The 230,686-nt window shown below is 48.0% G+C and carries 229 protein-coding genes, 2 tRNA genes, 1 riboswitch and 3 other annotated features (2 of these 235 running past the window's edge); of the genes, 185 read left to right on the forward strand and 46 right to left on the reverse strand.

Features of this window, described 5'->3' with window-relative positions; genetic code table 11:
• The 8 genes from glyS to KNQ09_RS00930 form a co-directional block, all read left to right on the forward strand.
• Nucleotides 1-1,664 carry the 3' portion of a glycine--tRNA ligase subunit beta gene (glyS, locus tag KNQ09_RS00895; RefSeq protein ID WP_214857073.1) on the forward strand. Its footprint begins 397 nt before the window's first position, so the window shows 1,664 of its 2,061 coding nt (coding positions 398-2,061); its start codon lies beyond the left edge, outside the window; it ends in the stop codon at nucleotides 1,662-1,664.
• Between the two features lie 21 nt (nucleotides 1,665-1,685).
• Complete coding sequence (gene ccpN / locus KNQ09_RS00900; RefSeq protein WP_035398363.1) at nucleotides 1,686-2,315, forward strand: transcriptional regulator CcpN; 630 nt, start codon at nucleotides 1,686-1,688, stop codon at nucleotides 2,313-2,315.
• Nucleotides 2,316-2,327: 12 nt separating this feature from the next.
• Entirely contained in the window at nucleotides 2,328-3,137 is an 810-nt protein-coding gene (locus KNQ09_RS00905; protein ID WP_047396410.1) for a pyruvate, water dikinase regulatory protein, read from the forward strand.
• 146 nt (nucleotides 3,138-3,283) lie between these two features.
• Complete coding sequence (dnaG, locus tag KNQ09_RS00910) at nucleotides 3,284-5,080, forward strand: DNA primase (RefSeq protein WP_064300317.1); 1,797 nt, start codon at nucleotides 3,284-3,286, stop codon at nucleotides 5,078-5,080.
• A 34-nt stretch (nucleotides 5,081-5,114) separates the two neighbouring features.
• A complete protein-coding gene (gene rpoD, locus KNQ09_RS00915) occupies nucleotides 5,115-6,200 on the forward strand; it encodes an RNA polymerase sigma factor RpoD (RefSeq protein ID WP_023467512.1) in 1,086 nt (361 codons plus the stop codon).
• A gap of 153 nt (nucleotides 6,201-6,353) precedes the next feature.
• Nucleotides 6,354-6,695 (forward strand): cytochrome c550, encoded by a 342-nt coding sequence (cccA, locus tag KNQ09_RS00920; protein WP_035398358.1) that lies wholly within the window; start codon nucleotides 6,354-6,356, stop codon nucleotides 6,693-6,695.
• Between the two features lie 117 nt (nucleotides 6,696-6,812).
• Nucleotides 6,813-7,532: a tRNA (adenine(22)-N(1))-methyltransferase gene (locus KNQ09_RS00925; RefSeq protein ID WP_326188407.1), complete on the forward strand. Its 720-nt coding sequence runs from the start codon at nucleotides 6,813-6,815 to the stop codon at nucleotides 7,530-7,532.
• Complete coding sequence (locus KNQ09_RS00930) at nucleotides 7,532-8,644, forward strand: Nif3-like dinuclear metal center hexameric protein (protein ID WP_214857075.1); 1,113 nt, start codon at nucleotides 7,532-7,534, stop codon at nucleotides 8,642-8,644. Before KNQ09_RS00925 ends, KNQ09_RS00930 begins: the two co-directional genes overlap by 1 nt.
• A 103-nt stretch (nucleotides 8,645-8,747) precedes the next feature.
• Here the strand turns inward: KNQ09_RS00930 and KNQ09_RS00935 are convergent, their stop codons facing one another.
• On the reverse strand, nucleotides 8,748-9,695 hold the full coding sequence (locus tag KNQ09_RS00935; RefSeq protein WP_029341043.1) for a 4-hydroxy-3-methylbut-2-enyl diphosphate reductase: 948 nt from the start codon (nucleotides 9,693-9,695) through the stop codon (nucleotides 8,748-8,750).
• A 145-nt stretch (nucleotides 9,696-9,840) separates the two neighbouring features.
• On the opposite strand from KNQ09_RS00935, the gene KNQ09_RS00940 reads away from it, so the two are divergent.
• The 5 genes from KNQ09_RS00940 to KNQ09_RS00960 all read left to right on the forward strand — a co-directional run bounded on the left by KNQ09_RS00940 (nucleotide 9,841) and on the right by KNQ09_RS00960 (nucleotide 15,593).
• Complete coding sequence (locus KNQ09_RS00940) at nucleotides 9,841-11,604, forward strand: two-component system sensor histidine kinase NtrB (RefSeq protein WP_064300315.1); 1,764 nt, start codon at nucleotides 9,841-9,843, stop codon at nucleotides 11,602-11,604.
• Entirely contained in the window at nucleotides 11,601-12,554 is a 954-nt protein-coding gene (locus KNQ09_RS00945; RefSeq protein WP_064300314.1) for a sugar ABC transporter substrate-binding protein, read from the forward strand. The genes KNQ09_RS00940 and KNQ09_RS00945 overlap by 4 nt, the downstream gene beginning before the upstream one ends.
• Before the next feature lie 47 nt (nucleotides 12,555-12,601).
• Entirely contained in the window at nucleotides 12,602-13,954 is a 1,353-nt protein-coding gene (locus tag KNQ09_RS00950; RefSeq protein ID WP_064300313.1) for a DEAD/DEAH box helicase, read from the forward strand.
• A gap of 98 nt (nucleotides 13,955-14,052) precedes the next feature.
• Nucleotides 14,053-14,955, forward strand: coding sequence for a deoxyribonuclease IV (locus KNQ09_RS00955; RefSeq protein ID WP_058712880.1), 903 nt, complete (start codon nucleotides 14,053-14,055; stop codon nucleotides 14,953-14,955).
• A 20-nt stretch (nucleotides 14,956-14,975) separates the two neighbouring features.
• The gene (locus KNQ09_RS00960; protein ID WP_214857077.1) at nucleotides 14,976-15,593 is read left to right on the forward strand and encodes a hypothetical protein; all 618 of its coding nucleotides are present in this window, start codon (nucleotides 14,976-14,978) and stop codon (nucleotides 15,591-15,593) included.
• A gap of 119 nt (nucleotides 15,594-15,712) precedes the next feature.
• Here KNQ09_RS00960 and KNQ09_RS00965 read toward each other — a convergent pair whose 3' ends face one another.
• The 3 genes from KNQ09_RS00965 to KNQ09_RS00975 form a co-directional block, all read right to left on the reverse strand.
• The gene (locus tag KNQ09_RS00965) at nucleotides 15,713-15,883 is read right to left on the reverse strand and encodes a XapX domain-containing protein (protein ID WP_023467523.1); all 171 of its coding nucleotides are present in this window, start codon (nucleotides 15,881-15,883) and stop codon (nucleotides 15,713-15,715) included.
• A 65-nt stretch (nucleotides 15,884-15,948) separates the two neighbouring features.
• Entirely contained in the window at nucleotides 15,949-18,102 is a 2,154-nt protein-coding gene (locus KNQ09_RS00970; RefSeq protein WP_064300311.1) for an RNA degradosome polyphosphate kinase, read from the reverse strand.
• Nucleotides 18,099-19,637, reverse strand: coding sequence for a Ppx/GppA family phosphatase (locus tag KNQ09_RS00975; protein WP_214857079.1), 1,539 nt, complete (start codon nucleotides 19,635-19,637; stop codon nucleotides 18,099-18,101). The genes KNQ09_RS00970 and KNQ09_RS00975 overlap by 4 nt, the downstream gene beginning before the upstream one ends.
• A 215-nt stretch (nucleotides 19,638-19,852) precedes the next feature.
• Here KNQ09_RS00975 and KNQ09_RS00980 point away from each other — a divergent pair, with 215 nt between their 5' ends.
• The 5 genes from KNQ09_RS00980 to KNQ09_RS01000 all read left to right on the forward strand — a co-directional run bounded on the left by KNQ09_RS00980 (nucleotide 19,853) and on the right by KNQ09_RS01000 (nucleotide 25,396).
• The gene (locus KNQ09_RS00980) at nucleotides 19,853-20,620 is read left to right on the forward strand and encodes a metal ABC transporter ATP-binding protein (protein ID WP_023467526.1); all 768 of its coding nucleotides are present in this window, start codon (nucleotides 19,853-19,855) and stop codon (nucleotides 20,618-20,620) included.
• Nucleotides 20,617-21,486: a metal ABC transporter permease gene (locus KNQ09_RS00985; RefSeq protein ID WP_064300309.1), complete on the forward strand. Its 870-nt coding sequence runs from the start codon at nucleotides 20,617-20,619 to the stop codon at nucleotides 21,484-21,486. The genes KNQ09_RS00980 and KNQ09_RS00985 overlap by 4 nt, the downstream gene beginning before the upstream one ends.
• Nucleotides 21,458-21,889, forward strand: a complete 432-nt coding sequence (locus tag KNQ09_RS00990) for a Fur family transcriptional regulator (protein WP_023467528.1) — start codon at nucleotides 21,458-21,460, stop codon at nucleotides 21,887-21,889. The genes KNQ09_RS00985 and KNQ09_RS00990 overlap by 29 nt, the downstream gene beginning before the upstream one ends.
• A 94-nt stretch (nucleotides 21,890-21,983) precedes the next feature.
• Nucleotides 21,984-23,414 (forward strand): NAD(P)H-hydrate dehydratase, encoded by a 1,431-nt coding sequence (locus KNQ09_RS00995; RefSeq protein WP_214857081.1) that lies wholly within the window; start codon nucleotides 21,984-21,986, stop codon nucleotides 23,412-23,414.
• A gap of 152 nt (nucleotides 23,415-23,566) precedes the next feature.
• Nucleotides 23,567-25,396 carry a GGDEF domain-containing phosphodiesterase gene (locus KNQ09_RS01000; RefSeq protein ID WP_064300307.1) on the forward strand — a complete coding sequence of 610 codons (1,830 nt, stop codon included), beginning with the start codon at nucleotides 23,567-23,569 and terminating at the stop codon, nucleotides 25,394-25,396.
• 55 nt (nucleotides 25,397-25,451) lie between these two features.
• On the opposite strand, the gene KNQ09_RS01005 is transcribed toward KNQ09_RS01000, so the two are convergent.
• The 4 genes from KNQ09_RS01005 to KNQ09_RS01020 form a co-directional block, all read right to left on the reverse strand.
• Entirely contained in the window at nucleotides 25,452-26,531 is a 1,080-nt protein-coding gene (locus tag KNQ09_RS01005; RefSeq protein WP_285801425.1) for a GGDEF domain-containing protein, read from the reverse strand.
• A gap of 100 nt (nucleotides 26,532-26,631) precedes the next feature.
• Entirely contained in the window at nucleotides 26,632-27,201 is a 570-nt protein-coding gene (locus KNQ09_RS01010) for a 5' nucleotidase, NT5C type (protein ID WP_231884699.1), read from the reverse strand.
• Nucleotides 27,202-27,300: 99 nt separating this feature from the next.
• Nucleotides 27,301-28,410, reverse strand: coding sequence for a flavodoxin-dependent (E)-4-hydroxy-3-methylbut-2-enyl-diphosphate synthase (gene ispG / locus KNQ09_RS01015; RefSeq protein WP_023467533.1), 1,110 nt, complete (start codon nucleotides 28,408-28,410; stop codon nucleotides 27,301-27,303).
• 167 nt (nucleotides 28,411-28,577) lie between these two features.
• Nucleotides 28,578-29,063, reverse strand: a complete 486-nt coding sequence (locus KNQ09_RS01020) for a hypothetical protein (RefSeq protein ID WP_353049738.1) — start codon at nucleotides 29,061-29,063, stop codon at nucleotides 28,578-28,580.
• A gap of 207 nt (nucleotides 29,064-29,270) precedes the next feature.
• Between KNQ09_RS01020 and KNQ09_RS01025 the strand changes: the two genes are divergently transcribed.
• The 22 genes from KNQ09_RS01025 to KNQ09_RS01130 all read left to right on the forward strand — a co-directional run bounded on the left by KNQ09_RS01025 (nucleotide 29,271) and on the right by KNQ09_RS01130 (nucleotide 51,487).
• Nucleotides 29,271-30,914, forward strand: a complete 1,644-nt coding sequence (locus KNQ09_RS01025) for a Na/Pi cotransporter family protein (RefSeq protein ID WP_064300303.1) — start codon at nucleotides 29,271-29,273, stop codon at nucleotides 30,912-30,914.
• A 128-nt stretch (nucleotides 30,915-31,042) separates the two neighbouring features.
• Nucleotides 31,043-31,116 (forward strand) — tRNA-Met (locus tag KNQ09_RS01030).
• Between the two features lie 11 nt (nucleotides 31,117-31,127).
• Nucleotides 31,128-31,201, forward strand: a tRNA-Ile gene (locus KNQ09_RS01035).
• A 116-nt stretch (nucleotides 31,202-31,317) separates the two neighbouring features.
• Complete coding sequence (locus KNQ09_RS01040) at nucleotides 31,318-32,778, forward strand: alpha-amylase (RefSeq protein WP_064300302.1); 1,461 nt, start codon at nucleotides 31,318-31,320, stop codon at nucleotides 32,776-32,778.
• A gap of 93 nt (nucleotides 32,779-32,871) precedes the next feature.
• Nucleotides 32,872-33,480 carry a superoxide dismutase gene (locus KNQ09_RS01045; RefSeq protein ID WP_064300301.1) on the forward strand — a complete coding sequence of 203 codons (609 nt, stop codon included), beginning with the start codon at nucleotides 32,872-32,874 and terminating at the stop codon, nucleotides 33,478-33,480.
• Nucleotides 33,481-33,615: 135 nt separating this feature from the next.
• The gene (locus KNQ09_RS01050) at nucleotides 33,616-35,688 is read left to right on the forward strand and encodes a peptidoglycan D,D-transpeptidase FtsI family protein (protein ID WP_064300300.1); all 2,073 of its coding nucleotides are present in this window, start codon (nucleotides 33,616-33,618) and stop codon (nucleotides 35,686-35,688) included.
• 225 nt (nucleotides 35,689-35,913) lie between these two features.
• Nucleotides 35,914-36,858 (forward strand): PstS family phosphate ABC transporter substrate-binding protein, encoded by a 945-nt coding sequence (locus KNQ09_RS01055; protein WP_064300299.1) that lies wholly within the window; start codon nucleotides 35,914-35,916, stop codon nucleotides 36,856-36,858.
• Between the two features lie 90 nt (nucleotides 36,859-36,948).
• On the forward strand, nucleotides 36,949-37,890 hold the full coding sequence (pstC, locus tag KNQ09_RS01060) for a phosphate ABC transporter permease subunit PstC (RefSeq protein ID WP_047396437.1): 942 nt from the start codon (nucleotides 36,949-36,951) through the stop codon (nucleotides 37,888-37,890).
• A gap of 1 nt (nucleotide 37,891) precedes the next feature.
• A complete protein-coding gene (gene pstA, locus KNQ09_RS01065) occupies nucleotides 37,892-38,800 on the forward strand; it encodes a phosphate ABC transporter permease PstA (protein WP_214857084.1) in 909 nt (302 codons plus the stop codon).
• 99 nt (nucleotides 38,801-38,899) lie between these two features.
• Nucleotides 38,900-39,676, forward strand: coding sequence for a phosphate ABC transporter ATP-binding protein PstB (gene pstB, locus KNQ09_RS01070; protein ID WP_053454494.1), 777 nt, complete (start codon nucleotides 38,900-38,902; stop codon nucleotides 39,674-39,676).
• Between the two features lie 18 nt (nucleotides 39,677-39,694).
• Nucleotides 39,695-40,357, forward strand: coding sequence for a phosphate signaling complex protein PhoU (gene phoU, locus KNQ09_RS01075; RefSeq protein ID WP_214857085.1), 663 nt, complete (start codon nucleotides 39,695-39,697; stop codon nucleotides 40,355-40,357).
• 107 nt (nucleotides 40,358-40,464) lie between these two features.
• On the forward strand, nucleotides 40,465-41,190 hold the full coding sequence (locus KNQ09_RS01080) for a DUF4912 domain-containing protein (RefSeq protein ID WP_064300297.1): 726 nt from the start codon (nucleotides 40,465-40,467) through the stop codon (nucleotides 41,188-41,190).
• Between the two features lie 32 nt (nucleotides 41,191-41,222).
• The gene (locus tag KNQ09_RS01085) at nucleotides 41,223-43,406 is read left to right on the forward strand and encodes a 1,4-alpha-glucan branching protein domain-containing protein (RefSeq protein WP_214857086.1); all 2,184 of its coding nucleotides are present in this window, start codon (nucleotides 41,223-41,225) and stop codon (nucleotides 43,404-43,406) included.
• Nucleotides 43,407-43,510: 104 nt separating this feature from the next.
• The gene (gene rpmG / locus KNQ09_RS01090; protein ID WP_012369771.1) at nucleotides 43,511-43,660 is read left to right on the forward strand and encodes a 50S ribosomal protein L33; all 150 of its coding nucleotides are present in this window, start codon (nucleotides 43,511-43,513) and stop codon (nucleotides 43,658-43,660) included.
• Nucleotides 43,661-43,717: 57 nt separating this feature from the next.
• Complete coding sequence (locus tag KNQ09_RS01095) at nucleotides 43,718-44,263, forward strand: 5-formyltetrahydrofolate cyclo-ligase (protein WP_214857087.1); 546 nt, start codon at nucleotides 43,718-43,720, stop codon at nucleotides 44,261-44,263.
• Entirely contained in the window at nucleotides 44,257-45,036 is a 780-nt protein-coding gene (locus tag KNQ09_RS01100; RefSeq protein ID WP_214857088.1) for a DUF92 domain-containing protein, read from the forward strand. Before KNQ09_RS01095 ends, KNQ09_RS01100 begins: the two co-directional genes overlap by 7 nt.
• A 166-nt stretch (nucleotides 45,037-45,202) precedes the next feature.
• On the forward strand, nucleotides 45,203-46,159 hold the full coding sequence (locus KNQ09_RS01105) for an L-lactate dehydrogenase (protein WP_023467547.1): 957 nt from the start codon (nucleotides 45,203-45,205) through the stop codon (nucleotides 46,157-46,159).
• A gap of 256 nt (nucleotides 46,160-46,415) precedes the next feature.
• Nucleotides 46,416-46,925 (forward strand): GNAT family N-acetyltransferase, encoded by a 510-nt coding sequence (locus tag KNQ09_RS01110; protein ID WP_023467548.1) that lies wholly within the window; start codon nucleotides 46,416-46,418, stop codon nucleotides 46,923-46,925.
• Nucleotides 46,926-47,086: 161 nt separating this feature from the next.
• Nucleotides 47,087-48,124, forward strand: coding sequence for a M42 family metallopeptidase (locus KNQ09_RS01115; RefSeq protein WP_082874221.1), 1,038 nt, complete (start codon nucleotides 47,087-47,089; stop codon nucleotides 48,122-48,124).
• On the forward strand, nucleotides 48,108-48,311 hold the full coding sequence (locus tag KNQ09_RS01120) for a YqgQ family protein (protein ID WP_023467550.1): 204 nt from the start codon (nucleotides 48,108-48,110) through the stop codon (nucleotides 48,309-48,311). The genes KNQ09_RS01115 and KNQ09_RS01120 overlap by 17 nt, the downstream gene beginning before the upstream one ends.
• Before the next feature lie 83 nt (nucleotides 48,312-48,394).
• A complete protein-coding gene (locus KNQ09_RS01125) occupies nucleotides 48,395-49,345 on the forward strand; it encodes an ROK family glucokinase (RefSeq protein WP_064300294.1) in 951 nt (316 codons plus the stop codon).
• Nucleotides 49,346-49,561: 216 nt separating this feature from the next.
• Nucleotides 49,562-51,487 carry an LTA synthase family protein gene (locus KNQ09_RS01130; RefSeq protein WP_023467552.1) on the forward strand — a complete coding sequence of 642 codons (1,926 nt, stop codon included), beginning with the start codon at nucleotides 49,562-49,564 and terminating at the stop codon, nucleotides 51,485-51,487.
• Nucleotides 51,488-51,844: 357 nt separating this feature from the next.
• On the opposite strand, the gene KNQ09_RS01135 is transcribed toward KNQ09_RS01130, so the two are convergent.
• Entirely contained in the window at nucleotides 51,845-52,024 is a 180-nt protein-coding gene (locus KNQ09_RS01135) for a DUF2759 domain-containing protein (RefSeq protein ID WP_023467553.1), read from the reverse strand.
• Between the two features lie 168 nt (nucleotides 52,025-52,192).
• Here KNQ09_RS01135 and KNQ09_RS01140 point away from each other — a divergent pair, with 168 nt between their 5' ends.
• Nucleotides 52,193-52,810: an MBL fold metallo-hydrolase gene (locus KNQ09_RS01140; RefSeq protein WP_214857089.1), complete on the forward strand. Its 618-nt coding sequence runs from the start codon at nucleotides 52,193-52,195 to the stop codon at nucleotides 52,808-52,810.
• 42 nt (nucleotides 52,811-52,852) lie between these two features.
• On the opposite strand, the gene KNQ09_RS01145 is transcribed toward KNQ09_RS01140, so the two are convergent.
• Nucleotides 52,853-53,116, reverse strand: a complete 264-nt coding sequence (locus KNQ09_RS01145; protein WP_023467555.1) for a DUF2626 family protein — start codon at nucleotides 53,114-53,116, stop codon at nucleotides 52,853-52,855.
• Nucleotides 53,117-53,340: 224 nt separating this feature from the next.
• Between KNQ09_RS01145 and KNQ09_RS01150 the strand changes: the two genes are divergently transcribed.
• The 13 genes from KNQ09_RS01150 (at nucleotide 53,341) to gcvPB (ending at nucleotide 62,145) form a co-directional block, all read left to right on the forward strand.
• Nucleotides 53,341-53,727: a Spx/MgsR family RNA polymerase-binding regulatory protein gene (locus KNQ09_RS01150; protein ID WP_023467556.1), complete on the forward strand. Its 387-nt coding sequence runs from the start codon at nucleotides 53,341-53,343 to the stop codon at nucleotides 53,725-53,727.
• 62 nt (nucleotides 53,728-53,789) lie between these two features.
• Nucleotides 53,790-54,632, forward strand: coding sequence for an ATPase, T2SS/T4P/T4SS family (locus KNQ09_RS01155; protein WP_023467557.1), 843 nt, complete (start codon nucleotides 53,790-53,792; stop codon nucleotides 54,630-54,632).
• A gap of 14 nt (nucleotides 54,633-54,646) precedes the next feature.
• Complete coding sequence (locus KNQ09_RS01160; protein WP_058265105.1) at nucleotides 54,647-55,588, forward strand: type II secretion system F family protein; 942 nt, start codon at nucleotides 54,647-54,649, stop codon at nucleotides 55,586-55,588.
• A gap of 17 nt (nucleotides 55,589-55,605) precedes the next feature.
• Complete coding sequence (locus KNQ09_RS01165; RefSeq protein ID WP_023467559.1) at nucleotides 55,606-55,917, forward strand: competence type IV pilus major pilin ComGC; 312 nt, start codon at nucleotides 55,606-55,608, stop codon at nucleotides 55,915-55,917.
• Nucleotides 55,886-56,347: a prepilin-type N-terminal cleavage/methylation domain-containing protein gene (locus KNQ09_RS01170; protein ID WP_214857090.1), complete on the forward strand. Its 462-nt coding sequence runs from the start codon at nucleotides 55,886-55,888 to the stop codon at nucleotides 56,345-56,347. The genes KNQ09_RS01165 and KNQ09_RS01170 overlap by 32 nt, the downstream gene beginning before the upstream one ends.
• A gap of 5 nt (nucleotides 56,348-56,352) precedes the next feature.
• Nucleotides 56,353-56,712: a type II secretion system protein gene (locus KNQ09_RS01175; protein ID WP_214857092.1), complete on the forward strand. Its 360-nt coding sequence runs from the start codon at nucleotides 56,353-56,355 to the stop codon at nucleotides 56,710-56,712.
• Entirely contained in the window at nucleotides 56,705-56,998 is a 294-nt protein-coding gene (locus KNQ09_RS01180) for a hypothetical protein (protein WP_058704323.1), read from the forward strand. The genes KNQ09_RS01175 and KNQ09_RS01180 overlap by 8 nt, the downstream gene beginning before the upstream one ends.
• A complete protein-coding gene (locus KNQ09_RS01185; RefSeq protein ID WP_064300291.1) occupies nucleotides 56,974-57,267 on the forward strand; it encodes a hypothetical protein in 294 nt (97 codons plus the stop codon). The genes KNQ09_RS01180 and KNQ09_RS01185 overlap by 25 nt, the downstream gene beginning before the upstream one ends.
• Nucleotides 57,260-57,745, forward strand: coding sequence for a shikimate kinase (locus KNQ09_RS01190; RefSeq protein ID WP_214857095.1), 486 nt, complete (start codon nucleotides 57,260-57,262; stop codon nucleotides 57,743-57,745). Before KNQ09_RS01185 ends, KNQ09_RS01190 begins: the two co-directional genes overlap by 8 nt.
• Entirely contained in the window at nucleotides 57,742-58,056 is a 315-nt protein-coding gene (locus KNQ09_RS01195; RefSeq protein ID WP_023467565.1) for a hypothetical protein, read from the forward strand. Before KNQ09_RS01190 ends, KNQ09_RS01195 begins: the two co-directional genes overlap by 4 nt.
• 184 nt (nucleotides 58,057-58,240) lie before the next feature.
• Nucleotides 58,241-59,323: a glycine cleavage system aminomethyltransferase GcvT gene (gcvT, locus tag KNQ09_RS01200; protein WP_214724467.1), complete on the forward strand. Its 1,083-nt coding sequence runs from the start codon at nucleotides 58,241-58,243 to the stop codon at nucleotides 59,321-59,323.
• 13 nt (nucleotides 59,324-59,336) lie between these two features.
• Nucleotides 59,337-60,683: an aminomethyl-transferring glycine dehydrogenase subunit GcvPA gene (gene gcvPA, locus KNQ09_RS01205; protein WP_056060214.1), complete on the forward strand. Its 1,347-nt coding sequence runs from the start codon at nucleotides 59,337-59,339 to the stop codon at nucleotides 60,681-60,683.
• The gene (gcvPB, locus tag KNQ09_RS01210) at nucleotides 60,676-62,145 is read left to right on the forward strand and encodes an aminomethyl-transferring glycine dehydrogenase subunit GcvPB (RefSeq protein ID WP_029341085.1); all 1,470 of its coding nucleotides are present in this window, start codon (nucleotides 60,676-60,678) and stop codon (nucleotides 62,143-62,145) included. Before gcvPA ends, gcvPB begins: the two co-directional genes overlap by 8 nt.
• Nucleotides 62,146-62,211: 66 nt before the next feature.
• On the opposite strand, the gene KNQ09_RS01215 is transcribed toward gcvPB, so the two are convergent.
• Entirely contained in the window at nucleotides 62,212-62,592 is a 381-nt protein-coding gene (locus tag KNQ09_RS01215; protein WP_023467569.1) for a rhodanese-like domain-containing protein, read from the reverse strand.
• A gap of 138 nt (nucleotides 62,593-62,730) precedes the next feature.
• On the opposite strand from KNQ09_RS01215, the gene KNQ09_RS01220 reads away from it, so the two are divergent.
• From KNQ09_RS01220 to hpt, 3 genes are all read left to right on the forward strand, one after another.
• Entirely contained in the window at nucleotides 62,731-63,561 is an 831-nt protein-coding gene (locus tag KNQ09_RS01220) for a lipoate--protein ligase family protein (protein ID WP_023467570.1), read from the forward strand.
• A gap of 24 nt (nucleotides 63,562-63,585) precedes the next feature.
• The gene (mntR, locus tag KNQ09_RS01225; protein ID WP_035398709.1) at nucleotides 63,586-64,008 is read left to right on the forward strand and encodes a transcriptional regulator MntR; all 423 of its coding nucleotides are present in this window, start codon (nucleotides 63,586-63,588) and stop codon (nucleotides 64,006-64,008) included.
• Nucleotides 64,009-64,157: 149 nt separating this feature from the next.
• Entirely contained in the window at nucleotides 64,158-64,685 is a 528-nt protein-coding gene (hpt, locus tag KNQ09_RS01230; protein WP_064300287.1) for a hypoxanthine phosphoribosyltransferase, read from the forward strand.
• A gap of 57 nt (nucleotides 64,686-64,742) precedes the next feature.
• Here the strand turns inward: hpt and KNQ09_RS01235 are convergent, their stop codons facing one another.
• Nucleotides 64,743-65,144 (reverse strand): SA1362 family protein, encoded by a 402-nt coding sequence (locus KNQ09_RS01235; protein ID WP_023467573.1) that lies wholly within the window; start codon nucleotides 65,142-65,144, stop codon nucleotides 64,743-64,745.
• 20 nt (nucleotides 65,145-65,164) lie between these two features.
• Complete coding sequence (locus KNQ09_RS01240; RefSeq protein ID WP_064300286.1) at nucleotides 65,165-66,097, reverse strand: DUF1385 domain-containing protein; 933 nt, start codon at nucleotides 66,095-66,097, stop codon at nucleotides 65,165-65,167.
• A gap of 156 nt (nucleotides 66,098-66,253) precedes the next feature.
• On the opposite strand from KNQ09_RS01240, the gene aroQ reads away from it, so the two are divergent.
• The 15 genes from aroQ (at nucleotide 66,254) to spo0A (ending at nucleotide 80,052) form a co-directional block, all read left to right on the forward strand.
• Entirely contained in the window at nucleotides 66,254-66,700 is a 447-nt protein-coding gene (gene aroQ / locus KNQ09_RS01245) for a type II 3-dehydroquinate dehydratase (RefSeq protein WP_214857097.1), read from the forward strand.
• On the forward strand, nucleotides 66,697-67,761 hold the full coding sequence (locus KNQ09_RS01250; protein ID WP_023467576.1) for a M24 family metallopeptidase: 1,065 nt from the start codon (nucleotides 66,697-66,699) through the stop codon (nucleotides 67,759-67,761). Before aroQ ends, KNQ09_RS01250 begins: the two co-directional genes overlap by 4 nt.
• A 35-nt stretch (nucleotides 67,762-67,796) precedes the next feature.
• Nucleotides 67,797-68,363 (forward strand): elongation factor P, encoded by a 567-nt coding sequence (gene efp / locus KNQ09_RS01255; protein ID WP_023467577.1) that lies wholly within the window; start codon nucleotides 67,797-67,799, stop codon nucleotides 68,361-68,363.
• Between the two features lie 168 nt (nucleotides 68,364-68,531).
• Nucleotides 68,532-68,981 carry an acetyl-CoA carboxylase biotin carboxyl carrier protein gene (gene accB / locus KNQ09_RS01260; protein WP_029341092.1) on the forward strand — a complete coding sequence of 150 codons (450 nt, stop codon included), beginning with the start codon at nucleotides 68,532-68,534 and terminating at the stop codon, nucleotides 68,979-68,981.
• A gap of 15 nt (nucleotides 68,982-68,996) precedes the next feature.
• Nucleotides 68,997-70,349, forward strand: coding sequence for an acetyl-CoA carboxylase biotin carboxylase subunit (accC, locus tag KNQ09_RS01265; protein ID WP_035409099.1), 1,353 nt, complete (start codon nucleotides 68,997-68,999; stop codon nucleotides 70,347-70,349).
• A gap of 120 nt (nucleotides 70,350-70,469) precedes the next feature.
• Entirely contained in the window at nucleotides 70,470-70,874 is a 405-nt protein-coding gene (nusB, locus tag KNQ09_RS01270) for a transcription antitermination factor NusB (protein WP_023467580.1), read from the forward strand.
• Between the two features lie 69 nt (nucleotides 70,875-70,943).
• Complete coding sequence (gene folD / locus KNQ09_RS01275; protein ID WP_082627410.1) at nucleotides 70,944-71,777, forward strand: bifunctional methylenetetrahydrofolate dehydrogenase/methenyltetrahydrofolate cyclohydrolase FolD; 834 nt, start codon at nucleotides 70,944-70,946, stop codon at nucleotides 71,775-71,777.
• Entirely contained in the window at nucleotides 71,774-73,096 is a 1,323-nt protein-coding gene (gene xseA / locus KNQ09_RS01280; RefSeq protein ID WP_214857099.1) for an exodeoxyribonuclease VII large subunit, read from the forward strand. Before folD ends, xseA begins: the two co-directional genes overlap by 4 nt.
• A 2-nt stretch (nucleotides 73,097-73,098) precedes the next feature.
• On the forward strand, nucleotides 73,099-73,320 hold the full coding sequence (gene xseB / locus KNQ09_RS01285; protein WP_023467583.1) for an exodeoxyribonuclease VII small subunit: 222 nt from the start codon (nucleotides 73,099-73,101) through the stop codon (nucleotides 73,318-73,320).
• Complete coding sequence (locus tag KNQ09_RS01290) at nucleotides 73,317-74,186, forward strand: polyprenyl synthetase family protein (protein WP_064300285.1); 870 nt, start codon at nucleotides 73,317-73,319, stop codon at nucleotides 74,184-74,186. The genes xseB and KNQ09_RS01290 overlap by 4 nt, the downstream gene beginning before the upstream one ends.
• A 117-nt stretch (nucleotides 74,187-74,303) precedes the next feature.
• The gene (gene dxs, locus KNQ09_RS01295) at nucleotides 74,304-76,190 is read left to right on the forward strand and encodes a 1-deoxy-D-xylulose-5-phosphate synthase (protein WP_023467585.1); all 1,887 of its coding nucleotides are present in this window, start codon (nucleotides 74,304-74,306) and stop codon (nucleotides 76,188-76,190) included.
• A 6-nt stretch (nucleotides 76,191-76,196) separates the two neighbouring features.
• On the forward strand, nucleotides 76,197-77,003 hold the full coding sequence (locus tag KNQ09_RS01300) for a TlyA family RNA methyltransferase (RefSeq protein WP_214857101.1): 807 nt from the start codon (nucleotides 76,197-76,199) through the stop codon (nucleotides 77,001-77,003).
• Between the two features lie 154 nt (nucleotides 77,004-77,157).
• Complete coding sequence (gene ahrC, locus KNQ09_RS01305; protein WP_023467586.1) at nucleotides 77,158-77,607, forward strand: transcriptional regulator AhrC/ArgR; 450 nt, start codon at nucleotides 77,158-77,160, stop codon at nucleotides 77,605-77,607.
• A gap of 12 nt (nucleotides 77,608-77,619) precedes the next feature.
• Nucleotides 77,620-79,326: a DNA repair protein RecN gene (recN, locus tag KNQ09_RS01310; protein ID WP_064300282.1), complete on the forward strand. Its 1,707-nt coding sequence runs from the start codon at nucleotides 77,620-77,622 to the stop codon at nucleotides 79,324-79,326.
• Nucleotides 79,327-79,329: 3 nt separating this feature from the next.
• The gene (gene spo0A / locus KNQ09_RS01315; protein WP_035398295.1) at nucleotides 79,330-80,052 is read left to right on the forward strand and encodes a sporulation transcription factor Spo0A; all 723 of its coding nucleotides are present in this window, start codon (nucleotides 79,330-79,332) and stop codon (nucleotides 80,050-80,052) included.
• 36 nt (nucleotides 80,053-80,088) lie between these two features.
• On the opposite strand, the gene KNQ09_RS01320 is transcribed toward spo0A, so the two are convergent.
• Both KNQ09_RS01320 and KNQ09_RS01325 read right to left on the reverse strand, forming a co-directional pair.
• Complete coding sequence (locus KNQ09_RS01320; RefSeq protein ID WP_064300281.1) at nucleotides 80,089-80,667, reverse strand: dihydrofolate reductase family protein; 579 nt, start codon at nucleotides 80,665-80,667, stop codon at nucleotides 80,089-80,091.
• Between the two features lie 675 nt (nucleotides 80,668-81,342).
• Entirely contained in the window at nucleotides 81,343-81,597 is a 255-nt protein-coding gene (locus KNQ09_RS01325; RefSeq protein WP_058265115.1) for a DUF2627 family protein, read from the reverse strand.
• 122 nt (nucleotides 81,598-81,719) lie between these two features.
• Here KNQ09_RS01325 and KNQ09_RS01330 point away from each other — a divergent pair, with 122 nt between their 5' ends.
• The 15 genes from KNQ09_RS01330 (at nucleotide 81,720) to trpA (ending at nucleotide 98,323) form a co-directional block, all read left to right on the forward strand.
• A complete protein-coding gene (locus KNQ09_RS01330; RefSeq protein ID WP_058704307.1) occupies nucleotides 81,720-83,375 on the forward strand; it encodes a sigma 54-interacting transcriptional regulator in 1,656 nt (551 codons plus the stop codon).
• A gap of 144 nt (nucleotides 83,376-83,519) precedes the next feature.
• Nucleotides 83,520-84,440 (forward strand): phosphate butyryltransferase, encoded by a 921-nt coding sequence (gene yqiS / locus KNQ09_RS01335; protein WP_041255026.1) that lies wholly within the window; start codon nucleotides 83,520-83,522, stop codon nucleotides 84,438-84,440.
• 13 nt (nucleotides 84,441-84,453) lie between these two features.
• Nucleotides 84,454-85,578 carry a Leu/Phe/Val dehydrogenase gene (locus KNQ09_RS01340; protein WP_214857103.1) on the forward strand — a complete coding sequence of 375 codons (1,125 nt, stop codon included), beginning with the start codon at nucleotides 84,454-84,456 and terminating at the stop codon, nucleotides 85,576-85,578.
• A 16-nt stretch (nucleotides 85,579-85,594) separates the two neighbouring features.
• Entirely contained in the window at nucleotides 85,595-86,698 is a 1,104-nt protein-coding gene (gene buk / locus KNQ09_RS01345; protein ID WP_214857105.1) for a butyrate kinase, read from the forward strand.
• On the forward strand, nucleotides 86,668-88,089 hold the full coding sequence (gene lpdA / locus KNQ09_RS01350) for a dihydrolipoyl dehydrogenase (protein WP_058713637.1): 1,422 nt from the start codon (nucleotides 86,668-86,670) through the stop codon (nucleotides 88,087-88,089). Before buk ends, lpdA begins: the two co-directional genes overlap by 31 nt.
• A 13-nt stretch (nucleotides 88,090-88,102) precedes the next feature.
• Nucleotides 88,103-89,116, forward strand: coding sequence for a thiamine pyrophosphate-dependent dehydrogenase E1 component subunit alpha (locus tag KNQ09_RS01355; protein WP_023467595.1), 1,014 nt, complete (start codon nucleotides 88,103-88,105; stop codon nucleotides 89,114-89,116).
• Nucleotides 89,113-90,096 (forward strand): alpha-ketoacid dehydrogenase subunit beta, encoded by a 984-nt coding sequence (locus KNQ09_RS01360; RefSeq protein ID WP_023467596.1) that lies wholly within the window; start codon nucleotides 89,113-89,115, stop codon nucleotides 90,094-90,096. Before KNQ09_RS01355 ends, KNQ09_RS01360 begins: the two co-directional genes overlap by 4 nt.
• Nucleotides 90,097-90,110: 14 nt before the next feature.
• Nucleotides 90,111-91,379: a dihydrolipoamide acetyltransferase family protein gene (locus tag KNQ09_RS01365; protein ID WP_214857107.1), complete on the forward strand. Its 1,269-nt coding sequence runs from the start codon at nucleotides 90,111-90,113 to the stop codon at nucleotides 91,377-91,379.
• A 56-nt stretch (nucleotides 91,380-91,435) separates the two neighbouring features.
• Nucleotides 91,436-91,687 (forward strand) — a binding site (T-box leader).
• A gap of 48 nt (nucleotides 91,688-91,735) precedes the next feature.
• Nucleotides 91,736-91,985 (forward strand) — a binding site (T-box leader).
• A 52-nt stretch (nucleotides 91,986-92,037) separates the two neighbouring features.
• On the forward strand, nucleotides 92,038-93,432 hold the full coding sequence (gene trpE, locus KNQ09_RS01370) for an anthranilate synthase component I (protein ID WP_214857109.1): 1,395 nt from the start codon (nucleotides 92,038-92,040) through the stop codon (nucleotides 93,430-93,432).
• Nucleotides 93,429-93,995 (forward strand): anthranilate synthase component II, encoded by a 567-nt coding sequence (locus tag KNQ09_RS01375; protein ID WP_214857112.1) that lies wholly within the window; start codon nucleotides 93,429-93,431, stop codon nucleotides 93,993-93,995. The genes trpE and KNQ09_RS01375 overlap by 4 nt, the downstream gene beginning before the upstream one ends.
• Nucleotides 93,996-94,001: 6 nt before the next feature.
• Entirely contained in the window at nucleotides 94,002-95,018 is a 1,017-nt protein-coding gene (gene trpD, locus KNQ09_RS01380; protein ID WP_035398277.1) for an anthranilate phosphoribosyltransferase, read from the forward strand.
• A complete protein-coding gene (gene trpC, locus KNQ09_RS01385) occupies nucleotides 95,015-95,782 on the forward strand; it encodes an indole-3-glycerol phosphate synthase TrpC (protein WP_214857113.1) in 768 nt (255 codons plus the stop codon). The genes trpD and trpC overlap by 4 nt, the downstream gene beginning before the upstream one ends.
• Complete coding sequence (locus tag KNQ09_RS01390) at nucleotides 95,779-96,348, forward strand: phosphoribosylanthranilate isomerase (RefSeq protein ID WP_149426979.1); 570 nt, start codon at nucleotides 95,779-95,781, stop codon at nucleotides 96,346-96,348. The genes trpC and KNQ09_RS01390 overlap by 4 nt, the downstream gene beginning before the upstream one ends.
• Nucleotides 96,345-97,541 (forward strand): tryptophan synthase subunit beta, encoded by a 1,197-nt coding sequence (trpB, locus tag KNQ09_RS01395; protein WP_023467602.1) that lies wholly within the window; start codon nucleotides 96,345-96,347, stop codon nucleotides 97,539-97,541. The genes KNQ09_RS01390 and trpB overlap by 4 nt, the downstream gene beginning before the upstream one ends.
• Nucleotides 97,541-98,323, forward strand: coding sequence for a tryptophan synthase subunit alpha (trpA, locus tag KNQ09_RS01400; protein WP_214857115.1), 783 nt, complete (start codon nucleotides 97,541-97,543; stop codon nucleotides 98,321-98,323). The genes trpB and trpA overlap by 1 nt, the downstream gene beginning before the upstream one ends.
• A gap of 264 nt (nucleotides 98,324-98,587) precedes the next feature.
• Here trpA and KNQ09_RS01405 read toward each other — a convergent pair whose 3' ends face one another.
• From KNQ09_RS01405 to KNQ09_RS01435, 7 genes are all read right to left on the reverse strand, one after another.
• On the reverse strand, nucleotides 98,588-99,118 hold the full coding sequence (locus KNQ09_RS01405; RefSeq protein ID WP_214857117.1) for a GNAT family N-acetyltransferase: 531 nt from the start codon (nucleotides 99,116-99,118) through the stop codon (nucleotides 98,588-98,590).
• Entirely contained in the window at nucleotides 99,075-101,048 is a 1,974-nt protein-coding gene (locus KNQ09_RS01410) for a penicillin-binding transpeptidase domain-containing protein (RefSeq protein WP_214857119.1), read from the reverse strand. Before KNQ09_RS01410 ends, KNQ09_RS01405 begins: the two co-directional genes overlap by 44 nt.
• Nucleotides 101,049-101,164: 116 nt before the next feature.
• Nucleotides 101,165-101,881 (reverse strand): peptidoglycan DD-metalloendopeptidase family protein, encoded by a 717-nt coding sequence (locus tag KNQ09_RS01415; protein WP_055966831.1) that lies wholly within the window; start codon nucleotides 101,879-101,881, stop codon nucleotides 101,165-101,167.
• A 246-nt stretch (nucleotides 101,882-102,127) separates the two neighbouring features.
• Nucleotides 102,128-103,021, reverse strand: a complete 894-nt coding sequence (locus KNQ09_RS01420; RefSeq protein WP_214857121.1) for a diacylglycerol/lipid kinase family protein — start codon at nucleotides 103,019-103,021, stop codon at nucleotides 102,128-102,130.
• Nucleotides 103,022-103,158: 137 nt separating this feature from the next.
• Nucleotides 103,159-104,622 (reverse strand): alanine/glycine:cation symporter family protein, encoded by a 1,464-nt coding sequence (locus KNQ09_RS01425; RefSeq protein ID WP_064300273.1) that lies wholly within the window; start codon nucleotides 104,620-104,622, stop codon nucleotides 103,159-103,161.
• Nucleotides 104,623-104,818: 196 nt separating this feature from the next.
• A complete protein-coding gene (gene abc-f / locus KNQ09_RS01430; RefSeq protein ID WP_214857123.1) occupies nucleotides 104,819-106,618 on the reverse strand; it encodes a ribosomal protection-like ABC-F family protein in 1,800 nt (599 codons plus the stop codon).
• Between the two features lie 276 nt (nucleotides 106,619-106,894).
• A complete protein-coding gene (locus KNQ09_RS01435; protein WP_023467610.1) occupies nucleotides 106,895-107,776 on the reverse strand; it encodes a DUF1002 domain-containing protein in 882 nt (293 codons plus the stop codon).
• Between the two features lie 194 nt (nucleotides 107,777-107,970).
• A riboswitch (TPP riboswitch) is annotated at nucleotides 107,971-108,077 on the forward strand.
• A gap of 73 nt (nucleotides 108,078-108,150) precedes the next feature.
• On the opposite strand from KNQ09_RS01435, the gene tenA reads away from it, so the two are divergent.
• Both tenA and KNQ09_RS01445 read left to right on the forward strand, forming a co-directional pair.
• Complete coding sequence (gene tenA, locus KNQ09_RS01440; protein WP_214857125.1) at nucleotides 108,151-108,846, forward strand: thiaminase II; 696 nt, start codon at nucleotides 108,151-108,153, stop codon at nucleotides 108,844-108,846.
• Between the two features lie 51 nt (nucleotides 108,847-108,897).
• The gene (locus tag KNQ09_RS01445; RefSeq protein ID WP_214857127.1) at nucleotides 108,898-109,206 is read left to right on the forward strand and encodes a hypothetical protein; all 309 of its coding nucleotides are present in this window, start codon (nucleotides 108,898-108,900) and stop codon (nucleotides 109,204-109,206) included.
• A 31-nt stretch (nucleotides 109,207-109,237) separates the two neighbouring features.
• On the opposite strand, the gene KNQ09_RS01450 is transcribed toward KNQ09_RS01445, so the two are convergent.
• Nucleotides 109,238-111,154, reverse strand: a complete 1,917-nt coding sequence (locus tag KNQ09_RS01450; RefSeq protein WP_214857129.1) for a glycoside hydrolase family 3 protein — start codon at nucleotides 111,152-111,154, stop codon at nucleotides 109,238-109,240.
• 178 nt (nucleotides 111,155-111,332) lie between these two features.
• Entirely contained in the window at nucleotides 111,333-112,106 is a 774-nt protein-coding gene (locus KNQ09_RS01455; RefSeq protein WP_058705388.1) for a sporulation protein, read from the reverse strand.
• 110 nt (nucleotides 112,107-112,216) lie between these two features.
• Here KNQ09_RS01455 and KNQ09_RS01460 point away from each other — a divergent pair, with 110 nt between their 5' ends.
• The 7 genes from KNQ09_RS01460 (at nucleotide 112,217) to KNQ09_RS01490 (ending at nucleotide 117,593) form a co-directional block, all read left to right on the forward strand.
• Entirely contained in the window at nucleotides 112,217-113,401 is a 1,185-nt protein-coding gene (locus KNQ09_RS01460; RefSeq protein WP_214857131.1) for a class I SAM-dependent methyltransferase, read from the forward strand.
• A 30-nt stretch (nucleotides 113,402-113,431) separates the two neighbouring features.
• On the forward strand, nucleotides 113,432-113,857 hold the full coding sequence (locus KNQ09_RS01465; protein WP_064300267.1) for a BrxA/BrxB family bacilliredoxin: 426 nt from the start codon (nucleotides 113,432-113,434) through the stop codon (nucleotides 113,855-113,857).
• A 287-nt stretch (nucleotides 113,858-114,144) separates the two neighbouring features.
• A complete protein-coding gene (locus KNQ09_RS01470; RefSeq protein WP_023467617.1) occupies nucleotides 114,145-114,918 on the forward strand; it encodes a transporter substrate-binding domain-containing protein in 774 nt (257 codons plus the stop codon).
• Nucleotides 114,919-114,975: 57 nt separating this feature from the next.
• On the forward strand, nucleotides 114,976-115,635 hold the full coding sequence (locus tag KNQ09_RS01475; protein WP_041255309.1) for an amino acid ABC transporter permease: 660 nt from the start codon (nucleotides 114,976-114,978) through the stop codon (nucleotides 115,633-115,635).
• Nucleotides 115,636-115,648: 13 nt separating this feature from the next.
• Nucleotides 115,649-116,371, forward strand: a complete 723-nt coding sequence (locus KNQ09_RS01480; protein ID WP_035398695.1) for an amino acid ABC transporter ATP-binding protein — start codon at nucleotides 115,649-115,651, stop codon at nucleotides 116,369-116,371.
• A gap of 65 nt (nucleotides 116,372-116,436) precedes the next feature.
• The gene (locus KNQ09_RS01485) at nucleotides 116,437-116,973 is read left to right on the forward strand and encodes a GNAT family N-acetyltransferase (protein ID WP_214724497.1); all 537 of its coding nucleotides are present in this window, start codon (nucleotides 116,437-116,439) and stop codon (nucleotides 116,971-116,973) included.
• On the forward strand, nucleotides 116,955-117,593 hold the full coding sequence (locus KNQ09_RS01490) for an HD domain-containing protein (protein WP_214857133.1): 639 nt from the start codon (nucleotides 116,955-116,957) through the stop codon (nucleotides 117,591-117,593). The genes KNQ09_RS01485 and KNQ09_RS01490 overlap by 19 nt, the downstream gene beginning before the upstream one ends.
• Before the next feature lie 65 nt (nucleotides 117,594-117,658).
• On the opposite strand, the gene KNQ09_RS01495 is transcribed toward KNQ09_RS01490, so the two are convergent.
• From KNQ09_RS01495 to KNQ09_RS01510, 4 genes are all read right to left on the reverse strand, one after another.
• Nucleotides 117,659-118,372 (reverse strand): ZIP family metal transporter, encoded by a 714-nt coding sequence (locus tag KNQ09_RS01495; protein ID WP_047390876.1) that lies wholly within the window; start codon nucleotides 118,370-118,372, stop codon nucleotides 117,659-117,661.
• A 228-nt stretch (nucleotides 118,373-118,600) separates the two neighbouring features.
• Nucleotides 118,601-119,365: a 2,4-dienoyl-CoA reductase gene (fadH, locus tag KNQ09_RS01500; protein WP_214857134.1), complete on the reverse strand. Its 765-nt coding sequence runs from the start codon at nucleotides 119,363-119,365 to the stop codon at nucleotides 118,601-118,603.
• 85 nt (nucleotides 119,366-119,450) lie between these two features.
• Nucleotides 119,451-120,386, reverse strand: coding sequence for a manganese-dependent inorganic pyrophosphatase (locus tag KNQ09_RS01505; protein ID WP_214857135.1), 936 nt, complete (start codon nucleotides 120,384-120,386; stop codon nucleotides 119,451-119,453).
• 57 nt (nucleotides 120,387-120,443) lie between these two features.
• Nucleotides 120,444-121,520 carry an N-acetylglucosaminidase gene (locus tag KNQ09_RS01510; RefSeq protein WP_214857136.1) on the reverse strand — a complete coding sequence of 359 codons (1,077 nt, stop codon included), beginning with the start codon at nucleotides 121,518-121,520 and terminating at the stop codon, nucleotides 120,444-120,446.
• Nucleotides 121,521-121,596: 76 nt separating this feature from the next.
• On the opposite strand from KNQ09_RS01510, the gene KNQ09_RS01515 reads away from it, so the two are divergent.
• Together KNQ09_RS01515 and KNQ09_RS01520 are read left to right on the forward strand one after the other, a co-directional pair.
• Nucleotides 121,597-122,559: an aromatic acid exporter family protein gene (locus KNQ09_RS01515; RefSeq protein WP_235147627.1), complete on the forward strand. Its 963-nt coding sequence runs from the start codon at nucleotides 121,597-121,599 to the stop codon at nucleotides 122,557-122,559.
• A gap of 229 nt (nucleotides 122,560-122,788) precedes the next feature.
• A complete protein-coding gene (locus tag KNQ09_RS01520; RefSeq protein WP_064300262.1) occupies nucleotides 122,789-123,913 on the forward strand; it encodes a M20/M25/M40 family metallo-hydrolase in 1,125 nt (374 codons plus the stop codon).
• A 62-nt stretch (nucleotides 123,914-123,975) separates the two neighbouring features.
• On the opposite strand, the gene KNQ09_RS01525 is transcribed toward KNQ09_RS01520, so the two are convergent.
• Nucleotides 123,976-124,155, reverse strand: a complete 180-nt coding sequence (locus tag KNQ09_RS01525; protein ID WP_023467629.1) for a hypothetical protein — start codon at nucleotides 124,153-124,155, stop codon at nucleotides 123,976-123,978.
• Between the two features lie 108 nt (nucleotides 124,156-124,263).
• On the opposite strand from KNQ09_RS01525, the gene rnz reads away from it, so the two are divergent.
• From rnz to KNQ09_RS01560, 7 genes are read left to right on the forward strand one after another with little or no spacing between them, the layout of a single operon-like run.
• Complete coding sequence (gene rnz / locus KNQ09_RS01530; protein ID WP_214857137.1) at nucleotides 124,264-125,169, forward strand: ribonuclease Z; 906 nt, start codon at nucleotides 124,264-124,266, stop codon at nucleotides 125,167-125,169.
• Nucleotides 125,170-125,172: 3 nt separating this feature from the next.
• Nucleotides 125,173-126,069: a hypothetical protein gene (locus KNQ09_RS01535; protein WP_055966805.1), complete on the forward strand. Its 897-nt coding sequence runs from the start codon at nucleotides 125,173-125,175 to the stop codon at nucleotides 126,067-126,069.
• Complete coding sequence (locus KNQ09_RS01540; protein WP_055966801.1) at nucleotides 126,066-126,470, forward strand: DUF4430 domain-containing protein; 405 nt, start codon at nucleotides 126,066-126,068, stop codon at nucleotides 126,468-126,470. The genes KNQ09_RS01535 and KNQ09_RS01540 overlap by 4 nt, the downstream gene beginning before the upstream one ends.
• On the forward strand, nucleotides 126,463-127,167 hold the full coding sequence (locus KNQ09_RS01545; RefSeq protein WP_251138068.1) for a hypothetical protein: 705 nt from the start codon (nucleotides 126,463-126,465) through the stop codon (nucleotides 127,165-127,167). The genes KNQ09_RS01540 and KNQ09_RS01545 overlap by 8 nt, the downstream gene beginning before the upstream one ends.
• Nucleotides 127,103-128,056, forward strand: coding sequence for an ATP-binding cassette domain-containing protein (locus KNQ09_RS01550; protein ID WP_251138069.1), 954 nt, complete (start codon nucleotides 127,103-127,105; stop codon nucleotides 128,054-128,056). The genes KNQ09_RS01545 and KNQ09_RS01550 overlap by 65 nt, the downstream gene beginning before the upstream one ends.
• On the forward strand, nucleotides 128,053-128,616 hold the full coding sequence (locus tag KNQ09_RS01555; protein WP_214857139.1) for an ECF transporter S component: 564 nt from the start codon (nucleotides 128,053-128,055) through the stop codon (nucleotides 128,614-128,616). The genes KNQ09_RS01550 and KNQ09_RS01555 overlap by 4 nt, the downstream gene beginning before the upstream one ends.
• 27 nt (nucleotides 128,617-128,643) lie before the next feature.
• The gene (locus KNQ09_RS01560; RefSeq protein ID WP_214857141.1) at nucleotides 128,644-129,015 is read left to right on the forward strand and encodes a hypothetical protein; all 372 of its coding nucleotides are present in this window, start codon (nucleotides 128,644-128,646) and stop codon (nucleotides 129,013-129,015) included.
• A 43-nt stretch (nucleotides 129,016-129,058) separates the two neighbouring features.
• On the opposite strand, the gene KNQ09_RS01565 is transcribed toward KNQ09_RS01560, so the two are convergent.
• Nucleotides 129,059-129,874 (reverse strand): SDR family NAD(P)-dependent oxidoreductase, encoded by an 816-nt coding sequence (locus KNQ09_RS01565; RefSeq protein WP_023467637.1) that lies wholly within the window; start codon nucleotides 129,872-129,874, stop codon nucleotides 129,059-129,061.
• Between the two features lie 145 nt (nucleotides 129,875-130,019).
• Between KNQ09_RS01565 and KNQ09_RS01570 the strand changes: the two genes are divergently transcribed.
• Nucleotides 130,020-131,480 (forward strand): MDR family MFS transporter, encoded by a 1,461-nt coding sequence (locus KNQ09_RS01570; RefSeq protein WP_058712922.1) that lies wholly within the window; start codon nucleotides 130,020-130,022, stop codon nucleotides 131,478-131,480.
• Nucleotides 131,481-131,526: 46 nt separating this feature from the next.
• On the opposite strand, the gene KNQ09_RS01575 is transcribed toward KNQ09_RS01570, so the two are convergent.
• Nucleotides 131,527-132,423, reverse strand: coding sequence for a DMT family transporter (locus tag KNQ09_RS01575; RefSeq protein ID WP_075642037.1), 897 nt, complete (start codon nucleotides 132,421-132,423; stop codon nucleotides 131,527-131,529).
• 35 nt (nucleotides 132,424-132,458) lie between these two features.
• Here KNQ09_RS01575 and KNQ09_RS01580 point away from each other — a divergent pair, with 35 nt between their 5' ends.
• The 5 genes from KNQ09_RS01580 (at nucleotide 132,459) to KNQ09_RS01600 (ending at nucleotide 139,547) form a co-directional block, all read left to right on the forward strand.
• Nucleotides 132,459-134,585: a DNA topoisomerase III gene (locus KNQ09_RS01580; RefSeq protein WP_353049739.1), complete on the forward strand. Its 2,127-nt coding sequence runs from the start codon at nucleotides 132,459-132,461 to the stop codon at nucleotides 134,583-134,585.
• On the forward strand, nucleotides 134,585-135,004 hold the full coding sequence (locus KNQ09_RS01585; RefSeq protein WP_047390976.1) for a hypothetical protein: 420 nt from the start codon (nucleotides 134,585-134,587) through the stop codon (nucleotides 135,002-135,004). The genes KNQ09_RS01580 and KNQ09_RS01585 overlap by 1 nt, the downstream gene beginning before the upstream one ends.
• Before the next feature lie 71 nt (nucleotides 135,005-135,075).
• Nucleotides 135,076-135,528: a hypothetical protein gene (locus tag KNQ09_RS01590; RefSeq protein ID WP_214857142.1), complete on the forward strand. Its 453-nt coding sequence runs from the start codon at nucleotides 135,076-135,078 to the stop codon at nucleotides 135,526-135,528.
• Nucleotides 135,529-135,737: 209 nt separating this feature from the next.
• Nucleotides 135,738-138,293, forward strand: a complete 2,556-nt coding sequence (locus KNQ09_RS01595) for an ATP-binding protein (RefSeq protein ID WP_214857143.1) — start codon at nucleotides 135,738-135,740, stop codon at nucleotides 138,291-138,293.
• Nucleotides 138,294-138,440: 147 nt separating this feature from the next.
• Nucleotides 138,441-139,547 carry an MFS transporter gene (locus tag KNQ09_RS01600; RefSeq protein WP_214857144.1) on the forward strand — a complete coding sequence of 369 codons (1,107 nt, stop codon included), beginning with the start codon at nucleotides 138,441-138,443 and terminating at the stop codon, nucleotides 139,545-139,547.
• Nucleotides 139,548-139,599: 52 nt separating this feature from the next.
• On the opposite strand, the gene KNQ09_RS01605 is transcribed toward KNQ09_RS01600, so the two are convergent.
• The 6 genes from KNQ09_RS01605 to KNQ09_RS01630 form a co-directional block, all read right to left on the reverse strand.
• Nucleotides 139,600-140,772: an MFS transporter gene (locus KNQ09_RS01605; protein ID WP_214857145.1), complete on the reverse strand. Its 1,173-nt coding sequence runs from the start codon at nucleotides 140,770-140,772 to the stop codon at nucleotides 139,600-139,602.
• Nucleotides 140,773-140,886: 114 nt separating this feature from the next.
• Nucleotides 140,887-141,915 carry an ABC transporter permease subunit gene (locus KNQ09_RS01610; protein WP_214857146.1) on the reverse strand — a complete coding sequence of 343 codons (1,029 nt, stop codon included), beginning with the start codon at nucleotides 141,913-141,915 and terminating at the stop codon, nucleotides 140,887-140,889.
• Complete coding sequence (locus KNQ09_RS01615) at nucleotides 141,915-142,775, reverse strand: ABC transporter permease subunit (RefSeq protein ID WP_047390994.1); 861 nt, start codon at nucleotides 142,773-142,775, stop codon at nucleotides 141,915-141,917. The genes KNQ09_RS01610 and KNQ09_RS01615 overlap by 1 nt, the downstream gene beginning before the upstream one ends.
• Before the next feature lie 28 nt (nucleotides 142,776-142,803).
• Entirely contained in the window at nucleotides 142,804-143,871 is a 1,068-nt protein-coding gene (locus KNQ09_RS01620; protein WP_058712915.1) for a DUF58 domain-containing protein, read from the reverse strand.
• A 6-nt stretch (nucleotides 143,872-143,877) separates the two neighbouring features.
• Nucleotides 143,878-144,801, reverse strand: coding sequence for an AAA family ATPase (locus KNQ09_RS01625; protein WP_029341157.1), 924 nt, complete (start codon nucleotides 144,799-144,801; stop codon nucleotides 143,878-143,880).
• Nucleotides 144,802-144,818: 17 nt separating this feature from the next.
• Nucleotides 144,819-145,508: a hypothetical protein gene (locus KNQ09_RS01630; protein ID WP_214857148.1), complete on the reverse strand. Its 690-nt coding sequence runs from the start codon at nucleotides 145,506-145,508 to the stop codon at nucleotides 144,819-144,821.
• Nucleotides 145,509-145,689: 181 nt separating this feature from the next.
• Between KNQ09_RS01630 and KNQ09_RS01635 the strand changes: the two genes are divergently transcribed.
• Nucleotides 145,690-146,304, forward strand: coding sequence for an NAD(P)-dependent oxidoreductase (locus tag KNQ09_RS01635; RefSeq protein ID WP_133208007.1), 615 nt, complete (start codon nucleotides 145,690-145,692; stop codon nucleotides 146,302-146,304).
• A gap of 46 nt (nucleotides 146,305-146,350) precedes the next feature.
• Here KNQ09_RS01635 and amyS read toward each other — a convergent pair whose 3' ends face one another.
• The gene (gene amyS, locus KNQ09_RS01640; protein WP_373954801.1) at nucleotides 146,351-147,874 is read right to left on the reverse strand and encodes an alpha-amylase; all 1,524 of its coding nucleotides are present in this window, start codon (nucleotides 147,872-147,874) and stop codon (nucleotides 146,351-146,353) included.
• 355 nt (nucleotides 147,875-148,229) lie between these two features.
• On the opposite strand from amyS, the gene KNQ09_RS01645 reads away from it, so the two are divergent.
• Both KNQ09_RS01645 and KNQ09_RS01650 read left to right on the forward strand, forming a co-directional pair.
• Nucleotides 148,230-149,054 carry an endonuclease I family protein gene (locus KNQ09_RS01645; RefSeq protein WP_149427005.1) on the forward strand — a complete coding sequence of 275 codons (825 nt, stop codon included), beginning with the start codon at nucleotides 148,230-148,232 and terminating at the stop codon, nucleotides 149,052-149,054.
• Between the two features lie 360 nt (nucleotides 149,055-149,414).
• Entirely contained in the window at nucleotides 149,415-149,999 is a 585-nt protein-coding gene (locus KNQ09_RS01650; protein ID WP_023467654.1) for a YdcF family protein, read from the forward strand.
• 52 nt (nucleotides 150,000-150,051) lie between these two features.
• Here the strand turns inward: KNQ09_RS01650 and KNQ09_RS01655 are convergent, their stop codons facing one another.
• Both KNQ09_RS01655 and ytzI read right to left on the reverse strand, forming a co-directional pair.
• Nucleotides 150,052-150,603: a hypothetical protein gene (locus tag KNQ09_RS01655; RefSeq protein ID WP_214857150.1), complete on the reverse strand. Its 552-nt coding sequence runs from the start codon at nucleotides 150,601-150,603 to the stop codon at nucleotides 150,052-150,054.
• A gap of 134 nt (nucleotides 150,604-150,737) precedes the next feature.
• The gene (ytzI, locus tag KNQ09_RS01660) at nucleotides 150,738-150,911 is read right to left on the reverse strand and encodes a YtzI protein (protein WP_023467656.1); all 174 of its coding nucleotides are present in this window, start codon (nucleotides 150,909-150,911) and stop codon (nucleotides 150,738-150,740) included.
• A gap of 126 nt (nucleotides 150,912-151,037) precedes the next feature.
• Here ytzI and KNQ09_RS01665 point away from each other — a divergent pair, with 126 nt between their 5' ends.
• Complete coding sequence (locus KNQ09_RS01665; protein WP_035408959.1) at nucleotides 151,038-152,141, forward strand: PP2C family protein-serine/threonine phosphatase; 1,104 nt, start codon at nucleotides 151,038-151,040, stop codon at nucleotides 152,139-152,141.
• Between the two features lie 80 nt (nucleotides 152,142-152,221).
• On the opposite strand, the gene KNQ09_RS01670 is transcribed toward KNQ09_RS01665, so the two are convergent.
• Complete coding sequence (locus KNQ09_RS01670; protein WP_023467658.1) at nucleotides 152,222-153,157, reverse strand: magnesium transporter CorA family protein; 936 nt, start codon at nucleotides 153,155-153,157, stop codon at nucleotides 152,222-152,224.
• A 122-nt stretch (nucleotides 153,158-153,279) separates the two neighbouring features.
• Here KNQ09_RS01670 and KNQ09_RS01675 point away from each other — a divergent pair, with 122 nt between their 5' ends.
• Entirely contained in the window at nucleotides 153,280-153,648 is a 369-nt protein-coding gene (locus KNQ09_RS01675; protein WP_064300248.1) for an Hpt domain-containing protein, read from the forward strand.
• Between the two features lie 46 nt (nucleotides 153,649-153,694).
• On the opposite strand, the gene KNQ09_RS01680 is transcribed toward KNQ09_RS01675, so the two are convergent.
• Nucleotides 153,695-154,573 (reverse strand): chemotaxis protein CheV, encoded by an 879-nt coding sequence (locus tag KNQ09_RS01680; protein WP_023467660.1) that lies wholly within the window; start codon nucleotides 154,571-154,573, stop codon nucleotides 153,695-153,697.
• A gap of 218 nt (nucleotides 154,574-154,791) precedes the next feature.
• Here KNQ09_RS01680 and KNQ09_RS01685 point away from each other — a divergent pair, with 218 nt between their 5' ends.
• The 11 genes from KNQ09_RS01685 to KNQ09_RS01735 all read left to right on the forward strand — a co-directional run bounded on the left by KNQ09_RS01685 (nucleotide 154,792) and on the right by KNQ09_RS01735 (nucleotide 164,261).
• Nucleotides 154,792-156,231, forward strand: coding sequence for an NADP-dependent glyceraldehyde-3-phosphate dehydrogenase (locus KNQ09_RS01685; protein WP_023467661.1), 1,440 nt, complete (start codon nucleotides 154,792-154,794; stop codon nucleotides 156,229-156,231).
• A 173-nt stretch (nucleotides 156,232-156,404) separates the two neighbouring features.
• Nucleotides 156,405-157,376 (forward strand): MBL fold metallo-hydrolase, encoded by a 972-nt coding sequence (locus tag KNQ09_RS01690; RefSeq protein WP_058265148.1) that lies wholly within the window; start codon nucleotides 156,405-156,407, stop codon nucleotides 157,374-157,376.
• The gene (locus KNQ09_RS01695; protein ID WP_075642049.1) at nucleotides 157,376-158,134 is read left to right on the forward strand and encodes an SDR family NAD(P)-dependent oxidoreductase; all 759 of its coding nucleotides are present in this window, start codon (nucleotides 157,376-157,378) and stop codon (nucleotides 158,132-158,134) included. Before KNQ09_RS01690 ends, KNQ09_RS01695 begins: the two co-directional genes overlap by 1 nt.
• Before the next feature lie 19 nt (nucleotides 158,135-158,153).
• Complete coding sequence (locus KNQ09_RS01700) at nucleotides 158,154-159,350, forward strand: ABC transporter substrate-binding protein (protein WP_214857151.1); 1,197 nt, start codon at nucleotides 158,154-158,156, stop codon at nucleotides 159,348-159,350.
• Nucleotides 159,337-160,095 carry an ABC transporter permease gene (locus KNQ09_RS01705; protein WP_214857152.1) on the forward strand — a complete coding sequence of 253 codons (759 nt, stop codon included), beginning with the start codon at nucleotides 159,337-159,339 and terminating at the stop codon, nucleotides 160,093-160,095. The genes KNQ09_RS01700 and KNQ09_RS01705 overlap by 14 nt, the downstream gene beginning before the upstream one ends.
• Entirely contained in the window at nucleotides 160,092-160,841 is a 750-nt protein-coding gene (locus tag KNQ09_RS01710; RefSeq protein WP_195865470.1) for an ABC transporter permease subunit, read from the forward strand. The genes KNQ09_RS01705 and KNQ09_RS01710 overlap by 4 nt, the downstream gene beginning before the upstream one ends.
• Entirely contained in the window at nucleotides 160,813-161,700 is an 888-nt protein-coding gene (locus KNQ09_RS01715) for an ABC transporter ATP-binding protein (protein ID WP_214857153.1), read from the forward strand. Before KNQ09_RS01710 ends, KNQ09_RS01715 begins: the two co-directional genes overlap by 29 nt.
• A gap of 1 nt (nucleotide 161,701) precedes the next feature.
• Nucleotides 161,702-162,283 carry a CDP-alcohol phosphatidyltransferase family protein gene (locus KNQ09_RS01720; protein ID WP_023467668.1) on the forward strand — a complete coding sequence of 194 codons (582 nt, stop codon included), beginning with the start codon at nucleotides 161,702-161,704 and terminating at the stop codon, nucleotides 162,281-162,283.
• The gene (locus tag KNQ09_RS01725; RefSeq protein ID WP_214857154.1) at nucleotides 162,280-162,864 is read left to right on the forward strand and encodes an NUDIX hydrolase; all 585 of its coding nucleotides are present in this window, start codon (nucleotides 162,280-162,282) and stop codon (nucleotides 162,862-162,864) included. Before KNQ09_RS01720 ends, KNQ09_RS01725 begins: the two co-directional genes overlap by 4 nt.
• 162 nt (nucleotides 162,865-163,026) lie before the next feature.
• Nucleotides 163,027-163,563, forward strand: coding sequence for a PadR family transcriptional regulator (locus KNQ09_RS01730; protein WP_214857155.1), 537 nt, complete (start codon nucleotides 163,027-163,029; stop codon nucleotides 163,561-163,563).
• A gap of 80 nt (nucleotides 163,564-163,643) precedes the next feature.
• Entirely contained in the window at nucleotides 163,644-164,261 is a 618-nt protein-coding gene (locus KNQ09_RS01735) for a hypothetical protein (protein ID WP_214857156.1), read from the forward strand.
• Between the two features lie 66 nt (nucleotides 164,262-164,327).
• Here the strand turns inward: KNQ09_RS01735 and KNQ09_RS01740 are convergent, their stop codons facing one another.
• The gene (locus KNQ09_RS01740) at nucleotides 164,328-164,987 is read right to left on the reverse strand and encodes a type 1 glutamine amidotransferase domain-containing protein (RefSeq protein WP_023467672.1); all 660 of its coding nucleotides are present in this window, start codon (nucleotides 164,985-164,987) and stop codon (nucleotides 164,328-164,330) included.
• A 67-nt stretch (nucleotides 164,988-165,054) separates the two neighbouring features.
• Entirely contained in the window at nucleotides 165,055-165,909 is an 855-nt protein-coding gene (locus KNQ09_RS01745) for an aldo/keto reductase (protein WP_023467673.1), read from the reverse strand.
• 168 nt (nucleotides 165,910-166,077) lie between these two features.
• Between KNQ09_RS01745 and KNQ09_RS01750 the strand changes: the two genes are divergently transcribed.
• The 11 genes from KNQ09_RS01750 to KNQ09_RS01800 all read left to right on the forward strand — a co-directional run bounded on the left by KNQ09_RS01750 (nucleotide 166,078) and on the right by KNQ09_RS01800 (nucleotide 175,163).
• Entirely contained in the window at nucleotides 166,078-166,608 is a 531-nt protein-coding gene (locus KNQ09_RS01750) for an NUDIX domain-containing protein (protein ID WP_035408909.1), read from the forward strand.
• A 101-nt stretch (nucleotides 166,609-166,709) separates the two neighbouring features.
• Nucleotides 166,710-167,192 (forward strand): ferric iron uptake transcriptional regulator, encoded by a 483-nt coding sequence (fur, locus tag KNQ09_RS01755; RefSeq protein WP_023467675.1) that lies wholly within the window; start codon nucleotides 166,710-166,712, stop codon nucleotides 167,190-167,192.
• A 125-nt stretch (nucleotides 167,193-167,317) separates the two neighbouring features.
• Nucleotides 167,318-168,202 carry a site-specific tyrosine recombinase XerD gene (gene xerD / locus KNQ09_RS01760; protein WP_029341179.1) on the forward strand — a complete coding sequence of 295 codons (885 nt, stop codon included), beginning with the start codon at nucleotides 167,318-167,320 and terminating at the stop codon, nucleotides 168,200-168,202.
• Between the two features lie 118 nt (nucleotides 168,203-168,320).
• On the forward strand, nucleotides 168,321-169,493 hold the full coding sequence (gene deoB / locus KNQ09_RS01765) for a phosphopentomutase (protein ID WP_214857157.1): 1,173 nt from the start codon (nucleotides 168,321-168,323) through the stop codon (nucleotides 169,491-169,493).
• A gap of 18 nt (nucleotides 169,494-169,511) precedes the next feature.
• Nucleotides 169,512-170,324: a purine-nucleoside phosphorylase gene (locus KNQ09_RS01770; protein WP_029341181.1), complete on the forward strand. Its 813-nt coding sequence runs from the start codon at nucleotides 169,512-169,514 to the stop codon at nucleotides 170,322-170,324.
• Between the two features lie 47 nt (nucleotides 170,325-170,371).
• Nucleotides 170,372-171,673, forward strand: coding sequence for a pyrimidine-nucleoside phosphorylase (locus KNQ09_RS01775; protein WP_055967087.1), 1,302 nt, complete (start codon nucleotides 170,372-170,374; stop codon nucleotides 171,671-171,673).
• Between the two features lie 93 nt (nucleotides 171,674-171,766).
• The gene (locus KNQ09_RS01780) at nucleotides 171,767-172,411 is read left to right on the forward strand and encodes a hypothetical protein (RefSeq protein ID WP_064300236.1); all 645 of its coding nucleotides are present in this window, start codon (nucleotides 171,767-171,769) and stop codon (nucleotides 172,409-172,411) included.
• An 82-nt stretch (nucleotides 172,412-172,493) separates the two neighbouring features.
• A complete protein-coding gene (locus KNQ09_RS01785; RefSeq protein ID WP_214857158.1) occupies nucleotides 172,494-173,498 on the forward strand; it encodes a S66 family peptidase in 1,005 nt (334 codons plus the stop codon).
• A gap of 103 nt (nucleotides 173,499-173,601) precedes the next feature.
• Entirely contained in the window at nucleotides 173,602-174,039 is a 438-nt protein-coding gene (locus KNQ09_RS01790; RefSeq protein ID WP_023467682.1) for a peptidylprolyl isomerase, read from the forward strand.
• Nucleotides 174,040-174,136: 97 nt separating this feature from the next.
• Nucleotides 174,137-174,664: a type 1 glutamine amidotransferase domain-containing protein gene (locus KNQ09_RS01795; RefSeq protein WP_035398198.1), complete on the forward strand. Its 528-nt coding sequence runs from the start codon at nucleotides 174,137-174,139 to the stop codon at nucleotides 174,662-174,664.
• A 151-nt stretch (nucleotides 174,665-174,815) separates the two neighbouring features.
• A complete protein-coding gene (locus tag KNQ09_RS01800; protein ID WP_023467684.1) occupies nucleotides 174,816-175,163 on the forward strand; it encodes a GNAT family N-acetyltransferase in 348 nt (115 codons plus the stop codon).
• A 17-nt stretch (nucleotides 175,164-175,180) separates the two neighbouring features.
• On the opposite strand, the gene KNQ09_RS01805 is transcribed toward KNQ09_RS01800, so the two are convergent.
• Nucleotides 175,181-175,645, reverse strand: coding sequence for a DUF309 domain-containing protein (locus KNQ09_RS01805; RefSeq protein ID WP_214857160.1), 465 nt, complete (start codon nucleotides 175,643-175,645; stop codon nucleotides 175,181-175,183).
• A gap of 92 nt (nucleotides 175,646-175,737) precedes the next feature.
• Here KNQ09_RS01805 and KNQ09_RS01810 point away from each other — a divergent pair, with 92 nt between their 5' ends.
• The 38 genes from KNQ09_RS01810 to KNQ09_RS01995 all read left to right on the forward strand — a co-directional run bounded on the left by KNQ09_RS01810 (nucleotide 175,738) and on the right by KNQ09_RS01995 (nucleotide 218,284).
• Nucleotides 175,738-176,493 (forward strand): segregation/condensation protein A, encoded by a 756-nt coding sequence (locus tag KNQ09_RS01810; RefSeq protein WP_023467686.1) that lies wholly within the window; start codon nucleotides 175,738-175,740, stop codon nucleotides 176,491-176,493.
• Nucleotides 176,483-177,055 (forward strand): SMC-Scp complex subunit ScpB, encoded by a 573-nt coding sequence (gene scpB / locus KNQ09_RS01815; RefSeq protein WP_023467687.1) that lies wholly within the window; start codon nucleotides 176,483-176,485, stop codon nucleotides 177,053-177,055. The genes KNQ09_RS01810 and scpB overlap by 11 nt, the downstream gene beginning before the upstream one ends.
• Nucleotides 177,055-177,816, forward strand: a complete 762-nt coding sequence (locus tag KNQ09_RS01820; RefSeq protein WP_023467688.1) for a pseudouridine synthase — start codon at nucleotides 177,055-177,057, stop codon at nucleotides 177,814-177,816. The genes scpB and KNQ09_RS01820 overlap by 1 nt, the downstream gene beginning before the upstream one ends.
• Nucleotides 177,817-177,942: 126 nt before the next feature.
• The gene (resA, locus tag KNQ09_RS01825; protein WP_023467689.1) at nucleotides 177,943-178,533 is read left to right on the forward strand and encodes a thiol-disulfide oxidoreductase ResA; all 591 of its coding nucleotides are present in this window, start codon (nucleotides 177,943-177,945) and stop codon (nucleotides 178,531-178,533) included.
• Between the two features lie 23 nt (nucleotides 178,534-178,556).
• On the forward strand, nucleotides 178,557-180,104 hold the full coding sequence (gene resB, locus KNQ09_RS01830) for a cytochrome c biogenesis protein ResB (protein ID WP_251138071.1): 1,548 nt from the start codon (nucleotides 178,557-178,559) through the stop codon (nucleotides 180,102-180,104).
• Entirely contained in the window at nucleotides 180,101-181,267 is a 1,167-nt protein-coding gene (gene ccsB / locus KNQ09_RS01835) for a c-type cytochrome biogenesis protein CcsB (protein WP_055967096.1), read from the forward strand. The genes resB and ccsB overlap by 4 nt, the downstream gene beginning before the upstream one ends.
• A gap of 170 nt (nucleotides 181,268-181,437) precedes the next feature.
• The gene (locus KNQ09_RS01840) at nucleotides 181,438-182,154 is read left to right on the forward strand and encodes a response regulator transcription factor (protein WP_023467692.1); all 717 of its coding nucleotides are present in this window, start codon (nucleotides 181,438-181,440) and stop codon (nucleotides 182,152-182,154) included.
• Between the two features lie 2 nt (nucleotides 182,155-182,156).
• Nucleotides 182,157-183,884, forward strand: coding sequence for an ATP-binding protein (locus tag KNQ09_RS01845; RefSeq protein ID WP_023467693.1), 1,728 nt, complete (start codon nucleotides 182,157-182,159; stop codon nucleotides 183,882-183,884).
• 33 nt (nucleotides 183,885-183,917) lie between these two features.
• Nucleotides 183,918-184,469, forward strand: coding sequence for a cob(I)yrinic acid a,c-diamide adenosyltransferase (locus KNQ09_RS01850; RefSeq protein ID WP_029341191.1), 552 nt, complete (start codon nucleotides 183,918-183,920; stop codon nucleotides 184,467-184,469).
• Nucleotides 184,466-185,719, forward strand: coding sequence for an EF-P 5-aminopentanol modification-associated protein YfmF (gene yfmF / locus KNQ09_RS01855; protein WP_023467695.1), 1,254 nt, complete (start codon nucleotides 184,466-184,468; stop codon nucleotides 185,717-185,719). Before KNQ09_RS01850 ends, yfmF begins: the two co-directional genes overlap by 4 nt.
• Nucleotides 185,716-186,987, forward strand: coding sequence for an EF-P 5-aminopentanol modification-associated protein YfmH (gene yfmH, locus KNQ09_RS01860; RefSeq protein ID WP_235147631.1), 1,272 nt, complete (start codon nucleotides 185,716-185,718; stop codon nucleotides 186,985-186,987). Before yfmF ends, yfmH begins: the two co-directional genes overlap by 4 nt.
• The gene (gene ymfI, locus KNQ09_RS01865) at nucleotides 186,987-187,691 is read left to right on the forward strand and encodes an elongation factor P 5-aminopentanone reductase (RefSeq protein WP_214857162.1); all 705 of its coding nucleotides are present in this window, start codon (nucleotides 186,987-186,989) and stop codon (nucleotides 187,689-187,691) included. Before yfmH ends, ymfI begins: the two co-directional genes overlap by 1 nt.
• 94 nt (nucleotides 187,692-187,785) lie before the next feature.
• Nucleotides 187,786-188,568, forward strand: coding sequence for a DUF3388 domain-containing protein (locus KNQ09_RS01870; protein WP_023467698.1), 783 nt, complete (start codon nucleotides 187,786-187,788; stop codon nucleotides 188,566-188,568).
• Between the two features lie 9 nt (nucleotides 188,569-188,577).
• Nucleotides 188,578-189,495, forward strand: a complete 918-nt coding sequence (locus KNQ09_RS01875; RefSeq protein ID WP_244290109.1) for a helix-turn-helix domain-containing protein — start codon at nucleotides 188,578-188,580, stop codon at nucleotides 189,493-189,495.
• Nucleotides 189,496-189,558: 63 nt separating this feature from the next.
• Nucleotides 189,559-190,137 (forward strand): CDP-diacylglycerol--glycerol-3-phosphate 3-phosphatidyltransferase, encoded by a 579-nt coding sequence (gene pgsA, locus KNQ09_RS01880; protein ID WP_023467700.1) that lies wholly within the window; start codon nucleotides 189,559-189,561, stop codon nucleotides 190,135-190,137.
• A gap of 71 nt (nucleotides 190,138-190,208) precedes the next feature.
• Nucleotides 190,209-191,441 carry a competence/damage-inducible protein A gene (locus KNQ09_RS01885; RefSeq protein ID WP_214857164.1) on the forward strand — a complete coding sequence of 411 codons (1,233 nt, stop codon included), beginning with the start codon at nucleotides 190,209-190,211 and terminating at the stop codon, nucleotides 191,439-191,441.
• Between the two features lie 111 nt (nucleotides 191,442-191,552).
• The gene (recA, locus tag KNQ09_RS01890; protein WP_023467702.1) at nucleotides 191,553-192,596 is read left to right on the forward strand and encodes a recombinase RecA; all 1,044 of its coding nucleotides are present in this window, start codon (nucleotides 191,553-191,555) and stop codon (nucleotides 192,594-192,596) included.
• 194 nt (nucleotides 192,597-192,790) lie between these two features.
• Nucleotides 192,791-194,353, forward strand: a complete 1,563-nt coding sequence (gene rny, locus KNQ09_RS01895) for a ribonuclease Y (RefSeq protein WP_023467703.1) — start codon at nucleotides 192,791-192,793, stop codon at nucleotides 194,351-194,353.
• Nucleotides 194,354-194,402: 49 nt separating this feature from the next.
• A complete protein-coding gene (locus KNQ09_RS01900; RefSeq protein WP_214857166.1) occupies nucleotides 194,403-195,197 on the forward strand; it encodes a TIGR00282 family metallophosphoesterase in 795 nt (264 codons plus the stop codon).
• 29 nt (nucleotides 195,198-195,226) lie between these two features.
• Entirely contained in the window at nucleotides 195,227-195,487 is a 261-nt protein-coding gene (locus KNQ09_RS01905) for a stage V sporulation protein S (RefSeq protein WP_023467705.1), read from the forward strand.
• Between the two features lie 189 nt (nucleotides 195,488-195,676).
• Nucleotides 195,677-197,425, forward strand: coding sequence for a 2-oxoacid:acceptor oxidoreductase subunit alpha (locus tag KNQ09_RS01910; protein WP_214747769.1), 1,749 nt, complete (start codon nucleotides 195,677-195,679; stop codon nucleotides 197,423-197,425).
• Nucleotides 197,412-198,278 (forward strand): 2-oxoacid:ferredoxin oxidoreductase subunit beta, encoded by an 867-nt coding sequence (locus KNQ09_RS01915; protein ID WP_214857168.1) that lies wholly within the window; start codon nucleotides 197,412-197,414, stop codon nucleotides 198,276-198,278. The genes KNQ09_RS01910 and KNQ09_RS01915 overlap by 14 nt, the downstream gene beginning before the upstream one ends.
• A gap of 100 nt (nucleotides 198,279-198,378) precedes the next feature.
• Nucleotides 198,379-199,467, forward strand: a complete 1,089-nt coding sequence (gene tdh, locus KNQ09_RS01920) for an L-threonine 3-dehydrogenase (RefSeq protein WP_214857170.1) — start codon at nucleotides 198,379-198,381, stop codon at nucleotides 199,465-199,467.
• Entirely contained in the window at nucleotides 199,467-200,642 is a 1,176-nt protein-coding gene (locus KNQ09_RS01925; RefSeq protein ID WP_058265162.1) for a glycine C-acetyltransferase, read from the forward strand. The genes tdh and KNQ09_RS01925 overlap by 1 nt, the downstream gene beginning before the upstream one ends.
• 145 nt (nucleotides 200,643-200,787) lie before the next feature.
• Complete coding sequence (locus KNQ09_RS01930) at nucleotides 200,788-202,404, forward strand: alpha/beta hydrolase (protein WP_064300424.1); 1,617 nt, start codon at nucleotides 200,788-200,790, stop codon at nucleotides 202,402-202,404.
• On the forward strand, nucleotides 202,401-203,855 hold the full coding sequence (locus tag KNQ09_RS01935) for a phytoene desaturase family protein (RefSeq protein WP_214857172.1): 1,455 nt from the start codon (nucleotides 202,401-202,403) through the stop codon (nucleotides 203,853-203,855). Before KNQ09_RS01930 ends, KNQ09_RS01935 begins: the two co-directional genes overlap by 4 nt.
• Before the next feature lie 124 nt (nucleotides 203,856-203,979).
• On the forward strand, nucleotides 203,980-204,267 hold the full coding sequence (locus KNQ09_RS01940) for a hypothetical protein (RefSeq protein WP_029341204.1): 288 nt from the start codon (nucleotides 203,980-203,982) through the stop codon (nucleotides 204,265-204,267).
• Nucleotides 204,268-204,372: 105 nt separating this feature from the next.
• Entirely contained in the window at nucleotides 204,373-205,641 is a 1,269-nt protein-coding gene (locus KNQ09_RS01945) for a DUF445 domain-containing protein (RefSeq protein ID WP_294747432.1), read from the forward strand.
• Nucleotides 205,638-206,465 carry a DNA-3-methyladenine glycosylase family protein gene (locus KNQ09_RS01950; protein WP_064300227.1) on the forward strand — a complete coding sequence of 276 codons (828 nt, stop codon included), beginning with the start codon at nucleotides 205,638-205,640 and terminating at the stop codon, nucleotides 206,463-206,465. Before KNQ09_RS01945 ends, KNQ09_RS01950 begins: the two co-directional genes overlap by 4 nt.
• A gap of 111 nt (nucleotides 206,466-206,576) precedes the next feature.
• The gene (locus KNQ09_RS01955) at nucleotides 206,577-207,014 is read left to right on the forward strand and encodes a YlbF/YmcA family competence regulator (RefSeq protein ID WP_023467714.1); all 438 of its coding nucleotides are present in this window, start codon (nucleotides 206,577-206,579) and stop codon (nucleotides 207,012-207,014) included.
• 62 nt (nucleotides 207,015-207,076) lie between these two features.
• Nucleotides 207,077-209,608, forward strand: coding sequence for a DNA mismatch repair protein MutS (gene mutS, locus KNQ09_RS01960; RefSeq protein WP_214857173.1), 2,532 nt, complete (start codon nucleotides 207,077-207,079; stop codon nucleotides 209,606-209,608).
• A gap of 10 nt (nucleotides 209,609-209,618) precedes the next feature.
• Complete coding sequence (mutL, locus tag KNQ09_RS01965) at nucleotides 209,619-211,451, forward strand: DNA mismatch repair endonuclease MutL (protein ID WP_214857174.1); 1,833 nt, start codon at nucleotides 209,619-209,621, stop codon at nucleotides 211,449-211,451.
• A 428-nt stretch (nucleotides 211,452-211,879) separates the two neighbouring features.
• Nucleotides 211,880-212,269 (forward strand): CidA/LrgA family protein, encoded by a 390-nt coding sequence (locus KNQ09_RS01970; RefSeq protein ID WP_050677344.1) that lies wholly within the window; start codon nucleotides 211,880-211,882, stop codon nucleotides 212,267-212,269.
• Complete coding sequence (locus tag KNQ09_RS01975) at nucleotides 212,262-212,945, forward strand: LrgB family protein (protein ID WP_023467718.1); 684 nt, start codon at nucleotides 212,262-212,264, stop codon at nucleotides 212,943-212,945. Before KNQ09_RS01970 ends, KNQ09_RS01975 begins: the two co-directional genes overlap by 8 nt.
• Nucleotides 212,946-213,046: 101 nt before the next feature.
• Nucleotides 213,047-213,571 carry an AAA family ATPase gene (locus KNQ09_RS01980; RefSeq protein WP_064300224.1) on the forward strand — a complete coding sequence of 175 codons (525 nt, stop codon included), beginning with the start codon at nucleotides 213,047-213,049 and terminating at the stop codon, nucleotides 213,569-213,571.
• A gap of 101 nt (nucleotides 213,572-213,672) precedes the next feature.
• The gene (locus KNQ09_RS01985) at nucleotides 213,673-215,712 is read left to right on the forward strand and encodes an ATP-binding protein (protein WP_064300223.1); all 2,040 of its coding nucleotides are present in this window, start codon (nucleotides 213,673-213,675) and stop codon (nucleotides 215,710-215,712) included.
• A gap of 240 nt (nucleotides 215,713-215,952) precedes the next feature.
• On the forward strand, nucleotides 215,953-217,782 hold the full coding sequence (locus KNQ09_RS01990; RefSeq protein ID WP_064300222.1) for an anaerobic ribonucleoside triphosphate reductase: 1,830 nt from the start codon (nucleotides 215,953-215,955) through the stop codon (nucleotides 217,780-217,782).
• The gene (locus KNQ09_RS01995; protein ID WP_064300221.1) at nucleotides 217,754-218,284 is read left to right on the forward strand and encodes a 4Fe-4S single cluster domain-containing protein; all 531 of its coding nucleotides are present in this window, start codon (nucleotides 217,754-217,756) and stop codon (nucleotides 218,282-218,284) included. Before KNQ09_RS01990 ends, KNQ09_RS01995 begins: the two co-directional genes overlap by 29 nt.
• Here KNQ09_RS01995 and KNQ09_RS02000 read toward each other — a convergent pair.
• The gene (locus KNQ09_RS02000) at nucleotides 218,263-219,735 is read right to left on the reverse strand and encodes a DHA2 family efflux MFS transporter permease subunit (protein WP_023467723.1); all 1,473 of its coding nucleotides are present in this window, start codon (nucleotides 219,733-219,735) and stop codon (nucleotides 218,263-218,265) included. The genes KNQ09_RS01995 and KNQ09_RS02000 overlap by 22 nt on opposite strands.
• 169 nt (nucleotides 219,736-219,904) lie before the next feature.
• On the opposite strand from KNQ09_RS02000, the gene KNQ09_RS02005 reads away from it, so the two are divergent.
• From KNQ09_RS02005 to KNQ09_RS02045, 9 genes are all read left to right on the forward strand, one after another.
• Nucleotides 219,905-220,813, forward strand: a complete 909-nt coding sequence (locus KNQ09_RS02005) for a TetR/AcrR family transcriptional regulator (protein WP_035398167.1) — start codon at nucleotides 219,905-219,907, stop codon at nucleotides 220,811-220,813.
• Between the two features lie 72 nt (nucleotides 220,814-220,885).
• Complete coding sequence (locus KNQ09_RS02010) at nucleotides 220,886-222,328, forward strand: SulP family inorganic anion transporter (protein ID WP_023467725.1); 1,443 nt, start codon at nucleotides 220,886-220,888, stop codon at nucleotides 222,326-222,328.
• Between the two features lie 131 nt (nucleotides 222,329-222,459).
• Entirely contained in the window at nucleotides 222,460-223,284 is an 825-nt protein-coding gene (locus KNQ09_RS02015) for a fumarylacetoacetate hydrolase family protein (protein WP_064300220.1), read from the forward strand.
• A gap of 287 nt (nucleotides 223,285-223,571) precedes the next feature.
• Nucleotides 223,572-224,318 carry a DeoR/GlpR family DNA-binding transcription regulator gene (locus KNQ09_RS02020; protein WP_029341218.1) on the forward strand — a complete coding sequence of 249 codons (747 nt, stop codon included), beginning with the start codon at nucleotides 223,572-223,574 and terminating at the stop codon, nucleotides 224,316-224,318.
• Complete coding sequence (gene pfkB / locus KNQ09_RS02025) at nucleotides 224,315-225,235, forward strand: 1-phosphofructokinase (protein ID WP_214857175.1); 921 nt, start codon at nucleotides 224,315-224,317, stop codon at nucleotides 225,233-225,235. Before KNQ09_RS02020 ends, pfkB begins: the two co-directional genes overlap by 4 nt.
• Before the next feature lie 17 nt (nucleotides 225,236-225,252).
• Nucleotides 225,253-227,187, forward strand: coding sequence for a PTS fructose transporter subunit IIABC (locus KNQ09_RS02030; RefSeq protein ID WP_214857176.1), 1,935 nt, complete (start codon nucleotides 225,253-225,255; stop codon nucleotides 227,185-227,187).
• A gap of 105 nt (nucleotides 227,188-227,292) precedes the next feature.
• Entirely contained in the window at nucleotides 227,293-228,438 is a 1,146-nt protein-coding gene (locus KNQ09_RS02035) for an FUSC family protein (RefSeq protein WP_023467731.1), read from the forward strand.
• 70 nt (nucleotides 228,439-228,508) lie between these two features.
• Nucleotides 228,509-228,713, forward strand: a binding site (T-box leader).
• 60 nt (nucleotides 228,714-228,773) lie between these two features.
• Entirely contained in the window at nucleotides 228,774-230,423 is a 1,650-nt protein-coding gene (locus KNQ09_RS02040) for an aromatic amino acid hydroxylase (protein ID WP_214857178.1), read from the forward strand.
• Between the two features lie 61 nt (nucleotides 230,424-230,484).
• Nucleotides 230,485-230,686, forward strand: partial view of a pyrophosphohydrolase domain-containing protein gene (locus KNQ09_RS02045; protein WP_214857180.1) — the beginning only. 320 nt of this gene lie beyond the right edge of the window; only the first 202 of its 522 coding nucleotides appear in the window; its start codon is at nucleotides 230,485-230,487; its stop codon lies beyond the right edge, outside the window.

The following is a 230,686-nucleotide window of genomic DNA, read 5'->3' on the forward strand; positions in this document are numbered from 1 at the left end:
AACAAGTCGTCGAAGCGATGACATTCCCGAAAAACATGCGTTGGAGCACACAATCGTTACGTTACATGCGTCCGATTCGTTGGTTGATTGCCCTGCTTGACGATCAAGTCATCCCGTTTGAAGTCGCATCCGTCGAAACAGGTCGGACATCACGTGGACATCGTTTCCTCGGGCAGGACATCACAATCCTGCGTCCGAACGCTTATGTTGAAGCGCTCGCAGGAGAAAATGTCATCGTCAGTTACGAAGCACGTCGTCAATTGATCGAAGAACAAATTGCAGCGCTTGCGGCACGCGAACAATTCGAAGTGCCGATCGATGCGTCTTTACTTGAAGAAGTCACGAACCTCGTCGAGTATCCGACAGCCTTGTTCGGTGCATTTGATGAAGCGTATCTTGAGTTACCAGAAGAAGTCTTGATCACGACGATGAAGGAACACCAACGTTACTTCCCGGTCAAACGTGACGGGGCGTTGCTCCATTATTTCGTGACGGTACGAAACGGAAACGCAACACATCTTGAAAACGTCGCACGCGGAAACGAAAAAGTCATCCGTGCCCGTTTAGCAGATGCGCAGTTCTTCTATGAAGAAGATAAAAAAGCAGATATCGATGAACAGGCGAAACGTCTTGATAAAATCGTCTTCCATGAAAAATTAGGAACGACAGGCGAAAAAGTCCGTCGCGTCCGTCAGATGGCGCTCGCACTTGCAGATCGTGTCGGTGCAGACAAAACACGTGTCGAACGTGCAGGACAGATCTATAAATTCGACCTCGTCAGTCAAATGGTCTATGAATTCACAGAATTACAAGGTCTGATGGGTGAGCGTTATGCGAACATGAAGAATGAGGATCCGGAAGTCGCGGCTGCGATTCGTGAACATTACATGCCACGCTTCGCGGGTGATGCAAGTCCGGAGACACCGACAGGAACACTCTATGCGATTCTCGATAAGATGGATAGCGTCGCTGGATTCTTTGGTGTCGGTATGATTCCGAGTGGATCAGCGGATCCGTATGCATTGCGTCGTCAAGCACAAGGGATTGTTCAGATTTTATCAGATCGCAAGTTGAATCTGACATTGACTGAATTGATTGCCTTCGTCGTTTCAGAACAGGTGGCAGCAGGTCTTTATGCGAAGGATGCCGAAGAAGTTCAAGCTGCATTACAAGACTTCTTTGCACAACGCTTGAAATACCGTCTATCGGAAATGAACTTCCGTCATGATGTCGTCGAAGCCGCTCTTGATCATACGTTGACAGTCGAAGCGAATGAGCAGCGTGCTGCGATGCTTGAAAGTGCGACGAAAAAAGAATCGTTCAAGAAAACAGTCGAACAACTCAGTCGTGTCTTAAACATCTCGAAAAAAGCAGAAGACGTCACAACTGTTAATCCAGCGCTCTTTGAAAATGATGCGGAACGCGCGTTACATGAGGCGATTGAGAAGACCTTACCAGAGGTCGATCAAGCGATCGCGTCACTTGATTATGAACGAGCGCTTGAGGCACTTGAGGCAACCGTTCCGTCGATCACAGCATACTTTGACGGTACGATGATCATGACGGACGACGAAACAGTCCGCACGAACCGTCTTAGCGAAATGAAACGATTTGCGCAAGCCATCGAATCAGTCGCCCGGTTCAATGCACTTACTTTAGCGTAAAGAAAAAGGACGGATGAGCCGATGAAGTTAAATGAACGGCAAAAAAAGATACTCCAAATCGTCAAAGAGAACGGTCCGATCACGGGAGAGCAGATTGCTTCTGCACTCTCCTTGACACGGGCGACGTTACGGCCCGATTTGTCGATTTTAACGATGACCGGCATGCTAGAAGCGCGTCCACGTGTCGGCTATATGTACGTTGGAAAGAAAAATGCGTCCATGCTTCATGAGAAACTCGACACCTTGACCGTCGGCGAATTCATGTCGTCGGCAAAGGTCATTCATGAAGGGATGACCGTATACGATGCGATCGTTCACTTATTCCTTGAAGATGTAGGTTCGCTGTTCGTCGTCAGTAAGGACCATGCGTTGGTCGGTGTGTTGTCACGTAAGGATTTTCTACGTGCGGCAATCGGTAATCAAGAGTTAGACTCGTTACCGGTCAATATCATCATGACACGGATGCCGAATTTGACGGTCTGTGAAAAATCGGAGACGTTGATTGGTGCCGGTATGAAACTGATCGAAAAGCAGATTGATTCAATGCCAGTCGTCGAAGAGGAGAACGGCGTCTTGAAAGTCGTGGGTCGAATGACGAAGACGAACATGACGAAAGTGTTGGTCGCTTTAGCACGTGATGAAGAAATTTAAGGAGGGTTCCTGATGCGTCAACGGATTTATGTCGTGAGTGACTCTGTCGGAGAGACGTGTGAACTCGTCGTCCGCGCAGCTGCAATCCAATTCCCGGAACAAGCCATCGAAACGGTCCGCATTCCGTTCGTCGATGATGATCAAGTCATTTATGACTTGGTTCTTCATGCGAAAGAAGAACAAGCGACGATCGCTTTTACGATCGTTCATGCGACCCATCGTCGTCTGCTTGCAGACACAGCGCGTGCCCACGGTGTTAAAGCGATTGATCTACTTGGTCCATTGCTTGACACGATGGAAGATCGCTTGCAGATGCAACCGAAGGAAGAGCCAGGATTAATCTATCGCTTAGATGAAGAATATTTCCGAAAAATCGAAGCGGTTGAGTTTGCTGTCAAGTATGACGATGGACGTGATCCAAAAGGAATTAAACGTGCGGATATCGTCTTGATCGGGGTGTCGCGTACATCAAAGACACCACTTTCGCAGTATCTGGCCTTGAAGCGATATAAAGTAGCGAACGTACCACTCGTACCTGAATCGATCCCGCCAGCGGAGCTATTCGATATTCCAAAAGAAAAATGTTTTGGACTACTCATCTCACCGGAAAAGTTGATCGACATCCGAATGGAACGCCTGCGTTCATTAGGACTCAAACCAGAAGCAGCATACGCGCAGATGGACCGAATCAACCGGGAACTCGAATACGCACGGAATTTATACGAACGAATCGGTTGCCAAGTCATCGACGTGACGAATAAAGCAGTCGAGGAAACGGCGAACCTGATTTTGACCGGAATTTCTGGGAAAGCGCATGACTAGTCAAGCAGTCAGGAACATAGTATACTTGTTTAGCTGATAAATGAGATAATGCCCTTTTTCTAATGAAACGGAACGAGTCATCGTTCCGTTTCATTGCGGGTATGGTCATGTAAGGATAAGTTCTCAAGGAAAGGGGAGAGGACGGAATGAAGCGAATTCCTGATGAAATCGTCGATCAGGTCCGCCAAGCAACGGACATCGTCGAATTGATTTCAGAACGTGTAGAATTAAAAAAACAAGGGAATCGATATTCAGGGCTTTGCCCGTTTCATTCTGAGAAATCACCTTCCTTTTCTGTTTCTCCTGATAAAGGGATGTACTACTGTTTTGGATGTGGTGCAGGTGGAAACGCGATCACTTTCGTCATGGAAACAGAAGGAATGAGTTTCAAGGAAGCCGTCTCTAAATTAGCTGATCGCAGCGATGTCACACTTCCAGAACTGGAGCCGGATCGATTCGAACAATCGGAATCGACACCTGAACAGGAAAAGAAGTTCCGGATGCGCGAGGCACATCGGATCGTCACCGAGTTGTATCATGAGGTGTTGATTCAAACGGAAGCAGGCGACGCGGGACGAATCTATTTAGAGAATCGTGGTATCCGTGAGGGTGCGATGCGTGAGTTCCGACTCGGGTATGCACCGGATCAAGATCGTTTTACAGTGGATTCCTTGGCACGGCGTGGGTTTGATTTAGATGAGATGGTCGAAGCGGGATTGATTTCAATCGGACGCGATGGCGATTATCGAGATCGATTCAACGGTCGAGTCGTATTTCCTATCTCCGATCGTGATGGCACGATCGTCGGATTTAGTGGACGTTCGATTGATGGTCGTGATCCGAAGTATGTCAATACAGCGGAAACACCTTTGTTCAATAAAAGTGAACTGTTATTCGGATTCGCTCAAGCACGAGGGGCGATGCGCAAAATCAAACAAGTCGTCCTCGTTGAGGGGAATCTTGATGTTGTGCGTGTCGCTCAAGCGGGTATACCTTATACGGTAGCCTCTTTAGGAACAGCCTTAACACCGGTTCATGCCCAAAACCTAGCACGTATCGTCGATGAAGTCATTATTTGTTATGACGGAGACAAGGCAGGACGCGCTGCGACGTTAAAAGCCCTACAATTGCTTGAAGCCGTTGCCGTCGACTGTTCCGTCATCCGTTTACCGGATGGCGAAGACCCGGATTCCTTCATTGGGAATCAGGGCGAAGAGACGTTTTTACACTGGATCGAACAAGAACGGGTTTCAAGTCTTGAATTCAAATCTTTTTATTTTCGACAAGGAAAAAACTTGCGATTAGAAGGAGAACGCGTTCGATATATTGAAACTATGCTTGAAGAGATTGGTCGAACATCCAATCCGTTGTTACGGGACATTTATTTAGGAAAACTTTCTGAGGAATTTAAACTCTCGAAAGACTCCTTGATCGCACAAGTGCGTCCAACCGTCCAACAACCGAAGAGAGAACAAATCGTTTCCGATCGCCCAACTGCTCCACCGACAGCACCTCCTGACCGAACGTTCGCGAACTGGAAAAAGGCAGAACGCTTCTTGCTTGCCTACATGATACGTTCAGAAGAAGTATGTCTTGAAGTGCGAGAGCAACTAGGTGTCCAATTCAATGATCCGGCACACCAATTGATTGCCGGCAAGCTATATGAATTTTACGGAGCAGGTACGCAAGGAAGTCCTGATCGTTTTTTGACGATGTTGCACGACGCTTCTTTGCAACGAATCGTAGCGGATTTAGAGTTCATGCTGATGCCTGAGTATGATCCTGATTTACTCAGTCACTACATTCGTGCCGTCCAAAATGAACAGCAACGTCGGTTGTTAGAAGAAGAAAAGTCACGATTGAATCAACAAACAGATATCCGTGCTCAAGCGGAGCTGATGCAGGCGATCATAGAACGGAAGCGTCGTTTAAAAGATCGATGACCTGCTGCATGATGTGGAAGGAGTGTATGGTTCGATGGCAGAAAAAGCAAGATCAGAAGCTGAATTACTCCGTCTCGCGAAAGAGGAACTCATCGCGCTCGGACATAAAAATGGTGAATTGTCACACCAAAAGATCGAAGACAAACTAAGTTCGTTCGAATCAATGGATGCTCAGCAATTCGAGGAATTCCTTCAATTGCTTGAAACAGAAGGTATCAAGGTCAACAATGACGGCACAGGGGACGAAAAAGAAGAGGCGGATCTAAACGATTTGTCTGTTCCTCCTGGTGTCAAGATCAATGACCCTGTCCGGATGTATCTAAAAGAAATCGGCCGCGTTGATCTGTTGAATGCAGAAGACGAAGTCGAACTCGCTAAACGAATCGAGCAAAACGATGAAGAAGCAAAAAAACGATTGGCGGAAGCAAACTTACGTCTCGTCGTTTCGATTGCGAAGCGTTATGTCGGACGCGGTATGTTGTTCCTTGATTTGATTCAAGAAGGCAACATGGGTCTGATCAAAGCGGTCGAAAAATTCGACTATACGAAGGGATATAAATTCTCGACGTATGCAACATGGTGGATTCGTCAGGCAATCACACGTGCGATTGCTGACCAAGCGCGGACAATCCGAATTCCGGTTCACATGGTTGAGACGATCAATAAATTGATTCGTGTCCAGCGTCAACTCTTGCAAGATCTCGGACGTGAACCATCACCGGAAGAAATTTCGAAAGAGATGGAAATCACGCCGGAAAAAGTCCGTGAAATCCTGAAAATTGCGCAAGAGCCGGTTTCTCTTGAAACTCCAATCGGGGAAGAGGACGATTCACATCTCGGAGATTTCATCGAGGACCAAGATGCGACAGCACCACAAGATGCTGCGGCATACGAACTCTTGAAAGAACAACTCGAAGATGTGTTAGATACACTGACGGATCGTGAAGAAAACGTCCTCCGTCTTCGTTTTGGTCTTGACGATGGTCGGACACGGACACTTGAAGAAGTCGGAAAAGTATTTGGCGTTACACGTGAGCGGATTCGTCAAATCGAAGCAAAAGCACTTCGGAAGTTACGTCATCCGAGTCGTTCAAAACGCTTGAAAGATTTCCTCGATTAATTCAAAGTGTGAAGAATATATGAAATTTTAGTGGGAAGGAAGAAAAAAGTTTCGTTTTTTTCTTCCTTCCCTGTTTTTTTTACAGTAGAATAGTAACGGGGAATACCATTCAGTCACCAACTTGGTTGGGTATAGAATATGGGGGGAATCCAAATGCGTAATCCATTAGTACCGTTCGCGGCGATCGCAGTCATCGCCATCATCGCTATGATTTCATTGTCTTACTTTGGGGTCGATCAGGTGAAGGAAGCTCGTAAAGGGCCGTCAACTGCAGAAATGAAGCCGGAAGACTTGTTTGCATCTAAAGGATGTACAGGATGTCACGGTGGAAACTTAGAAGGCGGAGCAGGTCCGAACTTAACAAAGATCGGCGCGAAGCTGAAAGAAGACGAAATTAAGAACATCGCAATGAACGGTAAAGGGCAAATGCCTGGCGGTCTTGCGAATGACGAAGAAGCAGCTGTTCTAGCCAAATGGTTAGCTGCTAAGAAATAAGAACAAGGGCATCTATCTCGTTACGAGATGGATGTTTTTTTGTGGTGTATGGTATCTTTTTTAGCGTAAATCCGCTATTTTTAAAAGAGAGTTTTTCGGAAAATAGGAAGGATGAAGATGATGCAAATGAACGTCGTATTGGATCAACGACTCCAAAAAGTCGTGTCGTATATTCCACAAGGAGCGATCCTCGCAGATATTGGATCAGATCATGCATTCGTACCTTGTTTTTGTGTACAACAAAAGAAAATCGAGCGTGCGATTGCAGGAGAGGTGAATGAAGGACCGATGGAAGCGGCAAAAGGACAAGTGGCGCTTGTCGGTCTTGAATCACAGATTGATGTCCGTTTAGGAAGTGGCTTATCGGTTTTGAAGCCGGGCGAAGCAACAGCGATTACGATTGCGGGAATGGGCGGAACGCTGATTGCCTCTATCCTTGAAGAAGGAAAAGATCGGTTGTCAGGTGAGGAACGCTTGATTCTTCAACCGAATGTCGATGCAGTCGATGTTCGGAAGTGGTTGCTGACGAATTCTTATGCGTTATTGTCTGAAGCGATCGTCGAGGAGAACGGGAAGATCTATGAAATTCTCGTTGCAGAACGTGGAGATGAAACACTTTACTCAGAGGACGAAACAACACGTCAGTGGGAATTGTTCTTTGGACCACAGTTAATGCGGGAACGTGCACCAGAATTCATCGAAAAATGGCAGATCGAAAAACAAAAGCGAGAGTATATCCTAGCTCAGATGAAACAAGGACAAGCAACGGAGGTTTTATCTGAAAAAATCGAAGCCATCGAACAATTGATTCAAAAGATGGAAGAGGTGACGAACTAATGGCGAATGGGAACCATGTCATTGAGCAGTTTGAAGCATTTGCTCCGAAAAAATTCGCACTCGAAGGTGATCCGATTGGTCTACAAATCGGAACATTGAACAAGGACGTCAAACGTGTGCTCGTGACACTTGATGTCTTGGAGTCTGTCGTGGATGAAGCGATTGAAAAGAAGGTCGATCTCATCATTGCGCATCATCCACCGATTTTTAGTAAGTTAGCAAATGTGACGGATCGTTCTGCAACAGGACGCATCGTCACAAAATGTATCAAACACGATATTGCGGTGTATGCTGCGCATACGAACCTTGACGTGACACCAGGCGGGGTCAATGACTGGATGGCAGATGCGCTTGGTCTTGAGTCTTGTGAAGTACTAGCACCGACGTTTGAAAACACACAATATAAACTAAGTGTCTTCGTACCGAACGAGGCTGTAGAGCGCGTTTCAACAGCCCTTGCACAAGCGGGAGCAGGAAAAGAAGGGGACTACAGTGATTGTCAATTCCACGTCAATGGAACGGGTCAATTCCGACCGTTGACGGAAGCTACCCCGTATATCGGTGAAGCAGGGCGACTCGAACGCGTTTCAGAAGTCCGAATCGAGACGATCGTCACGGAACTGAATCAGAAACAAGTCATTCGAGCGATGAAACAGGCTCATCCATATGAGGAAGTCGCCTATGATCTCATTCGTCAAGAACGCCCGGCAACATCACTTGGTCTTGGACGGATTGGTCGGTTACCGGAAGCAATGACGTTGCGGGAATTTGCAGAGCATGTTCGCAATGCGTTTGGTGTACAAAACTTACGCTTCGTAGGAGACGAATCACGCCACATCCAAAAAGTTGCGGTCCTTGGTGGTGACGGCAATAAGTACGTCTCGACTGCAGCATTTGCGGGAGCGGATGTCCTTGTGACAGGCGATCTCTATTTCCATGTGGCGCATGATGCGATGGCACTTGGACTAGCAGTCGTCGATCCGGGACATCATGTAGAGTCGGTCATGAAGGAAGGCGTCGTCAACGAATTGAAGCGTCGATTCGAACAGAAAAAAATCGACGTCGAACTGCTGATTTCAACAGCGAATACGAATCCGTTTCAGTTTTTATGATGAATCGAATGGAATACGTCGATGCTACCGTCGTATTTAGTAATAAAAAAACCGAGTCGCGAATGACGATCGCGACTCGGTTTTGCTGTATCGATTGTAATGATTAAAGTACTTTGACTTTAGGCAAGATGCGTCGTAATTCAAGGAACGGTGTCTTGTCATGCGTACTGATATCAGCAGGATCATATTGTTGTAGGAAATCGATGACCTTTTTCGTGATCGGTGTTGGCGTTGATGCACCTGATGTGACACCAACTTGCGTGACACCTTCGAGCCAAGTCAAATCAAGTTCTGTCAGATCACCAATCCGATGCGCTGGAGTGCCAGCGATATCGAAGGATACTTGTGCCAAACGGTTCGAGTTGTTCGAACGCGGGTCCCCGACGACGATGACGAGATCGCAGTCTCCTGCTTGATCAGCCACCGCTTCTTGCCGGACTTGTGTTGCGTTACAGATTTCATTGTGTACTTCTACATGCGGATACTTTTTACGAACGTGTTCCATCAAAGCTTGGACATCCCATTGGCTCATCGTCGTCTGATTCGTGACGATGATTTTTTTGTGGGCAAGCTGAGGCGGAAGTTCATCAATATCTTCGACTTTTTCGATGAGGTGCACATGCTCTGGTGCTACACCGACTGCACCTTCAGGTTCCGGATGTCCGTGTTTGCCGACGTAGATGACTTCATAATCGTCCGCGACGACTTGTCGAATCAAATCGTGCGTACGCGTCACGTCAGGACATGTTGCATCGACGACGTGTAAGTTCTTCTCAGCAGCACGCGCATAAACTGCAGGTGAAATGCCGTGTGCAGTAAAGATGACAGTGCCCTCTTGAATCGTCTCTAACGCTTCAAGGCGATCGGGACCATCGACAGTGATGACCCCCATATTTTCGAACTCACGTGTCACGTGAGCATTGTGGACGATCATTCCTAAAATATGGATCGGACGTGGCAAGTCTTTATTCAATGCCGCTTGTTGTGCAAGTTTCATTGCATCGACGACACCGTAACAATAGCCGCGGGGGCTGATTTTTTTTACTAGCATAGTTATGGATTCTCCCTTTGTGAAAAAGAATGATTAGTTAGAGTGTACCATTGATTGAAGCTGAATGAAAATAGAGGAGTCTGTTTCATCTACAGAACATGCTATACTAATGAAGTTGTCAATTATTCAAAAGGGAGGCGAAGGGATGGAGTCTAAGAAAATGATGCGGTCGTATTTTTTTCAAATCACCGCTGTCTTATTCATCCTGATTTGTCTTGTCATTTCAGCGCTTGCCTTCACTGCGGACCGGGTCACGATTTCCCGGGTCGAGCAACAAACAGAGAAACAAAGCGAGAAGAGTGTCGAGGTCTCAGGAAATGCGATTCGCGACAATATTGGGAATCTGCATGAAGAGATCATGAGCTTGCAGTTGAATGTCAAAAACCCCGAAAAGCTGAAACAAAAAATTGAAGAATCGAATCTATTAGACATTGATACAGGATTTAAGAGTTTCTTCTACTTTGATCGACAGACGAAGCAAGTCACTTGGTTCTCAAGTGAGGATCGACGTATAGAAAACAGTACGATCCTGAAAGATGATGAATTCTTGCAAACGTTGACGAGTACGGACTTTCATATGAGTAAGCTGTATACGATGGAGTCAGATGCTGTCACCTATATGTTCGTTCCGGTTCGAGACGGTAATAAACGCGTCGGTGTCTTTGGTGGTGGATTAAGTGTCATGAACTCGATCGTCTTTCGGAATTCGCTCGAATCATTTGACGATCAGACGATCGCCTACCTGTTCAATAGTAAAAAAGAATTGTTAGCCACATCTAGTAATCTAGTACCGGATGAAGAACGCTTATTATCGAAAAGTGTCATTGAACGTGCGTTTCAGTCGGTAGAACCTTCTGAGATTTTTAGTACGAACCAAGACATGTATTACTTCGCGAAAGATTTGAAGGTGACGGATTGGAAGATTCTCGTTCGAACGCCACGAAGCGTCTTTTATGAACCAGTTTACACGACACGGCAACAGTATTTGATCATCGCTGCCTTGACGCTCGTCCTCAGTCTGATCGTCGGCTATTTGATGTCAAAACAATTGACAGCACCGATGCTTGAACTTGTGAAGAAGATCGAGAAAAGCAGCTCACCCAAACCGATTGTTCTCGAGCGTGCCGGATCAAACGAAGTCAAGACACTCGTTGCTGCCTATAACGAGTACGCTCAACGGATGGAAAATGCGCGCCTTGAGCAGTTGAGTCAACAACAAACGATGTTACATCAAGAAAAATTAGCATCACTCGGTCAACTAGCAGCAGGAATTGCCCACGAAATCCGCAATCCACTAACACCAGTCAAGATGACGTTACAGTTGTTAGCAGCAGAAAAGGATCGTGATCCAGAAATGTTGATTCTCGCCTTATCGGAACTGGATCGAGCAAATGGCATGATTCAAACGATGCTTGATTTATCGAAAGGCGAAAACAACGCACTTCAAAAAACGACGATTGATATGAATGATTTAATGAAGAAGCTGACATATATCTTAGAAGCGGAAGCTCATCATTACGAAGCGGACTGCAAGATTTATACACCTTCCTTCATGCCAAAGATTTATGCATCAGAAGAGGGGATTTTGCAGATTTTAGCAAACTGTGTTCGAAATGCCCTTCAAGCTGTCGCGTTTAAAGGACCGGATGGAATCTGTCATCTGCATGTCCACGTTTATCCAGAAGAAGTCGTCTTCATTGTTCAGGATAATGGGGTAGGGATGGATGGAAATCAGATTGATCATGTCGGTCAAGCGTTCAAGACATCAAAAGTCGATGGCAATGGACTTGGACTCTTCATGTCGAAGCAAATCGTTCGTGATCATAAAGGCAAGATGATCTTTGATAGTAAGCCGGGTGTCGGTACGACGATTCAAGTCCACTTACCTCGAAAGGAGCAAACGGAATGAAATTCAATAAGGCCTGGTTATTCGTCCTGATTGTTTGGATTTCATCCGTTTTGTTCATTTCCAATTTATTCGTCAATCCGGATCCGAGTCCACGCCGTCATCTCGTCGGCTTCACGATCGTCAATGATAAACATGAATTTGCGCAACGGCTCGTCGATGCGTTCAAGACACAAGCCAAACTGAATAAATACGAAGCAGTCGTCGCGACGTCTCATAATTCACGTATCAATGAACGCGAGCAAATTCAAGAGTTCATTCGAATGAAGGTAGATGCAATCTTCGTGACGACGCTTGATGATGTCTATATTGCTAGTACGTTAGAAGAGGCAGCTCGTGCTGGGATTCCGGTCTTCGCGATCGATCGATTGATTCGCTCCGATGCAGTCGTCAGTTCGATTACCTCGAATAACCAATTGATCGGGGAACAGCTTGCCTCATTCATCAAACACGAACGCATCAAGCAGACGGGACGAGCTACGGCCGACATCATTGAAGTCGCAGGTACGGCAAACGTCAATACGACGAATGAACGACACCGGGGATTTTTGACTGGTCTTGAGCGTGAGCCGGAACTTGAAATCGTCGAATCCGTGAATGGGGATTACGACCCAGTCACTTCAGAAAAGGTCATGACACAGGTCATTGAGTCAGGAATTCCGTTTGATGCCGTCTATTGTCACAATGACGATATTGCGCTAGGTGTCCTCGAAGCATTGAAAAAAGCAGGGATCAAAGGAAAAATAATTGTCGGCATAGACGGGAATCGTGCTATATTAGAAGCTGTTGACATGAAATCGATGGATGCGACGGTCGTCCAGAGTGCTGATGAGATGATGAAAGTCGCCTTCAGTGCATTGAAGCTTCATACGAAAAACAAAAAGATTCCAACTCGTTTTTATACGTACTCCTATCTGTATGACGGTAGTAGACCCATAACCATGTTGAACTAATCGAGAGGCAGAAGCCTCAGCAAATAAGGAAAGGACGGTGTCAATTCATGAATGGATTCAGCCATTATCAATTACACCCGTTCGTCATCGAAGCACTCGATGACGCCCGCATCACAAAACCGACCGACATTCAGTCGCGGATCATCCCAGCTGCAGTAAAGGGACGCGATATCATCGGTCAATCACAAACAGGAACAGGAAAAACGTTATCGTTCCTTCTTCCAATCGTTCAAAACGTCGATCCAAAGCTTCAAGAATTACAAGCAATCATCGTTGCTCCAACGCGCGAACTTGCTTGGCAAATTCATGAAGAACTGAAATCGTTACTCGTGAAGGAACCAGACTTCATCAAGACGAGTCTTATTACAGGTGGAATGGATCGCGAACGTCAAATCGGTCGTGTGAAAGTCTCACCTCAAATCGTTATCGGAACACCGGGACGTATTTTAGACCTATTCAAAGAACAGGCTTTAAAACCGCATTTCGTGAAGCACTACGTTATCGATGAAGCGGATCAAATGCTCGACATGGGCTTCTTGCCAGAAGTTGACCGGATTGCGCAAGCTCTTCCAGAACAGCTTCAGATGATGGTCTTCTCAGCAACGATTCCTGAGAAATTGCAACCGTTCTTGAAAAAATACATGAACAACCCGCGTTATGCGCATGTGGATCCAAAACAACAGACAGCGAAGAAAATCGTTCACCATACGATTCCGGTCAAGCATCGTGAGCGCTCACAATTGACGTTGAAAGTCGCGAAAGCGCTGAATCCGTATATTTGTCTAATCTTTACGAATACAAAAGCAGAAGCAATCGAAGTCGAAGCTTTGTTCCTAGAAGCAGGACTGAACGTTGGTTCCCTTCACGGAGATCTTCCGGCACGTCGTCGTAAACAAGCCATCAAAGAAATCAACGATGCGAAGTATCAATACGTCATCGTGACGGATCTTGCAGCACGCGGAATTGATATTTCAGGTGTCTCGCACGTCATCAACCACGGTATTCCAAAAGATTTAGACTTCTACGTCCACCGTGTCGGTCGGACAGGTCGCGTCGATCAAGATGGATTGGCATATACACTGTTTGAAGATCACGAGAACGGTATGATCAATCGCTTAGAGGATCGTGGCATTCAATTCACGAACGTTGATGTCAAAGGCAGTCAAATCGTCGAGGTCAAAGAACGTCGTCGTGCGAAGCCGCATATGAAAACTGCTGTCTCGAAGACAGCGCATAGCCGTCTGTCAGGTGAAGCAGCAAAAGCGAAAAAACGCGTTAAACCAGGTTATAAGAAGAAGCATCAATATAAGCTGAAAGAAACAGCAAAACGTGAACGCATCAAAGAACAACGTGGTGTCGGTCGCGCGCAACGTAAAGAAAACGCACGCAAATCAAAATAATTCCATTGATGACACCCGTGAAATGAAAAAACATTTTTCGGGTGTCTTGTTGTTTTTAAGATTTGGTACACTGTAAAAAGAGAAAGGTGGAAAAGAACATGAAAATAGGTTCACACGTCTCCGTTTCGGGGAAAAAAATGCTGTTAGGTGCAAGTGAGGAAGCGGCATCTTACGGTGCAACGACGATGATGGTCTATACAGGAGCACCTCAAAATACACGCCGTAAGCCGATGGAAGAGTTACGGATTCAAGAAGCATTGCAACATATGAGTGCTAATGGAATAGAGGAAATCGTCGTGCATGCGCCGTATATCATTAACTTAGGGAATACGACGAAACCCGAGACATTCGAACTCGCCGTTTCGTTTTTAGCAGCAGAAATTAAACGAGCAGAAGCGCTTGAAAAGGCGCAACACATCGTATTACATCCTGGTGCGCATGTCGGTGCTGGGGAAGAAATCGGAATCAAACGGATTGTCGAAGGACTCAATGAAGTACTGACAGGTGACGAACAGGTCAAGATCGCGCTTGAGACGATGGCTGGAAAAGGATCGGAAATCGGAAAAACCTTCGAGGAACTTGCTCAAATCATCGAAGGCGTCACACATCATGATCGTCTGTCCGTCTGTCTCGATACATGTCACGTGCATGATGCAGGATACGATATCGTGCACGACTTAGATGGTGTTCTTGAGCAATTCGACCGGATCGTTGGACTGGATCGTCTTGGTGTCATCCATGTGAATGACTCAAAGAATATCCGTGGTGCGCGAAAGGACCGTCATGAAAATATTGGTTTTGGTGAGATTGGATTTGATGCCTTACATCGCGTCGTGCATCATCCTGCTCTGGCACATTTACCGAAAATCTTAGAGACGCCATACATCGGTCTCGATCCAAAGAAAAAAGTGGCACCGTATAAACAAGAAATCGATATGTTACGTTCGGGTGCGTTTGATGCAGACTGGCGTCTACCGATTCTAGGAGCACCGGTCGAATAACTCATAAAGGGGTGTCTGTGATGTGTCATATACTCGTCGTTGATGAGACTAGTTTTGCGATACGAAAAGCTGTTGTCCACTACTATGAAACAAAGGAACCGTTTTATTTGCCGGCAGAACTGGTAGAGGGAGAAGAGGTGTTTCTTGCGACGACTGACGGTATCATGGCGTATGCTGAAGCCTTGTTCACCGAGTATACGACACGTCCAGAAGATCCATTTTGGTTGACGAATGCTGACGACTCGGAAGGGTCATATGTGTGCCTTGATCTCATCAGTGTGGATTTACGTCATCCCTTACTTGGACGACCACTCGATCAACTTGGTCTTAAAACTGGACCGGTCGAAGGCGTGTTTCGCACGCGTCTGCTTGATTCATGGCAGTATGGGTATTTCGAAACGGATGTACTGACACTCGAACAATCTAAACAACGTCGAATCGAGCGCTTCAAGGAGCGAAATCATCTGGAACAAGTCGCGCGTCAATGTATGCATTGTGAGGAGTCTAGGCAGTCGTTACTGGAATGGCATTTGACACCAGAAGGATATCAGACGGTTTGCCCGACCTGTCACCGATGGTTACATCAACAGATGCTTCATGCGGTGGATACGGCAGCAGCAATGGAAGAGAGTGAGTAAAATCTTTTCCTATTCAAGCAAAGCTCCCGCGACTGACATTTAATCATTAAAACCTTAAAAAGAATCAAAAACAGTTCTCTTTTCTGCGCTGGCAACAAAGAGAACTGTTTTTGTTTGGATTAGAAAAAGCGTTCTACTAAAAATAGATAGATTTTCATCCCAAGGAAGACACCGAAGATTCCGACGACGGCTGGAAAAACGGGTGGGGCAGGAATCGGCAGTTTCAGTGCGGTAAACACGACGCCGCAGATGACGCCGGCGAGAAGGGATAATAAGATTTGCTGAAGCATACATTTCGTCCTTTCTGCTGTAAATCAGCATGTGAAGTAGAGTACGTGGTAAAACATTACCAGAATCATGTAGCATTTTGATCAAGAATGACTTTGTCCTCCTTCTTTTCGATCGTGATCCACTTTTGTGTTAATGGTGTTGTAAAACTAGGTTTTTGTTTGAGTTTGCCGCTCGTATAGTCTTGAATCAGCAGCTGGGATTCACAGCTCTGTTTTCCTTCCTTCACGTAATGATAGGATCCATCGGCTGCCTGCTCACGCGACTTTACATTATCAGCCAGGGCGAGGGCGAGGCAATCCTTTAAATACTCCTTATGTTCTTCGTCCATGATCGGGAACAAGATTTCAATTCGTTTTCGCATGTTGCGTGTCATCCAGTCTGCGCTTGATCCATACATCAAATCCTGACCGTTGTGATGGAAGTAGAAGATGCGTGAATGCTCCAAGTAACGATCGACGATCGAAATGACGCGAATGTTCTCCGAAACATCTGGAATACCAGGACGCAGACAACAGACGCCCCGAACAATGAGTTCGACTTGGACACCAGCGCGCGATGCCTTGTAAAGCCGTAAAATGATGTCTTTTTCCGTTAGACTATTCATCTTGGCGACGATTCGACCGTTTCCGTGTTTTTTATGATGATGAATCTCTTCATCAATCAATGACAGGAACTTCTCAAGCATCGCGTTCGGTGAAGTTTGGATGACGTTCCATTCCGGCTGTTCCCCGTATCCGGATAACCAATTGAAGAAGTTCGTCGCATCTTCGGCGATCTCTTCCCGAGCGGTTAATAATCCGACGTCCGTGTATAGTTTCGCCGTCGAATCATTATAGTTGCCGGTACCAAGATGGACGAAACGCTGAATCTTGCCTTCGTGGAGTCGAACGACGAGCGTGATCTTTGAGTGGGTCTTTAAATCACTATATCCGTAAATGACATGAGCGCCGGCTTTCTCCAGTTGCTTTGCCCACTCGATGTTCTTCGCCTCGTCGAATCGAGCCTTCAGTTCAACGAGGACGGTGACCTGTTTCCCGTTCTCCGCTGCCGTTTTTAAGGCCTTGATGATCGGTGAGTCACCAGATACGCGATAAAGCGTTTGTTTGATGGCAAGGACGTTCGGATCATTCGCCGCTTGGACGATGAACCGGACGATAGGATCAAACGTATGATACGGATGATGCAAGAGGTAATCGCGTTCCAGTAATTGATTAAACAGATTTTTTGAACTATCGAGTGCCGGTGGGTCGACCGGCATGATCGTCTGATAGATCAAATGATCATATTCAATACCGATTTGACTGTAGAAGGCAAAGGAGAACGTTAAATCAATCGGACCGTCCACGGCAAAGATGTCGCGTTCCTGCAAATCAAGCACATCGCGTAACATGTTGAGCAGTTCGGTATTGATGGCAGCTTTTTGGACTTCGAGTCGAATTGCGACTCCCCAACGCCGTTTTTTTAATTCTTTCTCAATCAGCTTTAATAAATCATGGGTACCTTCCTCATGAAACGGAAGGTCGGCATTACGCGTAATCCGAAACGGCATGGCAGACAACACACGATAGCCTTTGAATAGACTATCGATGAAGGCGATGATGACGTCTTCGAGTAAGATGACAGCCGTCGTCTCGTCATCTTCTACTGGTAAATCGACGAATCTCGGTAAAACAGCAGGTACTTGTACGAGCGCCAAATTTCGTTTCGTCCCGTCTTCTGCCTCGAGTACCGTTGCGATGTTAAGTGATTTTGACGAGAGCATCGGGAACGGACGATAGGCATCGACGGCAACGGGCGTGAGTACCGGAAAGACTTGTTCACGGAAAAAGGATTTTACATAGGTCGTTTGTTCCGAAGTCAGGGCATCATATTTCAAGAATGTAATGCCTTCATCGGATAACGTCTGATTGATTGCTTGAAATGCTTCGTATTGCCGATCGACTAACTCTTTTGTTTTCGCTGCGATCGCACGTAACTGTTGTTTGGGTGTCATCTGTTGTTTATTTTCCGGTTTATTGAATCCGGCGAGTACTTCATCCTTTAAACCACCGACCCGTACCATATAGAACTCGTCTAGATTGGAACTAAAGATACCGAGAAACTTAAAACGTTCCATTAACGGATTGCGTGTGTCAAACGCTTCATCCAGTACACGTTTGTTGAATTGGAGCCAGCTAAGCTCACGATTATTGAAATGTTCCGGTATGTCGAGCTTCATGAAGGAAGATCTCCTTTCGTTTCGAAGGTAATCGTACAATCAATGATTCGTTCCAGGTGTTTCTTTTGTTTTTCCGCTTTTTCGACTTCGAACCCATAATCATGATCCCCTGTATCGAGGACGAATTGGAGTTGATCCTTTTGAAGGAATAGCTCCAAATGATCGACAGCTTTTCGCTCCGTCACGTCGAGCGCATGACTTAATTTGAGGAGAGATCCAAGTAGGTCAAAGCAATCCAGCGATTTTTCCGTAAACCAGTCCTTGAAAGGTTTCGCAAGCTGGTTCATCCGTTTGGCAGAAGAATAGGAACTGACGAGCGAGAGAGCAACGCGATCCTTGTGCGTCATGCCATTCAATTCGGTATTCGTCAACAGGTAGAACGTCTGGTCCGATCGTGTATCTGGATTAATGTATTGTCCACAATAAAATAAGCGACTTGCTGAATCGAGCAGTCGTAGATCAGACGCGCGTTCTGAAATCAAGTCGAGCGTGACGAGCTGCCGGTACATCGATTTGGCGAGTGTTCCAATATATGACGCACGATCTCGATTGACCTTATAGTCGCTCTCGAGCTGATAGAGACTTTGCTCACGTACGTTTTCAATCCGACGGTATGCTTCGTCTTGCACATCGAACTCGTAAACAAGACCTTCGCGAAGACCGAGATTACTCATGACGAATTCTTCTGCTTCGATGTGATGGGCTAACTCTTGAATCGCAATCAATGCCGGCAGGAAGATATCAATTCGATCTTTTGATAGTCCTTCGATTTTCGATAGTTGTTTCGCCGACTTTCCTTCGAGATCGTCGACCATCTTCGCAAGTTCTTTCGCTTTGATTTGATATTGATGAACACTTCGAAGGGGATAGTCCTGATTCGACTGATGGATCCGAACGAAATTTCGGGCAGAACCACCGACACCGATTAAAGGAAGCTTTTTGTCACTCAGCCATGGAATCGATTCGAATTGTTCCCGTAGGAATTTCACCAATTTCTTCTTGTCGCTGGCACTTAGTGTCTCGTCCGAAACGAATTGCCGTGTCAAGGTGACGGCACCAAATGGAAAGCTGTGATACGCGACCATTTCACGATTCTCAATCAAGGTGACCTCCATGGAACCACCACCGATATCAACGGAAAATCCGTCTTCAAGGAAGGTCGAATTGATGATGGCAAAATAGCCATAGTATGCTTCTTGTTCATCTGTCAGAACCTGAATGGAAAAAGGCGTGTTTTCTGTAACGGATTCAACGATGGCATCTCGGTTCGTTGCATTACGGATGGCTGCTGTCGCGACACAGATCGTTTCTTCGACTTCATGGGTGACACCAACTTCATAAAAACGATGTAACGTTTCTTCAAGTAAGGCGATGCCTTCATCATCGAGTGCTCCATCCTCGTTGATGTGAGCAGATAACCGGGCGACGACTTTAATATTAATCTTCTCGATATAGCGACCAGAAGCGATCGGATGGAAGATAACATAACGAATCGAGTTGGAACCGATATCGATGACTGCAAGTTCTTGTTTCAAATGACTCCGACTCCTCTCTGCGATGCGTGCACTAAAAGAATTCCCTCTCTGAACAAGCCGGAAACAGCTAGCTTCTTTCTTTATTGTACCTTGAATGTTTTCTAAGGAGGATAGGAAGTTGCTAGAGTTGCGCCAATAATTGGCGGGCGCTATAATAAGACAGTTGATTAAGGCGTAATTATTCCGTTTTACGAAAACGGAAGGAGTGAAAATAAATGGAAACACCAATCATCGAGATTGATCAAGTCAGCTATGATTACCCAGATCGTCGGGTGTTGAATCAAGTCTCGTTTCAGGTCGAGCAAGGACAATTTTTAGCCATTGTCGGGGAAAATGGATCCGGAAAATCGACGCTGATCAAATGTATATTAGGGTTATTGCAACCGAAAGGAACGATTCGTTTATTTGGACAATCCCAATCACAATTCAATGAATGGTGGCGAATCAGCTATGTCTCGCAAAAAGCGGCAGCGTTCAACTCCGGTTTTCCGGTGACGGTCGCAGAAGTCGTTGAGATGGGACTGTACGCCAAAAAAGGACTCTTTCGTCGCTTGTCTCGAGACGATCGAGACAAAGTACGAACGGCCCTCGAAACAGTCGGCATGTGGGAGCGACGCGATTCAAAAGTCGGCGACCTATCCGGTGGTCAACAACAACGTGTCTTCATCGCACGTGCGCTCGTCAATGATCCGGATTTAATGATCTTAGATGAACCAACTGTCGGTGTCGATCAGCGATACGTCAAAGAATTTTATGAAATATTAGAAGAACTTCGTCGAGATAAGCGCCGGACATTCGTTCTTGTCACGCATGATATCCACTTCGTCAGTAAACTTGTCACGGATGTGATCCATCTGGTCGATGGACGTTTAGGGTGTAACTGTGGCATCAAGGAATACTGGGAACTAGATGAACAGACGATCCGCTCCCTCTATCCGGTTCCGGGACGTGTTCTCGTTCATGAAGGGAAGAGTGTCCAATGATTGAAGCGTTCATGACGTTAAAGTTTTTACAGTACGCTTTAGTGGCTGCCATTCTGATCGGATTCACGGCACCATTGATCGGTTCGTTCGTCGTCGTCCGGCGGATGAGCTTAATCGCAGATGCGTTATCACACGTCACCCTTGCCGGAATTGCGCTCAGTCTATTGATTTCTGGAATGGTCGCACAATTAGCGGACTTGAATCCACTGTATTTAGGAATCGTGACGTCGGTCATCGCGGCACTGACGATCGATTGGTTGCGTGCGAAATACAAGCATTTCCAAGAACTCGCAATCCCGATCATAATGGCGACGGGAATGGGGCTTGGAGCAACATTCATCAGTCTCGCGAACGGCTTTTCAATGGATCTCGTCTCCTTCTTGTTTGGAACGGTCTCGGCTGTCGCCTTGACGGATGTATATACGATTCTTATCGTGACGGTCGTCGTCGTCATCTTCGTCTTTGCTTTTTATAAGGAATTGTTGTTCCTCTCCTTTGACGAGGAGCAGGCGCGCGTTTCCGGGATTCGCCTTCGCTTAGTGCATATACTCTTTATGATCGTCGTTGCGCTTGTCATTGCGATCAGTATGCGAATCGTTGGGATTTTGCTTGTCTCAAGCTTAATCACGTTACCGGTTGCGGCAGCACTTCGAATTGCGAAAAGTTTTAAGGCGACGATCTTTTTAGCTATCATATTTGGTGAGGTTGCGACAGTACTTGGGCTCATCCTGGCCTATCAGTTCGATTTGGCACCCGGCGGAATGATCGTCTTGCTTGCGGTACTTGAGCTGATCATCGTGATGCTGTTGGAACGTTTTTGGATAGGAGGGAAAACACATGAAGACGAACATCGAACAAGCGCGTGAACGCATGAAGGCTTCCGGGTTTAAAATGACACCGAAGCGTCTCGATTTGCTATCGTATCTGTTTGAAGTGAATCGTTATGTCAGTGCGCGGGAAGTAGCAGAAGCTCTTCGAACGTCTCATCCTTCGTTAAGTTATGATACAATCTATCGAAACTTGAATGACTTTTCGGAAATCGACTTATTAGAAGTGACGGAATTAGACGGTGAGATGAAATACCGAGCAGCTTGTGCTTCAGGACACCATCATCATCATTTGATATGCCGAATCTGCGGCAAGACGGAAACATTGAATGTCTGTCCGATGGAATGGGTTTCTCCGGTCCAAGAGACTGGCTTTGAAGTCGAGGATCATAAGTTCGAAATTTATGGACGCTGTGCGAATTGTCAACGCATGACATCTTAAATGAAAGAGGATGCCCGGTCGGGCGTCCTCTTTTTGCGTTTTAAAAGACTAGTCCTGTTCAAAACGGGAATAGTCGAACAGAGGTGATGAGAAGATGATTTATGATACACAAGAAGCGCGACAAATCGATGAGTGGGCACGGACATCCGGACTGCCACTTGAAGTGCTGATGGAACGAGCTGGAAGTCACATCGCAACACGTATCAAAGAGCGTCATAGGAAGACGGAGCGAATCTTGATTTTATGTGGGACAGGCAATAACGGTGGGGATGGGTATGTCATTGGACGCGAATTGATACGCGACGGATTTGATGTCACACTACATGCACCATTTGGAGAGAATCGTTCGGATACATCCATCGTTCATGTCCATTATGCAGAAGCGTTTGGACTCGTGACCGAACAACCGTGTGGTCAATATGATGTCATTCTAGATGCCTTATATGGAACGGGATTTGATCCAAATCGGGTGAATCAAGTGTTCGAAGCGCAATGTGAATTCGTATCGGAACAAAAGCGACAAGGGGCGCGTATCTATGCAGTGGATGTGCCGAGCGGAGTACCGACGGATCACGCAACGGAATTTAAGGAGACAGCGGTTCGCGCAGACGTGACATTTCAACTGCATGCAATGAAACGATCTGCCTTTTTAATACGGACAGCACCGTTTTATGGCGAATCAGAAACGATTGATATCGGATTACCGACATTTGGTGAATGGCGCGTATCACCTAATGGTGTGACCGCCTTGTTCAAGCGGGAACCATACGGTCATAAAGGAACGTACGGGACGGCGCTATTGATTGGTGGAAGTGAGACGATGCCGGGTTCCATCCAACTCGCGACACGGGCAGCCTTACGAACAGGAGTCGGTAAACTACAAGTGGCAACGACGGCACTTGCGAAACATGGAATCATCGCCCAAGCGCCGGAAGCGATGGTCATTGATCAGACGTTACAAGCAATTCAGGAGATGCTCCCCTCCGTCTCAGCAGTTGGAATCGGTCCCGGATTATCGCAAGAGGCAGTCGAAACATGGGTGGACTATCTGCTTGAGAGTGATTTGCCGGTTGTACTAGATGCTGCAGCTCTAGTAAAAGAAAGTTATCCCGAACGAACCGCGCCAATCATCGTCACACCGCATATCGGTGAATTCGCCCGGATGACGAATCAGAGTGTCGAAAGTATTCAAGATGATCTTTTTGGTCAGGCAACCGACTATGCCATCTTGCATCAAGTAACTGTCGTTTTGAAGTCCCATGTCATCTTAATCGCGAAACCAGATGGAGGCGGATTCGTCGTCTCTGGTGCATCAAGTGGTCTCGCCAAAGGAGGAAGTGGGGATACGCTGTTTGGCATATTAACCAGCCTTCTTGCACAACATCCAACAGGAGATATTGAAAGAACACTAGCGCAAGGAGCGGAGTGGTATGCACGTGCTTCTCGACAAGTCGAACGACACATGCATCCGAGCAGCTTGCTAGCAACGGATGTCATCGAGGAGTTAGGAAGAGTCGAGCTATAAAAACATCAATTTGAAAGAAAAGTCTTCCACGATACGTATGAGGGAAGACTTTTCTTTTTAGGAAAGAATTGACACATTCTATTTGACAGGAGTATCATCAAGCGATGTCGAAACCTTTATACGGAAAATCAGACGGAAAGGAGGGGGAAAGCATGGAGGATATCGTTCGGAAACAACAATGGTGGATTGGAAATTTTGCCTTATTCATGATGTTCGTTGGTGCTTTGATCATTTATACGACGACAGAAGAGACAATTAAGAATGCGTATTTGAGTCGTTCTGTCATCATTTCATTTTTAATCGTCATGGGTCTATTTATTTTTTATATTAGTCGTCGCAAAATGGAAACCGTTTTGCAAACGCACTTATTGTCTTTGATGTTGCTCGTCGTTCCGATTACATCGATTAGCTTTTTACCTTATGCGGCAGTTACCGTTTGGGCAAGTAGCTTTTTGTTTTTGATGATCGCTTTAATCTCGTATCAACGAATCATGATGTGGTACGCCATCGTGATTGCCATCGCAACTAGTTTGTATGTCATGTGGAATGCCGATACCGTGACGGTAGAAATTGATCCGACGGACCATTATGGACGGATTGGCATGATTGTGATTGGCGTATCGATTGCGCTTGTCATCAATCACTTGCATATTCGCAATTTAAATCGGTTAAATGACCTTGCGATACAATTACACGATACGGCGCGACGTGATGAAGAAACAGGTGTCTTGAATCGCCAAGGATTAAACGAAATTGATTTTCCAAGACCCGAACAACAGCTCATTTTTGTCGGGATTCATTTAGAAAACTACTATGAGCTGGCACGTTATTTTGGAGAAGATATTCAGTTACAAGTACTACGCGCCTGTATCGAGCGACTCAAGAGACAACTACCTCCTTATCAAGCTTTTGCTCGGATTGAAGCAGGGACGTTATTGATCGTCATGGAAAAGCCGGACGAGGTGGCGTGTAAGGAAGCGATGGAAGAATTGAGCCAAGAAATCTCTGTACCATACGAAATCGAGGGGCATCATGTCTATGTCAACATATCCATCGTCATTGATAATGGCGAAGGGGCGACCAACAATCGAAAGCGTCGGGTGCAGCAATTATTGACTGCCTTACAAGAAGCAGCGCAACAAAACGAACGTGTGATGTGTATTGACCAAGAATGGCGTAAGGATCAAGAATTACGAGTCAAAGCAGCACAATCCCTAGCCCAAGCTAACATCGAAACGGATTTTCATCTGGTCTATCAATTACAATACGATGTCCGATCAGAGCGATTCATCGGTCTTGAGGCCTTAGTTCGATGGAAGACCTCGTTACAAGGAGCAGATCGACCATCCGTATTCATTCCGATTGCTGAAAAAAGTGATTTAATCATTCGTCTAGGAGAATGGATTTTTGAGGAAAGCTGTAAGACACGCAAAGCATTGATCGATCTGGTTCCAGACGAGTTTACGTTATCTGTCAACGTATCACCACGCCAGTTGACGAGTGAATCGTTCATGCCGTTCATCGAACGAACGCTACTGAAGTATGCCTTAAAACCGCAACAGATTAAAATTGAAATCACAGAGAGTCAGTCACTTGATTTCGAGAGTCAATCGATTCATCGAGCGCTCAAACGAATCAAAACGCTCGATTTCCCGTTGTCACTCGATGATTTCGGAACTGGTCACGCATCCTATCATGTTCTCGAGCGTTTGTTACCGTTACGTCAATTAAAGATTCCGAAGCAATTCATCGAACAAATCGGTGAATCGGAGAAACGACAATCCATCCTCGAGTCGATTTTTCAACTGAGCCAGTCGATGCATGTCGAATGTATCGTCGAAGGAGTTGAGACAGGAGAAGAAGTACGCATTGCCAAGGAAATCGGTATTCATCTATTCCAAGGTTATTTCTTCGCTAAACCGGTACCACTTGAAGAAATCATCTGTCTACTGCAAAAGACGAATGAAGGAACGGTCCGTTGACCAACAAAAGCCACTTCAGTCCGAATCGCTCGGAGGAGAAGTGGCTTTTTAGTATTCATTTCGATTGATACAGGCGAGACTGATTTCGTCCTTGTGCTTTTGCTTCGTACAAAGCGCTATCCGCTTGCTTAAATACTGTTTCAGCTGGTTGTTGATGAGCGTAAGCAATTCCTGCGGATACCGTAATGGATACGGCATGATCTTGCATGACGAACGGTGTTTGCTGAACAGCTGTTACGATTGTTTCAGCTAAGACGACAGGAGGATGCGGTTCAATGTCTGGAACGATGACGATGAATTCTTCACCACCATATCGACCGACCGTAACGGGTGCCGGACAATGCTCGTTCAATAAGATTGAAAAGTGGCGCAAGACAGCGTCTCCTATAGCGTGGCCATGTGTATCGTTTACATTCTTGAAGTGATCCAAATCAAACAAGATGACTCCCCAAGAATCTTTACTCTTTTCGAGCGTCGTGACTTTTTCTAAAATGACATGGCGGTTCGCGAGCCGCGTCAATTGATCGGTCGAAGCAAGATAGGATTGATAAGAATAAAGAACAAAATGCTGCTGAAGAAGTGAAGACAAACGATAAAACAAAAAGGCTCCACCAATCGTTAAAATGAAATATGGAATATAAATCGTTCCCCAGGCATCCGCTGGGGAGTTGCTCATAATCAATCGCGAGAGTACGAGTAGGGAACCGACCGTGACGATAGCAGAAAAGAAATACCCTTGCCGTTTGATGAATCGACGACAAATAAAAGAAAGTACTAGAAATCCAAGTAGTGTGATGACAGAACTAAACAGAGCGTCTAGTGAATCGCCACTATCAATCACGAATCGATAAATCAAGAGCATCAGCCCTGTCACGGCAATACTGATATTACCACCGAACAAAGCGGACAAAGCGAGAGGTAATAACCGTAAATCAATCAACGCTCCATTTAAGTCGATTGCATTATGCATAAGTAGAATGCCAGTCATACCATTGGAAAGTCCGAAATAGAGACGAGTAGACATTTTTGAGTCAGGTTGAATTGGCAAACGATCACGAAGTAGGTAAAAGGTGAACGTAGAAACGAGAAAAATAATACAGATATTAATAAAAAAGATATTCACTGTCGCAAGCATCACGAAGCCCTTCCTATATCAAAGTTTCAATCTATCGTCATTGTACGATATCAAGTCATACAATGACATAAAAATGGAAAAAACAGCCTAATCGGCTGTTTTAACGAATCGGTGCAAATTTTTGAATCTCTTGAACGGCCTCATTCCATGAAGCGACACGAATGACATTATTCGGTACGGCTTTACGGTTATAAGGTGCGTCGAACAAGATTACAGGAATCGATGTGTCTTCTGCGATCTGCACAGCATTCTCTAATCGATCTTCCATGAATAAATCGAGTGATAAATCACGAACGACTTGTACTTTGTCGTGTGATCCCGTCATGATCAAGGAATCAAGAGGAAGTTCGTGTTGTTTGATCCACTCTTCTGTTACAGGACGAACGAGCTCCGATCGTGCTGTTACGTAATGGAGGTCATATTGCTTCCGCAAATTCCATAAGTGGTGGCGAACATGTTCTTGAGGGATGGATTCACGATAAATGCCGGTCTCGTGACCGGAGTTCACCATGTAGTCCCAAAATTCGATTTGATTCATATCGGTGTACGTATGCAATTCATACTCGGACGCCTGATTGAAGTCAATCGACGTTCCGAGATATTTATTCATGTAAGTGAAGCAAGAGGATGGATGTGTGATCGTTCCATCAATGTCAATTCCAATTTTCATTTACAGTCACCCACGTTCTAAAAATTTTTCTTCACTTAGTATAACATAGTCGAAATCGAGATACGAAAAAAGACTCCTCGCGAGGGAGGAGTCTTCAACTTATGCATGGTTCGCTTTTTCGGCTTCTTTTTCAGCCTGTTTTTCGAGAACGATCGCATCGATCTCTTTCTTCAATTCTTCGACCATCGTTGCTTCCGGTACTTTACGGATGATTTCTCCGTGACGGAATAACAATCCTTCGTTTCGTGCACCAGCGATACCGATATCAGCTTCACGTGCTTCACCAGGACCGTTGACCGCACATCCGAGAACCGCAACTTTGATGTTCGCTTGGATGTTTTCGATATAGTCTTCGATTTCTGCAGCGATTGACATTAAATCGATTTCGATCCGACCACATGTTGGACATGAGATCAATGTCGCTGCGTTCGCTGCGAGACCAAATGATTTCAAGACTTCTTTTGCGACTTTTACTTCTTCGACAGGGTCCGCTGAAAGAGATACACGAACTGTATTTCCGATTCCGCGTGACAAGATCGCGCCAAGTCCCGCTGCTGATTTTAATGAACCAGAGCGAAGTGGACCAGATTCCGTAATCCCGACGTGAAGTGGATAGTCGAATGATTCAGAAGCGAGCTGATACGCTTCAAGCGCCAACTGTACGTCTGATGCTTTAAGCGAGACGATGATATCATGGAAGTCGAGATCTTCGAGAATCTTAATGTGGTGCAAAGCACTCTCGACCATACCACGAGCAGTTGGGTAGCCATATTTTTCAAGAATATGCTTTTCAAGTGAACCGGCGTTTACCCCGATCCGGATTGGGATGTTTTTCGCTTTTGCTGCTGTAACGACGGCTTCGACCTTTTCGCGGCGACCGATGTTACCCGGATTGATCCGGATTTTATCGACGCCAGCTTCGATTGCCATAAGCGCAAGTTTATAGTTGAAGTGGATGTCTACGACAAGCGGAATGTTAATTCGGCTTTTGATTTCTGCAAGTGCGAGCGCATCACGTTCTTCTGGACAAGCGACGCGGACGATTTGGCAACCAGCTTCTTCAAGGCGTAGGATTTCAGCGACTGTCGCTTCGACGTCGTGTGTTTTAGTTGTCGTCATACTTTGGATGATGACTTCATTATTTCCACCAATGACAAGGTCCCCTACACGAACGGGACGAGTCTTAGAGCGATGGACCATTTTCGGCATATCGAAAATCTCCTTTTGTGGCATACCGCCATATTGTTTATGTTTACCTTTTCTATCATATCGAACTATTCCCTAAAAATCGAGAAACAAGAACGAAAATTGAACATTTACAATTGTTTAATGAAAGAAGGGCGTCCGTCAATCCGTCGGACGCCTGATTTTTATACTCATTGAGGTTTACGTGAAGCGCGTGGCTTTGAGGAACGGGCAATCCATAATGGTACTAATGTGTAGACGAAGTGTCCGATTACGAGTATCCCGATTCCGAAGCGAGGGTAATCGAGTTGGTATAGAAGCATACCGAGTGGGAAAGACCAGAGATTTGTTGCGACCGTGTAAGGAAACGTTTGGCGATACGCCCACGGACGGGGAAGTAACAATCGGACAAACCCCTTCGTTAGATACGCCATAAACAATACGTAAAGTAATACAGCGATTGCGATAAAGATGAAATGAAGGATGAACCAGACGACGATCGGGATGTTTTTTTGTAAAAAGAAGGAATCAATGACCGTCGTCCAAAATGAAATCCAAGCTAATCCACAAAAATAAAGGGAAACATCTGCCAAACGAAGGCGCAAAAACGGACGATTTGGAATTAAGGAAGTTTGTAAGTAATTAATTAGTTGACGTAAAAATGACAAGTGAACCACTCTTTCTATTGTTTTATAACAGATTTAAATTATTTAATTTTCATTGGTAATAAAAGTTTTTTTTGTAGTAGTACAGATTAATAAAACTTTAACAAACGGATGTCTCAAAAACTATTTACAAGTTCAACAGACCTTTACATAATGGGGGAGTTGAGAAAATAAACTTTACAAACACATCAATCCACATGAAATAAAGGAGCTGGCAAGATGAACTATGATTTGCAGGAAATGATTTTCACCTTCATCGGTGGACTCGGAATTTTCCTATTCGGTATTAAGTATATGGGAGATGGGCTCCAAAAAACAGCCGGAGACCGATTACGTTATATCCTCGATAAATATACGACAAATCCACTACTAGGTATCCTAGCGGGTATCGTCGTAACCGTCCTGATTCAGTCTTCGTCAGGAACGACCGTCATCGTCGTCGGACTCGTTAGTGCGGGTCTGATGAATTTACGACAAGCGATCGGAGTCGTCATGGGGGCAAACATCGGAACAACGATTACAGCCTTCATCATTGGCTTTAACGTCAAGGAAGCTGCGCTTCCGGCAATTGCGCTCGGAGCCTTCTTGATTTTCTTCTTTAAAAAAGAACGGATTCAATACATCGGACAGATTTTCTTCGGCTTCGGTGCATTGTTCTATGGTTTGACATTGATGGGCGACGGAATGGCTCCACTCGAGTCAAGCGTCTGGTTCCGTGAGTTGACGGTATCGATGTCGGATAACCCATTGCTTGGTGTATTTGTCGGAACGATCTTTACTGTTCTTGTCCAGTCGTCGTCAGCAACGATCGGCATCTTACAAGAGTTGTACGCTGGCGGCATGATCGATATCAAAGCGGCACTTCCGGTCTTGTTCGGTGATAACATCGGAACGACGATCACAGCAGTACTTGCAGCACTTGGTGCGTCGATTGCAGCAAGACGTACAGCAGCAGCACACGTCATTTTCAACATCATCGGAACAGTATTGTTCCTGATTGCATTACCAATTTTCTCAAGCTTCATTACGTGGATCACAGGAACGCTTGATTTAGGTCCGAAAATGCAAATTGCCTTTGCACACGGAACATTCAACGTCGTCAATACGTTGATTCAATGTTGGTTCATCGCACAAATCGCATGGCTTGTACAAAAAATCGTACCGGGTACGGATACGACGATTGATTCGAAACCGCGTCATCTCGATCAGAACATCTTGAACCAATCTTCGGCACTTGCATTAAATCATGCAAAACTCGAAGTATTGCGAATGGGAGAATTCTCGAAAGACGCCCTTGCAAAAGCGCACCGTTACACGCAATCGCATGATAAGAAAGATGTTTCAGAATCAGAGCAGATTGAATATGCAATCAACCACTTGAACACAGAAGTCACGAATTACCTTGTCAAAGTAGCGGCACATGATTTATCAGAACGAGAATCAAATGATCATTCGTTATTGATGCATGCCGTCAATGATTTTGAACGAATCGGTGACCACGTCGAAAACATCGTTGAATTGGTCGATTTCCAAATCGTCAACCGAATTCAGTTCACATCAGCTGCGAAGCAAGAGCTTGATGACATGTACGCCTTAACGCAAGAAATCGTCGATTGTGCTGTTCGCGCTGTCGAAGAGGATGATGTCACACGAGCTCGTAAGGTTCTGGAACTCGAAGGCAAACTCGATGCACTCGAACGTTCATTCCGGAAGCATCATGTCCTTCGTGTTAACGCTGGCGAATGTACGGGACAAGCAGGAATGATTTTCGTCGATCTCTTGTCGAACCTCGAACGAATTGGCGATCACGCTGTCAACATCACGGATCTCGTCCTTGAACAGCGGACAGCTTTAACGAACTAAGTGAAATACGATTTTCTTATAACAGCTGATTTCAAAAATATGAAATCAGCTGTTTATTTTTTTGAAATAGCATATTGACAAGTTTCGCCACATCTCGTAATCTAGTAAGAGTAAGAAACATACATCATGGCGGTGTAGCTCAGCTGGCTAGAGCGTACGGTTCATACCCGTGAGGTCGTGGGTTCGACTCCCTCCGCCGCTACTATTACTTAAGGACCCTTAGCTCAGCTGGTTAGAGCTGACGGCTCATAACCGTCCGGTCGCAGGTTCGAGCCCTGCAGGGTCCATTCAGTAGAACGCTTCTCGTTGAAAAACGGGAAGCGTTTATTTTTGTTCCCCCGGGGAATAGTAAAGATATTGTAATAATATTCATACTATAGTAACTAAGGGAGAGCGAAGAGAGATGGAACGTAACCATACGATGATGCAGTTTTTTGAGTGGCATGTAGAGAATGATGGGAAGCACTGGCAACGCTTGAAAGAGCGGGCGCCTGAATTACGTGCTGCCGGCATCACGTCCGTGTGGATTCCACCGGCGTCAAAAGGTCAATCAGATGAGGATACAGGATATGGCATCTATGACGTCTATGATTTAGGCGAATTTGATCAAAAAGGAACGGTCCGTACGAAATACGGTACGAAAGATGAACTCGTCGAAGCAATCCAGGTTGCTCGTGAGAACGATATCGCTGTTTACGCTGATGTCGTCATGAACCATAAAGCAGCAGCTGATGAACTTGAGACGATCAATGTCGTCGAAGTCCATCCGGAAGATCGTTCGAAAGAAATTTCAGAAGAGTTTGAAATCGAAGCCTGGACGAAGTTTACATTCCCAGGACGTAACGGAAAATATTCAGATTTCATCTGGACACATGAATTTTTCAATGGAACGGATTTTGATGCCCGTGAAGAAAAGACGGGTGTCTTTAAAATTTCCGGTAAAAATAAAGATTGGAATGATCAAGTCGATGATGAATTCGGCAACTATGACTATTTGATGTTCGCGAACATCGATTATAATCATCCGGAAGTCCGCGAAGAAATGATCCGCTGGGGACATTGGTTCCAAGAAACAATTGATTGCCAAGGTTTCCGACTCGACGCCATCAAACATATCAATTATGAATTCGTTCATGAATTCGCAAAATCGATGATTGAAAAAAGTGAAGGTGACTTCTATATGGTCGGTGAGTTCTGGAAATCAGATCTCGATGATTGTCGTCATTTCCTTGATAGCGTCGACTATACGATCGATTTGTTCGATGTTCCGCTTCATTACAAGTTCCATGAAGCTTCGAAGCAGGGACAGGACTTTGATATGACGACGTTGTTTGCGGATACCCTTGTCGAATCACACCCGACGAATGCCGTCACGTTCGTCGACAATCACGATTCTCAACCGGGAGAATCACTTGAGTCGTGGGTGGATGACTGGTTCAAACAACATGCTTACGCGGCGATTTTACTTCGTAAAGACGGTTACCCGTGTGTCTTCTACGGTGACTATTATGGAGTGCAAGGACCACATCCGGTAGAAGGAAAAAAAGAAATGATTGATGCTTTACTCTATGCACGGTATCACAAAGCGTATGGTGAGCAAGAAGATTATCTCGATGATCCTCATTGTGTCGGTTGGGTTCGTCGAGGTGTTGAAGAAATCGAGAACTCCGGCTGCGCGGTCTTATTGTCGAATGCCGATATGTGTGAAAAACGGATGTTCGTAGGTGTTGAGCGTGCGGGACAAGAATGGTTCGACTATACGAACCATCAAGATCACCCTGTCGTGATCGACGATGAAGGATTTGGTGTCTTCCCGGTTCCAGGTGGTGGTGTCTCAGTTTTTGCTCCGCGAGAAGTCGAGTAAATCCGAGGGTCTTGACTTGCGTCAACACAGGTTCTTTTGCTAGTCTTAAAGGGTATTGAAGTTTTCGAAAATAGCACAAAGGGGGACATGAACATGTCAAAATTTGAATTACCAGAACTCGGCTACGCTTATGATGCGCTTGAGCCACATATCGATGCTCGTACGATGGAGATTCACCACACGAAACACCACAACACGTATGTCACGAACGTGAATGCGGCGCTTGAGGGTACAGAACATGAAGGAAAGTCACTTGAAGAACTTCTTCAAAACTTGGATGCTCTCCCAGCAAACATTCAAACTGCAGTCCGTAACAACGGTGGCGGTCACTGGAACCACTCATTCTTCTGGAAACTGTTGAAGAAGAACGACGGTGCTGCTCCAACAGGGGAACTCGCGACAGCAATCGACGAAGCATTCGGATCATTCGATGCATTCAAAGATGCATTCGCGAAAGCAGCAACAACTCGTTTTGGTTCAGGTTGGGCTTGGTTAATCGTTGACGGTGGAAAATTGGCGGTCGTTTCGACACCAAACCAAGATACACCAGTCATGGAAGGCAAAACACCAATCCTCGGTCTTGATGTTTGGGAACATGCATACTATCTCAACTATCAAAACCGTCGTCCTGATTACATCAATGCGTTCTTCAACGTCGTTGATTGGGATCACGTAGCGAAGCTTTACGCTGACGCGAAGTAATATGAAAACGAGCGTATCGTTCAATTGTGAACGATACGCTTTTTTTAATGCGGAAAATGATGGGATAGGTTGTTATGGAAAGTTTCCTTCTATATAATGAAACAAGATGACTTTTGAACGATAGGGGAGTACGCCATGGCTAAACGAATCACCGTACGAGGAAGACGGCGTAATCATCTGCCGCTTCGTCTGAATTTAATGTTCTTCGTCGTTTTTTTATTGTTTGCGATTTTGATTTTCCGTTTAGGAGTTGTGCAAATCGTCAATGGTGAGAAAATTTCGCGGGAAGTTCAAAAAACAGAAATGATCGCATCAAAATATGAAGTGCCACGCGGAAAGATTTATGACCGGGATGGTCGTCTTTTGGTTGATACGATTTCTAAATACTCCATCGTCTACCGTCGCGCACAAACGACGAAAGTCGATGAACGCATTGAGATTGCACAGCGTCTTGCGGCAATCATTGATCTACCTAAAAAAGATTGGAAAGTCACAGAACGTGATATTAAGGACTTCTGGATTGCGACGAACACGGAAGAGTCCGATCGTCGTTATCAAGAAGCCGTCAAACAGAAATATCCTTCAGCAGAAGCACAAAGTAAACTATCAATCGCAGAACAGGATCAAATCCGATTAGATGCGATTACGAAAGACGATATCGATTATGACGACCAAACGATGGAAGTCATTGCGATCAAACACAACATGGAAGTCGGATACGCACTTGATCCACAACTCGTCAAACTCGGTGCTTCCGCAAAAGAGATGGCGATCATCGATGAAAATCTAGAAGATTTAAAAGGTGTATCGGTGGAACCGTTCTACGAGCGTTCTTATCCATATGAAGGAACACTACGGAACATCTTCGGGAAGTATTCGAAGATTCCAGCAGAACAACAAGCGGAGTTCAAAGCAAAAGGTTACAGCTTGAATGACCGTGTCGGAACATCATTCCTTGAACAACAGTATGAAGATCTTCTGCGCGGGAAACCCGCGTACGATGTGTATGAGACGTTCAATGGGGAGCCGGTCGGTGATCCAAAACGTGAGGAAGGTGAGTCCGGTAAAGATCTCGTTCTGACCGTGGATGCGGAATACAATAAACAAGTCGACCAAATCATGCAACAAGCCATTAAAATGGGTCGTGGCATGGGGAGTCGTTATCTAAAAGAAGGTTACGCCGTCGTCATGAACCCACAGACTGGTGAGATTCTTGCGATGTCTGGTCAAAAGTTGGATCCAGCAACCGGTAAGTTCTCGGATGTCGCAATCAATAACGTGTTGACGTCGCTTCAAATCGGTTCGACGATCAAAGGCGCAACGGTTGCGATGGGACTCGAGGAAGGTGTCATTCGTCAAAACGAAGTCATCAATGATGCGCCGATCACAATCGGGGGTACGAAAAAAGCATCGTACGTCAACATGGGAGCAATCACGGATTTGACAGCACTTGAGCGTTCATCAAACGTGTATATGTTCAACATTGCGATGCGGATGGCGAAGTATCCGAGCAACGGGATTGCGGGTGCGAGCGTTGATGCCGCAGCGGCAATCATGCAAAACTATTACAGTCAATTCGGACTAGGTGTGACGACAGGAATCGATTTGCCTTATGAAGCAAAAGGGGTTCAAGGGACACCTGACCGTGTCACGTTACTCATGGACCGAGTCATCGGACAGTATGATGCGTTTACACCGCTACAAGTCGCACAGTATATTTCAACACTTGCCAACGGTGGCTATCGTGTTCAGCCGCATTTCTTAAAAGAAGTTCTCGCGTCGAATTCGATTGAAAAAGGAACGAAACAAGTTGATTATAGCTTCAAGACGAATTACCTGAATCGGATTGAAGTCAGTCAAGATAACATTGATCATGTCCGAGAAGGATTGCATCGTGTCGTCAAGGGAGAGCGTGGTACAGCGAAAGTCATCGCGCAAACCGGTATTGATGCAGCTGCGAAAACAGGTACAGCGCAGGTCAGTGTCTATGGTGACGATGGAATCGCCTTGCGTGACGGAAGTGGTCAACCGGTTCGTTCATTGAACTCGAACCTCGTTGGTTGGGCGCCGTACGATAATCCAGAGATGGCATGGGCCGTGTTCCTTCCTTATATGGAACAAGAAACCGTCAACTCGAAAATCGGTCACGATCTTGTCAAAGCGTACTTTAATGTCAAAGATATCCCGTGGCAAACTAAGCCAAATTAACTAGAAACTAAGCGAGAGTGAGCAATCACTCTCGTTTTTTTGTTTGCATTGACCTTTTTTTCTAATGGATTTCGAATTGTAAACACTAAAAAACACGCCTTTACAATTCTTTTACGTTGGATTCATTTCGTTTTAATAGTTCATCCGTAGTATAAGTCTTGTAAGGAAAACGGACAAAAAGTCGTAGCATCGTCAGCGACATACTTTCGAGGAGGAAAATTAATCATGTCTTGGATGAAAAAAACAGCACTCATCACAACGGTAGCATCAATCGCAGTAGTGGGGGCAGCATGTGGTAACGATAAAGGCGGTTCTGCTAGTTCATCTGATTTAAAAGGAAAAATCGCAATCGACGGTTCTTCTACTGTCTTCCCGATCATGGAAGCTGTCGGTGAAGAATATTCGATGGAACAACCTGACGTAGATGTCACAGTCGGTGTCTCTGGTACAGGTGGCGGATTCAAACGCTTCGTCGTTGGTGAAACAGATCTTTCGAACGCGTCGCGTGAAATTAAAGAAGAAGAAGCAGCTGAAGCGAAAAAGAACAACATTGAATTCACAAAAATGGCACTCGCATATGACGGTTTGACTGTCGCAGTCAGCAAAGAAAATACATGGGTAAAAGAACTCTCAATGGAGCAACTCGAGAAAATCTGGCTCGATCCGAACATCAAGACTTGGAAAGATGTCGATTCTTCTTATCCGGCTGAACCATTGAAATTCTTCAGCCCAGGTAAAGACTCAGGAACATTCGACTTCTTCTCTGAGGAAGTACTTGAGAAAAAAGATATGCGTAAAGATGTTCAATTATCAGAAGACGATAACGTTCTCGTCAAAGGTGTTGAAGGAACGAAAGGCGCAATCGGATACTTCGGATATGCGTACTACGCAGAGAACAAAGATAAGTTGAAGGAAGTACCACTTGCTGCGGAAGGAAAAGATGCAGTCGATCCAACACCAGAAACGATCAAAGATCTTTCTTATCCACTGTCACGTGAAATCTACACGTACATCAATAACAAATCAATGAAAGACAAAAAACAAGTCGCTGATTTCGTTCAGTTCACGAACGAAAACGCTGGTGATCTTGCTGAAGAAGTCGGATACATCAAAATGCCGCAAGATCGTTACGATGAAAACGCAAAAGCAATTGAAGACGCAATGAAATAAATCATCGAGTCATGAGGATGGCCCAACCGGGGAAGTCTGTACCGGTTGGGTCCCGTTCTCATGTCAAGAAGGAGTAGGGAGTGAAGAAGGATGAGTTCAACACAAAATAAATCGGTTCGCGAGCTGATTCAACAGAACCGACAGCAAAAATATAGTATGAAAAACGTCATGGAACGCGTCATGCCGATCGTTTTATTCCTTTGTGCGTTCGTCTCGGTCGTTACGACCATCGGCATCATTCTCACGTTAGTCATTGAAACAGAACACTTCTTCGAAGTCGTTCCGTTCAAGGAATTCTTCGGCAGTACGAGCTGGTATCCACTCAACTCACAACCAGAGTATGGAATTTGGCCACTTGTCGTCGGTACGCTTGAGATTACCGTGATTGCGATGCTAGTTGCCGTGCCGATCGGTCTCACATCTGCGATTTATTTAAGTGAGTACGCGTCAGACCGCGCACGCCGTATCTTAAAACCAATTCTTGAAGTGTTAGCAGGTGTTCCAACAATCGTCTTCGGATTCTTCGCATTGACGTTCGTTACACCATTACTCGTAAAATTGATTCCAGGTATTCAAATTTACAATGCGCTCAGTCCGGGGATCGTCGTCGGGATCATGATCATTCCGATGATTGCTTCGATTTCTGAGGATGCGATGAGCTCCGTTCCGAAAAAAATTCGCGATGGTGCGCTTGCACTCGGTTCGACACGTCTTGAAGTTGCGTTGAAAGTCGTCGTTCCAGCTGCCTTATCAGGTATCATTGCATCGATCGTACTCGGTATGTCACGTGCAATCGGTGAGACGATGATCGTAACGATCGCTGGTGGTTCGAATCCGACAGCTGCAATCGATCCACTCGAGCCAGTCCAAACGATGACAGCGTATATCGTTCAGGTCGCCTTAGGTGATGCTGGATTTGGAACTGTCGAATATTACAGTATCTATGCGGTTGGTACACTCTTGTTCGTCTTCACATTAGTGATGAACTTACTTGCGAACTGGATCACACGCCGCTTCAGAGAGGAGTATTAAGATGGCCTTACCAGAAAAGCAACCTGTCACGAAAAAATTCATCGATCCGGTCGCGGTGAAGAAATCCATTAGCCAGCGCCTCGTCGTCAACAACGTCACAAAAGTCATTTTCCTCGTCGGTCTGTTTTTCGGTCTCGTCGTCTTAGGTATTCTCCTATACGGCGTCATCCGTGATGGTGCTTCGTGGTTATCACTAGAATTTCTACAAAACGCACCTTCTCGTCGTGCAGAACGTGCCGGGATTTATCCGGCGTTAATGGGCTCCATCTTCTTGATGCTCCTCATCATCCCGATGATTTTCATCATTGGTGTCGGGGCAGCGATTTACCTAGAAGAGTACGCGAAGAAGAGTCGGATGACTTCGTTCATCGAAGTCAACATTTCAAACCTCGCAGGTGTTCCGTCGATCGTCTTCGGTTTACTTGGTTTGACGTTCTTCGTACGTAACATGGGCTTCGGCTCGACATTGATTGCTGGAGCTTTGACCCTCGCGTTGATGAGTCTTCCGGTCGTCATCGTCTCGTCTCAAGAGGCTATCCGTGCCGTTCCACAAGCGATGCGTCATGCATCACTTGCACTCGGTGCTTCGAAATGGCAAACGACGTTCAAAGTCGTTCTTCCGGCGTCATTACCGGGTGTCATCACTGGGATCATCTTGGCTGTATCTCGAGCGATTGGTGAGACAGCACCACTCATCATGGTCGGAGCTGCGATTTTCATTGCTCGTGCGCCAGAAGGAATCTTCTCGGAGTTCACAGCATTACCGATTCAAATCTACAACTGGACAAGTCGTCCACAAGCGGACTTCCAAGGACTTGCAGCGGCAGGCATCATCGTCTTAATGGTCATTCTCTTGACGATGAACTCGCTTGCGATCTGGATCCGGAACCGATTCTCAAAACGCTACTAATCGAACGAAATAGATAGAAGGGATTTCTTTTAAGGAGGAAGACAGATGATGGATACGAAGCTGAATACGAAATCAGTCGTTACAGAAGGGACAGAGCGTATGAACCAACCAGTAGCAGCACGTGAGAGCGTCTATAACGTCAAAGACTTAAACTTATGGTACGGTGACGATCATGCGCTGAAAGATGTTAATCTCGATATTAAGAAAAATGAAGTCACGGCAATCATTGGACCGTCTGGTTGCGGGAAATCGACATTCATCAAAACATTGAATCGAATGGTCGAACTCGTTCCGATCGTACGGACGAATGGTGCAATCGAGTATCACGGACGTAATATCTTTGATAAAGAATACGGTGTCGAAGAATTACGGACATCGGTCGGAATGGTCTTCCAGCAACCGAACCCATTCCCAAAATCAATTTATGACAACATCGCTTATGGTCCCCGTGTCCACGGTGTTAAAAACAAAAAAATCCTCGATGAGATCGTCGAACGCAGTTTACGTCGTGCAGCGATCTGGGATGAAGTCAAAGATCGTTTGAACGAAAATGCCTATGGTCTTTCTGGTGGTCAGCAACAACGTCTTTGTATCGCACGTTGCCTTGCAATCGAACCAGATGTCATCTTGATGGATGAGCCGACATCGGCACTTGACCCGATTTCTACATTAAAAGTAGAAGAACTCGTCCAAGAATTGAAATCAGACTACTCGATCATCATCGTGACACACAACATGCAACAGGCTGCACGTGTTTCGGACAAAACAGCGTTCTTCTTGAATGGTGAAGTCGTCGAGTTCGATCAAACAGACCGAATCTTTGGCAATCCGAGTGACAAACGGACGGAAGATTACATTTCAGGACGATTCGGATAAGAAGGGGAGACGAGACGAATGGCAGCGAACCGTACGATTTTTGGAGAAAATCTTGCAATACTCGATCAAAAGGTCTTTTTACTGGCTCGTAAGACGATGCAACAGATCGCAACAACGGCAGAAGCACTCGAAAAATATGATCAAGACATCGCGCGTGGGGTCATCGAAAACGATAATGAACTCGATGATCTTGAACTTGAAATCAACGATGATGCGATTCTCTTAATCGCGAAGCAACAACCCGTTGCGACGGATTTACGACGAATCATCACCGCGATGAAAATTTCGTCGGATCTCGAACGGATTGCAGATTATGCGGGGAATATCTCAAAAGCGGTTCTTCGTGTCGAAACGTTCCCGTATGTCATTGATATCTCTTTGTTGAAGGAAGCATTCGAGACATTACTGGATATGACGGAAACTGCAATCGTTGCCTATCGTGACGGAGATGTCGAGAAAGCAAAAGCCTTGTCTGATCTCGATAACATCATTGATGAGACGACATATAAGGCACTTCGCCAATACATGCGTCATATGTCACTTCAGCCGATTGTCGTCGATGAAGTCATGCAATTCACGAACATTTGCCGCTACATCGAGCGGATGGGTGATCACTTGACGAATGTCGGGGAGCATCTGATCTATCTCGAAAAAGGAAAACATTATGATTTAAACGGATGAATCAAGTAGGCAGGAGGAATTTCCTCTGCCTACTTTTTTTGTAAAGGGATTCGAAACACGTTTGTAGAATAGGAAAGAAGTGAATAATGACAGAGAGGTGATTGGGAATGCTTGAGCAAATCATTAAAATGAAGGAACAAGGGCTGACAACAAAACAAATCGCAGCTCAATTGGATACGACTGAAGGAAAAATCAAATATGCTTGGACTAAATATCGTAAATCGTTAACAGAACAACCTTCTGTAGCAGCGCCGAAAGTAAAATCAAAAACGGTCAAGCAGACGAAAAAGTCGACTGCACCGGTTTTAGACGTCGTACCGTCTGTGCAAGTGGTACCTTCGCTAGAACGCGACGCGTTTGGAATGGCGACACATTACGAGGATGACATCCTCCACGCCATCGTTCAGTCACCAACAGCATTATACGTCTACTGGGAATTATCTGAACTGTCGAAACAGTTGCTAGAGACGCACTATCACACGACGTTTGATTCGTTCCGTAAAGAATTACGCATCATTGATGTCACGCTTGTTGAATACGAACAAGGACAGGCAAATCGAACGTATCAATTCGAGCTACCAGAAATGACGAATGCTTGGTTCGTTCGACCAGTCGCCCCGAATACTACATACATCATTGAATGGGGCATTCAAACGATTGACGGGGACTTTGTTCCAGTACTGCGTTCAAAACCAGTCGAAACGCCACGTGACGAGCCAGTCACGGACGGACGGTTCGCGGAAGTCGTGCATCATTGGCAATACGGAGAGGTCGAACAACCGGAATGGGTCGAAGTATTACGTCCTTATTCCTATTTCGATCGCGTCCGGTAATGGAATTAGAGAGAGGGAAAGGAAGAGAAGCTATGCGAAAAGGATATTTTTCACTCGTCTTACATGCACATTTACCATATATCCGTCATGAAGAGGCGCATCGTCTAGAAGAGCGGTGGATGTATGAAGCGATTTCAGAAACCTACATCCCATTATTGTGGGAGGTCGACCGCTTATCACGTCCGCTCGGCTGGACGGTCAGCATTTCACCACCCGTCATCGAGATGCTTGCCGATCCATTGATTCAAGAGCGGTATATCGAGCATATCGAGGATACGTTACGTTTGATTCGCCAAGAACTAGAGCGAGAGCTTGCTCAAAAGGAACGAGATGCGCTTCTTTTCTATCAAGACCGTTATCAAGACTTATTGAATACGTTCCTTCACTGGGAAAAAGATTTGAACCGCGCATTCCGTCATTACAAGGAGCAAGGTTATCTTGATTTGATTACGTGTACGGCGACGCACGGATTCAGTCCGCATATGTTGTCCGAACAAGCGGCACGTTCTGAAATTCAGACGGGATTGAACTGTTTCGAACGTCATTACGGATTCCGTCCATCTGGTCTTTGGATGCCAGAGTGTGCGTATACGCCAGGACTTGATCGTATTTTGTATGAAGAGGGCATTCGTTATACATTCGTTGACGAACATTCCATCTTAAACGCGGATCCGTCACCGAAACACGGAATCGGAGCACCTGTCTATTCGCCGCACGGTGTGGCACTGTTCCCGCGTGATCAAATCATTTCCGGGAAGATTTGGAGCTCTGTCATCGGATACCCGGGTCATCCGGATTACCGCGAGTTTTATCGTGACCTTGCGTACGATCGAGAGTGGGATCAAATCGCTGAGTTCATGCACCCAGAAGGCTTACGTTATGATACAGGGTTGAAATTGCATCGCGTAACAGGAGAAACGGATCAAAAAGACTATTACGTCCGTGATTGGGCATGGCAACGGACAAGTGAGCACGCAGCAGACTTCGCACAAGCACTCGGTGAACATTTGGATGCGCATCAAGGACAAGACTTCCCACCGTTCCTTGTCACAGCACCATTTGATGCCGAATTGTTCGGTCACTGGTGGTTTGAAGGTCCCGACTTCCTCGGTAAAGCGATGGAACGTTTAGAAGACCAAGGAATTGAGTCGATTTCACCGGCGATCTTCCTCGAACGTCACTTCCAAGACATCGACACGGCACACGTCGCGATGGGAACATGGGGACGAAAAGGCTACGCGGAAGTCTGGATCAACGAACGGAATGACTGGATGATTCGTCATCTCCATCAGCTTGAGAAGAGACTAGCAGGTGTCGTAGCTCGAAATCGTCATCAAGATGCATTGACTGTCAAAGCGAAGCGTCAACTCATTCGAGAATACCTCCTCGCTGTCTCGAGCGACTGGCCGTTCATCCTCGATGGACAGACGACAGCGCAATATGCTGCGAATCGTTTCCGTGAGCACATCCTACGTTTTGAAGAAACTGAGCGTCGCCTGGATGCTGAGGAGCTGACGGTGGAATGGTTGGATGATCGGTATCGCGAATATCCTTTCCTTCAAGATTCAGATATTGAACCGGATGTCTTCTTGACGGCACATGATTACTACGTGGCAGTAAAGCGTGAGAAATCCTGGAATACAGACGCCATTTTGTTGTTCGTCCGACAATATGATGCGTCAGACCGACCAGCTTCGGAGCTCGCTCGACGGCTCGCTGCTGCTGGTGAGAATGTCTATGTCGTCACGGAACATCCGGAAGCGTATCGATTTGAAGAAGGTGTTCACGTTTACGGAGTGCAAGTGACAGGTCTACCGCTCGTTCAGACCTATAACCAACTGGCGGCACTAAATTTAGCCTTCTTACGCCAAGCGCAAGCCTTGAGTAAGATCGTTGATTTCGCAGTCATCCACAACTTCAACATGGAGACCGCATCAGCTGCCCAAGCTATCGCGAAGATCCAAGAGTTGCCACTTGTCAGTAACGTCTACGATGTCGAAAGTGAACGTTCACCTGATCGTTCAGGCGGTCTGGTCGTTGCCTTAAAACGACTTGAAGGAGATGCGTTGCGCCAATCAGCGGTCGTTTATCTAGAACGAGAAGAGTCACGTCATGGGGTGGAACAAGAGTATCACGTCGAAAAGAAGCCGCTGCGTTTTGAAGAGAACCTTGAAAAACCATATCAACACGTGACGAATCCGAAAAAGAACGGATGAACAGTTGCAATTCCTTTCCTTTCTTGGTACGATACTTGAGTATGCTTAACCTTATGTAAAGCAAAATCACTTGATACATCGAGAGCTAGATAGGAGGGAATCCCATGCGCGTTAAAATCACATTAGCTTGCACTGAAACTGGTGACCGTACTTATATCACTAAAAAGAACAAGCGTAACAACCCAGAGCGTCTTGAGTTGAAGAAATACAACCCACGTCTCCGTAAGCACACACTTCACCGTGAAGTGAAATAATTGAGATGGAAGCCGTCACTTCGTGTGATGGCTTTTTTTGTGGAAAGGAAGACAACTATGAACAAACAAGAAGTACGCCGTCTGATCAAAGAACGACTAGATGTGATGGAGAACCGTGCGGAAAAGGAACGATTGATTCACGAACATGTCTTGTTACTACCTGAATGGCAACAAGCGACCTGTGTCGCGATCACGTTAGCTTTTCGAAATGAATGTGATACAAGAATGCTAATTGTACAAGCGTGGCAAGAGGGCAAGACGGTCTTGATACCAAAAGTAGTCGGAGACGAGATGGTCTTTTATGAACACGGACCAAAAGATCAACTGCAAGCAAATCAGATGGGGATTGCTGAACCGATCGCTTCAGCACGTCGCGCCTCACTTGATCAAGCAGAGCTTTGCCTCGTTCCAGGTCGCGCCTATCGTCGGGACGGCTATCGTTTAGGATGGGGAGGAGGCTATTACGATCGTGCACTCGTGACATATACAGGTTGCAAAGTATCGATTGCCTTTTCTGAACAACTTCTTTCAGATTTCGAAGTGGAAGCCTTTGATATTCCAGTTGACCTGATCGTCACTGACTTAGAGGTCATCCGATGCTAAGCGCGACCATTTTGTTTTGTCTATTGCTGGCTTGGACCGGACGATCTTTTCGTTTATTGACGACAAGTGGTGCGATCATGACCTTGCTCGTCGGTAGTGGTGTCTCATTCGGATTCGGTTGGCAAGGATTAGTAGTACTCTTGCTTTTCTTTGGTAGCTCGAGCTTGTTATCGAAGGTCGGACGGTCAAGAAAACAATCGGTCGACTCCATCGTTGAGAAAGACGGCGCGCGTGACGGATGGCAGGTCCTTGCGAATGGAGGGGTAGCGTTCGTTGCTGCCTTAGCGTATGCCATGACGATGGATTTTGCGTATCTCTTGTTATTTCTATTCGTCATCGCAGCATCGAATGCTGATACGTGGGCATCCGAAATCGGACCACTCTCAAAACGTGATCCATGGTCGCTCAAAACGTTACGTCGGGTACCAGCAGGAACAAGTGGAGCGATGTCGCTGATTGGAACGGTCGGTACGATCGCAGGAGCTGCGTTCATCGCGATAGCAGCGCATTGGATATTTTCTCTTTCTTTAAGGGACGTCTTACTCGTAACAAGCATCGGTGTACTCGGGAGCCTACTGGATACACTATTTGGAGCAGTAGGGCAACGCGTTTACCGATGTACGGTTTGTGGGGAATACACAGAAAAGCGAGAGCACCATGGTCAACCGACCGCTTACGTTTCAGGTATTCGATTTTTAGGGAACGATGCTGTCAATGTCTTGACAAGTGGTTTGGCAAGTGGAATCGGGTTTATCATCGTTCGATTCTGGTAACTGGAAAGTATATGAGTATGTAATTCCTTATGTTAGGATATCAATGACACAAAATGGACAAATGTGATTAATTTCACATGATACAAAAAAATGTGAAAGATGTTACAATTTAATTGTGAGATAGTTAACAAACTCTTAGGACGAATGAAAGGGTGGACATAACGATATGGAATTACATGCGAAAGTGACACGGGTAGCTCTCATTGGAGCTGGTGCAGTCGGTTCAAGCTTTGCCTATCAGATGTCAACAGCTGGACTTTGTGAAGAACTTGTCATCATTGATGTCAACAAAGCCAAAGCAGAGGGCGAGGCAATGGACTTAAACCATGGAACACCATTTAGCTCTTCACCGATGCGAATATGGGCTGGCGACTACGCAGACTGCCGCGAAGCGGAAGTCGTCGTCATCACGGCAGGCGCTCCACAAAAACCAGGTGAGACAAGACTCGATCTCGTTGCAAAGAATGCGTTGATCATGAAAGAAATGATTCGTCAAATCATGGATTCTGGTTTTGATGGAATCATCGTCGTGGCTTCCAATCCGGTTGATATCATGGCACATCTTGCCTGGAAATATTCCGGTCTTCCGAAATCCCGCGTATTTGGATCAGGAACGGTGCTGGATACAGCACGTCTGCGTCAAATGCTTGGAGAATACTTTCACATTGATTCCCGAAATGCCCATGCCTATATTCTTGGAGAACATGGTGATACGGAATTCGCTGCCTGGAGTAACAGCCGTATTTATGGAAAAACGATTGATGAACTACTTGCTGAAGACGATCGTTATTCTCAAGCAGATCTTGATCAAATTTACATCAACGTCCGAGATGCTGCTTATCATATCATCGAGCGCAAAGGGGCAACCTACTATGCGATTGGGCTTGGGCTTGTTCGGATCGTCCGTGCCATCCTCGGAAATGAGAACTGTCTATTGACGGTCGGCGCCCATGTCGATGGGCAGTACGGCATTTCTGGTATCCATATCGGAGTTCCCGCCATCATCAATCGTCAAGGTGTGCGTGAAATCATTGAAGTCTCATTGACGGAAGAAGAGTTGAAGAAATTCCATCATTCTGCTGATGTATTGCGTCAGACGCTTGAACCCGTCTTGCAAGGATAATCGTACGAATCATGATGAAGGTGTTACGAATTAGAGTAGCAAAAAACTCAAGTGTCGGACTTGCTTCATCTTGTCCACACTTGAGTTTTTTTGATGTAGAGAACGAATACGTTAAAAATTATATCTATTCATCCGGTAGTAAAAAGAAAAAAATCTAGGTTTTATTTTACTAGAAAAGGGTTAAGTAAGAGATAGAAGCATTTTTACGTCATTTTTTTGTACGTCATGATACCCAAAAAGGAGAGAACCGACAGTCATGTATACTTTTCGAAAACTAACTAAAGAGGATGCAGAACAATACTGGAATCTACGCCTTGAGGGATTAAAAAATCATCCAGATGCATTCGGTCATTCGTTTGACGATGAACAGCAAACCCCGCTCCGCGAAGTACAAGAAGGACTTGAGGGAGAACCCGACTCCGATGAGGTTTGGCTTGGTATGTTCGACGGTGATACATTGTTTGGGTTTGGTCAGGTCAAACCATATGAATTGTCACGTGAATCGCATAAAGCAATGATTTCTGGAGTATACGTATCACCTGAATATCGCGGGGGTACTGGTCGCGCTTTAATGGAAGCCTTAATCGAGGAAGCGAAAAAGTTACCGGACGTCGAGCAAGTCATTCTTGCCGTTTTATCAGGGAACGAAGCCGCACAAAATCTTTATGAGTCGCTCGGTTTTGAAGTATATGCCGAAGATCCAGATTCCGTAAAATTAGAAGACGGCACATATCGTGATGATATTTGGATGAAGAAGTACGTCTAAGTTCTTCAGAGGATGTAGATTAGAAGCTGTAGCAAAAAAAGTGCTACGGCTTTTTTGCATGGTATCCGTAGGATATCAGTATCGGCAAAGAATGAATATTTGTTATCATGAGAACAAAGCGGATGTCACGTCGTAGTCCGATTGAAAGGGAGCGAATGAATATGAAAGAAGTCATACGTACGATTGAAGAGCTTGTCTCGATTCCGAGTCCAACAGGTTCGACAAAAGAAGCGATTACATATGTAGAAAAGCGATTGATCGCAGAAGGGATCACGTATCGAAAGCTTGAAAAAGGAGCGATTTTAGCGACACTACCTGGTGCTTCAACGCGTACGCGGTTACTGACGGCACACGTCGACACACTAGGAGCGATGGTGAAAGAGATTCTACCAACAGGACGACTTCGTTTATCACAACTAGGGGGATATGCTTGGACAGCGATCGAAGGTGAGAACTGTCTCATTCATAAGATGGACGGTCAAACGGTTTCAGGTACGATCGTGTTCCATCATTCGAGTGTTCATACGTCGCGCGAGACGAACAAAACGGAACGCTCCGCTGATAATATCGAAGTACGACTCGATATCCGTTCGACGACGGCAGAAGAGACGCGCGTTGCGGGGATTGAAGTAGGAGACATCGTAACGTTTGATCCGCGATTCCTCTATACGGAAACAGGATTCGTGAAGTCGCGCCATCTCGATGATAAAGCATCCGTTGCTTTGTTACTTGAATTGATCAAGGAATGGAAAACAATCGAACTACCACACACGGTCCAGATTCTGATTTCAAATTACGAAGAAGTTGGATTCGGTGGGAATGCTGGATTCACGGACGAGGTCGCAGAATACATCGCGGTCGACATGGGGGCACTAGGAGACGGTCAGCATTCGGATGAATTCACGGTCTCGATCTGTGCGAAAGATGGTTCAGGTCCGTATGACTTGGCTTTACGCCACCAGTTAACGCGCTTAGCACAACGTAATAGTATTCCATATAAGGTTGATATTTATCCGTTCTATAGCTCGGATGCCTCAGCAGCAGTAAGTGCGGGCCACGACGTCCGGCACGGATTGTTCGGTCCGGGAATCGAATCGAGTCATTCGTACGAACGTACACATGAGACGTCGTTACAAGCGACATATGATTTGCTGCATGCCTATGTAAAGGAGCCGATGGTCGATGAAGACACTGTATGATGTACAGCAATTACTCAAGACATACGGGACATTCATCTATCTTGGGGATCGGGCGTCCGATATCGCGATGATGATGCTTGAACTCGATGAATTACAAGAAGCAGGCGTTTTGGAACAACGACAGTACGATTCAGCAAAACTAATCTTGCGACATGAATTAAAGCGTTCACAATCCGATAACATTTAAGATTGTGCAACCCTTTGCGCAAACAAGTTATGTCCGGTAAAATGAGGAAGCAGACATTATATGAGTATAGGGGAGACGAAGCAATGAAATGGTTACTCGGCATTGATATCGGCGGAACGACAGTCAAGATGGCAATTTTGGATTTGCAAGGGATCATTGTAGAAAAGTGGGAAATTGAGACGGTCGTTTTGAATGATGGCGTACAAATTCCTGGAGATATCGCAAAATCCTTCTTTGAGAAGTGTCAAGAGAGCAATAAACGACCAGAAGATTTCGTCGGAGCAGGCATCGGTGCGCCGGGATTCATTGATTTCAATACAGGTGTCGTTGAGAAAGCGGTCAATATCGGTTGGAATAACTTTGAACTCATCGGTGAATTCGAGCGTTTGACGGGTTTACCGGCTGTTATTGAAAATGATGCGAACGCAGCGGCAATCGGTGAGATGTGGAAAGGTGCCGGTAGTGGAGCAACCGAACTCCTTGCGGTCACACTCGGTACGGGTGTCGGTGGTGGTCTGATCACAAACGGACAAATCGTGCATGGTACAGTCGGAATGGCTGGAGAAATCGGTCATATTACGATGTTGCCTGAAGGTGGCGTCCTATGTGGATGTGGTCGCAAAGGATGTCTTGAGACGATCGCGTCAGCAACAGGGATTGCCCGTCTTGGTCTTGAGAAGCGAAAAGGGAAGGAAACATTACTCAACGATATCAAGGCAGTGACGGCGAAAGACGTATTCGAAGCGTATGAGAAAGGCGACCGGATTGCAACGGAAGTCGTAGAAGAAGTGACGTTCCACCTCGGTCTTGCCATCTCCAACTTAGCAAACAGTATCAACCCGGAAATCATCGTCATCGGTGGTGGTGTCTCAAAAGCGGGCGAGACATTGCTTGCACCACTCCGTCAACAGTTCGAACGCTTCGCTTTACCACGGGTTTTCGGATCGACGACGTTCAAGATTGCCGAGCTTGGAAACGATGCCGGAGTCATCGGCTGTGCATGGCTTGCGAAGCAGATGTTTCTCAAAAAATAATAATATTCAATTTCAGTAAAAGGTTCGCTTCGGCGAATCTTTTTTTTGTTTACAAACGTACAGTAATTATGTGATTGTTAAGTATCTTCCGGATTCCAGTTGCATTTTTGTAAAACTAAGCGTAAAATTTTCACGTGATATGGGTATATGTAAATTATGATGTAAGTTGTGTGAACTGAAAGCAGAAAGCACATGTAAATTAGGAGGCAGGTTTTTATGCAGCAAGACGCAAACATCTGGTCGCGAATGCGCCTAAAGATGGGTCAAGGCGTTCGCAGCACCTATAAAGAGCACAAGCTCTTTTGGATTGCGACCTTATTGATTTGGTTAAAAACGTATTTAGCGTATACACTTTTCTTCAACGTTCCCGTAACAAACTCTGCGCAAGCATTCATTCTACTAATTAACCCAATTAGTTCAGCGCTCTTCATGTTCGGGTTCAGCTTCTTCTTCCGGGGAAATGTTCAAAAATGGTTCATCTACGGTACATTGTTCGTCGCGACACTCATTTTATATGCGGACATCATTTTCTTCCGCTTCTTTAATGACTATCTGACGTTGCCGGTATTGTTCCAAACATCGAATGCAGAGACCGTTTCTGCATCGCTCGGGTCACTCTTGAATTGGTCCGATTTATTGATCGTCGGTGACTTGATCATCTTACCGTTCTTCTTACGGAAAATGGACATGTCAAAAAACGTTGCGTCACGTGGACGTGCGATTCTCGCATTCGTTGCAGCAGTTGTCGTTTTCCTTGGAAACTTGACGCTCGCTGAGACAGAACGTCCAGAATTGCTCACACGTGCCTTTGACCGAGAACTGCTCGTTAAAAACATCGGAACATTTAACTTCCATATGTATGACGCACTCATTCAGTCGAAGACATCTGCGCAAAAAGCACTCGCAGACAGTTCTGAACTGTCGGAAGTTCAAAGCTTCATTGATTCAAAACATGCCGAACCGAACCCAGCTATGTTCGGAAAGTACAAAGGAAAGAACGTCATCGTCGTTTCCTTTGAGTCGGCACAATCCTTTGCAGTTGGATTAAAAGCACCAAACGGACAAGAGATTACACCGAACCTGAATAAGTTGATCAAGGAATCGCATTCATGGGATAACTTCTATCACAACACAGGACAAGGGAAAACGGCAGATGCTGAGTTCATTCTCGAAAACTCGATCTATCCACTTGGACGCGGTGCAGCATTCTTTACGAACGGAGAAAACGAATTCCGGGCAACTCCTGAAATGTTGAAAGAAGACGGCTATTATTCAGCTGTTTTCCATGCAAACAACAAATCGTTCTGGAACCGAGACATCGTCTACAATAGCTTTGGCGTCGATCGTTTCTTCTCAGAGACGGATTATGACCTAGGTGATCCAGCAGATTTGACGGAGTGGGGCTTGCTCGATGATAAATTCTTTGAACAGTCATTGCCGATGTTGAAAGATTTACCACGTCCGTTCTATTCGAAGTTCATCACATTGACGAACCACTATCCATTTGAGATGCCAAAACCAGAAGATGAACTCGTACCACCGCTTGAGACAAGTTCTACGACGTTGAACCATTATGTTCAGGCACTAGCGTATCAAGATATGGCACTCGGTAAATTCATCGAGGGTCTGAAAAAAGATGGTACGTGGGATGACACGATCTTCATGGTCTATGGCGACCACTATGGTATCTCGACGAATCACAATGCTGCGATGGCAGAACTCATGAACAAAGATGAGTTGACACCGTATGATGTCGCGCAATTGCAACGTGTACCATTCGTGATCCATTTACCGGGTCAAACGAAAGGTGTTAAACATGAAGACGTCGCGAGCCAAATCGACATTAAACCGACATTGCTACATCTGTTAGGACAAGACTTCAAGAATGAAGTATTGTTCGGTACCGATCTCTTCTCGAAGCAGCACAAGGATTATGCGCTGTTCCGCGATGGTTCCGTCATAACAGACAAAACGGTTTATACGCAGGAAACATGTTATGATCGTCAGACAGGTGAAGAAGTAAAAGATGGAGAGTTAGCGGAGATGTGTAAACAATCTACGAAACAATCCGAGAAGGAGTTAGGACTTTCGGATAAAGTCATCTACGGTGACTTGCTCCGTTTCCTTCAAACTTCAAAATAAGATGAGGAAAACGAATCTACTTTCGAGTGGATTCGTTTTTTTGTAGAAAGGCAAATAAAAAGAGAGATGCGCGAGGCATCTCTCTTCAGATTTTAGACAAAAGGGCTGACACTAAAAAATGACGCATCTTTTCACGTCCTTTCCTCAGGCGAGACACAAGCCAGTTTTCCGCTCCATTCGAGCAGAAAAACGGGTCTCGTTTGTCTCTGACAGCGCAAAATTGCGCTTTTTCCTGTAGGAGTGGCGTGTGACGCGTCATTCTTTTTATTACGAGGTAAGGGAGGCAGATCATCAATCTGCCTCCCTTATCTTTGTAGATACTGACTTTTGAGTCAGCCTCTTTTTAGCGTATCTTGATTACGATGGAATACCGCCGTAAATCAATGTCGCAATCCCGAACCAGCCGAATAAGACGACAGTCAGACCTGCGAATACGAGTGGAAACATTTGGCGTTTCTTAAGTGAACGAACGACGGCCCAAACGCCGACGAGTGCGACGAAGAAGAAAAGCCAACCGATTGGTTGATCCAAATGCATGACGTACTCCCCCTTAAACAATCACGTTATGAATTTCACGAAGATTTCACTTAAATCTCACTTTTTAGTTTATCCGACTCGCGGGATAAAGTCGAGAGGGCGTTGCAGGAACTTTCGACAATTTCGTGTATAGTAGGAGAAGAGTCTATTGTAAAGGGGTTTTATAGAATGGAAATCGTAATGATCACTTCCGGTATGGCATCTGAGAATGGTTATTTGTTATTTAAAGACAAGGAATGTCTCGTCATTGATCCAGGTACAGAAGATATGCGGTTTTTCGATGAAATTGAAAGTCGGGGAGCAACATTAAAAGCGATTTTATTAACGCATGCGCATTTTGACCACATTGGTGGTGTGGATATGTTACGACGCTTCACGGAAGCCCCTGTCTACGTGCATCCGGAAGAAGCAGGATGGCTCGGTAATCCAGAATGGAATGGTTCAGCAAAATTTGGAATGCCACCGATGCGAATGAAACCAGCGGATCATTTGTTGCAACCAGGACGATTGACGGTCGGTAGCTTTTCGATGCATGTACTTGAGACGCCAGGACACTCACCAGGAAGTGTGACGTTCTACTTTAAAGGAGAGCGGATCGCGTTCGGTGGAGATCTCCTGTTCCAGCAAGGCGTCGGCCGGACGGATCTTCATGGTGGGGATCAAGACGTATTGATGCGTTCACTGGATCGACTCATCGCGGAACTACCGGCAGATACGACGGTTTATCCAGGGCACGGTCCGAGTACGACGATTCGTCAAGAGATGAAATCGAATCCATTCCTCTGACTAAAAAAACTCGCCATCCAAAAGGATGACGAGTTTTTTTCATTACATCTGGAAGTTCGACCAGTACGTAAAGACGATGAAAAATACAGTTAAGTAAGCTCCAAAGATATAGACATACGTTTTTTCAGTTAAACGCAAGTAACCAAGCGCTGCAAAAAAGACAGTTTGTGCTAAGAAGACGAAGCCCATGACTAAAAATGAATCCGTATGCTCACTTGAGCTTGCATCGCCACCCAATGCGCCGATAAATGCCATGACTGCGATGATACCAGTCCAGAAACCGAGTACGCGGTACATTCTCCCCATTCCTATAACCCCCTAAATCCGACAGATAGTCAATATACGTACTTATTTTACCAAGCAAACAATCATTCGTCTATCCTGTTCTAGTGATTGTTAAGGAATAACTGTGAACAAAAGATGAAGTTTCAAAAAAAGTTGTACAATAGTTGTACAAAAGGTGTACAAAGTAAAATTGACGTGCTATAGTAACTGTAATGAAACCCCACACTTTGAGAGGAGGAGCAAAAATGACGAATGAGTTAGTCTTTTTCACATACCCAAGCTGTACATCATGTCGTAAAACGAAATCATGGTTAAAAGAGGAACATGTTGATGTAGAGGAACGTCATCTGTTCAGAAATGCTCCAACAGTTGATGAACTCATGGAACTGTTGAAATTATCGACGGATGGGATTGAAAGTTTGCTCGCAACACGCAGTCAAGCCTTCAAGGATCTCGGCATTGATATTGAAGACATGAAACTCAGTGAGTTATTACGCCTCATGAGTGACAATCCGAAATTATTACGCCGCCCAATCATCACTGATGGAAAACAACTTGTTATCGGATACGATAAACCAGGTCTTGAGACACTGGCGAAGCGTAAACATCGGACAATCGCACACGTATCGTAAAGAAGCCGGTTTGGTCGGCTTCTTTTTTTTGTGTATTGTTTGCAGTAGGGAGGTGAAGAGAAATGAAGGAATGGACGACACAACTCATGGAACGATTCGAATCACTTGGTGCAACAGATGTTCATTTCGTACCGAATGAAGCTTGCGTCCGAATCGTTTGTCGAACGGGTGACGGTTTGTGTGAACAAGAAGAGGTGGAACTGACGCGATACCGGACACTTGTCAGTCATGTCCGCTATGAGGCGAACTTAAAGGAACAGAATGAGCGGATTCCGCAAAGTGGTTTGTATCCGCACGGGAAAAAGGGCATGCGTGTCTCGTTGTTGCCGAGTCGACAAGGGGATGCGATGTCGTGGCGATTTTATCGATCAACGGTCTCTCAAGAAACAGCTTTACGAACGTTACACAATCAATTGGACTTCGCTTGGTTAGCTGAACAACGACACGGGTGTATCGTCATTTCTGGATCGACAGGTGCAGGAAAGACGACGATGTTATATTCCTTGATGAGTGCAATGGAAGAAAAGCGAATCATCTCGATTGAAGATCCGGTGGAATGTACGGTACCAAACGTCTTGCAACTGGAACTAAATGAAAAGGCAGGCTTCACTGCTACGCGATGTTTTGAGGAAATATTGCGAGCGGATCCGGATTGGATTGCTTTTGGTGAGGTGCGGACGAGAGAGGCAGCACGTTTGACGATGAATGCCGCACTTAGTGGTCACGTCGTGTTATTTACGTTACACGCTGGAAGTATTGATGAGGCGCGATTGCGATTGCGTAGTTTAGGGATCGAAGAGTCAGAACTAGCTGTCTGTCAACGTATCATTCATCTCGAGCGAAAAGGAGAGGATGTCCGCTGTACCGTCAGAAACTTACAAGCCGCGATCAAAGTCGGTTCTTAAAACGATATCACCGTTTGTTATCAAAAGGCATTTCCGCGAAAGAGACGTTACTCATTTTAAAACGATTCGAGCGTCAGCCGTTCGCGGAAGTAGTCGGAGAAATGGAACAACGTCTTGAGAAAGGAGACTCCTTTGCAGCATCGCTTGAACCGCTTGCGTTAACGAATACCTTAAAACGACTTCTTTTCGTTGGAGAAAGGACAGAGCGACCATTGCTCGTTCTTCGCCAAATCGTGAAACTGCTCGACCTCGAAACAGAAATGCGATCGAAGTTTTGGAAGATGATTCGGTATCCGCTTGTTCTAGCGACCAGTCTATTCCTTCTGTTCTTCTTTTACGCCCTCTATGTATTTCCGTCTCTCCTCGAGATGTCGGACCCGAAGACTCTCCCCTCATTTCTGCATCTCCTTCTTCACCCCTCTGCGAAATATCTGCTCGCAAGTATTCCCGTTATTTTGTTGACCTCCGGGTACCTCTTTTTTCGCTTCTTTCCGTTAAACCGTATTTTACGACTGAAACCGCTACAGCGTTTGATTCGCCTCTACTACAGCTATTTATTCACGATCGAAGTAGGATCGTTCATCGATGCTGGCTTCTCGCTCGAAGAGACCTTTCGCCATCTAGAGCAAGGACAAGCGAATAAAAAAGGACATCTCTATGCTCGTCTACATGCTAAACAACAGGCAGGGGAACCACTTGCAGAAGCGCTTGGCGAAGATGAGATCATCGAAGCCGAGACGATTGGAATCGTCCATTTGGCGCGGGAAAGTGGCGATCTTGGACCGTTGTTGCTTGAACAAGCGACACTCTTACATGAGTCGATGGAAGAGGAACTAGAGAAAAAGTTGTTATGGATCGAGCCGATTTTGTACGGTGGATTGACGATCATGACGGGAACGTTGTTTCTCATCTTGTATTATCCGATACAGCTAGCGATACAGCAGCTTCCATTCTAAACAGAGGAGACGATACGATGAAACAATTCTTAAAGCGACAGGATGGATTCACCTTACTTGAGATGGCAGCCGTCTTATTGATTATTTCGTTATTACTGCTCGTTTTGATTCCAACGATGACAAGTGGAAAAGACCAGGCGAAAGGTGTGAGTTGTGAGGCGAACATTCGAGTCATTCGGTCAGAAGTAAACCTTTACTATGCCAAAGAGAAGAAGTACCCAGAATCGCTTCAGACGATCAATCGCGGAACAGCTGATAAACCGAATGCTCTCGTCTGTGATCAGGAGACGTATACGTATGATCCGAAGACTGGCGAACTTACGAAGTGAACGTGGATTTACCTTATTTGAGATGGCGGCGGTGCTGACAATCATTGCTTGTTTACTTGTTTTTTTGTTACCGGCACTGTTTGAAAAACGACCGGACTGGATTCCGCTTGAACAAGAGGTTCGTCTGATGGAACAAGATATTCAGACACTTCGACTGATGCAGTACTCAAAGCAAGATCAATCATTGATGCAGTTTCGATTTCGAGGAGACGGTACAGGATACCTTGTCCTTGCGGATGACCGGTTGTTATGGCAACGGACATTCCAAAATGGTCATACGTGTACTGTTCCGCCCTCGAATCGCATCATCTATTTTAAAAGCTATCACTCGATTTATGCAGCGACTTGGTCTTGCCGTTCGGCAACAGCCGAATATGAAATCAAATTCTTACTTGGGAACTATCAAATGGCAATCCGTAAAGTGAGGTGAGAAGTATGCAGAACGAACACCAAGCGGGCTTCTCTTTGCTTGAAGTGATGCTCTCGATCGTTGCAATCGGTATCTTCATGATGTTAGCGATTGATCCTTATCTCGATTTACGGACAAAACAAATGAAATGGGAACAAGAGACGGAACAGCTTGAGCAGATGGCTACGGATCAAGTTGAAAACCGAACAGCGTCCTATGTCCTGAAACAAGGAGCGTGGTGCAATGAAACGATGTGTCTTGCGAGCGGAATCCGGAATGACCCTTCTCGAACTCTCATTCGTCCTATGGCTGAGCCCACTTCTTCTGCTGGCAATCTTGACATTGACCCCACTCGTTCGTCCGCCGGAAGTCAACCGAATGAATGAAGAATTGTTCTTTCATACCGTGGAACGACTGATGTGGCGTAGTACGATGTGTGAGCGCGTCGGAGACGAGATTCGTGGAATGGACGTCAATCCGGGAGAGACGGCTGAAAAGTGGCGTCTCGTCCGTGTGCAAGATCAACTACGTCTCAAGAAAGAACAGGGAGGTGAACTGACATACGCCCGCGACGTCAAACACTATACCGTGACAGGGGATGCCGAGATTCTCTCAATTCAGTTGAACGACAGCAGACGTTCCTTCCGATGCGTCAGGAAGGATTCATCTTGATTCAAACGTTACTGTTACTTCTAGGAATGGGAGTCGTGCTCTTGATTTCTTGTCAGCAAATTGACGAAGAGATGCGGCATCATCAGTTAGAGCAAGAAGCCCTTCAACTCGAGTCTCTCATCCGAGCGGCGAAAGCAGATTGTACGAAGGACGAGACCCTCCACTACCCAATCGGACAAGTCAGCTGTACAGCGACCGATAAAGGCTTTAAAATGGAAGCGAGATTAGAGAATGGTCAAAGAATCGAGGCGGTCGTCACACATGAGTAAGGTTTATTTGATTGGGTTTATGGGAACTGGTAAAACAGCCGTCGGACATCGATTGGGTTCACAATACGAGGTCGACGAACTGGATGAACGGTTCGAACAGGAACATGGACAAACGATTACCGCTTTTTTCGCTGAGCATGGCGAAGCAGGGTTTCGTACACATGAAAGCGAATTGTTGAAGAGTAGCAATGCGGAAGTGGTCGTCACAGGTGGCGGGATCGTCGAACGGGAAGAGAACCGACTGTACATGCAGGAGTCCGGAACAGTCGTCTGGATCGATACACCCTTTGATTTGATTTGGGAACGTATCGCCGCTGATCCGAATCGTCCACTCGTGACAGAACGGGAACAAGTGAGACGATTGTTTGAACGTCGCTATTCCTTATATGCTGGAGTTGCTACTGTCCGACTTGAAGGAACGGCATCAATCGAAGAATTAACGCGTGCGATTGAAACTGTATTGGAGGAGAAGTCATGATTTGGATTACGTTAGGTATTATTTTATTGGCTATCATAGGACTCGTGTTGTTCGGATTCAGTCTTTACAAAAAGAAGCTGTCTCAGGATATTCGGCAGTTAAAACAACTGATGGAGCGCTTTACGATTCGTCAGCAAACCTTGCAGACGAACATTGATCATACGACGCAGCGAATCGATCAAATCAAAGGGAATATCAATCGAATCACTGAAGAAGGAAATCGTGTGAAGCAAGGAGCGAGCCAATTGGTGACGGAAGGTCGTCGACTCCAGGAGGAAATCAAACGAACTGCCGGAATCAAACAATTTTGAAATGGCTTTCATGGGAAGAATATGAAACAATAGGAGAGAAGGGACAGGGTCCTTTCTCTCTTTTTCGTATGTTCCTTTTTCCGAATAATACTAGATAATTATGATTTTAATTGGTAAGATGGATTTGAAAATGGAACATTAAAGAGAAGAGAGAGCGAAAACGTTCGTAAATAGGGGGATTTGTATGAGTCAAACGACATTGAAAAGAACACCGTTATTCGAGACGGTTTCGCAAACCGGTAAGATGGTGGATTTTGCGGGATTTGAAATGCCAGTTTTGTTTTCCTCGATTAAAGAAGAACACGTTGCAGTAAGGGAGAACGTCGGCATGTTCGATGTCTCGCACATGGGAGAACTGTTCGTCAGCGGACCGGATGCTCTGACGTTTTTACAAGCTACATTATCGAACGATATTTCGAAGATTGCGGTGGGGCAAGCGCAATATAACGTCTTATGCCAAGAAGACGGTGGGACAGTGGATGATTTACTCGTCTATCGTTTGGCAGAAACGGACTATCTTCTCGTCGTCAATGCTTCGAACATTGAAAAAGACGAACAACATTTACGTCACTATCTAACAGGAGACGTCACGCTTGAGAATCAATCGGAACAATATGGTCAAATTGCGGTCCAAGGACCACGTGCGGAAGCCATCCTTTCCGGCATGACACCACTTGCTTTATCAGAGATCGGATTTTTCAAGTTCCAACGGGGGACGGTTGCAGGAGTGGAAATGATCGTCTCACGCAGTGGGTACACAGGGGAAGATGGATTCGAACTCTACATGGCAGCTGGTGACGCACCTGCTGTCTGGCAAGCATTGCTTGAGCAAGGTGTCGTACCATGCGGTCTCGGGGCACGTGACACATTACGTTTTGAGGCATGTCTGCCACTTTACGGACATGAATTATCAGCAACGATTTCACCAATCGAAGCGGGAATGGGCTTTGCGGTCAAACCACAAGTCAAACCGTTCGTCGGTTCAGAAGTCTTGTTGCAACAGAAAGAACAAGGAGCACCGCGTCGCTTGATCGGTCTTGAATTACTCGATAAAGGGATTGCGCGTCAAGATGCACCGGTTTGGCATGACGGGGAAGTCGTTGGTGTGGTGACGACAGGTACGTTGCCGCCGACAGTCGGAAAAGCGATTGCTTGGGCACTCGTTCCTGCAGAAGTAGCGGAACAAGAGCAATTTGAAGTGGAAGTACGCGGAAAACGTTTAGCAGCGAAACGAACAGCGACACCGTTTTATCGTCGCACGAAATAAGGGGGATATTTCTATGGATTTTCGTTATTTACCAATGACAGCAGAAGATGAGCAGGCGATGTTACAGACGATCGGTGCAGCATCGATCGAAGATTTACTCGCTGATATCCCGGCATCCGTCCGTGATAACGGTACATTGGAAGAAGTCGGTGTGCCACTTCCGGAAACGGACTTGATTCGGACGCTATCGAAGCTTGCCGACCAAAACATGAATACGAAACAATATCCATCGTTCCTTGGCGCAGGCATCTATGATCACTATGCACCTGCTGTCGTCAATCATATGTTACTGCGCTCAGAGTTTTACACTGCCTATACACCATATCAGCCAGAGATTTCGCAAGGTGAGCTACAAGCGATTTTTGAATTCCAATCGATGATTTGTGAATTGACAGGGATGGATGTCGCGAACTCGTCGATGTATGACGGGATCACGGCGTTAGCGGAAGCGGCCATGCTTGCGTGTGCCCATACGAAGAAAAAGACGATCGTTCTTTCAGACGGCGTTCACCCGGAAGCACACGATGTCGTTCGGACGTATGCGAACGGTCCAGGACTAAACGTCGAGACGTTGGCGCTTGAGCAAGGTGTCACACGGATCGATCAACTCGATGCCATCGAAGACGTCGCCTGTGTCATCGTGCAGTATCCGAACTTCTACGGTCGTGTCGAAGAACTACAAGCATTGGCCGATGCGACTCATGCTCGTGGTGCGCTGTTCATCGTCTCTGCGAATCCACTGGCACTCGGTATCTTAGAAGCGCCAGGTAAACTTGGCGCTGACATTACGATCGGAGATTGCCAACCGTTCGGAATTCCACAAAGCTTTGGTGGACCGACATGTGGTTATTTCACGACGACAAAAGCGTTGATGCGTAAGATTCCGGGACGTCTCGTTGGACAGACCGTCGATGAGAATGGGAAACGCGGTTTCGTTCTGACGTTACAAGCACGTGAACAACACATTCGCCGTGACAAGGCGACATCTAACATCTGTTCGAACCAAGCGTTGAATGCACTCGCTGCTTCGATCGCGATGAGTGCACTCGGAAAACGGGGTATCCGGGAACTCGCGACACGTAACTTGCAAACGGCACATGCATTAAAACAAAAGCTGAAACAGGCTGGCTTTACGATCGTTGACGATGGACCGAGCTTCAATGAATTCGTCGTTACGCTACCAATCGACGCGACACGTGCGAGTCAACAATTGCTCGATCACGGAATCATCGGCGGTTTACCGTTAGGATCGTATGACGCAGCGCGTCAAAATGAAATGCTTGTTTGTGCAACGGAATTACGGACGAATGAAGAGTTGGATCAATTCGTGACAGCGTTAGGGGGACTCACACATGAATGAGCAAACATTGATCTTTGAAATTTCTAAACCGGGTCGTATCGCCTATAGCTTACCGTTACCGACTGTCGATGAGGTGGCAGTAGAAGAATTGTTACCGACCTCGATGTTACGGAAGGAAGACGTGGCGCTACCGGAAGTATCTGAACTGGATCTCGTCCGTCACTACACGGCACTCTCGAACCGTAACCATGGTGTGGATTCTGGATTCTATCCACTCGGGTCATGTACAATGAAATACAATCCGAAAATCAATGAAGATATGGCACGCCTCCCTGGGTTTGCACACATTCACCCGCTTCAACCAGTCGAAAGTGTCCAAGGGGCACTCGGTTTGATGTATGATCTGCAAGAAAAACTCGCAGTCATCACAGGAATGGATGAAGTGACGCTTCAGCCGGCGGCGGGAGCACACGGTGAATGGACAGGCTTGATGTTGATTAAGGCCTACCATCATGCACGTGGTGACTTTAAACGGACGAAAGTCCTCGTACCGGACTCGGCACACGGAACGAACCCCGCATCGGCATCTGTCGCTGGATTTGATACCGTGACGGTCTTATCGGATGAACGTGGTCTCGTTGATTTAGCGGACTTAAAGAAAAAAGTCGGTGACGATACAGCGGCACTCATGTTGACGAATCCAAACACGCTCGGTTTATTTGAGTCGGATATCGTCGAAATCGCCAAAGCGGTTCATGAGGCAGGCGGAAAACTGTACTACGATGGTGCGAACTCGAATGCGATCATGGGCATCGCTCGACCAGGGGACATGGGCTTTGATGTCGTTCACTTGAACTTGCATAAGACGTTCACAGGACCGCACGGTGGCGGCGGACCAGGATCGGGTCCAGTAGGGGTCAAACAAGATTTGATTCCGTATTTACCGAAACCAATCGTCCGCAAAGAGGAAGAGCGTTATGTCCTCGACTACGATCGTCCGGAAGCAATCGGTCGTGTCAAACCATTCTACGGTAACTTCGGCATCAACGTTCGTGCCTATAGCTATATTCGGACGATGGGTGGAGCAGGTCTTGCTCGCGTCTCGAAAGAAGCGGTCTTGAATGCGAACTATATGTTGGCTCGTCTCAAAGGTGCGTATGACGCGCCATACGACGTCTATTGCAAGCACGAATTCGTCTTGTCGGGTAAACGTCAAAAAGCACTAGGTGTCCGGACGCTTGACATCGCTAAACGTCTGCTTGACTTTGGATACCATCCACCAACGATCTACTTCCCGTTGAACGTCGAGGAGTGTATCATGATCGAACCGACGGAAACAGAGTCGAAAGAAACACTCGATGCCTTCTGTGATGCGATGCTCCAGATTGCAAAAGAGGTCGAAGAGACACCGGATGTCGTCTTGAACGCACCACACACGACGGTCGTCAAACGGATGGACGAGACACTTGCTGCTCGAAAACCAGTCTTACGCTACGAACCAAAACAAGAAGTACACGCATAAGCTGTTTCATAAAAAAGAGGACCTCTCCGACGAAGGAGAGATCCTCTTTTTGCGATAAACGAAGCATTAGCTCCGTTTGATTTTTCCTGACCACTGCTTGAATCCGCCTTTTAACTGATACAGATTCGTATAGCCTGCTTTTTTCAAAACTTTTGCAGCCTGTGAAGAACGCATGCTCCCTTGACAATACAAGTAAATCGGCATGTCTTTTCGTAATTCCTTCGAGCGCATCTTCATTTGGCTGACCGGGATGTTACGGGCACCAACGATGTGTCCGCCTTTGAATTCCTGTGTTTCGCGAACATCGACGATTTGTGCTTTACGGTAGTTCGCACGGAATTCTTCTTGCGACAATTTCGTGATGCCTTTGACCGGCATGAAACGCCAAGCGATGTAGGCGATCAGCGCGACCCATAATACGATCGTAATGATAGTTCCAGTTTCCATATTCGACTTCCAACCCCTTCGTTCGTTTAACCTCTGTTTCATTATAGTCAACGAAATCGATTTCGGCAATCGACTCGTGATTGCGCGACCGAGAATGGGTTTGATACACTAAGACGGAAACGTTTTGGGGGTGCTCAAGTGAACAGAGAGTGGCAAGTGTTGACGACGCCGGCGATGGAACCGGCAATGAACATGGCAATCGATGAAGCATTGATTCAGTTCGTCGGGCGGGGGGAGATCGCACCGACGCTTCGTTTTTACTCATGGGAACCACGTGGATTAAGTGTTGGTCATTTTCAACGGGCAACCCGTGATATCGATCGAGAGCGGATTGCAGAGCTCGGGATTCCGATCGTGCGTCGGATGACAGGAGGGCGCGCTGTCTTGCATGCAGACGAGTTGACATACAGTGTCGTCATCCCGGAAGATACAGAAGGTTTACCACGCACGGTCATCGAAAGTTATCGGATGTTGACGGAAGGGATTCGCAAAGGATACCATCACCTCGGCATTCCGGTCGAATTTTCCGTTCCGTTGACGGAAGAGGAAAAAGAAGAATTACGGAAGCCGAAATCAGCCGTCTGTTTTGATGCAGCATCGTATTATGAACTCGCTGTAGGAAAACGGAAAGTCGCAGGAAGTGCACAAGTCCGCCATCAAGGCGTTGTCTTACAGCACGGTTCGGTCCCACTCTCTGTCGATGAAGGTGAATTGTTTGATTGTTTCTTGTATGATGATGAGTCGACGCGCGAGCGGATGAAAGCGCGTTTTTCAGGAAAAGCTGTCGCTTTGAATGAGCTAGCAGGTCGCGCTGTCGCATTTGACGAGGTACGAGAAGCGTTCACGAAAGGCTTCGAAGAGGCGCTTGATTTGTCGTTCGTTCCGTTGACATTCACGAGTGAGCAGTGGCAGGAGATTGAGCGTCTTGCCGAGAAATACCGTAGTGATGAGTGGAACTGGAAACGCTAATGAATGAAATGGGAAGGTGATGTCGTGCCAACTCCGAGTATGGAAGATTATTTGGAACAAATTTATAAACTGATTGAAGATAAAGGATACGCTCGCGTATCGGATATAGCGGAGTCGTTAGGAGTTCACCCGTCCTCGGTAACGAAGATGGTTCAAAAGCTCGACCGGGAGACGTACCTTGTTTACGAAAAGTATCGGGGTCTCATGCTGACGCCTAAAGGACGCAAAATCGGAAAGCGTCTCGTGGAACGACACGCCTTACTTGAAGATTTTCTTCGTCTCGTTGGTGTGGATGAAGAACTGATTTATAAGGATGTCGAAGGAATCGAGCATCATATTAGTATCGAAGCGTTGGATAAGATTAACGGAATGATTCAGTTCTTTGCGGAACGTCCTGGTTTGAAAGAGGAACTGCATCGCTATCAACAAGCCCATCCAGAGGATTGAGGCTTGTTTTTTTATAGTTCCTTGCTAAAAAAAGTTCTCAAACACGAACGATCCATTACATTTTTATGATAAAGTGCGCATTTTAAGTTAGATATGCTATACTGAGCCTGAAAATGGACGAAGGGGGTGGCGGGTGTTCGCACCTTGTCATGGAAATCACGATTAAAGAAAAATTAGTGTCGGAGTCACAACTGAAAGAAAAGGTTCGTGAATTAGCACAACAGATCGAAGTGGATGCGGCTGGGCGTCAAATCGTTCTCGTCGTCGTGTTAAAAGGGTCGATGGTCTTTGCTGCGGATTTGATGCGCGAAATCAAAGGAAGCGTTCAAATTGATACAGTCGCGTGCTCTTCTTACGGAACAAAGACCGTCTCTTCCGGGCGTGTTCAGTTGAAGAAAGATCTCGATCTCGATGTGCAAGGGAAATATGTCGTCGTCATCGAAGATATCATCGACACAGGGCGGACGCTCCATTTCTTATGTGATCACATGAAATTGCATCAACCCGGAGTTCTCAAAGTATGTACATTGCTTGATAAACCGGCACGTCGTGAAGTAAAACTCGACGCAGACTATGTCGGTTTCGAGATTCCGGATTACTTCGTTGTTGGGTACGGAATCGATTGTGCGGAGGAATATCGCAATCTACCGTATATCGGTTGGGTCGAAACGGATTGAACGCGAAAAAAGGAGGTTCGTCGCATGACGAATCTCCTTTTTAATGTACTTCTGAAATTAAAAAGCACGTTTTTTCTTTTTGCCTTTTTTTCCTTCGATCACTGTCAGATGAGGCGCTTTTGAACGATCGCGCAACGGTCTGACTTTATTCGATGCCGGCGCTTTTGAGGACTTGACCGGTTTTTTCTTAAAGTCTGTCCGGCGAACAGAATTCGAAGAGCCATGCATTTTTTTTGATTGAGCGACGGATTTTCGGTACTGAGCATTTGCGCCCGTTCCGACGCTTCGATTACGAGTCAGGAACTTAAAGAGCAAGAAGATGATCCCGGCGGTAATCCCGAAGAACAGCAATTGTGAAAACAGACTACTTGGATTATTGACGAGTTTATATCCGAAGCCGACAAAAGCGAACAGTAACACGACGAGTGCAAATGTAGAACCAATGCGTTGTCTGATCATAATATCACCCCTGTTATCGATTAACCCAGTGCATTCTCATGTAGGTTATGTTCCTGTTTTTCCAATGCTTCAAACGCATAAATCGCAACCTCGATCTGTGCATCGTCCGGTTCTTTCGTCGTCAAGTATTGTAACCATAGGCCAGGCAAGGCGATGACGCGAAGTCCTTTGATGTGCTGCGCTTTATTCGTCAGCTGTAACACTTCAAATGAAAGACCGATGACGACCGGTAATAAGGCGATCCGGCAGACGAGACGCAACCAAAGCGGATCCGTTGGCACGATCAGATAGACGAAAAATCCGACGATGACGGTGAAGATCAAGAAACTCGAGCCGCAACGGTAATGAAGACGACTGCTGACGCGAACGTTTTCGACCGTGAGTGGGCGTCCTGATTCGACGCAGTTGATGACCTTATGCTCTGCACCGTGATATTGAAAGAGTCGTTTGACGAGCGGAGTCAATGAAATCACGTAGAGGTAACTGAACAAAAGCGTTAATTTGATTGTTGCTTCGATGACATTTTGAATGACATGTCCCGATAAAGCAGGGAACACATCGAATAGTGACGCAAGGAAAGCAGGTAGTAACGTAAAGAGTAATTTACCGAAGAAGAATGATAGGATCCCGACGACAGCTACGCCGAGCCATTTCGTCAAAGGGCTGGCAGTCGTTTCTTCCGGCTCTTCTTCACCAGGTTTGACACCGTATCGGTCACTTGCGAAGTTCATATGACTGGCGCCATTCGCTGAGGACTCCATTAAAGCAAACAAGCCACGCAGAAGTGGGATTTTTTTACCTTTAGCGATTCGTGGTCGAACCGGCTTTTGTTGGGCGAACGTCTCGATCGACTCATCATTTCGACGAATCGCAGAGACCGCGTGGGTCGCATTTTGGAACATGACGCCTTCGACGATGGCTTGACCACCGACCGGCGGATTAGTCGTTTTCATAATAGAACGCATCCCGTCTTCATTAAAATTAGGTGTATCGTCAGTGTACTTGATTTACGACAAAAAAACTATGTTCGACTCGTCAAAACGAGGTAATCTTTAGGAGTCGGAAATCGGGTTATGATACAATGAAAAGGAATTCGAGGAGGTGTTTTTTTGCGTGTCTTGATATTAAACGGACCAAACTTGAATTTACTCGGAACACGCGAACCGGATACATATGGAACGGCGACATTAGCCGACTTAGAACACGACCTTCGCACTTATTTTCCGAACATTCAGTTTCGGTTTGAACAATCGAACCATGAAGGACGACTGATTGATGTTCTTCACGAGGAACGGGGAGCGGACGGCATCGTCTTCAATGCGGCTGCCTACACGCATACGAGTATCTCGTTACGTGACGCGATTGCTGCAATCGAAGCGCCCGTCATCGAGGTCCATCTATCGAATGTCCATGCACGTGAATCCTTCCGGCATCACTCGATGATTGCACCTGTCTGCCAAGGAGTCATCGCTGGACTTGGCATGACGGGATATCGTCTGGCAACGGAGGCACTCCAAGCTTTACAACAATCGGAACAAGGGGGAAATCAATCATGAAACAACGGATCGAGGCGTTACAAGCAGCTTTAAAGGAACGGGACCTTCCAGGATTACTCGTCACGAAGGCAGAGAACATTCGATACATTTCCGGCTTCACGGGCTCAAGCGGTGCATGTCTCGTAACAGAAGAGCAAGCGTACTTCGTGACGGATTTCCGTTACACGGAGCAAGCAGCAGACCAAGTCAAAGGAATGGAGATCGTTCAAATCGAACGTTCGATTCCAGAGACAATGGGCGAATTGATGGCAGGAGCGCGTGTTCGCGCGGTTGGTGTCGAAAAGGATGCGATGACACTCGGTGCTTTTGAAGCATACGATCAAGCTTCGGCAATCGAGCTTGTTCCGACGACAGGAATCATTGAAAACCTACGCTTGATTAAGGATTCGTCAGAGATTAAGATGATTAAGGAAGCGGTGGAGCTCGCAGACGCGACCTTCCAACACATCTTGACGTACATTCAACCAGGACGAACGGAACTTGAAGTATCAAATGAACTAGAATTCTTCATGCGTAAGCATGGAGCGACGTCTTCTTCTTTCGATACGATCGTGGCATCGGGCTATCGTTCTGCCTTGCCGCACGGTGTTGCCAGCTCGAAGGTCATTGCGACAGGTGAACTCGTCACGCTTGATTTCGGAGCGCTCTTGAACGGTTATGTTTCAGATATCACACGGACTGTCGCAGTCGGTCCGATCAATGCCGAGTTGCAGAAAATCTACGATACGGTCTTACAAGCGCAACTAGCGGGTGTCGACGGCTTAAAACCAGGCATCACTGGGATCGAAGCGGACGCGTTGACACGTGATATCATCAAAGAAGCAGGTTACGGTGAGTACTTCGGTCACTCGACGGGACACGGTATTGGTCTAGAAGTACATGAAGGACCTGGCTTGTCGTTCCGCTCTGAGACGAAACTTGAACCAGGCATGATCGTTACGGTCGAACCAGGTATCTACGTGCCGCAAGTTGGCGGATGCCGGATTGAAGATGACGTCTTGATCACGGAAACAGGTCGAGAAATTCTTTCGTCTTCACCAAAAGAACTGATCACTCTCTAATTCAGAGTGACGGGACATTTTAGGAGGAACCATTCATGGTATCAGTAAACGATTTAAAAACAGGATTAACGATTAAGACTTCAGACGGTATGATTTGGCAAGTACTTGAATTCCAACATGTTAAACCAGGTAAAGGGGCAGCTTTCGTTCGGACGAAAATGCGTAACATCCGTAACGGAAACATCCAAGAGATGACATTCCGTGGTGGTGAGCGTGTCGAGCGTGCACACATCGAGCGTAATAAGATGCAATACCTTTACCCAATGGGCGAGACTTACGTCTTCATGGACACAGAATCGTATGAGCAATTGGAATTGACGACGGCGCAAGTCGAAGCAGCTCTTCCATACTTGCTTGAAAACATGGAAGTTCAAATCGCGGTTTACAACGGCGAAATCCTCGGTCTTGAATTACCGAACACAGTCGTCATGACGATCGTTGAAGCAGAGCCTGGCGTTAAGGGTGATACAGCTTCGAACGTCAAGAAAAATGCGACAGTGGAGACAGGTCATATCATTCAAGTCCCACTCTTCATCGAAGCAGGCGAAAAAGTAACGGTTGATACACGTACAGGTGATTTCACAGGTCGTTACAACGGATAATATTGAAACGACAAGACGTCTCTCACCTTCTATCAGGTCGAGAGACGTCTTTTTTCATTCAGCTTGACTTGCATCCAATGGTATGACCAGTTAATATAAGTATTTGAGTAGGCATTAGCACCTGGTATAATAATTGTGAATACAGCATAGATGGGGGAAGAATGACAGATGAAAATCGATCAGTTGAAACAAGTACTCGAAATGCTCGATCAGTCGAGTGTAAATGAACTCTCACTCGAGACGGATACGTATAAATTAAAGTTGAAGAAACAAGGAGAAACAGTGACGGTCTCGCATCAAGCACCTGCTGCTCCAGTGGCGGCGCCTGCTCCTGTGAAGCAAGCGGCAGCACCAGTCGAGGAAGAGGCGACTGCGGATGATACGGTCACGATCAATGCCTTGATGGTCGGAACGTTTTATTCGCGTCCGAATCCAGATAAACCGGCATACGTCAAAGTCGGTGATCAGATTGAAGTGGGTCAGATCGTTTGTGTCCTTGAAGCAATGAAACTCTTCAATAACTTAAACTCGGAAGTATCTGGAACGGTCGTCGAGATTCTTGTCGCCGATGGAGATCTCGTTGAATTTGGTCAACCACTCTTCCGGATCCGTCCGTAAACGGGGGTGAACAGCATGGAAAAATTATTGATTGCCAACCGTGGAGAAATCGCCGTCCGCATCATTCGAGCGGCAAAGGAACTTGGAATACAAACCGTTGCTGTCTACTCGACAGCGGATAAAGAAGCCCTACACGTTCGTTTAGCCGATGAGGCGTACTGCATCGGTGAGGCGAGTTCTGCTTCATCCTACTTAAACGTTACGAATATCCTTGCGATCGCAACGAACCGTCAAGTGACGATGATCCATCCGGGTTATGGTTTCTTAGCCGAGAACGTCGATTTTGCTGAGATGTGTGAAGCGTGCGGGATCAAGTTCGTTGGTCCGACGTCGGATGCGATCCGTCAGATGGGAATCAAGGATGTTGCGAAGAAAACGATGATCGAGTGTGGTGTGCCTGTCGTACCTGGTTCAGATGGAACGGTCACGGACGAAGAAGCGGTCGCACTGGCGCAAGAAATTGGTTATCCGGTCATCATCAAAGCAACAGCAGGTGGTGGAGGTAAAGGGATTCGGGTCGCTCGTTCGGAAGAAGAGCTGATCAACGGGCTAAGTGAGACACGCCGTGAAGCAAAACAAGCTTTCGGAAACGGGGATGTCTATTTAGAACGTTTCATCGAAGAATTCCGCCATGTCGAGGTACAGGTCCTCGCTGACCGTCACGGGAATGTCATTCACCTCGGTGAACGGGATTGTACCGTCCAGCGTCGGATGCAGAAACTGATCGAGGAAGCGCCATCACCTGCGGTCAGTGAAGCGACACGATTAAAAATGGGCGAGGCTGCCGTAAAAGCCGCAAAAGCGATTCAATACACGGGAGCTGGAACGATCGAATTCATCTTCGTCGAAGAGACGGAAGAGTTCTTCTTCATGGAGATGAACACGCGCATTCAAGTCGAACACCCGGTAACGGAGATGATCACTGGATTCGACCTCGTTCAAGCACAATTGCAAGTGGCGCTCGATCATCCGCTTGCCGTCAAACAAAAGGATATCAAGTTCCACGGTCATTCGATCGAATGCCGAATCAATGCCGAGGATCCAGACCATGATTTCCGTCCGTCTGCTGGACGCGTCACACAATACGTGACACCAGGCGGAATGGGTGTGCGCATCGATAGCGCGGTCTATCCAGGATATATGATTCCACCATATTATGACTCGATGGTTGCGAAGTTGATCGTCCATGCGGAAACACGGGAAGAAGCATGTGCGAAGATGGAACGTGCACTAGCTGAATTTTGGATCGAAGGTGTCAAGACGACGATCCCGTTCCACGAACGTGTTCTCAGTCACCCGGTATTCCGGCGTGGCACGTTCACGACGAAATTCGCAGAGCGTGAGCTAAAAGGTACGATCGTTAACTGAATCAGGACGGGAGTTTGTGCGACGAACTCCCGTCTTTTTTTGGCGTTCTCTATGTTTTTTAAAAGAGGAATGTGCTAAACTAACTGATTGAGAACGACAAAAAAAGGAGCACGCAAAATCATGATGAAACGACACATGGCACGCGAACTCGCAGTCCAATCTTTGTTCCAAATGGAGCTTTCGGATCTGACTGCACAAGAGGCCATTGAATTCGCGGTAGAAGGTAAGGAATATGACACATTCGTCGAGCAATTGGTGAACGGTGTCGAAACGAACAAAGCAACGATTGACCAACACATCCGAGAAGCACTGGTCAACTGGTCATTCGAACGACTCGGAAACATCGAGCGGACGATTCTTCGCTTAGCCGTCTACGAATTGTTATTCGAAACGAACATTCCAGTTCGAGTGACGATCAACGAAGCGATTGAATTGACGAAGGCGTTTGCTGACGAAGAAGCGACAAAAATCGTGAACGGTGTTCTCGGTAAGGTCGCACAAGGCGTCGTCAAAGAAAATTCATAAACTTGTAAAACCGAATAGAGACAAACAGACAGAAGAGTGAATCGAACTTTTTGGGGGAGTGGACAAATCATGGCAGTAGTAATCGATGGAAAACAGGTAGCCCATTCATATCGTATGAAGCTGAAAGAAGAAGTCGCACGTCTGAAAGAACAGCGGATTCAACCGCAATTGACTGTCATCCTGATTGGCGAAGATCCTGCTAGTCAGTCCTATGTACGTGGTAAAGAAAAGGCGGCGAAGGAAATCGGCATGGATTCGGAGTTGATCCGACTTCCGGCAGAAACAACGGAATCAGAGCTTCTTCACTTGATCGACCGTCTGAACGTTGATGCGAGTGTCCATGGGATTCTCGTCCAATTGCCGTTGCCTGACCACATTGATGAGAGTAAGGTCATTTTTGCGATTTCTCCTGAAAAGGACGTCGATGGTTTTCATCCTGTCTCTGTCGGGAAAATGATGATTGGTGAACCGACATTTTTACCGTGTACACCAAACGGCATTCTTCATCTCGTCAAAGAGATGAACGTACCGATTGCTGGTCAACACGTCGTTGTCGTCGGTCGTAGCCAAATCGTCGGTAAACCCGTCGGTATGTTGTTCTTGAATGAATCGGCTACCGTTTCCTATTGTCATTCCAAGACAAAAGATCTCGGTGCGATGACGCGTCAAGCGGATATCTTGATCGTCGCAGTCGGCGTACCGAAGCTGATTACGGCGGATATGGTGAAACCGGATGCTGTCGTCATTGACGTTGGTGTCAACCGTGTCGATGGCAAACTCGTCGGTGATGTCGAGTTTGATACGGTACAAGACGTTGCATCGATGATTACACCTGTTCCGGGTGGCGTTGGTCCGATGACGATCACGATGCTACTGCATAACACGATCGAGGCTGCGCGATGAGCGAACCTCTTCACGTTTCCGATTTAGTCCACTATGTCAAACGTGAACTAGAAGGCGACGCCCTTCTGCAACAAGTCCAGGTGGTGGGAGAAGTGTCGAACTTTAAACGACACTCTTCCGGTCACCTTTATTTTACGTTGAAGGACGAGCAGTCACGGATGAAAGCCGTCATGTTTGCCCGGGATGCGAGTCGAGTCAAAGCAGACGTTCGCGATGGGATGCGAGTCGTCGTCACCGCGCGCTTATCCGTTTACGTCTCTTCTGGGGAGATGCAACTCTATGTCGAACGGATGACGGAAGACGGTGTAGGAGCGTTATATGAGGCGTTCTCACGCTTGAAGGTGGATCTTGAAGAGCGTGGTTGGTTTGTTCCAGCAATCAAACAATCGTTGCCAGCTTTTCCAGAGCGCATCGGAATCATCACGTCGCCAAAAGGAGCAGCGCTTCATGATATCGCAACGACACTCCGGCGCCGTTATCCGCAAGCGGCCATCGTCTTCGCTCCGGTCCTTGTACAGGGAGCGGACGCGGCACCACAAATCAGTCGTGCCATTCAGCTGATGAATGAGCATGATGCCTGTGATGTGTTGATCATTGGTCGTGGTGGTGGTTCGATCGAGGAGCTGTGGGCATTCAATGAGATGTCTGTCGTGACAGCCGTGTTTGAATCACGCATTCCGATCGTCTCTGCCGTCGGGCACGAAACGGATTTTACGATCAGTGATTTCGTCGCCGACGTTCGTGCGGCTACACCAACGGCAGCGGCAGAACTCGTCACTCCGGAAGCAGAGGCACTATCTCGACGGGTGCAGGATGTGAAGCGTCGTTTAGAACGAACGTATGCACAACTCCTCAAAAGTAAACAAGAGCAAGTGACACGGCTTGCCGCGAGCTACGGTCTGAAATCACCACGCGTCCTACTCGGACTGAAGCAGGAACAATTGGACCGAGCAGAGATGGCACTACAAAAGGAGATCAAGCAAGTAGTAGCGCAACACCAGCAACAGGTGGAGCGTCTTGACACACGCTTAATGCGTGTGCCGATGCGGGACCGCTTCGTGCAACAACGGGCGACGATTGAACAATCACGACGTCGACTCGAAATCGTTCGTCGACTTTTACAATCGAAGCAACAACAGGTGCGTCATGTGCTCGCGCGACTCGACTCCGTCAGTCCGACGCATGTTCTGATGCGCGGCTATACGTATGTCGAACAGGATGGACAAATCGTCCGTTCCGCGAAGGCATTGACAGCGTCTTCGTTCGATATCCGATTCCATGATGGAACGATTCGTGCTAAACGAGAGGATGGGGAGTAAGAATGGAGACGGAACAATCTTTTGAAGAAGCACTGGAACGATTAGAAGAAATCGTCACGTTACTCGAAGAGGGCGAAGCTCCTCTTGAACAAGCGATGGCTCTATATGAAGAAGGCGTCAAACTGACGGCTCTTTGCCAAGGAAAGTTATCCGTTGCTGAGAAAAAACTCGATCAAATCCTGGAGCAAGATGGTACGCTTCGGGAAAAAGGAGGAGCGCAATGATTGCTTTGAATGAGTGGAAGACACAAGTCGAAAACAAAATGGAAGAGTTCATGGAGCGACTCGACGCACCGGATCGTTTACGCGATTCGATGCGGTATTCACTCGATGCGGGTGGGAAACGAATTCGCCCAGCCTTGATTTATGCGGTACTCGATGCTTTTTCCATCGATCGTTCAAAAGGTGACGCGACTGCTGCGGCACTTGAGATGATTCATACATACTCACTGATTCACGATGATCTTCCCGCAATGGACGATGATGATTTGCGTCGAGGGCGTCCGACGAATCATATCGCTTTTGATGAAGCGACAGCGATTTTAGCAGGAGATGCCTTGCTCACGAACGCCTTCAGCTGTCTTCTTGAGACACCAGCTTCGTCAGAAGTGAAGCTTGCACTTGTCGAACGGTTAGCAGCAGCGGCTGGTGCTACGGGTATGGTCGGTGGTCAGCTCGACGATATGCTCGGTGAGCGTGGCGGCATCAATGACGTAGCGGAGCTTGAGTCGATTCACCGTCGGAAAACAGGAGCACTCCTCGTCTTTGCAGTCGAAGCGGGTGGTTTGCTTGCCTCGGTCAGCTCGACGGATCTTGAGCACTTGAAGCAATACGGTCGCCATCTCGGAATCGCATTCCAAATCCAAGATGACATCTTGGACGTGACGGGAGATGCTGAAAAAATCGGCAAACCGGTTGGTAGCGACGAAGGGAACGAAAAAGCAACGTATCCAAAATTACTGGGTCTTGAAGGAGCGAAACGCGCACTGACAGCTCAGGTGGAAGCAGCGGAACAAGCGATTGATGCATTATCAGTCGAAGCGACGACACTTAAGGAACTGCTCGACTTCGTGGTCAAGCGCGACCATTAAGCAGGACGACGCATCTGCGTCGTCTTTTTCTATGCTGACAATGGCGCTCGATAGATTGTTCTAGTACAATGTAGGGTACAAACCCTATAAGATTGTAAGGAAAAGAGGCGGTAAGGTATGAAATTGACAGAAATACAGGATCCGTCATTTTTAAAGCGTATGTCGGTCTCCGAACTCGAAGTACTCGCAGGCGATATTCGACGCTTTTTGATTGAAGAATTAGCGACGACAGGTGGACACTTGGCACCGAACCTCGGTGTCGTCGAGTTGACGCTTGCGTTGCATCGTGAATTCGACAGTCCGAATGACAAGTTCGTCTGGGATGTCGGGCACCAAGCATACGTGCATAAGATTTTGACAGGACGAGCGAGCCAGTTTGATACGCTCCGTCAGCACAAAGGACTCTGTGGGTTCCCGAAACGCAATGAGAGTGTGCATGACGTCTGGGAGACAGGTCACAGCTCGACGTCCTTGTCAGCAGCAATGGGGATTGCTGTTTCGAACGAACTGAGCGGTAAGAGTGATCGTGCAGTCGCGATCATTGGTGACGGTGCTTTGACAGGTGGTATGGCACTCGAAGCATTGAATCATATTGGAGCAGAACAACAAAACGTCATCGTCATCTTAAACGATAACGAGATGTCGATTGCACCAAACGTTGGGGCGATGCATCAAATGCTTGGACGAATTCGTTCATCACGTAAAGTGCGTTTTGCCCAAGACGAGCTTGAAACGTTGATCAAAAAGATTCCGGTCATTGGCGGACGCCTTGAAAAAGGAAGCGAGAAGTTGAAGGAAGCCGTTAAAGGCGCACTTGTTCCTGGCATGTTCTTTGAAGAGCTCGGCTTCAACTATTATGGTCCAGTCGATGGGCACGATCTTGATGATTTAATCGAACAGCTCAATTACGTGAAAAAAGAAGAAGGTCCTGTCCTGCTTCATGTCATCACGAAAAAAGGGAAAGGCTATCGTCCGGCAGAGTTCGATGGCGTCGGCACGTGGCATGGTCTTGGACCGTACAAGATGGAGTCTGGCGAAGTCATCAAAGGGAAATCAAAAGCACCTAGTTACTCCTTTACGGTAGCGGATACTTTAACAAAGATGGCACGCGATGATGAAAAGCTGACGTTGATCACGCCAGCGATGAGCGTCGGTTCAAAACTCGATTGTTTTGAAAAAGAATTCCCAGAGCGGATGTTTGACGTCGGGATTGCAGAACAACATGCTGTGACATTTGCAGCTGGTCAGGCGACGCAAGGCATGAAACCTGTCGTATCGATCTACTCGACCTTCTTCCAACGTGCATACGATCAGCTTGTTCACGACGTGGCGCGTCAAAATCTAGATGTGACGTTTACGATTGACCGATCAGGTCTCGTTGGCGCAGATGGTGAAACACACCAAGGCGTCTTCGATATTGCCTTCATGCGTCACGTACCGAACATCCGGATCGTCATGGCGAAGGATGAGAACGAACTGCAACACTTGCTCTATTCGGCCGTCAAATATGAAGGGCCAATCGCCGTTCGTTTCCCACGTGGAGAAGGTATCGGTGTACCAATGGACGAGACACTGCATGAAATTTCGCTTGATACATGGGAAGTCGAACGTGAAGGAACGGACGTCGCGATCCTTGCGTTTGGACCACAAGTACAAGATGCGCTCAAAATCGCGGATCTCCTAGCAGACGAACTATCGGTTCGTGTCATCAATGCTCGGACGATCAAACCGCTTGATGAGAAGATGCTGAATGCCCTTTACGCAGAAGGCATTCCACTCGTGACGCTCGAAGAAGCCGTCTTAAAAGGTGGATTCGGATCAGCTGTCCTTGAGCATGCGAACGAGCAGGAAGCATTCCCGCGCGTCAAACGCTTTGGTATTCCGGATTGGTATATCGAGCATGGCGGTGTGAACGAATTACTGGAAGAAATCGGATTATTACCTGGACAAATCGCAGAAGAAGTACGCGCTTTCGTCAATCAAGGAAAGAAACAGAGTGTGTGACGATTCATGGAAAATGTAAAAAAAATCCGCCTCGACGTTCTTCTCGTCGAGCGCGGTTTGTTTGAAACGCGTGAAAAAGCAAAGCGATCGATCATGGCTGGACTGGTCTTTAGTGGTACGGAACGATTAGAGAAGGCCGGTGAGAAGGTCAAGTCGGACATCGATCTGCACGTCAAAGGTCAGTTGATGCCTTATGTCGGTCGTGGAGGCTTCAAGATGGAAAAGGCACTTCAAGTATTCGATTTCGATGTCACGGGTAAAACAGGTCTCGATATTGGATCGTCAACGGGTGGCTTTACCGACTGCTCCTTACAAAATGGAGCAGCACATATGTATGCGCTGGATGTCGGTTCCAATCAGCTGGACTGGAAGCTTCGCTCGGATGACCGTGTGACGGTGATGGAGAAAACGAACTTCCGGCATGCGACACCAGACATGTTCCCTGTTGCGCCGCAGTTTGCGACGATCGATGTGTCATTTATCTCGTTACGGTTGATGCTTCCACCGCTGAAGACGATCCTCGTCGAAGGAGGAGATGTCATGGCGCTCGTCAAGCCGCAATTCGAAGCGGGGCGTGATGACATTGGTAAAAAAGGCATCGTGCGTGATGAACGGATTCATGTCCGTGTCCTCGATGAGATGGTCGAATTCTTCATTCAACAAGGATTCTATGTGAAACAGCTCGACTATTCGCCGATTACTGGTGGAGAGGGGAACATCGAGTTCTTATTGCATGCGCGCCTTGGTCAACCAGGACTTGATGCATCCGTCCATGCGACGGAGACAGTCAAGCAAGCACATGCTAGTCTTTAAACGAACAGATGAAAACGAGGGCGGATCCGGTTCATGGGTCCGTCCTCATTGTTGTTCGGAGCGACGAAAACCGTATAATAAAATGGCAAACGTGGACTTTTAATGATTTATTGGATTACAATAGTAACATCGAAGAATACTGTGAGGTGCAGGAATGACAAAGGGGCAACGGTTGATTAAGATTCGGGAGATCATCACCCAGTCGGAAGTAGAAACCCAAGATGAATTGGTAGAGGAATTACGGAATGCAGGATATAAGGTGACACAGGCAACGGTATCACGAGATATCAAGGAACTTCATCTCGTTAAGGTTCCGTTGAATGATGGACGTTATAAATACAGCTTACCCGCCGACCAACGCTTCAACCCACTCGGGAAATTGCGGCGTCTGCTCGGGGACAGCTTCATCTCGATTGATTCTGCTCAAAATCTGATTGTCATGCATGTCCTGCCGGGAAATGCGAACGCAGTCGCCGTCTTACTGGACCATTTGAGCTGGAACGAACTGCTTGGCACGGTGTGTGGGGACGATACGATCCTATTGATCGCACGAAGTGAGGAACAAGCGAAAGAAGTGACCGAACGAATTTTAGAAATGCTGTAAGGAGTTGACAGGATGCTAGCTGAATTATCGATCAAACAATTTGCGATCATTGACGAGCTACAGATCGACTTTAAAAAAGGAATGACCGTCTTGACTGGGGAAACAGGTGCCGGTAAATCGATCGTTCTCGACGCGATCGGTTTATTGATTGGTGGACGTGGATCCGCGGAATTCGTTCGATACGGGGAAGATCGGGCGGAACTAGAAGGATTGTTTCTGATTGAAGACGACCATCTCGTCTATGATCTCGCAGAAGAGTATGGTATCGATATCGAAGATGGATTGATCATCTTACGACGTGATCTGTTCGCGACCGGGAAAAGTGTCTGTCGCGTCAACAATAAGCTGGTCACACTGACGATCTTACGGGAGTTCGGGCGTGTCCTCGTCGACATGCACGGGCAACATGAACATCAGCATTTAATGGACAGTACGTATCATCAAGCGATTCTCGATGACTTCGCGCAAGAGACGATTGCACCGCTCCTTCAAGCCTATCAATCCGGTTATCAAGCGTATGAAGAAAAACGGATGGCGCTGCAATCGCTCGCGCAAAGTGAGCAAGAACTCGCTCAACGGATTGATCTACTATCGTTCCAGACGGAAGAGATTGAAGGCGCAAAACTTCGAGCACATGAGGAAGACGAGTTGCTCGTCGAACGAAATCGTCTCGCGAATTTCGAGAAGCTATATGCGTCGTTAAAGACAGCGTACGATGCTTTGCATGATGAGATGCGCGGCATCGACTCTGTCGGAGACGCGATGCGTGAATTACAACAAGCATCAAGCATCGACGAACAGTTTTCGCAGCAGAGTGACGCGATCGCAAGCGCTTTTTATGGACTCGAAGAAGTCGGGTATGCGATTCGAGATCAACTCGAAACACTTGAGTTTGATTCCAATCGACTCGATGAGATTGAACAACGTTTATCCGTCTTTCAACAACTGAAACGAAAATACGGGGCGACGATCGAGGAAGTCATCGCGTATGGGGAGAAGATTCGAGTTGAACTCGATACGATGACGAATCGAGATGAACGGATTGAACGCTTAAAAGCCGAAGTCGAACAGCTCGAAGGCGAATTGTTTGAGATAGGTGGGCGTCTCTCGCAACAGCGTCGAAAAGCGGCCGTTCAATTAAGCGAAGCGATTCATCTGGAGTTGCGTGAGCTCTACATGGAAAAAGCACGGTTTGAAATTCGTTTTCTTCAAGACGGGAAGACACCGATGCTACGCAAGAACGGAATCGACCAAGTGGAGTTCTTCATCATGACGAATGCGGGAGAGCCATTCAAGTCGCTCGGAAAAGTTGCATCGGGCGGGGAGTTATCTCGTATCATGCTCGGATTGAAGTCAATCTTCTCGCGCTCGGTCGGAGTTGCTTCAATCATTTTCGATGAAGTCGATACAGGAGTATCGGGTCGTGTCGCACAAGCGATGGCTGAAAAAATCTATCGTTTATCGGTAGACGGACAAGTGCTTTGTATTACGCACTTACCGCAAGTCGCTTCGATGGCCGATCAACATCTCTATATTCGGAAAATCGAGGAGACGGATCGTACGACGACACAGGTCAACGTCTTGTCTCAGTCAGATCGAGGAAACGAACTAGGACGGATGATTTCCGGTGCACATATGACGGATTTGACGTTACGCCATGCCGAGGAATTGATGGATCAGGCGAAGACGATGAAAGAATCGCTTAAAAATGGGGTGTAAGGATTGATTAAAGTCGGGATAGCAGATGATAATCGCGAAATGGTCGAACTGATTCGCCAGCATATCTCTGCGCAAGAAGACATGGAAGTCGTTTGCGTCGCCTACAATGGCGAGAGTTGTCTCGAACGTATGAAAGAACACGAAGTGGATGTATTGCTCCTCGACATCATCATGCCTCATTTAGATGGGCTTGGTGTTCTCGAAGAATTGATGAAGAAAAAGAAGAACCCTGCTGTCATCATGTTGAGTGCCTTCGGTAAAGACGAGGTCTCGCAACAGGCGGTCACCCTCGGAGCATCGTACTTCTTACTTAAACCGTTCAGCATGGATCAGCTCGTTCAAAAAATTCGTCTCGTGACGAATCAAGGACAAGCACCGATCGTCGAAACGATTGATTTAAAAGTCGGTACGACACTTCGAGAAGTGGGGATTGCTCCGCATATTAAAGGCTTCACGTATTTGAAGGACGCTGTCTTAATGGTGCTTGAACGGGAAGATTTACTCGGATTGATCACAAAGGAACTCTATCCGACGATCGCGAAGAAACACCAAACGACGGCTTCTCGTGTCGAACGAGCGATGCGTCACGCCATCAAGTCCGCCTGGAACGAAGGGATGCAACAGCACGAGCTCTTCAATGGCCGAATCGAACAAGAGAAAAGTCCGAAGAACTCGGAATTCATCTCGTATGTTTCGAGTCATATGAATCAAGAACAATCTGGTTAAAGGAAACACACCGTCTGAATGATAGACGGTGTGTTTTTAGTTCCTATCCCGTTCATAGCAAGCGATCAATACGCCGTTATCAAACGTGTGTCGTTTCGTGACATTCCAAGTGATGGGCGTCATTCCGTTGTCGGGAAATAGACGTTTACCAGAACCGATGATGACGGGATAGAGGATCAATCGAAGTTCATCGATCAGATCGGCTTGATAAAGCGTATGAACGAGTTGACTACTCCCCCAGACGTGAAGTGGTGGTCCGTCCTGTTGTTTCAAGCGTGTTAGTTCAGAAGTTGGTTGATTCAAATAAATCGTCGGCTGCCAAAGAATAGGTGGTGTATGACGCGTAGCAACATACTTCATGGCATGATCAGCAACTGGCCAGATATCTGGGTGGAGTGGCCAGTAACTCGACCATTGCTCGTATGTTTTGCGACCGAGTAACAGGGAGCAATCCTCTTGCATCCATTCACGGATGACCTGACCAATCTCAGGATGTTGAAATGGAGCAGTCCATCCCCCTTGTTCGAAGTCGTTGCTCACATCCTCATTCTTTCCGCTCGGTGCTTGAATGACACCGTCTAACGATAGATGTTCGAATACGATGATTTTTCGCATGAAAGGTCTCCTTTCGATTACGATCTGCTTATAGCATACCGTAAAGCTAAAAATATATAAAAACGCTTGCAAATAAATATTGCATAAACTGAAATGTTTGTTATAATAAAGGTACCAAATGATTTGGCAAGACGTCAGATGAACGTCGAGTCGACAAGGACTCCGGAAATCCTGTTGACGAACATCATCTCAGAACGCCAACTGTAAATGGCTCAAGAATGCCGGACGACATTCTCTTGGTAGAAGTCGTACCAAGGTATCTTGTTCATTCTAGATGAGAAATCTCGAATGAATGGGAGCTTCCATGATTTCGAAGCTAGGGAAAAGTGGAAGGTAACGGATCGTCTAAAATGAAAAGTACAGTTCGTGAAAAGGAGTGTTGTCTAGCAGTGATTGTTAGCAACCGAATGTTTGACTGCTTCAAGCGGATGACATTACGCTCCACCTAGGTCCCGAGTACAGTCAGATGATGGAACTGAAACACCATTCTATCGTTAGCCCGATAGCCAGATCTGATTTCTTTCTACCTCTTCATTAAGAGGAACACCTAAGGTTTTGGAGTACACGAATAGTTCTAACTATGAGAGGAGTTCATCCGTAAGTGAAACCAATTTTATACGAGTAAAAGGTCCCGCGCTTGAAATGAGTTCAAGAGATGGGGACCTTTTTCTGTGTTCATTTTTTTTGATAGCGGTCGGAGACTTTTCCACGTTTTCGATCGCGATAAAAGACATATCCTGCGACAAATCCAATGCCACCCATCGCAAGAACCAAACCAACGAGACCTTGCAGTACATATACGTAAGCCGCATCGCCTAAGTATTTAAACGGCACTTGCGCAATTAGAAAAACACTATCACGCATGAGCTTAATACCAATCGCGCCGATGATGCCGGGGATTAATAATGAGAGCAAACCAATGATACGCATAGGACGCCACTCCTTTCCAAGCGTATTGTATCAAAAAATCGATCGTTCTGCGAATCGGGTTTGCTTCCCTATTTTATTCCGAGTACGATAGAAATGTAAGCAGTTTCAAAGGGGGAATTCATATGCATCATCTACTCGTCGTCGGGGCTGGTCAAGGGGGAACAGAAGTCCTGCATGCGTTTCAACGTTCACCATTATTAACGGTCATCGGTCTCGTCGATCCAAACATGGAGGCGCCTGGGGTGGCGCTTGCACGGCGTGCGGACATTCGGATCGAAACGAATTGGTCAGCTTTTGAAGGAGCTGATGTCGATTTCATCATTGACGCTACAGGAGAAACTGGCGTACTTGAGCAATTGATTCATGATTTTCCGGGAGCAGCGGTCTTACCGGGGGAATTTGTCAGAGTGTTGCTTGAGCGATTGACTGAAAAAGAGAAAATGCTCGAAGCAATCATTCATTGTACGAGCGAGGCGATTTCCGTCGCCGATCAAGACGGACAGACGATGCTGATCAATCCAGCATATACGCGTATGACTGGTTTCACGGAGCGAGACGTTGTCGGAAAACCGGCAAGTGCCGATATCGGAATGCAGGAATCCGTTCATTTGAAAGTCTTGAATACGGGCGAGAACGTGCGGGATGTTCGCATGAAGATCGGGCAAGATCAACGTGATATCATCGTCAATGCGGCACCCGTCATCGTCGATGGACAAGTCCGCGGTTCCGTTGGGGTCATTCGGGATATTTCAGAAATGAAGGCACTCGCCAAAGAATTGAAGGCAGCGCGACAAAAAATCCGGACGCTCGAAGCCAAATATACTTTTGACGATATCATCGCTGAGAGTGAAGCGATGCGCTTCGTCGTCGATCAAGCAAAGCTTGCGGCAACGATGCCCGTCAACGTCTTGATTCGCGGTGAATCCGGAACCGGCAAGGAACTGTTTGCACATGCGATCCATGCAGCGAGCGAACGTAAATATGAACAATTCGTCCGCGTCAACTGTGCGGCAATCGCACCGACGTTACTCGAAAGTGAACTATTCGGCTACGAGGAAGGCGCGTTCTCAGGAGCGCGACGTGGTGGGAAGCGGGGATATTTCGAAGAAGCACATGGAGGTTCGCTATTCTTAGATGAGATTGGCGAACTACCACTCGACGTCCAGGCCAAACTATTACGGGTGTTACAGGAAAATGAAGTCGTTCGCGTCGGTGGGACGAAGGCGATTCCAGTCGATGTCCGGATTATCGCGGCGACGAATGCGAATCTAGAGCAAAAGATCATCATGAATGAGTTCCGAGAAGATCTCTACTACCGGATCAATCGTTTACCGATTCACATACCGGCACTACGTGAGCGACCGGATGATATCGCACCATTGACCTTACACTTACTCCGTAAATTGAATCAAAGTTATGGACGATCGGTCGGACGGATCTCAGATGATGTACTCGAAGCAATGAAGAAGCAACCGTGGAAAGGAAATGTCCGCGAGCTTGAAAATGTCATCGGTCGCGCGTTGATTTTTACGGATAAAACAGAAACCGTCTTGCGAAAAGGTCATCTTCAGCTTGTCGTGCCACAAACAACGAAAGTCACGACGAGACAGAAAAAGGAAATCAAGCATCTATCGGACGAGATGTCACACGTCGAAGAACGGTTGATTCGGGAAGCGCTTACTGCCTTTAATGGCAACAAAACAGAAGCGGCGAAACAACTCGGAATTTCTCTTCGGGCACTTTATTACAAAGTGGAACGATTTAACATCTACTCGTGAAGCGCAAATTTTTGCGTGCAATATATTGCAAAAAATGCAAAAGCATGCAAAATTAAAGACGTTCTTGCTTAACCTACCGTCTCTTTTGAATTGGCACGAAAATTGCTATTACTATTTATGTATGACAGGTGAGGGGGGAATACGGTGAGATTCAGTGAAATGGTCGAGCAGGCAGCTCGACTCGAAGATTCCGTCGTTGCGATTGCAGCTGCGGATGACGAAGAAGTGATGGATGCTGTCGCATTAGCAATTGAGAACGATTTAGCGCGTTTTCATTTGTTCGGGGATGCGACACGGATTCAGCAGATGATTCAAAAGCGAGCATTACGAGAGTCACAGTTCGTGATCACTCATACTTCTACATCGCAAGAAGCGGCAGAACGTGCTGCTCATGCCGTTCGCAAGGGGGATGCGAGCGTCTTGATGAAAGGTCTTGTTCCGACAGCTACGTTCATGAAAGCTGTCTTGAACAAAGAAACGGGTTTGCGTTCAGGGAATGTCTTGTCGCATGTCGCCTTGTTCGAAGTACCGGGGCGTGAATCAGCGATCGGATTAACCGATGCAGCGATTCACATCCAACCGACACTCGAAGACAAAGTGAAGATCATCGAAAACGGTGTCTCCGCCTTACGAGCGCTTGGATACGGCTTACCGAAAGTCGCAGTCTTAGCAGCTGTCGAAGTCGTCAATCCGACGATGCAGGCGACGATTGATGCCGCACTTTTGACACAGATGAACCGACGTGGTCAAATCAAGGATTGCCTTGTAGACGGACCACTCGCACTCGACAATGCCGTAAATCTCGTCGCTGCCCAGCAAAAAGGATTGACGGGAGATGTAGCAGGTCAGGCGGATTTACTCGTCGTTCCGCAAATCGAAGTCGGAAACGTCATCTACAAATCACTCATGTATTTCGCACATGCCTCGGTTGCGGCGATTCTCGTCGGAGCGCGGGCGCCAGTCGTTTTGACTAGCCGTGCCGATACAGCAGAAGCAAAAATGTACTCACTAGCCTTTGCGCTATTAAATGCCCAACAGACGAAAAAAGTAAAACAAACAATTTGAGGAGGAACTTAAAATGGTCGAAACAAACATAGAATCACGCTTCAGCATCTTTGAAACAATGGAGATGGAAGATTACGAACAAGTCGTTTTTTGCCACGATAAAGTATCAGGACTAAAAGCAATCATCGCGATTCATGACACGACACTCGGACCGGCACTCGGTGGACTTCGCATGTGGAACTATGCATCAGACGAAGAGGCATTGATTGATGCGCTTCGTTTATCAAAAGGGATGACATATAAGAACGCAGCCGCTGGATTAAACCTTGGTGGTGGTAAAGCGGTCATCATCGGCGATGCGAAGACACAAAAGTCAGAAGCACTCTTCCGGGCATTCGGACGTTACGTCCAGTCACTGAACGGTCGTTACATCACAGCAGAAGATGTCAATACGACAGTTGCAGACATGGATTACATCCACATGGAGACAGATTTCGTTACTGGTGTCAGCCCAGCATTCGGATCAAGTGGTAACCCATCACCGGTTACGGCATACGGTGTCTATCGTGGGATGAAAGCAGCGGCAAAAGAAGTGTACGGAACAGATTCACTTGGTGGAAAAACGATTGCGATCCAAGGTGTCGGTAACGTTGCCTTCAATCTATGCCGTCATTTACATGAAGAAGGGGCGAAACTGATCGTCACGGACATCAACCAAGAAGCACTTCAACGTGCAGAAGAAGCATTCGGTGCCTTGATCGTCGCACCAGAAGACATCTACAGTGTCGAAGCGGATATCTTTGCGCCATGTGCCCTCGGTGCGACATTAAACGACGAGACGATTCCCCAATTGAAAGTCAAGATCATCGCTGGTGCGGCAAATAACCAACTCAAAGAAGATCGTCACGGTGACATGCTTGAAGAACGCGATATTTTATACGTACCAGACTTCGTCATCAATGCCGGTGGTGTCATCAACGTTGCCGATGAACTCGACGGATACAACCGTGATCGTGCTATGAAAAAAGTTGAACTTGTCTATGATGCGGTCACGAAAGTGTTCGAAATCGCAAAACGCGATCATTTACCGACATACCGTGCGGCTGAGAAAATGGCAGAAGAGCGCATTGCTACGATGCGTAGTGCCCGCAGCCAGTTCCTGCGTCGTGATAAAAACATTCTAGGATCACGCGGCTGATCAGAGGAGGATATCCATGAGCGAACGTATTTTAACGATCAATCCCGGTTCGACGTCGACGAAGATTGGTATCTTCGAAGGGACGAATCAGGTGTTCACGAAGACGTTACGCCATCCAGCGGAGGCGGTCGGAGGACCGCTTCCAGCGCAGCTGGAGATGCGTCGTCATGTGTTACTCGAAGTGTTAGCTGAAGAACAGATTGATTTGAAAGCGCTTACTGCAATCGTAGGACGCGGTGGGTTGCTCCGACCGCTCGTCAGCGGTACGTACGCCGTTAACCGGGAAATGCGAGAAGACTTACTCAGCGGTATTTTTGGCGTCCATGCCTCGAACCTCGGTGGACTCCTCGCGGATGAGATTGCTCGGACACTCGACATCCCTTCGTTCATCGTTGATCCAGTCGTCGTTGACGAACTCGAGCCAATTGCGCGGATTACAGGCTTACCTGAACTTGAACGAAAGAGTATTTTCCATGCCTTGAATCAAAAAGCTGTCGCGAAACGATATGCGAAGGAAATCGGGCGTCCCTATGAGGAACTGCGCCTGATCATCGCACACATGGGCGGCGGGATTACGGTCGGTGCGCACCAAGAGGGGCGTGTCATCGATGTCAACAATGGGCTCGATGGAGAAGGACCGTTTTCGCCGGAACGCAGCGGATCGCTACCTGTTGGTCAACTAGTAGAACTATGTTATAGTACCAAGTATAAACTTGAAGAGATGAAGCGTCTGGTCGTTGGGTCAGGCGGACTTGTCGCGCACTTGGGAACGTTTGACGCGATTGAGATCGAGCGCCGGATTGAAGAAGGCGATGAAAAAGCGGCATTGTTATATGACGCGATGGCGTACCGGATCGCAAAAGAGATCGCTGGTCAAAGTGCCGTCTTGTTCGGTCAGATCGACGCGATCATCCTAACAGGCGGACTTGCCTATAGTGATCGATTGACGCGTGCGATCGAAGAACGCATCGCCCACCTCGGTCAAGTCGTACGTAGTCCTGGTGAAGATGAGTTGCAGGCGCTCGCAGAAGGAGTGTTGCGTGTCTTACGTGGGGAAGAAGAAGTTAAGGAATATGGAGGCGAACCAACATGGCTAGAGAATTCGACGTCGTTGTCCTAGGTGGTGGACCCGGTGGATATGTCGCCGCGATTCGTGCGGCACAAGCCGGGAAGTCGGTAGCAATCGTGGAACAAGGAAAATTAGGCGGGACATGCTTACATCGTGGCTGTATCCCATCTAAAGCCTTTTTGAAATCAGCAGCAGTCTATCAGACGGTCAAACACGCTGCTACATATGGCGTGGACGTACCGGAATCGTTTTTACGATTCGAACAGGTCAAACAACGTAAACAAGAGATCGTAGATGGATTAGAGGCAGGCATTCAGCATCTGATGAAAAAAGGAAAGATTGAAGTCTTTCATGGTCGGGGTTCGATTCTTGGACCAAGTATCTTTTCACCGATGCCGGGAACGATCAGCGTTGAGCCGGAAGAAGGCGAAGGCGAGTTGATCCTTCCGCGTCAATTGATCGTCGCGACAGGGTCGCGTCCACGTCCATTAAACGGTCTTGCTTTTGATTCAGAGTATGTCCTCAGTTCGGATGATGCACTCGATATGGCAGAGTTGCCAAAATCAATCGTCATCATCGGTGGCGGCGTCATCGGTGTCGAATGGGCATCGATGTTGACAGATTTTGACGTCGCAGTAACGGTCGTCGAATTCAGCGACCGGATTTTACCGACGGAAGATGCGGCAGTCAGTCGTGAAGTCGCCCGTCAATTGAAAAAGCGGGGCGTCAAGATTCATACCGGCGCAGCTGCACAAAGTGACACGTTCCGAATGTCAGAAGACGGTGTCTCGATCGCGATCGACCGTAACGGAGAACAAACGACGCTTGAAGCGGATAAATTGCTTGTCGCCATCGGTCGAATGGCGAACGTCGAAGGCATCGGGATTGAAAACACGAATATCGTCGTCGAAAATGGCTTCATCCAAGTCGATGACCATTTCCGGACGAAGGATCAACATATCTATGCGATCGGGGATGTCATCGGTCGCTTACAACTGGCGCACGTTGCGTCAGCAGAAGGTGTCAAAGCGGTCGAGGCGATCGTAAACGGAACGACGACACCACTTGAATATGCGTTCGTACCACGTTGTATCTACAGCGTACCGGAAGCGGCATCGGTCGGTTTAACGGAAGACGAAGCAAAACGTGCCGGAATGGACGTCAAGGTAGGGAGCTTCTCGTTCAATGGATTAGGGAAAGCGCGGATCGAAGGAGAGGCGGCAGGCTTCATCAAGCTCGTCTCGGATGCGAAGACAGATGATCTCGTCGGCGTTCACATCGTCGGACCAAAAGCAACGGAACTGATCAGTGAAGGTGGATTAGCGCTCGTACTCAATGCAACGGCATGGGAAGTCGGACAGCTCGTGCATCCGCACCCGGCCTTGTCAGAAGCATTCGGAGAAGCAGCACTTGCCGTCGACGGACTTGCGGTTCACGCCTAAGGAGGAATTACGGATGGAAAAAATAGAATTCAAAGAATTAGTAGAACTCGGATTAACGGAACAGGACGCGATTCAGATGTTCGAAACGATGGTCCGTGCGCGGAAGATCGACGAACGGATGTGGAAGTTGAACCGAGCGGGTAAAATTCCCTTCCTCGTCTCATGTCAAGGACAAGAAGCGGCTCAAGTTGGTGCAGCGTTCGCCCTTGAAAAAGGAACGGACTACATTTTGCCGTATTACCGTGATTTAGGCGTCGTCTTGCACTTCGGTCAAACGTCACGCGATATTATGCTGTCGGCATTCGCAAAGGCAGAAGATCCGAACTCAGGTGGTCGTCAAATGCCAGGACACTACGGTTCACGTGCTTTGAACATCGTCACGGGTTCAAGTCCGGTTACGACACAAGTCCCACATGCTGTCGGGATCGCACTTGCTGCGAAGATGCGTAAGGAACCACTCGTTGCTTACGTCTCGTTCGGAGAGGGCTCTTCAAACCAAGGAGACTTCCATGAAGGGGCGAACTTCGCCGGAATTCATAAGCTCCCGGTCATCTTGTTCTGTGAAAACAATAAATACGCAATCTCGACACCTCTCTCGAAACAGTTGTCGGCGAAACACGTCGCTGATCGTGCGATCGGCTACGGAATGCCTGGTTATACGGTGGACGGCATCGATCCACTCGCTGTCTATAAGGTCGTCAAGGAAGCACGCGAGCGCGGATTACGGGGAGAAGGTCCGACCTTGATTGAAGTTGAAGTCGAACGTCTCGTGCCACACTCATCGGATGATGACGATAAATCATACCGTTCTGCTGAAGAACTCGATGCCTTAAAAGCACGTGACGGTATCAAACTCTTCCGGGCGCGTCTGATCGAAATGGGCGTCCTGACGGAAGAGTCAGCGACTGAAATCGAACAAGCGATGGAAAAAGAAGTCGATGAAGCAACAGCTTATGCGGAAGCAGCAGCTTACGATGCGCCAGAAAATGCATTACGTTACGTGTACGACGAGGAGGAAACGAAATGACGACGTTAAGTTTAATCGAAGCAATCAATAGTGCAATCAAAGAAGAGATGGAACGCGACGAGTCCGTCTTCATCCTCGGCGAAGACGTCGGTGTCCGTGGTGGTGTTTTCCGGGCGACACAAGGATTGCTCGAACAATTCGGAGAAGAACGTGTCATCGATGCACCACTCGCTGAGAGTGCGATTGCCGGTGTCGGAATTGGAGCTGCGATGTACGGCATGCGTCCGATTGCTGAAATGCAATTCGCTGACTTCATCATGCCAGCGGTCAACCAAATCGTCAGTGAAGCAGCGAAGATTCGGTACCGTTCGAACAATGACTGGACGTGTCCGATCGTCATCCGCGCACCGTTCGGCGGCGGTATTCACGGGGCACTTTATCATTCTCAGTCGGTCGAAGCGATGTTCAACTCGACGCCTGGTCTGAAAATTGTCATCCCATCGAATCCATATGACGCAAAAGGATTGCTAAAGGCAGCGATTCGTTCGAATGATCCGGTCTTGTTCTTTGAGCACAAACGAGGCTATCGTCTGTTAAAAGGGGATGTTCCTGAAGGCGACTATACGGTCGAAATCGGTAAAGCAGACGTCAAGCGTGAGGGCGAAGACGTGACGATCATCACTTATGGGCTATGTGTTCATATGGCACTTGAGGCAGCAACACGCCTTGAAAAAGACGGAATCGATGTCCACATCCTTGACTTGCGGACGGTGTATCCAATCGACCGCGAAGCAGTCGTCGAAGCAGCGAAAAAGACGGGGAAAGTCTTGCTCGTCACAGAAGACAATAAAGAAGGTAGCGTCATGAGTGAAGTGTCGGCGATCATTGCAGAAGAAGCATTGTTCGATCTCGATGCACCAATCGAACGACTCTGTGGTCCAGACGTCCCAGCGATGCCATACGCTCCGACGATGGAGAAGTTCTTCAACATCTCAAGCGAGAAAATTGAAGATAAAATCCGGACGTTACACGCATACTAAGGGGGAACTGACCGATGAAGACTGAAACACTTACGATGCCACAACTCGGGGAAAGTGTTACTGAAGGAACGATTTCGATGTGGCTTGTCAAACCGGGCGATACTGTCAAAAAATATGATCCGATTGCAGAAGTCATTACCGATAAGGTAACGGCAGAAGTCCCATCTTCATTTGATGGTGTGATTGAAAAACTGCTTGCAGAAGAAGGGGATACGTTGCAAGTCGGTGACGCGATTGTCACGATGCAAGTCAGTGGTGGGTCAACGGAAGTCGCTGCGACCGAACAAGAAGTACCGGCTGTCGAAGAAACGACGTCGTCTGATACATCGATGAAAAAACGCTATTCACCAGCTGTCTTGAAACTATCGGGAGAACACGGCATTGATCTCGAACAAGTGACGGGTACTGGAGCTGGCGGACGGATTACACGGAAAGACCTCTTGAAACTGATCGAGTCTGGATCGATCCCGACACCACAAGCAACTGAACCAAAACCGGAAGCGCAAGCGGCTCCGGTAGCGCCTCCGGCAGAAGCACCACCTGCACCAAAACGTCCGGTCAGTGCACCACAACCGACGGAAACGGGCGACATCGAGATTCCGACTGCCGGTGTGCGTCAAGCGATCGCTTCGAACATGGTACGTGCGAAACACGAAGCGCCACATGCCTGGTTGATGATCGAAGTCGATGTCACGAACTTGGTCGAAGCACGTAATCGTCATAAAGATGCGTTCTTCAAACAAGAAGGGGTCAAATTGACGTTCTTGCCGTTCTTCATGAAGGCGACGGTCAAAGGATTGAAGAAACATCCGATCATGAACTCGACATGGGCGGGAGATAAGATCATTCAAAAGAAAGCGATCAACCTATCACTTGCTGTCGCGACGCAGGACGCTCTGTTCGTACCGGTCGTCAAGAATGCGGATGAACTAAGCATCAAAGGTATCGCACGCGCGATCGATGACTTCGGGAAACGCGCACAAGCAGGTACGTTGTCGTCTGCTGAGATGCAGGGCGGTACGTTTACTGTCAACAACACAGGATCGTTCGGTTCGATTCAATCGGCACCGATCCTCAACTTCCCGCAAGCGGCAATTCTATCCGTTGAATCGATCGTCAAACGTCCGGTTTGGGTGAACGGTATGTTCGCAGCACGCGACATGGTCAACCTCTGTATGTCGATCGACCACCGGGTACTCGATGGACTCGTTGCCGGACAGTTCCTGCAAACCGTCAAACAAGCGCTCGAATCGATTGATCCGAACCAACTTTCCCTATATTGAGTTTTTCCAGTTGACAGGGAAGAAGAAGCATCGTAATATAAGAATCAATTCAACACACGATAGCAAAGACGAAGAGAAGTAACTTGTGAAACGATTCAAGAGAGCTGATGGATGGTGCGAATCAGTATCGGGCAACAAGCGAATGGCCTTCTGAGCTTCAGACCGAATCCCTTCAATGGGTAGTAGGCTCTGACGGGTTCCTCCCGTTATCGGGGTCGACGAATCAGGACAACGGTCCGGTTCGTTTCAAAGGGGACGGTGTCAGCATCGTCAACGAAGGTGGTACCGCGGGTCTTCCCGTCCTTCATGTTCTACATGAATGGGCGAGAAGACCCTTTTCGTATACAATCGAATCAAACAAATCGTAGAGTGAGTTAAGTAGCGAGACAACATCGGCGTTTCAGAGAGCGGGAGAATGGTGTGACTTCCGTACGGCGAGGTTTCGTGAATGGTCTCATGAGAGCGTGGCTGAACGAAGAAGTAGGTCGCGACGGATGCCCCCGTTATCGTAGGCTATGATGTCTCTTATTAAGACGCATCAGACAAAGTGGGAACGGTCAAACCGTTCCAATCGAGAGGTGGCACCGCGAGATAATCGTCCTCCATGCAGCATACGCTGTATGGGGGACTTTTTTTATATTCCAGGAGGCGAACAAGGATGGTTCAGACAGACACACTTATCATCGAACAACTTGAACTAAACGGCGACGAGATGACGCCGATCATGATTTTCCAACAACTGAGCGGAACACAGAAATGTTTACTTGAAAGTTCTGCGCATACGGATCAAGGACGGTATTCGATCATCGGTGTCGATCCGGTGGAGATGATTCGGGCAGAGGGACGGACCGTGACACGGGAACAGTTGACGACAGGTCAATTGACGCAGGAAACGGGTGATCCAGTACGACTGATGCAACAGATGATCCTTCGGGGTGGCGTCGAAGAAGAACTTCCGTTTTTAGCGGGTGGGATCGGATATGTCGGTTACGACATGATGCGCGCCTATGAGACGCTCGGAGCGGTTCCTGAGCGAACGCGACAATTACCAGACGCGTTACTCGCCGTATACGACCAAATCATCCTGTTCGATCATCTCGAACATCGCGTTCATTTAATTCAGACGTCGCTCGGTGGCATCACCGATCGTGATGAATTACGTCAACGTCTAGCAGAACGGAAAGCGCAACTTGAGCAACCACGGGAGCGAACGGACATCGAGCGTCCACTCCGGGATGTCGTCTATGAACCGTTAATGGATCAAGAGACGTTTGAAGGACTCGTTGAACAAGCAAAGAGACATATCCGTCAAGGCGACGTCTTCCAACTGGTTCTCTCGCAACGACTTGATGCGACGTTCTCAGGTGACCCGTTCCAGTTTTACCGGAAGCTTCGTAAGGACAATCCAAGCCCTTATCTCTTCTATATCGACTTAGGCGAAGCGATCGTACTCGGGGCCTCCCCGGAAAGTTTGGTCCAAGTCAAAGGGAATCGAGTGACGACGAATCCGATTGCCGGTACACGCCGTCGGGGGAAGACGAAAGAGGAGGACGAACGACTGGCAGAGGAGTTACTTCACGATGAGAAAGAACGGGCCGAGCACCGGATGCTCGTCGATCTTGGACGCAACGACCTCGGTCGGATTTGTCAGATTGGTACCGTCGAGGTGACGCGATTCATGCAAATCGAACGATTCAAGAACGTTATGCATCTCGTCTCGGTCGTTGAAGGTACGCTAGCAGACGGAAAGACCGGCGCAGACGCACTCGTCTCTTGTCTACCGGCTGGGACGGTCACGGGAGCTCCGAAAATCCGAGCGATGCAGTTGATCGACCAGTACGAACAGGTGAAACGAGAAGTATATGCCGGGGCGGTCGGCTATTTCGATGTTCGAGGGAATATGGATTTTGCCCTCGCGATCCGGACGATGGTGATCAAAGATGGTGTCGCTTCTGTTCAAGCAGGTGCTGGCATCGTCTACGACTCGATTCCACGCCTCGAGTACCAGGAGACGTTACACAAAGCGAAATCACTACTGGAGGTTTGGAAATGATCGTCCTAATTGATAATTATGATTCCTTTACCTATAACCTATACCAATACGCATCCGTTTATACGGACGTTCACGTCATTCGAAACGATGCGGTCAGCATCGAAGAACTACGCGAGATGAAACCAGACGGCATCATCCTCTCACCCGGTCCCGGTCGCCCGGCTGACGCTGGCATCTGCATCGATCTCATTCGTCAATTATCGGGTCGAGTACCGATTCTCGGTGTCTGTCTCGGACATCAGGCAATCGGCGAAGCATTCGGAGGACGCGTCGTCGAAGCACCAGTCATCATGCACGGGAAGACATCGATGATTCGACAATCGGGACAACTCTTCGACGAAATGACGGAAACGTTAGAGGTCATGCGCTATCATTCGCTGATCGTCGCGCGAAACGATTTACCAACGGAACTCGTCATCACGGCAGAAACTGAGGACCGGACGATCATGGCACTCGAGCACAAGACAGATCCGACGTTCGGAATCCAGTTCCATCCTGAATCCGTCGGAACACCACAAGGACAGCAGATGATTAAACGATTCATTGAATTGACAAAGGAGTGACGAACGATGAAAGAGACGTTATTGAAACTAGCAGAAGCGAAACATTTACGATACGAAGAGATGCAACAGGCAGCACGCGAACTGTTTGCGGAAGACGTGACCGATAGCGAAATTGCCGCTTTTCTCGTCGCATTGAAAGCAAAAGGGGAGACTGCAGAAGAATTAGCCGGTCTCGCTTCGATCATGCGCGAGGTCGCCCTCGATATTCCGGTCACCGGCGATTTCATGGATAACTGCGGCACGGGAGGCGACGGCTCACAATCGTTCAACATCAGTACGACAGCCGCCTTCGTTCTGGCAGGTGCCGGCATGAAAGTCGCGAAGCACGGGAATCGGAGTGTCTCGAGTAAAACGGGCAGTGCTGATGTGCTCGAAGCACTCGGGGTTTCGCTCGATGCGACACCGGAACGTTTAGCAGAACAGCTCGAGTCGAACGGAATCGCCTTCTTGTTTGCGCAACGGATGCACCCACGCGTCAAGCAAATCATGAAGGTCCGACGCGATCTGCGGATTCCAACGATCTTTAACTTGATCGGGCCGTTGACGAATCCGGTCCCGCTCAAGACACAACTATTAGGAATTTACCGGGAGGATATGCTTGAGACGATGGCGTTGACATTGCATCGACTCGGACGGAAGCGGGCAATCGTCTTACACGGTGCGAATGGAATGGATGAAGCATCCCTTGCCGGAACGAACCAACTCGTCTTACTCGACGAAGGCGAGCTGATCCGCTTCAGTCTTCACCCGGAGGAAGTCGGACTGAAGACCGCACCGCTTGAAGCAATTCGCGGAGGTAGTGCACAAGAGAATGCGGCGATTTTACTCCGTGTTCTTGGTGGAGAGCATGGTGCTTATCGCGACACGGTTCTACTCAATGCCGGAATTGCTCTCTTTGCAGCAAATCGGGCGAAGACGATCGAAGAAGGAATCGCCTTAGCAGCAGATAGCATCGACTCAGGACGGGCGATGGAACGATTGAACCAATTACGACAAATGACACGGGAGGAAGCAATCGGATGAATATCTTAGATCGCATCATCGAAACGAAACGAGCAGAAGTCCTGCAATTAAAATTAAACGGGGTCGAACGGATCAGTCGGGAGGCATTGAAGCCGTCGATTAAGCAACGACTAGCGGGAGCGGATTTATCCGTCATCGCGGAAATCAAACGAGCGTCGCCATCAAAAGGGGCAATCGCACTCGACGTCGATGTCGTCGCTCAGGCAAAACAATATGAAGCGAGTGGGGCGACCGTCATCTCCGTCTTGACGGACGAGACGTACTTCAAAGGGTCGATGGACGATTTAGCGGCAGTCGCTGCAGCAGTCGATATCCCGGTGCTTTGTAAGGATTTCATGATTGATCGGATTCAAATCGACCGGGCAAAAGCACATGGGGCACGGTTGATTCTCTTAATCGTCGCCGCTCTCGAGCAGGAGACGCTTGCTGACTTGTATGCGTATGCTTACGCAGAAGGACTTGAGGTCTTGGTCGAAGTCCATGACGAAGAGGAGTTACGCCGAGCAGAGGCGATTGGTGCGCAAATCATTGGCATCAACAACCGGAACTTGAAAAAGTTCGAAGTTGATTTACAGACATCGGTCGGATTACTCGAACAAAAACAATCGGACGTCCGGTATATCAGTGAGAGTGGCATCAAGACGGTCGAGGAAGCACAGCGATTACACGCTGCCGGTGCAGACGGGATCCTCGTCGGCGAGACGTTGATGCGGGCAGACGATCCGCAAGTCTTCATCCGAGAAGTGAGTGGCGTTCGCGTATGACACGGATTAAGTTCTGTGGTCTCCGGGAAAGAGAACATGTCGAAGCGGCAGTTCGCTTAGCGGACTACATCGGCTTTATCTTTGCTAAAAGTAAACGACAGGTCACGCTGGAAGAGGCGGCTCGTCTCAGACGCGACATTCCAAAAACGGTCCAAGTCGTCGGTGTCTTCGTCTCCCCGACTTACCAGCAGGTGACCGACGCGGTCGAACAAGTCGCGCTAGATCTCGTCCAAATTCATGGTGTCATTCCGGACGGAGAGATACCAGTTCCCGTCATTCAAGCGATTCCGGTGACGGACATCGGACAAGTAGAGCAACAGACGGATTATTTGCTCGTTGACGCACCGGTTGCTGGAAGTGGCGAGACATTCGACTGGTCACGAGACATTCAAGCCGATCGACCACTGTTCATTGCCGGTGGCTTGACAGCAGGAAACGTCGGAGAAGCAATCAAACGATATCACCCGTTCGCGGTCGATGTCTCAAGTGGCATCGAGACGGATGGACGGAAAGATCCCATCAAAATGCAGGCATTCGCAGATGCCGTAAAGGAGAGAGAAGCATGAGCTACGCACAACCGGATACACTAGGACAATACGGTAAATACGGAGGACGCTACATCCCGGAAACATTGATGCACGCGGTGATCGAACTCGAAGAAGCTTACGCAACGGTAAAAGAAGATCCAGCGTTTCAAGCGCGAATGGACGAGTTATTGAAAGAATACGTCGGACGTGAAACACCACTTTATTTTGCCGAACATTTGACGCAAACGATCGGTGGCGCAAAGATCTATTTGAAACGAGAAGACTTGAACCATACCGGTGCCCATAAAATCAACAATACGATCGGTCAAGCGTTATTGGCTGAACGGATGGGGAAACGAAAAATCGTTGCTGAGACAGGGGCAGGACAACACGGTGTCGCGACTGCGACGGTCTGTGCCTTACTCGATCTCGAGTGTGTCATCTTCATGGGAGAAGAGGACGTCCGTCGTCAAGAATTGAACGTCTTCCGGATGGAGTTACTTGGAGCAACCGTCATCCCGGTCACACAAGGCAGTCGGACACTCAAAGATGCCGTCAATGAAGCACTCCGTTACTGGGTCAAACATGTCGAAGATACGCATTACTTGATGGGTTCTGTTCTCGGACCACACCCATTCCCACAACTTGTCCGTGATTTCCAAGCAGTCATCGGAAAAGAGACACGACGTCAAATCATCGAAAAAGAAGGGCGTCTGCCAGAGGCGATCGTCGCTTGTGTTGGCGGTGGCAGTAACGCGATCGGGATGTTCCATCCTTTCATCGATGATACAGATGTAAAATTGTATGGCATTGAAGCAGCAGGCAGTGGAATCGACACAGAGAAACACGCAGCGACGATGACAAAAGGAGAGGTCGGTGTCTTGCATGGCTCGATGATGTATCTCTTACAGGATGCACACGGTCAAGTACAAGAAGCGCACTCGATCTCAGCTGGACTCGATTACCCGGGTGTTGGACCGGAGCATAGCTTGCTAAAAGATATCGGTCGCGTCCAATATGAAGCGGTGACCGATGAACAAGCACTCGAAGCACTTCAGCTGTTGAGCCGCAAGGAGGGAATCATCCCGGCACTTGAGTCGGCACACGCGATTGCCTATGCGACACAACTGGCTGCAGAGATGGACAAGGAAGAAATTCTCGTCATCTGTTTATCAGGACGGGGCGACAAAGACGTCGTCACTGTCAGAAACGCACTAAAGGGGGAAGCGTGATGCGATTAGAAACAGCCATTCGTACCGTTACGAGAAAAGGGGAGAAAGCTTTCATTCCGTACGTCATGGGGGGAGACGGAGGAATCGATCAACTCCCGGAAATCCTGTCGTTTCTCGCTGAATCCGGAGCGACAGCGATTGAAGTCGGTGTCCCGTTTTCGGATCCTGTCGCTGATGGTCCGGTCATTCAAGAAGCGGGACTTCGGGCACTAGAAGCGAACGTTGGACTGAAGGATGTCCTCGAGGCAGTTCGCGTTGCTCGTCAGACCGTCGATGTTCCGGTCGTCTTGATGACGTACTTAAATCCGATTTTCCGCTACGGATTAACGGCGTTTCTAGCGACATGTCGCGAAGTCGGGGTCGATGGACTGATTATTCCTGATTTGCCGCTTGAGCAGAGCGAACAGTTTTTCGAGCAAGAGGACAAATCGGACATCGCGCTCGTCCAGCTCGTCTCCTTGACGAGTCCGATGGAGCGGATTCAAAAGATTGCCGATAAAAGTGAAGGATTCCTCTATGCGGTCACGGTCAACGGAACGACAGGTGGACAGACGACGTTTGATACGGCGCTTGAAGACCACTTAGCGAACGTCGCAGCAAACAGTCCAGTACCAGTCCTTGCCGGGTTCGGGATCAGTACACCGGAACACGTCAAACAATTGAGCCGCCCAGTCTCGGGTGTCATCGTCGGCAGTAAAATCGTCGATTTACTGCATCAGAACGATCGAGAAACAATTCAACAGTTGATGGCAGCACGTCTTGCGGCGACGCCGTCGCATTAATAAAAAGGACCTGACTCAAAAGTCAGTCTCTACAAAGATAAGGGTGGCAGAATGATGATCTGCCACCCTTATCTCGTAACAAAAAGAATGACGCGTCACACACCACTCTTACAGGAACAGGCGCATTTATGCGCTGTTAGAGACGAACAAGACCCGCTTTCCTGCTTAAATGAAGCAGGGAAGCTGGCTTGTGTCTCGCCTGAGGAAAGGGCGTGAAAAGACGCGTCATTCTTTTTTTGAGTCAGCTTCTTTTTCGTATAGATGTCACTGTTGAACGAGCGACTTCTGCAAGTTCGTATACAGTGGTTCGAATCCGAGTTCCTCATAAAACGTGGCGGCACGATCGTTGACCGCCCAGACGTTTAAGCGAACAGCATCGACCTTTCGCTCGAGTGCGAGTTCTTCTGCAGCCTGCATTAACTGGCGACCAATTCCGAATGAACGATGGGATGAGGTGACACCGACGTCAGTGATGTTCAAGATCCGGACTGGTGTAAATCGATCGGATGCTGGCGCAGTCCACTTGCCGAACAAGTAACCAACGAGTGTTTCTCCGTCAAGCGCCGTCAGACAGAGTTGTTGTTCTGCTTCCACCATCTGACTTAAAGACTCCAGCGTATATGGTGTCGTTACATCTGGATGAAAGTGAGGCGATAATCGTTGATGGTGCAAGAAGGTCTCTGCCGTCAGTGCAAGCAGGGCAGGGAGGTCTGAAGTACGGCTCGTGCGGATCATCAAGCAATCACTCCAATCATCGATTTTGTTTGAGTACTTCGGCAACAAGACCCGATACATACGGACTACCACGATCTTCTTTTTCGACCGATTCAATCATGATGGCAACAAGAAGATCTTTTTTGTCGTTGTCGTAACCGACGAAGAAGCCATTCTCTTTTCCATCGGTTTCGCCTGCCTTTTTCAATTCTGCCGTACCGGTCTTACCGGCAACATCGACTTCCTTGATATCGGCCGGGAGCGTGTAGCCGTTATGGACAACGTCATAGAGATCATCACGGATCATCTTCGCGTCTTTCGCATCCAGCAGATCCTTTTTGAAGACTTGCTTCGTTTTTTCCTCTTGTAAAAGGGTCGGGCGATAGATTGTTCCATCTGTCAGGAAAATTTCATACATCGACGCTAGATGGAGAATGTTCGTCAGCATCTGTCCTTGTCCGTAGGACGTATCCATCAGCTGTCCATCTGAAGAGATTGTCCCGTCGTTTGAGATTTGAGAAGCGCGTAACGGATACGCAAACGGTAGTTTCTCTCCGTATCCGAGTGCTTCAAGTCCAGACGTGAACGCCTTCGTTCCGACCTGTTCGAGTGTTGAGCGGGCGAAATAGATGTTGTCTGAATAAACGAGCGCATTGTGCAGATTAACGGGTGCTGGCGTCTCGTGAATCCGCGTGACGTTAAAACCATCGATCTTATTTTTCAGTCCATTGATTGTATAGGCTTTTTCCGGGTCGAGTGTTCCACTCTTTAAACCAACCGCGGCCGTTAGGGGTTTTTGGGTCGAACCGGGTGCGAAAGCACTCGTGAATCGGTTCAACAATGGTTGATCCGGATCCTGCGTCAATTCATCGAGTCGCGCTTGCGAGATCCCTGACATGAATTCAGAAGGATCAAAGCCAGGGGAGCTGAGTAAGACACGTGTCTCACCAGTCCGCGGATCGATTGCCGATGCCGTTCCTGGATCCTCTTTCATCGTGTCATACGTCTTTTTCTGGAGCGTAGCATCAATCGTCAACGGGATATCCTCACCATCCGCCGGTTTCGTTTCAGCGACAGTAACGCTTGATCCGTCTTTCTTTTGTAGAATGATCGAAGCTCCGGCTTCACCACGTAAGCGATCATCAAGAACTTGTTCGAGACCCCGTTTCCCGACCTGTTCGCCAGCTTGGATTTTATTTTTCGATTCTTTAATCTCGTCTGCTGTCGCCGAACCGATATAACCGATCAAGTGTGAAGCGGCCTTCCCGAGTGGATATGTTCGGACTTCCGTCTCTTTGACGCTGATACCTGGAATATCACGCAATTTCGATACCGTTGTTTTATCGGTCAGTGTTTTGAGCGGAACGAATTGTCCGTCCTTAACCCAACTTGCTTTTAAGGAATCTTCGACCGATGAGGTCGGGCGGTCGAGCAACTCGGCAACTTGGTCGACATCTTTAAGTTGTCCTGCAGTTGCTCCGACAGCATACCCTTTACCGGAGGTCGCGAGCGGTTTATCGTTCGCGTCGAGTAAATCACCACGTTTGCCTTCTACGGTTTCTAACTGAACCTTGTCTTCTTTCTTAAAGTCTTTTAGAACAAACGAAGAGTCCCAGTCAATGAACCAGTTTTCTGTTTCTCCTTGTTTCTCGAATGTTAACGGGACTTGTTTATCATAAGCAACGGCTCCTGCAACCGTATCAAAGGAGATTCGTACGGGAAGGGACGCTTTTTCGTCATCCGTTGCTTCCTTCGCTTTCTTCCGTTCGACGGATAACTTTTTGATATCAAGCGATTTCGACAACTGTTTTGTCCGGTCGATGAATTCTTTTTTTCCGTATTCCTTTTTAGTAGCCGTACTCGCGTACGTATACATCTTATCGTAATCTTGTTTTTCCCAAAGTTTGATGTAGGCATCAAGACGTTCTTCAGGTGTCGGCTGATCTTGACATCCGGCAAGTAACGTCACACCAAACGTCGCTGATAAAAGAAAGGGGATCGTTCGTTTCATGTGTTTCGCCTCCGTTGTGGATTAGACTCATAACCATACCGTACCATTCCTGTCAGGAGATTTCATCTGAAACACAAAACCGGACTTCTCATGGGGAGAAGTCCGGTGAATCAAGCTTAGTTGAAGTAATTGAGTGGATTGACACTGTTTGCAGCAGACGTTCCGCTGTAGACGTAAGGACCACGATGCATTTCAAAATGGAGATGCGCACCAAACGCGTTACCTGTTGCACCAATCGTACCGATTTTCGATCCTTTTGCAATCGTCTGTCCGACTGAGACGGAGCGACTATTCAAGTGTGCATACACCGTCGTATATTGGATGCCGTTGACGGTATGCGTCATCATGACGTGATTTCCGTATGCGCCGTAATAACGGGATGTGATGACTTTACCAGCGGCTGATGCATAGACAGGTGTACCTGTTGGAGCGCCGATATCGATGCCGTTATGGAACGTATAACCGTAAACTCCACTTGCAGCACCATATCCTTGCGTGATTGGACCGCTTGCTGGACGCGAGAAGCCAGTCGTTGCTTTTGTTGAAGTCGTTGTGCTGTATTTTTTTACGTATGTAGAAGAAACGTAGCGTGATGCGCCACCGTATGAAATTTTTGTCCATGAACCGGAAACACCAAGATAATTGAATGTCTGTCCTGTATTGACGCTACCGACGATTTTATAAGCTGTTGATGGACCTGTACGAACACGAAGTCCGTCTGCCATGACCTTTACTTTATATGTCGTTGCAGCTTCAACTTTCGAAGCACTCGTTGTTGCAAAACCTGAAACTACCAAAGCTGTCATTGTCATTGTTGTAAGTAAACGTTTCATTGAGTGTATTTCCTCCTTAAAAATCTGAAGCGCCAGAACTGATCATTACAAAATTGTAAGATTTTATGTATAATTATTTATTTTAAAGAATGATTTTTCGCCTGAGATGATTATAGCATCGTCAATAACACGAAAATATTTCAAATATGTTTCAAAATTACGCTTTGTTAACATATATTGTAATGGATTAATAAGTAAAAAAAGAACTGACGAAGAGTCAGTTCTTTTTTCTATGAACATATACTGTTATTCATTAGAAGATGGTGAAAACACAGTTAAATGTTGCGGGAGTACCTCGACAGTCACGGGAACATGACCTGCTGTATCCCCATCGGCATTAATCGGCAATTCTTCTTTCGAGCGAATTTCGACACGGGTCGTCGTGAAGTGTTCGATTTGATCTGCTTTTGATAATCCACCCGTGAAGAGTTTGGGTAATGCTTGGAGCGCATCAAAGAATCCAAGCTTCGTAATGATAAAGCCATGCAACAGTCCATCATCGACTTTTGCGTCTTCTGCAAAGGATTCGAACCCGCCAACGGAATTCGTCAAGGCGATGATCAACAAGTGCGCTTCTCCATCGAATTGTTTCTCAGCAGAATCAATTTCAATCGGATAGGGGCTATGATCCTTGAAGGCTTTTAGACCTTCAATGAAATAAGCGACCGATCCGAGTGACGTCTTTTGTTCGACACTGACCTCCTCGACGGCTTCCGCAATCAGACCAACAGCGATGACGTTCATGAAGTAATGGTCATCATATTTACCGATATCGAGCGGTCGGGCAGGGGCGTCAGCTAGAATCTGGATCGCCTCTTCTGGATCCGTCGGGATGTGTAACGCACGGGATAAATCGTTCACTGTTCCGAGTGGGACGATTCCGAGCGTTGGGCGATGCGGTTGTTCGGCAATCCCAGTGATGACTTCATTGACCGTTCCGTCACCTCCCATGGCGATGACAGCGTCGTAATTAGACTGGGCGGCATGACGCGCAAATTCCGTCGCATCGTGTTCTTTTTCCGTGAACCGAACGTCGACGGTTTCAAAGCGAGTAGCAAGCGTTTCCTCAGCAAGCGTTGCGTGTTTTTTTCCGAGTTCTTTTCCAGAAGACGGATTGATGATCAGCATGACTTGAGACAAGATAAATTCCTCCTTCAGGACAATCTGTTGACTTTTTCCCTGTCCGATGAAAACATAATCCAAATTCTTTTTAACAAATAGAAGCACCGAGTAGGCACATGGCTTACTCGGTGCTGAAGTTTGAACTCAGAGTTAAATTATTGTGATGGCGGCACTTCACCAGCAGCAGGACGAGCTTCTTCTTCAACGTCCCAACACTCCGTATTTTCGATCCCGAGTGCTTTTGCTGAGAAGACAGGATCGAGTCCCTGTTTCCGTTGTTCCTGATAATCTTTGATGACTTTGAGAGCGATGCCGCTCAAGAGGAGGATCGCTGTCATATTGATTAATGTCATGCCTGCCATGAAGAGATCGGCAAAACTCCATACCATACCGAGGCTGAGAACAGATCCGATGAAGACGAAGCCCATTGTCGCAATCCGGAAACCGAAGACGGCTGCTGGACTTTGTTTGATGAACTCGATGTTCGTCTCACCGTAGTAGTAACTACCAACGATCGAACTAAAAGCAAACAAGAAGACGCTGAGTGCGATGAATGGTGGGGCAATTGCACCAAATTCTTCGGAGAGCGCGTTTTGCAACATGCCGATTCCTTCGCCATTTCCAGCAGCATAACTATCACTGAGGAGAATAATCGTTGCTGTCGCTGTACAGACGATCAACGTATCAAGGAATACACCAAGTGTTTGTAAGAAACCTTGTTTTGCTGGGTGAGAGACTTCAGCCGCTGCCGCAGCGTTCGGAGCAGACCCCATTCCCGCTTCGTTTGAGAACAATCCGCGTTTGACACCGAGTGAGATTGCAGCACCGACCGAGCCACCGAATGCTTGCTCGATTCCGAAGGCACTTTTGAAAATCATTGCGAACACACCAGGAAGTTCCGTCAGGTTCGTAACGACGACATAAAGAGCAGCAATCAAGTAGAGACCTGCCATGATAGGAACGATGATTGCAGAGAACTTCGCGACACGGTGGACACCACCAAAGATGACGAGTCCCGTCAAGACGACGAGTGCTGCGCCGACGACAGCTGTGTTGATACCGAACGCATTGTCAAAGGCAGCGGCAATCGTGTTTGATTGAACGGAGTTGAAGATAAGGCCGAACGTCACAGCAATCAAGATTGCAAAGACGATTCCGAGAGCTCGGTTCTTCAAGCCTTTTTCGATGTAGTAGGCAGGACCACCACGGTATGCGTTCGATTTCGTATCGCGTACTTTATAGACTTGAGCCAGTGTACTTTCGATGAGAGCCGTCGCGCCCCCTAAGAGAGCGACCATCCACATCCAGAAGACGGCACCTGGTCCGCCGAGTGTGACGGCAATCGTGACACCGGCAAGGTTACCCGTACCGATCCGTGTCGCCGCACCGATGAAGAATGACTGGAGAGAAGTGATGCTTTCTCCTTTATCGTCTGTTGTTTGTTCACTTTTATCGAGCGTGACGCGGAACATCTCTTTTAAGTAAGTGAATTGGATGAAGCCAGTTCGGATCGTGAAGTAGATCCCGCCGCCGATCAATACAGCGATTAATACATACGACCATAAAATGTTGTTGGCGTAATCGACACTTCCTTGAATGACTTGCTGAATGGCGTTCATGATGGTGTATTCCTCCCAAAGAATAATAAAAGCTATACGCTAAATTATACGAATTTTCAGACAATAAGCAACAACAAAATAAAATAAAATTTTAAAACTTAATAAAGTTAGCTAAATGTTAGGAGTTAAAAACATTGTAGGTGAACGAAAAAACTGCCACTCTCGGTATCGAGAGTGACAGGCAAGTAAAGCTAAATCATCCATACTGTAGCAATTGTTCGTATAGGTCATCGAGTTGCTGTTGGATGCTTTTAGAAACGGTATCGGTCGGTTTTTCACGTTTTGCTAATTTCTGTTCAAGCCGCTCGATCTGCACTTCTAACTCATGTTGTGACAAGCGTTTTGGTTTTTGAGGGGTTACGTGGAGTGAGGAAGACGTAGCGAACTCAGCACGCTTCTGTTGAGCATACGTATACGTACCATGATAACGCGTCAGACCATTTTCGAGCCACAGGATCTGCGGAAATAGCCGATTCAAGAAATAGCGGTCGTGTGAGACGGCAATCAATGTTCCAGAAAAATTCTCGAGTGCTTCTTCCAACGTCTCTCTTGATTCAATATCGAGATGATTCGTCGGCTCGTCGAGAATTAATACATTGACCGACGAATGAACGAGGACGGCGAGTTGCAATCGCACACGTTCGCCTCCGCTCAGTGACAAAATGGACCGAAAGACAGTTGGTCCAAAGAACAGGAACCGGGCTAGGATATGGCGGGCTTCCGCTTCTGGAACGGCAATCCGGTCTCTAAACCAGTCGATTAACCGCGCGTCCTCCTCGAAATGGGCATGCTGGGACAGGTAACCGATCCGATTCGATGGTCCACGCGTGAGTGTGCCTGCCTCTGGTGATAATTCGTCAAGCAGCAGTGAGAGCAACGTCGATTTCCCGCTCCCATTCGTTCCGACGATCGCGATCCGATCTTGTGCCATGATCTCGAACGAGACGTCATCAAAAATGTGACGGGTTCCGTAAGCAAACGAGAGTTCTTCAGCGCGAAAGACGACTTGGCTCGAGTGATCAGTGGAAGAGAAGGAGACATCAGCGGTTTTGGCTTCGAGTTGTGGTCGTTTAATCCGTTCGATCCGCTCGAGTGCCCGTTCCATCGATTTTGCTTTACGGAATAATTTCTCACTCGGTGGAGACGCTTCGTTTGCCCATTGCCGGAGTCGACGAATCGCTTCCTTCATTTTCTTTATTTTTTTCTGTTGCTCTTGGTAGGCGTGGAACTGTTCCATCAAGCGACGTTCTCGTTCGACGACGAACGCGCTGTAATTCCCTATATAGGTTGTCAGTTCACCGTCCTCGAGTTCAACGATCGAGGTGACGACGGCGTCTAAGAAGACCCGGTCGTGAGAGACGAGCAGGATGGTTCCTGTGTAGTCCCGTAAGAACTGCTCCAGCCATTCCACGGCAGCTAAATCAAGATGGTTCGTCGGTTCGTCAAGAATGAGCAGATTTGGCTCCATGAGTAACATGCGACCGAGACAAATCTTCGTCTGTTCACCACCGCTCAACTGGTGGAAAGGACGAGTGAGTAACGGACGAAGGTGTAAGCCGTTCACCATGCGTTCGATTTTCGAGTCGAGTAGATAGCCATCCTTTTGTTCGAACGCATTCGTCGCTTCCGCATATCGTGCGAGTAGTGCATCGAGATCATCTGGTGCTGTCGCCATCATTTGCTCCAACTGTTGCATCCGAGAACGGATCGCGAGGATGTCTTCAAACGCTGTCCAAAGGACGTCGAGTCCGGTCATCGTCTCACTATATACAGGAAGTTGTTCCAAATAGCCGATCGTCAAACCGCTCTTTTGATAGATGACACCACCGTCCGGTTGCTCAAGGCGAGCAAGCAAGCGGAGTAATGTCGTCTTGCCACTCCCGTTTCGTCCAATCAGACCGACACGGTCGTGTTCGTTTAAGAAGAGGGAAACATCCGTTAAGATCGTTTCGCCTCCGAATTGTTTGGTTAGGTGTTGAATGTCGCAAATCATCATAATCAATTGATCCTTTCGCGCGCATCAAAAAAAGGAGAGCGCAAATAGCACTCTCCCTAACGTGTGAAAGATGCGCTTTGCTGTATTTTTCAATCATGAAGTTCTAAAAAAGGGCAGACGGGTGCCTTAGAACGCCATTCCATGAAAAATCGCGCGCAACAGATACAATTGTTCCATCAACCAGTGTTTGCACGCGGCAAAGTCCATCTTTTCACACCACCTTTCGTTTCAGATATCTCTAGTTTACTATTTTTTTGTCAGTTACGGAAGTCTGAATTATTTGAACACGCCAGCGATTGAACTGAAGAAGTCACTGAGTCCATCGAATAATTTAGCGAAGAAACCTTTCGTTTCTTCTGATGTTGCGAACGCGTGGATGTCTTGCCCCGCATTTTTCAAACCACTCTCGATTTGTCCCCAGTTGATGTTCGCTTGCTCCATTTGATTGAATAGATTCGTCAACCGGTCCATTTGTGCGTCAGACAACTGGATATTGTTGTTTTGAATGACTTGGACGATCAGGTTTTCGATCTCGACTTTGGTTTCCGGTTTTTGATTGGCGATCTCAGCCTTGATCTCATTCATTAAGTCAGCGACTTTATCCGTGCCGACCGTTTTTCCGACGTCTGATGTGACCGATAATTCTTGCTGTGCTAAATCCTTGCGTTCGTCACTTAACTTAATTCCCGTCTCAGCGGAAGTTTGATCGTACGCTTTCATGATTCCTGTCAGTGCCGATGTCCCGGTCACCTTGTAGGGAGAAGTGATCGTGATGTCGGCATCTTTGACACCCGCTGTGACGAGAGCGTTGAGATACATATCCTTTGTCACCCATGTGATGTTCTCCGTCGAGACGGAAAGTCCATCACCTTTTTCCGTCAGTTCAATCTTAGCCGACGAATACATGTTGCCGCCTTTTTGCGACTGTGGAATGTTTTTCCCGAGATATTTTTCTTCGTCAGCAGAAGTTGCGATGATCGGCGTGATGCCTTCCGGTGCATTGAGACGGGAAAGCACCCATGCTTTATCCTTTGCGCCGAGTGACTCCCCGAGTGTGACGATCGTCTTATCGACGACTTGTTCGGCAGATGCGGCTGTCGGGAGTAATAGAGCAGAAGCGATAACGGCTGACGCCATGATTTTTGTTGGTGTATGCATAATGAAATCCTCCAATTTGTAAGTAACAGAATGAATTATAGTATCAGGTACTAAAGTTAGTGTACGAGAACGAAAGAAGTTCGGAATCGGTCTGTAGATGGAGACGGCATCCGTCTTCTGACACTCCATAGTATAGCGAAAAGAGGACAACTTGACTTCCGTTTTCAGCATGCTATAGTGGATGGGAATCGAATAATGACCACTAGGGGAGTCGGTAGACCGACTGAGACGAACGAAGACGTTCGGACCCTTTGAACCTGATTAAGTTCGTACTTACGGAGGGAAGTGGCGTCAAGTCTTGTTCTTCTTGCGCCATGCCCGTGTGTTTCGGGGTGGTGTTTTTTCGTTTCATACTAAACGAGGAGGATGAGATCATGACATTCACACAAGAAATCAAACAAGCGGCACAAGCGTATTGGGACAGTAGTTTTACGCACCCATTCGTTCAAGGAATCGGAGAGGGGACGTTACCACTCTCGAAATTTCGGCATTACGTCATGCAGGATGCCTATTACTTAAAACACTTTGCGAAGATTCAAGCGAAGGCAGCGTCAAAAGCAGACGACTTCGCGACGATCGCGACACTTGCCGAACATGCGACTTCGACTTACGAGGCAGAGCTGACCTTACATCAATCATTTTTTGAGCCGCTCGGTATTACGGAAGCAGATCTTGAAGCATTTGAACCAGCACCGACAGCATATGCGTATGTCTCGCACATGCATCATGCGAGTGAAGGAACGCTCGGTGAGACGATTGCTGCCATCTTGCCATGTTACTGGTTGTATTATGAAGTCGGACAGCAATTACTGACGTGTACTCCGGAAGAAAAAATCTATCAGCAATGGATCGACACGTACAGCTCGGAATGGTTTGAAAAGGTCGTCTTTGAACAGATTGCACGGCTTGATGCGCTGGCGGAACAAGCGAGCCCGACGGAACGCGAGCGGATGAAACGTCATTTCGTGACGAGCTGTTACTATGAGTTACTCTTCTGGCACATGGGGTGGACGGAAGAGACGTTTGCGTCAGTTTACGAAACGATTCCGGCACGAGCGGTATCTTCTTGAATCACTAAATGGTAGAATTAGGAATACCATTTAGTGAGAGTAGGGATTGGAATGGAAATCATCGTGATCGCACTTGTGATTCTCGCGGCATATGTCGTGCAACAGGTGCTCGGAAAAGTAAAAGTGAGATTTGTTGGGTACATCATTCCCATCTTGATGGCGGTGTACGGAACATATGCTACGATTCAGAATTTTCAGGGGTTGCTTCAGTTCGGTTTTACAATGGGGAGTTCCATCGCGACTATCCTAGTCGTCATCCTCTATGTTTCGTTGACTTATTCACTTCATCGTGTCTACAAGCGTTCGAAAGAAGAAGCCGAATATCCGTATCAATCGTTAAAAGACCGAGGCATCCTGTAAAGGAGCTTCGGTCTTTTGGTGTATCACGTCATCATTTTTTCCAGTTTTTAAAGCCGTCACCGAATTTAAGATGCAGTTGATCGGTAAAGACACCGTTCTGAAAGACCGGCACATCAACCGGTAAAGTGCCTTGTGGTTTGAACGTTCCGAAGATCGCTCGGATACCTGCAGGCAGGTTCGGTCCCGCTGATTTCAGATTGCCTGCTTCGGAGTCTGGTCCGTTCGGGTCGCCTTTGAAGCCATAGACGAGGACGTGTGCCGGTGCGTCCGGTTGAACAGCAACATCGTATGGGTTACGGAGACTGAGCAGGACGGATGGTGTATCCGTTTGTTTCGCATAGCGGAAGATTGAAGCCGGAATCGCTTGTTCTGGTGCAGTAGGTAGTAGTTTAGCACTCGTATTGACGTTGGAACCGACGATGATGTAATCTGCTGCATCGAGTTGCGCCCGTAATGTCTGGTTTTGGTCGAGCGGTAGCGTAGTAGCCGAGTAATTCGCTGTCGTCACGTGCCAGTTCCGATTCTTCGGTAGGGACGCGATCGTTTTTTTCATGCTGTCCGTTTGATCCGCCGTAGGAGCGATCACAAGAACATTTGCATTCTTTTTCGGTTTGAATGGTAACGTCCGCTGATCATTTTTCACGAGTGTGACCGCGGCTTCCGTCATCGCGCGTTCTTTTGCTTTATGCTCGGGACTGCCGACGATTTGGTTCGAGTGCGCGATTTTTTCAGCTAGGGATGTCGTGTCAGTCGTACCGTTCCAAATTCCGCGTTCTGCTTTCAGCGTCAGGATTCGCTCGACCGATTGATCGATCCGTTCCTCTGAGAGGCGACCGTCTTTGACTGCTGCGATCACATCCTTGAAAATCTGATCGAGCTTTGTGACATCTTGCTCGGAACGAAGGATCGTCGGCATGAGCGCGATGTCGACTCCAGCGTCAAACGTCTTTAAGACGGCTTCTGATTCCGTGAAGTTGTCGGCGATCGCCTGCATGTTCAACGCGTCTGTGATGACGATGCCATCGTAGCCAAGTTTTTCGCGCAGTACGCCCGTGATGACATCGTCCGATAACGTCGCAGGTAAAGGGAAGGTACCATTTGTCGACGTGACGACTTCAGGTTCGATTTGCGGCATTCCGATGTGTCCTGTCATGATCATATCGATGTCTTCAGCAATAGCTCGCTTGAACGGTACGAGCTCGACTTGTTCTAGCTCCTGCAAGGACCGGTCGACGACCGGCAAGCCATAGTGGGAATCGGTCGCTGTATCGCCGTGACCCGGGAAGTGCTTGGCAGTCGCTGCGACACCTTCAGACTGAATTCCCTTCATTAGAGCGGAACCGAGTGTGCCGACGAGCTCCGGATCACTCGAGAACGAGCGGACACCGATGACGGGATTTCCAGGGTTGCTGTTGACATCAAGATCCGGACCGAAGTTGACATTGATGCCGAGTGCACGCAGTTCCGAACCGATGATGTGACCGGCATCATTCGCGTATGCACTACTACGGGTCGCACCTAACGCCATATTGCCGGGTAAGTTCGTTCCTGTTCCGAGCCGAGTGACGATGCCGCCTTCTTGGTCGATCGTGACGAACAGCGGAATATCGTTGCTGTCGTCTTGTTTGACGACTTCTTGCAGATCATGAACGAGTTTCGTCGTCTGTTCGGTTTCGCTGACGTTCTCAGCAAACAAGATGACGCCACCTAAATCATAACGGTCGATGATGTTCGCGACTTCTGGGGCAAGCGACGTATGGTTGCTGCCATTCCACTGTCGGAAGTCCGGCATGATCATCTGCCCGATTTTTTGTTCGAGTGTCATCGTGTCGATTTTGTGACTGATCCGATCGGCTGAAGATCCTGCCTCTGCCATGACAGGTAAACTACTTGAGACGAGTACTGCTGCGAGTCCGGCTGTTAACGTGAACTGTCCGATTTTTTTCATGATGTACGTCCTCCTTTAGTCAAACCGTGACTGGAATTCTTTTCAATACGGACAGTATAGCAAGGGGGTTATTTTAAAACAATGTTTTATTTGTAAACGATTTCAAATTGAAATAAAATTCAATAAAAAAGTGATTCCCCTGAAGAGGAATCACTTTCAAGTAAATTCGATCGATTGATTAGCTATAGCGTTCCACGATGCTTGTCAGCTGACGTTCGACGAACGATTGATCTTGCAATTCACTATTGGACAGACGAAGTTTGATCATTGACTCATCCGCACCAGCCATTTCACTGAACAATGATCCGAGACTGTGCGCACGACGATCGACTTGGACGATTAAATCAATCCCAGACCCGTCTTGAAGCATGATGATTTCAATCTCATCCAGTTTATGAGCGTAGTGTGTATTGCGAGCTGAATATTCAAGCTCCTGAGCAATCGGTAAATCTTTCCGGAATCGTCCAGGTAATTTTTCCGTGTCGGCTTTTTTCAATCGGAAGCCAAGTGACTCCATCGCATCTAAGACTGTTGCTTGGTAGCGGTTTGCTTCGACGATGACAGCGTCACGGTCAGATGGATCGACGGCTTGAGCGATGTCGAGTCCCGTCTCGATCCACGATTTCGATTGACTGACGGAGAGTGGCGTATTCAGCGGGACGCGTAATGTAAAGGGAATTTCCCGCTCGACACCCGCTTCAATCGTGAACTTCGCTTCATTTAAGGCAAATCGGTCGAGCGTAAAGGTCGTAAACGTCGTGCTATCATTGACTTCTTGTTTGTACTGCGTGTTGAATTCAAGATAAATTCGATCAATTTCTTGATCGACGTTTCCGCCTTTGATATGGACGACACCGTGAATTTGACCGCCGGGTTCACAGCGGTCATCCGTCAAGCGTGTATCGACCGTAGCAGCACCAATTCCGATTTGCGAGAGAATTTTTTTGAACATGATGCATTCCTCCTTTTGATTACGTACGAATGATGAAGCGTGTAAACTTGTCGAACAGGTACGAATTTGCTACAGTTTCGAAAGAACATCAGAAAAGGACGGGACGACTAGTGGAACTACATGAATTAAAAGCGGGTCTTGCCTCGCAAATCACGCAAGGAACACTGATCCATGCAACGATAAGTAATCCGCGTCAAAAATCAAATGATCTCCGACGAATCAAGGTAAAACCGATTCTATTAAGAGATACGGTGATGATGCAGGTTGAGTTTCAATTTGAACGTGTTATGAAGCATGAAAATATTTTAATGGACGATTTCGTCGGGCGACTCGATGACTGGTTCACGGAATTCCGCCAATTCTTATTCCGTTTTGAAGAAGACGAATGGCAATTCCAGCTCTCGAAAAAGATGAAAGTCGCGCTCAAGACATCCAAAAAGGAACCGATGAAAGCTCTCCTGTCGCATGACCGCAAAAAAACCTATCTATTAGAAGACGGTGTACCGGTGCCGTTTCTGATTCGTTTGGGTGTCATGACGGAAGCGGGGCAGGTCAAAAAACAGAAGTACGATAAGTTTAAACAAATCAATCGTTTCCTTGAATTCGTCGAGGATAGCATCGCTGCCTTGCCAAAAGGAAAAAAACTCCGGATTTTGGACTTTGGCTGCGGGAAGTCGTATTTGACGTTCGCTCTCTATCATTATCTAAAAGTCGTCAAAGGATTCGACCTCGAAGTGACAGGTCTTGATCTAAAGAAAGAAGTCATCGAAGAATGTACGCAAATTGCGCGTGATCTGGATTATACCGATCTGACATTCCGTGTCGGAGACGTTCATGATTACACAGGGGAGACGGAAGTCGACCTGATGGTGACACTTCACGCTTGTGATGTCGCAACTGACGTCGCACTCGCGCGAGCTGTTGACTGGAATGCATCGGTCATCCTGAGCGTACCGTGCTGTCAAAAGGAATTGAACCGTCAACTGGACTGTTCGCCACTCGATGTCATGCTCCAGCACGGACTGATCAAAGAAAAATTCGCGTCACTGGCGACAGACTCGATTCGTGCTGAGTTGCTGACGCTCGTCGGATACGAAGCGCAGTTACTCGAATTCATCGATCTCGAGCATACACCGAAGAACATCTTGATTCGGGCATACAAACAAAACAAGCGACCAACGGAAGAAAAAATCGATCGCTACATCGCGTTCCGTGATTTGTTGCATGCCCGACCATTTTTAGAAACTGAATTAAGCGACAGACTTGGACAGATTTCATCGAAACTCGTACAATAAGAAGGAGAACGAATCAAAGGAGGCAATATGATGGATTTCCAAATGTATTTTGAAGATGTCGTCCAAACAGCCCGCAAAGAAGCGCAAGCTGCTGGATTTGAAGAATTAACGACGCCTGAGAGCGTAGATGAAGCAATGAAACGCGAAGGGCTAACACTTGTCCTTGTCAATTCAGTATGTGGATGTGCTGGCGGGATCGCCCGTCCTGCTGCAGCGTACGTCAATCGGAAAGAGGGCATCAAGCCCGATCATTTCGTCACAGTATTCGCTGGTCAAGATCGCGAAGCGACAGACCGTGCGCGTGAATACTTCGAAGGTTATCCACCTTCATCTCCATCATTTGCATTAATGCAAGATGGAAACATCCTCTCAATGGTCGAGCGGTTCGACATCGAATCGTTCACGGCAGAAGAAGTAGTCGACAAACTTGAATCATTGATTGAAATCTACGCATAAGCAAAGAAGACTCCTGATAAAGGGGTCTTTTTTTGTGCATTCATGAGATTAAAATAATAAATTTCAATATTGAAAGCGTTTGCAAAATTGTATAAAAAGTCATTTATGCATGATTTATGAATAGAAAGTCAAAAAAATTTATATATTTATGCTTTACAGTGAATAAATATTCGTATATCCTAAAAGCAATAGAACAGGTCAGGCTTTTCGGTATTGAATTGGACATACACATAAGTCATACTATTGTTAAAGTTCTGACAATTGAGCGTTGGAAGGGGAAAACTCGAATGAAAAAATTATTAGCAACGGCAATGGCAGGCATTCTGGCAGTCACGATGGCAGCATGTGGCGCGTCGGAAGAATCAACAGGTGGATCAAGCAAAAGCGATAAAGTATTGACGATGGGAACGTCAGCGGATTACTTCCCATTTGAATACATCGATACGAAAAAAGGAGAGGACATCGTCGGGTTCGACGTTGCGATCGCCAAGGAAGTCACGAAAAATCTCGGGTATGACTTAAAAATCGAAGACATGGAATTCGGAAGCCTACTCGGTGCCCTCAGCTCAGGTCGTGTCGATTTCGTCATGGCGGGCATGACACCGACGGAAGAGCGGAAGAAAAACGCTGACTTCACGGATATTTACTTCGAATCGAAAAACTTGGTCATGACGAAGGATAAAGCGATCAGTTCAGAAGATGAACTCAAAGGTAAAAAAATCGGTGTCCAGCTTGGTTCGATCCAAGAGGGACTCGCAAAAGATCGCTTCAAAGATAGCGAAGCGGTTCCTTTAAACAAAATCCCAGAAATCATTCAAGAATTGAATACAGGTCGGATTGATGCCCTCATCATCGAGGATGCAGTTGCCGTCAAATACATGGATCAAGATGCATCCCTAAAAACGTACCAGATTAAAGAAGATGGTCCAGCTGGATCAGCGATCGCCTTCAAAAAAGGGGATAAGATGCGTGACGATTTCAACAAAGAGTTGAAGAAGATGATCGACAGTGGTGAAATCGATAAATTGGCAGAAGAATGGTTCCAAAAAGAAGCAAAATAAGTCAAGTGCATGGGGGTGGGGGTAACCTCATCCCTTTTGTGCGACGTTAGGAGATTGATTATGATAGACTTTACAAAGATTCAAGATTCAATTCCATATATTCTTGAGGGGATTCCGGTCCTGTTCCAAGTCGTCATCGTGGCGGCCATTGCCGGGATGCTGATCGGAATCGTCGTCGCGGCACTGAAAATAACGAAGAGCCGTTTCCTCCGTTTCATTGGTCATGCTTACACAGCGATCTTCCGGGGGACACCATTGATTTTGCAACTGGCGATCGTCCACTTTGGATTACCACAGTTGACAGGGTATGTGACGACAGGATACCAATCGGCAATCATCGCCTTCTCCTTGAACTCCGGAGCGTATATCTCGGAAATCATTCGGGCCGGGATTCAGGCTGTTGATCGCGGACAGTGGGAAGCGGCAGATGCGCTCGGTATTTCGTATTTCAAACAACTCCGTTCGATCATTTTGCCACAAGCCTTTAAAAATATCCTTCCGGCGATCATGAACGAATTGATCACGTTGACGAAGGAATCGGCACTCGTCTCGACAGTCGGTGTGCTCGACGTCATGCGTCGTGCGCAAATCGTTGGAGGAGAAAAGGCGATTTATTTCGAACCGTTGTTGTTTGCCGGATTCGTATATTTTGTTCTCGTCATGGGATTGAGCTTGATAGGCCAACAAGTCGAAAAAGCTATGAGAAAGAGTGGGTAATCAGATGGAACCTATGATCCAAGTCACCGATTTGCATAAGCAATTCGGAAAATTAGAAGTATTAAAAGGTATCTCGACGACAGTTACACGCGGTGAAGTCGTCGCTGTCATTGGACCGTCGGGATCCGGTAAATCAACATTTCTACGTTGTATCAACTTACTTGAACAACCAACGAGTGGAACGATCATCGTCGATGGTTTTGAACTGACGAAACCAAAAGCGAACATCTCGAAAGCACGTCAGAACATCGGAATGGTGTTCCAACAATTTAACTTGTTCCCACATAAGTCTGTTCTTGATAACTTGACGTACGCACCGATCAACGTCCTTGGTATCTCAAAAGACGAGGCAGTCAAGCGGGCAGAGACGCTACTAGATCGCGTTGGTTTAGCCGAAAAACGCGATAATTATCCGAACCAGTTGTCAGGTGGACAAAAACAACGGGTCGCGATTGCACGTGCACTCGCGATGGAACCGAACGTCATGTTGTTTGATGAACCGACGTCAGCGCTTGACCCGGAGATGGTCAATGAAGTCCTTGACGTCATGAAGCAACTGGCGGAAAGTGGGATGACGATGGTCATCGTGACACACGAGATGGGCTTTGCAAAAGAGGTTGCAGATCGTGTCTTGTTCCTCGACGAGGGGATTCTGATGGAAGAAGGTTCACCGGTCGAACTCTTTGACAATCCGAAGACGGACCGGGCGAAAAAGTTCCTCGAAAAAGTTTTATGAGCACAGCACGCTAACTCTGAAGAGGGTTAGCGTTTTTCGGTTTTTTGTATAGAGGGGGGATAAGAATGAAAAAATTGCTTGAAGGTCATCATACTCGTCTGACGCGTTTTCAATCGGAAGATACCGAAGTGATGCAACGGCTGCTTGACGATGCAACGTTTGCTCGCCATTTCAGTGCGACGCCATATCGTCACTTATCGAAGGAAAAGATTGAACAGATGATGGCGACGGATGCTCCGGAGACGTTTCGGTTTGCGATTCGTAACTTCGAAGATGAACGGATGATTGGGGTGGTCGCATTAGAAGATATTTTACCGACACATGGAACGGCATGGCTGATGATCGGCATCGATCCGGATTGTGAAGGGCAAGGGTATGCAACGGATGCGCTACAGACGATACTAGAGTACGCCTTCTTAGAGTTGAACTTGTACCGGATTCAATTGACGGTCTTTGAGTATAATACACGTGCGGTTCAACTGTACGAACGACTCGGGTTCGTTCAGGAAGGAAGATACCGAGCCTTTTTACGACGAGACGGGGAGCGACATGATATGTTACTGTACGGATTACTCGAACCGGAATGGAGGGAACGACAATGATTCAAGAAACGGAAGCGTTCGTCCGGTCGTTTCACGCGACGGACTTTTCAGGTCATGATTATGCCCATATCGAACGGGTTCGCCGCTTAGCCTTACATATTGCCAAACAGGAAGGCGGGAACGTCAAAATCATCGAACTGGCGGCCTTACTTCATGACGTAGCAGATAGTAAACTCGGGGGAACGGCAGAAACGGTCGCAACCTTTTTACAAGGAAAAGTGACAGAAGAAGAACAGGAACAAATTCTAGACATCATCACGAGCCTGTCCTATAAAGACGGTACACGCCCACCGATGCAAACGATCGAAGGGCAAGTCGTTCAAGATGCTGATCGTCTCGATGCCATCGGTGCAATCGGGATTGCGCGCACATTTCAGTTCGCTGGTCGGTTCGGGGAGCCGATGCATGTACCTGGACTAGCACCACGAGAACCGGGTGACCGAAAGGGAGAGACGAGTGCCCTGAATCATTTCGAAGAAAAGTTATTCCGGCTAAAAGATTTAATGAATACGAAAACAGCACTTCTTTTAGCAGAGGAGCGACATCGCTACATGGAAGAGTTCGTTAATCGTTTTAAGCAGGAATGGGAGGGCGCTACGGGAGAAGTAGGTGATATGTAAATCAATTTAAACACATAAGGCGCGTTGTCCGGTTCATTTTCCAGACAACGCGCCTTATGTTGGATTTAACTAAGGATAATGGCAGTAATTAACCCAAGTGCTGCGAACAGACCAACGATCGCACCACCTTCCTCATGAGCTTCCGGCATCATCGTCGAAGCGAGCATCGCGATGATTCCACCGCTTGCGAAGCCACCGATCATGGCGAATTGCATGTCCGGGAGTTCTGCTAGAATCGTGTAGCCGGCGAGTGAGGCGAGGGCGGAAATCAACCAGACGACTCCCCACATCAGCAATACTTTGTTCTTCGAAAAGCCATCTTTTCGCAAACCGGTCGTACTCGATAAGCCTTCCGGGATATTACTGACGAAAATCGCCGCGACGAGTGCCGCGCTGACATTTCCCGATAACAGACTGGCACCGATCATGATTGATTCCGGGATCGCATCAAGAATCGTCCCGAAAAAAATCGCTGTTCCCGTGCCTTCGTTCCCACCAGACGAGCGTTTCCGTTTACTCGCGCCGCGTGACGAAACGAATAGGTCAAAGCCCGTAAAGACGAGTGCGCCGACGATGAAGGAGATCGCGACGACGAGCGTCGTTGACTTCTTTAATGCTTCATCGAGTAACTCGAACGTCGCTGCTCCAATCAAGATCCCGGTCCCAAACGACATGATATAACCAATCAGGCGTTGCTTTAAGGGTAAGTACAATCCGAATAGGGCACCGATGACAACTGCACCACCTGCTAGCGCCCCCCAACCGAACGCTTCCCACATACGATCGCCTCCTTCTTGTCCTTTCTACCTGTTCTAGATAATTCATAAACATAGCGAAAAGAAAGAAAAATAGTTCGCGACGCATGCAAGGGGCTGACTTAAAAACAGAATGACGCGTCATTTCACGCCTTTTCCTCAGGCGAGATACGAGATCCTGTAGGAGCGGCGTGAAGCGCGTCATTCTTAACTTTGTGGAGACCGACTTCTTAAGTCATTAAATCTCAATCATTAGAATGGTTGTTTATTTAACCAATGACCACCGTCAAGAGCAATACATTCTCCGTTCAAGTAGCGGGCTTGATCTGACACCATCCATGTTGCAAGTGTTGCGATCTCTTCCGGTGTCCCGAATCGACCGAGCGGGACGTTCCGGCGAATTCGTTCCGCGTGTTCCGGTGACAATGCGAGTTTGTCGGCACCACCTGTCCGTTCGATTGGGCCCGGACTGATCGCGTTGATACGGGCTTGATATTTATAGCCCCATTCGACGGCAAGCGTCCGCGTCAAGTTCAGGACACCGGCTTTCGCAGCGGCGCTCGGAGCTACACCAGCGCCAGCCTGCCACGCATAAGACGCAACGATGTTGACGATTTGTCCGCCAACGACTTGATCTTCCTGCCATCCTTTGACCAGAGCGTGACAGCAGTTGAATGTCCCGTTGAGGACGATATCGATGACCGTCTTCCATCCATTTGGTGATAACTCGTCGGTCGGACAGATGAAGTTCCCGGCAGCATTGTTGATCAATGCTTCGAGACGACCAAACCGTTCGCGTGCTTGATTGACAGCAGCCAGACAAGCGTCAGCATCACGGACATCCATCTGAATCGTCAGATGTTCGCCTTGAATCTGACCCAATGCTTCATCCATGAGTCGCAAGCGTTCCGCGTCGCGTCCTGTAACAACGACGTTCCAGCCGGCTTCCTTTAAGGCGAGCGCCATCGCTTTCCCCATTCCGTTCGTTCCACCCGTCACCATGATCGTTTGTGTCATATTGCTTCCTCCTTTATGTAATGAATGAACAGCCATTCATATTCTTTATTCAAAAAAGAAGGAGCGAACTCCTTCTTTTTCTGACTTATTGTGTTGCAAGAGCCGTATCTGTTAAGACAGGAACGACTTGTTTCTTACGTGAAACGACACCTTCGAGGTAAACAAGGTTGTTCGTCGCTTCAAGACCGTAAGCACGTTCGACGAGATTCGCTTCTTTCCCGAGGACGAGTCCAACAGAGTTGTTCGTCAAGATATCCGTGACGATGAAGACGAACAGATCAAGTCCTTTTGCAAGGATGACTTCGTTGATCGCTGTTTCGAGTTGTTCTTGGCGAAGTAAGACTTCAGCTGTATCGACCGTGTTGACTTGAGCGATTTCGACTTTGAGTGTTCCCATCGTGAATTCTTTTGCATCAAGTGAGATCAATTCAGGAACGGATTTTTTCGAGAGATCAGCTCCAGCTTTGAGCATCTCAAGACCGTAGACGTTCGCATCGACACCAGCGATTTCTGCGAGTTCACGTGCTGCGATGATATCTTGCTCCGTGCAAGTCGGCGATTTGAACAGGAGCGAGTCGGAAATGATCGCTGATAACATCAACCCAGCGATTTCTGGTTTGATGGCAACACCATGCTCTTTGTAGAGCTTGTTCAGGATCGTTGCTGTACAGCCGACCGGTTCTGCCCGGTAGTAAACAGGATCCGATGTCTCAAAGTTTGCGATCCGGTGATGGTCGATGACTTCCGTTACCGTAACAGTGTCGATATCGTTCGCACTTTGTTGACGTTCGTTGTGGTCGACTAAAATGACGTGTGACGCTTCTGTCGCGACTTCTGTCACTAAACGTGGTGCTGTCACTTTGAACGTATCGAGTGCGAATAACGTTTCATCATTCATTTCACCGAGGCGGATGGCTTCGGCATTGACACCGAGTGCTTTCTTTAATTCTGCATAAGCGATTGCCGATGTGATTGTATCGGTATCAGGATTTTTGTGACCAAATACTAAAACTTTTTCCATGACGTGTTCACTCCTCAATGATTGTTGTCTCGCCCTATAGTGTATCATATCTCGGATTTAGAAAGCGTTCATTTTCACCATGATACCAGCGATTTTTTCACTCCAGAAGGGGTCTGACGCGTAAAAGACGTTCATGCCTTTTTGTTTGTTTCCAAGGTACGCCCCACGGAAATAACGTCCATCCCGATCGAGATAATCCTTTGCGATGAATCGACCGGTTTGCTCGATTGAGTCCGTCAAGGATTTATAGACGGTCGCATCCTCTCCCGGCGCGGAATCGGTCGCATTGACGCCGAACAAGTTATTTTTCTCGCGGGCAATCTCAGACCGTCCATAATCGGATTCGTGAATCGCATGTGCAAGCAGATAGGCCGCGTTGACACGGTATTTCTTTTCAACGGACTTAAAGACTTTCCCTTTACCGATCAAGGGGCTGTCCGGTGCTTGCTCCTTGATGAACGCATCGAGTTGTTTGGCACTGAGACGCGTCGGTTTCGTCAAATCACGCGTTAATGTCTTCGATTCGACATATTTGCTCGTCCGAGGAGTCGTTTTCGTCGCTTCGCCGGCAACGATCAGTCCACCAAGTCCGCTGTCCGCGACGATGTAGTGAAGGAGTCGATCGCCCTTCGTCTGATAATACGATGCATTCGAGACACGTTCTGCCGGGAACGGACGTAAGCGGTCCGTTGGGACATGCCCCGTCACGCCGGCGATGCTGACACGACTCGTCTGTTCACCGAACTCAAGCAACTGGACACGTGTGCCGGAAGCGACGTAAGTGAGCCGTTTCTTTAACTCAGGGTCACGATGAATCGATAGAATACCACGATCGTCGACGATCCCAGTACCTGGTCCACCGAGGTAGACGTAGCGGTTGTCCGATGAACGTTTCACCGCTCCGCGCTGTCCCGCGTACTCCTTCGCTTCGGTGAACGTCTGGAACTCTTGTTCCATGATTTTGCCTTTTTCATAGCGCTCAGCTGAATAAGGCGCTGGTGGGGTTAAGACGGTCTTCGGTTCCTCGCGGAGCCAAAAGAACAAGAGAACTCCGATGAGGAAGAAAAAAAGCAATCCTTTTATCGAACCGGTCCGGCGCACGGGGCGACCGGGGCGGATAGTGCGTGTCGTCAAAGTAAATCACGTCCTTTAAAAAGCAATGGACATTCGTGTCCAACGTAGGTAGTCTAACAAAGAAAAACAAAAGGGGGTGAACCTGTTGCAAATCGGTTATCGCACGCTGAAGACAGCGGTCGCTGCTGCGCTCGCGATGTGGATCGCAGAACAGCTCAAGCTCGATTATTACGTCTTCGCTGCCATCATCGCCATCTTGAGCATCCAGTCGACACGAAAGAAGACGTTTCGGTCTTCTTACGAACGCATCATGGCATCATTACTTGCCATCGTGCTCGGATTCATTCTATTCGAGGTCATCGGCTATCGTCCGGTGACGTTATTGATCTATTTCATTTTATTCCTTCCATCCGTTCAACGCCTCCGACTTCAGGACGGTTTCATCACGAGTGTCGTCATTCTGACACATTTGTATACGGAACGTCAGCTCAACGCGCACATCTTATTGAACGAATCCTTATTGCTTGGCATTGGTGTTGGTGTCGGATTACTTGTCAACATGTACATGCCAAGTCTCGATTTATTGATTGACGACCGACGAGAAAAGATTGATCAACGGATCGCCGCCTTATTTTTTGAAGTCGCGGCTGCGATTGAAACAGGGCGGGTCAATCATCATGCGTTGACGCTTGACGAGACAGAACGTCTGTTACGTGAAGGGAAAGATGCCGCCTTAAAACGAATGGGAAACGCGATCGGTCGTCGGAACGATGATGAAGATTATGCCTACTTCCGGATGCGCGAACAACAATTCGAGTTACTGCGCGGTATCGTCCATCATGCCGAGGAACTCGTCCTCGTCGTCGAAGAAGGAAAAAAAGTCGCCGACTTCTTTCGGACGATTGGTGACAATGTCCGACCTGAAGCCGACGCAATGGTGTACATTTCAGAACTAGAGGCATTATTGACACGTTTTCGTGCCTCTGCCTTACCCGTCACGCGGGAAGAGTTCGAGGTCCGCTCTGCCTTACTGCACATGCTACAAGAAGCGGAGCAGTATTTACGTTTAAAACAACGTTACGTCAATCAAAAGAAATAAAACATCGTCGAGGCGAACGTACCGATCAGGAAGATTGCTAAGATCCCGATCGTCGTCCATTTGATGATACGTTGTTGTTTCGATGGTTTTGCCATATCCACTACTCCTCTCTTACATCAACTGATTAATGCCATTGTACAAACAACCTTTCAGAAGTGCAAATGACGATGGAGATGGTATACTGAAAAAGCGCTAATGGATTGAAACATAATAAGAGGAGGGTTTTGTCATGGTCAATGAACAACGTGTATTAGATACGTTTTTAGAACTTGTCCAGATCGATTCGGAATCAAAAGAGGAGGCACGGATTTGTGCTCACCTGAAAAAAACGTTCGAGGATCTCGGATGTGAGGTGTTCGAGGATGACGCTTCGTCTAAGACGGAACATAAAGGAAACAATTTAATCGTCACACTTCCGGCAACAAAAGACGGCGTCGATAAAATTTATTTCACTTCCCATATGGATACGGTATTCCCGGGGCAAGGCATTAAACCAATCATCGAGGACGGTTACGTCAAGACGGACGGCACAACGATTCTTGGGGCAGATGATAAAACAGGTCTCGCATCTCTGATCGAACTCGTGCATGTATTGAATGAAACGAAACAACCTCACGGGAAAATTCAGTTCGTCATCACAGTCGGTGAAGAATCTGGGCTCGTCGGTGCGATGGTGCTTGATCCATCAAAAATCGATGCCGATTATGGTTTTGCACTTGATTCAGATGGAAAAGTCGGAGACATCATCACGGCTGCTCCAACGCAAGCAAAAGTCAATGCGAAGATTTTCGGGAAAACAGCGCATGCTGGTGTCGCACCGGAAAAAGGTGTCTCGGCGATTACGATTGCGTCGAAAGCGATCGCGAAGATGCCGCTCGGTCGGATTGATGAAGAGACGACAGCGAACATCGGACGGTTTAGCGGTGGCGGTCCATCAACGAACATCGTTTGTGATTATGTCGAAATCTTCGCGGAAGCACGGTCACTCGTCGCTCCGAAGATGGAAGCACAGACAGAGAAGATGAAAGCGGCGTTTGAAGAAGCGGCAGCAGAGCTTGGTGGTCGTGCTGAAGTTGAAGTCAAAGTCATGTACCCAGGCTTCAAGTTCGAGGATGGAGATCAAGTCGTCGAAGTCGCGAAAGCAGCGATCACACAACTCGGACGCACGCCACGCCTCTTACATTCTGGTGGTGGATCAGATGCCAACGTCATTGCTGGTTTTGGTATCCCAACGGTCAACTTGGCTGTCGGATATGAAGATATCCACACGACGAATGAGAAGATGCCGATCGAAGAACTCGTCAAAACAGCGGAACTTTGCGTGACGCTAGTCGATTACATCACGAACAAATAAGCTGATGAAACACAAAAAAGAGTGTACCGCAACATTGCGGTACACTCTTTATCATTGTACGATTAAACTACTTGAGGACGATCAACATATTCCATAGACTCTAGAACGAGTTCTTCTGTACATAATAAGGTCGAAGCGATTTCATCGATTTGAATCGACTTTCCGTATTTTTGCCGATAACTCTCGTTCAGTTTGCGGGCTTCCCGGACGATGCGGGCATAGGTCCGTTCAATCTTAGTCATGGAAAAAACCACCTTCCAAATCTGAATAGGTACAGTTTACCATGCTTCAACAGAAGAAAGGTGTATTTTGTGTATAAAAAATGCTAATTTTACGAAAAGGGGAAAAAGATGGAATTTTATTTTTTAGGGACAGGAGCCGGTATGCCGTCGAAACAACGAAACGTCACATCGATTGCCTTGTTACACCCCAAAATGACCTGGTTGTTCGATTGTGGAGAGGCGACACAACATCAAATCTTACACAGCCCGATCAAACCACGGAAAGTCAACGCGATCTTCATCACCCATTTACACGGGGATCATATCTTTGGGTTACCAGGATTCATTAGTACAAGAGCAGCGCTGGAAGGCACGACACCGCTAACGATCTATGGACCGACCGGGATCAAAGAATGGATGGACGCGACATTACGCATCACAGGAACATATCTACGCTATCCACTCCGGATCGTTGAAGTCGAAGACGGTCAAACCTATGACCAGGATGGATTCCGCGTGACGGCGCGGTCGCTTGAACATCGCTTCCCGGCGTTCGGGTACCGACTCGAAGGACCAGAAGAGCGGGGGGCTTTGCGTGTGGATGCACTGAAGGCACTTGGGGTGCCATCGGGTCCGCTCTATCGCCGAATCACACTGGAAGAAACCTTTGAATTCGAAGGAACAGTCTATACGTCGTCCGACTTTTTAGAGTCACCAAAACCGGGTGTTAAGCTAGCAGTTCTTGGCGATACGATGCCGTGCGCAGCCTCGGTCGAACTGGCGCGAGACGTTGATGTATTAGTCCATGAAGCAACGTTTGCCGATCGAGAAGTCGAACATGCGGGACGCTTCGGTCACTCGACCGCTCGACAGGCAGCTATCATTGCAGAAACGGCACGAGCGAAAAAGCTTCTATTGACGCACGTTTCCGCTCGTTATGTCGATCAAGAGGAAGTACTGGAACAAGAGGCACGAGAAGTATTCACGAACAGTCATCTCATGTTTGATCACCGGATCGTCCCGGTCAAAGGATAGACGATGGACTTTCTCATTTTATGGGCACTCTTTTTACTGGCTGCTAGCGGATTAGGTTTTTTACTCGAACGTCGGACGGAAAAAGAAAAATACTTGTACATGAAGTTCATTTTTTATGCGTGTCTCGGGGCCGTGTCGTTTCCAGTCTATGATATTCAGTTACCGCTCGGCATCATCATTTTCCTGATCGTCCTGCACCCGAAAAAGAACTCGCGTTATAAAAGATACATGGCACTCTTTGGGTTCTTATTCTTCCTGTTGCAACTCTTTCTCGGTCCGTTTGATGCGGGAGTGTTGCGGGAAGAAACACAACAGATTGGTCGCGTGACGATCACGGATGACTCATTCGACAATTTCCTTTCTCAAATCGAACGGCGTGTCGGTGAAGAGGGACTGCGGATGGAACAAAGTCGGTTGATGTTCGATCGGGGCGGGAATCTCCGGAACGCCTCGTTTGAGATGCTCGTCGAAACACCGAAACGCTTCATTCGTTACGATGTCAGTTACCAGGAGCTGACAGGAACGATTTCCTATCGACCACGTGAAGAGTTGGCGACAAAATCGTTGACATCATATTACCAGAAACTGATTGATGCGAATCAATCGTTTGAGACGTTGCGAAAGCTTTCGATTCATGAAATCTTACATGATTCCAAAACCCCTTATGTCGAGATGGATCTCGATGGGCTCTACGAAACGTTTAGTCTGCAGGATGCAACGGTCTTCTTGATTGATGACGAAGGGAAATTGATTCCGTACGTCAATACAGGGGACGATGTCTTAGCGAATGCGGTCCGTCTGACGTATTACCGTTCTGACGGTCAATCCTTACGAAATAAAACCATTCTGTTATACAATTACAGCTTTGAGACATCAAGGCGAAAAGGAGTCGTACGATGAAAAAATGGCTATTTGCTGCAAGTATCGTGTTACTTGCCGGTTGCGCGGAAGCAAAAGAGGAACAACAAACAGCGTCTTGTGAGGCGGAAGTCAAGGTATCGGTCGTGGATCACGTCAAGGATAAGACGTTATTTAATAAAGACGTATGCTTGAACGAAAAAGATACGGCACTGGATGCACTTGAAGATACGACGCTCGATGTCGTCAAAACAGGCAAAGGTGAGATGGCATATGTCACGGCAGTCGATGGGATTCGAGAGAAATCAGCTGGAACAGGTAGTGGCTGGGTCTTCGGAGTCAACGGCAAACCGGGCGAAGTCGGTGCTGGAAGTTATGAACTGAAAAAAGGAGATCGTCTCGAATGGCGATTTGAAAAAGATGCAATGGCTTATTTTGAGTAAACCAGAACGGGAGCGACTTCACCCAGTGAACGTCGCTCTCTTTTTCATCGGGATGATTACGATCCCGTTCGTCCTCACACATGATCAATCAGTGATCGTCGTCTATCATCTGCTCTTGTTTTTATTCGTTCAAGAACGGACTGTGTTTCGCTATTTAGTCCTCCCGGCTCTTTATGCCGTCATGATGTGTGTCCCGCTTCTTTATGGTGCAAGCATCGACACAGTAGCGATTTATGAAACGACGGTCCAAGTGACGCTATTCATCACGTCGAGTCAATGGATTTTTACGTTGGTTCGACTCGAGCAGATGGGACCGTTGTTTCGTTTCTTACCTCGACTGACACGATTGACGGGTATGGTGCTGGCACTGATTCCGTCATTCTTACGCACTTGGCCCGAAGTCAAGATGAGTCATCCGAATGCGTCGCTTGCTGTTCGACTGGAGCGGATGGCCGCCTATCATATCGTACCGATCGAAGCGGTGCCGTCTCGCTTAAGACCGATCACGCGACGTGATGTTCAGACAGGCTTATTGCTTGCGGTAGGACTGGCTCTTTGTCTGACACCATGGGCAATCATTTCGGCGATGATTTTGCCCGTAGCACTATTATTTACAAAAGGGGGAATCCGGGATGCCTATCATGTATACCGACACCGATCGCGAAGAGCGACTACGTCAACAGGCGGGCGAACATGAACAACCGGTCTTGACACCGGAGCGGTTGCTTCATGGACGTGTCCGAGATCTTCTGGCGACGGGTTCCTTGTTTCGGGCAGGAGAACTCGCGACCTTGCTTGGGCTAGAAGCTTTTTTTGAAGCGGAGTCCAGTGAGCTCTCTTCCGGAGAACAACAGCTCGTCGGTCTCGGTCATGCGTTGTCTTCGTCACCAAAGACCCTGTTCTTGTCGGAACCGTTTCTCTTTCTTGATCATGTCAGGCGAAAGCGATTAATGAGATTGCTTGAAGAAATCGAACGACGGTTTGGTTGTCAGATCCATTGCTCGATGACGATACAATCCGACTTGGCGATCACGAGTCGCGCCACTGAACTGACAGGTCGTATCCTGAATCGGATCGAAAACGTCCAACACCGTTATCCGTTACAGACACGCTATGCACTCGTGACAGAAAAATTGTCGTTTCATCAAGGTGAACGCATTGCGATCATTGGTGCAAATGGTAGTGGGAAATCGACGTTACTCCGGCTCGCGCTCGGTGTCGAGCGACCGCTATACGGAAAAGTCCGGCGGTCGGGGGAGACACATTATGTACCAGCGCATCCGATGCTTGCGCCATTAGACGATCGAAGCGGTAGTTTTACGACGCAAAAAAAGCGTCTCTTGGACGGTATCGATTGGAGTAAAGACAGCTATTACTTTGATGAACCGACGGCTGGACTTGATGACAGCGCACGAATGGCTTTCGTCGCATCGTGGCAGCAGAATCCGACGAATCTGATCGTCATGGCGACGCATGATCCAGTTCTCATTCGGGCAGCACAGCGGATCATTTATCTCGTGCACGGAGAAGTTGCTTTCGATGGACCGACGAAGGACTTTTTACAAGAAAGTCGGTTGTTCGTATGATCGTCGCAACGGTTCTGATCGTCTATCTGTTTTTAGTCATGTTCGAGAGACTTCAGATGACGGATCAACGATTACGGTTCATCGCCATCATCACGGCAGCGGCAATCGTCGGACGATTGTTGTTCTCTAGTTTGCCGAACGTCCAGCCGGCAACGGCACTCGTCTTATTATTAGCCGTATTCATCCATCCGATCGTCGGAGCCATTTCTGGGATGCTTGTCGTCGTGTTAACGAGCTTATTTCTCGGAAGCGGTCCGTTCGTCCTCTTTCAAGCGCTGGCGTATGCAACGATTGCCAGTTTAGGATTTGTTCCGTTTCTTCGTTACCGGATCGTATTGGCTGGATATGGATTTCTAGCTGGTTTCTTATACGGATGGGTGAGCAATCTCGGGTTCTTGGTATTGACCGGATTCTCGTGGCAAGCTTTTTTGACACTGCTTGTAGCCGGGGGAACGTTTGATATGCTTCACGGATTCAGTAACGCGATTTTCATTTGGATATTGTTTCCGACTTTTTTACGAATTATGCATTCATTCGATGAAAAGAGGGGTACAGAATAGTAACATACCGAACAGGAGGGAAGGCATATGCTGGGATCGTCGATTTCGCTTGCTTATGTCGTCATGTTGCTCATCGTCTCGAGTGTCGGCTTAGTGTTTGGCAGTATTCTGTTGATGAAAGGTACGATTAGAGGACGTTATGCTGCTTGTTACTTACTTGCTGCCGCCATCTTCCCAAGCGCCATGCTCATTACCTCATCAGAAGGATTACTTTGGCAACATTTACGATTCGAGAGTTCATGGTTCCTCGCGATTGTCTCCTGGTTACTCGTCTTATCGACGGGCTACATCGTCTCGATTACGGGTGCGCTCGTCATTCGTTATCTGTATCGCTATACGACGACCTTTGATCGCATCAAACGTTATGCGACGCGGCGTTTTCGTCATCACGAGGCATAAATACAAAAACGGAAGAACCAGCTATCTGGTCCTTCCGTTTTTTTCATGAATTCGCGTACAGGAGTTCTTCTTCTGTCGAGGATTCTTGTTGGCGAGCAGGGTCTTGAATGCGACCGGTCACTTCTGTCAGGAGACGGCGTGGCAAGAGACGAGATAAGGAAACCATGGCGCGGTTGCTTGCACCTGGAACAACGACGCGGCGTCCTTTGAGCATGCCACGGTACCCGGCGAAGGCAACGAGGTGTGACGGCATACTCTTAAACGGTAGCGTGATGTTCGCCCGGTCGAAGAAGTTCGTATCGGTCGGTCCCGGGCAGAGACAAGTCACACTGACACCCGAGCCGTCTACTTCTGTCGCAAGTGCTTCCGAGAACGACAGGACATAGGCTTTCGTTGCGTAGTAGACACTCATGTAAGGCCCTGGCATGAAGGCAGCGACCGACGCGACATTCAGGATGCGTCCGAAGCCACGTTCAACCATTCCTGGTAAGAGACGTTTCGTCAAATCCGTCAAGGCGACGACGTTGACCTGGATCGAGTTAATGTCTTCTGTTGGATCGATTTCCGCAAAGCGTCCTGACGTGGCGAAGCCGGCGTTATTGAACAATAGATCGACTGTCAATTCTTGTTCCTCTAAGTATTGCACGAGACGATCAACGCTGTCGCTTAGTGATAAATCAGCAGCGAATACATAGACTTTGATCTGATAGCGTTTTTCAAGGACCTGTTGAAGCTCCTTCAATTTTTTCTCATTGCGGGCAACGAGTACACAATCGAAGCCATCTCGCGCCGCGAGAACAGCGAGATCGAGTCCGATTCCACCCGATGCACCGGTAATCAGTGCCGTTTTTCGTAACATAGGACATTCCTCCATTCGAAATCGTGAATCTGAGTCTAGTGTATACCATTCCATACCGTTCCCGCGAATCCTGTTTCGTAAGCATTTACTTTTCTTATCACTGGTCCAACCAGTATGATAGAACAGTAGAGGGGAAGTGGAACAGATGAGGAAAAAAGTAACCGTCGCCTTGTTGCTCGCGACGTTTTTAGCCGCGATCGAGGGGACGATCGTTGCAACAGCAACACCTGTCATGGCGAGTGAATTGAACGGGGCGAAATTAGTCAGTTGGATCTTTGCCGGGTTCTTGTTGTTCATGGCGGTATCAACACCGATTTACGGCAAGATGGCAGATTTATATGGTCGAAAACGAGTTCTGTTATTCGGAATCGGCGTCTTCACCGTCGCTTCATTAGCCTGTGGACTTGCTCAATCGATGGAGATGTTGATCGTCTTCCGCGCCGTCCAAGGAATCGGGGCAGGAGCCGTATTGCCGATCGCGATGACGATCATCGGTGATTTGTATACATATGAGGAACGGGGGAAAATCCAAGGAGTGCTCAGCGCTGTCTGGGGGATCTCGGGTGTCGCTGGACCACTCGTCGGTGGATTCCTCGTCGAATCGCTTTCGTGGCGGTATATTTTCTTACTAAACGTACCGTTTGCGTTATTGTCTTTCTTCATGATCGTCGTTTACTACAAAGAGACGGTCCGTGAAACGGAGCGGAAAATCGATTACCGGGGCGCGTTATTGTTTGCGCTCGGGATGAGTGCATTTCTATACGGTTTATTGTCGGGGAGTGAGTCGGAGACGTTCTTGCGTCCGATCATTCTAGCGAGCTTTTTTATTAGTTTCGTGTTGTTGTTCACGTTCTATCGGGTCGAGAAAAAGGCGAGCGATCCACTCTTACCACCAGCAGTCATTCGCCATCCGGTCATTCTCGTGATCAACTTAGCGGTCTTCTTTTCCGCCTGGGTGCTCGTCTCGATGTCAGCGTATATTCCGATTTTTGCCCAAGGGGTACTCGGGAAGAGTCCGACCGAGGCCGGTTTCATGTTGATGCCGCTGTCGCTTTTTTGGACGCTGACCGCCATCATCGGTGGACGGACGATTGGTGTCGCCTCGCCCCGGTACCGGACGATGACAGGAATGGGATTGCTGATCGTCGGTACTGTGATTTTATCGTTAATCACGCGCGAATCAAGTGATGTCTTCATCTATCTTGCTGTTTCGCTGATTGGAATTGGTTTTGGTCTCTCACAGCCTGTCTTTATGGTCGTCTTGCAGACTTCCGTCGATTGGTCACTTCGTGGCTCAGCGACGGCCGTCAACTCGTTCTTGAGTACGACGGGACAGACGCTCGGTGTTGCGATCTTCGGTACGATCTTCAACCTATCCATCCTTCGTTCGTTTTCAGCGTCGGACACGCTCTCAGGGTACGCGATTGATCCATTTTTCCAATCGAGTACGGCAAAAACGTTCGGACAGGATGTGCAGTATGCGGCAGAAATCGCGTTATCACATGGATTACGTTACGTCTTCATCGGTGGCGTCCTTTGTGCGATTCTCGCGTTCGCGATGACATGGCGTTTACCGAAAGTTCGACCTGATGATCCACGATCGTAATGAAAAAGCGAACCAGGATGATGATCATCCTGGTTCGCTTTTGTCATTAAGAAGATTGACTAGTGGCACTCTCACGCTGGGCGAGTTGTTCGCGAATATCGCGTTCGTTGCGTCGGAGGAACAATCCGATTCCGATCAATAGTAAAGCGGCACCGGTGATTTGAATCCATGTCAACTTCTCATCAAACAGATAGTATCCGAAGATCATCCCCCAAACCGCTTCACCAAGAATCGTGATACTGACGATGCTGGCGCTGACACGAGCGAGCGCCCAGTTGAATAAATTGTGACCGAGTAACGTCGGGAAGACGGCAAGAAGAATATACAGCCACCAATCCTGTTGGAACGCAGCGACGAGATTCGTCGATTGAATCAACGATAACAAAAGCAAGACGAGCGACGCGACAGCGTAGACACCGAACGAATAGAGGTTCGTCGAGACGCTCGTGCGAACATGTTGACCGAGCAACCAGTAACCAGCGACTAAAATCGTTGCGAGCAAGGCAAGACCGTCCCCGATCAAGGCGCGCATGCCGACAGCGATATCTCCATAAGCGACGAGACCGCCACCAAATAAGGCGACAGCGACGAACAGGAGTGCTTTGCGCGACGGGTGTTGTTTGAAGAATAACGCGTTACCGGCCAGGACAAAAATCGGACTCGCGGTCACGAAGAGCGTCGAGCTCGCAACTGTCGTATAATCAAGAGAGAGGAACCACAGCCAAAAATGCCCGGCGAGCAAAACGCCACTTAATAGCATATGCCGGATCGTTGACGAACTGAGTTGCAACAGTTCCTTCAATCGAATGAGTGGGAGCAACAACAAGGTCGAAAACAACATGCGGTAAAAGGCGACAGCCTCGATCGGTGTCTCCGCCCACTTGACGAAGATTGCCGATGTTGAAATAAAGAATAAAGCCATGAATAACGTAAAATAGGGCATGGGTACCTCCACATGTCTGAAGTAAGGAAATGAGGGTGAAGCGTGTGCAATTGATCATTGCTGAAAAACCAAAACAAGCGGAAAAACTGGCAGCTCCGTATCCGTCCGTGAAGCGGGACGGATACATTGAAATCAAACCATGTGACCGGTTTCCGCAAGGAGCAAAACTCGCCTATGCGGTCGGACACTTATGTGAACTGCAGGAGCCGGCGCATTATGACGCCAAATGGAAACGATGGAACTACGATCATCTGCCGATCATCCCGGAACGATTTGATTACCGACTGGCAAAAGGCAAGAGTAAACCATACCAGGTCATCAAGAAATTATTGAATGAGCGGACGACGACTTCCATCATTATAGCATCGGATGCCGAGCGAGAGGGAGAGGCAATCGTCCGATTGATCTTACGTCTCGCGAACAACGCGAAACCACTGCAACGACTCTGGATTTCGAGTCTGACGCCTCAAGCGGTTGATCATGGGTTTGCGAACCTGCTCGATGGCAAGGAAACGGAGAATATTTTTCATGAGGCGATGAGTCGCGCTTGCGCCGATTGGTTGATTGGGATGAATGCGTCACGTGCGTATACGACGTTACTGAAGAAGAAGGGCATCGCCGACGTCTTCTCCCTCGGACGGGTCCAGACACCGACGCTTGCACTGATCGTCGAACGGGAAAAACAGATCGAGAACTTCCGACCGGAGACGTACTACGAAGTTGAGGCGGATTTTACGCGATACAAAGGAAAATACATCAATGCGAAGAAACAGACGAAGCTGAGTGACCGGGACCAGGCACAAGCGATCGTGGATCGGACGAAAGGAACTGGAGTCGTCGCATCAATCGAGAAAAAACGTCAGACGGAACGACCACCGTTTTGGTTCAGTTTGTCACTCTTACAAACAGAAGCGAGCCGACGGTTTGGTCTCGGTGCAAAAGAGACGCTCGATATCGCGCAAAAACTCTATATCCGTGGTTGGATCAGTTATCCACGAACGGACTCTTCCTTCGTGACGAAAGAGGAGGCAGGACAGTTCCCGGTCATTCTTGATCGGTTACTGAAGCAAGCGGAATATAGTCCAATCAAGGATGTCCTGACGAACAATCCGGTTAACGATAAGCGCTACGTCAATCCGGCAAAGGTCAGCGATCACTATGCGATCATTCCAACAGAAGAAGCGGGTGCCGTCGCGAAGCTCTCCGGACGAGATGCGCAAGTCTACGACTTAATCGTTCGCCGTTTTCTTGCTGCCTTTGCACCGGACGCTGTCTCGGAGAAGACGGAAATCGTGACGACGCGTGAGATGGACCGTTTTTTGACGCGCGGCAGTCGGACGATTGACCCGGGCTTTAAACAGGTCTTACAAATCGAGTCAAAGGAAGTCGAATTACCAGCCGTCGAACAAGGACAAGAGATGCCGATCAAAGGCTGTCGACTGCTCGAGAAACAAACGGAGCCGCCGAAACGCTATACGGAAGGGACGCTCATCCTCGGTATGAAAACAGCTGGTAAGTTGCTTGAAGACGATCTGCAAGCGATCATGAAGGAAGTCGAGGGACTCGGGACGGAAGCAACTCGTGCCGGGATCATCGACGGACTAAAACGGCGGGAATACATCAAACTCGTCAAAAAAGAGATTCATCCGACGCCAAAAGGTCGGATTTTGATCGATGCCGTGACGGGGAGTATTCTTGCTTCGCCAGAGATGACAGCGAAGTGGGAGAGCCGTCTCGAGCAAATCGGAAAAGGGGAAGCGTCGGCTGCCCAGTTCATTGAACAGGCGAAAAAATTGTCGGAGCATCTCGTCGTCGATGCCAAACAACGAATTGAACAACTCGCCGTTGATCCGACACAAGTCAAAAGCAAGTCCCCGCGGGGTGCAACGAATCGTCCGGTCGGTCCGTGCCCGCTGTGTCAATCAGCAGTGCTTGATCGTGGGAAGTTCTATGGCTGCAGTGGCTATCAAAAGAACAACTGTGGCTTTACGTTACCGAAAACGATCCTTGGTGCCCGACTGACGCAAACGGAAGTCAAAAAAGTACTAGCGGGTCAAAAAACAAAGCCACTCGAGATGAAAAAGAATGCGCGCCAGTTTAAGGCGATGCTCTATCTCGAACGCGATCAATTAAAATTCGAATTCACGAAAGGGGAAGACTGATGCAATACGAACTGATTCAAAATCAATCATTTCGTCCTGTCTTTGAACGACTGTTACAGGAAGGGCGCCGCTTGACGGTCTGGTTTCCGGATCATATCGAGGTACAGTCGGCAGAAGGACTGGTCGAAGAAGCAGAAGAACTGTTTGGTGTGACTGCGGAAGTGATCGATGATCCACAATCATTCGGAAAACACATCCTACTTCCGTACTTGACGGAAGTCGAGCACCGGGAAGATGGATTCATCCGCTACGAAGCTGAGCTGACGGAAGAATTACGCCAACTCGTACGCGAATTGACGTTACCAATGTTGACGGAAGGCGACTTCGAAGTGTTGTATTCATATCAAATCGAGACGGAGACGGAACGCTTCTTCGTTGAAGACTGGTTCCAAGCTGACTTACAAAAACTACCTAACTAGGTGAAACTTTCTTGAAGAGGATGACGTAGGATAAGTGATCGTCATCATTCTATTCATTTGGAGGGTTCACTATGTTCACAGTAGCATTCATGGAAGGCGAACTGGGAGGCGACGGCTTCTTCTCGGGCATGCCGATTTTCATGGTCGGATTTTTTGTTCTCATCATCGGTTTCATTCTGTTTGGAGTTATCTCTGCGGCCTCAAAGGGAATTTCGACGAATTCATTGACGCAACAACTGCGCGAGCATGCGGCGCGTCTCGTCAGTCCGGATGAATCGGATGCACTGAATTACGTCGCTTACTTAGAAACGTTGACAAGTTTTCCGGTGGAAAAGACGAATCTCGAACCGTTTCGGATTGCGACCGGCATCTTAAGGCTCGTCCAAGGAACAGATCAAATTTCCGAAACGACGAAAAAACAAGTCGTCGCCCAGTACTTACGGCTCGGTATTTTGGATGCGGATCATTTAGCGGACGAACAGCCGGTCCGGAGTCATAGCCATAGCCATCACCATCATCATTAAAAAAGGGTCCTGAGGGGCTCTTTTTTTTGTTGAAAACGGTTGAATCGTGACATCTAATTGTCATATACAACGATTTAGATTAAAGTTGTATGAAATTGAAATCTTTTTGAGCAGAATGCTGTGTATCGATTGAAAAAAGTTTACAATGAATGGACGGGAATACCTTTATTGCTGGAGAAGGATAAAGGGAAAGGAGTTGAATTCTTTTAATGAAAACATGGCTGAATCGAACGATCGGACGGCAAATCATGTCTGCGTTTTATGTGATTTTTCTGACACTGCTGCTAACGACAGGTGGTGTCTACCTATATACGAAACAACAGGTGGATGAATCACGCCAAGAGTTAAAGATGTTAAACGAACATCGGACACGGGCGACGGATTTGTACGAATCATGGCAAAGCATGCAGTACGAGATGCGTGGCTTCGTCTTGCTTGGTGACGAAGAGATGTTAAAAGAAATCGAAGCAAAGAAAAATGACATCAATCAACAAACGACATGGTTCGAGCGCAATGCACGCTTCAAAGAAGAACGGCAGTATGCAACGGACGCACGGGAACTCTATACAGCGTATACCCAACGCGTCATGCCGAGTCTCGTCAATTATGTCGCGGCGAAAAAAGACGGCAAAGTGACGGAACCGTTCTTGAAGATGCCGACGCTTGGAAAGGTCACGAAATCAAAACCACTCGATCCACAGCGGAAGTTTAACATCAAGACGAAGAGTGCGGCTGATATGAGTTCAAGTATCGTTGATATGGAGACGGTCTTCACAAAATATCGTAATTCCTTAAACGATCAAGAGATGGCAGCGCAAGAGCGGCTTGGTAAACAAGTCAACTCGTCGCAAATTCTCGGAGCAGTCAATATTGCAATCCTCTTATTGATTACTCTCGTTTTCGTCCGACCATTCGTCCGCCGCTTGACGCGTCAGTTGCGTCAGTTGAACCGGGAAAGTGGACGACTCGCTAAAGGTGAGGATGCGACACCGATCGTCATCACGAATCGTCAAGATGAGATTGGTGAGTTGACGACGACGTTCAACCAGATGGCAGCCGCTATTTCCGGGCAAAAACATCAACTCGTCGCAAGTAACGATGAACTACAAAGTCAACAGGAAGAATTAATTGCCCAGCAAGAAGAGCTTCAATCGCAACAGGAAGAGCTCGAAGAAGCACTCGACATCACGTTGCGCAACGAGACCCATTTGCGTTATCGCAATGAGTTGACCGAGACACTCGCGTCTCGTGAGACGTTGACGGCGTATCCAGCGATCATCGAAAAATTGATTACGATCACCGATGCGGAGCTCGGAGCAATCGTCTTCTTAGAGCAAGACCGTTATACGGATCTCGTCTCGTACGGGATGACGTCAGCTCAGGAGCACCAGTTATTGCACGCTTCGACGTCATTACTCGAACGCGCACGTCTTAATAAACGTGCCGTTCGCTCGACGAAACAAGTCGCGAGTCATCATCCGCTCCCGTATCCATACACTATGTACGAAATCGTCGTACCGGTGATGGACCCAGCAACGAACACGATGATTGCAAGCATTTATCTCGTCCGTTACCGGGATGCCTTTACGGAAGACCAGACGAACGAAATCTGGTCGTTCTCCCGTCAATTGGCACTCTCCTTGCTCCGGATGCGCGTCTTCGAAGAAGTCGAACGAGAACGGGAAAAGACGTCCAAACTTCTCCATTCGATTCGGGAAGCGGTCATCTATATCGAAGGAGAGACGATTTTTGCCAATAAACCATTGCTCGCTTTATTCCATCATCCGGCGCACGATCAAGTGGCGGAAGAAGGATTAATGACGCTCGACGTCAAAATCGAAGAGTTGGCAGTGCAAGTCGATCAACATGAGGCGTTCTTAACCTACATGGATCATGTCTGCAGTCAGGAAATTCCGACGGAGAGCTTGGCGTTGTCCTTGAACAAGGAAGAGCGATTCGTCACGCTGTATGCAGAGGAAATTCATTACGGTGGTTGTTTCCGCGGTACGATGCTCGTCTTACGTGACGTGACGGCAGAGACAGCGATCGACCGGATGAAATCGGAATTCGTCTCGACCGTATCGCATGAGTTGCGGACACCGCTTGCCTCGATTTACGGCTACACGGAATTGATGCTCGCGCGCGACGTTCAGGAATCAAAACGTCAACGGTATCTCGAGACGATTCATGCAGAAACCGAACGGTTGACGAATCTCGTCAACGACTTCCTCGATGTCCAGCGCATGGAATCGAGTCAGCAGCAATATGACTTCAAACCGCTTGATTTGACGAAAGTCATTCAGGAAACGGTCGAGTTCCATACGGCTTCGGCAAAAGATCACGAGCTAGTCCTTGATTTTGAAGAAACGACGACGGGGCGGATTCATGCGGACGAACAAAAAATGCGTCAGCTGTTCACGAACCTGATCAACAATGCGATCAAGTATTCACCGGACGGTGGTCGAATCACGATTACGATGCGTCAAGTCGAAGATCGTGTCCAGCTGAAGATCGAAGATGAGGGAATCGGCATTCCGCGTCACGCGTTACCACAACTGTTTAGTAAGTTTTACCGAGTCGATAATTCGGATAGTCGAAAAATCGGCGGTACCGGTCTTGGTCTTGCGATTTGTCAGGAAATCGTTCGTTCGCACGAAGGAATGATTCATGTCGAATCAACGGAGGGTGTCGGGTCCGCGTTCATCGTCGAACTACCGATCGTCCAGTCCGTCGTACCGGTCACGGAATCGGCAGATGACTGTTAATGTCAAAAGCGTTCTTTGATTTTTTAATCAAAGGGCGTTTTTTTGTTGGTTTCATCTGCAAAACGGGAATTAACTACTATCAAATAGAAAGGAAGTGAGGAGATGCGGCGAAGCAGATGGCCTTGTTAAGTCCGACGATCACTCATTTTGTGGATCCTGATTGAAGCCAGTAGTTCGTTCATTCCAGCGTATGTGATTGAGCGCTTTTACTGGGAAGACCGGGGAATGAGCATTGCCGACGTTGTCATCGCAGAAATCGTCTTTGCTTGGGTCATGTTGATTGGTGAGGTTCCGTTCGGTTTGTTATCCGATCGGTGGGGCAGAAAGCCGTTCATTCTGGCTGGTTTCGTATGTGAGTGGTTATCGTTTACGGTGTTGCTTGAAGCCTACTCATTACCTGCCTTCCTCTTGGCGATGGTCCTTGCCGGCATCGGTGGCGCAGCACTTAGTGGAGCGCTTGAAGCCCACGTCTATGAAACATTGCGAATGCAAAGGATAGAAGAGCGATTCGAGACGGTCTGGCGAGTGATTTCAATTAGTGGTTTATTGACATCAGGACTTGCGGCACTTGTCGGAAGTTACGCTGTGCGATCGGTAGACTTGATTTGGCACTATCACGTGTCCTGGTGGATTTTGCTCGGAACAGTACTCCTGACGTTTTTCTTAAAGGAAGCATCGCGAGAACAAAACGTAGAGACGAGTTCATTAAAGACATTACTAAACGGTTTTTCGTTTCGACGCGTCTACGTCCGAATTCTTTGTCTTGTTTTGTTATACGGGGCGACGATTGATTTCGTCGATGAGTTTTGGCAACTCTATCTACGTGATCAAACGATACCGATGATCTATATGGGTTTCGTTTTTGTGTTATTCCAAATCATGCAGGCGATCGGCGCGTCCTTATCTCGCTTACGGTCACCGGTCGGATGGGCGATGATCTATATCGTGTGTCTTGCCGGATTGTCGGTTGCCTCACCGCTCGTCAGTATCGGGTTACTCGGGACGCTGTACTTGTGCTATGGCTGGGCTGATCCTTATTTGACCACTGTCATCCAAGAAGTTGCACCGCCAAATGGACGCGCAACGTTTACGTCGCTGATCTCAGTCATTGAACGTTTAACTGTGCTTGGAACCGGTACGCTGTTCGTCTTCGTCGAACGTGTCTTCTCGCTTCAGATGACCTATGCCGCGCTCGGTCTCGTCTCACTTATGTTGCTTCTGTTGTATAGTGTGACGCGAACGCGTCAGAACTGAATCAAAAAAAGGACAAAGGTGCATTGACCTTTGTCCTTTTGACTGTCATTTATTACGACACGTGTCGTTGCTCCTGAGAGGAACGCGCTAATACCTGGCGAGCTGGTTGCCACATCAACAAGGAGAGGACTCCTGCGAGCGCATAGACAATCTCGATCGCAAACACATCGGCAAGCCATCCGAACAGCAGACTACCGAGACAGAAGCAGAGTGCATACACGGTTTGTTGCACGCTATAGACATACGGTAACCGTTCGAGTGGTGTCGTCGTCTGCAACAACGTATTAATCTCGATCGCCCGGACCTGACTTGCGAAGCCTTGGAACAGACAAGCGATCACGGCAAGTGTGACGATTGGAGCGAAAGCAAACAAGAAGGTCGCCCCAATCGAAAAGGCGATACTACAATAAAGCAACGAACGCGTTCCACGACGACGTAACATCATGTAACTACCGGCGATCATGCTCAGCAGATAGAAGGCATTTAGAATGCCCCACCAGCGTTCCGATAGCTGGAAATGTGTATCGATGTAGACGAGAAACAGAGCAGAAATCCAAGCCGTACTGACGAACGCATCGATTCCGACGAGATACGTGTTGGCTTTCGCGAAAGGATGCGATCGCGTGTAGTGAATACTCGACCGGAAGGAGACGTCTTCCCCTTCCATCGAAGGGGCGGGTAGAGAGCGGACGCTTCGATAGAACAGATAGCTGATGAGACTGGCACCTAAAAACAGACTAGCCGAGACGGACAAGACGGAAAGAGGCGATAACCAGCTGACCAGAATGGCGCCGAGCGGCCACATGATGAGCTGAATCACTTGATTCGAACCTTGTACGAGACTGTTAGCTTTCTGAACATCCTGACACAGTCGAGGGATGAAGGCACTTTCGATCGGACGAGCAAATCCGTCGAAGAAAGCGATACATCCAACGAGTGCGAGGATAAGTGGCAGTGGTAAATCAAATCCCCAGATGACGCCTAATAGAATCGTCTTGAGGAGTTGACTGCCGAACAACAAGGAGGCATGGGGAACACGTTGAGCGACTTGGGCGAATAAGAAGCCGCTTCCTGTCATGCCTGCTGTGACGAGAACAGGAAACAGGGCAGCGAGACTCGCTTGCCCTGTCGTTTGATAGATCATCGCGATCAGGGAGACGATATAGAGCGCATCTCCCGCATTCGCAATCCATTGACTGACCAATAAAAGCGTAAACCGGTTCATTCTGAATGACCTCCATATCGTACGTATTTAGTTAGGAGTGAGAATTCAGAATGACTTACATCGGACGCCCTCATTTCGTGTTTTTTTCTAGTGTAAGAGGAAAAAAATGGATTGTCAATCAGAATCGTGACGGGAGTTCTGGGCAACGAGTGTAAAGGGATCGACCATCGACGTCGCAGCGGCTTCGTCTTGAGCACGAGATGCCGATAGCTTGATTGGTTTTAGTTGCTGGCGGAAGCGGAAAGCCCGTTCGAGTCGACTCATGAATAGATTGCTGAAAAAGACGACTAATGCTAGCCCAATCAGTGGAACAAGGAACATATGATTGAGCCAAGACGTCGCTGAAAACTGGTTATAGTAATAACCGAACATCGAGGACCACTCAAAAATCGTTGGGGCAGTTCCTACATGTAAATTAACCGTTCCAGCGAAGAAAATTTTGAAAAGTGATAAGTGAACGAGTAACATCAACGTTTGGATGAACTGTTGCATAAAAACGATTGTCAACGTTGGAACAAGATGTGGCCAAATGTGGCGTCTGAACCGATGCCACGGACTGCCACCAAGCGTCTGGGCGACAATCATGAACTCTTGACTAAGTAACTGACGGGTCTCAGCAATCAGATAAAGCGATAAAGAGGGGAGACCAAGCAAAATCAAGACGATCAACTCGAACGATACACGGTCGAACAACGATGGGATAGCAGTCGAATCAAAGAACGTAAGTGATGGAAGCAAAAGGAGCAACGCGACAAGAGAGAGCGGTAAAACTAAAAATCCATCAAGAATAAGTTTTAAGTATCGATTGACGCGAGCACTTCTAAAAGCTAGCGGAATCGCAATCACTAGCGAAAGAAACATTCGACCGAGCGCAACAATCATACAAATACCGGCTGTCCATTTAAATCCTTCAATCATCAATTGAAAGAGGTCATAGCCAGAGCGGTCTGTACCGAGCCATTGATCACTTGACGGTTTTAGTGGTGATGTCGCAAGGAACGTACCGTCTTCAGCATACCGGTTCGAGATTTGATCGACTTGACCATCACGAAAGATCGTATTTCCAAAACTAAGGAGCAGTAAACCAGTGAGTAAAAATAAACATAGCCAGAAGACAGGATCTCGCATCAAAGTACGACGCATCAAATCCCCCCTTTCCAGGCGTTAGGAATAAGCCATTCTGCCAACAAATCAATGATGAAAATCGGTAGATAGATTAAGAACAAGATGACCATCAAAATCGGCATTTGTCCATTATAAAAGACGAACCGGAACATACCTTGCACTTCGAACGTGTATTCAATGATCACGAGACTCGATAAGACCGTAATGATGTTCGCTCGGAAAAACAGATAAAACCGATAGATCATTGTTGGAATCAAGTGTTTCCAGAAAAGAGCGGCAGGACGAATGCCTTTAGCCCGTGCGAGTTCAAGAAAAGGAGCAGCTTCCTGTTCGAGTACTTGCGTCGTCAACCATTTGATGAAGAAGAATAGTGTTGTCAACGTTAGGGTAAGAATCGGTAAAAAACGAATGTACTCAGCATAGGATCCCGCAATTTCGATTTTGTCATACCCGGTCGTTTTAAACAGATAAAGGACAAGGAATTGTGAAAGAATGATCCAGAACAGATCCGGAACCATCTCAAGCGTCCGCGTTGTCTGTTTCAGCATCATGCGTGTTTTGCGGCCACTCCGATAAAACAAATAAGCATAAAAAATCGCACACACAGCGGAGACCAGCATAGCTGTCGTAAAGATGATTAACGTCTCTTTAATAAAGGGACTGATGGTAGGAAGCAATAAGAACTCCTTTTGAGCGGTTACGTTGAAATAGGTAATCTCATCAAGTTTCGTTAATTGAGCAAATTGCTGTTTCAGACCTTCCCAGTAGCTTGCTGGGTTGAATTTCATTTGCGCAACGAGTGCTGGAAGGGCGCTGATCGCAATCAAGACAAAAAAAGCCACGATGAGCTGAATTGATTTTCGGGCGATAAAAAACATGAAGGGAAAAACTCCTTTCTTTGGATCCTCAACCGATGGCGAGGATTCGGTCATTGCCAATTTGGATCAACTGACTGTTCATATGTTTCCGGCGCAGTACGTAGCGTTCGAACTGTTGCGTCGCGATGAACGAATCACGCGTCGAGACCGTCGAGAGCGTCATCAGGACATGTTTTAATTGTGGTTGTCCTTCTTGTAATGAGAGATGCGTCATTCGGTTCGCTCCGTCGAGTCGATTGAGGAACAGTTCAATCTTACAGCCTTCCTTGATCAATTCACTAATCAAGAACGCCGCTTGTTCAATGAACGTCTCAAATTGTTGGTGGAGACCATAACCGCTCGGGGCCGATAAGTTCAAGGCAATCGTGAACGTATCCTGATTGCTCGTTTCGAACACTTTCGCCTGCAGACGACCGGTCTTCGCCGTCGCATACCAATCGATCTCTTTTGACGGTTCCGCCGTATAAGGTTTTGCACCAAGCTGAACCAGTTTGTTCTTGAGCGGTGAGTAGCGGTCCGGTCGATCACCGATCCGTAAACGTTGTAAAAGAAGCGGCGTCGCTTGCGCTGTCAAGGACGGCAAGACTGTAAACGACGGATACGTATCGAACGTGAAGAGATAAACGCCCATCTTCCACGGCAAACGAATCGTCAAGATGATCTCATCGAATTCGGCTGGTCCACGACGAACCGTCTGAATTGGGATCGTCACTGCGTCTTCAGAGTCAATCACTGCATGAAACGTCGCCGGGTGAAGTGGATCCATCTCCGGAAAGATGACTCCACCATCCGTGTGCAAACGAAGTGTCGCTTCGAGTCCAAGCTGACTCAAGGATTCGACACCGAAGACTTGTAAATGGAGTGTCGTCTGTTCCTGGTTGAACATCAATGATTCATAGTGCTTCCATTCAATTGCGACGTCCCGTCGGAGCTGCTTTTCTGTTCGCCCGACGACGAAATGAATCGTCGCCAAGGCTGCAAACAGGAAACCGAGGACGGAAAGACGCGGAATGAAGAGGAAGATGAACGTCATCGTGACGTACAGTGGAAAAAGTCGGCGTTCAAGCCAAAACGGGACGGAACGTTCAATCTGCATGATTCGTCACCCCATCTCGACCGGAACCGGCACGTCGTCCAGAATGTGCGTCAAGACAGCCGCTTTCGTCGTCTTGATTCCACCTTCGAGTGTCAGTGTCAGGCGATGGGACAGAACGTGTTTTGCAAGATATTTGATATCTTCCGGGATGATGAAGTCGCGTTGATTCAAGAAAGCGTAACTTTGCGAGGCGCGAAGTAATGCAATCGCTCCACGCGGACTGACACCGACTTCAATGAGTTCATGGTTTCGTGTCGCTTGAACGATGTGTAATAGATAATCGAGCACGTCTTGCGATGCATGGACGCGGCGTGCCTCTTCCTGCCAGGAAATCAAGTCGCCACCTGACGCGATGCCGACGGCTGACCGACGGACGTTCGTCAGAATCTCAGATAATAAGCGACGTTCGTTCTCGAAATCCGGGTAACCGACTTCGATCGCGACCATGAACCGGTCGAGTTGGGCGTCCGGTAGTGGGAAGGTTCCTGCCGATTCAATCGGGTTTTGTGTCGCGATGACGAAGAATGGGGCTGGCATCTGATAGGTCGTTCCACCAATCGAGACCTGACGCTCTTCCATCGCTTCAAGTAATGCCGATTGTGTCCGCGGAACGGCACGGTTAATCTCATCGATCAAGACGACGTTCGCGAACAGTGGACCGCGTTTATTCTCGAACTCCTGTGTCTTTAAATTGAAGAAGTCTGAACCGATGACATCGGACGGAAGCAAATCCGCCGTGAACTGGATCCGCGAGAAGGCACTCTCAAAGCTCTGAGCGAGCGCCTTCGCGAGCATCGTTTTCCCCGTTCCCGGTACATCTTCTAATAGAATATGTCCTTCTGCGATGAGTGCCGTCAGACAAAGATCAATGACGTCCGGTTTACCGAGATAGATCGAATTGAGTTGGTCTTTTAATTGTTGTAGTTTCATAGGAAATCCCTCCAAGGTTAAATGGTTGAGTAGCGTGCTAGTTGTTGTTCGAAGCGTAGAATTTCATCGTCCGTGACGATCGTTTCCGACATATCACCGTAGCGGATATTCCGATACAACTGAAAATCGACAGGGACTTCAATTCGACGTAACCAGTCTTCAAGCGTTTCGTTCGGACGACGTTGCTGACTGCGCGGTAAGTGTTGCTCAAAGTGGATGACGAGATCACGGACACGTGAAGACGAATACGATGCATACAGGTAAGGTGATTTTCTTAAAGAAGCAGGACGAAAGATTGATTGAGCGAATGGAACGTCATCCGTTACGTCTCCTGTAGACCTGCGCCGTTTTTTCACGCGACGCGACTGAACGAGTTTCCAGACCATGAAACTAAATAAGCTGATTAAAATGACATATTGTAGATAAGAAAAGGGGGAGTCAGAGGCATCCGCTTTAAGGGATTTCCAGAGCTCTTTTGGACCAGGTCGTGGATCGATCGGTTCAAAAGGCATCTTGCCTTTTGTGTTAGTAGGTGAGTGACCGTTTTTAAAACTAATTTCGCCATTCGCTTCAGTTTCTGCAATCGAAGGCTTTTTAAAAGGATCCGGCATGATGTAATGCGTGTAAATATACGTCGCGGTAGTTTGAAACAAGAACAGACCAATTAGAATGACACCAAGCGACATGATAAAGCGTTGCCGTAACACAAGCGATCCTCCTTCCTGTTTTTAAGGAAAAAATATCCATATGTACTTAGGAAGATTTTAGCATACACGCTTAACAAATAAAAACAATTTTCTGAAAATAAAGACAAGGTGAGACGATTCATTTTCAAGTGGTAAGGGTATGATGGAATCAGTGGTTCTTGAAAGAGAAAGGATGTTTTGTATGAAATTGATTATTTTTGGAGCGACGGGTCAAACGGGGCAAGAACTGGTCAAGCAAGCGATTGATCACGGTCATGAGGTCACAGCCTTCGTCCGCAGTCCGGAAAAACTGACACTACGTGACGAACGGTTACACGTCGTTAAGGGTGACGTGCTCGATCAAGAAGCGGTGACGGCTGCTATTGCCGGGCAAGAGGCTGTCCTGACGGCTCTTGGCACAGAGAGTCTTGCATACAGTGGCTTTTTAGAACGGAGTCTCGTCCGGATCGTGACAGCGATGAAAAAGCAGGGCGTAGACCGAATTGGTTATGTCGCGTCTGCCGGTGTTGATGATGAATTACCGGGTGTACAAGGAATGCTCGCTCAGCGGATTCTGAAAAATCCACTGAAGGATCACCGCCAAGCGATCGCGCTTTTGCAACAAGCGGATTTGAACTATACGGTGGCCCGACCACTCCGTTTACTGAACGGTCCGTTGACGGGGCTTTATCGTCAAGCAGATACAGGTGTTCCGGAAGATGCAAAACAAATCAATCGCGCAGATGTGGCGCATTTCCTCTTACAAGCAATCGAGACAGAAGATCATATCAAATCGAGTGTCGGTCTCGCTGAATGAAGAAGAAAGGTCTCTCCCGTCATACGGAAGAGACCTTTTTGATTGCTTATTGTTGACGATAGACGGAGACCGAACCACCATTGACGAAGAATTGACCGTAGCCATCTTGGTTGATCGTGACCGATGCTGTGTTGTTTCCAGTGATGTCTGTCCAGACTTCTCCTTTGTTCTGAAGCCCGACGTACATCCACTTGCTACCGCCAGGACCATCCGAAAGGATTGTCGCAAGACCTGATTTTGCCCGGTCTGAGACACCTTCACGTGTCCAACCGATGATGTCTTGGTTATCGAGGTAATCATTTTGTTTCCCGAACGCGAAGTCCTTCCGTGCTTTGAGTAACGGATCAATCTTCGAAGCGAGTGCTGGAATTTCACGATTCGACGTACCTTTTGTACCATAGTAGTCACCATAGAAGACCGACGGATAGCCTTGTTCACGTGTCAGAATCATCGCGTAAGCAAGCGGTTTGAACCATGACTGAACCGTTGATTCAAGCGATTGTCCAGGCTGCGAATCATGGTTCTCTACGAGTGTGACGGCTTGGACTGGATTGCTCTTGACGAGAGTACCGTCAAAGATCGTCCGCATGTCATAGTACCCGCCGCCTTTACTTGCCTGTTCGAACTTATAATGAAGCGGTGCATCAAAGACGGATTGTTGATAATTCGTCCGACTTAAGTAGTTTTGCAACGTGCCAAGATCGTTCTGCCAGTACTCTGCGACTGTAAACAATGGTTTGCCCGTCGTCTGACGAACGTTCGCGAGCCAGTCCGCTAAGTAACCGTGTTTAATATGCTTGACGGCATCGAGACGGAATCCATCAAGACCAAGTTCGTTGACGTACCATTTTCCCCAGTTCTTCATTTCTTGCTGGACTTCTGGATGATCGAAGTCGAGATCCGCATACATCAAGTAATCGTAATTGCCGTTTTCACCTGAGACATCCGTATCCCACGCTTTACCGGTACCGCGGAACTTGTAGATGGCACTCTTAGAACGCGATTGATCCCAGTCCGTGCCGTCGAAGTGATACCATTTCCATTTGAAGTTCGAGTAGAGGTTATTTCGTGCTGCAAAATTGAAGCCCGTCCATGCCTGGATTTGATAATCGCCCGAGACTTCCTGATTGCGGTTACCCGGATTGACTTCGACTGCCGTGACGGCTTCCGTGAAATCGGCACCACCTTTATGGTTCATGACGACATCGCCATAGACATCGATTCCGGCGGTATGCAATTGTCCGATCGCCGTTTTTAATTGCGCCTTTGTGCCGTATTTCGTACGGACCGTTCCTTTTTGGTTGAACTCACCTAAATCGTACAAATCATAGGCGCCGTACCCGACATCATTTTGCGAGGTACCTTTGTAAGCAGGGGGAATCCAGACCGATGTGATCCCGAGCTGATCGAGCTTTGTTGCGTCACTCCCGAGACGGTTCCAGTGGTTACCGTCATTTGGCACATACCATTCGAAATACTGCATCATCGTTCCGTTGTCTGCCGTTGCGCCGACTGCAATCGGTTGCGCAAGTGGCACTAAAAAAGCAGCGGATGCGACGGTTGCTAAAATCCATCTTTTTTGTTTCACGTAAAGACCTCCTTATGATTTGTGAAAGCGCTTGCATTATTTATTATAGGGAAGCTTCAGACAGGAGGAATATCGTCCCGGATTCTTATTTGTAAGTCTCTTTTGTTCGTGACTTTTGACCCTAGAATATTTATTCTGAAGAACTATTTTGATGGGATTGACGTCATGAATGAAAAAAATCAGGACCATCTAACCGTTGCCATTCGATGAATATTCTGAACGATGAATCATCTTCAAAAAAGCAGGTCTATCGTCCATCTTCCACCAGGAATGGATTCGGTGTGAAAATGAGCGTGTAACATCCGCTTTCATACATACCATTTAAGGGGGAACACACATGAACTGGAAGTCAAAGGTCACAGGTGCGCTTGCCGCAACACTTGCGCTCGGGTCAATCGTCTTTACACCGGTCACAGCAAAAACAGTTGATCCAAAACAAGTTTCAGCTGGTCCGCAGATGGTCACGTCACAATCGACGATCGATGCGTACTATCTACCAGCAGCGGGCAAGACAGGGGCAGCGTTGAAGGCATCGCTGCACGATATCATCGACAATCATACACAAGTGTCATACGACACGGTATGGACAGCACTGAAAGAAACGGATCAAGATCCAAACAATGCGAATAATGTCATCGAGTTATACACGGGGAAATCGATTTCAAAGAGCAGTAACGGTGGGAATGTCGGTCAATGGAATCGTGAACATGTCTGGGCAAAGTCACACGGTGACTTTGGTACGTCAAACGGTCCTGGAACAGACTTGCATCACTTGCGTCCGGAAGACGTTGTCGTCAACAGCGCACGTGGGAATTTAGATTTCGACAATGGTGGTACGAAATACAGTGGATGTGATTGCTATCGCGATAGCGATTCGTGGGAACCACCGAACCGTGTCAAAGGTGACATCGCGCGGATGATCTTCTACATGGCGGTTCGTTATGAAGGTGGCGGAGAAATCGATCTCGAAGCTTCAGAAAACGTCAATAATGGTACGAACCCGTTACACGGCAAATTGTCGACGCTGAAAGCATGGAATAAGCTTGACCCAGTTGATAGCTTCGAGAAACGTCGCAACGATGTCATCTTCGAGAAGTGGCAAAAAAACCGGAATCCGTTCATCGATCATCCGGAATACGTAACATCAATTTGGGGAAATTGATGACGAGTCAGTGAATAGGAAAGGGGCTGACTCAACAGTCAGTCTCTACAAAGATAGGGGTGGCAGAATGATGATCTGCCACCCCTATCTTGTAACAAAAAGAATGACGCGTTTCACGCAACTCCTACAAGGAAAAGCGCATCTTTGCGCTGACAGAGACAAATAAGACCCGCTTTCCTGCTTGAATAAAGCAGGAAAACTGGCTTGTGTCTCGCCTGAGGAAAGGGCGTGAAAAGACGCGTCATTCTTTTTTGAGTCAGCCTTTTTTCATTGAGTCCGAACCTGTTATGCTGAAACTTTTTTGGAGAACCATTCGTATTGCCTACCGTAAGCCATTTTTTAGTAGAGAGGTCGTACGGTATGATCAAACGCACGTTTAACAAACGAAACATCAAATGGATGGTCGGTGGGGGATTAGTCGCTTGTGTCGCCTTCTGGTACAGTGTCGGTATTTTCGTTAATAAAGGGGAACGGCCACTCGCTGATGGGACGTCACCGTATGTCATCGTCCTCGGTGCGGGTGTCAAAGGAGAAAAACCGTCGCAAATCCTACATAACCGGATTCAGGCAGCTGCGGCATATGGGAAACAACATTCAGAAGTCCGCTTCATCTTGAGCGGTGGACAAGGTCCAGATGAAGATATTTCAGAAGCAGAGGCGATGCGTCGCGGGATGGTGGCATCTGGGATTGCTGAAGAGCGGTTGATCCTTGAAGCCGACTCGACATCAACGACGGAAAATCTACAATTTTCAAAGGCGTTGTTGCCAAAGGACGTTCGTCGCGTCTCGATCGTCACGTCAGACTTTCATCTGTACCGTGCGCGACAAGAGGCAAAACAACTTGGTTTACAGACGGATGCGATTCCGGCTGAAACGCCACTTTCAGGAGTCCTTCGATTTGGAATGCGCGAACGCGTTGCGATCGTTGTTCAATTCCTACGCTAAAAACCCCGACATGCTGAACATGTCGGGGAGAAAGAAGAAGTGCATTGAATGATTAGATGCCTTCACCTTTATGTTTTTCCTCAGAAGATTGAGAATCATTTGCTTGTTTGTCGGAAGCATCATGCTCAGCAGGTGGTTCTTCTTTGCCGAGTGCGACATCCTTCGCTTCGACGACTTTATTGCTGATTGCATTCAAGTCACCTTTCGTCTCATTTACTGTCTCTTTCACCGTCGAGGCATCTGATTTCACCGTTTCAAGCTCTGTGTTCACTTTGTCATAGACATTTTGAACGTCAGATGCGACTTCTTGAATGATGTTTGAAGCACTCTTCACTTGATTGATGACTTGTGATGCTTTACCTGACGGATCTTCCTTAATAGAAGAAGCGAGGGTAGAGACGGAATCTTTCGCTCCCCGTAAACTCTGTTTCGTATTTTGGCGAGACGAAGAACTAAGTAGCGTCAATAGACCGCCGACAAGGGCACCGAGCAACATCCCTGTGACGAGATTGATTTGACGACCTGATGATTCTTCCTGATCGAACTGGCGATTCGGATGTTCTGCGTGTGCTGCGTGTGGATCATGTTGAAGCTTCGGTTCCATGATGAACACTCCCTTGAGATAATATTTAACCATGATATGGATATACCCTTGTGAGTGAATAAAAAACATTTAAAAATAACATGTATTTGAAATGAATATAAAAAAGACCATCGTGATATGATGGTCTAAGAGGTTCATTTGTTGGATGAATCATCATCATTTTCGTGACGAAGTTTTCGGTTGATTTCATCATAATCGATTTCGATATCATCTTTGTTGCCTTTGTAGCCATATCCTTTCGAAATGACGATGATCGAGGCGACCAAGACGAATACGATGATGAGAATGGAGACGACATATAACCACATAGTCCACTCCTCCTTTCGTTCACTTTCTAGTATGACGGAAAACGCAGCTTCCGTCTAAACGAAATTGTAGGTTGTGTGCTAAACTGATGTCAGATAAACATGTTAAACGGAACGAGGTGACGGCGTATGAGTATTTTGGTCGTAGATGATGAGTTAACGAATTTAATGCTCCTAGAGCGATTGTTAGAAAATGAAGGCTATGACGTCGTCAAGGCGATGAGTGGGGAAGAAGCAATCGAATTGATGGAGGATCCGTTATTCATCGAACAGTTGGACGTCGTTCTCCTCGACGTCGAAATGCCAGGAATCAGCGGAATCGAGGCGACACGTTTGATTCGAAAACGGTTTGGTCTTGATGAATTACCGATTCTGATCGTTTCCGGGCGATCAAACGAAGAAGATATCGTTGATGGACTGAATGCAGGAGCATCAGATTATACGACGAAACCGATTCGTAAAACGGAATTGCTCGCGCGAGTTCGTAACGCGATTGGTCTGAAGCAAGCAATCGATGCGCGAAAACGATATGAAAAAGTATTACAGGAAGACTTTGATTTGGCGCAAAAACTGCAACAGAGTGTGCTCAGTGCGAATATCGAAGACGATGAGATCCGCATCATGGCGACGTATATCCCTTCTAAAAAGCTCGCGGGAGATATGTACGCCTGGTACCGCATCTCTCAGAATAAATACGGCATCATCTTGTTTGACGTCATGGGACACGGTGTCTCTTCTGCGCTGATCACGATGGGAATGAGTTCGATTTTGTTCGAACTCGTGCACCGGATTGGTGATCCAGCACAAGTACTTGAAGAATTGAATCAGCAGATGAGTCGTTTGTTCCCGGGAGACGAGACAGAAATCTATTTCACTGCCGTTTACCTCTACATCGACCTAGATGAGATGAAGCTCAGCTATGCGAACGCAGGGCACCCACCTGGTTTGTTACGCATGAATGATCAAATCATTCCGCTTGAGAATACGGGACTTCCTGTCGGTATGTTCGAAGACTCGACGTATTCGAGTAAGACGATCGACATCGTCTCACCAGGATGTGTTTACCTGTACACGGATGGTTTCATGGAACTCTACAGTAAAGGCATTGATGAAGGAATCCATGCCATCCAGAATCTGATCGAACAACAAGGACCGAACATCCATCAGTTGATTCAACCGGATCAAAGCGATGAAGCGGATGACCTATGTCTCGTGACGGTCGAAATCAATTAACCTGTAAATGAAAAGACTCAGCGACGGAAGCACCGTCGCTGAGTCTTTTTTGAGTCATACAAGCTCTGAATCTACTTGAACTAAAAGAACCTTCTCCGCCATAAGATGAAGGCGGCAAGACCAGAGAAGAAGATCATCATACCGAAAACAATCCAGAATCCGATGACTTCTCCTTCCCATGGAACGTGGACGTTCATCCCGAACATCCCGGAAATCATCGTCGGAATCGAGATGACAATCGTAATCGAGGCAAGGAACTTCATGACGAAGTTGACGTTGTTCGAGATGACAGAACCAAACGTATCCATCGTCGAACTGATGATGTCCTTATAGATTTGAGCCATCTCCATTGCTTGTCGGTGTTCGACGAAGACATCTTCCAGTAAATCTTCATCATCTTCATGTTTCTCAAGACTCGGTGTCTTAATGATTCGGTCGAGCACACCATCGTTCGATTTCAAGGACGTCATGAAATAGACCAATGATTTTTGAAGGTTCATCAATTGAAAGATTTCTTGATTTCGCATCGAACGTTGAAGTTCTTCCTCAAGTTCGTCCATACGACGATCGATTTGACGCAAGAAACGTAAATACGAGGAACTGACTTTATAGAGAATCTGGAATACGAAGCGCGATCGGTAATTCGTCCGGAATCCTCGCAACTTACCACTCGAGAATAACGTCAGGACATCGAGCTGTTGCGAACAAACGGTGATGAAATGACGGGATGTCACGATGATACCGAGCGGAATCGTATTATAACGGCGTCCTGATGATTCTTCTTCGATGTAGGGAACGTCGACGATCATCAGTAGACCTTCTTCATCTTTTTCAAAACGTGGTTTTTCTTCCACGTCCAAAGGGTCATAAATGAAATCCTCTGGAATATTCGTAGCAGCGATGACTTGGTCGGCTTCGTCCTTTGTCGGATTGACAAGATGGATCCAGGAACCCTTCGTGAACTCCTGTATCTCGTTGACTGCCCCGGTGACATCGCTTCGATAAATCGTCAACATATTGTCTATCCCTCCTGCTCTTCACTGTCTCATTATAGAAATAGAAACGATGGCGTGTAAATGATTCTCCGATTTTTTTTTACGAAGATTAGTGATAAGATGAAAACAGAGGAGGGGAAGACATGCCTTTTTTTAATGCTAAGAAGCTCGAAGAACTTCAATCGATCGCGGGTGGGGATCACGCGTTCCTTCAAAAAATCGGAGAAACGTATATCGCGCAGTTCGATCGAAAGTTTCCTGAACTAAAAGATGCCGTCGCCAAGCAAGATGCTGAGCAAACTGAAAAGCTCGCTCACTTGCTAAAAGGTGCTTCCTATTCCGTTGCCGCTGATGATTTAGCTGATGATTTCGAACTGCTTGAAAAAGAAGCAGAATCTGGTTCAATGACCGGAACACAAGAAATCGTCGATCGGATTGAGCAATGCATGGTGGAATTCCGTGTCGTCTGGCTCGATGTGTTTACTGGAAAAAATATTGACGCCCTGCGTTGAGTAATCGAATAGATCAAAAAAGCCGACATGCTGTCGGCTTTTTTTCTTATAAGACGTATGAATCGACCGTTTCGATCAAACGACCGATTTCCGGTTTCGTGATTTGTGCATTGACACCAACGGATTCACCTTTATGGCGTAAATCGTCGGAAATCAAGGAAGAGAAGACGATGATTGGCAATTCCGCATAACGATCATCTTCACGGAGTCGTTTCGTCAAGTGTAGTCCATCCATCTTCGGCATCTCGATATCGGTGATCAAAAGGTCACAGTTGCTTCCGTTCTCAAACGCATCAAAAGCTTCCTTACCATTGATGAACCACTTCAGTCCGTGATAACCGGCTTCCTCAAGTGTTTCGATGATCAATGTCCGGAGCATTTCCGAGTCTTCGGCGATCCAGATGACTTTGTCGGACCGGTCACGGGACTGGACGCGACGTCCTTCTTCGCGGGCGAAGATATCCTTGCGTGAGAGCTCAAGTGCGATTTTTTCATAGTCGAGCAAGATGATCATCTTGTCGCCCGTTTTGACGACACCGTTCGTCAGTCCTTCGATGCCACGAGCGAGTTCGTTTGGTGTATCGATCTGTTCCCATGAGATACGACGGATTTCCGTCACGGAATCGACACGCAGGACGCTTTTTTCCCCATTAAATTCACAGATGATCAATCGATCCTCGGTTGCTTCATCGTGTGGAACACCAATGACCGTCGGCAAATCGATGACTGTCATGACTTCGCCACGCAGTTCAATCAATCCTTTGACAGCGTCCGGTGTACCTGGGAGTGGTGTCATCGGGAGCGGAACGATGATTTCCCGAACCTTCATGACGTTGATTCCAAACGTGTATGGTCCGCAATGGAAGATGACGATCTCGAGTTCGTTCGTGCCGGCTTCTAATAAAATATCGTGCTGATTATACATATGGTTGTGCCCCTTTCCATTACCTTCACTTCACTTCTGACTAGTTATCGGCATGCTACGCTAAAAATTCTAGTTCTGAATTGACAAAAAAAGTGTTGTAATCGCTTTCATAATATGTTAAGCAAAAAGTTTGGCATTTGTCAGACCAATTGATTACAATAAGCTATGCAGCCACACACTGAAATGAGAGAGATAAAAATAAATGGAGGTAGAGTGGAATGACTACAGCAACAACCTACACATTTTTACTAGATGGACAATGGCATGAAAGTGAATCAAAAGAGACGATTGAAATCTCTTCACCATATAAAGAGGATCTTGTCGGTCGCGTCCAAGCGATGACAAAACCGGAAGTCGATCGTGCCATCGCTTCAGCGAAAGCGGCACAAGCAGAGTGGGCAAAACAACCAGCGAACAAACGGGCTGAATTGCTTCACGCTTGGGCAACGGAACTCGAAAAACGTGCGGACGAAATCGGTGAAGTCATCATGCGCGAAGTCGGTAAAGGACGTGCAGATGGCGTCAAAGAGGTCAAACGGACAGCTGAAATCATTCGCTACACAGCGGAAGAAGGTCTCCGTTTCGACGGTCAGATGATGCAAGGGGATTCGTTCCCTGGTGGTAGCGCGAAAAAAATCGCGGTCATCAAAAAAGCACCACTCGGCGTCGTGCTTGCGATTTCACCGTTCAACTACCCAGTCAACTTGGCAGCAGCGAAACTCGCACCTGCCCTCATGACAGGAAACGCCGTCGTCTTCAAACCGGCAACACAAGGTTCGATCAGCGGTATCTTGATGGTCGAGGCACTCGTCGCAGCAGGTCTTCCAGCTGGACTCGTCAACATCGTCACAGGTCGTGGATCGGTCATCGGTGATTACTTGACGGCTCACCCGGGCATCAACATGATCACATTTACTGGTGGTACAGGCACTGGACAACATCTATCACGTCAATCGGCAATGATTCCACTTGTCCTTGAACTTGGTGGAAAAGACCCAGCGCTCGTTCTTGAAGATGCGAATCTGTCACTTGCGGCAGATCATATCATCAGTGGGGCGTTCTCTTACTCAGGTCAACGTTGTACAGCAATCAAACGCGTCTTCGTTCTTGATCATCAAGCGGATGCACTCATCGAAGAACTCAAGACACGAATCGCGAAATTGACAGTCGGTTCACCTGAACAAGACAGCGTCGTCGTGCCGCTCATCGATACGAAATCAGCGGACTTCGTCGAAGGCTTGATCACGGACGCAACAGACAAAGGCGCAACGCTCGTCACAGGTGGCGGACGTACGGCGAACTTGATCGAACCAACACTTCTTGACAACGTGACACGCGACATGCGTGTTGCTTGGGAAGAGCCGTTCGGACCAGTTCTTCCAATCATCCGTGTCAACTCAGTCGACGAAATGATTGCATACTCAAACGAATCAGAATACGGTCTTCAAGCAAGTGTCTTCACAGAGAATATCGATGCTGCGTTTGCAGTAGCGGATGCGCTTGAAACAGGTTCTGTTCAAATCAATGGTCGGACGGAACGTGGTCCTGACCACTTCCCATTCATCGGTGTGAAATCATCGGGTCTCGGCGTTCAAGGCGTTGGACGTAGCTTAGCTTCGATGACACGCGACAAATTAACAGTCCTCAATTTAAAATAAGTTTCTGACCGACCTTTCAATCTGCGGAAAGGTCGGTTTTTTGTGCATCCATTTCTCGCGCTTTAACGTAAGCTAGAAAACAAATGTCACCCTTTGACGCACAAAGTTTGGCGCTATAGCTTCATTCTCTCTATAATGAAAGAAAATGGACGAGAGAAAAGAGGCGTGTAGGTATGACTGTATCAGACGAAATCATCCCGATTCCGATTCCGACACCATTTCCGGTTGGAGACGTGAACTGCTATGTACTACGAACGGAAGGGGAAAACATCCTCATTGATTGTGGACCGGATACGCTTGAAGCATGGCAAACGATGCAACGGACGCTTGCACGACATGAACTTCAGGTCGAGGATTTAGATCGTGTCATCGTGACACATCACCATGCGGATCATGCTGGGATGGCACATCGCTTTTCAGAGAAAGGCATTCCCGTCTATGGACATGCGCGATTACGCCCATACTTGGAACAGGACGAGACCTTCTTGAACAACGGGGACGCATTCTTGCGTCGATTGGCGACATCGTTTGGCGTTCCGCTAGCGATTCAAGAGATGTTACCAAGCTATCAATCTGCCTTGAAATGGCTTGGAAAAGGTCAACTTGATTTTACATTAAAAGAAGGCGACGCGATTACGCCGTCTGGGAGATACCGGGTCATCGAACTACCGGGGCATGCAAGTGACCAAATCGGAATTCTAAGTGACGATGGTGTATTGTTCGCGGCCGATCACCTGCTCGACCGGGTCGAGCCGAATCCATTGCTCGAACAACCGCAACCAGGTGATGATGTGCTCGTAAAACGTCCTGTTCTTGCGTATCTTGACTCCTTAGAAAAATTACAAAGTGAGCAGATTCGAATCGCCTACACTGGACATGGTGCTCCGATTCGAGATGTTGCGGTACTCGTCGAAGAACGATTGATGCAACGCAAAGCACGTGGTGATCAGCTCTTGAAGTATTTTACGGGAGAACATACGTTATTCGAATTAGCACAAGTGACGTATGGAAACCGATTAAAAAAATCATTCCCTCTTGTCATGAGTGAGATGAAAGCACGTCTCGATACACTCGTCGCCCGCGGTGCGATCACGGTCGAGAAACGATCAGGTATCCTCTACTATTCAAAAGCGGAGGAAGTCTAATGCAACTCATCAACCGGACGATTGTCATCACAGGTGCTTCAAGTGGACTCGGAGAAGCACTGGCGCGCACTCTGCATAAAGAAGGCGCAAACTTGATTTTAATTGCACGACGCGAGGATCGATTACAAACGTTAGCATCTGAACTCCAGGCAGACTACCTGGTCTACGATTTGGAAAAGGCGCCTGAAATTCTTGCAAAAACACTCGCAAATCGTTATGGACGGATTGATATTTTGATTAATAACGCAGGTTTCGGGGAATTCAGCTTCTTAGACGATACCTCGATTGAAACGATTGAGTCGATGCACCGGATCAACGTCTTAAGTCCCGTTCGCTTAACGAAGGCATGTCTGCCATTACTGAAAGAAGGTGGCATGATCGTCAACGTGGCCAGTCAGGCGGGGAAGTTGCCGACACCGAAATCAACGATCTATTGCATGACGAAAGCTGCGATGTTGCAGTTTTCGAACGCGTTACGTCTGGAGTTACGTCCAAAAGGCATCCACGTCATGACGGTCAATCCAGGACCGATCGCGACAGAATTTTTTGTCCGTGCGGATGTCGACCGGAAGTATGAGCAAAATGTCGCTTCTATCGTCCTATCGAAAGAACGACTAGCTTCGACTGTCGTCCGAGCAATAGAGCGGCGTAAACGTGAAGTCAATGCACCATGGTGGATGGAGCTATCGGCAAAAGGGTACGGCGTGATGCCACGGTTGATCGAGTGGTTAGGAAAACCGGGCTTCGATAAAAAGTGATGACGGAGGAGAACGACAAATGAAAACAAAGGTAATCAGCTTTCTTGCCCTAGGTACGCTGCTCGCAGGCTGTGGAACACCGGATGCGACACCGGAACCGAAGAATGTCTTAGGGACTTCTTATCAGACGATCGAAAAAGAAGCGGAAAAGTCAACGGTTCGGATGTATATGTGGGGCGGCGATGACGGCATCAATGCCTACATCGATGAATACGTAGCACCGCGTCTGAAGAAGGAACACAACATCACGTTAGAACGGGTCCCGATCGAGACGGCGGATATCATTCAAAAACTGCGTGCTGAGAAACAGGCAGGTAAGGAAAAAGGTGTCATCGATGTCGTCTGGATCAATGGCGATAATTTTTTAAATGCTAAAAAAGATGAGTTACTGTATGGAGAAATCACAAAAGTCCTCCCGAACATGAAATATGTTGATGCTGCCGCACAGAGTTCAGATAGTGGTACGAAAACAGACGGACTTGAAGCCGCATGGGGGAAAGTTCAATATACGTTGCACTATGACGCAGCTGACGTGAAGTCGCCACCAACCGACTTGAAAGCACTGAAGTCATGGGTCAAGGAAAATCCAGGACGCTTCACGTATCCGGAAGTGACGGACTTTACGGGGAATGCTTTTGTCCGCCATGTCATGTATGGTGTCGAATCGAATGACACTTTAAAAGATCCGAAAGCAGACTTCAAGAAGACATGGGCTTATTTGAACGAAATCAAACCGTATCTCTGGAAAAAAGGGAAGACGTATCCAAAGACGCTTGCTCAACTCGATCAGTTATACGCGAAGGGAGACGTCGATTTCACGATGGGCTTCAACGAACGACGAGCTGAACAAGAAGTGAAGTCAGGAACGTTTCCGAAAGAAACACGTCCAATCGTCTTGAAGGATGGATCAATCGCGTCGACACATTTCCTTTCCGTACCGTTCAACGCTCCGAATCCGAAGGGCGCACTCGTAGCGATCAATACGTTGTTATCACCAGAAGCACAGTTGAAAAAGTACGATGCGACGTATTGGGGTGACGGAACAAGTCTTGATTTATCGACACTTGATTCGTCAGAACAAAAGCAATTCGCTGATGTACCGGCTGCACCGTCGACACCAAAGCCAAGCGTCTTTGAAGGAAAGGTCCGGACGGAACTCGACCCATCCATTTTCGAGATGATCCGTAAGGAATGGCCGTCTCGTGTGGCGCGGTAACGCGTATCCTGCTGCACTCTTGATGGCAGGGATGGTCTTATATGGGTTATGGGTCAGTATCTCGATGACGTCACTTTCCGACTACCGAGAGCTACTGACGGATGAGGTCTTTTTAGAGAGTCTAGCCGTCAGTAGTTACGTGGCCATCGTCAGTACGGTGCTCGCGCTGATCATTGGAATGGTGCTCGCACGGCTCTTGAGCAGAACACGACTAGCTGCGTTACTTGCAATTCCTTTATTCATCCCTCATCTAGGAGCAGCATACCTCGCGATTCTCTATTTGAGTAATGTGCCTGTCATCGGACCGCATGAAGGGAATTATTTTAGTGTCATCCTGACGTATCTGTATAAAGAAATTCCGTTCGTCTTTTTTTATATCTTACCGGTGGTCCGGCGTCTTGATTCGCGTTATCAAGAACTCGGTATGATGCTCGGTTTATCACCAGTACGCCGATTTTGGCATGCGCGGGGTGTCTTCCTACTCGTTCCGATGCTTGAGGCAGCATTTATCTTGCTTGCCTTCATCCTGTTCGCATATGAGATCCCGGCATTGCTCGGCGTGACCTATCCGAAATTACTTGGCGTCTATGCGTTCGATTTGTATACACAAGGCGATTTATCGGAGCAACCACTCGCTTTTGCAATGAGTGTCGTTTTGACGGGAGGACTCTTCTTCCTATTGTTGCTCATGACTGGTTTGACACGCCCACTGGCAGCGAAGATCAGTAGGGGGCGAAGCGAATGATAAAAAAAATCAGTGTGACTGTATTCGTTGTACTCCTGTTCATCGTTCCTTTAATTGGTTTAATTCCGGGAGAGTGGAATTGGAATCCGCGCCTAGAAGCGACGCTCGGCACGACCGTCGCGATGATTTGTGCCGTCGTATTGTTAAATCATCTCTTCGGGTACATGGCAGGAAAAGCGATTGCCTTTCAAACGGGGAAACGGATTCGTATAGCAGAGTTTTTGATTAGTTTGCCGCTGTTCGTTCCCGTGTTATTGCTATCATTCGGTCTCTATTTGACATGGATCCGTCTTGGTTTGGCAGATCGATTTTTTGGTGTCCTGCTCGTGTTGCTTCTGCCGACCTTGCCGTATACAGTTCGCTTGTACACGAACGGATTTCAGGCGCTCGGAGAACGGATGCTTGAACAGATGGTCTTGATTGAGGGGAACCGGTTCAAGCGTTGGTTCTATTTGACGGGGCCGATGCTTCGTTCGACGTTACAATCCGTGACGCTACTCGTCACGGTGATCACGATCAGTCAGTATGCACTAGTTGCGTTGATTGGTGGTGGGATCGTCCGCATGATATCACTCGAAGTATTCCCGGCGTATTCTGGTAATTCGCAAGGGGCGGCGCGTCTAGCGACACTCTGGTTGATCGGGTTGCCCATTCTCTTTTATGCTGGACAAGCCGTTATTTTTTCTAGTTGGATACGAATCGTACGGAGGCGTTTAAATGGAAGTCACGATACAACAAGTCAATAAACGATTTGGAACGAAGCATGTGTTGTCTGATATCGATTTAAATATCGCATCTGGACAATGTGTGGCTTTAGTTGGACCGAGCGGAAGTGGGAAAACGACGCTTCTCCGCCTGATTGCGGGTCTTGAAAGAGTGACGAGCGGAATGATTCAGTTCGGCGACCGAGATGTCACTGTTCTTTCGCCGAATCAGCGAGGTGTGACGATGATGTTTCAACGGTCGCTGTTGTTCCCACATTTGAACGTCGAACAGAACATCCGTCTCGGTGCCAAACAATTAACACCGATCGAACTCGAATCCTGGTTACATCGCGTCGGACTCGAGGGAAGAGGAAAAAGTGCTGTTCACGAACTGTCAGGGGGCGAACAGCAGCGGGCAAGTTTAGCTCGTGCGCTGGCGAGTCAACCGGACTTCTTGTTGCTCGATGAACCGTTCTCGAGTCTAGATGTACCGAGACGACGGGAATTACGGACATTGATTCGGAAGTTGACCGAGGAACAAGGTGTCACGACACTCCTTGTCACACACGATCGGGAAGAGGCAATGGCGATGGCGGATATCGTCTATGTTTTAGAACAGGGGCGAATCGTCGATCATGGCACGCCGATTACGCTTAGTCAGACCAGCCCGTTTTTTGGGGAAGGCATTCAGATTGAAGAAACATGGCATCCGTTGACGGCAGTCAACTTGGTCTCAAGACCGACGAAGGAGACGGATGAACGTGTTACGATTACGAAAGAACTCATTCAATACGGTGTTCGATTCTACGAAGTCGAACGAGCATCCGGAGAACGACTCGTGCTCTCTTCAGACGAGACGATTCATGAGAAAGAAGGCTATATCGTTAGAAAGGAGGGGTGACATGTTAGATACGCGTGCGCGTAAAATCGTTCAACCCCTATTTGATCAAGGGGCGACCTTATTTAAGAAAATTGGATTATCGGCGACACAGGTGACGATCATCTCCGGCATCATCGGTGGTGCGACGGGCTTTTTCGTCTATAACGACATGATGGGAACGGCGATTGTCTTGTTGTGGATCTCGGGCATGCTTGATGTCATCGATGGAACGATGGCACGAAAAGAAAAGACAACTCCGATTGGCACGATTCTTGACCTTGTGCTCGACCGGATCGTCGAGCTGTCAGTGCTGATTGGTCTTGCACTCCGATTTCCGGAAACGCAGGTCGTTATTCTGTTGCTCGTCGCATCATTCGTCATTGGGATGACGATGTTCCTTGCAATCGGAGCGGTCAGTGAAAATTACGGCTACAAGTCGTTTCAATATCAACCGGGACTCGTCGAGCGGACGGAAGGGTTCTTATTCCTAACAGCGATGATCCTGTTCCCAAGCGCCATCATTTGGATCGCAATTGTCTTCTTGATTGCTGAACTCTATACGGTCGGAGAGCGATTCCATCAAGCTTCGAAGGTGTTGCGATGAGTGAACAAGAGATGATCATGACCGTGGATCGAGCGGGCAACCTGCTCGGACCTCGTCCACGATCGGAAGTCCACGCAAACGGCTTGTGGCATGAAACGTTTCATTGTTTCGTCTATGATCCAAAGCGGGACGTCGTGTTGCTCCAGCAACGGTCTGAACAAAAGAAGGACTTTCCAGGAATGCTTGATATCACGGCAGCGGGTCACTTGCTTGCGAATGAGACAGTCGAGGATGGTGTCCGGGAACTCGAGGAAGAAATTGGTTTGACATGTACGTTTGATCAATTGATACCGCTTGGCATCCAAGAAGAGGAGTTTCGGGATGTATCGCTCTGGGACTGTGAGCGATGCCATGTCTTTCTTGCTCGAAGTGATCAAGCGATAGACGCATACGTCCTCCAGGAAACAGAGGTGAAGCGATTGATTGCTTTTTCGATCGAGCAGTTTGAACGAATCGCGGACATATCCATCGAGCGCATTCAGGACACGACAGGCGAATGGTTCGATCGTCGTCAATTCGTTCCACATCCTTCTTCTTACTGGAGACATGTCCGACAAGGAATCGAGCAATTACGTAAATAGAACGAATGGAAAAGCAATAACGCATGAAGACCTACGATCGAATGTGATTTCGCTCGCAGGTCTTTTTTTAATCGTACATTCGTTCGACGCAAGAGTAGCGAAATTAAGATATATTTGAGATAATTAAGTATATATACAAAAGAAGGAAAGAAGGTGCAGCCAGTGGCATTACGATTTGCACTACTCGGGCTGCTGACCCAAGGGGAAGCGACCGGTTACGATTTAAGCGCGACTTTCAAAAAACAAATGATCCACTTCTGGACCGCACATCATACTCAAATATACCGAGAGTTGTTGAAGATGGAAGAAGCAGAGCTCGTAACGAGTATCCATATCGTCCAAGAAGACTTGCCGGACAAGAAAGTCTATTCCATCACTGATAAAGGACGGACAGAGCTCGTTGAATGGTTACGGACACCGAATGAATTCAAACCGAAGATGAAGGATGAGAACTTGATGCGGGTGTCGCTTTTGCATCTGCTCCCACCTGAGGAAGCCGTTGCTTATTTGGAAGAGTCGAAGCGGCACCATCAATTTGCCGTCGAGATGATGCATAGTTGGCGTCACGACCACCTTGAGAACGGTGCGACACTAGGGGAGACCTTGACGAGTGAGTACGGCTTGCGTATGATGTTGAATTACTTGGATTGGTGTGACTGGGCAATCGCGGAAATCAAAAAGAATGAAGCGAACGTCTAACAATATTGGCTCGACTGTCATGTAGATGGCGGATTCGAGCCAGTTTTATTTTGTAATAGGATTTAGTAAGGAGAGAATCGATGTACTTTAATGACTATGAAGACTGGATTGAGGAAGAGGCGGAATCCTTATTTCACTTACATGAAGAACGGTTGATACGAGAAGCGATCTCGTATTCGCAATTTACGGCGTATGTAGAAGAGGCACTCCTTGAACCATTATTGCTGAAATTACGTTGGCTCGGAGAAGCAGAAGAAGAGGAGATTCTAGAACGAGCGGATTCAATCGTTTGGGAGAATGCCTCAGGTCATTCGGAAGCTTCCCTTCGGCGAGATGTGTTACGACGGGTCGTCAAGCGAGATTTTACTGCGCATATCCTCGCGTACCTCACACCAATTCTTGAAGCGAGACAAGCCACTTATGAGGCGGAATTGAAGCAGCTTCAATTGGCGCATGCTGAACAAATAGATGAGGTCAAACAACACGAGCAACAGATTGAACTCGGACCACCACCTAAAAAGGTCAAAAAATGGTGGTATCTCAAAGAAAAAGAAGTAGCACGTTCCTATACGGAGGAAGAACGATCTGCGCTACAGGCACAACAGCAACAACTCGAGGACGAGTTAAAGCGACTCGAACAAAAAACACGTGAGACAGAAGCTGATCTCGAACGATTGGATTCACTTCACCGATTGTAATTCACGCCAAAAAAATGGAGCAGACGACGTTATGTCGTTTGCTCCATTTTGTATAAAGGTATCGTATTAAGCTTGTGTCGCAAGTTTCGCAAGGACAAGTTTTGCGACCGCTTCACTTGAAGCCGGGTTTTGTCCTGTGACGACGTTGCCGTCGATGACTGCGAATTCCTTACCAGCATCCGATGTCAGGAAAGTAGCGCCTTCACCACGAAGTGTCGTCTCAAGCAAGAATGGTACTTTATCTTCGAGACCTGTCGATTTTTCTTCTTCGTCTGTGAAGCCGTTGATTTGACGACCTGATACGAAAGGTTTGCCATCGATCATGACGTGCGCGAAGGCCGCTGGACCGTGACAGACTGATGCGACGACGCCATCTTTTTTGATGACAGCTTCAATGGCACCAGCCACTTGTGGGTTATTCGGGAAGTCGACGACTGCACCGTGACCACCTGGGAAGTAAACGGCATCAAATGATGCTGGATCGACTTCCGAGAGTGCTTTCGTGTCGTGCAACGCACGGCGTGCATCTTGGAATTTCGGCAAGATTTCTTTGACGATCGATGCTTTATCGATCGGGACGTCGCCACCTTTGATCGAAGTGACCGTCACATCATGTCCTGCATCCTTAAACAGGTTGTATGGTGCTGCGAACTCTTCGAACCATAATCCTGTTTTGTGACCATTCATGTCATCTGCACTTGTTGATACGATTAAAATACGAGCCATAATAAAACTCCTCCTCTGTATGAACGTTACAAAGAAGGAGTTTCCCGGAGATATGAAGAGTTAAACCTCACCGGTGTTCCGTATAGTGATGAACCGGTAGTGTAGCAAGTGCCTGGTCGATTTGAGCTTGTGAGATCGACTCTTTCATCGCTTGGACGTTTGCCTGAAGCTGTGACACGCTCGACGCACCAGGAAGGACGATGTCGACCTGTTGATCGATGGCTTGCAACGCAAGCGCAGGAAGCGGGAAATCTTGAAGTTTTTGTAGACTCGCCTCAAGCGTTTCCTTATCGAATTGTTCGAACCGATCAACCGACTGCAGGCGTGAAGCACTCTCATGTGTCAAGAGTCCTTTTGCCAGTGGACCACGGGCAACGACTTGGATGTTTTTCTCTTTTAAGCGTGGCAACAACTCTTCGATGCGGCGATCGAGCAACGAATAAGGCGTCATCAAGTAAGAGAAATTACTATGCTCGAGCCAATATTCGATGACATTCGGGCGCAGTGACGACAGACCATATTCCTTGATCTTCCCCTCTGCTTTTAAATCTTCCATTGCCCGGATCGACGCATCGATGTCATCATCGATCGTGCCGCCGTGGACGTAATACAGGTCGAGATAAGGTGTTTCAAGACGATTCAAACTTTCAAGACAAGCTTGCTTCAGATAGTCATAACTCGGATCCCATGTCCAACCGGTTCCGGTCGCGTTCATCCGATTCCCACCTTTTGAGGCGAGGAACAATCGACTGCGATCCTCTTGTGAGAAGGTTTGACCGATGATGGATTCGACCGCTCCGTTCGCATAGACGTCCGCTGTATCGAAGTGCGTGATTCCAGCATCAAGTGCCGTCCGCAGGATTGCTGTTGCTTCCTCCTGACCGCGCTTTAAGATCGTCATCGTACCTAATCCTAATGACATGTTCAATTCCCTCTTTTCTTAGATGAACTATAAGTTTGGAACTTCTGCATTCTAGTGTATCATATCTGATGAAAAAGACGATTTCGAAGTCTTGCGGCAATACGTCGGAAACGGCATACTAATCATGACAGAGAACGTAAACTAAGATAGAAGAGGGGAACACATCCGATGGAAGAAAAAACGATTGAACGTGAAGTGATCTATGAAGGAAAAGTCTTTGATGTCGAGAAACATGTCGTCACGTTACCGAACGGCAATACCTCGGTCCGTGAATTGGTCTATCATAATGGTGCCGTCGCGATCATTGCTTTTGATGAACAAGGTGATTTGATCGTCGTGGAACAGTACCGGAAGGCGTTCGAGAGTCTATCGATCGAGATTCCAGCAGGAAAACTCGAGAAAGGCGAAGATCCACTTGATTGTGCCGGACGCGAATTAAAGGAAGAAACAGGATACGTCGCGAAAGAGTTACGACATGTCTTTGATTTTTACGGTGCGCCTGGTTTCTGCAGTGAGCGTGTACATATCTATGAAGCGATTGGTCTGACTGCCGGTGATCGTCAACTCGATGAGGATGAGTTCCTTGAGAATAAGACATTGAAGCTTGAGCAAGCACTCGAACTCGTTGCAAACGGAACGATCGTCGACGCGAAAACGATCATGGCGATCCAGCATTGGCAAATTCGTACTTTAAAATGATTCTCATTTAAATGATTTTCAGTTGATAATCATTTTAATTTGAAAAAAGACTGATTATCAGCTATGATAATAGCATCAGTTCGAACAAAGGGGGCGTTATGATGGAAAGTCGTGTAGAACGCATCAAAAAACAGCTAAGCGGTAAAGGATATAAGCTGACTCCCCAACGTGAAGCGACTGTGCGTGTCCTGCTCGAACACGAGTCGGATCACCTCAGTGCCGAAAATGTCTTTCTCCTTGTAAAAGAAAAGAACTCCGACATCGGACTTGCGACGGTTTACCGGACGCTCGAATTATTGACGGAGCTTGAAGTCGTCGATAAGGTCAACTTCGGAGATGGCGTATCCCGGTTTGATTTACGACAAGAAGGTGCGAGTCATTCGCATCACCATCTCGTCTGTATCGAATGCGGATCCGTCGAAGAGATTTTAGACGATATGCTAGAAGAAGTAGAGAAAGAAATCGTGTCCCGATTCCACTTTAAAATCAAGGATCACCGCCTGACATTCCATGGCGTCTGCCGTGTCTGCCAAGAGCGTCATGCTCGGGAAGCGTTGGAACAATCGCAAACACAAACAGTCTGACCGTCCGACGAAATTTCGGATGGTTTTTCTTTTTCAATTTTTATAGGTCAGACCTCTTCACAACGGTTTACACCTTTGATATGATGGGAAAGTAAGCGATTTCGTAAACGAAGAGGATGAGTTCAGTGCGTGAACAACTGGAAGCATTTATCAATTATTTAGTGATTGAACGGCAAATGTCCGCGAATACGGCAGCTGCGTATCGAAATGATTTAAATCAATACTTACAGACGCTTGAAACAGCGGAAGTTTCCTCGTTCGAACAGGTTCACCGACATCATATCGTCGACCATATTGAACGGTTGCTTGAAGCACGAAAGTCACGATCGACGGTTCGTCGGGCGACGAGCTCGATCCGTTCGTTCCATCAATATTTGGTCGAAGAAAGACTTGCAACACATGATCCGTCTCGTCATCTTGATTTACCGAAACCGGAGAAGAAGTTGCCCGTCGTCTGGAGTCAAACGGACGTCGAACGCTTGCTTGATTCGGTCGTCGGTGTCGATCCGCTTACACGACGAGATGCAGCAATGCTTGAGCTTCTCTATGGAACAGGCATGCGCGTCAGCGAACTGCTCCAACTGAAGTTGAACGATTTGCAACTCGAACTCGGGTATCTGTCGTGTCTTGGGAAAGGGAACAAATCCCGGATCATCCCGATGAGTACGACATCGATTGAGAGCGTCAGGACATATCTTGACCTCGCGCGCAACAGTCTCGGTGGTCAACAGACGGACGACGTCTTCTTGAACAGTCGCGGTGATCGTTTATCACGGCAAGGATTTTGGAAGATGATCAAGCGACGGGCAAAGGAAGCGGGTATTGAAAAAGAGATCACACCACACGTCCTGCGCCATTCGTTCGCGACCCATCTACTTGAAAATGGTGCCGATTTACGCGTCGTACAAGAAATGCTAGGACACGCTGATTTGTCGACGACACAAATGTATACACACGTCAACAAAGCACGACTCCACGACGTGTATAAGAAACATCATCCACGGGCGTGATGGTTCTATCTTTTAAAGGTCTGACTTCAGACAAATGATGCGTTTTGTCTAGTCCCTTTCCGGGAAAAATCGTAACGGGAATCGCACAACTACAGCTCGTATATAGGAGGAACAGCAAATGGCTCAATCATTTAAACGTGTATTTTTGATCGTCATGGACTCCGTAGGAATCGGAGAAGCACCGGACGCTGAACAGTTCGGAGATCTTGGTTCGCATACGCTCGGTCACATCGCGCGTGAACGCAACGGACTCAGCATGCCGAACATGGCAAAACTCGGTCTCTCGCATATCGAACCGATCGAAGGTATCTCAGCTGAAGAAGCACCGCTTGCGGCATACGGAAAAATGCAGGAAGTATCTGCAGGGAAAGATACGATGACAGGACACTGGGAGATCATGGGACTCCGGATCGATACACCATTCCGTGTCTTTGAAAAATTCCCGGATGATTTGATTCATCGCTTAGAAGAGTTCTCAGGACGGAAAATCATCGGGAATAAACCGGCTTCTGGTACGGAAATTCTCGACGAACTCGGACAAGAACATGTCGAGACAGGTGCCTTGATCGTCTATACGTCGGCAGACTCTGTTCTTCAGATCGCAGCACACGAAGAAGTCGTGCCATTAGAGGAACTGTACCGGATTTGTGAATACGCACGTGATATCACACGGGATGACCCGTACATGCTCGGTCGTATCATCGCACGTCCATTCCTTGGTGAAGCAGGAGCGTGGGTCCGGACAGCGAACCGTCACGACTATGCACTTAAACCATTCGACCGGACGGTCATGAACGAACTCGAGACGGCAGGACTTGATGTCATCTCGCTCGGTAAGATTGCTGATATCTACGATGGAGAAGGCGTCACGGATGCAATCCGGACGAAGTCGAACATGGACGGCATGGATCAGCTCGTGAAACAACTCGATCGTGATTTCAACGGACTTTGCTTCTTAAACCTTGTCGATTTCGATGCGTTGTTCGGACATCGTCGTGATCCGCAAGGCTACGGACAAGCACTCGAAGAGTTCGATGCGCGTCTTCCGGAAGTGTTTGCTCGCTTAAACGAAGACGATCTCTTGATCATCACGGCTGACCACGGAAACGATCCGGTTCATGCTGGGACTGACCATACACGGGAATACGTACCATTGCTTGCCTACCATAAAAATGGTGTTGCAAAACCGCTCGGTATCCGTGAAACGTTCGCTGATCTTGGAGCGACGGTCGCAGAAAACTTCGCCGTCAAGATGCCGGCACATGGAACAAGCTTTTTAACAGAACTATAATTCGAGGGAGCGATTCAGATGACAGTCAACTGGAATGAAACACGTTCATTTTTAGAAAGCAAGATGCAGGCAAAACCGGAGATCGGATTGATTCTCGGTTCAGGACTGGGTGTCCTCGCGGATGAGATCGAAAACCCGATCGCGATTCCATATCATGAAATTCCGAACTTCCCGGTATCAACGGTCGAAGGACACGCGGGACAACTCGTCTTCGGTACTCTTGAAGGAAAACAAGTCGTTGCGATGCAAGGGCGATTCCACTTCTACGAAGGATATTCGATGGACATGGTCACGTTCCCAGTCCGTGTCATGAAAGCGATAGGCGTCGAGACATTGATCGTCACGAACGCAGCGGGTGCTTGTAACGAAGCGTTCGAACCAGGTGATTTGATGTTGATCACAGATCACATCAACTTCTTCGGTACGAACCCATTGATCGGGAAGAACGTCGATGAGATGGGACCACGTTTCCCGGATATGTCGAAGCCGTATGATGCGGAATTACTTCGTCTTGCACAGGAAACAGCGGACGAGCTCGGAATTCGTGTCCGTCAAGGTGTCTACTTCGGAAACACTGGTCCGACGTATGAGACGCCAGCAGAAGTCAAGATGGCACGGATGCTTGGAGGAGACGTCGTCGGTATGTCGACGGTCCCTGAAGTCATCGTTGCCCGTCATTCCGATATGCGAGTCCTTGGGATCTCATGTGTCTCGAACATGGCAGCAGGTATTCTCGACCAACCGTTACATCATGATGAAGTCATCGAAACGACAGAACGTGTCCGGGCACACTTCCTATCACTCGTTCGCGGTTCGATCAAAAAAATGTAACGACTGTTTATAAAACTCACAAACCACTCCTGAGGAGGAACTAGATTATGCGTATGGTAGATTTGATTGCAACAAAACGAGACGGTGGCGAACTCGCAACAGCTGATATTCAAGCAATGGTAGAAGGATTCACGAACGGTGAGATTCCAGATTACCAAATGTCAGCGATGTCGATGGCGATTTTCTATCAAGGAATGTCAGATCGTGAAATCGCTGATTTGACGATGGCGATGGTCAACTCGGGCGACGTGATCGACCTTTCACGTATCCACGGGAAAAAAGTCGATAAACACTCGACAGGCGGTGTTGGTGACAAGATCAGTCTGATCGTCGCACCACTCGTTGCGTCAATCGGTATTCCGGTTGCGAAGATGAGCGGTCGTGGACTCGGTCATACAGGTGGAACCATCGACAAACTCGAAGCGTTCCCTGGTTTTGACGTCGAGCTTTCTGAAGAAGCGTTCGTCTCACAAGTCAACGACATTAAGATGGCAATCATCGGTCAAACGGGTAACCTGACGCCTGCAGACAAAAAACTCTACGCCCTTCGTGACGTCACGGCGACGGTCAACTCGATCCCATTGATCGCAAGTTCGATCATGTCGAAAAAGATCGCAGCAGGAGCAGACAGCATCGTACTCGACGTCAAGACAGGTTCTGGTGCCTTCATGAAATCGTTTGAAGATGCAAAAGCACTCGCGACAGAGATGGTTTCAATCGGTAAGAGTGTCAACCGTAAGACGGTTGCTGTCATTACAGACATGGATCAGCCGCTCGGCTTTGAAATCGGAAACGCAAACGAAGTCAAGGAAGCGATCGAAGTCCTTCAAGGGAAAGATGTTCGTGACTTGAAAGTCATCGCCTTGACGATTGCATCACACATGGCAGTCCTCGGTGATTTCTACCCGACGTTTGACGAAGCATATGCGGATCTCGAAACACGTCTCGGTAACGGAGCAGCACTTGACGTCTTTAAAAAGTTCATCGCAGCTCAAGGTGGCGACGCGTCTCTCGTTGACGACATGACAAAAGCACTTGAAACGAAATACGAAAAAACATTCGTCGCTTCAAAAGCAGGTTATGTCTCTGAAATCATCGCTGACGAAGTCGGTGTTGCAGCAATGATCCTCGGTGCAGGACGCGCGACGAAAGCAGATGAGATCGATCACGCAGCAAGCGTTACGTTGCACAAGAAAGTCGGCGACCGTGTCGAAGTCGGCGATGTCATCGCAACACTTCGTTCAAACAAAGAAACACTCGATCAAGCAATCGAAAAAATGGATCACGCGTACCATATCAGTGAAACGAAACCGGCAGAACGCCCGCTCGTTCACGCTGTTATCCAGTAAGCAATCCAATCAGCAATACTTGAGTAGCGGACGTCGTCCGCTACTCTTTTTTTATGATAAAATTGTAAGTGTAAAAATATGGGAGGGGAGTATATGAAACGTTGGATAATCGGGATTGCCAGTCTAATTGGAGTCATCGGAGGTAGTGCCTTATTGATGACGTTCGCTTTTACACAGGATATGAACTCGGATGGAACGAAAGAGACTGAAGTACAGCGGAAAGCAAAAACTTACTTAGAACAGCATCTTCCGGAAGCGAAGGTGACCGGTAGTCTTTACGACAACATGGGCAATTTTCCATTTGAATATGCCGCACGCGCGATAGACGAAAAAACGAATACTGAGTTTTTCGTCTATCAACAAGAGGAGTCGGGGAGGTTCGTTGACTCGTATCATGCGTCACTTTGGGAAGATCGGTTAGAGCGACGGATCCCGTCGCCGACTCTCGAACAACTGAACAATCAATTGAGCGTGACCGTACTTTATGACAACGATAAAATACAGCAGCTAGGTGACGCGCGTTTTGATTCAAAGGCTTATTTACGGAAGGAAGTCGCTCCGACGCTCTTAGTGGACGTTCCACGCAAGCGACACGAACAGGATAAAGCGCAGGTCACAGCGTGGGCAAAGTCGTTGCGCGAACAAAAGATTCTTCAACATATGACAGTCAAGGTCGATTATGTCTCGGAAAAAGGAGAATTGCTTGAGAACGGAGATTCGCTCTTCGTGAAGCTGTAAAATGGAGGGAAAAAATGAAAGTACGCGGTCCCCTTTCGATTTGTTATACTGGAAATACTTGTAATGAAAAGGGGGAACTCTCATGAAACCACCACGCTTACAAAAAGGGGATAAGATTGCCATCGTCTCGCCGGCGTCTGCTGTCGCAGCATACGTACCGCGTCGTCTCGCCCGCGGTATCGCAACACTTGAAAAAATGGGCTTCGAGGTCGTCTTAATGCCGAACGCAACGGCTGTTCATAGTCATACGGCAGGAACGATCGGGGAACGGCTGCAAGATTTACATATGGCGTTCGCAGATCCGTCAATTAAGGCAATTATCTCGACAATCGGTGGGTTTAACTCACACCAGCTACTCGACGAACTCGATTATGAATTGATCCGGAACAATCCGAAGATCTTCGTAGGTTACAGCGATATCACGGCACTGTTTGCTGGGATCTACCAGCAGACAGGATTGACGACGTTCGTCGGACCCGCACTGCTGACGCAGTTCGGTCAATTCGATGGTCTTGATCCGTATACAGAAGAATCGTTCAAACGTACGTTCATGCAGACGGAGCCGATCGGTCGGATCGAAGCGTCTGAGAAGTGGACAGATGAGATTTTACGCTGGGATGTCGCAGACGACCGAAGACGAGAACATCAAGTGAACGCAGGGTACACAATCGTTAAGACCGGTGTCGCAGAAGGTCCGATTCTGACGGGGAACACGGGAACACTTTTACTGCTTGCCGGAACACCTTATTTGCCATCGTTTGACGGTGTCGTCTTGATGCTTGAGGATGACGAGAGTGAGACCCCGGAAACGATTGACCGGTATTTCACGCAATTGCGACACATGGGTGCGTATGACAAGATTGCGGCACTCGTCGTCGGACGCTTCCCGCGAAAAGTCGATTTTGACCCGGACTTCCCGCTCAAAGACATCATTCTGCGCGCGACGCGGGGCTATGATTTCCCGATCATTCTCGATGCGGACTTCGGGCATACGGATCCTGTCACGACACTTGCGAATGGAATTCGGATTCGTGTCGAAGCAACGGATTCGGTGACACTCGATGTGTTAGAGGCAGCCGTCGAGTAAAAAGGTCTGCACGACGCCTTGAAATTTGGTACACTGTACCATGGAATCACGATCTTGAATCGTGACGAATCTCTTGCTGAAAAGCACGAAAGGTTGGTCAAACATGCAAAAAACTGGTCATATCTTATTAGAAGATGGAAATAAAATCGAATTCGAACTGTTCAACGATGAAGCACCGATCACGACTGAAAACTTCGAAAACCTTGCAAACTCGAACTTCTACGATGGATTGAACTTCCACCGTGTCATCCCAGGCTTCGTCTCACAAGGCGGATGCCCAATCGGAAACGGTACAGGCGGTTCAGGAAAAACGATTCCTTGTGAAACGTCAACATCATACCCACACAAACACAAGGCGGGTTCACTCTCGATGGCACACGCTGGTCGTAACACAGGATCAAGCCAATTCTTCATCGTACACGAGCCACAACCGCACCTCGACGGCGTACACACGGTCTTCGGACAAGTGACTTCAGGTCTCGAACATGCACAAAAAATGAAGCAAGGCGCTGGCATCAAAGAAATCCGCGTCGAAGCGTAAGTTCTTTCTCCTCTTCGAACGTTCGAAGAGGAGTTTTTCTTTTTTTAGAACCGGGTACAATCAGTAAGGGAACTCAACTCGAAAAGGAGTGTTTGTCATGCGTTTAGAAGGAAAACGAATCATCCAAGTCGTCAGCAATGACTTCGAGGATTTAGAATTATGGTATCCAGTCCATCGCTTACGTGAAGAAGGCGCAATCGTCGACATCGTCGGTGAGAAAGCGGATGAAACATATATCGGGAAGTACGGTGTCCCAATCAAATCGAATAAGACGTTCGATGAGATCAATCCAGCAGAATACGATGCGATTCTTGTTCCAGGTGGTTGGTCGCCCGATCTATTACGCCGCTTTGACTCTGTTTTGAACATGGTGCGTCATTTTGACCAGAACAAACAACCGATTGGTCAAATCTGCCACGCTGGTTGGGTGCTGATCTCTGCCGGCATCTTAAAAGGTGTCAACGTCACGAGTACGCCAGGAATCAAGGATGACATGACGAATGCGGGTGCAATTTGGCATGATGAAGCCGTCGTCGTCGACGGACATATCGTCTCGAGTCGTCGTCCGCCCGATCTACCGGACTACATGCGTGCCTTCATCCAAGTGATGGAAGAACAAGCGTGATTCAGATGCAGGGGACGTCACGTGACAGTCTCCTGCATTTTCATGGATTATGAAAAAAATGCAGTAATTCTGTGTGAGAAGGTGTAGAATGAATGAGTCTCAGTCGTTCATGCTCCTGAGAGTTGTTGAAATTAGGAAGGTGTAGAATCACATGCTAGTAAAATATAAGAAGTTGAATGAACGGACCGCGATGGGGCTGATCGCCTTTTCGTGCGAAGTGAAGGATCCGAAGTATTTGCTTGAAACGGTTCAAGCCTATGAACAGGAAGAAGACCAACGCTTGTATTTGTACAAACAAGATGAGGATTTCGTCGGTGTCATCGGGTTTCAATTAATGGATGGCCATGCTGAATTGAAACATATCGCATTATCACCATCGTTCCGTGGAGAACGGATGTCGTATCTCCTACTCGATGAAGCAGCCAAGCTTCTTCGAACGGATATTACGGGTGCGACCGAAGAGACGCAACGCCTCGTCGACAAATGGAAAAATCAATAAAAAGACCGGTCCATGGCTCAGATGGACCGGTCTCTTCGGTTTTGTAGCGCTTCTTGTCGTGCCGTGACGACATCCGTACGATCACGTAAACGGTGTTTATGCGTCACATAGTCGAGATCAGGTGCTGTCGCTTCAAGTGCGACGGTTCGGATGACGTCCGAAAAGACAGGTAATGGGATGTGTCGATAGACCTTATCCGTAAAATGGTCGCGATGATCGAGCAAATATGAGACGTCGATCCCGGCCGCAATCAGTGTTGCCCGGTGGCGTTCGATTTTATCAAACGCTTTCGCATATGTCCGCTGTGCCCCAGTCGTATTGCCGCGGCGGTGATGATAGCGGGCGACGGCCAGTTGGATCAGACCGACAAGCGCCTCGTCCTGGCGTTGTCCTTCTTGCCAGACTTCCTCTAAGATTTCATGGCACTCGAAGTAATCGTGCCGGATGTTGAATTCAAATACGAATCGTTCAATCGGATTCATGGAATCACCTCTTCCTTGGAATATAACATAGTCGAACCCACCAGTTGTATGGTATACTAAGGCGCAAAAAACGTTGATGGGCAGGGAGAATCATGGAATCATACAGTGTAAAGATGGATGCGTTTGAAGGCCCGCTGGACTTGCTGTTACACTTGGTTGGTAAATTAGAAATCGATATTTATGATATATCCGTTTCCATGGTGACGGATCAATATGTGTCCTATATCCGTGCGATGCAGCATCTTGAACTAGATGTTGCTAGTGAATATCTTGTCATGGCAGCGACGCTGTTGCAACTCAAAAGCAAACAACTCTTGCCGATCGAACAGACGGAATACGATGAGATTCCTGATTTCGAGGAAGAACCGACACGAGAAGGTCTGATTCAACAGTTGATCGAGTATAAAGCGTATAAGGAAGCAGCACTCGTCCTGAAAGAAAAGGAAGAGGCACGCCTTGAGCTGTTCTCGAAACAACCAGAGGATTTGATGCGTTATCTCGACACGGATGCACAAGAGTATAATGGTACGTTATCACTGAGTGATTTATTACGTGCCTATGAAAAAATGCGCCAACGGGAAGCTTGGAAGGTACGTCGCTCGAAGACGGTCAAACGGGAAGAACGGTCACTCGAACAACAGATGGAGTCCGTTGCCCGGTACGTCGCGACCCGGGAGCGTACGACATTTTTCGGCTTTTTTGCGGAGCAACCGACAGTCGAAGAACTAGTCGTCAGCTTCCTCGCTGTTCTAGAGCTCGTGAAGCAACGGGTCATTGATTGTGAACAGATGACCGATGATATCCTATTGCGGAGCATGGTGAAGGAGGAGAGTCAGATTGGCGTATGAACAAATCATTGAGAGCCTGTTATTCGTCGTCGGAGACGATGGGATCGATCCACGTGGTCTCAGTCAAGCGCTAGAGATCAGTGAAGCGGCAGCACGCGAACAGTTGCTGGCTCTTCAAACGACATTCGAAGCAGAGCAGCGTGTGTTGCAAATCGTGGAGTCGGGTGGTGTCTTTAAGATGGTGACACGAAAAGAGATGTCGCCATATATTCAGGCATATGCCGGTTCGCTCGCAGAAGATTCCTTGTCTCGAGCAGCGATGGAGACACTCGTCATCATCGCATACAAACAACCGGTCACACGTGCTGACATCGAAGTCGTTCGTGGTGTGAAGACGGAGCGTGTCATCCATACGTTAAGTGCAAAAGGTTTGATTGAAGAGGCGGGACGCGCCAAAGGTGTCGGTCGCGCAAAATTGTATAAAACGACGGATCATTTCCTGGACCATTTTGGTCTGAACAGTATTGAAGAGTTACCGCCACTCGAGTTCGAAGAAACGTTCGAATCGGATGGAGATCTCTTCTTCCGGAATGATCCTTCATTAGAGGAGAGAGTGAATTAATGGAACGGTTACAAAAAATCATCGCACAAGCAGGTGTCGCTTCGCGGCGTAAAGCAGAGGAATTGATCACAGCAGGTCGCGTCAAGGTCAACGGAAAAGTCATCACGGAGCTTGGAACGAAAGTCGGAGCACGTGCGGAAGTCGAAGTAGACGGCGTGAAGCTCGAGCGGGAAGAGCACGTCTACTACATGCTCTATAAACCAACAGGTGTCGTCTCGACGGTTGAAGACGATAAAGGACGTAAGACGGTCGTCGATCTCGTACCACCTGGACACCGTGTCTTCCCAGTCGGTCGACTCGACTATAATACGAGTGGTCTTCTTTTAATGACGAATGACGGTGAATTCTCGAACCTCTTGCTTCACCCGAAATATAAGGTGCCGAAGCGCTACATCGTCAAAATCAAAGGCGTACCAGAATACTTCCACGTCAAAGGTCTTGAGAAAGGTGTCGTCTTACCGGATGGTTTCAAGACAGGTAAAGCACGTGTCGAGATGCGCGATATTGATAAGAAGAAAAACACGGCGATTCTTGAAATGGTCATCTACGAGGGACATAACCGCCAAGTCCGTCAAATGGTCGAGACACTCGGTTCGGAAGTCTTGAAGTTAAAACGTGAACAGTTCGGTTTCTTGACACTGGCAGGTCTTACTTCTGGCGAGTGGCGTGAACTTTCAAAAAAAGAAGTCAATCAATTGCGTGAGCTAGCGGATCCAGCCGCTCCACCTACGAAAAGACGTAAGAACACAAAAAAACGTTAATTTGTAAAGCGAGAAGCTCATCCTCCGGGTTGAGTTTTCTTTTTTTGTGACAAAACGATTAACGAATTTCACATTTTGTCAACGGTAAAGCGATTTCAAGTACAATATGGGTGGAGGCGGTAAAATATGAAAAAAACGAAACAAAATCCGGAAGAACGCTTAGCAGCGGCCCAGCAAAAAAAGAAGAAACGCTCCTTCTGGCGTCTGATGATCATGACGATTGTCTTGTTCGCCGGAGCAGTCGTCATCATGCAATTCGTCGATCAAGCGACACGTGATAAAAACGGTCGTGTCATGGCAGGCGATGATGCCCCTGGTTTCGCACTCGTCGATTTATATGGTGAGAAACAGCACTCGATGGACGAGTACAAAGGAAAAGGACTTTTACTCAATTTCTGGGGAACATTCTGTGAACCATGTAAGAAAGAGATGCCATTGATCAATGACAACTATCAGATGATGCAAGACCAAGGCGTCAATTTCGTAGCGGTCAATGTCGGTGAAACACCAGTTCGTGTCTCAAGCTTCATCAAGGATATTGGCGGAACGGACTATCCGATTCTCATGGATACGAACAGCTCTGTCGAGAAGGCTTACGGGATCTACAACTTACCTGTGACGTTCATCATCAATAAAAAAGGTGAAGTCGTCGAGAAGTATGAAGGTGAGATTGATCAAGCGAAGCTTGAAGAGATGGTGAAGAAAGCGAACGAGTAACGGCATCGAAGGGGGATTTAAGGATGCAGGAGCAAGAAGATTTCAAACAACTGGACATGCGTTACGAGGAAGCGGAGCTTCGGTCGAAACGTAAGAATCCATCTTGGATCGACCGGGCATGGACGTTCTTCTCGTCCGTCAAGGTCGGGTTATGGTTGATTGCCTTGATCATCATCGCGAGTGGGGTCGGAACGATCTTCCCGCAAGAGATGTATATTCCACAGGCAACACCACCGGAAGAGTTTTACCAAAAGGAATACGGCACGGCAGGTGACATCTACTATACGTTAGGATTCCATAATCTATTTGAATCATGGTGGTATATCGGATTGATCACGCTTTTATTACTCTCGATCATCATCGTGTCGATTGACCGATTCTTCCCGCTCTACCGAGCACTGAAGAAACAACCGGTCATCCAGTCGGACCGTTTCATGAACGGTCAGCGATTTGGCGCGGAAGCGACTGGCGATGTCAAAAAAATCGATGCGATCGCACCGTTGCTTGAGAAAAAAGGCTATAAAGTCCGTCGACAAGACGGAGCACTCTTAGCTGAAAAGCAACGTTTCGGACGATGGGGTCCATACATCAATCATATCGGACTCGTCTTATTCTTCGGTGGTGCGATGCTTCGAGTCGTACCAGGGATGCACGAAGATGAATTGCTTTGGCTCCGCGAAGGAGAGACGTTGCCGATCGAGGCGACGGACAATCAGTACTACTTGAAAAATGAAGCGTTCAACATCGAGTTCTATGATCCTGAGAAGGTCGATGAGAAGTTCAAGAAATCACTTGAAGCAGCAGGCGGAAACGTACCGAAGAACTATGATACGAAGATGACGCTGTACAAGAAAGTCGGCGAAACATCCGATTTCAAACCGGACCTTGAAGAAATCAAGTCAGGTGAGACAGCAGTCAACCGTCCATTCGAATTCGATGATTATCAAGTCTTCCAGGAACAGTACGCGGCAGATCCGGAATTCAAGACGATGTCGTTTAATATCGTCAACCAGAAAACGGACAAAGTCGTCGATACGATCAAGGTCGACTTGCGTGATCCGAAAGAAACATATGCTTTAAAAGATGGATATGAAGTCGAACTGAAGGACTTCCTTCCGGACTTCGTCGTCAAAGATGGTCAGCCAACGACGAACTCGGGACGTCCAGTCAATCCTGCCTTCGTCTTCAGTATCAAGTCACCGGAACACCCGAAAGGTGAGCGGAGTTTGATTGGGATCAAACTGAACGTTGGTGGAGATGAGAACCAGTACAAAATGGCATTCGCCGGTACGGAACTCTCAAACATCTCGGGTGTCCGGATTAAAAAAGATCTGACGCTACCGTTCCTGTTTGCAGGTGGTATCATCTTCATGGCAGGTCTATTGATCGGAATGTACTGGCCGCACCGTCGTCTCTGGTTACGTGAGAAGAACGGTCGGATCCAGATTGCTGGATTTACGAACAAAAATGCATTAGGGCTTCAAAAAGAAGCTAATCTCGCGTTGACAGAAGTCGGTCTACCAGAACTTGAGGATCGACAAAAGTTGCGGGAAGAGGGGGAAGCTAAATGAATTTGCTTCAGTTGAGCAGTAACCTGCTCCTTACATCATTCATCGTCTACCTCGTCAGTACAGGATTCTTCGCTGTAGCGACGAGTGGTAAAAAAGGACCGACGCGTTCTGGTAAAATCGCCTTTACGCTCGCGATCATTGGTTTCCTCGCGCAGCTCGGATATTTCTTCACGCGCTGGGCTGGAGCTGGGCACGTTCCAGTTTCGAACTTATATGAATACACGACATTCTTCGGCATGATGATGGTACTTGGTTTCTTGATCGTTTATGCCATCTACAAAAACAACGTCCTTGGCTTGATTGCGATGCCAGTTGCATTGCTCGTCATCGCCTATGCGTCGATGTTCCCGGATGAAGTCCAACCGTTGATCCCAGCACTACAAAGTGTTTGGCTCAAAATCCACGTCACGACGGCAGCGCTCGGCGAAGGGATTCTTGCCGTCAGCTTCGCGACGGGATTACTGTATCTGATTCACGCGACAGATTTCAGTAAGGAATCGAAAACACGGACGTGGCTCGAAGTCGTCATGTTCTCACTCGCATGTGTTGTCGGTTACATCTTAGTTGGGCTGTTGTTCAAAGCAACAGGTTCTGCATCGACGATCGAATACGTTGCGAAAAACGGTGCAACGATGACACATGACTATGTCATGCCAGTCTTGACAGGTCCTGAAGGCGGAAAAGTCTTATCGGGTTCAGGTGCCGTCATCGAATTACCGAACTTCTTGAACGCGAACAAAGTCAATACGGTCTTATGGTCGATCATTGGCGGTGTCGTCTTATACGTCTTGCTTCGCTTCGTCATTCTTCGCAAGCGTCTTGCTGAGAGCTTGAAGCCGATTGCGCGTAAGATTGATCTTGAGACAGCAGATGAGATCAGCTATCGTTCTGTTGCGATTGGTCTTCCGATCTTCATCCTGGGCGGTCTGATCTTCGCGATGATCTGGGCGCAAATGGCATGGAGCCGTTACTGGGGCTGGGACCCGAAAGAAGTATGGGCACTCATTACGATGCTCTTCTATGTCTTTTATCTCCACATGCGTATCCAGCGTGGGTGGATTGGTAAAAAATCAGCGTGGTTATGTGTCGGCGGATTTGCCGTCATCATGTTCAACCTTGTCTTCGTCAACCTTGTCGTAGCAGGATTACACTCGTACGCATAAGAAAAAGCAAGCAGCGGACCTGGAAACGGTCCGCTGCTTTTTCGTGTGCGTCTGACCGAAGTGTGCCTTTTCGGAGAAATCAGCCAGAGCAAGCCATTCTTTTCGTTTCATAGTATACTAAAAGAGTAGTAGGATAGAGGAGTAGAGTTTAGTTCATAGGAGGAGACAGCATGTCAGAAGAAGCACGTATTTTAGTCGTCGACGATGAAGAACGGATTCGTCGCCTGTTGAAGATGTATCTGGAGCGGGAAAATTTCACGATCGAGGAAGCAGACAATGGAGAGACGGCGCTTGAAATGGCGCTTGAGACAGAATACGATGTCATTCTCCTCGACTTGATGATGCCGAAGATGGACGGGATGCAAGTCTGTGAAGAACTGCGGAAAACGAAAGCGACGCCGATCGTCATGTTGACGGCAAAAGGCGAAGAGACGAACCGCGTCCATGGGTTTGAGATGGGGGCAGATGATTATATCGTCAAACCATTCAGTCCACGCGAAGTCGTCTTGCGTGTCAAAGCGATCCTTCGCCGGGCAAGTGCGACGAAATTCCTCCACACGGATGCGAAAACAAAAGATGTCATCGTCTTCCCACACTTGACGATCGACAATGATGCGCACCGCGTGACGGTCGAATCGCAAGAAGTCAATTTAACACCAAAAGAATACGAACTCCTGTATTTCTTAGCAAAACAAACGGACAAGGTATTCTCGCGGGAACAATTACTCAAGGAAGTCTGGAACTATGAATTTTTCGGAGATCTGCGGACGGTCGATACACACGTCAAACGTCTTCGTGAAAAGCTGAATCGTTTGTCTCCGAACGCCGCTCAAATGATCACGACGGTCTGGGGTGTCGGATACAAGTTCGAGAATAGTCCGACCTGACGATGAAATGGTTGCAAAGCGTTGTCATCAAACTATGGGGAACGATTCTGTTACTCGTTTCGGTCGTCTTGATCGCCTTGACGATCTTGTTACTTGAATTTTTCAACTCGTTCCATATCGAACAGGAACGGGGGCACTTGGCAAAGCTCGGTCAACAAGTCGAGACCGTCTTTCAGGCGCACTCCGGCATCGAGGAAGGGTCGAGTACTGCGGTCGAAATCACGGATATCTATGGCGCGACACTGATTGCAAAGACGCAGGATGATTCCGTCGAAGCGAATATCTCACAAGCAAAGGCGAACCGGATCATCAAGGAACTCGAACGTCAGAACTGGAAAGCAATTGATGGTGAAGAAGGCGAGACGGCGATCGGCAACTATGAGACCTTCGATGGAAAAGCAGCACTCGCGTATCGGGCACCGCTCATTACGGATAGTGGCAACGGAACGATCTACTTGATCGAGCAATTGACGAACATCGAACAGGCGAATGAGGGGGCACGTCAAATCATTCAACTCTGTGTCCTGTTAGCGATCATCGGAACGACCGTCTTTGCCTTCTTCCTCTCGACACGAATCACGGCACCACTGCGGACGATTCGTCAAGCTGTCGTTGAGGCCGGTGAAGGAAAGTTCGATCAGAGCTTGACGCAACGTTCACGGGATGAGATCGGTGACTTAGCGCTTGCGTTCAATGAAATGAGTAGTCAGCTCAATCAATACGTCACGGATCTCGATAAGGAGCGGCATTTACTCTCCTCGATTCTGCGCTGTATGGCAGACGGCGTGTTGACATTCTCGAAATCAGGTGAGCTCCTTGCAACGAATCCACCGGCTGAAGCCTTTTTGGCGGGTTCTCCCGTACCGGATGAACTGATTGAGTTATTCCAGACGGTCATGCGTGAAGAGACGGAGATGACGGTCTCCTTTGAACGAGAGGGACGCTTCTACATCATCATCGTCAGTCCGTTACTCGAACAAGAAGAACAGATCGGAGCGGTCGCCGTCCTGCGTGATATGACGGAAGCGCAGCAACTCGAGAAGATGCGCGCTGATTTCGTCGCGAATGTCAGTCATGAACTGCGGACACCACTCGTCATGTTGCAAGGGTACTCAGAAGCGATTGTCGATGGCATGACCGAAAGTGACGAGGCGACGAAGGAATTCGCATCGATCATCTACGACGAGTCCCAAAGACTGTCGAGACTTGTTAACGATCTTCTTGATCTTGCGCGAATGGAAGCGGGATATCAGGAGTTACGGATTGAATCCGTCGAAGCAATACCTTTTGCGAAGCGGGTGATCAAGAAGTTCAAACAGATGGGACGCGATAAACAGGTTACCTTCTCGGTTTCTGGTCCGAACATCGCGTTTGAAGCAGACCCTGATCAGATGGAGCAAGTCTTGACGAACCTCCTCGGTAACGCCCTGCGTTATACGGAGAACGGTGAAATCAAGATTAAGATTGACGAAGATAGGGAAAACATTACATTATCCGTCATTGATTCGGGTGACGGAATTCCAGAAGAAGATCTACCGTTCGTCTTTGACCGTTTTTATAAAGCGGATAAAGCGCGGACACGTGGCAAGACGGGTACAGGAATCGGTCTTGCGATCGTGGCGAATGTCGTCCGAGCTCATGGTGGTGAAGTCGAAGTCGACAGCCGCTTGGGAGAGGGAGCGACCTTCCGGATCCGATTACCGAAAAAACAAGGGAAGCGAACATTATGAGTCGCTTCCTTTCGCTATAGGAGTGAATGAAAAATGAAAATTTACACGAAGTCTGGTGACGAAGGAGAAACATCTCTCGTTGGTGGGAGAGTCAAAAAAAATGATCGTTTGATCAGCTTGATGGGAGAACTCGACGAATTGAACAGTTTCGTCGGACTTGCCCGGACGAAAGCATCATCGATCGAGGTGCGTGAGCAACTGACAGTGATCCAGCACGCGTTATTCGATTGTGGCAGTGACTTGATGTATGTCGAGCCGCGCCCGTCACGCTTGAGTCAAGAAGCGACGGTTGATTTAGAAAGTTGGATTGACACGTTAACGGAGTTATCACCGCCGCTCGATAAGTTCATCTTGCCTGGTGGAACGGAAGCAGCTGCAACGTTACACGTGGCACGGACGGTCTGTCGTCGCGTTGAACGTTCGATGATCGATGTTCCTCAAGCGGCTCATTTGTTACCGTTCATCAACCGACTCAGTGACTTCTTCTTTACAGCAGCCCGTTACGAGAATGCCGTCAAACAAAAAGCAGATATTGAATATGTCCGCAGTGCGCATGTATTCAAACGAAAGGATGGAGAGCAATGAGTCAGTCATTTAGCACATGGAAAAAGGAAGGAACGAGCTACCATCTCGTTCCGACCGACAAATTCAAGACGACGACGATTCTCGTCACATTTTCAGCACCGTTAGAAGCGAAGACGCTGACAAGCCGTGCAATCCTACCGTATATCATGGAAAAATCGACAGCCGCTTATCCGTCGATGAAAGCTTTACGTGAGCCGCTTGAAACACTATATGATGCGGGACTTTATGCGGACGCGTCGAAGTTCGGAGAAGAGCATGTCATCTCATTCCAACTCGATGTCGTCCGGGGAGAACTCGTCCATCATCCGTCGTTGTTAAAAGAAGCACTCGAATTGCTCGAGCAAATGGTGCTGTATCCAGATTTGACGGAAGGTGGCTTCCGTGAACAGTTCGTCAAACAAGAAAAACGATTGCATGCCTTACGGATCAGTTCACTATATGACGATAAAATGCGCTACGCACAGCAACGTCTTCTCGAATTGATGGCACCAGGTGAAGCCGTCGCGTTGCCATCTCTTGGAACACTCGAAGAACTCGAACAGATCACCCCGTCATCCTTGCGTGATACATACCGTTCGATGATTGAAGACGACCGGATTGATGTCTTCGTCGTCGGACATGTAACGAAGGAGGAAATGGAAGACGCTCTATCATTCTTGCCATCGCATTCTGAAAAAATCAGTCATTACATTCCGGCCCAAAAAGCAGTCAATGGTGTAAAACGGTCGAGTGAAACGCAACCGATCAAGCAAGGTAAATTGCATCTTGGTTACCGGGTAGCGGTCGATCCGACATCTGCTGACTCGATTCGGATGCAAATCGTCAATGGTCTGTTCGGTGGCTTCCCGCATTCAAAACTGTTCATGAATGTCCGTGAAAAAGAGAGTCTCGCGTATTATGCGGCTTCACGGTATGCGGCATTGAACAGTGCACTCTATGTTTATGCAGGGGTCGACACGAAAGAAGCGGAACGTGCCGAAAAAATCATCTTGGAACAACTCGTTGATTTGAAAGCAGGACAGTTCACGGATGAAGAATTGACACAGACGAAGGCGATGCTGATCAATGCGCGCCGTCAAATCCTTGATCAGCCAGGTCAATTGATTGGCTGGTTGAATGGTTCGAAGATGCGTGGACTGACACTTGAAGATGAAATTCATATCATTGAGACGGCGACACGTGAAGACGTCGTTCGATTAGCAGCGGCAATCGATCTTGATGCCGTATATCTATTGCGAGGTGAAGCATGATGGAACAACTGACCTATCACGATACAGACGAAACGGTATACCACGAGCAACTCGATAACGGCTTATCCGTCTATTTGTTGCAAAAAAAAGGATACGAAAAGACGTATGCGACGTTTACGACGCGTTATGGTTCGATTGATCAACGATTCAAAAAAGGCGAGGAATGGATCACGGTACCGGACGGCATCGCCCATTTTCTTGAGCATAAGATGTTCGAATCCGAAAAAGGGGACGTCTTCCAAGAGTTCGGTCGTCTCGGTGCCTCAGCGAACGCCTTTACCTCGTTCTCGCGGACAGCGTACTTGTTCTCAGCGACGTCGCTGATTGAACAAAACCTCGAGACGTTGATCGATTTCGTACAAGATCCCTACTTCACGCCGGAGAGTGTTGAAAAAGAGAAGGGGATCATCACGCAAGAAATCCAGATGTACCAAGATAATCCGGGATGGCGTCTGTTCTTCGGTCTGATCGAATCGATGTATGCATCGCATCCAGTCCGGATCGATATCGCGGGAACACCGGAATCGATCAATCAAATCACAGCCGATGATTTGTACACGTGCTACCGTACGTTCTATCATCCATCGAACATGGTGTTGTTCGTCGTCGGAAACATCGACCCGGAAGAGACACTGGCATTGATCAAGGCGAACCAGGCGAAGAAGGACTATACGGATCGCCCGGCAATCGAACGAGATTACGGTCAAGAGCCGCATGGCGTACATCGTCCACGCTTTGAACTCGAGCTCGACGTTAAGACACCTAAGGTATTGATCGGTTACAAGGACGAATCGCTTCGCGGTGAGGCACAAGTCCGCCGTGAGTTAACGAGTGAACTGCTGTTACATCTCTTGTTCGATCAGACATCATCGACGTATTTGGAACTGTATGAAGACGGTCTGATTGACGATACGTTCAGCTTTGATTACTCGAGTGAGGAAGAGTTCGCCTTTGCGACGTTCGGGATGGAAACGGAAGATCCAGACAAGTTCATCCAAGCGTATGAGACGCTCCTGCAAACACGTCCTGACTTTACGGAAGACGAAGTCACACGCAAGCGGAACATGATGCAAGGGAAGTTCCTCCGTGCCTTGAATTCACCGGAATTCATCGCGAATCAGTTCTCGCGTCACGCACTTGCCGGTACGAATCTGTTCACGCTTCCAACGTTGATTGCTTCGATTACGAAAGAAGAGATTGAAGCCCGTTTCGACGAGTTGTTCGCCATTGAAAACCGGGCGATCTCAATCGTCAAACCGTACGCGTGATGCGAATCCTCATCACCGGTGCGAGTGGCGCCATTGGTCTTGCGGCAGCAAAACAACTCGCTGCCGCCGGACATGAATTGGTGCTTCAGACGTATCGACAGCAAGCGGTTTTAAAACGGATGATAGAGGAGTGGCAAGGCGAGCACCACATCCTGACTGCGAACTTAGCAGACGAGGAGGACTTGCAGGCATTCTGTGCGGCATTACCTGTCGTCGATGCTTTCGTCCATTGTGCCGGAACGAGTTATAGTGGTCTGTTGCTCGATCAATCGGCAACATCAATGCACGAACTTTGGAAAATCCATGTCGAGGCGTTGATGCGTATCAGCCAAACCGTAACACGGACGAAACCGTTCACGTCGAAGCTTGCGATCGTCGTCATCAGTAGTGTATTAGGGGAACAAGGTGTCGCGGGTGAGGTCGTCTATTCGACGTGCAAGGCGGCACAGCTCGGATTCGTCAAGGCATACAGCAAGGAACTTGGACCGATGCACGGACGCATCAACGCGATCACGCCGGGGTGGATCGATACGCCGATGAACGCGATTTTCTCGGAAGATGAAAAGGAACAAGCGATCGCTGAAATCCCAGCCGGTCGATTCGGGAAAGTAGAAGAAGTGGCTTCTGCCATCCGTTACTTAGTGCAACCTGAATCAAGTTATGTGTCCGGAGCCATCCTTAAAATAGATGGCGCGTGGATGTAGGTGATGGAATTTCAGTTCAGGAATGCTTTTCATTTTTCAAAAAATCATTTAACATGAGGAATGGATAATCGTATTGATAGAGGAGGATGGGCGCGTGAGTGAGTTCGAGCAATGGTATCTCGAATATGAATTAAAGGTCAACCGTCCCGGTATACTCGGGGACATTGCTTCGTTGATGGGAATGTTACATATTTCGATCGTGACGATCAATGGTGTCGATCATCAACGACGCGGTATGTTGCTCCAAACGAAACAACCGGATCAAATTCCACGACTCGCCGCTATTCTCAAGACGATGTCAACCATAGAGGTCATCAAACTACGAAAACCAAAACTACGTGACCGAATCGCGATTCGTCACGGGCGCTATATCGATCAAAGCAGTGATGAACGAAAGACGTTCCGTTTCGTCCGGGAAGACTTAGGGATTCTCGTCGATTTCATGGCAGAGCTATGTAAACAGGATGGGCACTTGTTGATTGGTGTCCGCGGCATGCCACGCGTCGGCAAGACGGAGTCAATCGTCGCAGCGAGCGTCAGTGCGAATAAGAAATGGCTGTTCTTATCGTCGACGTTGATTAAACAGACGGTTCGAACATCGTTGTTCGACGATGAGCGGACGGGTGATTATGTCTACATCATCGATGCGTTAGTATCACAACGAAATTTCGATGAACGACACTGGCAAATCCTGCGTGAAGTCATGCGTCTACCGGCGACGAAAATCGTCGAACATCCGGATGCGTTCGTCAAATCCAGCGAGTATACGTGGGATGATTTTGATTACATCATTGAATTACGCAACACGACTGAAGAAATCATTGTGACTGAACTGCCTCGTTCCCATGGTGGAAATGATTGGTTCAACTTTGAATAAGTATGAAAAATGGAAGGTGTGTTACCGATGACCGAGCTCGGAACCTACTTAAAAGAACAACGGGAGGCACTTGGTGTCTCTCTCGAACAAATTCAAACGACGACAAAGATTCAAAAGCGTTACATCGTCGCGATCGAAGAAGGGAATTATGATCAATTGCCGGGTGCTTTTTACGCCCGGGCCTTCATCAAGACATATGCGGAAGCACTCGGTCTTGACGTCGATGAAGTCTTTACGACCTATAAACGTGATCTTCCGGAACCGGAAGCACAACCGGTCGTCGAATTGTCACGACGCGCGACGTATTCGAAATCAAGTGCTCCGAAGAAGAGCGTTGCAAAACGCTGGATTCCGAACATCATCATCATCGTTCTAATCTTTGCGATCGGCGCTGCCTTGTATTATGGTCTGCAGACGTTCCTTGACGGTAACGAAGAGGCGAAGACGTCCGCACCGAAGCAAAATGATGTCACGATCGATCAAGGGGACGCGCCAAGTAAAGAGACGGATGCGCCTGCGAAGACGGAAGAAGAGCCGAAAGAAGAACCGGCAAAACAGGAAGAAACAAAAGAAGAACCTAAAAAAGAGGCACTTGCTGCGAAGTCGACATCTGGTCAAGATGTCACGTATGAAGTCGCAACGAAAGATACGATGAGTGTCTCGATTCAAATCAAGAAAGATGCCTCTCCGTCGCCATTCGTTGGTGTACGTGATACATCACTTGAAGGAGAAGCACTCGCGCCAGACCACATCAACGCATCGGATCCGAATCCGATTGTCGTGAAGGACGCGAAGACGGACTTGATCCGGATCCGGATCGGTTCGATTAAAGGGATTGATAAAATCGTCGTCAATGACCAAGAACTGAAACTGAACCGTTCGCTTCTCGTCCAAAACATCTATCTAAAGAAAGTAGCCACGCCGTAATTCGGCGTGCCTTCTTTTAGATGGCATGTCATTTACATACGAAATGAAGGAGGAGGGCGTTACATGAACTTACCGAATCAATTGACAGTATTACGCGTTTTATTAATTCCCGTGTTCGTCATCGTACTTGCGATTGATCCGAACTGGGGACAGTGGGATGTACTGGGAGCCGAGCTTCCCGTCTCACACTTCGTTGCAGCTATCATCTTCCTTGTTGCTTCACTGACGGACTGGCTCGATGGATATATCGCTCGCAAACAAAAATTAGTGACGAACTTTGGAAAATTCATGGATCCACTTGCCGACAAGATGTTAGTTGCAGCTGCTCTCGTCTACTTGGTGGAACTTGGATTCGTCGCAGCATGGATCGTCGTCATCATTCTCTGTCGAGAGTTCGCAGTCACGGGTCTTCGTCTCGTCGCATCTGATGAAGGGATCGTCCTTGCTGCCGGAAACTCTGGCAAAGCCAAGACATGGGTCCAGCTGACATCGATCACGGCATACTTGCTGCACGATATCATCTTTGCGATGTGGAACATTCCGTTCGCAGACATCACGATGTGGCTTGCTTTGATCTTGACGATTTACTCAGGCGTCGAATATTTCTCGAAAAACATTAAGTTAATTACGAAATCCATGTAAGATGGATCAATTTAGACTGTTCGTCATACCGAACAGTCTTTTCTTATACTTCAAGAAGGTGAGGAATCAACATGAAAGCAGAAATCATCGCAGTCGGAAGCGAACTTCTCCTTGGGGAAATCGCGAACACGAATGCACAGTACCTTTCCGAATGGTTAGCGAGTGCCGGAATTGACGTTCATTATCACACAGTCGTCGGTGACAATCGTGAGCGGATGCAAGAGACATTCCGTCAGGCACAACAGCGGGCAGACCTCCTTGTCATCACAGGAGGCCTTGGACCGACGGAAGACGACTTGACGAAAGAAGTGCTCGCTGATCTCCTCGGACGTGATCTCGTTCTCGATCAAGCGGCGTACGAGCGAATCGAAGGGTTTTTAAAGACACGTCAACGGGAGATGACGATCAACGAACGAAAACAAGCATTAATCATCGATGGTGCAACGGTTTTACGTAATGATGCAGGACTTGCTCCCGGTATGTCGGTCCAAACGGAGCATCACCAATATATCGTCTTACCCGGTGTGCCACGCGAGATGAAGCAAATCCTCAAAGATCACTTCAGTCATCTGTTCGGTCAAGAAACGATCCGTTCTCGGACATTACGATTCTTCGGAATCGGGGAGTCGGCTTTAAACGACCGTCTAGAAACGTTGATCAAGGAAGCGACCAATCCATCGGTCGCACCGTATGCGGAGCTCGCTGAAGTCCGGTTGCGCCTGACGGCTAAAGCACTCGATCAACAGGAAGCCGATCGTATGCTCGATGAACTCGAACAACACGTCCTTGCTGAAGTCGGCATATACTTTTATGGATATGGGGAGACGAGTCTGCCGGAAGTCGTCCTAAAACGGTATCAAGAAGCAGGATTGACACTTTCACTTGCCGAATCACTGACGGGAGGAGCCGTCGCGAGTGGTCTCGTTGATGTCAGCGGTGCGAGTCAAGTGTTGCGCGGGAGCGCCGTCGTTTATGATGATGCAGCGAAACAAGCCGTGTTATCGGTACCAGAGGATTTATTACAAGAGCATACTGCTGTCAGTAAAGAGGTCGCGATCGCGATGGCTGAAGGGGCACGGGAACTGTATCAATCCGATATCGCCGTCGCCTTGACGGGGGAAGCAGGTCCGACGAGCAACAGCGGAAAAGCGGTCGGAACGGTCTATTGTGCTGTTGCGGACGCACATGGAACACGGATCGTCGAATGGCAATATCCTTCGTTCGATAGAGGCATGATTCGACTGCGCGCCGTCAAGGATACCTATTTCCTTCTACTGAAACATCTCGAAAAAGCACCAGAGTGAGAAAAATGATCAAAGTGCAAGTATGCGAATAAATGTTCGTAAAATGCTTGTCATTCGGTCTCAAAAGAAGTACAATAATCTCAGTAAGATAATTAAAAGGAGGCCTGCTACGTGAGTGATCGTAAAGCAGCACTTGAGATGGCGCTACGCCAGATAGAGAAACAGTTCGGTAAAGGTTCTATCATGAAACTCGGAGAAAATGCGGATCAGAAGGTATCAGTAATCTCTTCTGGATCGATTACATTAGATATTGCCCTAGGTGCAGGTGGATACCCACGTGGACGGGTCATCGAAGTATACGGACCTGAATCGTCAGGTAAAACAACGGTTGCGCTTCATGCAATCGCAGAAGTTCAAAAACAAGGCGGACAAGCAGCGTTCATCGATGCGGAGCACGCGCTTGATCCAGCATATGCAAACAAACTCGGTGTCAATATCGATGAGCTCCTCTTGTCACAACCGGACACTGGGGAACAAGCACTTGAAATCGCGGAAGCACTCGTTCGTTCTGGTGCGGTCGATATTCTTGTCGTCGACTCCGTTGCGGCACTCGTACCAAAAGCAGAGATCGAAGGCGAGATGGGTGACTCACACGTTGGTCTTCAAGCACGTTTGATGAGCCAAGCGCTTCGTAAACTGTCTGGTGCAACGAATAAATCGAAGACGATCGTCATCTTCATCAACCAAATCCGTGAAAAAATCGGTGTCATGTTCGGTAACCCGGAAACAACTCCAGGTGGTCGCGCACTCAAATTCTACTCGTCTGTTCGTTTAGAAGTGCGTCGTGCGGAAGCGTTGAAAAACGGTACGGACGTCGTCGGTAACAAAACGAAGATTAAGGTCGTCAAAAACAAGATCGCGCCTCCGTTCAAACAAGCGGAAGTCGACATCATGTATGGTCTCGGGATTTCGAAAGTCGGTGAGTTGATCGACATCGGAACAGACCTCGATATCGTTCAAAAAAGTGGTGCATGGTACTCGTACAACTCAGAGCGTCTCGGTCAAGGACGTGAGAACGCGAAGCAATACATGGTCGAGCATCCGGAAGTCGCAGCAGAGGTCGAACGTTTGATTCGTGAACACCACGGTCTCGTCGATCGCGAAGAGCCGGTTGATTTCGAAGCAGAACAACCAGAAGATCTATTTGCTGAATAAATCGTTTTAGAGAGGATTCGCATGCGAATCCTCTCTTTTTTTAGTGTAAAAGAGGAAAACAGTGGAATTCTTTCCCGTCCGTTCGTTGACAATGAACGAGTGCTATCCTTACAATATAGATGTACGTTTTTTAGACAGCTTCGATGAAATACCGAAATGAACTAAGAAACACCTTGCAAAGGGGAGGTGAACCCATGAGTACACTGACTTGGATTGTCATACTTCTCCTCACTTTGCTGATCGCATTCATCGTAGGCTACTTCTTGCGGAAATCGATTGCAGAAGCGAAAATTCAAGGCGCAGAAACGGAAGCGAACAAAATCGTCGAACGTGCGCGTGAATCAGCTGAGGCAACGAAAAAAGAAGCAGTACTCGAAGCGAAAGATGAAGCATTCAAACTTCGTAACGAAGTGGAAAAAGAATTGCGTGAACGTCGCCAAGAGCTAGCGAAACAAGAAGCCCGGTTGCTCCAGAAAGAAGAGACACTCGATCGCCGTGTTGACGCTATCGACCGTAAGGAAGATCAAATCAATACACGTGATGCAGAGATCGCGAAACGGAAGCATCAAGCTGAAGAACTAGAGCGCAAAGTAGAGGACCTGTATGAACAGGGACGTCAAGAGCTTGTCCGCGTCGCGAATTTATCGCAAGACGAGGCAAGAACGATCATCATGGATGAGACGAAACAGGCTGCTTTACATGACGCAGCCATTCTTCAAAAAGAAATCGAACAAAAAGCAAAAGAAGAAGCCGACAAGAAAGCACGTAACATCTTGTCACTTGCGATTCAACGGTTCGCCGCTGAACATATCGCAGAGACGACTGTATCGGTCGTCAACTTACCGAACGATGAGATGAAAGGTCGGATCATCGGACGGGAAGGCCGCAACATCCGTACGCTCGAGACCTTGACTGGGATCGACTTGATCATCGATGATACGCCGGAAGCCGTCATTTTGTCTGGTTTTGACCCAATTCGTCGCGAAGTCGCTAAAATGGCGCTCGAGAAATTGGTTCAGGATGGTCGGATTCACCCGGCCCGTATTGAAGAGATGGTCGACAAATCCCGTCGTGAAGTCGACGAGCGGATTCGAGAAATCGGGGAAGAAGCGACGTATGATGTCGGGATCCACGGCATTCATCCGGACCTTGTCAAAATTCTCGGTCGCTTGAAATACCGTACGAGTTACGGACAGAACGTCCTGTATCACTCACTTGAGGTTGCCCACCTTGCAGGTATGATGGCAGCTGAACTTGGAGAAGATGTCACGCTTGCGAAGCGTGCGGGTCTTCTGCATGATATCGGGAAAGCGATCGACCACGAAGTCGAAGGCAGTCACGTTGAGATTGGTGTCGAGCTCGGTACGAAGTACAAAGAGCATCCAACCGTCATCAACGCGATCGCATCCCACCACGGGGATACGGAAGCGACATCTGTCATTTCCGTCTTGGTCGCAGCTGCGGATGCATTATCTGCTGCTCGCCCAGGTGCACGTCAAGAGACACTCGAAAGTTATATCCGCCGTCTCGAACGCCTCGAGGAAATCTCGGAATCGTTCGACGGTGTCGAAAAATCATTTGCGATCCAAGCGGGTCGTGAAGTCCGTATCATCGTTCGACCTGACGTCGTCGATGACGTACTGGCTCACAAGATGGCGAGTGACATCCGGAAAAAAATCGAAGAAGAACTCGATTATCCGGGACACATCAAGGTCACGGTCATTCGGGAAACACGGGCAGTCGAATACGCGAAATAAGTGGAGTGGCGGGCGACCGCCACTTTTTTTAATGAACGGAGGAACAGCAATGAAGATTTTATTCATCGGAGACGTCGTCGGTGCACCCGGTCGACATATCCTACAACAATTCACAGCACGCTTGAAAGCGAAGTACAATCCGAACGTCATGCTCGTCAACGGCGAAAACGCAGCACACGGACGCGGCATCACGAAGTCGATCTATCATCAATTCCTTGAACTCGGATTCCACGGGATCACGATGGGGAACCACACGTTTGATAACCGCGACATCTTTGACTGGATCGACGACGCGGATCGAATCGTCCGTCCGGCAAACTATCCGGAAGGGACGCCAGGTCGTGGGATGATGATCGTCAAAGCAGGTAATAAAAAGATTGCCGTCATCAACGTCCAAGGAACAGTCTTCTTACCACCTCTCGGTGACCCGTTTCGTACCGTCGATACACTGATTGCGGAAGTCGAAGGAAAAGTCGATGCCATCTTCGTTGATGTCCATGCGGAAGCAACGAGTGAGAAAATTGCGATGGGCTATCACCTCGATGGTCGAGTACAAGCTGTCGTCGGCACACATACGCACGTCCAGACAGCAGATGAGCGTGTCCTTGATGGAGGAACGGCTTACATCACGGATGTCGGGATGACAGGTCCGCTGAACGGCGTGCTCGGAATGCGCCAGGAAGATGTCCTACGAAAATTCAAGACACAGCTCCCAACACGGTTTGAAGTTGCCGAAGGACGGGAACAACTTAATGGAGTCTTGATTCATATCGATGACACAACCAAAAAAGCAACGAAGATTGAACGGATTCATCTGACGGATCAGTCAGTATTCTTCGACTGATTGCCATTTCTGGATGGGGAGGTACACGCATGGACGTCCTGAAAGTATCAGCTAAGTCGAATCCAAACGCGGTAGCAGGTGCACTCGCGGGTGTCATTCGAGAGAGAGGTTCCGTCGAGATTCAGGCCATTGGTGCGGGAGCGCTCAATCAGTCTGTCAAAGCCGTCGCCATCGCACGCGGATTCGTGGCGCCTTCTGGCATCGACTTGATTTGTATCCCAGCCTTCACAGACATTTTGATTGATGGGGAAGAGAGAACCGCCATCAAACTCATCATCGAACCACGATGACGAATTGGACATAGGTCCTATTTGCAAGTAGACCATTTACTCGACTGGAGTAGATGGTCTTTTTGCTGCGTCCGCGAAATTTTCTCACCTTTCCACCGAGGGAGCATTGTACTACTTCCGGTAAATCGGTATCATGAGGGAGGATAGAGAGAACTATCATTTCAGGGGACAGAGAAGGAGCGAACGTCGATGTATAATCAGTTATCATGGAAAGTTGGCGGTCAGCAGGGAGAAGGGATCGAATCAACAGGCGAAATCTTTGCGATTGCCTTGAATCGACTCGGCTATTACCTGTACGGCTACCGTCACTTTTCGTCACGTATCAAGGGAGGACATACGAACAATAAGATTCGTGTCGCGACACAGGAAGTCCGGACGATTTCCGATGATCTCGATATTTTGGTCGCGTTCGATCAAGAGACGATCGATGTTAACTTCCATGAATTGCGTCAAGGTGCCATCATCATCGCGGATGCGAAATTCAATCCGACGAATCCAGACGAAGCACGCGCTTCCTTGTATGCGATTCCATTTACGGAAATCGCAGCTGATCTCGGTACGGCATTGATGAAGAATATGGTCGCGATCGGTGCATCGAGTGCGATTCTCGGCATTGCACCAGAGCGTTTCCAAGCCGTCGTCGAACAGATTTTCGGTCGAAAAGGTCCAGACATGGTCGAGAAAAACTTAGCGGCGATTCGTGAGGGTGCAGCAGCGTTCGAAGCACTTGCAGGAGATGGTGAACGATTCGTTTTAGATCCAGCAGACGGAAAACAACGGATGTTCATGATCGGAAACGATGCGATCGCCCTTGGTGCGATTGCCGGTGGAGCACGTCTGATGGCAGCCTACCCGATCACACCATCATCTGAGATCATGGAATACTTAATCAAGAAACTGCCGCAGTTCGGCGGGACAGTCGTCCAGACGGAAGACGAGCTGGCAGCAGTCACGATGGCAATCGGGGCGAACTATGCAGGTGTCCGTGCTTTGACGGCATCTGCTGGTCCAGGATTGTCATTGATGGCGGAAGCGATCGGGTTATCCGGGATGACGGAAACACCGCTCGTCATCGTCGACACACAACGGGGTGGTCCGTCAACCGGTCTACCGACGAAACAGGAACAGTCTGACTTGATGGCGATGATCTACAGCACGCATGGTGAGATTCCAAAGGTCGTTCTGGCACCGTCAACGGTCGAAGAAGCGTTCTACGATGCAGCAGAAGCATTCAATATCGCAGAGGAATACCAGTGTCCTGTCATTCTGTTGACGGATTTGATGCTGTCGCTTGGAAAACAATCGGTCGAGCCACCGGATATGTCACGCGTTGAAATCCGTCGCGGAAAGTTGATCCAGGAAGACTTACCGGAACTTGAAGGAAAAGCGTACTTCAAACGCTACGAAGTGACGGAAGATGGAATCAGCCCACGTGTCATTCCAGGCGTCAAGCACGGGATTCACCACGTAACGGGTGTTGAGCACAATGAGGAAGGGCGGCCGTCGGAAGCGACGAAGAACCGAGTCGATCAAATGACGAAGCGACTCCGTAAGCTGAACACGTTCCGCTTACAGGATGCCGTTCTCGTAACGGAGCATCATGCAGAACCGGATATCTTATTCGTCGGCTTCAACTCGACACGTGGAACGATCGAAGAGATCATGCCACGACTCGAAGCACAAGGAATCAAGGTTGATCACTTGCATATCCGTCAAGTCCATCCGTTCCCAAGTGAGCTCGTCACGCCGCACTTAGAGCGAGCAAAACGAGTCATCGTCGTCGAGTACAACGCAACGGGACAACTGGCGAAGCTGATCCAGATGAACTGTGGACATGCATCGAAGATCGAGCATATCCTGAAATTCAATGGCGACCCGTTCTACCCAGCAGAGGTCGTCGAGCAGGTCGTAGGAGGGGTATATCATGGCAACCTTTAAAGATTTTAGAAACGATGTCAAACCAAACTGGTGTCCAGGGTGTGGAGACTTCTCGATTCAAGCAGCGATTCAGCGTGCTGTCGCGAACGTCGGTCTCGAACCAGAAGAGTTGGCATTGATTTCCGGGATCGGCTGTTCTGGTCGGATTTCCGGTTATATCAATACGTATGGCTTCCACGGTGTTCATGGACGGTCCCTTCCGATCGCCCAAGGTGTCAAGATGGCGAACCGCGAATTGACGGTCATCGCGTCTGGTGGCGACGGTGATGGATTTGCAATCGGCATGGGACATACGATTCATGCATTCAAGCGCAATGTCGACATGACGTATATCGTCATGGACAATCAGATTTACGGCTTGACGAAAGGACAGACGTCACCTACTTCTGCACCTGGATTCAAGACGAAATCGACGCCAAAAGGGTCGATCGAAAAGAGTGTTTCACCGGTTGAACTCGCCTTGACGGCTGGGGCGACGTTCGTTGCCCAAAGCTTCTCGAACGATTTGAAGGGCTTGACGCAACTGATCGAGCAAGCGACGGCACATAAAGGATTTGCCTTCATCAACGTCTTCAGTCCATGTGTCACGTTCAACAAGGTCAATACGTACGATTGGTTCAAACAGAACTTGACGAAGCTATCCGATATCGAAGGATACGATCCGTCGAACTTGGATCTTGCGAAACAGACCGTTCATGCTCACGACGGACTCGTCATGGGATTGATCTATCAGGATGAAACACGTCCTGATTACCAGTCACAAATCGATGGGTATCAAGAATCTGGTCTCGCGTACGCGGATCTTGAGCTAAACGATGAAACATTCGGTAAACTGGCAGCGGAATTCATGTAAGATAGAGGAAAGATGTGTTTGGTTTTTTTGGGGATGCTAAACATTTGGAAGTTCGCCACATATAAATAAACGTGAACTTCCGCGAAGGAGTCGGGGAAAGATGACGAAATTAGTAACGACGGTAGAAGAGACGACAACGACGAAAACGATGCGTGCACTCGTCAAAGAAGAGCGCGGGTTCGGTGCGGCACTCAAAGAAGTACCGGTACCCGTACCGAGTCGTGGAGAAGTCTTGATTCGAGTCGAGGCAACATCGATCTGTGGGACGGACGTGCATATCTATGAGTGGGACGCGTGGGCAGCCTCGCGTGTCAATCCGCCGTATGTCTTCGGTCACGAGTTCTCGGGCGAAGTCGTCGAGCTCGGAGAAGGCACGAAACGTTTGAAACTCGGTGACCGTGTCTCGGCGGAGACGCATATCGTCTGTCATCAATGTAAACAGTGTCTTCGTGGGCAATATCACATCTGTAAGAACACGAAGATCATCGGTGTCGATACACAAGGCTGTTTTGCAGAATACGTCGTCATGCCGGAAGAAAACCTCTGGGTCAACCCGGAAGATATGCCAGCAGGGATTGCCTCGATCCAAGAGCCGATGGGCAATGCTGTCCATACGGTTCTTGCGAGTGATGTCAGTGCGAAAACGGTCGCAATCGTCGGTTGTGGTCCGATCGGTCTGATGGCGATCTCCGTCGCTAAAGCAGCTGGTGCGGCGGAAGTCGTCGCGATCGACGTCAATCCGTATCGTCTCGAACTCGCACGGACGATGGGGGCGGATGTCGTCATTGATTCACGTCATGACGATGTGTTAGAGCGAATTGAACGTATGACGGACGGCGACGGGATTGATGTCGTCTGTGAGATGAGTGGTCATCCGGTTGCGATTCGTCAAGCATTCGAGATGGTGACAGCAGGTGGAGACGTCAACATCCTCAGTCTGCCGGTCAAACCGGTCGAAATCGATTTGACGAACCACGTCGTCTTTAAAGGTGTCCGGGTCCAAGGGATCACCGGTCGGAAGATGTACGAGACATGGAGCCAGGTTTCTGCTTTCTTATCGAGCGGAAAAGTCGATGTCCGACCGTTAATCACACACACGTTGCCGCTTGAGCGGTTCGAAGAAGGATTTGAATTGATGCGTCAAGGGAAATGCGGGAAAGTCGTATTACAACCAAGGGGGACGAATTAATGGGATTTGAACACTTACGGACAGAACTAGAAGAGATGAAACAGGCGGGCACGTTCCGCAACCTCGTAGCACTTGAGAGCGCGCAACATAACCGCGTGACGATCGACGGTAAGGAACTCATTCAACTGTCGTCGAACAACTACCTCGGACTCGCCGCACATCCACGTCTCGCTGAACAAGCTGCGGAAGCAGCGCGCACGTTCGGTGCTGGAACAGGGTCAGTTCGGACGATTGCCGGAACACTCGAGATGCACCAAGCATTCGAACGGGAACTTGCGACATTCAAACATACGGAAGCAGCACTCGTCTTCCAGTCGGGATTCGCAACGAATCTCGGTGTCTTATCGGCACTGCTCGGTCCGGAAGACGTCGTCATCTCGGATGAGCTGAACCACGCTTCGATCATCGATGGGATTCGTCTGACGAAAGCGAAACGCCGAATCTATAAACACGTCGACTTGGCCGATCTTGAAGCGGCCTTACAAGAAACACAAGACGCACGGACGCGCCTTATCGTCACGGACGGTGTCTTCTCGATGGACGGAAACATCGCGCCACTTCCGGAAATCGTTGAATTAGCAGAGCGATATGACGCACTCGTCATGGTCGATGATGCCCATGCGTCAGGTGTGCTTGGGAAAGCGGGACGCGGTACGGTCAATCACTTCGGTCTTGACGGACGTGTTGCCCTGCAAGTCGGTACGCTCTCAAAAGCCATCGGTGTCCTCGGGGGATACGTCGCGTGTGAACAGCACGTCAAAGATTACCTGATCCATAAAGGACGTCCGTTCTTGTTCTCGACATCACATCCACCAGCAGTCGTCGAAGCGAACCGGGAAGCGCTCCGTGTCATGGAGGAAGAGACGGAACTCTTCGATCGTCTGTGGGAAAACACGGAATTCTTTAAACAAGGACTCCGGGATCTTGGATTCGACATCGGAACGTCGACGACGCCAATCACACCTGTCATCGTCGGGGATGAAGCACGTTGCCACGAGTTGTCGGACCGCTTACGTCAAGAAGGTATCTTTGCTCAAGGCATCGCCTTCCCGACGGTTGCAAAAGGAAAAGCACGTGTCCGGACGATCGTGACGGCGGAACATACGCGTGAAGATTTAACGACGGCGCTTGCAGCTTTCGAAAAAGTCGGTCGTGAATTAAACTTGATCGGTTGATATCGATCACGGACGAACCAGGTCCGCATACTTTCAGGCAGTGGGTCGATGACCCACTGCCTGAAGTGCGTCATGACGAAAGAATCAAAGTCGACCGTTTTTACTTTTGCGAGATAGGGAATAACAGATGAGGAAAGGATGTGACCTGATGAGTACGAAGAAGAAAGGGATATTGCTCTCATTTTTGATGCTGACGCTGCTCCTTGGGGGTTGTATTCGCATCCAATATGATGCGACGATCCATACCGATCAGAGTGTTACCTTAAAGACGACATATGCCGCAAAGGAACACCCAGTGGCGCGTTTATTGAATCTAAATCCGAATTGGAATAGTTATGTCAAACAGGCAGAAAAGAACGGCTATGCAGCGAAGGCGTTCAAGACGAAGGATGACTATGAAGGGATCCGGATGCAGAAGACATTCGCGAACTTCAAGGACATGACATCGATCAAGGACGAATGGAAGACGGGGATTGGCGGAATTCTCATTCCACCCGATACGAAGTTCGACATGAAAAAATCGGACGGTTTTTGGTTTGATACGTATCGACTTGATACGAACATCGATCTCAGTATCGATCGTTTGAATATCAAAGGCTATCAACCGACAGGACAAGTCAAGAAACTCGCCGATCGGTATATCCGTCAAGCCGATATCGAGATCAAGCTCCACGGTCCAAAAGTGATCGGTCTCCAAAATGGAGAAAAGATCGACTGGTCGAATTACCATGATGTGTCATGGAAATTATACGGAACGAAAGCCAACCAGCTACAGTTGATTGCGTATGTACCGAATCCGACAGGTTGGATCATTACCGGTATCGTGTTATTAATCGGTGTCGGATTATTCCTCTACTGGGTCTTTCACCGTGTCCGTCGTTTGCGCCGGCAACAGTTGAAGACGATCAGCATCTCGCTCCTCGTCTGTTTGATTGTCGGGGGAGGAGCGTGGTGGGTGTTCGCGGAAGATACGTCAAGTGCGCCGCCACCAACGCGTCAGATCGTCACGCAAGGAAAGAGTGAAATCGTGCCGACGTTCCTCGTCCACGGGTTATTCGGTACGGAGCGGACGTTCGTGCCGATGATTCAAAACTTCACGAATAAAAAAGTCGCCGATGATGGCGGTCGATGTGACGTGACCCGTTCCGGGAAAGCGACCTGTAGCGTCAAACCATCATCGACCGGCTACCCACTTGTCCGAATCGTCTTCGCAGATGATGAGGCAAGCCTTGTCGATCAGCAAAAGTGGTTGAATGCGGCGATTGCAGCTTACGATGCGAAACAAAAAGCGACCTTTGCCGATATTCAGCTCGTTGGGCACAGCATGGGTGGTGTCGATGTCGTCGCCTACACGGTCCAAGAGGAGATGCCGTATCACGTCCGAAAAGTCGTGACGCTCGACTCACCGATCGCCGGTTCGGATTACGCGAAGCTTGGCTTGACACTTGCGCCACTCGGCACGAATACGAACAGTCCTGCCATACGTGATCTTGCGAAAGGTTCTCCAGCGATGAACAATCTGACCCAACGGCTTGAGACGTGGCCACGCGACGTACTCGTCTATTCGTTTGGTGCCAAAGGAGGCGACTTCAATCTGATTTCGTTGAAGAGTTCGTTTGCACTCGAGAACTACACGGATAACATTCAGACGAAATCCTATAAGTATGATCACTTCACGATTCATCGCCGGGAGCCGGTCTTCCGCGAAATCCGCAATTTCCTGTTTAAAGAAAATCGAGTCACGGAGGAGGAACCATCATGAAACAGGTCGTCATCGTCGGCGGAGGAATTGCCGGTCTAACGGCTGCGGCATTGATTGCACAAGAAGGACATGCCGTCACGGTACTTGAGGGAAGCCGTGAATGGGGAGGATCAGCCGGGAAGTTCACGCGCCGGGACTTGACGTATCCAGTTGGAGCGACCCTTGGGATGGGATTTGAACCGGGTGGCATTCATGCCCGTGTGCTCGATCATCTCGGAGTGACGCACCAGGTCGAGCCACTCGACGTCGTCATGACGATTCGCATCGAAGGACGATTGATTCATTATTATCAAAATCGTGATGCGTTTCTAACCGAATTGACCTCACATTTTCCGGAGCAGGCATCGTCGATTCGGGCATTCTTTGCTGAAATCGAGCAGATACACGAGGCAATTCGTCCACTGATGGCAGAACTGCCGGCATTGCCACTTCAAGATTTAGCCGACGTCCGGCGGTTAGTCCGTCACACGAAAAGTGTCGTCCTCTTACCGTATTTTCCGCTGACGATTGGTCATCTGTTACGCAAACATCGACTAGCGGATACGCTGTTCGCACAAGTGATCGACGGGATCTTACTCGACAGCATGCAGACAGGACAGGAGGCGTCAGCTTTACTAGGAGCCGTCGCCTTATCGATTTACCATGAAGGTGCTTATTATGTCCCGGGTGGATTATACCGACTGGCCGAGCAATTGAAAGAGATAGCCGAGGCGAGCGGGGCAACCTGTCTCCTTGGGCGAAAAGTCACGTCGATTCGAAAGACACCGGATGGTTTCTTGATCGAGGATCGTCGCGGACGCTTGATGCTTGCTGATGCTGTCATCTGCGCAGTTCCGCTTGAAGGCATCAGGGAAGTCGTCAGTTCGGATATGCGACGAACGTTACGACGGACGTATCAGCGACAAGAAAAGCTACAGCAATGGGCGACGTTTACGTATTATGCGGCGATTCCGGAGTCGATCATTTTGTCTGACGAAGCATTCCGGCAAGTTCATGATCCGTCCTTACCTTCAGGTCATGCCTTCATCTCCCTCTCCCGTCCGGACGACCGGTTACGTGCACCAGCCGGTCAGCGGACGCTGACGATGTCATGTCATGTTCCGATTGGTACGTTCGATAAGACGGACCGGAAACGCTACGACGAACAAGTCGAGAAGATGTCGGCAATCTTCGAAGCCATTCTTGAACAACAGTTTCCGGGTTTCCGTCAACAGGCAATCGAACGTCATCCGGGTGGACCCGGTGCGTGGGTTCGCTATACGTTCCGTCCGGATGGTGGAGTCGGGGGATATCCGCAACGTCCGAGTACAAGTCTCTTGTTCGCAGCGCCGTTTCGTACGGGCATCGATCACTTCTTTGCAATCGGGGACACGATCTTTCCGGGTGCCGGGACGATCGGGGCGACGACGTCTGCGATTCATGTTGCCCGACAGTTTGACGTCAGATTATGAGAAATCGTTGTAAAATGATGAAAGAAGCGACGCATCTGTCGCTTTTTTCACATTTGAGGATTATGATGAGGAAGAGTCGGGAACATGATATCCATGAACAGAAAGAGAGAAGGAGTGAAGAACCATGGAGACATTCGAGCAAAAATGTCAGTCGTTCATTCAGGAACGACGACCTGAAGTCGGTCCGATTCAATTCGAGTCGGCGCGTACGTTTCTCAATGCACGCGGTTTAAGTGTCTACGAACGGATTTATCAAGGGAAAGAAGAAGTCCGATTAGCGTTCGTCGAGCAGACGAATGGTCAACAACTCGTGTCATTAATGGAAAATACATTCGGCAACGGACTGGTCTATTTTGTCTCAACGGCAACCGCGACATGGGATGGCGACCGTTTTGGTGAATACACGTTTTAAGTACATAGGGAGTCCCAGTCGATGACTGGGGCTCTTTCGTGTCGAAACCTAATCCTTGTCCCGTTCGTAAGGTAGATAAGTGACTCAGTTGAAGGAGGAAACGATGTGTCATCACTTGAACAACCTAAAACATCGACACGGCGGCTTGCGACCGTCTCGTTGATTTTCATGGCGGTCGGATTCGTCGTCTCATTGCCATTTAAAGAAAATGCGTGGGTCTTTTGGCTCCAGAGTGGTTTTGAAGCCGGACTCGTCGGTGGGATTGCCGACTGGTTCGCGATCACGGCATTGTTTCGCCATCCGCTCGGCTTAAAGATTCCCCATACGAACCTGTTGCCGAAAAATCGGGAACGGGTCATCGAATCAATCGTTCATATGCTCGAGACGGACTTGCTCAATAAAGAGAGTATCGTCGCGAAGCTCCAGCATATGACGCTCGCAGATCGTGTCATCAAAATCTTACGTTCGATTCTCGTTCTACCTGCTTTTCGAGCGACCGTCACCGAGCTGTTGATTGGTTTAATTCGGAAACTACCGAAAGAGGCGATTCTTGAGTTTGCGAATACACGGGTGACGGAGACGATCAAAGCGTATCCGTCAAAACGGCTAGCTGTCCGAGCGATGCAATTGAACGAGGAACGTCGTCTCGACGAGTGGCTGATGGATCAGTTACTCGATTATGGGCAACGTCTGCTCGAAGACCCCGTCATCCGCGATCAGATTGGGCGCCTTGCCTATACGGCGATGATCGATCAAGAAAAGAATACGTTCTTGCGGGTGACGGCGCGAACCGTCCAAAAAGTCTATTCAGAAGAAAAACTCAGTCTTGTCATTCAAGGTGTCTTGCTGACGGTCATTCAAGATATGCGACACGTCCATCACCCGAATCGTTTAGCGATTCTTGATCATTTGCGTCGTAATCTGGCACAGTTATCGATTGATGAAGAGCGTCTAGCGAAAATCGATGCTTGGAAGGCAAGCGAGGTCGACCGGTTTGACTTCGTTCCGGTCATTGAACGCGCGTATGATGCTGGTTTGATCGAACTCGAACGCTACTTGACGTCAGATGCCTTCTGGACGGAACGGGCGATGCCGATGCTTTCGCGCGCTTTAGACGACTGGGAACAGCATCCGACATTCAAGGATAGCAGTGATCAATGGATGAAAGAGCAACTCGTTCGTTTCGTTGAACAAAATCACCAAAAAATCGGTGGACTCGTCCGCGAGAACTTAAACCGGTTCGATACGGAGACACTGATTCATATGATCGAGGATAAGGTCGGCAGTGACTTGCAATGGATTCGGGTCAACGGGGCATTGTGTGGATTCATCATCGGTTTGATTCTCGGTGCGATCAAGGTGTTCGTCGGATGAGCCGGTGGACATATGATGTGACGTTGTCGGAAGCATTTGATTTTAAAGGAGTCGTGTCTCGTTTGACGGGAGACCCGTTACAAATCGAACAGGATGGGCGACTCGTCGTTCCGGTCTTCATCAACGATCAGGCATACATCACGACGATGGAAGCCATCGATGGTTACACGTTACGGATTGACGGTTCAGGACCGCAAACAGCGGTGCTGACGCAAATCAATCGACGCTTTCGACTCAATGAGCCGAATCCTGCGCAGCGTCTCAAGGCGACGTCGTTACACGCGATCGTCGAACAGTTCGGTGACGAACGACTCGTGCTTGATCATTCACCGTTCACGGCCTTGATTCGCTCGATCATTCATCAACAAATCAATCTGTCATTTGCCCATACGTTGACGGAACGTGTCTTTCGAACATTCGGAACGGTCAAGGACGGAATCATTCTTCCGCCGACACCGCGTCAATTAGCAACGGCGCGTCGCGAGGACTTGCTTGCTCTGCAACTATCAGGACGTAAAGTCGATTATCTGCTTGGCGTAGCGACAGCAACGATTGATTATGATGCATTGACGTCAGCCGACGACGCAGAAATCGCTGAGACGTTGATTGCACTGAAAGGCGTCGGACCATGGACTGTCCAAAACGTCCTGATGTTCGGATACGGTCGTCCAGATTTGTTTCCGGCATCGGACATCGGGATATTACGGGCTTTCGAACAGTTACTCGGTTACCGACCGACTGTTGAAGAGGCGACGCGACTGGCAGAGGAATTTGCCCCTGTCCGTAGTCACGCCGCCTATCTATTATGGCGTTCGATTGAATAAGGAACTATTCTTGTCACTCTATCGCGAGAACGGTATAATGAATGCGACAGAACGAGGAATCGTTCAGAATGCTAAGGGAAGCGACGTGTTCGCTAACGATAGAGGGGACGAATGTGGATGTATACAGATGAACAAATCATCGAAAAAGCCAATGAAATCGCCAAAATGATTTCAGAGACACCGGAAGTAGAACGATTTAAAGCGGCAGAAGCCAACATCAATGGAAATGAAAAAGTCCAAAAGATGATGAAACAAATCAAGTTCCTTCAAAAAGAGGCAGTCAACTGCCAGCATTACGGCAAAACAGAAGCACTCGCACGTGTCGAAGCGAAGCTCGATAAATTGTTCGCTGAGCTCGATGAGATGCCTGTCGTCCAACAGTTCCAAGAAACACAAGAAGAAGTCAACGGACTTCTCCAATACATCACGGTGACGATCTCGAACGGGATTACGGATCAAATCATCGAAGCGACGGACGGAGATGTTCTCGCTGGTAAGACAGGTAGCGGCATGGAAGCAGAAAACAAAAGCGGCGGTTGCGGCTACTAATCACGAAATGAACGAAAAGCCGACGGACATCCGTCGGCTTTTTCTACGAATGAGGTGGAAGAATGGAAGCAGTACACAACACTCCGATGATGAAACAATACTTCTCGATCAAGGCGGATTATCCGGATGCCTTTTTGTTTTATCGGCTCGGTGATTTTTACGAATTATTCTTTGAGGATGCCAAAAAGGTCGCCCATGAACTGGAGTTAACGCTGACGGCGAAAAATGGAAAGAACGCGGAACATCCGATTCCGATGTGTGGCGTGCCTCATCACGCAGCGAACGGCTACATCGAACAGTTGATCGAGCGTGGTTATAAAGTGGCGCTTTGCGATCAAGTCGAGGATCCGAAGTTGACGAAAGGACTCGTCAAACGCGAAGTCATCCAAGTCATCACACCGGGAACGTTGATGTCCGCCTTGACGGAAAAAGAGAATCGGTACTTAGTCGCGGTCGTCGAACAGGACGGTCGCTTTGGGATTGCCCGCGGTGATGTCTCGACCGGTGAGAGTGCCTTGACTAGCGTTGCGACACTCGACGGTGTGGTCAAAGAACTGAGCATCATCCTGCCACGGGAAATCATCGTCACGACAGAGGAACATGAGACAGCGCTCGCACACTTACGGATTCCACTGACGCGTAGTTCACGGCGCGAGACGCATCCGCACGGTGACCGTGCGATTGATACAGCTCAAGCGGAAGCATTTGCCGTCCTCTATGCCTACATGCACGATACACAAAAACGAGCGTTGACGCATCTGCAACCGGCTGTCGTCTATGAGGCGAGCGACTTCATGCAACTCGAACCAAATACGGTCAAGAATCTCGAGCTCGTCCGCTCGGCACGGACAGGAGATAAAAAGGGTTCGTTGCTTGGTCTACTGGATGTGACAGGTACAGCGATGGGCGGACGGATGCTGAAACGCTGGTTAGAAAAACCGTTGTTATCGGAACGTGTCATCACGGAACGGCTCGACGCTGTCGAGGAATTGTTGCAGCACTATTTCGAGCGTCAACAACTAAAAGATACGTTACGCGAAGTCTATGATCTCGAGCGACTCGTCGCGAAGGTCGGGTATGGAACAGCGTCAGCGCGCGATCTCGTTCAATTGAAGTCGACGTTGCGATTGATTCCCCGCATTCAATCAGCGCTTGAGGAGATGATGAGTGAACGTCTCGGTCAACTCAGTCTCGGACTCGATCCGCACGATGAGTTGAGCGATCTACTCGATCGCGCGTTCGTCGAAGCCCCACCGATTTCAACGAAAGAGGGCGGAATGATTAAGTCCGGTTATTCCCCAGACCTCGACGAGTTACTCGTCGCCTCAAAAGACGGAAAGACATGGCTTGCGACACTTGAAGCCAGTGAACGGGCAGCAACCGGCATCAAGACGTTGAAGATCGGCTACAATCGCGTCTTCGGTTATTACATCGAGGTATCGCGTGCGAATGCCAAGCTGTTGCCAGAAGGACGGTATGAACGGAAGCAGACACTCGCCAATGCCGAACGGTATATCACACCGGAGTTAAAAGAAAAAGAAGCGCTGATCCTAGGGGCGGAAGAGAAGAGTGTCACACTCGAGTACGATCTCTTCTGTGGAGTGCGCGATGAAGTTAAAGGATATATCGAAAGCTTGCAACGGGTCAGTCGCCGGATCGCGGAACTCGACGTCCTCGTCGCACTAGCTGAGATTGCTGAGACGCATGACTACGTCCGACCAATCACGACGACGGGACGAACGGTTGATATTCAGCAAGGACGTCACCCGGTCATCGAGACAGTCTTACCGCGCGGTGAATACGTCGCGAACGGGATTACCTTAAACGAAGGACGCGAGATGCTGTTGATCACTGGACCGAACATGTCCGGTAAATCGACCTATATGCGACAGTTCGCCTTGATTGCTTTATTGCATCAAATTGGCTCGTTCGTACCAGCTGCTCAAGCGGAACTGCCGATCTTCGATCAAATCTTCACCCGGATCGGGGCAGCAGACGACCTCGTCAGTGGACAGTCGACATTCATGGTCGAGATGGTCGAGACACAAGAAGCCTTGACGCGTGCAACGGACCGGTCGTTGATCCTGCTAGATGAAATTGGTCGCGGGACCTCGACGTACGACGGGATGGCACTCGCACAAGCAATCGTTGAACACATCGCCCGGCACGTTGGAGCGAAGACGCTATTTTCGACCCATTATCATGAACTGACAGTGCTCGAAGAATCGATTGATCGATTAGCGAACGTTCACGTCCGTGCCGTTGAACAAGATGGGCGTGTCGTCTTCTTGCATGAAGTACGCGACGGAAAAGCCGACCAATCATACGGAATTCATGTCGCGCGGTTAGCTGATTTACCAGATAGTCTGATCGAACGGGCGCAAGTCCTCTTGTCCGAGTTCGAGCAGGCAGAGCCTATTCCGGTCGCAGCACCTGTCAAAGCTCCTGTTCAGGAAGAGCCGGTTGATCAACTCAGTCTGTTCTCAGAAGCGGATCCGCTGCGTGAGACGATGGCGAGTCTTGATTTAATCAACATGACGCCACTCGAGGCATTGAATACGCTGTACCGCCTACAAGCCGAAGCAAGAAAGTGAGGAGAATGCAGTGGGAATCATTCGTGAATTATCCGATAGTTTAGCGAACCGGATCGCTGCGGGAGAAGTCGTCGAACGACCAGCGTCGGTCGTCAAGGAACTGGTTGAGAACGCACTTGATGCCGGTGCGACCCAAATCGATGTTGAACTCGAAGAAGCCGGAATGAAACGGATGACGATCCGCGACAACGGACACGGGTTTTACCCGGATGACGCTGAACTGGCTTTCGTCCGTCACGCGACGAGTAAGATTAAGGACGAGCATGACTTGTTCCGAATCAAGACACTTGGTTTTCGCGGAGAGGCACTTGCCTCGATCGCGTCTGTCAGTAAAGTGACGTTGAAGACGAAACGTGAGGACGCGGAAGGGATTCAAGTGACGCTGGAGTACGGGACGGTCGTCGAACGGACGCCAGCAGCAATGAACCGGGGAACGGAATTGACGGTCGAGCATCTCTTCTTCAACACACCGGCTCGATTGAAGTATTTGAAGACGACGCATACGGAGCTTGCGGCGATCACGGACGTGTTGAACCGGATGGCGTTCGCCCATCCGGACGTCAAGCTTCGGGCTACCCATGAAGGGAAGACGTTGATTCAGACGAACGGATCAGGAGACGTCCGGCAAGCGCTGGCGAGCGTCTACGGTCATCAAACGATCCAAGGGACGTTGGTCGCAAAAGGTGCGAATGCCGATTATCAATTGACGTGTCATCTCGTCAAACCGGAAGTGACCCGTGCCTCAAAGAATTACATCACGTTGATTTTGAATGGACGTTCGGTCAAAAACTTCGCCCTGACGCAAGCGGTCTTGAACGGTTACCATACGCTCTTACCGATTGGGCGGTATCCGATTGCAGTCATCGAGGTGACGATGGATCCACTCCTGATCGATGTCAACGTCCATCCGGCGAAACGAGAAGTCCGTCTTTCAAAAGAGATGGAGCTCTGCCAGTTGATCCAGGAGACAATCAAGATGACGCTCAGCCGGGAGACGCTGATTCCGAAAGTGACGCCACCGAAACCAAAAAAGGATCCGAGTAGCCAGGAAAAACTCGATTTTTCTTACGTCGCGGAACCAGTCGAAGAAACGTCATCGCGAGCGGTCTGGAATTATCCGATTCCGAAAAAGCCGCAAGAGGACGATCGACCACCTGTAGAGAAATCATTACCGTTTAGCAACGAGGATGATCTGTTCGAGCCCATCGAACCGGTCAAGCAAGACTTTGTTGAACCGATTGAGGAACTAGCCGCGCGTCCGCGCTTTCCGCATCTCGACGTCATCGGTCAGCTTCATTCGTCCTATATCGTCTGTGCCGGGGAAGACGGGATGTATATGATTGATCAACATGCAGCACAGGAACGAATCAAATACGAGACGTATAAGGTCATGTTCGGTCGACCACCGGAACAACGACAGCAATTGCTCTTGCCGTATACGTTTGAAATCTCGTCGGATGATATGAAACGGATGGATGAGGTCCTTCCGTTGCTAAAAGACGTCGGCATCGAGTTCGAAGCATTCGGTCCACAAAGTTTTATCGTTCGAGAAGTTCCGACCTGGTTCCCATCCCATCGGCAGGAAGAGACGATTCAGGAATTACTCGATGAAGCCTTGATGAAGCGAAAAATCGATCTTGAGACGTACCGGGAAGATGCCGCCATCATGATGGCATGTAAAAAATCAATCAAGGCGAATCATCCGTTGAACGATGAGATGATGCGCCGGTTGATTGACGATCTAGCGAAGACGGAGATGCCGTTCACTTGTCCACACGGACGTCCGGTCATCATCGAATGGACGACGTATGAACTTGAGAAGTTATTTAAACGGGTCATGTAATCATGAAGAGGAGACGATCCCATTCAGGTGTCGTCTCAGATTAAAAAGGGAGCTGACTCAAAAGTCAGTTTCTGTAAAGAATGACGTGTCACACGCAACTCCTACAGGAACAGGCGCATTTATGCGCTATCAGAGACAAACAAGACCCGATTTCCTGCTTGAATGAAGCAGGAAAACTGGCTTGTGTCTCGCCTGAGGAAAGAGCGTGAAAAGACGCGTCATTCTTTTTTGGAGTCAGCCCCTTTTTGTTCGTCTCGAATCATTTATTGTACTGATACACGACTGACTGGTTTTTGTTTGTCCTAATACAAAAAAGGTATGGATTTTCATGAGAACGGTTACTTCAGTTGATTAACTAGATTTCATTGATTGTTGAAGGAAAGAGGCGGATAATAAGACCCGAAACTGTTAACAAGGGGACCTTTATCATGCTTTCACGCGTTATGCGTATCATTCAAATCATTGCTCAAATCGCACTTATTTTTTGTTTTTCACTCAGTGGGGACTGGGTGAGCGAAACTTTCCAGTTACCATTACCCGGTAACATCATCGGCTTGATTCTTCTGTACGTGACGTTAAAAAGTCGACTGCTTCCTCTCGTCGCTGTTGAACGGGGCGGAACCTTTCTGCTATTCGTCATGCCGTTATTCTTCGTTCCAGCACTGTCCGGAATCATGGATTATACGGCATTCCTTCGAACATCTGGTCTTCAAGTCGTGTTGATCGTCGTCGTCAGCAGCCTGCTGACGTTAGTCGGATCAGCGTATATCGTCGATCGCTTGGCACACCGAAAAGAGGCGGTGACCCCACATGAGTGAGACACTTTTTTGGATCATCCTGACCATTCTTTTATTCAGTGGCGCAATGTTCCTTTATCAACGTCATCCTCGTGTCTGGACGTTACCGATCCTGACGGTGACGGCTGTCCTGATCGTAATTCTCGTCTATAGCGGCGTCTCACATGCAGAATACATGCAGGGTGGACAATACTTGTCGAAGATGCTCGGTCCAGCGATCACGGCATTTGCGATTCCGCTCTACCGGGTCCGGCATCACGTTCGCCGTTTTCTACCGGAAATCGGGCTTGGTGTTTTGCTTGGAACATGTATTGCAATGAGTTCAGATCTGTTACTCGGTCTGCTACTCCATCTTGAGCGGACGACGAATCTTGCCTTGTTACCCAAATCGGTCACTTTACCCGTTGCCTTAGCGATTTCACAAAAAGCTGGCGGGACGACAACGCTGACGGCTGCCTTCGTTTTATTGACAGGATTGACAGGATCAATCGTCGGACCAAAATTAATGACGGGCTTGAAGATTCGTCACTTCGTCAGCCGTGGGGTTGGACTAGCGTCGATTGCCCACGTCATGGGCGCGACGAAATCGATGAGTCTTGACCAACGGGAAGGGGCGGTCGGTCTGCTGACGATGGTCTTGACGGCCGTCTGTGCCAGTGTCATCGCACCGTTTTTAATCACATGGTTATATGGGTAAACACTCTGTTTTTTAAACGGAGTGTTTTTTTGTAACCGATTGAAACTTGTCGACCACTTTTGCAGTATAGTACAACAGAAAACAGGGTGGAGGAGAATCAGATGATCATTTGGATTAACGGTACGTTTGGCGTCGGGAAGACGACGGCAGCAAAAGGGCTACAACAACGCTGGAGCGGATCACACATCTTTGATCCAGAGGAGACAGGCTATTTTTTACGAGCGCAACTGCCGGAAAACAAGGATGATTTTCAGGATGAGCCGTTGTGGCGTGCGTTCAATCGACAGCTCCTCGAGCAGCTCGATACGGAAAAGGCGCGGATCATCGTACCGATGACATTGACGAATCCAGCGTACTTTCAGGAAATCATCGGGACGTTACGAGCGAACGGTCATGACGTCCGTCATATCGCCTTGATGGCGAAGGAGACGACTGTCAAACGTCGGTTGATTAGCCGCTTCGAGCATCCGAATTCATGGGGTGGTCAACAGGCAGAACAACGCTTACGTCAACTGACCGATCCATTGTTCAGTCAACAGATCGAGACGGATGATCTGACGAAAGGACAAATCGTCGATGCGATTGCCCTCGTGACCGGGATTGGACTCTCGCCTGCCCGACCATAAAGGATTCAAGAAAGATGTTTCCGGGAATCATTAGATGATAATAGATGAGGAGGAAACAATCTTGAACGAAGGGCAACTTATTGCTAGGAGGATTTATGAATATGAAACACTGGATGACTGAGAAATTGGGCAGACAGTTGATGGCGATTTTTTATAGTGTCTTTGCACTAAGTGTCATCACATCGGTTGCCAGTTATTTATACGTGGATAATGCAGACGGTCGGACGAAGGAACAAGTACTCGACCAGTTACAAAAGACACAATGGTTCTGGTTCTTGAACTTGATGATATTTTTATTTTGTCTATTGTTCATCGTTCGCCCATTGATTCATCGGGTGACGTCACAACTCCGCGAATTAAACGTCAAGAGTCGTCGCCTTGCAGAAGGCAAGTCGATTTCGCTCGAGCATGATGTCGACAGCCATAATGAAGTCGGTCAATTAACGGCATCATTTTACCAGATGGCACGGTCGATCTCATCACAACATGCGGAATTGTCAGCTAAGAATCAAGAAATGGAACACAATCAGGAAGTATTGAAGCAAAAACAGAACGAGCTTGAGCGTGCTCTTGAATTGACGCGGACGAATGAACTCCATTTGCAGGATCGGAATGAACTGATCGAAACGCTTGCTTCAAAGGAGAGTTTATTCGATTATTCATCCGTCATCAGTACGATCGTCCGGTTGACGAAGACGGAATTCGGTGCTCTGTTATTGATCAAGAATAATGAAATCGCTCAAGTCGTTCCAAAAGAAATGACAGAAGAACAACAAGAGAGTCTGAAGACGGAGTCGTTACTACTAAAGCGAGTCATGATTTCAAAGGAAACCGCACATTCCTCAAAAAAGGTCGCGAACGACGATCTCATCAAGTATCCGTATCACGTCTATGAAGGTGTCATTCCGATCATGGATCCGGCAAAAGAAGAATTGATTGCCTGTCTCTATCTAGCACGGTTTGACGCACCATTCAACCAGCAGGATCTAGCGGAACTGGAATCGTTCTCGAAACAAATCGCGATCTCATTGATGCGAATGTCACTTTACGAACAGATGGAATACGAACGAAAAGAGACGGCACAACTGTTGAATTCCGTTCGGGAAGCGATTCTTTACATCAAACACGAAGAGAAGACGATCTTAGGAAATCAGGCGTTATTCGATATCTTCCAGTCGTTACAAGTCGAAGAAGACAACGATTCGATGACCTTCCTCGAAGTCCGACCGGAAACGATGTTCGAGCAGATGGACCAAAAGGAAGCGTTTGAAGCATACTTTGAAGAAGTCTTATCGGGTGAGATTCCGGAGGGCATGTTCTCCTTGTCGATCGACCAAGGTGAATACTTCATTCAAGTCTATGCCGAAGCCATTGCGCACGGGGGACATTCAAAAGGAACGATTCTCGTCTTCCGTGACGTCACGGCTGAGACAGAAGTGGACCGCGTGAAGTCGGAACTCGTCTCAACGGTATCGCATGAACTTCGAACACCGCTCTCTTCAATTTATGGCTTTACGGAGCTCATGTTGAAACGGGATTTGGATCCTGAGCGGAACAAGCGATACTTGCAGACGATTCACGATGAATCAAAACGTCTGACCGATCTCGTCAGTGACTTCTTGAACGTCCAGCGGATGGAGTCAGGAAAGCAAGAGTATGACAAACAAATCTTTGACCTGAAAGAAATCGTCAAGGAACAAATTCAGTTTTATCAAGCAGCGACGGAGCAACACAGTCTGCAGCTTGATTTGAATGATGAACAGGACTTCATGGTCGAGGCAGATGCGAATAGCATGAAACAGTTACTCGGTAATCTCTTGAATAACGCGGTGAAGTACTCACCGGACGGCGGGGATGTCGTCGTGACGATGACCCACCAGCACAATCAGATCGAACTCAGCGTTCGTGATTTCGGGATCGGGATTCCGAGTCATTCGATGCCGCATCTATTCAGTAAGTTTTATCGGGTCGACAACTCAGACAGCCGAAAGATTGGCGGGACGGGACTTGGATTATCGATCTGTAAGGAAATCGTTCGCGCACATGATGGCAATATCGAAGTCGAATCGATCCTTGGAGAAGGAACGGTCTTCCGGGTCAAATTGCCGAGTGCGACAGACGCGTTACTCGAAGCAGAATGAAGAGACGAAGAAGAGGCGTTATCATGCGCCTCTTCTTTTTTGTCGTTTCACGTGTGAGATTCGTCCAAATTCATGCGCTTGGCTAAAACGAGTAAGATGCAGACATTTGAACGATAAATCGAACAGATTGATGACAGAACGGCTGAAACAGTTGAAAAAATCGTAAATTGTGCAGGGATTGCTAACGTTTCTGTACTCTCGCTATAGTGATTACAAAAAAGCGTGAGAGGAAGAAGAATCATGGAGAGCTTAGAAGCGTTACTCACACCACCGCAAGATATCGAACAAGAGAATGCAAACATTGATGGCAAAACACCGCTTGCGAAATTACAGCGGATTGCTGGGGAAGCAGCGCGGCAGATGATGCGACGACATCTCGAAGCAGATGTCTTGCAGGCGCTTGACGACAACATCTTGTATATCCACGACGCCGATTATTACGTGACCGGTACGACGACGTGTGCTCAGATTCCGCTCGGTCAGCTACTCTCGAACGGATTTCAGACGACACACGGTTCAATCCGACCAGCGCAAGACATCCGTTCTGCCCTCGCCCTTGCGGCAATCATCGTCCAAGCGAATCAAAACATGCAGCATGGCGGACAAGCCTTCGCGACCTTTGACGATGATGTAGCGCCATTCGTCGAAAAGACCTACCAACGCGAATGGACCAAACTAAACGCCCTTGTGCCGCATTGGAAGCGACGCAAGCGGGAGCGGCGCGCATGGCAGGAGACGTATGAAAAGACGTTTCAGGCGTGCGAAGCGTTCATCCACAATACGAATTCGATGCATTCACGCGGCGGGGGACAGGTGCCGTTTTTATCCGTCAATTATGGAACGAATACGACGCAGGCAGGTCGGCTCTTCCAGCGCGCCTTGCTGACAGCGACGGAACGAGGGTTAGGAAGAGGAGAGACGCCGATCTTTCCGATTCAAATCTTTAAAGTCAAACAAGGCATCAACCTGTCACCGACGGATCCGAACTATGACTTGTTTCAACTTGCCACTCGCGTGACAGGAAAACGATTGTTTCCGAACTTTGCGTTTCTTGATGCACCATTTAACCGTCAGGAGCAACCAGGGGGAGCCGAGGTCGCGTACATGGGATGCCGGACCCGTGTGTTTGAAGATCGTGGAGATATCCCGTCCGTCACAGGTCGAGGCAACTTATCGTTTACGAGCATCAATCTCGTCCGTTTGGCACTTCAGAGTCAAACCGTCGATCAAATGTTCGAAGCTGTCCAAGAGACGACAAGACTTGCATGCCGGCAACTCATCGCGCGTTATGAGTTCCAGGCAAGTCGAACGGCTGACGAGTTTCCATTTTTATATCAACATGTCTGGAAAGACGGTGAGACGCTAAAAAGTACGGATCAGGTGGGTCCGGTCCTCAAGCACGGGACGTTAGCGGTCGGCTTCATCGGTCTCGCGGAATGTTTGACCGTTTTGACGGGCAATCATCATGGGTATTCCGAACTGGCACACCAGATTGGTATTGCCTTGATTCAAGCGATGCGAACGGTCATCGACAACTATGGTGAGATGACGGGATTGAACTTCAGTTTACTGGCAACTCCAGCTGAAGGGTTATCAGGTAAGTTCACACGTCGTGATGCCAGTGACTTCGGTGAAATCAAAGGAGTGACCGATCAGCCGTATTACACGAATTCCTTTCATATCCCTGTCGATGCGCCCGTGACGATCCGTGAAAAGATTCAACTCGAAGCACCGTTTCATGCATTATGTAATGGTGGACATATCACCTATGTCGAGACAGATGGCGCACTTGCCGGAAATCCACAAGCGATTGAAGACATCGTTCGTTTGATGGCGGAAGCTGGAATCGGCTATGGGTCAATCAATCATCCCGTCGATCGTTGTCTTGATTGCAGAACGGAGCAGACACTCGAGGATCAGTGTCCGGTTTGCGGAAGTAGATCAATCGAACGGATTCGACGCATCACAGGATATCTCGTCGGTACACTGGACCGTTGGAATGAGGCAAAACGGGCTGAAGAGCAGAATCGGGTGAAGCACGATGTTACGCGTTCTCTCCCTTCATCCTGATTCTGTCGTTGATGGACCCGGTTTGCGAACGGTCCTGTTTCTTGCCGGTTGTCCACACCACTGTGTCGGCTGTCATAATCCGTCCTCCTGGGATCCGGCAGGTGGAGTGGATTGGACGATTAAAGAAACAGTGGAACGGATTCAGGCGATCGGAAATCGTCGTTTGACATTATCCGGCGGCGAGCCGATGCTTCAAGCGGCAGCACTTGTGCAACTTCTCGAACAACTTGGACCAGATTATGACGTCATTTTATATACTGGCTATGTACTAGAGGAAATCTTACAGCGTCGACGGTGGCATCCACTAATACTGCGACTAGACGGACTCATCGATGGTCCGTTCATCCTGTCGAAACTCGACCGAACGACACGTTTTCGGGGCAGCACGAATCAACGAATTTATGATCGACAGCAACTGCAAAAAAGAGTGTTACACAAAAACAAAAACTCCCCCGTCTCATCAGACAGGGGAGAATCAGATCATGCATATTTTTGTTCTTGATCGACGGATTCGACGACTGCGAGTGTCGTCGTCCGTCGTTTTTTGATGAAGAACGATAAGATCAATGCCGCGAGTGCAAGTAACGTCGCGATGAAGAACGTATCATTGATCCCTTCGATCATCGCTTGCATCTGTAACCATTCCGGATTAGCAGCTTCTGGTTGTGAAGCGAATTCCGGGACGTGATGCTTCGTCCGCGACGTCATGATCGTCACGAGCAGACCTGAACCGATCGCACCCGATACTTGTGACAACGTATTGTTCAATGCCGTACCATGGGGCGTCAAGTGTTGCGGAATATGGTTCAATCCGTTCGTCATGACCGGCATCATGACCATCGAGATTCCAAGGAAACGTAACGTATACATGATGACGAGGAACGCGTATGACGTATCCGCCGCTAATTGACTAAACGAGAACGTCGTCAAGACCGTCAGTGATAAGCCGATGATGGCAAGGATCCGGGCGCCGAAACGGTCGAACAGACGACCCGTGATCGGTGACATGATCGCCATGACGATTGCCCCCGGTAACATCAAGAGACCAGAGTGAAACGGTGAGATACCGCGAATCGTCTGGATATAGATCGGCATCAAGATCATGGCGGAGAACATCGACATGTTCAGGACCATCGAAATTCCTTGCGATAAAGCGAACATCGGATAACGGAAAATCCCGAACTCAAGCATCGGTTCTTCGAGCATGAATTGACGTATAATGAAGGAAGTCAGACTGATTACACCGATGATCAACGATCCGATGACCGTCCAAGACCCCCATCCGGCAGAACCAGCGGAACTAAATCCATACAGCAATCCACCGAAACCAAAGCTTGAGAGAACGAGTGAAAATAAATCGAGTTTCAATGTGCTACGAACCGTCTCTTTCTTCAACAAGAAGGCACCCGTGAAGAGCACGAGTAATGCGATCGGAGTGACGAGATGGAACAGCATCCGCCACTCATAATGTTCAAGAATCCAGCCGGACAATGTCGGTCCGATGGCTGGGGCGAACGTGATGACAAGTCCGAAGATTCCCATTGCTTGTCCGCGTTTCTCGATCGGGAAACCGGTCAAAAGAACGTTCATTAGCAGTGGCATCATGATCGCAGAACCAGATGCCTGCATCATCCGCGCACCGAGTAGAAGCGGGAAGACGTGTGCTTGTCCAGCGATGATCGTACCGAGTGAGAACAGCGTCATCGCCGTCAAGAACAGTTGACGTGTCGAAAACTTCTGGACAAGGAATGCTGACGTCGGAATCATGATTCCGTTGACGAGCATATAGCCCGTCGTCAACCACTGGGCGGTGCTTGCCTGAATACCGAATGATCCCATGATCGACGGTAAGGCGATATTAAGTAACGTTGAGTTCAGGACCGCAACGAACGCACCTGCCATAAGGACAGTTAAAATTAAATAAAGTCGTGATGATTGCTTGCTTGATTGCATTTCGTTATGCTCCTTTTGTACTATGAGTCTAAAATGTTAGACTTGAATTCTATAACTAACTTGGCTATCTTACCAGTCCAAGTCGAATGAATTCAAATTATTTGCTTCATACACTAAAATAAGTGATTGTTAAACCATTGCAATCATTTGAACAGAAAAGGACAAGACCATGAATCCAAAAAAGAAACAACTACTAGATGCTGCCTATCAGCTATTCGTCGAAAAAGGTTATCAATCGACGTCCATCCAGGACATTCTTGAGCACAGTAACGTTTCCAAGGGAACGTTCTATAACTATTTCTCCTCTAAAAATGAATTATTCATCGATGTATTTAATACCGTCTTTGAAAAGATGCGGACGGCGCGCAAAGAAATTCTCGTCGGACGAGATGTCTCGGATTATGAGACATTCATCCAACAAGGTAACTGTTACTTGGAACTGATGCAAAAATATAAATTGTATACGTTGTTCGAAGAGGCGATTGCTTCGAATGAAAAAGAACTGAAGACGTTCATGGAGAATAACCGTCTTCTTGAAATCGAATGGACGTTTGAACGATTACGTGATTTATTCGGTCAGACGAAGGAACCGTATCTTCTAGATTTAGCGGTCATTTATACAGGGATGTTGCAATATGCGATGTACTTCTTCCGTCAATCCGAACCGAACACACAACCGGAACGGGTCGTCCGTTATGTATTCAATCGATTGACGCATCTCGTCGAAGACGTCAGTCGGACAGAAGAACAGTTGATTCCCCCGCGTTTCCTATCCGTTTGGCTCGATCGTCCACAAGATGAAGTCGTCATTCGGAAGGATTTGTTCGAGAAGACGAGTGCGCATATGAAGCGCTTGATTACCTTGTCATCGATTTCCGATGAATCGAAGGAAGCCCATGAAGAGGTTCTTGATTTCATCTATGAAGAACTACTCGAACGTAAGAAACCGAAAATTCATCTTCTACGCCGTGCACTCGAGACGATGGACGAAGATCCGGTCTTTGCGGGTCAGGAAATCATGGCGACCTATAAGGCGATGGTCGATGAGATTGCCCGTGTGCGGACCAAAACTTCCTAAAAAGGTTGCTTTTTGAAACTAATCGGATTACACTGAGACCATTCATGTTAGAAAAGGGGTCTCAATCATCATATGTTTACTCAATGGAAAAAAGAGTGGTTCCTGCAACCAAAAGCGGATTTGCTGTCCGGGATCGTTGTTGCCTTGGCACTCGTTCCGGAAGCAATCGCGTTTTCGCTGATCGCTGGCGTTAATCCGATGGTCGGGTTATACGCTTCCGTCATCATTGCGATCGTCATCTCGATTGCCGGCGGTCGTCCCGGAATGATTTCAGCTGCGACCGGTGCAATGGCACTCGTCGTCGTCCAGCTCGTCAAGGACCATGGTGTCGATTATTTACTAGCTGCCGGTATCCTTGCCGGAATTCTACAAATCGCGTTCGGATTTTTAGGAATTGCTAAGTTATTACGATTCATTCCTCGATCCGTCATGGTCGGATTCGTCAATGCTTTAGCGATTTTGATTTTCTCGGCACAACTACCACAGTTCGAAGGACAGAACTGGATCATGTACGCGATGGTTGCCGCATCACTCGCCATCATCTTGTTATTCCCACGCGTGACGAAAGCGATCCCGGCACCACTCGTTGCGATCACGATCATGACAGTGTTGACGGTCGTCTTCTCACTCGATACACGAGTCATCGGGGATATGGGACAAATCGAAGCGGCGTTACCAAGCTTCTTCTTGCCGGATGTTCCGTTTTCGCTTGAGACGCTGCAAATCATCTTCCCGTATGCTTTGTCACTTGCATTCGTCGGTTTGATCGAATCGTTGCTGACAGCACGAATCGTCGATGAGATGACGGATACGACGTCAAACAAAGCGATGGAATCACGCGGACAAGGGATTGCGAACATCATCGCAGGTATGTTCGGTGGCATGCCGGGTTGTGCGATGATCGGTCAATCGGTCATCAATGTCACGTCTGGTGGGCGTGGTCGCTTGTCGACGTTGACAGCAGGTGTGTTTTTAATGCTGTTGATGTTTACGATGAATGATCTATTGATGACAATTCCGATGGGAGCACTCGTCGGTGTCATGTTCTTCGTCTCGTATGCGACGTTTGACTGGGGCTCATTTAAGATGCTCAAGACGTCACCGAAGAGTGATTCTGCTGTCATGCTCGCAACCGTTCTCGTCACCGTATTGACGAACGATTTATCAATGGGCGTTCTTGTCGGAATCTTGCTTGCTGCGTTATTATTTGCGTCAAAAATTTCTCGTATTCAAGTCGAGCGAAAGGAGCAAACAGATCGAGTCCGTTATACGATTCGTGGACCGTTGTTCTTTGCATCGACGACAGCATTTGCAGAACAGTTCCAGCTCGAAACTGATCCATCGTCCGTCATCACGCTCGATTTCTCGGCGTGTCACTTGTTTGATGATTCTGCCATCGAAGCGATCGAGAACGTCGTCTTGAAATACGAACGACTTGGAAAAAAAGTTGAACTCGTTGGATTGAATGAAGAGTCGCAGGCTCTTGTCGATCGACTAGCTCAACGGATTGCATAAGAGAACAGGAAGAAAATATGAGGAAGCGGTCGGCATCGTGTCGACTGCTTTTTTGTTTTCTTCTGATTGACGATGAGAAGTGCGCCCATTGATTGGTTTCGCTATACTAAAAACAAAAGGGGGCAGTTAAGATGAAATGGTTTCGATTTGAGCAAGAAGGAAAAGTAGGCATCGGAGTTGAGCAGGATGGGGCTACATATGATGTGACGGCACAAGTCTATACGGATTCATTGTTTGAAGTGATTTCACGTGAGTTCGATGTTGACCTTGATTTAGATATCGCGCCACTACTTAATGGAGATGTTCGAAAACTGGCACCGTATGTTCCAGCACGAAACGTCATCTGTGTCGGCAAAAACTATGCCGATCACATCAAAGAGATGGATACGGCGGGAGCGGGGAAATTCGTCTTGTTCACGAAAGCACCGACGTCGATCGTCGGACCGTTCGAACCGATCGAACGGCATGCGGATTTGACACAGCAACTGGATTATGAAGGTGAACTCGCCATCATCATCGGCACGACGGGGCGTGATCTGACACCTGAGAATGCACTTGATCACGTGTTCGGCTATAGTATCGTCAATGACGTGACAGCGCGGGATTTACAAAAAGAACACGTCCAGTTCTTCCGTGGTAAATCGCTTGATGGGTTCTGTCCGTTCGGACCGGTCATCGTCTCAGCGGACAGCTTTGATCCAAGTGACGTCCTCGTCGAGACGCGCGTGAACGGGCAACTCCGACAGTCGGGATCAACGGCCTTGATGTTGCGTGATGTCGTGACGATTTTAGTTGAAGTGTCGCGCGGAATGACGCTTGAAGCAGGGGACATCATTGCGACAGGAACTCCAGCTGGTGTGGGTCACGGCATGAAACCACCGGTCTACCTTCAGACAGGGGATGTCGTCGAGGTATCGATTGAAGGAATCGGTCGCCTGCAAAATGAAGTCCAGTGAACGAAGATGACCGAAATGATTGAATTTCATTCACCGCTTTCCACATTACTTTGGAAAGCGGTTTTTTATTTTGCGAAATACATAGATAATTTGAAAAATGATTGATTTTATTCGATAAAACAGTCATCATATGACCGTTTTTGATGTATAATGAAACTATAAGGACGGTTTAATGTCGAAAAAAGTCGTATTTTGAACGTTTTATAGAGAAATTATATAATTTTTGAACGTTTTTGATTGATTTTTGAATGTAAACGCTTTATATTATAGATGTGGAGGGAAACCTTATGTTAACGAAAAAACGCCATCAACTCATTCTCGAATTACTAGCTCGAGAAGAAGTCGTCAAGATGCAAAAAATCGTCGAGCAAACCGGTGCCAGTGAGTCTACGATTCGTCGGGATTTATCACAGCTTGAGACAGCAGGTCATCTGCGTCGGGTGCACGGGGGCGCGACAGCGAACCATTTGCAAATTGAGGAACCGAGTTACTTCGAAAAGAGTGACAAACATGTCGAAGAAAAGGAACGGATCGCACGAGCGGCCGCTGACCTGATCGAAGACGGCATGTATGTCTACCTCGATGCCGGAACGACGACGCTTGCCATCGTTCCGTATCTCGAAGAGAAGGCGATTACGGTCGTGACGAACAGTCTTCCTCTAGCGAACACGTTACTCTATCACCGTATCCCGACGTTCGTCGTCGGAGGTCAACTGAAGCATTCAACGCAAGCACTCGTCGGTTACAACGCACGTGAAGGAATGTTGATTTACCATTTTGATGTCGCGTTCCTTGGGATGAACGGTGTTCATCCGACACAAGGCTTCACGACACCAGATCCGGAAGAGGCACTCGTAAAGAAGACAGCGATCGAGTTAGCAAAACAATCGTATGTACTCGTCGATGAGACGAAACTGGATGCAATCAGCTTCAGTCGGGTGGCGTCCTTGCAAGCGGCGACGATCATCACGACGACATCCAGCGAGCAAGAAGCGAAATACAGTCAATACACAGAGGTGGTGAACGCGAAATGATTTATACACTGACACTCAATCCATCCATCGACTATTATGTCACGTTACCGGTATTTGAGGCAGGACAAGTCAATCGTGTCGAACAGGCGGAAAAAGTGGCCGGAGGGAAAGGAATCAACGTCTCTCTCGTCCTAAAAAACTATGAGGTAGAAACACAAGCACTCGGATTCCTTGGGGGAAGTACCGGACAATTCATCCGGGCAGAACTCGAGAAACGAGGCGTGTTAACGGACTTCACACCGATTCAAGATGAGACGCGGATCAACGTGAAGATTCGTGCCGATCAAGAATCTGAGCTGAATGCAGCGGGACCGAAGATTCAACCGGAAGAGCTGGAGCATTTATTATCCCGATTCAAGACGATGCAAGCCGGTGACATCGTCGTCTTCGCAGGCAGTATCCCAAGCAGTCTACCGCATGATCTCTATCGTCATATCGCGACGATCTTGAATGAACGGAACGTCCGCTTCGCCGTTGATACGACGAAGGAAGCGATGCTTGAAGTCTTACCGCTCAGTCCATTTTTAATCAAGCCGAATCACCATGAACTCGGTGAAATTTTCGACGTCGAGATTACGTCGAAGGAGATGGCCGTTCCATACGCCCAACAGCTCGTCGAGCGTGGTGCCGAGAACGTCGTCATCTCATTTGCAGGAGACGGAGCACTGCTCGTCAATCGTCAAGGTGCCTACACGGCAAACACACCGGAAGGAAAGCTCGTCAATTCTGTCGGTGCCGGAGATTCACTCGTCGCTGGATTCGTTGCCAGCCATGCGCTCGGCAAATCACCAGAAGAAGCGTTCCGCTATGCGGTCACGACTGGTAGCGCGTCTGCTTATTCCTTCGGTCTTTGTACGAAGGAAGATATCGATCGTCTCATCAAAGACGTCAACGTCGTTGAACTCATTCAATCCTAAAAGGAGTGTGACTACTCATGAAAATTACTGATCTCTTAACACGTGATACGATTCAGCTCGATTTACAAGCGTCATCTAAAGCCGCTGTCATCGACGAACTCGTAAACGTCCTCGATCGGGCAGGAAAACTGAACGATCGCTCGGCATATAAAGAAGCGATTCTCGCACGGGAAGCGCAAAGTACGACAGGTTTAGGGGAAGGCATTGCCATTCCACACGCAAAAACAGCAGCAGTCAAAACACCAGCGATCGCTTTCGGTCGTTCGGCAGGTGTTGACTACGAAGCACTCGATGGTCAACCAAGTCGGTTGTTCTTCATGATCGCAGCGGGTGAGAACGCAGATAATGCGCACCTTGAAACACTTTCGAAACTATCCGTTTATCTGATGGATATGAACTTCCGCGATACGATTCTTGCGGCTAAAACGAAAGACGAAGTCATCGCAGCAATCGAAGCGAAGGAACGCGAAGAAGAAGGTCCAGTTGACGTCTCAAGCGACAACGTCGACCAAGACGCACCGTATATCCTAGCTGTCACAGCTTGTCCGACAGGGATTGCACACACGTATATGGCAGCTGATGCCCTTCGTCAAAAAGCAGAAGAGATGGGTGTCCGCATCAAAGTCGAGACGAACGGATCGACAGGCGTCAAGAACGGTTTGACACAACAAGACATCAACGATGCGACAGCGATCATCGTCGCTGCGGATAAAGCGGTTGAGATGGATCGTTTCAATGGGAAACACGTCGTTGAAGTACCGGTCGCACAAGGAATTCGTAAACCACAAGAATTAATTAACCGTGCCGTCAAACAAGACGCACCTGTCTACAAAGCGAGCGGTTCAAGCGAAAGTTCAAAACCAGCGCGTGGTGGATTCTACAAACACTTAATGAGTGGGGTATCCGCAATGTTGCCACTCGTCGTCGCTGGTGGTCTCTTGATCGCGATCAGCTTCTTCTGGGGAATCAACTCTGCGAATCCGGATGATCCGTCATACAACGAGTTCGCTGCTCAGTTAATGTCGATCGGGAAAGCTGCATTCGGTCTCTTGATTCCAATCCTCGCTGGATTCATCGCGATGTCGATCGCTGATAAACCAGGTCTTGCTCCTGGTCTGATCGCTGGGTTCCTTGCAAGCAGTGGTAACGCTGGTTTCCTCGGTGGATTGATTGCCGGTTTCCTTGCTGGTTACGTCGTTCTCTTACTCGTTAAAGTCTTCAAAGGTCTCCCGGCAGCTCTTGAAGGAATCAAACCAGTCTTGCTCTATCCACTGTTTGGTTCATTCATCACAGGGATGATCATGTTACTCGTCATCAATGAGCCGATCGCGAAGTTCATGACATGGCTCACGGATTCACTGAACGGACTCAGTGGTGGGAACGCAATCCTCCTCGGTATGCTCGTCGCAGGTATGATGGCAATCGACATGGGTGGTCCGATCAACAAAACAGCATACGTTTTCGGTACAGCTGCTCTTACAGCAGGTAACACGGAAGTCATGGCAGCCGTCATGGCAGGTGGGATGGTTCCACCACTCATCGTGGCTTTCTCATCAACATTGTTCGCACGTAAGAAATTCACACCGCAAGAACGTGAAGCAGGTATCGCTGCTTACGCAATGGGTGCATCGTTCGTCACAGAAGGTGCGATTCCATTCGCAGCAGCCGATCCACTCCGCGTCATTCCGTCAAGCGTCATCGGTTCAGCTATCGCTGGTGCATTGACTATCGTCTTCGGCGTCTTGCTCCCGGCACCACATGGCGGTATCTTCGTCTTCCCGTTACTTGATGGTCCATCAGGTACGGTCATGGCAATCGTCGGTTACGCGGGTGCGATCCTCATCGGTTCACTCGTTGGTGCGGCAATCCTATCCTTCCTCAAAAAACCGCTTGTTGACCAATCGGTCGCGAAAGCGGAAATGACAGAAGGAACAGGTACGAAAGCATCATAATTCACCTAAATCCTCTCCGTTTTCAAGCGGAGGGGATTTTTTGTTGAATTTTGACGGCTAACGGTGAAGAATAGAGGGCATACTGAATAAGAAGGAGGGATGGACATGGGTGGACAATCCTTACAAATCGGACCACGGACCATCAAGACAGGTCTTGCGGTCATCTTGGCGCTGTTGATCAGTAATCTGTTCAACCTTAGCCCAATCCTGCCTGCGATCTCGGCAGCGACGACACTCCTGCCTTCGGTCTATCAGACATGGAAACAATTTCTCGAGGAAGCAGAGGCCAACTTGATTGGTGCCTTTTTGACGTTACTCGCACTTTGGATTTTAGGGGATAATCCGGCGAATCCGCTTGCAATCGGAATCGTCATCATGGCAGCAATCTCGATTTTGCTAGCCTTTGGTTTCGGGCGGACGATTCCACACGTCGTCTTGATGATCATTGTCATTCTCGAAAGTGTGGCGACAGCGACCGAACCACTTTGGCAAGTCGTCTTGATCCGTTACTTGCTCGTCATGCTCGGGATCGGCTGTGCGCTCGGCATCAATGCGTTGATCTTCCCGCCGCGTTACGGCAATGTCTATTACCAGAAAGCGACGAAACTCTTCGAGAAACTGCTCGTCGTCACGCGAGCGATTGCCTTCGAAGGAAAGGTCGCCCCATATCGGGCAGCGATTGATAAAATGTCAAATTCGCTTCTTGAGACACAAAATCTGTTCAACCTACACAAGGAAGAGATTCGAGGAACGCGTCAAAAGCACGCCTCGCTCTTACGGAACCTCTTGATTCTCAAACATATGCAATCGTGCCTCGAACGTGGTGTCGCGACGGCAGAGCGCTTCAGAGAGCGAGAGAAGGCCCTTGACTCGATTGCGGACGATCTTCGGAGTGAATTGTTTTATCACTTGATGCATATCGCCCAGCGACAAGAGAAGGTCTTGCTGACATATGATCTCTTATTGACGGAAGAACCACTCGCGATGGAGGATCTCGTCAAAGAGAACATCGCCTTCGTCAAGCACTCTTTCCTTGACCGCGATGAACTCGAGGAAGAAGTCATCATGGAAATCTTACCGATCGTCGTCTCGATGAATGAGTGGATCCAAGAGCTTGAAGCATTCGAAAAACGGCTCAACGGTGCGCTTCGTCGTCATATCACATCACTGACGATCGAACAAAAATCAGTCCGCGATAAAACATTTAATCGATTTAAACGTAAAAAAGCCATTGACGAAAGTAAAAAGTAAGCGTATAGTCCTCCTTAACGATACTTTACTTGCTAAAAGCATAACAGTATAACAGCATAACAGAACGAAAGATTAAGCGATGATGAAACCGAAGTAAAGACCATCTCCCTGTTTCAGAGAGCACGTGGCGCTGCGAACGTGTACACAGATGGTGTTGAATTACAGTTTCTGAGCTTCTTGCGTAAGCGAGCGGAGCAAACCGTTATCCCGATCATGAGTGACTCAGTCAATGACTGGGTAATCAGGGTGGTACCGCGGCTTTCGTCGCCCCTGTCGAACGATACGTTCGGCAGGGGCTTTTTTGTTATCTCACATTCATTCAAGGGGGAACTCATATGTCTACACCAATCATTCCAAGTCACTTACGTCCACACGTCGCACCACAGCACTACGAAGACTACACGCCAACGGATCATGCCGTTTGGAGATACGTCATGCGACTGAATCTAAATACGTTACAAGATACAGCACACCCGGCATACCTCGAAGGGCTTGCTGCATCGGGCATCAGCCCGGAACGGATTCCGGACGTGCGTGAAATGACAGCGAACCTAAGCCGTGGAGGTTGGGGAACAGTCGCTGTTGATGGTCTCATTCCTGGCGTCGCCTTCTTCGATTTCCAAGGGCACGGACTCTTGCCGATCGCGACCGACATCCGGAAGGTCGATAACATTCTTTACACACCAGCGCCAGATATCTTGCATGAAGCAGCGGGGCACGCACCAATCTTGATGAATCCGGTTTACGCGGAATTCGTTCGTCGCTTCGGTGAGATCGGGGCACATGCCTTTAACCATAAAGCCGAGCATGACGTGTTCAAGGCACTAAAGAAATTGACGATCGTCAAAGAGAGCCCATTCTCGACGCCAGCCGATATCGAACAAGCTGAAATTGAGCTCGCGGAGACACGGACACACGTCAAAGGGATTTCGGAAGCGAACGAAATCTCACGTCTGTTCTGGTGGACGGTTGAATTCGGTCTGATTGGTGATATCGACAATCCACAAATCTACGGTGCAGGTCTTCTATCATCAGTCGGTGAAAGCCGTCACTGCTTAACGGACGCGGTCGTTAAACATCCATTCTCGCTTGAGAAAGCACTTGCGACGAAACATGACGTGACGAGCATGCAAAAAGAACTCTTCGTTTGTGAATCGTTCGAACAGCTTCGCGATGCACTTGAAGAATTCGCACAGTCGATGTCTTACATCCGCGGTGGTATTCACGGACTGACGAAAGCGGTCGAATCGGGTAACCTATCGACGCTCGTCTTCGACAGTGGTCTCTCGCTCGTCGGTGTTCCTGAAACGCAAGAGATCCACGATTCGCTACATCTCGTCAAACTAACAGGCCCGACAGCGCTTGCTGCGAACGGTGAAGTGTTGACAGGTCAAGGACTTGCAGATCATCCGGAAGGCTTTACACTCCTTCACGGCAAGGAATTGAACGAAGTATTGATGCAAGTCAAAGTCGGTGAACGTCTCGACTGGGCGGAAGGAAATGTTCATGTCACAGGAGACATCACAGCGATTCAAAACGTCAATGGAAATCGGGCGCTCGTCGTCTTAGAAGCAGCGACGCTCTCGAACGACGGGAAAACGATGACGATGGACCGGATGGAATTGATCGTCGGTGACATTACGTCAGCATTCCCGGGAACGGAAGTTGAAGCACTGAAGCCGATTCCGGAAACGGTCGAGTTCGAACGAATCGAACGTCCGTTGACAGCGGCTGATCCGATCTTCGAAGTCGTCCGCGAGATTCGCGAAGGTCGTGCCGGACGAGAACGGTTACCGCAACTGATCGATCAGACACTCGTCCAGTTACCGGACGCTTGGTTACTCCGTCTTGAATTACTCGAGTTAGCGGATGAAGTCGATCAACCACGTCTGATTGCAGATCTCGAGCGCTTAAAAGCGACATCTGAGCAGCGAGATGAATTGATCACGCGTGGGATGGCCTTACTCGACGTCGTTCATCAATGAGTCGAACTCCGGTTCTGAACCTGTTAGAATGGAGACATTCGGTAAAAGGGGATGATCGGTTATGACAAATTATTATCAAGACGTAAAGGAATTTCACCAAGTATTTTCACACCCTGGCGCAACGACGCCAACACCTATGACGGTCGATCGTGGAATCAAACGCTCGACCTGGACGGCGGAAGAAGCGGTCGTTGAGTTCCTGCATCAATCGGCGACGAGTGAAGCAGAATTTCTTGAAGCGATCGAACGTTTCAAGTCAGGAC

This window comes from Exiguobacterium sp. s191 (assembly GCF_018618955.1).
GTDB lineage: Bacteria > Bacillota > Bacilli > Exiguobacteriales > Exiguobacteriaceae > Exiguobacterium_A > Exiguobacterium_A abrahamii.

What these genes read in the sequence shown, in the direction of transcription:
- KNQ09_RS01170 (WP_214857090.1), top strand. Translation starts at nt 55,886, where the DNA reads ATGATCCGAAGACTGGCGAACTTACGAAGTGAACGTGGATTTACCTTA.
- rny (WP_023467703.1), top strand. Translation starts at nt 192,791, where the DNA reads ATGAGTACACTGACTTGGATTGTCATACTTCTCCTCACTTTGCTGATC.
- KNQ09_RS01745 (WP_023467673.1), bottom strand. Translation starts at nt 165,909, where the DNA reads ATGTCATTAGGATTAGGTACGATGACGATCTTAAAGCGCGGTCAGGAG.
- pstC (WP_047396437.1), top strand. Translation starts at nt 36,949, where the DNA reads ATGAGTTCAACACAAAATAAATCGGTTCGCGAGCTGATTCAACAGAAC.
- KNQ09_RS01150 (WP_023467556.1), top strand. Translation starts at nt 53,341, where the DNA reads ATGACGAATGAGTTAGTCTTTTTCACATACCCAAGCTGTACATCATGT.
- gcvPB (WP_029341085.1), top strand. Translation starts at nt 60,676, where the DNA reads ATGAATGAGCAAACATTGATCTTTGAAATTTCTAAACCGGGTCGTATC.
- KNQ09_RS01465 (WP_064300267.1), top strand. Translation starts at nt 113,432, where the DNA reads ATGGATTTCCAAATGTATTTTGAAGATGTCGTCCAAACAGCCCGCAAA.
- yfmF (WP_023467695.1), top strand. Translation starts at nt 184,466, where the DNA reads ATGAGTCAGTCATTTAGCACATGGAAAAAGGAAGGAACGAGCTACCAT.
- KNQ09_RS01040 (WP_064300302.1), top strand. Translation starts at nt 31,318, where the DNA reads ATGGAACGTAACCATACGATGATGCAGTTTTTTGAGTGGCATGTAGAG.
- KNQ09_RS01505 (WP_214857135.1), bottom strand. Translation starts at nt 120,386, where the DNA reads ATGGAAAAAGTTTTAGTATTTGGTCACAAAAATCCTGATACCGATACA.
- deoB (WP_214857157.1), top strand. Translation starts at nt 168,321, where the DNA reads ATGGCTCAATCATTTAAACGTGTATTTTTGATCGTCATGGACTCCGTA.
- KNQ09_RS01405 (WP_214857117.1), bottom strand. Translation starts at nt 99,118, where the DNA reads ATGTATCGGGTCTTGTTGCCGAAGTACTCAAACAAAATCGATGATTGG.
- KNQ09_RS01365 (WP_214857107.1), top strand. Translation starts at nt 90,111, where the DNA reads ATGAAGACTGAAACACTTACGATGCCACAACTCGGGGAAAGTGTTACT.
- KNQ09_RS00935 (WP_029341043.1), bottom strand. Translation starts at nt 9,695, where the DNA reads ATGCTAGTAAAAAAAATCAGCCCCCGCGGCTATTGTTACGGTGTCGTC.
- KNQ09_RS01680 (WP_023467660.1), bottom strand. Translation starts at nt 154,573, where the DNA reads ATGTATAATCAGCACGATATTTTATTAGAAGCCGGCACGAACGAACTC.
- KNQ09_RS01535 (WP_055966805.1), top strand. Translation starts at nt 125,173, where the DNA reads ATGGACTTTCTCATTTTATGGGCACTCTTTTTACTGGCTGCTAGCGGA.
- KNQ09_RS01935 (WP_214857172.1), top strand. Translation starts at nt 202,401, where the DNA reads ATGAAACAGGTCGTCATCGTCGGCGGAGGAATTGCCGGTCTAACGGCT.
- KNQ09_RS00905 (WP_047396410.1), top strand. Translation starts at nt 2,328, where the DNA reads ATGCGTCAACGGATTTATGTCGTGAGTGACTCTGTCGGAGAGACGTGT.
- ispG (WP_023467533.1), bottom strand. Translation starts at nt 28,410, where the DNA reads ATGCCGAAAATGGTCCATCGCTCTAAGACTCGTCCCGTTCGTGTAGGG.
- xseB (WP_023467583.1), top strand. Translation starts at nt 73,099, where the DNA reads ATGGAGACGGAACAATCTTTTGAAGAAGCACTGGAACGATTAGAAGAA.
- KNQ09_RS01410 (WP_214857119.1), bottom strand. Translation starts at nt 101,048, where the DNA reads ATGAAACGAACGATCCCCTTTCTTTTATCAGCGACGTTTGGTGTGACG.
- KNQ09_RS01005 (WP_285801425.1), bottom strand. Translation starts at nt 26,531, where the DNA reads ATGCTTGCGACAGTGAATATCTTTTTTATTAATATCTGTATTATTTTT.
- KNQ09_RS01585 (WP_047390976.1), top strand. Translation starts at nt 134,585, where the DNA reads ATGCAATACGAACTGATTCAAAATCAATCATTTCGTCCTGTCTTTGAA.
- trpC (WP_214857113.1), top strand. Translation starts at nt 95,015, where the DNA reads ATGAATATCTTAGATCGCATCATCGAAACGAAACGAGCAGAAGTCCTG.
- tdh (WP_214857170.1), top strand. Translation starts at nt 198,379, where the DNA reads ATGACGAAATTAGTAACGACGGTAGAAGAGACGACAACGACGAAAACG.
- KNQ09_RS01620 (WP_058712915.1), bottom strand. Translation starts at nt 143,871, where the DNA reads ATGCAGATTGAACGTTCCGTCCCGTTTTGGCTTGAACGCCGACTTTTT.
- KNQ09_RS01330 (WP_058704307.1), top strand. Translation starts at nt 81,720, where the DNA reads ATGCATCATCTACTCGTCGTCGGGGCTGGTCAAGGGGGAACAGAAGTC.
- hpt (WP_064300287.1), top strand. Translation starts at nt 64,158, where the DNA reads ATGGAAATCACGATTAAAGAAAAATTAGTGTCGGAGTCACAACTGAAA.
- KNQ09_RS01975 (WP_023467718.1), top strand. Translation starts at nt 212,262, where the DNA reads ATGAGTGAGACACTTTTTTGGATCATCCTGACCATTCTTTTATTCAGT.
- folD (WP_082627410.1), top strand. Translation starts at nt 70,944, where the DNA reads ATGGCAGTAGTAATCGATGGAAAACAGGTAGCCCATTCATATCGTATG.
- KNQ09_RS01300 (WP_214857101.1), top strand. Translation starts at nt 76,197, where the DNA reads ATGGAAAATGTAAAAAAAATCCGCCTCGACGTTCTTCTCGTCGAGCGC.
- KNQ09_RS01485 (WP_214724497.1), top strand. Translation starts at nt 116,437, where the DNA reads ATGAAAAAATTGCTTGAAGGTCATCATACTCGTCTGACGCGTTTTCAA.
- KNQ09_RS01140 (WP_214857089.1), top strand. Translation starts at nt 52,193, where the DNA reads ATGGAAATCGTAATGATCACTTCCGGTATGGCATCTGAGAATGGTTAT.
- KNQ09_RS01455 (WP_058705388.1), bottom strand. Translation starts at nt 112,106, where the DNA reads ATGTTCAAAAAAATTCTCTCGCAAATCGGAATTGGTGCTGCTACGGTC.
- KNQ09_RS01605 (WP_214857145.1), bottom strand. Translation starts at nt 140,772, where the DNA reads ATGAACCGGTTTACGCTTTTATTGGTCAGTCAATGGATTGCGAATGCG.
- KNQ09_RS01240 (WP_064300286.1), bottom strand. Translation starts at nt 66,097, where the DNA reads ATGAAAACGACTAATCCGCCGGTCGGTGGTCAAGCCATCGTCGAAGGC.
- KNQ09_RS01095 (WP_214857087.1), top strand. Translation starts at nt 43,718, where the DNA reads ATGAACAAACAAGAAGTACGCCGTCTGATCAAAGAACGACTAGATGTG.
- KNQ09_RS01325 (WP_058265115.1), bottom strand. Translation starts at nt 81,597, where the DNA reads ATGCGTATCATTGGTTTGCTCTCATTATTAATCCCCGGCATCATCGGC.
- KNQ09_RS00925 (WP_326188407.1), top strand. Translation starts at nt 6,813, where the DNA reads ATGATGCAAATGAACGTCGTATTGGATCAACGACTCCAAAAAGTCGTG.
- KNQ09_RS01560 (WP_214857141.1), top strand. Translation starts at nt 128,644, where the DNA reads ATGCTGGGATCGTCGATTTCGCTTGCTTATGTCGTCATGTTGCTCATC.
- KNQ09_RS01820 (WP_023467688.1), top strand. Translation starts at nt 177,055, where the DNA reads ATGGAACGGTTACAAAAAATCATCGCACAAGCAGGTGTCGCTTCGCGG.
- pgsA (WP_023467700.1), top strand. Translation starts at nt 189,559, where the DNA reads ATGAACTTACCGAATCAATTGACAGTATTACGCGTTTTATTAATTCCC.
- KNQ09_RS01905 (WP_023467705.1), top strand. Translation starts at nt 195,227, where the DNA reads ATGGACGTCCTGAAAGTATCAGCTAAGTCGAATCCAAACGCGGTAGCA.
- KNQ09_RS01775 (WP_055967087.1), top strand. Translation starts at nt 170,372, where the DNA reads ATGCGTATGGTAGATTTGATTGCAACAAAACGAGACGGTGGCGAACTC.
- KNQ09_RS01990 (WP_064300222.1), top strand. Translation starts at nt 215,953, where the DNA reads ATGGAGAGCTTAGAAGCGTTACTCACACCACCGCAAGATATCGAACAA.
- KNQ09_RS01810 (WP_023467686.1), top strand. Translation starts at nt 175,738, where the DNA reads ATGGAATCATACAGTGTAAAGATGGATGCGTTTGAAGGCCCGCTGGAC.
- KNQ09_RS01185 (WP_064300291.1), top strand. Translation starts at nt 56,974, where the DNA reads ATGCGTCAGGAAGGATTCATCTTGATTCAAACGTTACTGTTACTTCTA.
- KNQ09_RS01685 (WP_023467661.1), top strand. Translation starts at nt 154,792, where the DNA reads ATGACTACAGCAACAACCTACACATTTTTACTAGATGGACAATGGCAT.
- KNQ09_RS02040 (WP_214857178.1), top strand. Translation starts at nt 228,774, where the DNA reads ATGTCTACACCAATCATTCCAAGTCACTTACGTCCACACGTCGCACCA.
- KNQ09_RS01575 (WP_075642037.1), bottom strand. Translation starts at nt 132,423, where the DNA reads ATGCCCTATTTTACGTTATTCATGGCTTTATTCTTTATTTCAACATCG.
- KNQ09_RS02030 (WP_214857176.1), top strand. Translation starts at nt 225,253, where the DNA reads ATGAAAATTACTGATCTCTTAACACGTGATACGATTCAGCTCGATTTA.
- KNQ09_RS01540 (WP_055966801.1), top strand. Translation starts at nt 126,066, where the DNA reads ATGAAAAAATGGCTATTTGCTGCAAGTATCGTGTTACTTGCCGGTTGC.
- pfkB (WP_214857175.1), top strand. Translation starts at nt 224,315, where the DNA reads ATGATTTATACACTGACACTCAATCCATCCATCGACTATTATGTCACG.
- rnz (WP_214857137.1), top strand. Translation starts at nt 124,264, where the DNA reads ATGGAATTTTATTTTTTAGGGACAGGAGCCGGTATGCCGTCGAAACAA.
- KNQ09_RS01565 (WP_023467637.1), bottom strand. Translation starts at nt 129,874, where the DNA reads ATGTTACGAAAAACGGCACTGATTACCGGTGCATCGGGTGGAATCGGA.
- fur (WP_023467675.1), top strand. Translation starts at nt 166,710, where the DNA reads ATGGAAAGTCGTGTAGAACGCATCAAAAAACAGCTAAGCGGTAAAGGA.
- KNQ09_RS01025 (WP_064300303.1), top strand. Translation starts at nt 29,271, where the DNA reads ATGAACTATGATTTGCAGGAAATGATTTTCACCTTCATCGGTGGACTC.
- KNQ09_RS01425 (WP_064300273.1), bottom strand. Translation starts at nt 104,622, where the DNA reads ATGAACGCCATTCAGCAAGTCATTCAAGGAAGTGTCGATTACGCCAAC.
- KNQ09_RS01735 (WP_214857156.1), top strand. Translation starts at nt 163,644, where the DNA reads ATGTACTTTAATGACTATGAAGACTGGATTGAGGAAGAGGCGGAATCC.
- dxs (WP_023467585.1), top strand. Translation starts at nt 74,304, where the DNA reads ATGAAATTGACAGAAATACAGGATCCGTCATTTTTAAAGCGTATGTCG.
- KNQ09_RS01180 (WP_058704323.1), top strand. Translation starts at nt 56,705, where the DNA reads ATGAATGAAGAATTGTTCTTTCATACCGTGGAACGACTGATGTGGCGT.
- gcvPA (WP_056060214.1), top strand. Translation starts at nt 59,337, where the DNA reads ATGGATTTTCGTTATTTACCAATGACAGCAGAAGATGAGCAGGCGATG.
- phoU (WP_214857085.1), top strand. Translation starts at nt 39,695, where the DNA reads ATGGCAGCGAACCGTACGATTTTTGGAGAAAATCTTGCAATACTCGAT.
- KNQ09_RS01750 (WP_035408909.1), top strand. Translation starts at nt 166,078, where the DNA reads ATGGAAGAAAAAACGATTGAACGTGAAGTGATCTATGAAGGAAAAGTC.
- KNQ09_RS00945 (WP_064300314.1), top strand. Translation starts at nt 11,601, where the DNA reads ATGAAATTCAATAAGGCCTGGTTATTCGTCCTGATTGTTTGGATTTCA.
- KNQ09_RS01550 (WP_251138069.1), top strand. Translation starts at nt 127,103, where the DNA reads ATGCCTATCATGTATACCGACACCGATCGCGAAGAGCGACTACGTCAA.
- KNQ09_RS01480 (WP_035398695.1), top strand. Translation starts at nt 115,649, where the DNA reads ATGATCCAAGTCACCGATTTGCATAAGCAATTCGGAAAATTAGAAGTA.
- KNQ09_RS01435 (WP_023467610.1), bottom strand. Translation starts at nt 107,776, where the DNA reads ATGCATACACCAACAAAAATCATGGCGTCAGCCGTTATCGCTTCTGCT.
- KNQ09_RS01695 (WP_075642049.1), top strand. Translation starts at nt 157,376, where the DNA reads ATGCAACTCATCAACCGGACGATTGTCATCACAGGTGCTTCAAGTGGA.
- ymfI (WP_214857162.1), top strand. Translation starts at nt 186,987, where the DNA reads ATGCGAATCCTCATCACCGGTGCGAGTGGCGCCATTGGTCTTGCGGCA.
- KNQ09_RS00970 (WP_064300311.1), bottom strand. Translation starts at nt 18,102, where the DNA reads ATGAAGCTCGACATACCGGAACATTTCAATAATCGTGAGCTTAGCTGG.
- KNQ09_RS01415 (WP_055966831.1), bottom strand. Translation starts at nt 101,881, where the DNA reads ATGAAACGTTTACTTACAACAATGACAATGACAGCTTTGGTAGTTTCA.
- KNQ09_RS01085 (WP_214857086.1), top strand. Translation starts at nt 41,223, where the DNA reads ATGCGAAAAGGATATTTTTCACTCGTCTTACATGCACATTTACCATAT.
- KNQ09_RS01175 (WP_214857092.1), top strand. Translation starts at nt 56,353, where the DNA reads ATGCAGAACGAACACCAAGCGGGCTTCTCTTTGCTTGAAGTGATGCTC.
- KNQ09_RS00995 (WP_214857081.1), top strand. Translation starts at nt 21,984, where the DNA reads ATGATTTATGATACACAAGAAGCGCGACAAATCGATGAGTGGGCACGG.
- abc-f (WP_214857123.1), bottom strand. Translation starts at nt 106,618, where the DNA reads ATGATGATTTGCGACATTCAACACCTAACCAAACAATTCGGAGGCGAA.
- KNQ09_RS01145 (WP_023467555.1), bottom strand. Translation starts at nt 53,116, where the DNA reads ATGGGGAGAATGTACCGCGTACTCGGTTTCTGGACTGGTATCATCGCA.
- yfmH (WP_235147631.1), top strand. Translation starts at nt 185,716, where the DNA reads ATGATGGAACAACTGACCTATCACGATACAGACGAAACGGTATACCAC.
- KNQ09_RS01120 (WP_023467550.1), top strand. Translation starts at nt 48,108, where the DNA reads ATGAAGACACTGTATGATGTACAGCAATTACTCAAGACATACGGGACA.
- gcvT (WP_214724467.1), top strand. Translation starts at nt 58,241, where the DNA reads ATGAGTCAAACGACATTGAAAAGAACACCGTTATTCGAGACGGTTTCG.
- resA (WP_023467689.1), top strand. Translation starts at nt 177,943, where the DNA reads ATGAAAAAAACGAAACAAAATCCGGAAGAACGCTTAGCAGCGGCCCAG.
- KNQ09_RS00960 (WP_214857077.1), top strand. Translation starts at nt 14,976, where the DNA reads ATGTGTCATATACTCGTCGTTGATGAGACTAGTTTTGCGATACGAAAA.
- KNQ09_RS01290 (WP_064300285.1), top strand. Translation starts at nt 73,317, where the DNA reads ATGATTGCTTTGAATGAGTGGAAGACACAAGTCGAAAACAAAATGGAA.
- KNQ09_RS01690 (WP_058265148.1), top strand. Translation starts at nt 156,405, where the DNA reads ATGACTGTATCAGACGAAATCATCCCGATTCCGATTCCGACACCATTT.
- efp (WP_023467577.1), top strand. Translation starts at nt 67,797, where the DNA reads ATGGTATCAGTAAACGATTTAAAAACAGGATTAACGATTAAGACTTCA.
- KNQ09_RS01785 (WP_214857158.1), top strand. Translation starts at nt 172,494, where the DNA reads ATGAAACCACCACGCTTACAAAAAGGGGATAAGATTGCCATCGTCTCG.
- KNQ09_RS01850 (WP_029341191.1), top strand. Translation starts at nt 183,918, where the DNA reads ATGAAAATTTACACGAAGTCTGGTGACGAAGGAGAAACATCTCTCGTT.
- lpdA (WP_058713637.1), top strand. Translation starts at nt 86,668, where the DNA reads ATGGCTAGAGAATTCGACGTCGTTGTCCTAGGTGGTGGACCCGGTGGA.
- KNQ09_RS00965 (WP_023467523.1), bottom strand. Translation starts at nt 15,883, where the DNA reads ATGCTTCAGCAAATCTTATTATCCCTTCTCGCCGGCGTCATCTGCGGC.
- KNQ09_RS01995 (WP_064300221.1), top strand. Translation starts at nt 217,754, where the DNA reads ATGTTACGCGTTCTCTCCCTTCATCCTGATTCTGTCGTTGATGGACCC.
- cccA (WP_035398358.1), top strand. Translation starts at nt 6,354, where the DNA reads ATGCGTAATCCATTAGTACCGTTCGCGGCGATCGCAGTCATCGCCATC.
- KNQ09_RS01525 (WP_023467629.1), bottom strand. Translation starts at nt 124,155, where the DNA reads ATGACTAAGATTGAACGGACCTATGCCCGCATCGTCCGGGAAGCCCGC.
- KNQ09_RS01670 (WP_023467658.1), bottom strand. Translation starts at nt 153,157, where the DNA reads ATGTTGACGATTTATCGAAGCGATGTCACCGGGGCAGTCAACGAGATA.
- KNQ09_RS01050 (WP_064300300.1), top strand. Translation starts at nt 33,616, where the DNA reads ATGGCTAAACGAATCACCGTACGAGGAAGACGGCGTAATCATCTGCCG.
- KNQ09_RS01625 (WP_029341157.1), bottom strand. Translation starts at nt 144,801, where the DNA reads ATGAAACTACAACAATTAAAAGACCAACTCAATTCGATCTATCTCGGT.
- KNQ09_RS00930 (WP_214857075.1), top strand. Translation starts at nt 7,532, where the DNA reads ATGGCGAATGGGAACCATGTCATTGAGCAGTTTGAAGCATTTGCTCCG.
- KNQ09_RS01710 (WP_195865470.1), top strand. Translation starts at nt 160,092, where the DNA reads ATGATAAAAAAAATCAGTGTGACTGTATTCGTTGTACTCCTGTTCATC.
- pstB (WP_053454494.1), top strand. Translation starts at nt 38,900, where the DNA reads ATGAACCAACCAGTAGCAGCACGTGAGAGCGTCTATAACGTCAAAGAC.
- KNQ09_RS01645 (WP_149427005.1), top strand. Translation starts at nt 148,230, where the DNA reads ATGAACTGGAAGTCAAAGGTCACAGGTGCGCTTGCCGCAACACTTGCG.
- ytzI (WP_023467656.1), bottom strand. Translation starts at nt 150,911, where the DNA reads ATGTGGTTATATGTCGTCTCCATTCTCATCATCGTATTCGTCTTGGTC.
- KNQ09_RS01720 (WP_023467668.1), top strand. Translation starts at nt 161,702, where the DNA reads ATGTTAGATACGCGTGCGCGTAAAATCGTTCAACCCCTATTTGATCAA.
- trpD (WP_035398277.1), top strand. Translation starts at nt 94,002, where the DNA reads ATGAAAGAGACGTTATTGAAACTAGCAGAAGCGAAACATTTACGATAC.
- KNQ09_RS01010 (WP_231884699.1), bottom strand. Translation starts at nt 27,201, where the DNA reads ATGAAAATTGGAATTGACATTGATGGAACGATCACACATCCATCCTCT.
- ccsB (WP_055967096.1), top strand. Translation starts at nt 180,101, where the DNA reads ATGAATTTGCTTCAGTTGAGCAGTAACCTGCTCCTTACATCATTCATC.
- KNQ09_RS01495 (WP_047390876.1), bottom strand. Translation starts at nt 118,372, where the DNA reads ATGTGGGAAGCGTTCGGTTGGGGGGCGCTAGCAGGTGGTGCAGTTGTC.
- KNQ09_RS00985 (WP_064300309.1), top strand. Translation starts at nt 20,617, where the DNA reads ATGATTGAAGCGTTCATGACGTTAAAGTTTTTACAGTACGCTTTAGTG.
- KNQ09_RS01615 (WP_047390994.1), bottom strand. Translation starts at nt 142,775, where the DNA reads ATGTTTTTTATCGCCCGAAAATCAATTCAGCTCATCGTGGCTTTTTTT.
- KNQ09_RS01570 (WP_058712922.1), top strand. Translation starts at nt 130,020, where the DNA reads ATGAGGAAAAAAGTAACCGTCGCCTTGTTGCTCGCGACGTTTTTAGCC.
- KNQ09_RS01910 (WP_214747769.1), top strand. Translation starts at nt 195,677, where the DNA reads ATGTATAATCAGTTATCATGGAAAGTTGGCGGTCAGCAGGGAGAAGGG.
- KNQ09_RS01520 (WP_064300262.1), top strand. Translation starts at nt 122,789, where the DNA reads ATGGTCAATGAACAACGTGTATTAGATACGTTTTTAGAACTTGTCCAG.
- KNQ09_RS01470 (WP_023467617.1), top strand. Translation starts at nt 114,145, where the DNA reads ATGAAAAAATTATTAGCAACGGCAATGGCAGGCATTCTGGCAGTCACG.
- resB (WP_251138071.1), top strand. Translation starts at nt 178,557, where the DNA reads ATGCAGGAGCAAGAAGATTTCAAACAACTGGACATGCGTTACGAGGAA.
- KNQ09_RS01590 (WP_214857142.1), top strand. Translation starts at nt 135,076, where the DNA reads ATGTTCACAGTAGCATTCATGGAAGGCGAACTGGGAGGCGACGGCTTC.
- KNQ09_RS01100 (WP_214857088.1), top strand. Translation starts at nt 44,257, where the DNA reads ATGCTAAGCGCGACCATTTTGTTTTGTCTATTGCTGGCTTGGACCGGA.
- KNQ09_RS01375 (WP_214857112.1), top strand. Translation starts at nt 93,429, where the DNA reads ATGATCGTCCTAATTGATAATTATGATTCCTTTACCTATAACCTATAC.
- KNQ09_RS01950 (WP_064300227.1), top strand. Translation starts at nt 205,638, where the DNA reads ATGAGCCGGTGGACATATGATGTGACGTTGTCGGAAGCATTTGATTTT.
- trpB (WP_023467602.1), top strand. Translation starts at nt 96,345, where the DNA reads ATGAGCTACGCACAACCGGATACACTAGGACAATACGGTAAATACGGA.
- accC (WP_035409099.1), top strand. Translation starts at nt 68,997, where the DNA reads ATGGAAAAATTATTGATTGCCAACCGTGGAGAAATCGCCGTCCGCATC.
- KNQ09_RS02015 (WP_064300220.1), top strand. Translation starts at nt 222,460, where the DNA reads ATGAAATGGTTTCGATTTGAGCAAGAAGGAAAAGTAGGCATCGGAGTT.
- KNQ09_RS01355 (WP_023467595.1), top strand. Translation starts at nt 88,103, where the DNA reads ATGGAAAAAATAGAATTCAAAGAATTAGTAGAACTCGGATTAACGGAA.
- ahrC (WP_023467586.1), top strand. Translation starts at nt 77,158, where the DNA reads ATGACAAAGGGGCAACGGTTGATTAAGATTCGGGAGATCATCACCCAG.
- KNQ09_RS01125 (WP_064300294.1), top strand. Translation starts at nt 48,395, where the DNA reads ATGAAATGGTTACTCGGCATTGATATCGGCGGAACGACAGTCAAGATG.
- KNQ09_RS00940 (WP_064300315.1), top strand. Translation starts at nt 9,841, where the DNA reads ATGGAGTCTAAGAAAATGATGCGGTCGTATTTTTTTCAAATCACCGCT.
- KNQ09_RS01595 (WP_214857143.1), top strand. Translation starts at nt 135,738, where the DNA reads ATGAAAACATGGCTGAATCGAACGATCGGACGGCAAATCATGTCTGCG.
- KNQ09_RS01770 (WP_029341181.1), top strand. Translation starts at nt 169,512, where the DNA reads ATGACAGTCAACTGGAATGAAACACGTTCATTTTTAGAAAGCAAGATG.
- KNQ09_RS01715 (WP_214857153.1), top strand. Translation starts at nt 160,813, where the DNA reads ATGGAAGTCACGATACAACAAGTCAATAAACGATTTGGAACGAAGCAT.
- KNQ09_RS00955 (WP_058712880.1), top strand. Translation starts at nt 14,053, where the DNA reads ATGAAAATAGGTTCACACGTCTCCGTTTCGGGGAAAAAAATGCTGTTA.
- KNQ09_RS01445 (WP_214857127.1), top strand. Translation starts at nt 108,898, where the DNA reads ATGGAAATCATCGTGATCGCACTTGTGATTCTCGCGGCATATGTCGTG.
- buk (WP_214857105.1), top strand. Translation starts at nt 85,595, where the DNA reads ATGAGCGAACGTATTTTAACGATCAATCCCGGTTCGACGTCGACGAAG.
- tenA (WP_214857125.1), top strand. Translation starts at nt 108,151, where the DNA reads ATGACATTCACACAAGAAATCAAACAAGCGGCACAAGCGTATTGGGAC.
- KNQ09_RS01845 (WP_023467693.1), top strand. Translation starts at nt 182,157, where the DNA reads ATGAAATGGTTGCAAAGCGTTGTCATCAAACTATGGGGAACGATTCTG.
- KNQ09_RS01780 (WP_064300236.1), top strand. Translation starts at nt 171,767, where the DNA reads ATGAAACGTTGGATAATCGGGATTGCCAGTCTAATTGGAGTCATCGGA.
- KNQ09_RS01650 (WP_023467654.1), top strand. Translation starts at nt 149,415, where the DNA reads ATGATCAAACGCACGTTTAACAAACGAAACATCAAATGGATGGTCGGT.
- ccpN (WP_035398363.1), top strand. Translation starts at nt 1,686, where the DNA reads ATGAAGTTAAATGAACGGCAAAAAAAGATACTCCAAATCGTCAAAGAG.
- KNQ09_RS01195 (WP_023467565.1), top strand. Translation starts at nt 57,742, where the DNA reads ATGATTTGGATTACGTTAGGTATTATTTTATTGGCTATCATAGGACTC.
- KNQ09_RS01885 (WP_214857164.1), top strand. Translation starts at nt 190,209, where the DNA reads ATGAAAGCAGAAATCATCGCAGTCGGAAGCGAACTTCTCCTTGGGGAA.
- KNQ09_RS01165 (WP_023467559.1), top strand. Translation starts at nt 55,606, where the DNA reads ATGAAACAATTCTTAAAGCGACAGGATGGATTCACCTTACTTGAGATG.
- pstA (WP_214857084.1), top strand. Translation starts at nt 37,892, where the DNA reads ATGGCCTTACCAGAAAAGCAACCTGTCACGAAAAAATTCATCGATCCG.
- KNQ09_RS01675 (WP_064300248.1), top strand. Translation starts at nt 153,280, where the DNA reads ATGCCTTTTTTTAATGCTAAGAAGCTCGAAGAACTTCAATCGATCGCG.
- KNQ09_RS01740 (WP_023467672.1), bottom strand. Translation starts at nt 164,987, where the DNA reads ATGGCTCGTATTTTAATCGTATCAACAAGTGCAGATGACATGAATGGT.
- KNQ09_RS01390 (WP_149426979.1), top strand. Translation starts at nt 95,779, where the DNA reads ATGACACGGATTAAGTTCTGTGGTCTCCGGGAAAGAGAACATGTCGAA.
- KNQ09_RS01055 (WP_064300299.1), top strand. Translation starts at nt 35,914, where the DNA reads ATGTCTTGGATGAAAAAAACAGCACTCATCACAACGGTAGCATCAATC.
- KNQ09_RS01955 (WP_023467714.1), top strand. Translation starts at nt 206,577, where the DNA reads ATGTGGATGTATACAGATGAACAAATCATCGAAAAAGCCAATGAAATC.
- KNQ09_RS01340 (WP_214857103.1), top strand. Translation starts at nt 84,454, where the DNA reads ATGGTCGAAACAAACATAGAATCACGCTTCAGCATCTTTGAAACAATG.
- KNQ09_RS01190 (WP_214857095.1), top strand. Translation starts at nt 57,260, where the DNA reads ATGAGTAAGGTTTATTTGATTGGGTTTATGGGAACTGGTAAAACAGCC.
- KNQ09_RS01725 (WP_214857154.1), top strand. Translation starts at nt 162,280, where the DNA reads ATGAGTGAACAAGAGATGATCATGACCGTGGATCGAGCGGGCAACCTG.
- KNQ09_RS01000 (WP_064300307.1), top strand. Translation starts at nt 23,567, where the DNA reads ATGGAGGATATCGTTCGGAAACAACAATGGTGGATTGGAAATTTTGCC.
- KNQ09_RS01985 (WP_064300223.1), top strand. Translation starts at nt 213,673, where the DNA reads ATGAAACACTGGATGACTGAGAAATTGGGCAGACAGTTGATGGCGATT.
- recN (WP_064300282.1), top strand. Translation starts at nt 77,620, where the DNA reads ATGCTAGCTGAATTATCGATCAAACAATTTGCGATCATTGACGAGCTA.
- KNQ09_RS01555 (WP_214857139.1), top strand. Translation starts at nt 128,053, where the DNA reads ATGATCGTCGCAACGGTTCTGATCGTCTATCTGTTTTTAGTCATGTTC.
- KNQ09_RS01135 (WP_023467553.1), bottom strand. Translation starts at nt 52,024, where the DNA reads ATGCATTTGGATCAACCAATCGGTTGGCTTTTCTTCTTCGTCGCACTC.
- KNQ09_RS01635 (WP_133208007.1), top strand. Translation starts at nt 145,690, where the DNA reads ATGAAATTGATTATTTTTGGAGCGACGGGTCAAACGGGGCAAGAACTG.
- KNQ09_RS01875 (WP_244290109.1), top strand. Translation starts at nt 188,578, where the DNA reads ATGGAAGGTGTGTTACCGATGACCGAGCTCGGAACCTACTTAAAAGAA.
- KNQ09_RS01840 (WP_023467692.1), top strand. Translation starts at nt 181,438, where the DNA reads ATGTCAGAAGAAGCACGTATTTTAGTCGTCGACGATGAAGAACGGATT.
- KNQ09_RS01110 (WP_023467548.1), top strand. Translation starts at nt 46,416, where the DNA reads ATGTATACTTTTCGAAAACTAACTAAAGAGGATGCAGAACAATACTGG.
- KNQ09_RS01900 (WP_214857166.1), top strand. Translation starts at nt 194,403, where the DNA reads ATGAAGATTTTATTCATCGGAGACGTCGTCGGTGCACCCGGTCGACAT.
- KNQ09_RS01155 (WP_023467557.1), top strand. Translation starts at nt 53,790, where the DNA reads ATGAAGGAATGGACGACACAACTCATGGAACGATTCGAATCACTTGGT.
- KNQ09_RS01130 (WP_023467552.1), top strand. Translation starts at nt 49,562, where the DNA reads ATGCAGCAAGACGCAAACATCTGGTCGCGAATGCGCCTAAAGATGGGT.
- KNQ09_RS01235 (WP_023467573.1), bottom strand. Translation starts at nt 65,144, where the DNA reads ATGATCAGACAACGCATTGGTTCTACATTTGCACTCGTCGTGTTACTG.
- KNQ09_RS00990 (WP_023467528.1), top strand. Translation starts at nt 21,458, where the DNA reads ATGAAGACGAACATCGAACAAGCGCGTGAACGCATGAAGGCTTCCGGG.
- KNQ09_RS01045 (WP_064300301.1), top strand. Translation starts at nt 32,872, where the DNA reads ATGTCAAAATTTGAATTACCAGAACTCGGCTACGCTTATGATGCGCTT.
- KNQ09_RS01610 (WP_214857146.1), bottom strand. Translation starts at nt 141,915, where the DNA reads ATGCGTCGTACTTTGATGCGAGATCCTGTCTTCTGGCTATGTTTATTT.
- xseA (WP_214857099.1), top strand. Translation starts at nt 71,774, where the DNA reads ATGAGCGAACCTCTTCACGTTTCCGATTTAGTCCACTATGTCAAACGT.
- trpE (WP_214857109.1), top strand. Translation starts at nt 92,038, where the DNA reads ATGGTTCAGACAGACACACTTATCATCGAACAACTTGAACTAAACGGC.
- KNQ09_RS01105 (WP_023467547.1), top strand. Translation starts at nt 45,203, where the DNA reads ATGGAATTACATGCGAAAGTGACACGGGTAGCTCTCATTGGAGCTGGT.
- rpoD (WP_023467512.1), top strand. Translation starts at nt 5,115, where the DNA reads ATGGCAGAAAAAGCAAGATCAGAAGCTGAATTACTCCGTCTCGCGAAA.
- fadH (WP_214857134.1), bottom strand. Translation starts at nt 119,365, where the DNA reads ATGACACAAACGATCATGGTGACGGGTGGAACGAACGGAATGGGGAAA.
- KNQ09_RS01080 (WP_064300297.1), top strand. Translation starts at nt 40,465, where the DNA reads ATGCTTGAGCAAATCATTAAAATGAAGGAACAAGGGCTGACAACAAAA.
- KNQ09_RS01790 (WP_023467682.1), top strand. Translation starts at nt 173,602, where the DNA reads ATGCAAAAAACTGGTCATATCTTATTAGAAGATGGAAATAAAATCGAA.
- KNQ09_RS01980 (WP_064300224.1), top strand. Translation starts at nt 213,047, where the DNA reads ATGATCATTTGGATTAACGGTACGTTTGGCGTCGGGAAGACGACGGCA.
- KNQ09_RS01320 (WP_064300281.1), bottom strand. Translation starts at nt 80,667, where the DNA reads ATGCGAAAAATCATCGTATTCGAACATCTATCGTTAGACGGTGTCATT.
- KNQ09_RS01490 (WP_214857133.1), top strand. Translation starts at nt 116,955, where the DNA reads ATGGAGGGAACGACAATGATTCAAGAAACGGAAGCGTTCGTCCGGTCG.
- KNQ09_RS02010 (WP_023467725.1), top strand. Translation starts at nt 220,886, where the DNA reads ATGTTTACTCAATGGAAAAAAGAGTGGTTCCTGCAACCAAAAGCGGAT.
- trpA (WP_214857115.1), top strand. Translation starts at nt 97,541, where the DNA reads ATGCGATTAGAAACAGCCATTCGTACCGTTACGAGAAAAGGGGAGAAA.
- KNQ09_RS02000 (WP_023467723.1), bottom strand. Translation starts at nt 219,735, where the DNA reads ATGCAATCAAGCAAGCAATCATCACGACTTTATTTAATTTTAACTGTC.
- KNQ09_RS01915 (WP_214857168.1), top strand. Translation starts at nt 197,412, where the DNA reads ATGGCAACCTTTAAAGATTTTAGAAACGATGTCAAACCAAACTGGTGT.
- KNQ09_RS01805 (WP_214857160.1), bottom strand. Translation starts at nt 175,645, where the DNA reads ATGAATCCGATTGAACGATTCGTATTTGAATTCAACATCCGGCACGAT.
- nusB (WP_023467580.1), top strand. Translation starts at nt 70,470, where the DNA reads ATGATGAAACGACACATGGCACGCGAACTCGCAGTCCAATCTTTGTTC.
- accB (WP_029341092.1), top strand. Translation starts at nt 68,532, where the DNA reads ATGAAAATCGATCAGTTGAAACAAGTACTCGAAATGCTCGATCAGTCG.
- rpmG (WP_012369771.1), top strand. Translation starts at nt 43,511, where the DNA reads ATGCGCGTTAAAATCACATTAGCTTGCACTGAAACTGGTGACCGTACT.
- KNQ09_RS01940 (WP_029341204.1), top strand. Translation starts at nt 203,980, where the DNA reads ATGGAGACATTCGAGCAAAAATGTCAGTCGTTCATTCAGGAACGACGA.
- KNQ09_RS02035 (WP_023467731.1), top strand. Translation starts at nt 227,293, where the DNA reads ATGGGTGGACAATCCTTACAAATCGGACCACGGACCATCAAGACAGGT.
- KNQ09_RS00950 (WP_064300313.1), top strand. Translation starts at nt 12,602, where the DNA reads ATGAATGGATTCAGCCATTATCAATTACACCCGTTCGTCATCGAAGCA.
- KNQ09_RS01700 (WP_214857151.1), top strand. Translation starts at nt 158,154, where the DNA reads ATGAAAACAAAGGTAATCAGCTTTCTTGCCCTAGGTACGCTGCTCGCA.
- KNQ09_RS01655 (WP_214857150.1), bottom strand. Translation starts at nt 150,603, where the DNA reads ATGGAACCGAAGCTTCAACATGATCCACACGCAGCACACGCAGAACAT.
- KNQ09_RS01795 (WP_035398198.1), top strand. Translation starts at nt 174,137, where the DNA reads ATGCGTTTAGAAGGAAAACGAATCATCCAAGTCGTCAGCAATGACTTC.
- KNQ09_RS01925 (WP_058265162.1), top strand. Translation starts at nt 199,467, where the DNA reads ATGGGATTTGAACACTTACGGACAGAACTAGAAGAGATGAAACAGGCG.
- KNQ09_RS01970 (WP_050677344.1), top strand. Translation starts at nt 211,880, where the DNA reads ATGCTTTCACGCGTTATGCGTATCATTCAAATCATTGCTCAAATCGCA.
- KNQ09_RS00980 (WP_023467526.1), top strand. Translation starts at nt 19,853, where the DNA reads ATGGAAACACCAATCATCGAGATTGATCAAGTCAGCTATGATTACCCA.
- KNQ09_RS01800 (WP_023467684.1), top strand. Translation starts at nt 174,816, where the DNA reads ATGCTAGTAAAATATAAGAAGTTGAATGAACGGACCGCGATGGGGCTG.
- KNQ09_RS01360 (WP_023467596.1), top strand. Translation starts at nt 89,113, where the DNA reads ATGACGACGTTAAGTTTAATCGAAGCAATCAATAGTGCAATCAAAGAA.
- KNQ09_RS01215 (WP_023467569.1), bottom strand. Translation starts at nt 62,592, where the DNA reads ATGGAAACTGGAACTATCATTACGATCGTATTATGGGTCGCGCTGATC.
- KNQ09_RS01665 (WP_035408959.1), top strand. Translation starts at nt 151,038, where the DNA reads ATGAGTATTTTGGTCGTAGATGATGAGTTAACGAATTTAATGCTCCTA.
- mutS (WP_214857173.1), top strand. Translation starts at nt 207,077, where the DNA reads ATGGAAGCAGTACACAACACTCCGATGATGAAACAATACTTCTCGATC.
- KNQ09_RS02005 (WP_035398167.1), top strand. Translation starts at nt 219,905, where the DNA reads ATGAATCCAAAAAAGAAACAACTACTAGATGCTGCCTATCAGCTATTC.
- KNQ09_RS01450 (WP_214857129.1), bottom strand. Translation starts at nt 111,154, where the DNA reads ATGAAAAAAATCGGACAGTTCACGTTAACAGCCGGACTCGCAGCAGTA.
- KNQ09_RS01115 (WP_082874221.1), top strand. Translation starts at nt 47,087, where the DNA reads ATGAAAGAAGTCATACGTACGATTGAAGAGCTTGTCTCGATTCCGAGT.
- KNQ09_RS02020 (WP_029341218.1), top strand. Translation starts at nt 223,572, where the DNA reads ATGTTAACGAAAAAACGCCATCAACTCATTCTCGAATTACTAGCTCGA.
- KNQ09_RS01250 (WP_023467576.1), top strand. Translation starts at nt 66,697, where the DNA reads ATGAAACAACGGATCGAGGCGTTACAAGCAGCTTTAAAGGAACGGGAC.
- dnaG (WP_064300317.1), top strand. Translation starts at nt 3,284, where the DNA reads ATGAAGCGAATTCCTGATGAAATCGTCGATCAGGTCCGCCAAGCAACG.